Raw genomic sequence first — 226,422 nt, forward strand, 5'->3', positions numbered from 1 at the left:
CATTGACGCTCACTGGCGGCGCCTCTAGGGTTCCGGCGGCATGACGAACGGTGTTCGAAATAACGAACAGAAGGCAGACACTCCCCCGATCACAGAAGGGCCGCACGATGTCCCCCTCCGTCAGCAGACGGCACCTCCTCCGGACGGCAGGGGCCACCGCCGTCGTCTCCGCCGCCGGGCCCCTGGCCGGCAGCTCTCCCGCCGGAGCTGCCGTTCCCCCGCGGGTGACCGGCATCGGGGTGTCCGCCTCCCCCTTCACTCTCGGTCAGGTCCGTCTGACCGAGAGCCGGTGGCTGGACAACCAGAACCGCACCCAGGCCTACCTCCGCTTCGTCGACCCCGATCGGCTGCTGTACAACTTCCGTGCCAATCACGGACTGTCCACCGGAGGAGCGGCTGCCACCGGCGGCTGGGACGCGCCCACGTTCCCCTTCCGCACCCACGTCCAGGGCCATTTCCTGACGGCCTGGGCGCAGTTGTACGCCGTCACCGGGGACACCACCTGCCGGGACAAGGCGGTCCACATGGTCGCGGAACTGGCCAGGTGCCAGGCCAACAACAGTGCCGCCGGGTTCAGCACCGGATATCTCTCCGGCTACCCGGAATCAGAGTTCACCGCCCTCGAGAAGCGGACCCTGGACAACGGCAACGTGCCGTACTACACGATCCACAAGACGCTCACCGGCCTGCTGGACGTGTGGCGGCACATCGGCAGCACCCAGGCCCGGGACGTGCTGCTGGCCCTGGCCGGCTGGGTCGACCGGCGCACGGCCCGGCTCAGCGGCGGGCAGATGCAGACCATGCTGGAGACCGAGTTCGGCGGCATGAACACCGTGCTCGCCGATCTCTACCTCCAGACCGGCGACACACGGTGGCTCACCGTCGCCCGGCGCTTCGACCACGCCGCCGTGTTCGACCCGCTGGCCGCCGGCCAGGACCGGCTCGACGGTCTGCACGCCAACACCCAGGTACCGAAGTGGATCGGAGCGGCACGCGAGTACGGGGCCACGGGGACCACGCGCTACCGGGACATCGCCACCAACGCCTGGAACGCCTGCGTCGGCACGCACACGTACGCGATCGGCGGCAACAGCCAGGCGGAGCACTTCCGCGCGCCGAACGCCATCGCCGCGTACCTGAAGCAGGACACGTGCGAAAGCTGCAACACGTTCAACATGCTCACCCTCACCCGTGAACTGTTCACGCTGGACCCGGACAGGGCGGCGCTGTTCGACTTCTACGAGCAGGCGTGGCTCAACCAGATGATCGGCCAGCAGAACCCGGCCGACCGTCACGGCCACGTCACCTACTTCACCCCGCTCGAACCGGGAGGCCGGCGTGGTGTGGGACCGGCCTGGGGCGGCGGCACCTGGAGCACCGATTACGACTCCTTCTGGTGCTGTCAGGGCACCGGCCTGGAAATGCACACCAGGCTCATGGACTCCGTCTACTTCCACACCGGCACCACACTGATCGTGAACCTGTTCGTGCCCTCGGTGCTCACCTGGTCGCAGCGTGGGATCACCGTCACCCAGACCACGTCGTTCCCGGTCGGCGACACCACGACCTTGCGGATAACCGGCGACGCCGCCGGCACCTGGGCGATGCGCATCCGCATCCCGGGCTGGACATCGGGGGCCACGGTCGCCGTCAACGGCGTGGCACAGGACATCGCCACCCCGCCGGGCAGCTACGCGACCGTGACCCGTTCCTGGGCCGCCGGCGATACGGTCACCGTCCGCCTTCCCATGCGGGTCGTCCTGCGAGCGGCCAACGACGACCCCGACGTCGTGGCGGTCACGTACGGTCCGACGGTCCTCTCCGGTGACTACGGCGACCGTTCACTCGCTTCCCTCCCGGTGCTCGACACCTCCTCGGTCACACGGACCGGCGGCAGTTCGGTCGCGTTCACCGCCGTCGCCGACGGCTCCACGGTCGGCCTGGGCCCGTTCCACGATGCGCACGACCACAACTACACCGTCTACTGGAAGACCGGTCGCCCTCAGGCCGGGGCGGCTTCCGTGGAGTCCGCCGGTGCACGCGAAGGGAGTTGAGGGAGAATCGACCGGAGTTCCTGCAGCGGGATCTTCGGCCGGCGGTTTGCGGTACCGAGACCGGCGTCGGCCGCGGCCAGGACGGCCCGGCGGCTCGGGTGCCGGCCGCTTCGGGGCTCGGGCATGAGGGCCTTCCAGGGGTGGGACACGGCTGGAGGAGGGGGCCCGGGTGTGCTGCCGGGCCCGGTCCGGGCGACGGGGTTCCGTCAGATGCCCGGGTAGACGTCCAGACGGCCGCACATGCCGAAGCGTCCGCGTGCGGTGGGGCCGGTCGAGGTGACCCGAGCATCCGCCAGGTGCCGCCCGTCCCCGCCGCGCAGGGCGCCGAACTGGGCCTCGGTGGCCGACGCGGCGGCGTGCGCCCCGTCCCGCCAGCGCTGTTCCCAGCCGTCGAGGCGGGGCCGCACCAGCTCGGCGGCCGCCCGCTGGAAGGCCGCGAGCGGTTCCGGGTCGCCGCTCTCGGTGGCCTCGCGCAGCTCCAGGAAGCGGCGGGTCGCCAGATCCCGGCGGGCGCGGGCGACGTCCGCCTGCTCGGCCTCGAAGGCGTCGGCCGGGATACGGACCGCGTCGGCGTAGGTGCCGGGGTCGGCGAGGCGGTCCTGCGGCAGCGTGAGGACGGCGTCCCCTGCTTCCGGCAGACCGCTGTTCTGCATCACCACGACGATCTCCAGACCGCCCTCGTTGACCAGGCGGTGGATCGTGCCGGGCGTGAACCAGGCGACGGAGCCCGCCTCCAGGGGCGTCTCCTGGTAGCCGGAGGTGGTGAGCGTCTGCACGGCGCCCCGGCCGGCGGTGACCACGTAACCCTCGCTGCAGGTGAGGTGCAGATGGGGGGTGCCGCCGCCGGGCAGGCCCTCGACGGTGGGCCAGTCGTAGACGCTCAGCCGTGACACGCCGACCGCGGCCGGAAACCCGTCGTACGTCGCGCTCACCACGCCTGCGCCTCCAGGTGTGCGGCGACCTGTTCGCGGTCCCAGGCGCCGTCGGCCATGAGCACGCGGTAGCTCCGGTCGAGCGTGTCCCCGGGGGCGAGGACCAGCTCCTCGTGGAACGCCCAGGACGGCGCGACCGCTGCGAACGGGGCGCTGCGTACGAACCAGTGAGCCGGGTGGGTCCCCTTGTCGCCCGCGTGGTCGTTGGCGGGCGCGTGCTCGAAGACGACCGTGGCGTGACCGTCACGGCCGTCGTGCTCACCGACGTATGCCAGCCAGCGCGCCTGACTGCCCATCAGGTCCTCGCCGTCCGAATCGGCGGTGAAGACCTTGCCGTCGCGGAAGGCGCGGGGGCCGCGCCAGAAGAGTCCGGTGTATCCGGCGGCGGGCCGACCATGGGTGGTGGGGCTGCCGAAACGCAGCGGCTCCTCACGCCGGTTGGTGACCGACGAGGTCCAGCCGAGCGTCCAGCTGCCGGCCTCCGTGTCGACGTCGCACACCTCGATGCGGCGTTCCTCCTCGGCCCACAGCTCGCCGTCGTGCGGGTGCCAGGTCAGCCGCTCGGCGATGACGGCCCGGTCGCCCTCCGCGGAGACCTCGCCGAAGGCCACATGGGCCATCGAGCCGATCCTCTCCGGCAGTGCGAGGTACCCCTCACCGTGCACATAGGTGTTGCCGCCCCACAGGTTCTGGCCCGACAGGTGGGAGGCCGTCAGCTGCAGCCCCTTGTGCCACCGGTGGTCGTTGGGCCGGTAGTCCGTGACGAGTCCGCCGGAGAGGGTCCTGACCGGGTGCAGGTAGGGCTTGGGCGCCTCCCATGGGGCCTCGGGACGGTACACATAGGCGAACAGCTCGGTGCCGGTCGCCTCGTGCGCGACGGTGATCCGGTCACCGTGGGCGTGGGTCAGCGAGAGCGTCATACGTGGTCCTCTTCCTTACGGGTGGTGGCCGGCGCCCACCCGGGGGCGCCGCCGTGCAGCTCGGTGCGGTAGGGGTCGCCGGGGCCGATGTCACCCGCGCGCACGGGTGTGCCGGTGAACGCGGACTCGTACAGGGCGGTGATGAATTCGAGCGTCCGCCGGCCACCGGCGCCGCTGGTGGGGTGGCGCCGTCCGCCCCTGATGTCGGCGACCAGCGCACGCAGCTGGGCGACATGCGAGCTGGGTTCGCCGGCGCCGAAGTCCTGCCAGGCCGCCGCGGTCTCCTCGGGGACTCCGGGCGCCGGGGCGATGCGCCAGTCCTGAAGGGCGGGCAGATGACTGGAGCGTGCGATCCCTCCCGTGCCGACCACGGCTGTGCGCAGCGGGGCGCTCGAACGGTGCGGAGACATGCAGACCCTCTCGTGAAGCGGGTGGGCGGAGCACTACGGGCCTCGGGCCGTAGTGACGAGCCGGCCAGGGCAGCGGCCCTGGTGAGGGCGGCCGACGGCGCCGCCGGCCCCGTGACCGGCGCAGCCGAGGGCGGCGCGCGCACCCCTCGCAGGCCACCCGCCGGCACACGGTGGGCCGCGGACACCACGAGGGCGACGGGTGGTCGTCGGACGTCAGAGGATGAAGACGCTTCCCGCGGTTTCGGAGTGGTACGTCCCGCCCGGACGGACGAGCTCCTCCACCTGTCCCGTGCAGTCGGGACCTGAGTGCACCTCAGCGATCGCGTCGGTGTGGTTGGTCACCGACGACGGATACCACTTGATCGAGTAGCAGCCGGACGGGTCCTTGTACTCACCACCATTGATGACCAGCACACCTTCGGCCGCGAATGCGGAGCCCTGGACCGTGAGGGCCAGCGCTGCGGCGGCCGCGAACACCCCCAGGCTGGTCGCCATGCGTCTCTTCATGCGCGTCGTTCCTTCCGATACCGCGAGCCGTGTCTGCAACGACTCACTGTCATCACGCAAAGTATCGGCGATCGAACGAATAGTGAATGCGGTGGACCCGGACGGCCCGGGTCGGCGACCTGGCCGCCCGGCGTCGTGGTTCTGTTCGAACTCCATTACTCAATGGCACACTTGGTGTGCACGTGGCATTTTACGACGCCGGCCGCATCGGCTCAGGGAAGGTGGCTTCACGTGATCGCCATTCGTCGTGCGCTCGCCCCTCTCCGTAAAGTCTTCACCGCCCATCCGCCCGTCCCCGTCCCGCCACGGGACCCGGCCCGGCCACGGCACAACGTCTTCGAAGCCGCCGCGACGTACGTGACCGCAAGCGTCGAGGAGGACACGGACCGCCTCGACGACGCGGCGGGCTGGGTCGCTCCCGACGCCTTGGCCTTCGGGATCAACGAGCTCGCCTGCCGAGCCGTGATCGCTCTGGCCAGAGAGCGCGACGAGCCCGTAGAGGCCGTGGCACGCGGTCTCCTCGGCCTGCCAGGAGCGCAACCGGCGGGAGCGGCGCCAGGACGCCGCGAACCGACCCTGCGGCAAGAGCTGAACCAATGACCTTGCGCTCCGATGTCGCCGAGTTGCTGGCGGGGGCCGGCATCATCGACGTGGACGTCGACGCGTCGTCTCGGTGACCGCTGCCTCGCGCAGCCGCGACCGGGACCGCGGGGTGGTGGCCGCGATCTGCCCGAGATCGGCCGGCTCAGGGCGGAGGGGTATCGGGAGTTCATTCGCCGCCGCATGCACGACTGGCTGTTCTACCTGTCCGTCAAGGATGGTCACGTGTCGACGTCGGCCGAGTTGGCGAAGGTCACGGACTGGATGCAGCGCGTCCTCGCCGCGGGGTCGACGTCGCCGGCGGTACTCGCCCTGCTCGCCGAGTCAGGCAGCACCAGGAAGACGCGGAACATCGCGAAGGACCGAACCGGAAGCCGCGAGCTCAGAATGCAATGAGTCGGTAGGGGCAGTCGGCAGACGCCCAGCCATGCCAGGTCCTGACCTGGGCGGTGTGACCAGGCCGGTCACACCGTCGGCAGCCGCGGCACGCTCTCGATCAGCCGGCGGGTGTAGGAGTGCGCCGGTTCACCGAGCACCTGCGAGGTGGCTCCCTGCTCGACGACCCGGCCGCGCTCCAGCACGGCGGTGCGCTCGCACAAGGAGGCCACGACCGACAGGTCGTGGGAGACCATCACCATCGTCAGTCCCCGCTCCTCCTTCAGCTCGGCCAGCAGGTCGACGACCTTCACCCGGGTGGTGACGTCCAGCGCGCTGACCGGTTCGTCGGCCAGCAGGACGCGTGGGCCGGAGACCGTGGCCCGGGCGATGGCGATGCGCTGGCGCTGGCCGCCGGAGAACTCGTGCGGGTAGCGGTCGACGGCGTCCGCCTGGAGGCCGACGCGCTCCAGCGCCGCGGCCACCTGGGGCGCCGCCGTGGCGCGGGTGGCGAGCCCGAGGGAGCGCAACGGTTCCGCGACGATCGAGCCGACCTTCCGGCTGGGGTCGAGGGAGGAGTACGGGTCCTGGAAGACGCACTGCACGCTGCGCCGGAAGCGGCGCATCTGCTCACGGTCGCGCGGGTTCAGGTCGGCCCCGTCGAATCGGACCGCGCCGGCCGTGGGCCGGGCCAGGCCCAGCAGCAGGCGCAGCAGCGTGGTCTTGCCCGCGCCGGACTCGCCGACCAGCGCGAGGCTCTCGCCCGCCTCGACGGCGAGGGACACGTCCCGCACCACGTCGGCGGCGGCCCCCCGGTAGCGCACCGCGGCGTCCTTCAGCTCCAGCACCGGTGTCATCGCGGGCTCCTCAGGTCCAGGGCGGACTCCAGCTTCCGGGCACTGGCGACCAGAGCCCTGGTGTACTCCTCGCGTGGCGCGCGCACGATGTCGTGGACCGCGCCCTGCTCGACGGCCCGGCCGTCCTTCATGACCAGCACCCGGTCGGTGACCCTGGCCACGACGGCGAGGTCATGACTGACGAACAGCACGGCCATCTTCCGTTCCCGCACCAGGCCGTCGATCAGCTCCAGCATCTCCGCCTGCACGGACACGTCCAGGGCGGTGGTGGGCTCGTCGGCGATGAGCAGCTTCGGCTCGCAGGCCAGCGCCATCGCGAGGGCGACGCGCTGACGCTGGCCGCCGGAGATCTCGTGCGCGAAGGCGCGGGCGATGCGGTCGGGTTCGGGCAGCCGTACCTGTTCGAGGGCGTCGTGCACGGCCCCGCGGAGCTGCTTGCCCTTGAGGCCCGTACGACGGGCGAGCGGCTCGGCGATCTGGCGGCCCAGCCGCATCAGCGGGTCCAGTGCGGTCAGCGGCTCCTGGAAGACCACGGCCGCGTCCCGCCCGCGTACGGCGGTGAGCCGCTTCTCGGCGGTGCCCATGGTCTGCGTCCCGGCCAGCTCCACGCTGCCGGTCGAGGTCATGCCGTCGGGCAGCAGCCCGAGCACGGCGAGCGTGGTCAGGGACTTGCCGGAGCCGGATTCGCCGATGAGGCCGAGCCGTTCACCGCCGGCCACCGCGAAGGACAGGTCGTCGACCAGGGACCGTCCGTCGGGGGCGTGGACGGTCAGTCCGCGTACGTCGAGGAGAGTCACGTGCGCCTCCGCCGGTTGGCCGGGTCCAGGGTGTCACGCAGGCCGTCGGCGACGAGGTTCACACCGATGACGAGCAGTACGAGCAGGATGCCGGGCGCGAGCGCACCGGCCGGCGCCGTGGTGAAGGTGGCCTGGGCCTCCTGGAGCATGCGGCCCCAGGACGCGTTGGGCGGCGGCGCTCCGAGTCCCAGGTAGGAGAGCCCGGCCTCGGCGAGCACGGCGAGGCCGAACTGCAGGGCGAGGTTGACCACCAGTGTGGGCCAGATGTTGGGCAGGACGTGGGAGAGGACCGTGCGCGGCCAGGAGGTGCCCGAGGTACGGGCGGCGGTGATGTAGTCCTGGGCCAGGACGCGTTTGACCAGGATGCGCACCAGCCGGGCCACGACCGCGCTCTGCGCCAGGCCGATCGCCAGGACCGCCGAGCCGAGCGTCGCCGAGCGTGCGGCGACGATGAGCATCGCCAGCAGCAGCGTCGGGAAGGCGATGAGGATGTCGAGGAACGCCGAGAGCGTGTCGTCGATCCAGCCCTGTGCGAACGCCGCGAGGACGCCCAGGGTGACCCCGATGGCGGCGGCGATCGTCACCGAGCCGAGCCCTGCCTCGACGGCGATGCGGGAGCCGGTCATCACCTGGGTGAACAGGTCGCGCCCGAGCTTGTCGGTACCGAGCAGGTGACCGCCGCCGGGCCCGGCGAGCCGTCCGCCGGAGGTGTCCTCGGCGTCGTAGGGCAGCCAGAAGAACGACACCACGGCCAGCAGGGCGATCAGACCGGCCAGTACGCACCCGACGGCGAGGGTGGCGGAGCGCCGTGAGCGCCGCTTCGCGGAGGGCTCCGTGGGCGGCTCCGTGGGCGGCTTCGTGGGCGGCTTCGTGGGGGTGAGCAGGTCCGTGCCGGTCATCGGGCACCTCCCGAGAGTCGGCCGCGCAGCCGCGGATCGATGATCCGCTGGACCAGGTCGGCCACGAAGCCGATCACCAGCACCGCGAGGGTGGAGACGAACAGCACGCCCTGGATGACCGGGTAGTCGTGCTGCGCGATGCCGGTGGCGAGCAGCGAGCCGAGGCCCGGCAGCGCGTACACCGACTCCACGACGACGGCGCCGAGCAGCGTCGAGGCGAGTTCGATGCCGAGCACGGAGATCACCGGCACGGCGCCGTTGCGCAGACCGTGCCGCCACATGGCGCGGCCGAAGGACGAGCCGAGGGCGCGAGCGGTCCGCAGGTAGTCGCTGCCGAGGACGTCGAGGGTGGCGGAGCGGACGTAACGGATCAGGGACGCGCTCATCACGAGGGCGATGGTCACGACCGGCAGGACGAGGGCGCGGAACGCCTCGGCGGGGTCGGACCAGCCGTCCTGCGGGAACCCGCCGGAGGGCAGCCAGCCCGCGTTCAGCGCGAACACCGCGATGAGGATCATGCCGAGCCAGAACACGGGTATCGCGATGCCCAGTTGGGACACGCCGCTGAGCAGCGAGCCGTACCAGGTGTGCCGCTTGTACGCGGCGACGAACCCCGCGGGTACGGCGACCAGGACGGCGAGGACGAACGCCGCCAGGGTGAGCGGCACGGTGACGTCCAGCCGGGCGGTGACCTCGGGTCCCACGGGCAGTGAGCTGACGAACGAGGTGCCGAGGTCGCCGCTCGCCAGCTGCCCGAGCCAGTGGGTGAACTGTTCGGGCAGTGGGCGGTCGGAACCGATGGAGTGGCGGGCCGCGGCTATCTGCTCGGGGCCGGCGCCCACCGCGGTGAGCGCGTTGGCCGGGTCGCCGGGCAGCATGCGCAGCAGCACGAACAGCACCACGCTCGCCAGGGCCAGCGAGACGGCGAGGAAGGCGAGCCGGCGCAGCAGATAGCGCGCCATCAGCCCGTCTTCTTGATGTCGTAGGCGAAGAACTGCGAGTTCAGGCCGTTGAGCGGGTAGCCGGAGAGCTTGTTGTTCGCGACGACGATCTGCGGGTAGAGGTACAGCCAGTCACTGGCGGCGTCCTCGGCGGTCCGCCGGTTGACCTTCTTGAGCAGCTCGGTCTGCTCGGCGGTGCTGGAGGCTTCCTCGGCCTGCTCCACCCACTTGCTGACCTGCGGGTTGTCGTAGCCCCAGTAGAAGTCGGGATTGCCGTACCAGACCAGGTCGCGGTCGTTGACGTGTTCCTGGAGCGTGGCCGTGAAGTCGTGGTTCTTGTAGACCTTCGTGTACCACTCGTCCGGCGTGATCGTGTTGATCTCGACCGTGATGCCGACCTTGGCGAGCTGGGACTTGATGAAGGTCGCCGCCGTCGGGTGCGGGTCGTAGTTGGGGGTGTCGAGGGTGAAGCTGAATCCCTTGGCGTAACCGGCTTCGGCGAGCAGCTTCTTGGCCTTCGTCACGTCGTGGGCGTCGACGTCGGTGAGGTCCTCGTACCACGGGTCGGTGGGCGGCACCATCGAGCCGATCTGCTTGCCGTAGCTGCCCCAGACGGACTCCAGGAGCTTCTTGTCGTCGATGGCGGCGGACACGGCCTGGCGCACCTTGACGTCGGTGAAGGGCTTGGCCTTGTCGTTGAACGCCAGCAGCAGCTTGGTGGTGGAGTCGCCGTCGTTCACCTTGTAGTCGCCGTTGCTCTTGAACTGCTCCAGGGCGTCGGGCGACTGCTCGCTCGTGACCACGTCGACGGCGTTCGTCAGCAGCGCGTTGTTCAGCGCCGTGGCGTCCTTGTAGTAGTGGAAGACGACCTGCTTGTTGGCGGCGGCGTCCCCCCAGTAACCGGCGAAGCGGTTCAGGCTCAGCGCGGAACCACGGGACCACTTGTTCAGGGTGTACGGGCCGGTGCCGTCCTCGGTCGTCTTGAGGTCCTTCGCCTGGGAGTTGATGATCCAGACGTAGGAGAGGTTGTAGACGAAGGAGATCGACTTCTTGGACAGCGTGATCTTCACGGTCCGCGCGTCCGGGGTGGCGATGTCCTTGACGACCTCGAGATTGCTCTTGCGGGCGGACTGGGAGTCGTCCGCGAGCACCTTCTCCAGGCTGTACTTGACGTCCTGGCTGGTGAGTTCCTTGCCGCTGTGGAACTTCACACCGTCGCGGAGGGTGAAGGTGTAGGTGAGACCGTCGGCGCTGGTCTCGTAGTCCTGGGCGAGGAGCTTGTCGACCTTGCCGTCGTCGGCGAGTCCGAACAGGCCCTCGTAGACGTTGCCGTTGAGCGCCTCGGTGACACCCTGGCCGCCGCCGGCGGTGTTGTCGAGGTTCTGCGGCTCGTAGAGGGAGCCGATGTTGACGACCGCGTCCTTGTCCCAGGTGCCGCCCGAGGCGCTGGACCCGCCGGAGCCGCCGCAGGCGGTCAGGGTCAGGGCGAGAGCGGCGGCGGAGGCGGTGCCGTACAGGGCGTTCTTCTTGGTGCTCATGGGGTGAGGGCTCTTTCGGTGCGGGGAGCTGCGGGGTGATCAGTGCTGGGCGTCGAAGCCGTCACGGAAGACAGGGAGCTTCTCGCCGGCCTCGACGGGCAGGTGGAAGCGGTTCTGCCGCGGCGGCATCGGACAGTTGTACTGATCGGAGAATCCGCAGGGCGGCACGAAGGCCTGGTTGAAGTCGAGGACGACCCGGCTCTCGTCCTCCGTACGCCGCACGAAGAGGAAGCGGCCGGCCCCGTAGGTGATGTCGCCATTGGTCGGGTCGCCGAAGACGAGCAGCAGCGTGCCGTCGTCGTCGAAGGCGCTGAGCGTGTACGCGCGGCCGTCGACGGTGAGCGTGATGTCTCCGGGGACGACCAGGTCGCGGCTGCCGCCGTTGTCCCGGATGTGCTCGAAGGCGATCCGCCGGGCATCGGCGACGGGCGTGTACGAGGCTTCCAGGACCCAGGCGGGGTCGTAGGGGAAGGCATCCACCCGGTCGAAGTGGCGGATGGCGGGCGCGTCGGCGTCCCAGAACCGCAGACCGTGCTCGTCCTCGCCGCTGACCCGGTCGGTGCGCTGGAGTGTGGTGACGGTCACGGTGTCCGGCAGACCCGCGCGCGCGTCCGCCACGTCCGGGACCTCGCCCGCCGGAGCCCAGCGGGTTTCGACCAGGGCGAGATTGCCGGTCGGGGACGTGAGCGCGCGGTGGCGCTCGGCACGCCAGGCGTCCCACTCCTCCGCGGGGTCGATGGATGCGCGGTCGGGGGCGGCATGGGACACGGCGTTACTCATTCGTCTAGGTGGAGCAGCCCTCACAGCCTCTGGGTAGCAGGACGTGATAAATGGCCAAAGCATCACCTTTATTGTCCATAAGCTCATCTAATGTCAAGCGCCCGAGCCACATTGTGAGACGAATCCCTTCCAGCACCGAGGGCGTACGGACCCGTCGAACCGGGTGGAGGCGGGCCACCGTGAGCCGGCCGTCCGCACCACTACGGGATGTCCTCATCGAGGGCGAACCCGACCTGACCCTCGTCGCGGAGGCGGCCGACGGGAACGCCGCGATCACCATGGTGGACGAACAGCGGCCCGACGTCGTGCTGATGGACGTACGGATGCCCGGCCGTGACGGTCTCAGCGCGCCCCGGGAGCTCCTCACCCGGCTGGCGCCGCCCCGGGTGCCCGTCAAGGCGCACGCAGGCGCCATGTTCGCCAAGCCGACGGCCGAGAACCGGGTGCAGATCGCCCCCTGGTCCGTGAGGCGGAGGAGTGACCGGGTCAGTCCCGGGTGATCACGATGACATCGTCGTTCTCGCTCCAGCGCCGGACGTCGGTCTTGCAGGGATTGACCCGCACCCCGTAGCCGGGCCCCGTCGTCGCGCGGTCACGGCACCGGTATCCGATCGCGCACTCCCCTCGGCGCGAAGCCGACTCGACGACGGTGGCGAAGGACGCGCGGCACCCCGCCCTCACGTAGTGGCCGGCCGGCTTGAGCTGGATCGTGTTGCCGCCGGGAGCGAGGAGTTCCTCGAACAGGTCGGCGAGATGCCAGTTCTGCGAGATCTGAGAGACCAGAAGGCCGACCAGTTTGCCGCTGACGACGAAGTCGGCTCCGGGGCCGACCGGCGCGATGGCCCTGTTGCGGTCATCGGTCATCTCGGTGACCACGGCGACCGGGCTCCCTGAAGTGCGTTCCAGATCGCGCAGGAGCAGCAGGGTGACCAGCGTGCGGTCGTCCGGCGCACCGCCACAGGTCCCGCGGTCGGGGCCGAGGACGATGACGCCGTCGTACGCGGCGAGGTCCAGGCCGTTCACCGTCTCGGGCAAGGTGGGATCTCCGGAGCGCAGGACGACCGTGAGGCGGGTGGCGACCTCCGCCTCCGCGGCGCGCACCTCCGCGGCGGTGTGCTCTCCGCCGTCTGCCACCACGTGGAGGATCGAGCCGGGGCCGACGTGGTCGGACAAGTGGCGGACGATGCGGCGTGCGCGGCGGTTCCACCCCAGCAGGAGCATCCTTTCGGACCGCGCCGCCGCCGGAGGCCGGGACACGATCACCGACACGTCGACGGGCGCGGGCTCAGGGGCCTCCACCGTGGTGTCGTCGTCCTCCGCGATCACGACGATCCGGTCACCTGTACGAACGAGCGAGGCGGGTGGCGGGTTGAGCCGCAGCTCCCCGCCCGCCCGCACGATGCCGACCACGGTCGACGTCGGATAGGCCGTCAGGACTTCGGCGAATGCGCGGCCGGCCTGCGCCGGGGCCTCGACCACGTAGAACTCGTCGCCGGCGAAGTCGAGCAACTCCTGGTACACGGTCGACAGTCCGGGCTGCCGAGCGCACTGTGCCACGAGCCGTGCGGTGATGTCGTCGATCTCCAGGACGACCGCACCCGGGCCGGCGGCGAGAGTGGCGGCCAGCCGGTAGCGGCCGTCCCGGACCACAGCCAGGATCCGGGCGCGGCAGTCGTCGTCGATCGCCGCCCGGAGGGACAGCAGGTTCTTGACGATCTCGGCGTCCTCGTCGGGTTCGTCGCGCGGTAGCACCAGGACGACGTCCGCCGTGGCCGGGCTGACCCGTTCGAGCGCGGCCGGGTCGGTCGGGCGCCCGTTGCGGCAGATGATCCGGGTGCCCCCTGTGTCACCCACTTCGGTACGCAACTCCTCCTCCATGTCCGTCTTGTCCCGGTCGGCCAGGACGGCGATGGCTCTCCGCCCCTGGTTGGCGTTGGCCTCCACGATCTCGGCCACGACCGTGACGATCTGGTCGGACCAGCCGAGTACGACGGTGTGGCCGTCCTCCAGGACGGTGGAGTGGCCTCGCCGGAGGTCGAGGAGCTTCTCGGTGATCGCGGCGGTGATCAGACTGACGAGGGTCGACACGTAGAAGAGTGCGACCAGGGCGAGGAAGACCGAAAGGACGACGCGGAGGGGCGATCCGGGCTCTCCGCCCAGCCGCAGGGTCTGTCCGACGCTCCGCCACACCGCAGCGGCCTTCGCCCACCGGTCGTCGGGCGCCCGGTCGTCCGTCCACACCAGGATCGCGCTGGCCGGGACGACGATGACCAGGCACGCGATGGCGAGCCAACCGATGAGGGCCGCGGCACCACCTGCAAGCGTGTTGTCGAACCAGTACCGCGCCTGCTCGCTCAGCGCTGCCCGGCGGGGTACGCCCGCGACGGGGCCCACCGGGGCCGTGGGGGCGGCCTGACCTTGCCGTTGCTTCCCCACCCTCGCGGCCCCGGGCCGGCGGCGCCTGTCCTGGTCGTTGCTCGTCTTGTGCACAGCAGCAGCGTGAAGAGTCGTTGACCACGGCATACGGGTATCCGTTCGCGGTTCATCCTTTAGAGGACCAAGTGGACATCGGCGCGGCTTCTCTCCTGCCCGGCTCGACCGGCTCTCCGCCGCGCATGTCTCAGGCCAAGCGGAACACCAGGCCGCGCGGAGTGAACGGCAGGGCGGCACCCTGTGGGATCAGAAAGGCGTGATCGCGCCGGATCCGCAGTGTGTCGCACCAGCCGTCGGTGATGACGAGCACCGGGGCCGCCGGCGGGAAGTCGTCCGCTCTCCGCAACAGTTCGATGCCCGGCTGCAGTTCGGTGCCGCCGCGGCCGCGCACCCGCACCCGTCCCGCGATCTCGGCCGGGGGCAGGTACCCCGCGTCGTACGCCGCGGCGTCGCAGAACACCACACGCGCCGCCGGCACGTCGCGCGCCTCCGCGTACGAGGCGATCGCCCCCAGCGCCCTGCCGAGCAGCGTGCTGTTCATCGAGCCGGAGGTGTCGAGTACGACTCCGAACGTGCAGCGGGCCGTCTCCTCGGGAGGGAAGTACCGGCCGGCGCGCGGGATGTCCGGGGTCGACGCCTGCCGCCGGGCAGGGCGGGCGCAGGAGCGTACGGGCTCCGGCCGGGGTACGTACCCGTCGAACCAGCGGGCGAGTTGCGCGTCCTACGGCGGGTCAGCCCACCAGGTCCGGCGCGCGCAGCATCTCCGGCGGGATGCCCCAGGCGTCGACGAAGCCGGCCGCGAGGGGGCGGACCTTGCGGCAGAGGTCGTTCACCTCACGGCTGATCGCCTTGGAGCGCTGGACGGTCAGTCGGCCGTGCTCCATGAACCAGGCCCGGTCCGCCTCGATCGTGGACAGGGCGAACAGGTCGCACAGCAGGCCCAGCGCGACCTTGTTGCCGCCCTCCGGCAGTGTGCGCACCTTGTCGACGAACGCCTCCAGGACCAGGCGCTCGACGTGTGCGTGGGCGACCGCGATGACGTGGTCCTGCACCTGCGAGAAGACGACGCCGGGATTGCGCTTCTGGTCGACCCCGCGCTTGAGCCGGCGGGCCACGCCGGCGAGCATGTGCTCCTCGCGGTAGCGGAGCATGGCCAGCTGGTACTCCGAGTCGAGCAGGCCGGCTTCCTGGTCCCACTCGTCGCCGCCGGGCAGCAGGTCACGGACCCGCTCGAGCAGCTTGTGGGCCGAGGTCTTCTCGATGACCGTCTCGACGGCGAGGCCGGTGACGTAGCGGACCATGCCGAGCTGGTCCAGGTCCTCGAACTCGGCCGCGTAATGGGTGAGGAGGCCCTTGGCCACGAGCTGCAGCAGGACGTGGTTGTCGCCCTCGAAGGTGGTGAAGATGTCGCTGTCGGCCTTGAGGGCGGCGAACCGGTTGACGGTGAGATAGCCGGCGCCGCCGCACGCCTCGCGGCACTCCTGGACGACCCGGGTGGCGTGCCAGGTGCCGAGCGCCTTGGTGCCGGCGGCCCGCGCCTCCAGCCGGCGCCGCGCCTGCGCGTCGTCCTCGATGCCCGAGAAGACCTCGTGCAGTTGCGTGCGCACGACGTCCTGCGCGAAGTGCAACGCGTACGTACGCGCGATGAGCGGCAGCAGACGACGCTGATGCAGACCGTAGTCGAGGAGCAGTTGCTCCTCCGTGTCCGAGGCCGCTTCGAACTGCCGGCGCCGCACGGCGTACTTCGTGGCGATCGCGAGGGCGACCTTGGCGGCGTTGACCCCGGCGCCGCCGACGCTGACCCGGCCCTGCACCAGCGTGCCGAGCATGGTGAAGAAGCGGCGGTCGGGGTTCTCGATCGGGCTCTCGTAGACACCTTCGGCGGTGACGTCGGCGAACCGGTTGAGCAGCGCCTCACGCGGCACCCGTACGCCGTCGAACCAGATGCGTCCGTTGTCCACGCCGTTGAGGCCCATCTTGCGGCCGTCGTCCTCGATCCGGACGCCGGGCGCCACGTCACCGCCGGCCCGGATCGGCACGACGAACGCGTGCACCCCCTGGGGCTCCCCGCCGACCTCCAGCTGGGCGAAGACGACCGCCAGCTCGGCGTGGCGCGCCGCGTTGCCGATGTAGTCCTTGCGGGCATGGTCGCCGCCGGTGGTGATGACGAACTCCTGGCGGGCGGCGTCGTACGTCGCGCGGGTGCCGAGCGCCTGGACATTGGAGCCGTGCCCGGTCTCGGTCATCGCGAAGCATCCCATCAGCCGCCCGGTGATCAGGTCCGGCAGATAGGCGTCGTGGTGGCGTTCGGTTCCCAGCTGCAGGATCGCGCCACCGAAGAGGCCGAACTGCACGCCGACCTTCACCAGCACCGACAGGTCACCGAAGGCGAGCGTCTCGAACGCGGCGATCGAGGCGCCGATGTCGCCGCCCCCGCCGTACTCGGTCGGGAAGCCCATGCCGGTCTGGCCCGTCGCGGCCATCTCGACCACGAGCTCACGCACCCGCTCGCGAAACGCGTCGAAGCCGAGCTCGTCGGCCTCGTCGAGGACGGAGGCGTACGTCACGAGGTTGGTCCGGACGAGGTCGCGGATCTCGGCGTACTTGCCGTCGAGCACCTCGGTCAGCGCCCGCACGTCGACCTCGGGCTGCACGTAACCGCTCGGGTCGGTGGACGTGTTATCAGTGGCCATGCCATGTCGCTACCCCGCCCCGGCGCGATCAAGCGGTCGGCCCGGGCTCCCACGCCGATGGCGCATGGCGTGACGAAGTGTTCTGGGAGAGGAAGCTGACCGGCGGGCTCGCCCCTCAGCCGTAGCGTCCGGGGTGCGACCGAGGTCTGGGGAGTCGGCCCAGGCCTGGGCGTCTGCCCCCCTGAACACGGTGCCCGGTGCGCACCCTCGCGTCGGATCCCTGGCGCCCCGTCCCCCTTTTCACCGATGCCCCACGTCTTTTGATGAATCATCAGAAAGTTCAAGAGATTCGTACCGAACCTCTGGACAGTCCCCCGGGCCGCGCCCTAATCTCTCGGCGCATCGAGACAAACGTTTCGCCCAGGTAACACCGCAGCCGATCGGCGTTCCCCCCGAACGCTCCTCACCGCACGAATCTCTCCACGTCTCTCCCCCCACGGCCGGGCCCCGCCCGTCACGAGGCACCGCGCGATCGCCGGCCGGCGGTCGTCGCGCACGCACCGTCTCAGCACCCCCGTCGGAACGGGGGAACCGGCCGGGTCTCCGACCCCGCCGTGAACGCAGTGGAAGGGAAGCGACATGAAGATTCGCACGTTCATCGCGACGGCCTCACTGGTGGCATCCGGGAGCCTGGTGGCCTTCTCCGGCTCGGCCCAGGCCGCGCTCTACACCACCTGTGTCGGTGACGGCGGGGCCGTGACCGTCAGCAACGACCTCGTCGTACCGGCCGGGAAGTCCTGCACCCTCACCGGCACGAAGGTCAAGGGCACGGTGACCGTCGAGGCCGGAGCCGACCTCGTGGCGGCGGGTGCCACCTTCAACGGCGCGGTCACCGTCGAGGAGAACGCCTACCTCGACCTCACCGACACCACCGTGAAGGGCACGCTGACCACCGAATCCGCCTTCGGCGCGCACCTGGAGAAGAGCAGCCTCAAGGCGGTCGACGCCACCGAGGGATTCGTCTACGTGGTCGACTCGACGCTCGGCGGGGACGTCAGAACCGGTGCCGGCGAGCTCTACGTCTCCGGGAGCACACTCAGCGGCTCGCTGACGGGCGACGGCAACCAGTACAGCGATGTGTACGACTCCACCGTCAAGGGCGCGCTCACCGTCGACGGAAACACCCTCGGCGGCGTGTTCTGCGCCAGCGAGGTGTACGGCGCCGCGAAGTACGCGGGCAACGCGGACAACCTCCAGCTCGGCGGCGAGGGCCTGCTCGGACCCTGCGCGGGCGCCTCGTACTTCGGCGGCAACCTCGCGGTCACCGACAACACCGCGAAGGCCGTGCTCGACAACGCCATCGTGCGCGGCGGGCTCACCGCGACCGGCAACGACCCCGTCCTGGTCGTGGGCGAACTGGCGCGTGTCCGTGGCGTCGTCACCGGCGAGACCGCCACCGCCGCCGCTTCGTCCTCCCGCTCGGCGCAGGAGGCGGCGCCGGAGGACCGGGGTGCCGACCTCGCCGAGAAGGCCGCCGCCCGCGCCGCCGAGGCGCGGGCCGACGCCCACGGGGCAGGCAGGTCCAGCCTCTGACGCCGAGCGGTACAGCCGGCGGCCCACGTGGTGGCCCCGCGCGGCTCCACCGGCAGGTGGCAGGCGGCCCGCCCTGTCGCCGTACCACCGCACAGCGCGTCGGCTCCCCTCCCGCCGTCGCCCACGCCCGATCCCCGGAGCCCCGGGGATCCACGTCGCCGGGCGCAGACCGCCGAGCGGCCCGTGCGCCCCGACCCGTACGTCCTTCTCCTCAGTACCCAGGAGTGACCGTGAGTCATATCCGCAAGTCCTTCGACCGCAGGGACTTCCTGCGCGCCACCGTCGGCACCACCGTGGCCATCGCCGCAGCCTCCGTCACCGGGGCCGCAGCGACCTCGGCCGCCGCCGCACCGAGCGGTCTGTCCATCCCCAAGGACCGGATCGGCATCCAGCTCTACAGCATCCGCGACAAGGTCAGTGCGCTCGGCTTCGCCGTCGTCCTCCCTGAACTGGCCCGGATCGGCTACAAGGAGATCGAGTTCGCCGGATACACCCAGTCAACCTCCATCCTGGGACGGCAGATCACCCTCCCGGAGATCCGCACGCTGCTCGACGACCATGGACTGCGCGCGGTCGGCAGCCACGTCGGCATCGGTAATCTGCGGACCAACCTGCAGGCCGAACTGGACGCCGCGCAGATACTCGGGATGCCACACGTGGGCACCGCCAACGCGCCCTCGAACGTCAACACCGTCGCGGGCTACCGCGCCGCCGCCGACGAGTTCAATGTCTGGGGCGCGGCGGCGACCGCGCGCGGTCTGAAGCTCTACCAGCACAACCACGCGGGCGAGTTCGCGTTCGCCACCGACCAGCCGTCGGTCCGGCTGTACGACGTGTTCCTCAAGAACACCGACCCGCGCCATGTCTATTTGGAGCTGGACATCTACTGGGCCTACGTGGGCCAGTACCGCTGGCCCGGATTCGACCCCGCCGCGTACGTGCGCAACCAGCCCTACCGCTACCCGTTGTTCCACATGAAGGACGGCGACGCCAACGCGGCGAACGCCAACGGCTTCGACATCGTCGAGTTCGGCGCCGGTGACCTCCCGTACGAGAGGTTCATCCGCGACATCGGACCCCGCGCCTCGCATGTCGGCATCTGGGAGCAGGACACCGCGCCCAACACCCAGCCCAATCAGCCCGGTTCGCTCGGTGCGGCGGAGCGCAGCTTCACCGCGCTCGAAGGGCTCCTCGCCTGAACAGTGCCCACGACGAGGGAGGCGCCTCCACGCGGGGCGCCTCCGTGTCCGCTCCTTACCGCCAGCGATCAAGGAGACGCATCACCGTGCACCGCACTCTGAGACGCCTGATCACAGGGGTCCTGCTCATGGCACTGCCCGCGCTGGGCGGTGTGGCGCTCGCGCCCGCCGCTCAGGCACACCCCGGCCATGAACACGCCCTGGACTGGTCGAACTACGAGAAAGTCACCCTGACGAAGGACACCGGCGAGCCGATCGACCTCGCCGTGCTGCCCGACAACCGCGTCCTGCACACGGCCCGCAACGGCGACGTACGGCTCACCGACCCCGGCACCGGCGTCACGAAGGTCGTCAACCACGTCGACGTGTACCAGAACTCCGAGATGGGGTTGCAGACCGTCACGCTCGACCCGGACTTCGCCACCAACAAGTGGGTCTACCTGTACTACTCGCCGCCGCTGAAGACTCCGGCCGGCTCCGCACCGCTCCAACTGCCCGCCGGGCAGGACGACTCGTACTGGAAGCAGTGGGAGGGGTACGACACCCTGACCCGCTTCAAGTGGACCGGGGACAAGCTCGATCTCTCCACCGCACAGGAGATCATCCGGGTCGACAGCAACCGCGGCCAGTGCTGTCACGTGGCCGGGGACGTGGACTTCGACGGGGAGGGGAACCTCTACCTCGCGACCGGTGGCAACACCCCGGCGTCGGGCCCGAACGTCAACGGCTACACGCCGATCAACGACGCGGCCGGCTACAACCCCGGGCTCGACGAGCGCCGCGGGTCGGGCAACACGAACGACCTGCGGGGCAAGATCCTGCGTATCCACGTGCAGGAGGACGGCAGTTACACCATCCCTGAAGGCAACCTCTTCGAGCCCGGCACGGACAAGACCCGCCCGGAAATCTTCGTGATGGGCCTGCGCAATCCCTTCCGGCTGGCGGTGGACCCCGAGACCGACGCCGTGATGTGGGGAGACTACGGCCCCGACGCCGGTACCGCCGACCCGAATCGCGGGCCGATGGGATACGTCGAGTGGCAGACCACGACCAAGGCCATGAACAGCGGCTGGCCGTACTGCACGGGTGACAACAGCAAGCCCTACCGGGACTTCGACTTCGCCACCCTCACGCCCGGCCCCGCCTTCGACTGCGCGGCGCCGGTCAACGACTCCCGCTGGAACACCGGCCTGACCGAGCTGCCCGCGTCCGCGCCGGCCACGCTCTGGTACGGCGACCGGGACACCGACCAGCCCTGGCCCGAGCTGACCGCCTTCCGCGGTCCCGGCGGCCCGGGTGGGCAGGCCCCGATGGGCGGCCCGGTCTACCACTACGACGCGGACAACCCCTCACCCGGCAAGTTCCCCGAGTACTGGGACGGCAAGGCGTTCTTCGCGGAGTTCTCCCAGGACTACGTCGCCGCGCTCACGCTCGACGGGCCGGACGGCCCCGTGAGCAAACTGGAGAACCTCCTGCCCAACAGCGAACGCTCGCAGAACGGCATCCCGCAGTGGGACAACCCGATGGACCTGGAGTTCGGCCCGGACGGCGCGCTCTACGTCCTCGACTACGGCGACGGCTTCTTCCGGCAGAATCCCGACGCCGGCCTCTACCGGATCGACTACGCCGAGGGCAACAAGGCACCCACCGCCGTGATCAAGGCCGACAGGACGTCCGGCCAGGCCCCGCTGCAGGTCTCGTTCGACGCCACCGGCTCCAGTGACCCGGAGAACGGCGACCTCACCTACCAGTGGGACCTCGACGGCGACGGCACGTTCGACGCCACCGGGCCCACGGCCACTCGTACGTATCCGGAGAACGGGCAGTTCCAGGCGCGGCTGAAGGTCTCCGACCCTCAGGGCAAGTCCGGTCTGTCGAGCCGTCAGATCACCGTGGGCAACACGGCGCCGACGGTACGGATCACCTCGCCGCCCGACGGCGGGTTCTTCACCTGGGGAGACGCCGTACCGTACGGCACAGCCGTCGAGGACCCGGAGGACGGCACCACGCCCGACTGTGCCAAGGCGGCCTGGACCTTCGGTCTCGGGCACAACCAGCACGGACACCCGGTCAACAGCGGCACCGGCTGCGCGGGCGGCGTCGTCACCCCGACCGACGCGGGTCACGGCGACACCGAGAACGTCTTCGGCGTTCTCGGAATCACCTACACCGACAAGGGTGCGGGCGGCGTTCCGCCGGCCACCGGCGACGCCCAGGTGGTGCTCAACCCGGCCCTCATGCAGGCCGAGCACTACGACTCGGCGGAGGGAGTCACGGTCACGGACGACACCACGGCGTCGGGGCAGCGCAAGCTGACATCCTTCGACGCGGGTGACTGGATCGCCTACGACCCGGTGTCGTTCGCCGGGATCACCGGGGTGCAGACCCGTGCCAGTGGCGCCGGCACCCTGGCGCTGCGCTGGGGCGCGGCCGACGCGGAGCCGTTCGCCACGGTGTCGGTCCCGGCCGGTGAGGGCTGGCGGACCGTCACCACCGCCCTTCCCGGAGCGCCTTCGGGGAGCGGCGAGGTCTTCGTCACCAGCTCGGGCGGTGTCGAGCTGGACTCGATGACCTTCCAGGGCGCGGGCGTCGGGGACCGGACCGCGCCCAAGGTCACCGCCACGCTCAACCCGCCCCGGCCCAACGGTGACGACGGCTGGTACACCGGCAACGTGTCGCTCGCTGTCTCGGCGACCGACAACGGGACGGTCGCAAGCCGTCAGTACTCGGTCGACGGAGGGACGACGTGGCAGTCGGCCAACGCGGCCGTCACGCTGTCCACCGAGGGCGCCACGACCGTCCGCTACCGGGCGACGGACAACGGCGGAAATGTCTCCGAGGTGGGGTCGCTCACCGTACGGATCGACCGCACCGGTCCCACGGTGGCGGTGACCGGTCTCGACGCCGACGGTGTGTACGGGGATTCCGGGCGACCGACGCCGGTCTTCTCGGCACAGGACGCGGTGTCCGGCGGTGCCACCGCGACGGCCACGCTGGACGGCAAATCCGTCACCTCGGGCCAGGTGCTGGAGCTGTGGCGGCTGCCACTGGGGAACCACGACCTCACGGTCAGGGCCCGGGACAAGGCCGGCAACACCACCACGAAGACCGTGACCTTCACGACCCGTACGTCCTACGCGGACATCCGCGGGCTGATCACCCGCCTGCGGGCCGACGGCCTGATCACGGCGCAGGGACAGCAGCGGCTCACCGTACGGCTCGCCCAGGCAGAGGCGCACGCCGACGCCGGCCGCACCGGTCAGGCCGCTGCCGTGCTGGAGTCATTCGCCGGCTACACGTCCGACACCGCCCTGGTGCCGGACAGCGAGGCCGGCGCGGCACTGGCACGGAGCGCGCGGGCGCTGAAGGGAGGCGCCACCGGCTGACGCCAGGAGGGACGGAGCTGCCCCGCTGTCACCGGCGGGGCAGTTCTGTGCCCGGACCCCTGCGAGAGGTGGATGCCTCCAGGTGACGGGGCCGGGAGTTCCGTCAACAGTGCGGCAACTTTCTGCGTTCTATGAAAAAGTTGCCGGAAGTCGCCCGCGCCTCGCCCTGCGGCGCGCGAGCGCGGACCCCGCCGGGCCTCACGTTGCCGGGACTCCGTGCCACCTCCGCGACAACTCCCCAAGCTCTCCGAAGGCGTTCAGAGGAAGTGAGTCCGTGAACCTTCAGTACCGCGTGTTGAGTCTATTGCGTGACAACGGACCGCTGTCCCGCGCCCAACTCGCGGACCGGCTGGAGGTCCCACGCCCGCGGCTGCTCGGCGAACTCGACCGCATGGTCGCGGCCGGGCGCGTCTGTGAGGCCGGCCCCGCCGCGTCGCGCGGCGGGCGGCGCTCCACCCTCGTCCAGCTCGATCCCGGGGTGCGCTTCGCCGCCGTCGATCTGGGCGCCAGCTCCATCGACATCGAGATCACCGACGGCGCGCTGGCACCGGTGGCCTCCAGCTCCGAGCCGGCGGACATCCGCTCCGGGCCGGTCGCCGTGCTCGGGCGCGTCAGCGAACTCCTGCGTGCGCTGGCGGACGAAGGGCACTACACGCGACTCGACGCGATCGGCATCGGACTGCCGGGGCCGGTCAGCTTCCGCGAGGGCATACCCGTCTCGCCGCCGATCATGGTGGGCTGGAACCGCTTCCCGGTACGCGACACCCTCGCCCGCGCGCACGGCTGTCCTGTCGTGGTCGACAACGACGTCAACGTGATGTCCCTCGGGGAGCAGCACAGCGGGGTCGCGAGGACCGTCGACCACCTGCTCTTCGTGAAGATCGGCAGTGGTATCGGCTCCGGCATGCAGCACCACGGCCGCATCTACCGGGGCGCGGAGGGGTGTGCCGGCGACATCGGGCACGTCCAGGTCGAGGCCGAGGCCGACGGGCCTGTCTGCTCCTGCGGGAACACCGGCTGTCTGGAGGCGTACTTCGGCGGGGTGGCCCTGTCCAGGGACGCCACGGAGGCCGCGATGTCCGGGCAGTCACCCGCCCTTGCCGAACGGCTCGCCGAGCGGGGGGTCCTGACCGCCCTGGACGTCGGGGAGTGCGCGGACGGCGGCGACAGCACGAGCGTCGGCCTGATCCGGGCCGGGGGCCACCGGGTCGGACAGGTCCTCGCCACGCTGGTCAGCTTCATGAACCCGTCGATGATCGTGATCGGCGGAGGACTGACCGGGCTCGGCTACCCCCTGCTCGCCGAGATCCGCAGCGTCGTGTACAAACGCTCGCTCCCCCTGGCCACCGGAAACCTGCCGATCGTCATGTCCGGGCTCGGCCCTCGCGCGGGGGTGGTGGGAGCCGCGCTGCTGGCGAGCGAACTCGCTTACGGTGAGGCGTCGGTGGCCGGGGACGCCTGCGGGGCGGAGGCCGCCGGATAGACGCCCCGGCCGGTCTTCCTGCTCGACCAAGGCCGCACTCCTCTGCTGCTCTTTGTACGTAAACGCAGGTGACTGACGTTCATGTACATAGACACCCGCTCCTGGCCTGGGCGGATTCCCCGATCGATCGCGACCTTCATCCGAGCGCTTGCGTCGTCCTGGCGGACGAGGCGTCGTAGGGGGACGGCAAGGACTGTCGGGGGGTTACGAGGTGAGGTCGGCGAAACTTGGGGAACAAGGGGCGACAGACGATGGGAGGTTGCCATGGATGGCAGAGATCTGGAACTTGGCGAGCTTCTGGCCGCCGCGGAGTCCGCGCCGCCCGGGGCGTCCGTCGGCGTGGTCGCGCACGATCTGCGCAAGCGCTTCGGGGCGGAGAACGTGTCGTTCCTGTTCGTCGACCTCATGGGGGAGCGGCTGCTACGCCTGACCGCGCCCGTCGAGGGCGACATGGCCGATACTCCGGAGCGGATCGGTCTGCAAGGCAGCGTCTACGACACGGTTCTCCGCAGCCAGCGCCAGCATGTGGGGCCGGACGGCCAGGGCGGTCGCCGCGTGATCTCGCCGGTGAGCAATCGGGGTGACTGCATCGGTGTGCTGGAGGTGACACTGCAGTACGCCGACGACGCCGTGCTCGGACAGATCAGCGACGCGGCCCACGCACTGGCTTACATCATCGTCACGGACCGCCGCTTCACCGACCTTTACCACGCCGGCCGGCGTACCACCCGGACCAGCCTGGCCGCCGAGATCCAGCATCAGCTGCTCCCTTCGGCCTCCTGCTGCGAGGCCCCCCAGTTCACCCTCGCCGCAGGTCTTGTCCCGGCCGACGACATCGGCGGCGACACCTACGACTACACCCTCGACCAGGACACGCTGCACCTGTCCATCACCGACGCCATGGGCCACGACACCGACTCCGCCCTGCTGGCCACACTGGTCACGGGCGCGCTGCGCGGCGCCCGCCGTACAGGCTGCGACGCGCTGCACCAGGCCCATCACGCTCACGAGGCCCTGCTGAGCCACAGTCGTGGGCTGGCTACCGGACAGCTGCTGTGCATCCGACTCGAGACGGGCACCTGCGAACTGGTCAACGCGGGGCACCCCTGGCCCCTCCGCCTGCGGGACGGTGCCACCGAGGCCGAGGAGGTCCAGCTCGCCGTGAACCTGCCGTTCGGCGTCGCGGCGCCCTCCTCCTACCAGCTCCAGACGCTTCAGCTGCATCCCGGCGACCGCCTCGTCCTGCTCACCGACGGGATGCAGGAACGAGGGGCCGCAGCTGTCGATCTGGCCTCTCTCCTGGGCGACACCCGCGCCTCGCATCCCAGGGAGGCCGTCCGCACCCTGACCACAGCGGTGCTGGATGCCTGCCGGGGCAATCTCAAGGACGACGCGACCGTCCTCATACTGGACTGGCACGGAACAGAGGAGACCGCTCGGCGAGGCACGCTCGCGGCGCACTGAGCCGTTCAGACGGTGATGGTCTTGTACTCGATGCACTGGGAGAGGCCGGCGTGCGGGATGACGGGCCGTACACGGGTGCACTCGCGTACGTCAGATCCTTCCGAGCCCTCGCAACAGCGTGTCGACGACGAGGTCGGCCGCCCGGGCGGCCGACAGGTCCGGCATCTGCCGCGACGCGAGGTGCATGAGCTGGGGCAGCAGAGCGCCGGCCCATCCCGCCGGTGCGTCGGAGCGGAGCAGGCCCTCGTCGGTGGCGCGGCGGAGGAAGGCGTCGACTTCGCGGATCGAGGCGTCCCTCCGGGCGCGGACCTCGTCGTCGGCGAGCATACGGGCCAGATCGACGGGCCAGGTCCGGTTCACGCCGATGATGTTCTCGACGTACCGGTGCAGAGCCACAGCTACCGGGGCCTCACGCAGCCGCGCGTCCTCGATGGCCCGCTCGATGGCCTCCAGCCGGGACGCGTAGACGGCCGCGAGGAGTTCCTCGCGGGAGGCGAACCGCCGGTAGACCGTACGCCGGTCCACCCCTGCCTCGGCCGCGATGCTCGCGATACTGGCGCCCGGATCGGCGGCCAGCATGCGCGCACCGGTGGTCAGGACCGCTTCCACGTTGCGTACGGCGTCGGCTCTCACGCCTGGAGTTTACCGTCGCACGAGGAACCTGTGACGGCATGTGCCTCAGCGTGGGCGGGCATCACGCCATAGACGCCACACCCAGGTGGCGGACGGTAGTGCCGCCGGGGTCAGGCCGACTCCGGCGGCTTCTGCGCGTCGAAGGCGAAGAGGGTGTTGTCCGCCGCGGCCACGATCACCACGCGCCCCGCGACGGTCACGCGCGGGCTCGCACCCTCCCCGCCCGACGGGCCCTCGGCCTGCGGATCCGTCGTCCACAAGGGTTTGCCGTCGTCCGGCGACAGCGCGACTACCCGGCCGGTGGCCGAGCTGAAATACAGCGCGCCGGCTCCCGCCACGGGGCCCGAAGCGCCCTCCACGGGCGTCTGCCGCGACCACTTCTTCCGTCCGGTCGCGGGGTCGAGCGCCGTGACAAGACCCGTCTGTCCGCTCACGTAGACGGTGCCGTCCGCCATGCCGGGCGTCCCCGCATACGTCTTGGCCAGTCGGGAGTACGTGACCTTCCGCGAGGCCGGGTCGACCCGCGCCACCCCGTCGTACCCGGCCAGCGCCATGCCCTCCATGTGCTCCTGAAGGAGTACGAGACTGCCCTTGTCGCCGCCCACCGGCCTGGCGGGCCCGTCGACCGCGAGGGGCCTGCCCAGTGTCCCCGAGGCGCGGTCGAGCGTCTGCAGGGTGGGGCGGCGCACCTCCAGGGCATCCACCTCGGCGTCCGTCGCGCACATCGCGAAGAGCCGGGGCCCCGCGGGGACGGGAGCGCACTGCGTACCCGCGGGGAACGGCGTCTTCCAGGTCACCTCGCCGCTGTGCGCGTCCCGGGCCTCGAAGCGGGAGTTGGAGGCGTCGACCGTCACGACGGCGGAGCCGGCCACGACGGCGTCCTGGGTCCGGCCTGTGACGGCCGTCGACTGGGCGCCTGACGGCACGGACCACAGCTCCCGGCCGCTCTCCGCGTCGATGGCCACCACCTCGCGGGGAGGGCCCTGCGGGGCGTCCTGGGAGGCGAAGCGGTAGCCGAGCACCGTGTCGTCGGTGGCGCCCACCAGGTGCATGCCCTGGACGGGGACGCCCGGGCTCTTCGCCGTCCACGCTCTCGAGCCGTCCACGGCACTGATCCGGGTCGCGACGACACCGCCACCCCCGCAGAACAGCGCGTCGCCGCGCGCGACGCAACGCAACTCGTCGGGTATGCCCTCGTCACCGCTCTGCACGGTCCTGTGCCACGGCGCGAAGCCGTCCGGAAGGGCGGCGGCCGGCGCCGCGACGCTGTGGCCCTTGTCGCCGCCGCTCCTTCCGAGGCTGCCCGTCTTCAGCGCGGCGACTCCCCCGCCGATCGCTGCCACCGCGACCGCGGCCGCGAGCACAGGCCGCCATCCTCGACGCAGACGGCGGCCGGCCGGGGTGCCGATGCTCCCCGTACCGGGACCGGCCGGGGCGACCGGAGGCGGCGTGGCCTCCGTCCCGGAGTGATGCTGGGTGATCATGTCGCGGGTCCGGCTCGCGCCGGCCGCAGGCGCCTCGGTCGCACCGAGGTCGGACGGCAGGTCACGCAGCAGCACGAGGAGTTCGTCCGCCGAGGGGCGCCCCTCCGGCTCCTTGTCCAGGCAGGACTCGACGACCGCGCGCAGAGCCGCCGGCACGGCGCCCAGCGACGGCTCCTCGTGCACCACCTGATACGCCGTCATGTAGGGACTGTCCGCGTCGAAGGGCCCGTGGCCCGTCGCCGAGTACACCAGCAGGGTCCCCAGCGAGAAGACATCGGACCTCGGGCCCACACCCCGCGGCGCCTGCAACTGCTCCGGCGACATGAAGGGCGGCGTACCGATGACACGCCCTGTCATCGTCAGCGTCTGCTGGTCCGCGGCGCGTGAGATGCCGAAGTCGATGACGCGCGGCCCCTCGGGCGAGAGCACGACGTTCGAGGGCTTCAGGTCACGGTGGACGACGCCCACCCGGTGGATGTCGCGCAGCGCCTCCGCCAGCCCGATGGCGAGCCTCCTCAGCTCCGCACCGTTCAGCGGGCCCTTCGCGGCGATGTGCTGGGCGAGCGTGTTCCCCTCGATATAGGTCGTCGCCATCCACGGCTGCTCGGCCTCAGGGGCGGCGTCGACCACGGCGGCGGTGAACGCGCCGCTCACCCGTCTCGCGGCCGCCACCTCCTGCCGGAAACGGATGCGGAACTCCTCGTCCCCCGCGAACTGCTGGTGGATCAGCTTGATCGCGACCGGCCGCCCCGAACTCGTACGGGCCAGAAAGACCGTGCCCATACCGCCGGAGCCGAGCCGTGCCTCGAGCGGATAGCCGCCGATCTCCGCTGGATCACCTCCGCGCAGCGACACTCTTCCCGACCTCCCGTCCCCCGTGCACCTCGCCGCCACGGGCCTACCTGTCCTGCACCCAAACTAACCGCAGGGCAGTACGGCAGAGCAAAGCGGGTGACGAACAGGGAGCCCCGGGCTGCTCCACGCCGCACACGGCGAAGCTCCGCCAGGAGCCCGGCGTGGCTTCGCCGTGCCTGGAACACCGCACGGTGCGGCCTGTCACCACACGCGTCACCCCGTGGGCGCAGGCCGATCCGACGCCGCGCCGCCCGGTTCCGCTACCAGCCGGCCTTCACCCCCGTGTAGGCGGTACGGCAGTCGGCGTTCGTGGCCTTCGCGGCCAGCTTCTCCATGGAGTTCTTCCAGACCGTCTTGGCCAGCTTCTCCAGCTCCCGCGTCGCGGCGGGCACGTTCGGGCTGTACTTCTTGATCGTCGCCATGGAGGACTTGGCGAACTTGTTGCACACGGGCCCGGCCGCGTTCCGGTAGCCGGTGTCCAGGTCCGCGGCGATCGCCTGGCCGTTCTGGGTCGCCCAGGTGTTCCAGGCCGCGCACGCCGTCTCGGTGAAGACCGCCTGGTCGGCCTCGCTCAGCCCCAGGACCACGGCCAGCATCGTGTTCTGGGCCTTGTCGGGGACCGTGAAGTCGACCACGGGGAACTTGTCGAGGGTCTCGAGCAGCGTCTCCTGACACGCGGGGGGCAGCGGGGCGGCCTGCGCGGGCGAAGGGACGGCCAGGGGCTGAGGCCGACAGGAGAGCGGCGGTGAGTACGGTGCGCTGGACGGTGCGCGTAAGGGTCATGAGGGTGTTGCTCCTTGCACGAAGAACGTGTCGGTCCGGGCACCGCGTCAGCGCCCGCGGCTACAGAACGATCAACGGCTTCCCTTGGTCACGGCCGTTGCGGGCGGGGCCCCTTGGGCGCCCTCGGCCGCAACGGGCCCGGAGGGAGCCGGAACGCGGGGCTTCCGTTCCGGTGGCAGCGCGTTGCGGGTGCGCCGGCGGAAGACCAGGAATCCGGCGAACGCGGCGCCGGTGAGCCAGAGGACCTGGATCGCGAGGCCCTCGCGCACCGACGCGTCGGAGAAGGCCGCGGACATGCTCGCCTGCACGGCTCCGTACGTCGGCAGGAAGCGCACGACGGCGCTGTCCGATCCGGAGCTGGAGAGGGGGTTCTGCAGGGCGACGTCGAGGATGCTGATCATCAGGATGACGAACATGCCCTCCACCTCGCGGCGGAGCACCGATCCGAAGACCACGCCGAACGCGCCGTAGGTGAGGGCGGCGCAGAACAGCGCGGCGGCGAGCATGAGGGGCTGCCGGGGGGCCCAGGCGAAGCCGGCGGCGGCCGTTGCGTACGCGGCGACGGCGGCACAGACCAACGTGAGCGCGGAGAGCTTGGCGAGGACGAGGTGATACCTCGGGTATCCCGCCATGGCCAGGCGGCGGTCGAACGCACCGCCCGTGAAGGTGGCGGCGAACATCATGAACCCGGCGATCAGGGTGACCGCGTTCAGCGCACCGGTGATCTGGGTGAGGTGGTTCCCCGGCGGGGAGAGGATCTCGCCCGTGGCCCGCAGCCGGAACGGTGCGGGCTCGTCGGGGATGGTCACATAGGCGAGGCCGATCCACACAGGGATGTACGCGACCACCAGCAGCATCGCGAACCGGTTGCGGGCATGCCCGATCAACGCGTACCGGGACGCCGTGGTGAAGAGGGACCAGTGCCGCCTCATGCCGTCGCCCCCGCACGCGGTTCCTGAAGGGTGAGGCGCCCGGCGTCCAGGCGCCACAGCACGTCCAGCCGGTCGATGTCGTACGCGAGATGCGAGACGACGAGCACCGAGCGTCCGGCGTCGCGCAGACTCGTCGCCAGCTCCCAGAAGCGCAGATACGTCTCCCAGTCGAACCCTTGGTAGGGCTCGTCCAGCAGCAGTACGTCCGGATCGTGCATGAGCGCCAGGGTCAGGTTCAGCTTCTGCCGTGAACCCCCGCTGAGCTGGCCGGCGCGCCGGTCGAGGTACTCGGTGAAGGCCAGGGTCTCCATCACTTCTCCGGCCCGCCGCAGGTCCGGGAGCCCGAACGCGCTCCGGAAGAAGTCGAGATGCTGGCGGACGGTGAAGGAGTCGTCCAGAACCACGGACTGCGGGCAGTAGCCGAACCTGCCGACATGGTGCACCGATCCCCGGTCCGGCCTGAGTTCACCGGCGAGGGCCTTCAGGAGAGTCGTCTTGCCGGCGCCGTTCTCCCCGACGATCCCGGCGAGGGTGCCGGGCCGCAGCCGAAGGTCGACGCCCCGGAGAACGGCGTGCTGCCGGTAGGAGTGGTGCACATCTCTGACGTCCATCGCGCTGCTCCGTCGTGCCAGGTCTTCCCGACGGCCGCGGAACCGGTCCGCGTCTCCCAGTCGGCGAGTTCGTCCGGCCGGCCACTCGGCGGCATCGACCGGTCCGCTCGTGGTCAACGAGCGGGCCACGCAGCGGAAACGGCGCCGGAGGCAGGTTGGCGTCAACGCGGCGCTCACGCGTGCGGCGGGTCCACCGCCGTCAACACCCGACAAGGGGAGGCACGAGCTCACGCGGGCGCCGAGCTCTCCTCCAGCTCCCCCACGGCCTGCTCCCACAGCTCCGGCAGCAGTTCCCCCATCGGAAGGGCGCGGTCGGCGACGAAGGACACCTCGGCCCAGTCACCGAAGAGCGACAGCCCCACCCCGAAGAGGTGCCCGGGTACGAGCAGGGGCAGCAGGGCGGTGCCCGTCACCTGCGTCTCCCCCAGGCTCCCCTTGTCGGCGAGCGGCATGGAGGTGGCCATGACGTTGGTGACACGTGGGGAGAGCACCCTTCGCATGTACCAGTCGGTGGGGCGTCCCGGCATGAAGCGGACCAGGTCCTGAATGGCCTGCCGCCACGCCTCGCCCCGCAGCTTCCGGGTCGTCGTCATGACGTGGTCCAGTCGCCGCAGGGACGCCTCGCCGTCCTGGGGCCCGTCCGGCCGCCGTGAGGCGATCCGCACGGGCAGCTCCAGCGGAAGGGCGAAGCAGCGGTTCCCCCACGTCTGGTCCTCGTCGGTGCGGCGCGCGTCGACGGGCAGTACGGCCGTCACCCGTGGGAGCGGTACGCCGGAGCGGTCCGACCAGACCGACAACGCCCCGGCGAGAGCGGCGAGATGTACGTCGTGTGCCGAGCCGCCGCGCGGCACACCGATCCGGCGGAGGGTGTCCACCGGTACGCGCCCCCGCCACAGCCGTTGCTCCCCTGAGGGGACGAACGCGGTGCCGGGACGGTGACGGCGGACGACGAGGGAGCCGGCCACGAATTTCGTGGCCAGCCCGACGGCCGCGCCCACGCGCCGCGGCACACCGGCCCTACGGCTCCCGCCCGGCACCGGGCGGGAGGAGGGCTCCCCCTCGCCCAGAATCGTCCGGAAGGTCATGGCGGCGGCCGAACCGTCCTGGCAGGCGTGGCGGAAGCGGTAGCACAGGGCGTACGCGTCGGGTGCGTGGCCGTGGACCAGCCAGACCCCCCAGTACGCGCCGGGCGCGAACGGGGCGTTGAGCGCGGTGTGCAGGGCCGCGTCCCACCCGTCGGGCCCGTCGGCGACCACCTCGTGCACGTGCCGGTCGACGGCGAAGCCGGCGTCCGGCTGCCACCGGAGCCGCCGACCGCCTTCGACCCGGCTCGTGTGCAGGGGCAGTGCGCTCAGGCGGAAGCCCACGTACGCGACGAAATCCGCCAGGGCCGGGGGCGGGCCGCTGAGGAACGCGACGCCGCCGGCGTCCCAACGGACGTCGGGCCGGCGGCGTTCCAGGTTGAGGAAGGCGCGGTCGACGGAGTGGGTGGGGTGGCGAGGAGAGGGGACGGACCGACCGGGCCGGACGGACGTGTCCGACGGGGCGGACCGGGTGGACCGGGCGGACTGATCGGAGACGGGCATGGGGCTTCAGGGCTCCTATTCGTGCCAACAGCGAGCGGGCCGACGGGAAGAGGGACGGGCGGAGCGCGGCGGGCCGACCGGCAGGCCGAGCACCGGACCGGGCAGCCCGGCCACCCCCGTCCGACCCTTCAGGATGACCACCGACCGCGGCGGAGCCGTCCGGCACCGGAATGCCGCTCCCGCTCCTGGCGGCCCCGTTCCCGCCCGCCGCGGTGGACTGCCATATCCGCCGTCAGGGTCACGAGGCGCCCGTTCGCCGTGCGGTGACTGGCCCGCTGCCGCCCGCAGCCCGCCGCCGGCGGCGCGGTCGCGCTCGGGAGGGCCGTCCCGGAACACCGTCCGCAAGATCCCTCGAAGGAGGGACAGGGTTCCGCGCACGTCCGCTCACCCCCGTCACCCCCGTACGTCCGGGCGCCCTGGCCTGCGGCGGGATTCCTCCGATCGGTGCAGGTCGCACCGTCACGGCGCGGCGTACTTCGTTCGGGTGAGCAGATCGAATCGGGGGGTCCCGCCCTGCTCACCGTCTGACATCGTGTGCCGTGTGCCGGAGATCATCGGGCCCCGAGAGGGCCCGAGAAGCCCCCGGCGAGGCTGGGGGCGTCGGGGGACCGGCGAGCACCCGCCGCACCGGAACGGCCGGACGGGTCGAGCCGCTCGCACCACGACCGCCGGGTGACACTCCGCGCCGTGGGACGGCCGGTGGCGCCCCGTTCCGCCGCTCCCGGCCGCCGCAGCAGCGGCACCCCGTCCCCGCCCCTCCGCACCCGGTCGGGGGCCCGTCCCTTTCGAAGCCTTGGAGCCATGGTCGTGCATGTCGCCCTCACCGGCGCCACCGGATTTCTCGGGCTGCGCCTGTTACGTCGCCTGCTCGACACGAACCGGTCGCTCACGGTCCTGGCCCACGCGGGGTCGGGAGACGCTCTGCGCCGCATCACCCGGTTCTTCGAACTGACAGGTGCCACAGAGGCGTTCGTCGCCGGGCTCCCCGGTCGGTTGCGGGTGGTGGAGACCGACCTCGCACAGCCCCGGCTGGGATTGTCCGCGCGGGCGTTCCAGGAGCTGGCCGACGGCATCGGCACGATCTGGCACAGTGCGGGCAGCATCAACCTGGAGGGGGACCTCCCCGAGCTGCGCCGGACCAATGTCGAAGGGACCCGGCACCTGCTGGAGCTGGCCGGCGCCGGCCGCAGTCGGCCCGTGGTCCACCACGTGAGCACCGCCTTCGTGGCCGGGGCACGGCGTGAAGGGGTGGCGTACGAGGACGAGCTGGACGATGCCCAGGGTTTCGAGAACGCCTACGAACGCTCCAAGTACGAGGCGGAGCTGCTCGTCCACGCGTGGTCCAGGGAGCACGGCCGCCCGGCCCTGGTCCTGCGGCCGAGCATCCTGGTCTCCGACGTGCCGCCGCACCCCGAACTGCCCGCGCATCCGCTGCTGGTCATCGAGCGGATCCTGCGTGACGCGCGAGGTGCCGCGGGCCCACAGGACCCCGGCCGGCCCCGCATCCGTACGGTGGGGCATCCGCACGGCCACCTGAACCTGTTGCAGGTGGAGCACGCGGCTGAGGTCATGGTGCGGCTGGCGGGCCGGACGCCCTCGGGCGGGGTCGACACGTACCACGTCGTCCATGACCGCGACGTGCCCGTACCCACCGTCGTGACCCTGCTCGAACAGCTGGTCACGCTCTCGATCGAACTGGTCGCCACCAAGCCGGACGCCCCGTCGGCGCTGGAGGCGCTGCTGGACTTCTATCCGGGCATGACGGTCTATCTCTCCCACCGGCGGCGGTTCGACGACACCCGGGTCAGGTCGCTGCTGGGGCCCTCGGCCGCGTCCGCCCCCGTGGGCCTCGACTACCTCTGGTCCGGTCTGGCCCCTCCCGGCCGGGCACGCACCGGCTCGCCGGACGCACCCGCGACCGCCTTCTCGTCCTCCCGTCACGCCTGACCAGCAGACGTCCTCTCCCGTTGGAGCCTCTCCGTGTCCGTCCTCGCAGCTTCCGGCTCCCCCGCCGCGTCCCCGCCGGTCTTCTCCCCCGAAGGGATCGCGGCCTGTGCCCGGCGGATCCGGGAACCCGTCCATGTGGTCAGCGGGCCGGACGGCCGTGAGCTGGGGCTCGCGACCGGTCCCGTGCCCGGCGGACCGGTGCTCGGTACGCTGCCGCCGCTGTATCCGGAGTGGCTCGGCGGTCGCACCTTCTGCGAGGCGCACGGCGTCCGCTTCCCCTATGTCGCGGGCGAGATGGCGAACGGCATCGCGACCACGGGGATGGTGGCGGCGATGGCCCGGGCGGACATGCTCGGCTTCTTCGGCGCGGGGGGTCTGGCGTACCCCGACGTGGAGCGGGCCGTGCACACGCTGGTCCAGGAGCTGGGCCCGCGCCCGAACTGGGGCGTGAACCTCATCCACTCACCGGCCGAACCGGAGCTGGAGTGGCGCGTCGCCGAGCTGCTGCTGCGCCACGGTGTCCCCCGGATCTCCGCGTCGGCGTTCATGGAGCTGACCCCGGCTGTCGTGTTGTGCGCGGCCCGGGGGCTGCGCCGGGGCGCGGACGGCGACATCGTCCGGCGTACGACGGTGCTCGCGAAGGTCTCCCGGCCCGAGGTGGCCGAGCGGTTCCTCTCCCCCGCCCCGGCCGCACTGCTGAGCTCCCTCGTCGCTCAGGGCGAACTGACCCGGGAGGAGTCGGAGCTGGCGGCCCGGGTGCCGGTGGCCGAGGACATCACCGTGGAGGCGGACAGCGGCGGGCACACCGACAACCGGCCGTTGTCGGCCCTGTTGCCGAGGATCGCCCTGCTGCGCGACGTCCTGTGCCGACGGTTCGGCTACCGTCGGCCGGTCCGCATCGGGGCGGCCGGGGGCCTCGGCACACCGGATGCTGTTGCCGCCGCTTTCGCCCTCGGCGCGTCGTACGTGGTCGTCGGGTCGGTGAACCAGACGGCCGTCGAGGCGGGCCTGTCCGACGAGGCCAAGGCGATGCTCTGCGACGCGGACATCGCGGATGTGGCCATGGCGCCGGCAGCCGACATGTTCGAGCTCGGTGTGAAGCTGCAGGTTCTCTCCCGGGGGACGATGTTCGCCCGGCGGGCCGGGCGGCTCCACGCGGCGTACCGGGCGCACGGCTCGCTCGATGAGATCCCGTCCGCGCTGCGCGTCCCGATCGAACGTGACGTGCTGCGCGCCCCGTTCGACGAGATCTGGCAGCGGACCCGCACGTTCTGGGAGCAGCGCGATCCCGCGGAGATCACCCGCGCGGAGGCCGACCCGAAGCACCGCATGGCACTGGTCTTCCGCTGGTACCTGGGCAGTTCGAGCCGGTGGGCGATCACCGGGGACGCGTCACGGCGGGCCGACTACCAGATCTGGTGCGGGCCGGCGATGGGCGCGTTCAACCGGTGGGTCGAGGGCACCTCGCTGGCCGAACCGGCGAACCGGTCGGTGGTGCAGATCGCACTCAACCTGCTCGAAGGGGCCGCTGTGCTGACCCGCGCCCACCAGCTGCGTACCTACGGAGTCCCGTTGACGCCCGAGGCGTTCACCTACACGCCGTGCGAGCTGGCGTGAGCCGGCCCGGCGCCCCGGAGGCGCCCACGACGACAGCCCCACTCCGAGGAGAGACCGTGCACGATTCCCCGTCCCACCGGATTCCCGTCGCCGTGGTCGGCGTGGGCGCTGTGGTGCCCGGCGCGACGGACGCTGCCGGGTACTGGCGGATCGTGACCGGCGGCCGGGACCTGATGACCGAGGTGCCCCCGTCCCGCTGGCGGGTGGAGGACCACTACGACCCGGACCCGGCCGCCCCCGACAAGACGTACGCCCGTCGGGGCGCCTTCCTGCCGGAGGTGGACTTCGAACCGATGGCTTACGGGGTGCCGCCCGCCAACCTGCCGGCGACGGACACCTCCCAGCTGCTCGCCCTGATGGTCGCCGACCAGGTGCTGGCGGACGCCGGCGGTCCGGCCGGGGTGGACCGGGAGCGGACCGGCGTCGTCCTCGGCGCGGCAGCCCTGGAACTCCTGCCGCACATGTACGGGCGCACCCAGCGCCCGCTGTGGCTCGCGGGGCTGCGGGAGAGCGGACTCGGGGAGGCCGAGGCGCAGGCCGTGTGCGACCGCATCTCGGCCCGTTTCGAACCATGGCGGGAATCGACCTTCCCCGGGCTGCTCGGGAACGTCGTCGCGGGCCGCATCGCCAACCGGTTCGACCTCCACGGCGTCAACCACACCACCGACGCCGCCTGTGCCAGTTCACTGGCCGCCCTGTCCACGGCCGTCGGTGAGCTGGCGCTCGGCCGGGCCGACCTGGTGATCAGCGGAGGCGTGGACACCGGGAACGACATCGGCATGTTCCTGTGCTTCTCCAAGACCCCCGCGCTGTCCCCCAGCGGTGACTGCCGACCGTTCTCGGCCGCGGCCGACGGCACCATGCTCGGCGAAGCGGTCGTCATGTATGCGCTGAAGCGGTTGTCCGACGCGGAGCGCGACGGCGACCGGATCCACGCGGTGATCCGGGGCATCGGCACCTCGTCCGACGGCAGGAGCACGGCGATCTACGCCCCGCTGCCCGACGGCCAGGCGCGCGCCCTGCGACGCGCCTACGAGGAGGCGGGTTACGGACCGGAGACCGTGGAGCTGGTCGAGGCGCACGGAACCGGCACGAAGGCCGGGGACACCGCCGAACTGGCCGCCCTCGGCGAGGTGTTCGGAGCCGCGGGCCGTCCGGACGGGCAGTGGTGCGCCATCGGCTCGGTCAAGTCGCAGATCGGCCACACCAAGTGCGCGGCGGGTGCGGCGGGGCTGCTCAAGGCGGTCATGGCCCTGCACCACAAGGTGCTGCCGCCGACCATCAAGGTCGACCGGCCGAATAAGGCGGCCGCCGCCCACGACGGCCCGTTCTACGTCAACACGGAGACCCGCCCGTGGGTACGGCCCGCAGGGCATCCGCGCCGGGCCTCGGTGTCGAGCTTCGGCTTCGGCGGCAGCAACTTCCACGTCACACTGGAGGAGTACGTGCCCTCGGCGCGGGGCCGCGCGGCCCTGCGCCACCGATCGGCGCCGAGCGAACTCGTCCTCTTCAGCGGCGCCTCCGTGTCGGATCTGGTGCCGCCGCGGACGGACGACGGCCGTCCGCTGGCCGCGCTGGCACGGGAGAGCCACACCTCCTTCTCACCCGCCAACCGGGTGCGGCTGGCCGTCGTCGCCACCGACGGTGAGGACCTGCGGGAGAAGTACGCGCAGGCGGTCGCGTCGGTCCGGCAGCGGCCCGGCACGGCGTTCTCCACACCCGCCGGCGTCCGGTACGCGTCCGGGGAGCCCGCTCCGGGGCGTATCGGCTTCCTGTTCCCGGGGCAGGGGTCCCAGTACGTCGGGATGGGGGCCGACCTCGCCATGCTGGCGTCGGCCGCACAGGCCGTGTGGGACCGGCTCGGCGGCACCCGCTTCGACGGACGGCCGCTGCACCGGGTGGTGTTCCCGCCGCCCGCCTTCACCGATGAGGAGCGTGCGGACCGGCGGGCTCTCCTGGACGCCACCGAGTGGGCGCAGCCCGCCCTCGCCGTACACGCGCTCGCACTGCTGGAGGTGGTGCGGGAGCTGGGCCTGCGGCCGGACTGCGTGGCGGGCCACAGCTTCGGTGAGCTGGTGGCGCTGCACTGCGCGGGTGTGCTGGAGGCGGAGGCGCTGGTGGGTCTGGCCCGCCGCCGCGGTGAGCTGATGCGGGACGCGGCGGTCACGCCGGGCGCGATGCTGGCCGTGGCGGCGGACCGCGCGCACGTGGCGGAGGTGCTGGCCGGCGGCGGATTCGGCGAGATCTGGACGGCCAACCACAACTCCCCGCGCCAGGTGGTCCTTTCGGGCTCCAAGGAGGCTGTCCGGCGCGCCGAGGAGGCGTTCGCGGCCGAGGGGGCGGGTACCCGTCGGCTGGCCACGTCGACCGCCTTCCACAGCCCGCTGGTCGCCGCGGCCGCCGAGCCGCTCGCCGCGTACCTGCGCACGGTGCCGCTCACGGAGCCCGGGATCGAGGTCTACGGCAACGCCGATGCGGAACCGTACCCGTCGCACCCCGACGAGGTGCGCCGCCGGCTCGCCGGTCATCTCGCCTCACCGGTGCTCTTCCAGGACCAGATCGAGGCGATGTACGCGGCCGGGGTCCGGACCTTCGTCGAAGTCGGCGCGGGCGCCGCGCTGACCGGTCTGGTCGGACAGATCCTCGGCGACCGCGAACACGCGGCCGTCCCCCTGGACCGGCCGGGCCGGTCCGGGGTCAGCACCCTGCACGCCGCGCTCGGCGAACTCGCCGTGCGCGGCGTCCCCCTCGATCTCGACAGCCTCTGGGCGCCGTACGGCACGCCCGGAGCCCCAGCGAAGGAACGCGAGCCCCGAATGACCGTGAAGATCAGCGGAGCCAACTACGGTCAGCTCCACCCGCCCCGCGCCGCATCCGCCGAACCGTCGCCCGCACCGGAGCGCGGACCGGAAGGCCGACCGCGGACCGCCCCCGTGCACGCATCCGCGTCCGGCACCCCGACGGTCCCCCCGCCCGCGGTGGAGCCCGCGAATGATCCAGCGAAAGCCCACGACGTCGTACCGTCACCGGGGTCAGGGCCCGTCTTTCCTTACGGCGCCGAGGCCGTCGGCGCCGACTGGTACGCGGCGGTCGAGAATGTCCAGCGGCACACCGCGGAGGCCCACGCGGCCTGCCAACGCATGCTGACGGACAGCCATGTGGCCTTTCTGCGGATGACCGAGACGACTCTGGCCGCGATGCTCGGAGTGCCCCACACGGGTGAGGTGCTCGACGCGGCGGCTCCCCCCGTGCCGCTGTCGCTGCCCCGGCCTTCGTCACCGGGGCGCGCGCCGGCGTCCGTGGCACCGGCTCCGGTCGCGACCGGTGTCACGGCGGCCGTGCCTTCCCCGGCCGCCGCTCCCGCTGCCCCCGCGTACGCCGGGGCGGGAGCAGCGCCTTCGCCCGCGACGGCGACGGCTCCGGCTCCGGCTCCGGCTCCGGCTCCGGCTCCGGCTCCGGCTGATGATGTCGTGCCCCTTTCGCCGTCGGAGCTGGAGGAGTTGCTCCTCTCGGTGGTGGCCCGGCTCACCGGCTACCCCAGCGACATGCTCGACATGGACATGGAGCTGGAGGCGGACCTGGGGGTCGACTCCATCAAGCGCGTCGAGATCCTGTCGGCCGTGCGTCGTCAGGTGGGCGACCTGGGAGCGGGAGACGTCGGCCACCTCGGCAAGCTCCGCACACTGCGCGAGATCGTCGAGGCGCTCACCGCCGGCGCCCGCCCCTCGGGGGATCCGGCGCCGGGCCCCCAGGACGCGGCCGGCTTCCCCGCGGACGTGGTCGCCCCCGTACCGGAGCCCCGCAGTGTGCCCGGCCCCTCCGGCACCCCGGAGGACGCCGGGCTCACCGCCACGCGTGCAGGGGCCGGTGAGACGGCCGTGCTGACGAGGCTGGTACCGCGCGTGGTGGAGTCGCCGGCCTCCGGCCTGGCGACGGCCGGACTGCTGGACGGCCCGGTCGTGGTGACCGGCGAGGGCACGGACGGATGCGGGCTGACCGGTCTCGTCGCCCGGAAGCTGACGGAGCGCGGCGTGGACGCCACCGCGGCGGCGGAGGTGCCCGCAGGCACACGCGGTGTCGTCCATCTCGGCGGGCTGACCGCGGGTGACGGGCCGGAGGAGGCGACGGAGCTCCACCGGTCGGCGTTCCGCGCGGCGCGTACGGTGGCGGCGCGAGCCGCCGCAGGGGTTGCGCTGTTCGTGACCGTGCAGGACACCGGGGGCGACTTCGGGCTCGGTGGCCGCGCACCCGGCCGCGCGTGGCTGGGCGGTATCGCGGGGCTGGCCAGGACCGCGGCGAAGGAGTGGCCTGACGCCTCGGTCAGGATCGTCGACTGCGAGCGGGGCGGCCGGGACGGCGAGGAGCTCGCCGAGGCGATCGTGCGGGAACTGCTCGAAGGCGGAGCCGACATGGAGGTCGGTCTCCGAGCGGACGGCACCCGCACCCTCCTGCAAACGGTGCCCGAGCCGGTGACGCCCGGCGACAGGCGGCGGATCTCCTCCGCGTCCGTGATCGTGGCCACCGGCGGGGCGCGTGGGGTGACCGCCGCCGCCCTGCTGGACCTGGCCAGGACCCACGGTCCACGGATCGTCCTGGTGGGCAGGACCGACCCCGCCGCCGAACCCGCCGAGCTGGCTTCGGCGTCCGACGAGCCGACGCTCACCCGGCTGCTCGCGGAGCGCTCCGGCAGGGACGCTGCGGACTCCTCGCCCGCCCGGATCGCGGCGCGGGCCAGGGAGATCCTGGCCGCACGGGAGGTACGCGCGACACTGGCGGCGCTGGAGTCGGCCGGGTCCCCCGTCCGGTACGTCCAGGTCGACGCCCGCGACGCCGATGCCCTGGCCGCCGCCCTCCGCGACGTACGCGACACGTGGGGGCCGATCACCGGCATCGTGCACGGTGCGGGGGTCCTGGCCGACAAGCTGATCGCCGACAAGAGCGACGAGCAGGCCGAGCTGGTGATGTCCACCAAGGTGGACGGTCTGCGGGCGCTGCTGGCCGCGACGGCGGACGATCCGCTGGACATGATCTGCCTGTTCTCCTCGGTGGCCGCCGTGTTCGGCAACACCGGGCAGAGCGACTACGCCATGGCCAACGAAGTCCTCCATCAGGTCGCGTCGGCCGAACAGGCCCGCCGCCCCGGCTGCCTGGTGCGGTGCATCGCCTGGGGGCCCTGGCAGGGCGGCATGGTCACGCCCGCCCTTGCCGCGCATTTCGGCCGGTCCGGGGTCCCGCTCATCCCCCTGGAGCAGGGCGCGGCCGCCTTCACGGCCGAGCTGGAGGGCACCGCCGGCGAGGCCCGCGTCGTCCTTGCGGCCGGGGACGACCCGGCGGCCCTCTCCCCGGTCGGCGGCCCGCCCCGGGCACAGGTGCTGGTCCGCTCGGACACCCTGCCGCAGCTGGCCGACCACGCTCCCGCCGAGGCCCCGGTGCTGCCCGTGGCACTGGTCCTGAACTGGTTCGCGAGCGCCGCTACGGCCTGGCTGCCGGCCCCCGGGCCGCTCACCCTGCGCGATCTGCGTGTGTACAAGAAGTGCGCCCTGCCGGAACTGGCAGGTGCGGGCCACCGGCTCACCCTGTCCGGCAGCCGGGGCGCACCCGGTTCTCCGTCGGCTCTGGAGGTGGAGCTGCGGAGCGGGGACGGCCTGGCGCACTTCCGGGCCGTGCTGGACGCCGGGAGCGGGGAGCCGGACCCGGCGGAGTGGGATGCCCCGGCCGGCCTGAGGCCGCTCGGCCGGGCCGATGTGTACGACGGGAAGGTCCTCTTCCACGGTCCGCGGTTCCACGCCCTGCACGCGGTGCACGGCGTCTCCGAGCAGGGCGCCGAGGCGACCGTCGCGGGCGTGCGCGCCCTGGACTGGCAGGGCGCGCACTGGCCGATCGACCCGGCCGCCGTGGACGGCGCGCTCCAACTCGCCCTGCTCTGGGCGGAGGCCGTACTCGGGGCGGCGACGCTGCCCATGGCCGTCGCCGAGTGCAGGGTGCACAGGCGCGGCCCGTCGGACGGCACCGTGCGGTGTGTCGTACGGGGACGCAAGGCGCACGACACGGGGGCGCGCTGCGACGCGGCACTGATCGAGGCCGACGGGTCCGTACGGCTGGAACTGATCGGTGTCGAGCTCGTCCGCCGCCCCTCCTGACCCCGTCCCCGGACTCCGCCCCGCCGTGAAGTGAGTACCCGCATGGATTTCGAACCTATCGCCGTCGTCGGCCGGGGCTGCGTGCTGCCCGGCGCACTCGACCCGGACACGTTCTGGGAGAACATCGCCGCCGGCCGCACCACTGTGTCGGCTGCCCCGGCGGGTCGTTGGCGGTTGCCGCAGCGCTGGGCCATGGGCTCGGTGGACGACCACCTCGACCGCACCTGGACCGATGTCGGCGGTTACGTCGAGGGGTTCGAGTCCGTCTTCGATCCGCGCGGCTTCCGGATCCCCCCGGAGCGGATCTCCACGCTGGACCCGCTCTTCCACTGGGTCCTGTACGGGGTGCGGCAGGCGCTGACGGAGGCGGGCCGCGTGGGACCGCTGCCGCGCGGGGGCCTGGTGATGGGAAACCTGTCGTACCCCACGCAGGCCGGTGCGGCCTTCTCCGAACACGTCTGGCTGTCCGCGCAGCGGCCGCCGCTCCGTGACGCCCTGCTGACGGGTGAACACCGGGCGCGCCCCGACGCACGCAACCGCTTCTCCTCCGGGCTGCCCGCCCGGCTCGCGGCCCGTGCGCTCGGGCTCGGCGCGGGGGCGTGGGCCCTCGACGCGGCCTGCGCGTCCTCGTTGTACGCGATCAAGCTGGCGTGCGACCGGCTGCACGACGGCACGGCCGATCTGATGGTGGCCGGTGGGGTCAGCCGACCCGACCCCCTCTATCTGCACGTGGGGTTCTGCGGCCTGTCCGCGACGAGCCGCACGGGGCGCAGCCGCCCCTTCCACCGGGACGCGGACGGGCTGGTGCACGGAGAGGGCGCCGGTTTCGTCGCCCTGATGCGGCTGTCCGAGGCCCGCGCCGCCGGCCTGCCCGTGTTCGGTGTGATCCGCGGTGTGGGGCTGTCGAACGACGGGCGCGGTTCCGGGCTGATCAGCCCGTCGGAGGAGGGTCAGGTTCGGGCCATGCGCCTGGCCTACGACATGGCGGGCGTCGCTCCCGATTCGGTGTCGCTCGTCGAGTGTCATGCGACGGGAACGCCGGTCGGTGACGCGGTGGAGGTGCGGGGCATGGCCCGGGTCTTCGGGGCCGGTGACGACGTGCCCATCGGTTCGGCGAAGTCGAACGTCGGGCACCTGCTGGCTTCGGCGGGCGTGGCCGGGCTGCTCAAGGTGCTCGGTGCGCTGCGGGCGGGGGTCCGTCCGGCGACGCTCGGCGCGGACCGGCCGCTGGACGCGCTGGCGGGCACGCCGTTGCGGGTGCTCACGGCTCCGGAGGAGTGGGCGGGGCCGCGCAGGGCGGCGGTGAGCGCCTTCGGGTTCGGCGGGACCAACGCACACCTGGTCGTGGACCACGCGGAGGACGCTCCCCCGGCCGCCGTGCCGCGGCCGGCGCGCCGCCCGACGACTGCCGTACGGCGGCCCGCCGGGCCTTCCGGCGGCCGGGCGGTGGCGATCGTCGCTCTCGGCGCCCGGGTCGGCGACGGGACCTGCGTCGAGGACTTCCGCCGGGCGGTGCTGGGCGGTGAACGGCGCGGCCCCGCCACGGAGATCGCGGTGGAGCTCACGGGCCTGTGCTTCCCGCCGTCGGGGCTGGAGCGGACCGTACGCCACCAGCTTCTGGTGCTGGAGGCCGCACGGGAGGCCGCACGGGCGGTGGCCCTGCCTCGCGAGCGGACCATGGTGGTCATCGGGATGGGAGTGGACCCCGAGGTGGCCCGGGCGGGCGCCCGCTGGCGGGTTCCGTACTGGCTGGAACGGGCCGCCGGGCAGGGCGTGACGGTGCCGCCGGCCGGCCCGGCCCGGGACGCGTTCGTGCCGCCCATGACCGCGGAGGGAGTGGTGGGCAGTATGCCGAACCTCGTGGCGAGCCGGATCAGCACCCAACTGGACCTGGCCGGACCGTCGTTCGCGGTGTCCTCGGAGGAGGCGTCCGGGCTGGTGGCACTGGAGGTCGCGGCGCGGGCCATCCGGTCGGGGGAGGCCGATGCGGCGCTCGTCGGTGCCGCCGACCTGTCCTGCGAGGCGGTTCACCGGGCGGCACTGCGGGAGCTCGGGGGTGAGGGCGATCCGGGGGACGCGGCGGTCGTCCTGGTCCTCAAGCCCCTGGACGCCGCGCGCAGGGACGGTGACACCGTCGTCGCCCTGCTGGACGAGGGGGCCTCCGACGAGCCCGACATGGTCATCGGCGACGGCCCCGGCGCGGCGTTCGACCCGGCGTCGGCCTTCGGGCGTGCTCATGCCGCGTCCGGGCTGGTCTCCGTCGCGGTCGCGGCGCTCGCGCTCCAGCACCGCGCCGTGCCGCGTCCGGCCGGGCCCGCGGACACCGCGGCCGTCGCCCACACCGCGCGAGCCGTGGTGACGCCGATGGAGGGGCCCGCCGCGAGCGTGCGCCTGCGCACGGGTGACCCTCGGCCCTGGCTGCGGGGGCCGGCTCCGCGTCTGCACGTCTTCTCCGGGGCCGACCGCCGGGAGGTGCTGGCCGCGCTGGACTCGGGCGCGGAGTCCGGCGCCGGCCCGGCCCGGCTGGCGCTCGTGGTCGGCGGCGGCACCGCTCTGTCGGACCGTAAGGCGGCCGCCCGCCGCTGGCTGACGGAGGGCGGGCCCCGTCCCGCCGATGTGCTGTACCGGGACGGGCCGGTCGACGGGCGGACCGCGTTCGTGTACACCAACGGCTCGGCCGCGTATCCGGGGATGGGCCATGAGCTGGCGCTCGCCCTGCCGTCGCTCGGCGAGGCCGTCCGGGACGGCCACCAGGCGCTCGGCACCCGGTTGCGCTCCGGACCGGAGCCGGAGCGCGGGGTGCTCGGCCAGATCTGGGCCGCCGCCGAACTGTCCGTCCTGCACACCGTGTTCACCCGCGAGGTGCTCGGGCTGCGGCCGGACGCCGCGCTCGGGTACTCCTCGGGCGAGTCGGCCGCCCTGGTCGCGCTGGGGGCCTGGCCGGACGCCTCGGGGCTCTACGAAGCCACCCGGGACAGCGGTCTGTTCACGACCGAACTCACCGGTGAGCTCCGGGCGGTCCGGAGTCACTGGCAGCGACGGGGCATCCAGGGCTCCCGGTGGTCGAGCTACCTGGTCGGCGTCCCCCTGGACGTGGTCCGTGCGGAGCTCGCCACGGAAGCCGCGGTCCATCTGATGGCGGTGAACGCGCCCGGGGTCTGCGTCATCGGTGGCGAGTCCCGGGCGTGCGCGGCTGTCGTGGCCAGGCTCGGCGCCGACCGTGCGATCGAGCTGGACTACGACATGGCGGCCCACGCGCCGGAGTTGGCCGAGGTCCGGGAGGTATGGCGCGAAGCCCACCGCCGTCCCACGGTCGAGGTGCCCGGGGTGCGGTTCTACAGCGGGGCCACCGGGCAGGCGTACCGGCCGACGGCCGAGCGGGCCGCCGAAGCGATCACCGCTCAGGGGCTGGGCACGATCGACTTCGCGGCCACGGTCGAGCAGGCGTGGGCCGACGGTGTCCGGGTGTTCGTGGAGCACGGGCCGAGGAGGCTGTGCACCGGCTGGATCAAGCGGGTGCTCGGCGAACGGGAGCATGTGGCCGTCGCGCTGGACTCCCCGGAGGACACCGGGCTGCGCCAGCTGTGCCTGGCGGTGGCCGAACTCGTCGTCGCCGGAGTGCCCGTGCGGGCCGCCGAGGTGTTCGCCCGGCTCGCCGAGGCCGCCACGGATCTCCCGCGGCCCGGGCCCACCGTCACCGTTCCCGTGATCCCGTCTCCGTGCCTGCCGCCCCTGGAGTCTGTTGTGACGATCCTGCCCCGGGCCCCCGAGCTGGCCCCGGTACCGGACGGGGGCCCCGGCCGTCCCTCCGCTGCCGCCGCCCCGCAGGACCGTGGTCCTCGACACTCCGCCGCACCGGCCGTCCCGCCGGCGCGGGACTCCGGCGGCCTCACCACCCCGGCCGCTCTCGCCGTTCCCTCCCCCGGTGCCGTGGAACAGCGGCTCCGGCCGCCTGCCGAACGCTCGGAGGAGCGGGGGACGGTGGGAGTACGGGCCGCGGTCGCCCGGCAGAGTCTGCGGGTCGCCGCGCTGCACCAGGAGGTCATGGCCGGGCACGTGGAGGCCCATCAGCGGTTCCTGCGGGTCTCGGCGCTCGCCGTCACCGCGCTGACGGCCGCAGTCCCGCCGAACCCCGTTCCCGTACGGCGGCACGCCCCCGTCGCACCTCCCCCGGTCGTCCAGCCGCCACCGGCGCCCGCGCCGGCCCCGAGGCCGGGTCCGGCATTCGACCGCGCCCAGTTGGAGCACCTCGCCTCCCGTGAGATCTCCGCCCTGTTCGGCCCGCGCTTCGCCGAGCAGGACGGATACGCGGTGCAGACCCGGATGCCCGGGCCGCCCATGCTGTTCGCGGACCGGGTCACCGGCATCGACGCGGTGCCCGCGGCGCTCACCCTGCCGGATCCGGTGCGCACGGACGGAAGGATCTGGACGGAGACCGACGTCCTGCCCGACAGCTGGTACCTGGACTCCACGGGACGCATGCCGGCCGGTCTGCTGATCGAGGCGGGCCAGGCCGATCTGCTCCTGCTCAGCTGGCTGGGTGTCGACCTCCTCAACCGGGGCGAGCGCGCCTACCGGCTGCTGGGCTGCGAGGTGACGTTCCACGGCGAGCCGCCGCGAGCCGGTGACACGCTGTGCTTCGAGATCCACGTCGACGGCCACGCGGAGGAGGCGGGCGTCCGGCTGGCCTTCTTCCATTACGACTGTTACGTGGACGGCGAGCTCCGGCTCAGTGTCCGTGAGGGCCAGGCCGGGTTCTTCACCCCCGCGGAGCTCGCCGGCAGCGGCGGTGTCCGGTGGGATCCCGCCGAGCGCACGCCCGGCGACGACCTGCCGCTCGACCCGCCTGCCGTGCGCTGCGGACGGACCCGCTTCGGCACGGACCGGGTGCGGGCCCTCGGGGAGGGGCGGCCGGCGGACTGCTTCGGACCGGGCTGGGAGGCGACGGCGGCCCATGTCCGCTCGCCGAGGCTCGACGAGGGCCGGCTGCGGCTGCTGGACGAGGTGACCGCCTTCGACCCGGCCGGCGGCCCGTGGGGCCGCGGATATCTGCGTGCCGAGACCGCGTTGTCGCCGGACGACTGGTTCTTCGCCGGGCACTTCAAGAACGATCCCTGCATGCCGGGCACTCTCATGCTCCAGGGCGGTCTCCAGGCGATGGCGTTCTATCTCACGGCCATGGGCTTCACCCTCGACCGGGACGGCTGGCGCTTCGAACCGGTCAGCGGGATCCCCTACAGGGCCATGTGCCGGGGCCAGGCGACCCCGGAGGGCCGGCGGGTCGTCTACGAGGTGTTCGTACGCGGTGTCTCGGCCGGGCCGGAACCGACGCTCCACGCCGACGTGCTGGGTTCGGTGGACGGCACGAAGGCGTTCCTGGGCCGCGGCATGGCACTGCGGCTGGTACCCGACTGGCCGCTGGCTCAATGGCGGCACTCGGGCCCGCCCCTCGTCCAGGCCGGCGGAGCGCCGGTGCCGCTGCCGCGGCTCGGCGGGCTGGCCGGGCACCGCGAGGAGAAGCCGGTGGCTGTGGCAGCCGACGGATTCCCCTTCGGCTACGCCTCGCTGCTGGCGTGCGCCTGGGGCAGGCCGAGCGAGGCGTTCGGCGCCATGTACGAGCCCTTCGACGGCACCCGCAGGGTGGCCCGGCTCCCCGGGCCGCCGTACCACTTCATGAGCCGGATCGCCTCGGTGGACGGGCCGCAGGCCGGGATGCGGGAGGGCAGCACCGTCGTCGCGGAGTACGACGTACCGGCGGAGGCCTGGTACTTCGAGCAGAGCGGTGGCCACACCGTGCCGTTCGCCGTGCTCATGGAGATCGCGCTGCAACCCTGCGGGTGGCTCGCCTCGTACGTGGGCAGCGCGCTGACCACCGGCATGGACCTGCTCTTCCGCAACCTCGACGGGTCGGGGACGGTCACCGGCGAGGTGACCCCGGCGACGCGTACGGTCCGTACCCGGGCCGAACTGACGCGTGTCTCGCGCAGCGGGGACATGATCATCGAGTCGTTCCGGGTGTCGTGCACGGCCGACGGCGTGCCCGTGCTCGAGCTCTCCACGGCCTTCGGTTACTTCCCTCCGTCGGCCTTCGAGGACCAGCAGGGTCTCGCGACGTCGGCGGATGACCGGGCACGCCTCGACGAGCCCTTCGGCCGTACGGTCGATCTGACCGCCCGGCCCGCCCGGTACTGCGCCGGGAAGCCGTGCCTCCCGGGTCCCATGCTGCTGATGCTGGACCGGATCACGGGTCACTGGCCGGACGGGGGGAGCGCGGGACTCGGCCGGTTGCGGTCGGAGAAGGACGTTCGCCCGGACGCCTGGTTCTTCCGGGCCCACTTCTTCCAGGACCCGGTGCAGCCCGGCTCCCTGGGCCTCGAGGCCATGTGCCAGCTGCTCCAGTATCACCTCATCGAACGGGGAGCGGGCGACGGCATCCCGCACCCCAGGTTCGAGCCGGTGCTGCCCGGCCGCGAGACGGCCTGGACGTACCGCGGCCAGATCACCCCGGCCCACCGGCTGATCCGGGTGGACATGGACATCGTGGAGAGCGGCACGGACGAGCGGGGCCCCTATGCGGTGGCGGACGCGTCGCTCTGGGGCGATGACACATGCATCTACCGGGTGCGTGGGCTGGGTATGCGCGTGGTGTCCGGGACGGACCGTCCACCACGCACCTCACCCCGTGTTCCGCCCCGCGCGGACGGCCCACGGCATTGACGGTGCGTGCAGCCCGTACGCGCTCCTTCCGCGCAGCGCCGCCCGCGCGGCGTTGGCGCCGGGGGCTCCGTGCACGCCGCCGCCCGGGTGGGCCGAGGCCGATGCGAGGTACAGGCCCTTCACCGGTGTTTCGGGCCGCCCGGTACCGGCCGTCGGGCGGAACACCAACTGCTGGTGCGCGGCTGCGGTGCCACCGTTGATCGCGCCGCCGTGCAGGTTGGCGTCCATGGACTCGAGGGTGGGTGGCGCGAGAAGACGCCGGGACGTGATGCGGGAGCGGAACCCGGGTGCCCAGCGTTCGACTTCGTTCTCCATGCGGTCGGCCATGGCTTCCTGTTCGCGCCGGTCCCATCGCCCCGTCAGGTCGTCCTCGCCCGCGTCACCCTTGATCCGGTGCGGGACGTGGGTGTACGCCCAAGCCGACTCCGTGCCGGCGGGTGAGCGCGTGGCGTCGGCGGTGGTCATCTGCCCGAAGAGGAGGAAGGGGCGGTCGGGCACCTGGCCTGTCGCGATCTGGGCGGCGAAGCGGGTGAGACCGTCGACCCCGTCGGCCAGGTGGACGGTTCCCGCCGTGGACGCGTCCCCGGCGGTCCAGGGCACGGGACCGTTCAGCGCCCAGTCGACCTTGAACGTCGCGAAGTCCCACTGGAACCGGCGCAGGTCGCTCAGCATCCGGCCGGGCAGGTGCCGTGCGTCGACCAGTTCGCCGTACAGCGCGGGCGCGGACACGTCTGCGAGGACGGCACGGGAGGCCGGTACGGCTTCGCCCCCCGCGGTGCGTACGCCGACGGCACGTCCGCCGCGTACGACGACCTCGGTCACGCGCTCCCCGCAGCGGACCACGCCGCCGTGCCGTTCCAGCCGGCGCACCAGGGCCGCTGTGAGCGCCCCGGCTCCCCCTACCGGCACCGGGAAGCCGTAGGTCTGGCCGAGCATGGACATGAGCCATCCGTAGCCTCCGCTTCCCGCAGCCTCGGGGCCGAGGTCCGCGTGCAGCGCATTGCCCGCGAGGAGGAGCCTGGCCGCCTCGCCGCGGAACTCCTCCTCCCCCAGGCGACGCACGGGCAGCACCATCGTCCGTGCCATCCGGAGACCGCCGGCGGCCCGGAGCCTGACGGCGAGACGGAGAGCGGAGCGCACCGGCGGGAAGGGGGTGAACAGGGCCCGCAGGATGTCGGGACCCAGGCGGCTCCACGTGCCGTACAGATCGAGCCAGGCGGCCCCGTCGCCCGCCGCGAACGTGTCCAGCCCCGCCGCTGTGTCCTCCGCCCCGCGTTCGAGGACCGCGCACCGGCCGTCCGGCAGCGGATGCGCCAGCACACGCGGGGCACGGCTCCATCTGAGCCCTTCCTCCTGGAGCTCCAGACCGCCGAGGATCGGCGAAGCCGCAGCCAGCGGGTAGAAGGCGCTGAAGAGGTCGCTCACGTAGTCGGGATGGACGCCGCGGTCGCTGCGGACCGCGCCGCCCGGCTCCTGCTGCGCCTCCAGCACCTCCACGCTCCATCCCGCAGCGGCAAGGAGATTCGCGGCGACGAGGCCGTTCGGCCCCGCCCCGATGACCACCGCGTCCGGCATCGATACCTCCACGTGTTCCCGACGTTCCTGGTCCGCCCGGCCCCGCTGCCGTGCCCTGCGGACAGCTGCGGTGGTCCTCCGGACCTCGTCGGATGCGCCGGCTCCCGTGCCGGACCGTGCGGACCTCCTCACTCTCGCAAGCATCCGGGGGTTCCGCCGCCCGCCATATACCCGGCCGGGTATACGGGACCCCGTGAAACCTCCCCCTGCGACGCCCTCGGCACCGGACTCTCGGCCACGCTCAAGAAGTCCCTGACCACCCCGCTGCTCCACTTCTTCATCCTCGGCGGCGTGCGGGAGTGTATGTCCTGGTGGGCCAGGTCGCCGCCGACGCGGGCGGCGCCGTGTGGGGCTCCCCTGCTCGCGGCGTTGTGCCTGGCCCTGCTGACAGCGGCCTCCTACGCGGAGCTGGTCACCAGATATCCGCGTGCGGGCGGTGCCTCGCATTACGCCACCTTGGCCTATGGCCCGTTCGTCGGGTTCTTCGCCGGTTTCTGCATGCTCGCCGCCGGAGTCGTGTCGGTGGCCGCCCTGGCCCGCGGGTTCGGCGGCGACTACCTGTCCGAGTTCGTCTCGCCCGGGCCGGGGCACGCGGGTCCGTCGTGTGCTCCAACGCCGCCCCGCAGCACCCCATGTGGGGGACATCCGCCTCCAGCGGGACCGTGGGCCGTCCCCCTGCTCTCCGGGGCACGGCCCATACGGGTGCTCCTTGCTGGTCACCCGGCCCTCGGGTTCAGGGCAGGATCAGCGGACGGCGCTGCCGGGGGTGGCGTCCAGCAGGGCCAGTTCGTCACGGTGGGGCAGCCCTTCCCAGTCGCCGTCCGAGGCGACGCCGAAGGCCGCGGTGGTGGTGGCACGGTGGAGCCTGGCGAGCGGGTCGAGACCGTCGAGCAGGCCGGACACATATCCGGCACAGAACGCGTCACCCGCGCCGACGGTGTCGGTGACCGGCACCGGGCGGGCGGCCGCGTGCACCGGGGCCTTCCCGGGGAGGTACAGGTCGGCGCCGTCCGCGCCACGTTTGACGGCCACTTCGCCGATCCCCGCCGCGAACAGTTCCGCGACCAGGTCGGCTTCCGTCCTGTCGGCGGCCGCCCCGGGGTCTGTGCACAGGAGGGGGAGTTCGTCGTCGGACGCGATCACGACATCCACATGCGGGAGCAGGGGGACCAGCGCCGCCACCGCGGCGTCCCGGCTCCACAGCCGGGTGCGGTGGTTGACGTCGAGAGTGACCGTCCAGCCGTGCTCGGCGGCGTACGCGGCAGCGGACCGCACCGCTGCCAGAGGACCGTCGCCGAGCGCGCAGGTGATGCCGGTCAGATGCAGGATGCGGGCCCCCGCCTCCAGGGCCGGGGCCAGGTCCTCGGGCCGCTGGCGGGAGGCGGCGGAGCCTGAGCGCCAGTAGTGCACGCGTGCCAGGTCGGCGACGCGGCGCTCCCGGAGCATGGCACCGGTCGGCGCCTCCGGATCCGTCGTAGCGTGGCTGGTCCCGACCCCCTCACCACGCAAGGTGCGAAGGATCACCCGGCCCGGTTCGTCCCTCCCGGTGCGTCCGGCCCACGAGACGCGGTGGCCGAGCCGCGCCACGCCCACGGCGACGTTGAACTCGGCCCCCGCCACCGTCGTCCGCGCCGAACCGCCCGCGCTCAGCGGCCCCTCGGTCTGCAACGAGAGCATGGCCTCACCGAAGGTGAGGACGTCCACGGCCGGGATGCTCACGAGCGCGCCTCCGTACGGCAGACGCCCAGGAAGTCCTTCGCCCGCTTTCGCAGGGCGGCCAGGTCGCCGCCGTGGGGGGCGTCACCGGCGAGCGGGCTGCCCACTCCCACGGCGACGGCTCCCGCCTCGAAGTACTCCGCGGCCGCGTGTGCGTCCACGCCGCCGACCGGTACGAACGGCAGGCCGGGGAAGGGGTCGCGCAGGGCGCGAAGATACGCGGGGCCGCCCAGCGAGGCGGGGAACAGCTTGACCGCGCTCGCGCCTCCGGTGCTCACCGCGACCGCTTCGGACGGGGTGAGCGCGCCCGCCAGCACGGGCAGGTGCCGGGCCACGGCCTCCTCGAACCCGCCGCCGAGCGCGGGAGTGACGATCCAGGTCGCGCCTGCTTCCTGGGCACGCCGGGCGTCGTCGGCGGTGACGACGGTCCCCGCCCCGATCGCGATGGACGAGTCGACAGAGCTCGCCGCTCGGGAGATGACAGTGAGGGCGTCGGCCGTGTTCAGGGAGACCTCGATGAGCCCGATGCCCTCCTCCGCGAGGGTCAGAACTGTGCGCAGCGAGGCTTCGGCATCGCGGCCCCGCACGATCGCGACGAGGCGGTCGCGGCGCAGCCGGGTGGTGAAATCGTCTGTTTCCATGTGGGCTTACTGCTCCGTGAGGTGTGACAGGAGGTGTACGTCGGGCGGTGCGGCGGGGACGGCGTGCGGCCGCTCACCACTCGGCGAAGGAACCATCCGGGTTGCGCCGGACCGGACCACGCCGGTCCTGTGTGTTTCCATCGGCCGCCCGTACGACTCTCTCATCGACCTCGATCCCCGGTCCCGGCCGGGTGGGCCGGTTCAGGTGTCCTTCGTCGAAGCGGAACACCTCTCGGTCGACGACGTGGTCGAGCACCTCGGCACCGGTGTCGTAGTGGATGCCGATGCTCTGTTCCTGGATGAGGAAGTTGGGTACGGAGAACGCGATGTGGAGGCTCGCCGCGAGGGAGAGGGGCGCAGGGGGCAGTGCGGGGCCCCAGTACGTCGAAGGTCTCCGCCAGGGCCGCGATACGGCGCACCTCCGAGATACCGCCGGCGTGCGAGAGGTCCGGCTGCGGAACGGCGATACCGGCCGTGCGCATCGACCCCTCGCGCCTTCTCGCTCCAGGGCGTCTCCGCCCGGAGCTCAGCTGATGTCCCCGCCGTGCCGGGGCTTCGGAGCGCCCGGTGGTACGAAGCAGGCGGTGACGGTCTTGCCCGACGCCTGCGGATGCGTGGCCCAGCCGTCGGCGAGTGCGTCGACGATGGCCAGGCCGCGCCCCCCGGTCGTCGTGAGGTCTTCGGACTGCTTGGCGGGGGGCAGGGAATCGGAATCGTGGACACTCACGTGCAGGCAGTGGCTGTCCCAGGTGAGAACCAGCTGGGCATCGCTGTGCGCGTGGACATGCGCGTTGGTGATCAGCTCGGAAACACTGAGCAGTATCGCGTCCACCGTCTCGGGGGCGTCCTTGGTCCACTCCAGGGACGCCAGATGCTCCCGCGTCCACCGACGGCCGGCCCGCACCCCTTGCGCCACCGGAAACGACTGCGCCCACCCCATCGCACGCAGCGATGCGTCCTTCGCCATCGGGTCTCCCTCACTCGGCTTTCTCACCGCCTACCCCCGCCCTGGGCGCACACCCCCACGACCCCGGCACGCAGCCCGGCCGTCGTCCGGAAGCCGAAGCGGGGTCTGTCCGTGGGATGTCCGGGCACACGCACCTCACCCCCTTCGAGAGGAGCACCCCATGCTCGGCATAGCCGCGGCCGTCCTGTTCGCCATCGCTTTCCTGATCAACGCAGCAGACATCACCACCAACGACGTCTTCTCCTCAGTGAACGTCATGCTCCTGGGCCTGGCACTTCTTGCCCTGCACGTCGCGGGAATCGGAGCGGGCCGCCCCTCCCGCAGACGCTGACGACACCGCCGGGCGCCCGGCGCGGGCGAGTGCTCACCGAGCTCTCCCCCCGCGCCGGGCGACGCCGTGGTCCGTCCTCGGCCGGCCGGCTGTTACGGCTGCGTCCTGCGAGATTCCCGCGCGGCGGTGTACTCCGACAGCATGGACTCGAGATGGCTCACCATGAAGCGGTAGTACTCCTGCATCTCGCCGAGCCGGTGCTGCTGCACTGCCGTCATCCCCGCGCCTCGCACCTGCGCCTGTTCGGCGAGCTCGCGCAGTTGGGCGGTCGAAGAGACGATGTGTTGCAGGCACCCGGCCCAGGCGTCCTCCCTCCAGCGGAAGACGAAATGCCGCTGCCCTGCCTCTTTGTAGCGCTCCACGGTGCCGTTGGTGACGAGCAGCCGCGTCATCTCCGAGACCGACCCCTTGCTCGCATCAAGGGCGCCCTGGAGTTCGGCGAGGGTCATCGGTTTCTCGCTCAGCATCAACAGGCCGGCCGCCCGGCCGGCCATCGGTGGCCAGCCCATCGCCCGGCCGACATGCATGCCGAACTCCTCGACGAGTGCTTCGTGGGCGTCAGCGTTGCTGCCCTCGGCCGCCTGGGACACCGAGGCCTCCAAGAATCAGAATAAAATGAACGTTCAGTATTGACTGAACCATGCGCCCGAGTGGAGAGTACCGGGCAAGCCTGCGGACCTCCGGGGCCACGACCGATCACCCTACGGCGGGAGACGAGATATGACGAGCGGCAGCTGGGACGTCATCGTGGTGGGAGCGGGATCGGCGGGCGCGGCGTATGCGGTTCGCTCGGCGGAGAAGGGCAAGCGGGTCCTGCTGCTGGAGGCGGGCCCCGATTACCGGTCGGCGCAGATGCACGAGGCGTGGCGCTCACCCAACCCGGTGGTCGCGCTGATGGATCCCGCAGCGGCCGAGGGGCTGCTGTGGACGGACCTCATGTCCTCCCGCACCGACAGGCAGCAGCAGGCGCCGTACTGGCGCGGTCGGGGGGTCGGTGGCAGCTCGTCGGTCAACGGACAGATCGCGATCCGGCCTCCTATGGCGGACTTCGACGACTGGGCGGCCCTCGGCTGTTCGGGGTGGTCACCGGAGGATGTCCTGCCGTACTTCGCGAAGCTGGAGGACGACACGGAGTTCGGCGACGAGCCGTACCACGGGCGTGGTGGTCCGACGCCGATCCATCGGATGCCGCAGGACCGGTGGGGTGCTGTGGACACCGCGCTGGCCCGTTCCGCTCTCGCGGCCGGTTTCGGCTGGGCCCCGGACGTCAACGCGCCTTCGGCGACCGGAGTCTCGCCGTACCCGATCAACTCGCGTGATGGCCGGCGGGTGACGGTCAACGACGCGTACCTGGAGACGGCACGGGAGTTGAGCACGCTCACCATCCGCGGGGACGCGCTCGTGGACCAGGTGGTCCTCGCCGGCGGCCGGGCGGTGGGAGTCCGGCTGCTCGTCGGCGGACAGGTGGTGACCGAGCGGGCCGACACGGTCGTCCTCAGTGCCGGTGTGATCCACTCCCCCGCGATCCTCATGCGCTCGGGCATCGGCCCCGCGGCGCACCTGCGTTCTGTGGGCATCGAGGTGCGCCACGACCTTCCGGTGGGGCTCGGCATGCAGGACCACCCGATGGCTCTGGTGTCGATCCCGCTGACGGATGCGGCGGCGGTCAGAACGCCGCACGATCGGCACACCAACGTCTGCGTCCGTTGGACCAGCGGCGAAGACGCCCCGCAGAACGACTTGATGTTCGTCGCGCTCAACCAGAACGTGCTGGCCATGGCCACCGCCTCGACCGGCACCAGCTCGGGAGCCTTCGGGGTATGGCTGAACCAGAACCACTCCCGCGGGGAGCTGACGCTGGCCTCGGCCGACCCCTCCGACCAGCCGCTGGTGCGGCAGCGGATGCTGTCCGACGAGAAGGACCTCGCCCGCATGCGCCACGGCGTACGGGCGCTGGTCGACGTGGCCCGCCGGCCCGAGGTCGCGGAGATCACAGCCGGCTCGCTCGAGAAGGAGAACGCGGCTCTGTTCCGCGTGCTGGAGAGCGACACCGGGCTCGACGACTACTTGCTGACCACGGTCGTGGACGCGCAGCACGGGACCAGCACCTGCCGCATGGGCGCGGCCGGCGACCCCGGCACGGTCGTCGACAGCGAGTGCCGCGTCCTCGGCGTGGACGGTCTGCACGTGGTCGACGCCTCGGTCCTTCCGGCCGTGCCCCGCGCCAACACCAATCTCGCCACGATCATGGTCGGTGAGCTCATGGCCGACCGGATCGCCTGACCGGACCCCGCTTGCCGATTCTTTTCAGCGGGCCGGGCCGTGTCGGTGCCACGCCCCCCGCTCCGTCCACGGAGGAGATCTCCCGATGAAGACCTTGCAGAACCTTGTCGGCGGCATGTGGGAGGACTCCCTGGACGACGCGCTGCTCGATGTCGTCAACCCCGCGACCGAGGACGTCGTCGCCCGCGCTCCCGGCGGCTGCCGGGGCGACATCGACCGCGCGGTAGCCGCAGCGGCGCGAGCACAGCCCGCATGGGCCGCGCTGCCCGTGTCCGAGCGCGTCGCGCACATCTCCGCATGGGCCGACATCATTGCCGAGCACGCCGATGAACTCGCCGAACTCGAGTGCCGGGAGATGGGCAAGCCGGTCGGGATCGGACGCACCTTCATCGACGGTGCGGTGGCCGGTCTCAAGGCCGCGGCGGCCCAGGCGCTGTCGTACGGCTTCGAGGAGACGGTCAGTCACCCGGACGGCAGCGCGACGAGGATCCTGCGACACCCGCTGGGAGCCACCGCGGTGATCACGCCGTGGAACTTCCCGGTTCCCATGGTTCTCGGCGCGCTCGGCCCCCTCCTGGCAGCCGGCAACACCGTCGTCGTCAAGCCCTCGGAGCGCTCCCCGCTGTCGGCCGTGAGGCTCTTCGAACTGCTGAACCTGCCGCCGGGGGTGGTGAACCTGGTCCTCGGCGATGCGCGGGCCGGAGTACCTCTGGCCGAGCACGAGCAGATCCGGCTCGTGCACTTCACGGGATCCGTCGAGGCCGGCCGATCAGTCGGAGCGGGTACCGGCAGGCTGCTGCACCGCGCGGTGCTCGAACTCGGCGGCAAGGACCCGGTCGTCATCGACTCTGGAGTCGACCCCGCAGCGACGGCCGCCGCCGTCGCGTTCGGCGCCTTCGTCAACACCGGGCAGATCTGCACGTCCATGGAACGCATCTATGTGCACCAGGAGATCGCGGACGAGTTCATCGACGCCCTGGTGCAGGCAGCGCGGTCGTACACCATGGGCGACGGTCACGGCGAAGGCGTCATGATGGGCCCGCTGGTCGACGGGCGTCAGCGCGACATCGTCCGGCGGCACGTCGCCGACGCGGTCGAGCGCGGTGCGACGATCCGCGCGGGAGGGACAGATCCGGGCGGCAAGGGCTTCTTCTACCCGGCCACAGTCCTGACCGGCGTCGACGAGTCGATGCTGGCGATGAGCGAGGAGACCTTCGGACCGCTCGCCCCCGTCGTGGTCGTCTCCTCCTTCGAGGAGGGCCTCGATCGTGCCTCCCGGTCCCGCTTCGGCCTCGCCGCGACGGTCTACACCGACGACCCCGACCACATCGCCGCTGCCGCCCGGATCCCCGCAGGCGTCGTCTGGATCAACCAGTGGCAGGGCGGTGGCCCCGAACGCCTCTACGAACCCGCCGGCGACAGCGGCATGGGAGCCACGGGCTCGACCGCTGCCTATGACGCCGCCACCCGGCCGGCCACCGTCCACATCGCCTCGCGGCCGACGTCGTGAGGACCGCACCGGTGGCTCCCAAGAGCGCCATCGAGCGGCGGATCCGGACTGCGGAACGCGGACTGGTGGATCTGTCCCACCGGATCCACGCCCACCCGGAACTCGCCTTCCAGGAGATCCGAGCCAGTGACTGGGTCGCCCAGCACCTGAGCGAGGCCGGATTCGAGGTCGAACACGGCTGCTACGGCCTGCCCACCGCGGTCCGCGCCACTGTGGGCTCCGGGCCGCTGCACATCGCGGTCTGCGCGGAGTACGACGCGCTGCCCGAGATCGGCCACGCCTGCGGACACAACGTGATCGCTGCCGCCGCGGTGGGCGCCGGCCTCGGGCTGGCGGGCCTCGCCGACGACCTCGGAATCACGCTCACCGTCCTCGGGACACCGGCCGAGGAAGGCGGCGGCGGCAAAGTGCTGATGCTCGAACGCGGAGCCTTCGACGGACTCGACGCCGCCATGATGGTGCATCCCGCGGCCGCCGAGATGGATGCCATGCCCGGCTCGGCGGTCTCCATGTTCGACGTGTCCTACCGCGGCACGCCCGCGCATGCGGGTGCCTATCCCGAACGTGGCGTCAACGCCGCCGACGCCATGACCGTCGCCCAGGTGGCCATCGGACTGATGCGCCAGCAGACCACGAGCGGGGACCGCATCCAGGGCTTCGTCACCGAGGCCGGCACCGCGGCGAACATCATCCCGGAGACCAGCCGAGGCCGATGGGTCGTCCGTTCGGACACACTGTCGGCGCTCGCACCGCTCACCGCACGCGTACAGCGCTGCTTCGAGGCCGGGGCGCTCGCGACCGGCTGTGAACTGTCGATCGCCCCGGCCGGCCCCGACTACGCCGACCTGCGGCCCGACCCCCGGCTGCTGGCGCTGTACCGGACCAACGCGGAGGCACTCGGCCGGACCTTCGCGGACCTGCCCGGCGGCGCAGCCGTCGGAGCCGCGACCGACATGGGCAACGTCTCCCACATCGTGCCCACCATCCACCCCATGCTCGGACTGGACTGCGCACCCGCCGTCAACCACCAGCCCGAATTCACCGCCGCGTGCGTCACTCCGGTCGCGGATCGCGCCGTCATCGACGGCGCCATCGCCATGGCCTGGACCGCCGCCGACCTCGCCGCGGCCTCCCGAACGGGCCGCCCGTGACACAAGACCGGAAGTCCAGGGTCAGCGGCGGTGTGACCACGGCAGCCCGGCTCCCGCGAAATACCCGTTTATACGATCGCCCGGCGCGGGTGGTCGGTAAGTCCGGGCGCCGGTAACTGGTTCATGTCACGGCCGTGGTCTCACCCCCGGTGAAGAGGGCGTCGAGAGTTCGGTCGACGTATGCGTGGGTCAGTGGTTCCCGTGTGAACCGTACCCCGCAGCCTGCCCGCCGGTTACCGTCCCGGCCCCCGAAATGACCGGTGCAAGAGGCCACTTGGACGAGGAAAACGCAACTTCGACATGGCCCGCAGAGGCAGCTACCTTCACCAGGTCTTCGGCGATCGCCCACGGTCGCACAGGAGTTCGTTCGGGCTGGGTCACCCGCGACGGGATGAGTCGGCCAGGGCCCACGAATCCTCGCCCCCATGCGTAAGCCATCGAACCGTGTCCACACCAGGGACCCCCGATCAAGGAGAGACGCATGCCCCATCTTGCGCTGTACACATTCGGCGTCCTGAAGTCACCTCTCACCGATCCCGCACCTCTCACGCGCGAGTTCTACGAGACCGGTGAGGCCGTCTACCGGAAGATCAATCAGCACCCCGGGTACCTCGCTCGTGCTGAAGCGGCGGGCGGTGACCAGGGCATGCTCTTCGAGGCGGACTGGGGTGCATGGGGAGAGTTCGCCGTACCGACCTGGTACGGCAAGGGCCGTACGGTGGAAACCACCGCCCTGGCCGCGACGCTCTCACTCTGGACCGACCTGCGCCCAGCCTTCGACGCCGTCTACACCGGTCTGCACCGTGAGGCGCTGAACAGGCGTCACGACTGGTTCGAGAGGACGGGACACCCGGGTCACGTGTGCTGGTGGGTCTCCGACGGCGTGATACCCATCTGGCGGGACGGGGTTTCCAGGCTGGAGCACCTCCACGACCACGGCTCCGCGCCGCACGCTTTCACCTTCCACCACTCGTTCGCCCCGGAGGGGACACCGACCAGGATCAAAGGCATCGGGCCGAAGAGCGACCAGGTTCGCTGACAAGGAAGCCTGCACGACCGGATTCGCTTCCCCTGCGCACCCGCCACAGCGACGGCCCGCCACCACCTACCGGAACTCCTTCACCGACTGGCTCCACAGCCATGCCACCCCACTGAGCACCCTCGCCCCGGAAGCCCCCTGGACGACCTGGAACCGCTGCGCGGCTTCTTCGACGGTGTCCGCGTGGTCGCCCGGTGATGTACCGGCCCCTGCCCTGCGGGCGACGGTCGGAATCGCGTTCTCCGGGAGTTGATCACCCCGGGTCGTCCGCTATCGCTGACAGCAGCTGGCCGTCGCGGCGAGCCGGCGTCCCTCCGGGTCGAGGACGGTCACGGTGTCATCGAGGATGATGTGTTCCTCGTCCCCCCACCCCGACCAGTTTCGGTTCCTGTGAGAGCACATGCGAGTTGCTCCACATGTGCACGCACTCGGCCCGGCTGTTGATGAGGCACGCGATGGGTTCGGGATAGGAGGACGAGGGCGAGAAGAGCATGTCACGGCCGGTCGAGTCCCAGGAACCGCAGTGCGTTCCCCGCGAGTTGCTGCTGTACGGCCTCCTCGCCGAGCCCTGCTTCCCTCAGCCAGCCGGGCAGGTGGCGCGGCAGATGGCCGTAGCCGACTCCCCCGTACGCAGCCAGCTGCGTACGTGTGCACACGTCGTGGGAGTGGGTGAGCCGGTCGCCGTAACCGAGTTCGATGACCTGCAGCAGTGCCTGTACACGTTCCGTGTCCTTCGGCATGCGGTCCGGTCCGTACTGGTACTCGTCCCCCCAGATGTCGAAGGCGACGTAGCAGCCGCGGTCGAGAAGAGCGGTGAGGAGTGAGGTGTCCCCCGTGCCGCGGACGTCGAGGTGGCAGAGGCTGACACGGGACAGGTCGACGCCGTGCCGCTCGAGGATGTCCAGTGCCGCGAGACCTTGGGGGTCCCACGGGTGCAGATGGATGAAGACGGGTGCGCCCGTACGCCGGTGCGCCTCGGCGGCCGCGGCGAGTGCCGTGTGTTCGCGAGGCGTGATCGGGCTGCCGGTTCCGATCTCGCCGATGACGCCCGCCGGATGGTCCGGGTCCGTCAGGGCCCGGACCATGGCGTCCGCCAGTTGGCCGGCGGAGGCTTTTCGCAGGGACGGTGGCCAGGAACCGTCGATGTAGGGGCCGCACCCCGTGATGATGTCGACGCCGGCACGTGCCGACACCTCGGCCAGCCGTTCCGGGTCCCGGCCGATGGTGTCCGGGGTGAGGTCCACGATCAGGGAGCGGCTGGACACCTCGGAGAGCAGGCCGAGTTCACGAACGGCGAGATCCACGTCGTCGAGGACCAGGTTGTCAGGGCAGGCGAAGGGGTTCTGCCGGACGAGCTCGAGATTGTCCGGGCCGACGCGCTGATCCCTCAGCAGCTCGTGGCGTGGATCGTCGGCAGCCAGCCAGCATCGCAGATCGAGGAGGATGTGCTCGTGGGCGAGCACCGTGTCGTACCGCGCGGCCGGGCTCCTGCCGCGTACCGTGCGGGGTCTCCAGACGGGCATGATGCGTTGCTCCTCGCGCGCGCTCAGGAGGCTTTGACGTCGGGAGCGGCGTAGATCTCCTCGTACGCCGCCGCGCAGGCCTCCCGGAAGCGCGTGTCGGACGTGACGTCACGCGTGCGGGGACGGGCCAGGTCGATGGGGATGTCACGCCGGATCCGCCCTGGGGTCCCGCCCATGACGAGCACCCGGTCCGAGAGGTAGACCGCTTCCTCGATGTCGTGCGTCACGAACAGCACGGTGAGGCGGTGCTGTTCCCACAGCTGGGTCAGCAGGTCCTGCATGACACGCCGGGTCAGGGCGTCGAGGGCACCGAAGGGCTCATCCATGAGCAGCACCGCGGGCCGGTAGGACAGCGCCCTCGCGATGGCCACACGCTGCTGCATCCCGCCGGAGAGCTGGTCCGGGAAGGCGTCGGTGCGAGCACCGAGACCGACCTGGTCGAGCAGGGCCAGCGCCTCGGCCCGCCGTTCCCGGCGTGTCAGGCCTGCCTGGTCACGGAGGGCGAACTCGACGTTCTGCACCGCCGTCATCCAGGGGAAGAGGGTGTACTTCTGGAAGACCATGCCGCGGTCGCGCCCCGGGCCCACGACACGGCTTCCGTCCAGGACGACCGTTCCCGTGGTCGGCGGAACGAGGCCGGCGACGACGTTCAGCAGCGTCGACTTGCCGCATCCGGAGGTGCCGACGAGGGAGACGAATTCGTTTCGTGCGAGGGCGAGATCGAGCGGAGCAACCGCCGTGGTGTCGCCGAAGCTCACTGACACCTCACGCAGCTGAAGGTGAGCGGTGTCGTCGTGCATGACTGGTCCTTTCACTTGTTCAGCTCGGCAGGACGGAACAGCAGGAGGCCTGCGCGCCGCAGGAGCTGGTCGGTGACGAGCCCGAGCAGACCGAGCACCAGGAGGTAGCCGATGATCGTCTCCGTGGACAGGTAGCGCTGCGCGAGAGTGATGCGGTAACCCAGTCCGGATGTCGCGGCGACGAGTTCGGCCACGACCAGCCACGTCCACGCCCAGCCGAGGCTGACGCGCAGCGAGTCCCAGAGCGCCGGGGCGCCGGCGCGCAGTACGATGCGCTGCAGGATCTGCTGCCGTGTGAGCCCGAGCGTGCGGCCCACATCGATGAGTTCGGTGGGTACGCGTCGGACGTTGTCCGTGAACAGCAGGACCTGCTGGAAGAAGGTCCCGATGAAGATGATGAGGAACTTCTGTCCGTCGTCCGTGCCCACCCACAGGATGGTCAGGGGAACGAAGGCCACGACGGGCATGTAGCGGATGAAGTCGACGACGGGTTCGAAGCAGGCCGCCCACAGCTTGAAACGCCCCATCAGGATGCCCAGGGGCAGCGCGAGGACGGTGGCGAGAAGGAAGCCGACACCCACCCTGTAGACCGAGACGCCCAGGTCCTCCCAGAGCTCACCGCCCGCCGACAGTTCCGTGAGCCGGGACAGCACGGCGTCCGGGCTCGGCAGGAAGAGCCGGTCGACCCACTCCAGGGCCGTGATCAGCCACCAGACGCCGAGCAGGACGAGAAAGGACACGACGGGTGCGCCCGCGGAGAGGGTCTGCCGGGCCCGGCCGGCCCGTCGCGCCGTGGGCGGGCCGGACCTGCCGGGCGGAGTGGTGGTGATGCGGTCCTCGTCCACAAGGTTGGTCATGACTGCTTCCCGCCTGGCAGGTAGCGGCCGTCGACCGCGGCGTCGGTGTCGACGTCGCCCTGCAGCAGACCCGCGTCCTTGGCCACCGAGGCGACCTCCGGGAGAACGGAGCTGACGTATTCACCAGTCAGTTTCGTTTCGTTCTCCGAGCGGCCGTAGTACTCGATGCCGTCGAAGGCCGTGCCCAGTTCCTTCGGATTCGCGCCGACGCCTCGCGCCATGACCGCGCGGGATGCCTCCGGGGCCTTCGCGTACTCGCCGACCGCGTCGTTCCACGTCTTGACGAGTGCGGCGACCTGGCCCGGCTTCTCGGCGAGGACGTCGGCCCGGACCACGAACACGTCGGAGATGAGTCCTGGGTTCTCGGCCGCCGAGTACACCGATCGGGTGGTCGGCTGCTTCGCCTGCGCCGCCGACACGTACGGCTCGTACGTGACCGCCGCGTCGACACGTCCGGCCAGGAAGGCGCTGCCGGCATCCGTGGCCGACATGGGGACCCGCTTGATGTCGTCGATGTCCATGCCGTTCTGGCGCAGTCCGTAGCGCAGCAGGATGTCGCTGGTGGTGCCCTCCTCGTAGGCGACCCTCTTGCCCTTGAGAGCCTTGATGCTGTTGGTACCTGCTCGGGTGAGGACGGCGTCGGCCTGCTTGCTGACGTCCTCCAGCATCACGATTCTGATGTCGACCCCGGAGGCGATCAGATTGAGCGCCGTGTGCGAGGAGACGTTGGCACCGTCGATCTTCCCGCCGGCCAGGGCGGCGTTGAGCTGGTCGTCGGTGGTGAAGTTGACCTGCTCGAACGCCGTGCGGTGCTGCTTCGCGTACCCCTTCTCCTCGGCGATGTACCAGGGGGCGTAGCCGATCCACGGCTGTGTTCCGAGGCGGAAGGTCCCCGGCTCCGGGCTGGCGGGGATCTTCACCGGTCCGTCGGCGGCGCTCCGGTCGTCGGTGCTGCAGCCGGTCGTCAGGACGAGCAGGGCGGTGGCGACAAGGGCGCCGACATGGCGTTTGGCGATGGACATGGGGATGTTTCTCCAAAGTGGGTCAGGGGGCCACGGGTTGGCGGGTGCCGCGGACCACCGAGGGGACGGCTGCCCCGGCCAGGGCCATGAGCAGACCGAAGGCGAGCCAGCCCACGGCTCCGAAACCGATGACGATGCTGGTGGCGGCCAGAGGGGTGAGTGCCGATCCCAGCTGGGAGGTCATTCCGAAGAAGCCCTGGTACTGTCCGTGCGCGCCTTCCGGAGCCAGTTCGTACGAGAGGGCCCAGGAGCCGGCGCTGTAGAGCAGTTCGCCCAGCACATGTACTGCGGTCCCGACGACGAGCAGGGCCACGGCCAGGCCCAGGGGCGCGTCCGCGGACCAGGCGAACAGGGCGCAGCAGGCCAGCAGGGCGATGCCGGCCAGCCTCGAGGTGCGCGCCGCCGCATCGGCGTCGGTGGCGCGCCTGCTGACCCGGACCTGGAACAGCACCACACCGAGCGTGTTCAGGACGAGCAGTACCGCGTACAGCGACGTGGGTGCCTCCGTACGCTCGCTGATCCAGAGCGGCAGCGCGATGGTGAGGAGGCCGACGTTCAGGACGAGTGCGACATTGAGGAGCCCGACCAGAGCGTAGCGACGGTCACGGAAGACCGCCCAGGGGGACGCCCGCGTCTGTGCGCCTCCCCCGGTGATCGCGGGCAGACGCATCTGGACCAGGCCGCCGACGGAGAACAGGACTCCGCAGCCGACGAGCCCCCAGGCCTGCACGGACGGAGCGTCGTACGCGAGTATGAGGCCGCCGATGAGAGCGCCGACGGCGACACCCGCGTTCGTCACCGACCGCAGGTAGGCACGGGCCTGGACACGCTCGGCGCCCTCGGTGATACCTGCGATCAGGGCGCCGAACGCCGCACCGCCGGCGGACTCCGTCAGTGCGGCGAGCACGGCGACGGCGACGAAGAACACGAACCCGTCCATGGACGCGTAGGCACAGGTGACGATGCCCTGCAGGACGAAGCAGGCGGACGACACCTCCCGAGGCCCGAGGACGTCCGCCAGGTGACCCGCCGGCACGCTCACCGCCATGGCGGCAACGGCGGCGATGGTCATGCCGATTCCCACCAGACGGACCGACATCCCGGCGGCATGCGCGAAGTAGAGCACGCTGACCGTGAAGAAGACGCCGTGTCCAACCGCGCGTGTGAGCGTGGCGACGGCGAGCACACGCAGGTCGGCGGTGCGCGGCAGAACCTGGGCGGGGAATCGCACGATGCCCTTCATTCCTCTCGTACGACGCCTGGTCAGATCTGGTCGAGCAGGCGGAGGTCGTCCAGCAGGTCCCGGGTCCGTGTCCAGTGGGACCGGGCCTCCTCCGCCCTTGTGCCGTGCAGGAAGGAGAGCCAGTCACCACCGGAGGAGTAGGACGTGGAGGTGCCGTCGGCGAAGCGGACCGCGGTGTCCACCAGGAAGTCGCGGACACAGAACAGATCCGTGGCGTACGACATCGGGTAGGTCTCCCCCGGGAGCAGGGTGCCGAAGTCGATGGCCCAGCCGTCCGACTCGCGGCGCCGACGGGTGAACTCGTTGCAGACCAGCGTGACCACCGAACCACTCCTCACACCTGCCGCCTCGGCGACAGCGGTCAGAGTGCCGCCGGTCTGCACACAGTCGTCGACGACGAGTACGCGCGTGTTGCCGCCCGGGACCACGACCTCCAGGGGGGTGCCGTCCCTGCTCAGTACGCTGTGCTCGGAGAAGAACGCGTCCCCGGAGTCGGAGAGGATCTTGGCCGCGGGCACGTCGAGGCGTCCGGCGAGCCGGCGGCCCTGTTCCTCGAGCTGGTCGGCGAAACGCCTTCCGCCGGAGCCGATGACGATCGCCACGTCGTGTGCGGGCAGGGTGGGCGTCCGGGCCAGGAACTCGGCCAGTGCGTGATCCCAGCTGATGAGTTCGACGGCGATGTGGTCCAGGTCGATGAGCCCGGCCACGTTCAGCACGCAGCGGCGGACCGCTCCGACCGCCTCGGCCACCGCCTCCTCGCCGAGCTCCCGCGCACGCGGGAGGGTGGGGATCAGCCCGGTCAGATCGTCGAGAAGGTAGACGTGGCGCAGCGGCGAGAGGCCCTCCCCGGTGGGGGCGGCCGCCTGCTGTTCGGTCACCGCGCTCATGACTGCCCCGCTTCCGTCTCGGCCGGCGGGGCGGCCTCCTTCTCGTCCTCGGGGCGGAACGCGGGCGAATTCACGGCGAGCATGTGCACCACCGCCTCGCTGCGGTTGATGCTTCCGTGCGGCACGTGCCGGGGAACCGGGATGACGTCGCCGCGGGTGACGGGGAACTTGTCGTCGCCCAGATGCATCTCGAGTTCACCGCTGAGGATGTAGAGGATCTCCTCACCGTCGTCGTGCACAACCGGTGTGCGCACCGCTCCGGGCAGGATCTCCAGGAAGTCCATGGAGACCGTGCCGAGGTCGGCCAGGTTGCGCATCCACATGGTCTCGGTCAGCCAGACCTGCTTCTCACTCATGCGGTGGCACCCCGCAGGGCGAGGGCGGCGTCCAGGGCCTTCGGGTAGGCGTCGGTCGTCCACTCCAGCGCCTCCTGGTCGTGGGCGGCACTCACGAACCACTGCGACAGCCAGCTGGCACGGGGATTGGGCCGCAGATCGCCCTTGAAGATGTTGACGCCGCGCGCCTGGAGCTCCTGCACGAGGTGTCCGTAGAGCACGGTGTCCGTGGCCAAGGCCTGGGCGTGCGTGCGGACAGGCGAGTCGGTGAAGAAGAACTGGAAGACGGAGGTGTCTCCCTGGCATACGGCGGGCACACCCCGGCGTTCCAGCTCGGCAGCCATGAACTGCTGCAGCTGCGTGCCGTGTTCGGCGATCCGCTCGTACACCGGCTCGGTCTCGAGGACGTCGAGGACCGCGTGTGCGGCGGCGACCGAGACGGAGTTGGCATCGTACGTGGCCGCCTGGTACGCGGTGCCGGAGGCGAGCGGCGCCATCGCTTCGGCCGTTCCGGCGCAGATCCCGATGGGGAATCCGGCGCTGACCGCCTTGCTGTAGGTGACGAGGTCCGCGGTGACGCCGAAGCGTTCCTGGGCGCCTCCCGGCGCGAGCCGGAATCCGGTGATGCACTCGTCGAAGATCAGCAGAGCACCGGTACCCGTGGCCTGTTCCCGCAGGAAGGCGAGGAAGCCCTCGTCCGCCGGGACCGGGCCCGCGTGGCAGAGCATGGGTTCGCAGAGCACGGCCGCGAGCCGGTCACCGTGGCGTGCGATGACGTCCCGGACCGCTTCACGGTCGTTCCACTCGACGACGATCATCCGCTCGCCGGCGTCGTCCGGCAGGCCTCGGTCGTACTCCAGGTCGGGGACGAACCGTGAGATCTCCTCGGAGAACCACCCGTGATAGTGCCCCTCGAACTTCAGCACGAGTTGACGGCCGGTGGCCGCGCGGGCCGCACGCAGCGCGCAGTGGACCGCTTCGCTCCCGCTGTTGACGAGACGTATCGCGTCCTTGTTCGCGAGCCCGGTGATGCGCTCGGCCAGGCGGTATGCCTCGTGGGTGCGGTTGTCGCCCACGTTCACGGAGCGGCCCACCTGCTGCCGGACCGCGTCGACAACACGTGGATGACAGTGTCCGAGCATCTGGGAACAGTTCCCCAGGAGGTAGTCGGTCAGCTTGCCGGTCGCCGTGGTGAGCCAGGGACCGGAGGCGGAGGTGACGTAGGTGTCGCTTTCGCTGAAGCGGTTGGAGAGCAGATCCATGGGGCGGCCCTTCACTTGTCGGACGGTGCTGCGGCGGCGGGGACGCGCAGGCGCTGGGAGTGCGCGTGACGGGGGAACCCCTCGTACGCCGCCAGTGGGTCGATCAGCCGGGCGAGACGCTCCTGGGCGGGAGCGCCGATGCGGGAGATCACCACGGTGCGACGGAAGGTCTCCGCGGTGACGGCTGAATGGGATCGTGCTGACCGCCCCGTCGGCAGGCACCCGGGGGCGCCCGTCATATAGGCGGCGGAGATGCCGGTCGGCTGGCCGACCTGGATCGCGGAGAACGCCGTGATGACCGGCAGGAGTTCCTCGGCCCGCTCGGCGGAGACGGCCAGTTGGATCTGCTCGCCGCCGAGGGTGTTGGCGGTGCGCACGGCGGCTGCCTGGTCCTGGCACAGCACGGTCGTGCCGCACCGTCGCCAGATGGTGGCGGCCTCCTCGTCGGCCGCCATCTCCGCCGCGAACGCCTCGGCGACGGACGCCTGCCACGTGATGAGGACGAGGCGCGGGGCGTGCCCGTGCTCGGACTCGGTCAGCAGATCGGCCGCCAGAAGTGCGGGATCAGCCGTGTCGTCGGCCAGAACGGTGCAGTCGGTCGGCCCGAACTGCGGTCCGACACCGATGCCCTGGAGTCCTGCCAGTTGCTGGGCCGCCACCACGTGCGGGCCGCCGGGCCCGACGATGAGCTCCGCCCCGGGCAGCGTGGGTGCGCCGAGTGCGATCGCGGCGAGGGTGGTGGGTCCGTTCGCGGCGATCAGGTGCTCGATGCCGGCGCTCCGGGCGATCCAGCACGCGGCCGGATCGGGCAGCCCGTCGTCCTCCGGCGGCAGCACTGCGGTGATGTGGGCGACCCCCGCAACTTTCGCCGCCACTGCGAGGCCCGCGAGTGTGGAGGGATAGCGTTCCTGTCCGCCCGGCACGTACAGGCAGGTACTGCTGACGGGGCGGCGCTCCAGGCGTGTGGTGATCCCGTCGCCCACGGACACCTGGGCGGCCGGCGCCAGGAACGCCTCGTTGACCTGGCGGTGGGCCTCCATGCTGGCCTGCAGACTGGCGGCGAGTTCGGGCGAGACCTGCGCGGCACGGCTGTTCACGACGTCGGCGGGGATGACGAGCGGCTCCCGGACGGTGACACCGTCGAAGCGTTCGGTCGCGTCGACGACGGCTGTGGCGCCTCGTTCGCGTACGTCGTCGTACAGCTTCTGGAGGTCTTGGCGCACTGCCTCGGAGGCGAGTTCGGCGGCGGCGCCGAGTTCGGTGAGGCGCTGGTGGAAATCGGGGTCGGTGTCCGTGAGGACGTCGAAAGCGGTCATGGCTGGTAGGCCTCCGGAGCGGGACACGGGTCGATGAGGACGTCGAGAACGCTGGGCCCACCGGTGGCCCTGGCGGAGCGGAGCGCGGTATCGAGTTCGTCGGCGGTGCGGACCGTCTCGGCGTGGGCGCCCAGCGACCGGGCGAGGAGCACATGGTCCGTGGGCGGCAGGTCGGCTGCGACGACCGGGTGGCCTTCCCGTTCGAACCAGGCGCGCTGGGTGCCGAGCGTGCCGTTGTTGAAGATGACCCAGGTGACGTCGGCCCGCTCCGCGACGGCCGTCGAGATTTCCAGGGCGCCCATCATGAAACCGCCGTCGCCGCACACGCAGATCACGTGTTCGTCGGGGTGTTCGTCCGCCCGGGCCATCCACGCGCCGGTCGCTCCGGCCACGGCGTGCCCCATGGTGCCCAGGCCGCCGTTGATGATGAACCGGTTGTCCCCGCGGGTGCGCAGGTGCCGCTCGCCCCAGTAGGCGTTCTGGCCGATGTCGGCGACCACCGTGGTGCGATGGTCGAGATGGCGGTTGAGGGTCTCGCAGACGGTGACCGGATGCAGGGCGGTGCTGCGGCTCGCCTCGACCTGATCGGGGAGACGGCGTCGCATGTCGGTGGCCCAGGCCAGACCGCCGGCGGCGGGGCCCGGGGGAAGCGCGGCGAGCCGGCGCACGACATCCGCCGCATCGCCCAGGATCCCCTGGCCGAATTCGGCATTGGCTTCGAGCTCGCGCCGGTCATTGTTGATCCGTACGACGCGGTCCCCGCGAAGTGTGTCGGGCCAGCCCGCGGTACTGAGGTAGGTGAAGGCGACACCGAGGGCGACGACCAGGTCCGCCTCGTGGTGGAAGGCCTCGTTGGCCGCGCGGGTGCCGAACACTCCGACGGGGCCCAGGACACGCGGGTCGGTCTCGTCGAGGACCGACTTGGCGAGGAAGGTACCGGCCACGGCCATGTCCCGGGAGCGGGCCAGCGCCAGGGCGTCGTCCAGGGCTCCGCTGCGGGCGACGCCGTTGCCGATCAGCAACAGGGGGCGCCGGGCCTGTCGCACCGCAGCGTCCAGAGTCCGGAGTTCGTCCTCGGTGGCGCGCACGGCCGCGAGGGCCGGGAAGGTCTCGGCAGCCGGGGACGGCTCGATCCGTTCGGGAACGAGGTCGAGCAGCAGGTCGCTGGGAATGTCGACGTGGACAGGGCCGGGACGTCCCTCGGTCGCCAGTCGCAGGGCCGCGGTCAGGTCCGGTATCAGTTGCTCGACCGAGGTGGGCTGGAAGCTTCCCTTGGTGGTGGACGCGAACATCGCGCGGATGTCGGGGGTCCGGCCGATGCCGGTCCCCTCCTGGATGCCGTACCTGCCGAACTCGTGGGTCGCCGCCTGAGCGGTGAGGGCGAGCACGGGGACGCTGTCCATGTAGGAGGCCGCGAGGCCGGTCAGCAGGTTGATGGCACCGGGGCCGGATGTCGCCAGACAGCAGCCGATACCGCCGAGTCGGGCGTGCATGTCCGCCATGAAGGCGGCGCCTTGCTCATGCCGGGTCAGTACGACGGGGATGCCGTGTTCGTTCGCCATCTCGTGGAACAACGGGAGGATGCGCTGGCCGGGGATCCCGAACGCGCGGCGGATACCCGCCTGCGCGAGGACGGAGGCGACGGCGGCCGCGCCTGTCTGCTTGGTCACAGCACCCCCGCAGGGGTGGTGAGCCGGTCATGCACGTCCGCGACCGCGGAGACGACCCGGGCCACCGTGTCAGGGCGGCACACACCGATGCGGACGTGCCGGTCGAATCCGAGGGAACGGCCGTCGCGCACCTGGATCGCGTGCTCGGACACCAGCTGCTGCACGAAGGCTTCCCTCTGCGGGCCGACTTCGGCCAGTACGAAATTTGCCTGTGAAGGCAGACATCGGATGCCGTATCTGGCCAGGCCTTCGGCCAGCAGGGTCCGGGAGACGATGGAGTCGTGGACGACGTGCCGAAGATGGTCCTGGTCCTGCAGCGCTGCCGTCGCCGCGGCGATCGCGACACGATTGACGTTGTAGGGAAGGACCGTACGGAGTCCGGCCATGGCGTCGATGATGCGCGGGTTGCCGATCGCGTATCCGCAGCGTAGCCCCGCGAGGCCGTAGGCCTTGGAGAAGGTGCGCAGCACCACGATGTTGTCGGTGTCCGACATGTTCGTCAGGCCGGAGGTGAAGCCCTGCGGCACAGCGAACTCGGCGTAGGCCTCGTCGAGGACCAGCACGCCGTTCCCCTCCACGGTCGCCTGGTGGACCCGGCGTATCTCGTCGCTGTCCAGGGCGCGTCCGAGCGGGTTGTGCGGGTTGCACACGATCGTGATGTCCGCGGTTCGGGCCTGGTCGACGAGTTCGTCGACGTCGGGGCCGTTCTCGTCCAGGGGGACGAGCCGCTTGGTCAGCCCGGCGGTCTCGAAGGCGGCGGTGTAGCCGGCGAAGGTGCGCTCCGTGGTGACCCCGCGGCCGCCAGCGGCGCAGGTTGCCAGGACGGTGAGCAGAATGAGCTCGTCCGCGCCGTTGCCCACCAGGACCCAGTCGGCGGGTACCCCGTAATGGGAGGCGAGTTCACCACGCAGAGGCTCGGTGTCGGAGTTCGGGTAGTGGTTGATCCGCTCGACCTCGGCGCGGGCGGCGGCCAGGGCCTTGGGCGAGGCCCCGAAAGGGCTCTCGCTCAGTGCCAGGCGCTCCACGCCGTGCGGATCGAGGGCGTGCGGGCCGGCTTTGAAGGGAACGAGGCTGGGGAATTTACGCACTGGGTATGTCCTCGTGAGAGGTGGAAGGGGGCTCGGCTGACTCCTGCCGGGTGACGACCGCGTCACTGAACCAGTCGCGCAGTTCCCGCAGGAGGACATCGAGTTCGTCGCCCTCGGGGGCCACGATGACGGCGTCCGCCAGGCGGGCGGCGGTCCAGACCGTGGTGTCCGGGACCGCGTCGTCCGAGTTCACGAGATAGCGGAAGTCGGTGACTTCCGGCCTTTCGAGCACCTCGTCCTCGGTCGGGCGGGAGACGAGCTGCCCGGGAGCGGCTGTCAGGTAGGTCCAGGCGACGTCGTTCTGGATCGCCGGGCGCGGAGGCGTGACCGGCAGACCGGCGGCGATCTCGATGCCGGCCCGGTAGAGATCGAGTCCGAACTTCCGCAGGACCGCCTCGCGGACCATGGCGCCGCCGAGCCGTGCCGCGCACTCGCCGAACACGAGGCGATCGGGCCCTTCCTGGTGGAACGCCTCCAGGTGGAACAGGCCGTCCCGCAGGCCCAGCACGGAAAGACTGCGCTCAGCCAGATCGTGGCCCAGCCGGTAGGCCCACTTCTCGCGCTCGGGGTCCAGGCACCAGCTCCACAGGAGCGAGCCCTGCCTGGTGTCGATCGGGTTCACCCCGTACCGCGACACCGCCAGGAACTCCAGCTCGCCGCCGCGCACGTAACCGTCCAGATGCCATTCGCGGCCCGGGACGAAGGACTCCGCGATGAAGGTGCGACGCCCGAGCACGACAGGTGTCTCGTCGTGTGTGCGCGCCTCGGCCTGCGCCCGCTCGACGTCGGCGACGTCGTGGGTCAGCACGGTGATCGAGGTGCCTGCGCCCGCGATGGGTTTGAGCACGGTCGGGAAGCCGAACTCCGCCACCCGGGAGGGGACGTCGGGACTGAGGATGTCCGGGATCTCGAGGTGGGCGGGGATGTCGAACCCCGCCGCGGTCAGATGGTTCTTCTGCAGCGCCTTGTCGCGGAAGCGGCACATCACGTCCGCATCGGGCCCTCGTACTCCAAGGTGCTCGGCCACGAGCCCCGCGGAGGCCAGGGCCCATTCCTCCTGTGTGTGAACCGCGATGCAGCCGGACAGATCGAGTCTGGCCACGGCCCTCAACACATGCTCGACACTGGAAAGTTGTTCCACCAGCATCGACTGATCGGCTTCCGCGGGGTCCACCTGCCCGCTGTCCCACTGCCCGGGCGGGTAGAGCACCACGGTGCGCAGACCGAGCTCACGGGCGATGCGGATGTAGGGGGTGCGCCATCCGAGAAGGAGGATGCTCGGCTTCGGAGTCATCGGAGCTCCTCCTGACGGATCGTCACAGACGCCGCGTGCGCGGGAAATCCCTCGTGGGTGGCGAGCGCTGTCACGGTCGGCGCGATCCGGGCGAACGCGGTGCGATCCAGCCCCGCGACGGCGATGCGCTTCAGGTAGGTCGCCGTGGTGACTCCGCTGGTGATGCGCGCGAACCCGTTGGTGGGCAGCGTGGCCGGAGTCCCGATCGCGAAGTTCGACGCGGCGAAGGTGGTCCACTGCCCCAGCAGGACGGTGCCGGCGTGGCGTACGAGCGGCAGCAGCGACTCGGGGTCCGCCACGGCCAGTTGGAGGTGCTCGGGCGCGTAGTCGTTGCCGATGTCCATGGCCTCGGACAACGAGCGGACCAGGACGATGCCTCCGTTGTCGTAAATGGAGCTGTGCGCGTAGCGGCGGCGCTGTTCGGGCAGCAGGGCCGCCTGCCGCGCCACCTCCTCGGCGGTCCGTGACAGCACGGACTCGTCCGTTCCCACGAGTACGGCGGACGAGTCCATGCCGTGCTCGGCCTCGTTCAGCAGGTCGGCGGCGAGGAGTTCGGGACGTGCCTGGTCGTCACAGACGATCAGGGAGTCGCTGGGGCCGTAGCCGACCTCGACCAGGCATCCGCTGCGCTGGACTTCACGCTGCGCTAGGGCAACCGCGGGGCTGCCGGGGCCGACGATCTTGTCCACGCGCGGGACGGTTTCGGTGCCATGGGCGAGCGCGGCGATCCCGGCCGGCCCGTTGACGCGGTAGACCTCGTCGATTCCTAGCTCCTGCGCGGCGACGAGGACCGCCGGGTCCACCTCGCCCGCGGTGCCCGCGACGGGCGGCACCGCGACGGCGATGCGCGGCACGCCGGCCACGACGGCGGGCGTGGCGATCTGCACCAGGACCGAGGGGAAGGAGCCCTTGCCGCAGGGAACGAAGAGTCCCACGCTGTCGAGCGGCCTTGCCGTGACCCCGAGCAGCGCGCCGTCCGCCCGCTCCTGCCAGGAAGCGTGCTCCAGCTCCCTTTCACTGAAGGCTCTGACCTGGGCGATGGCGACCCGGATCGCCTCCGTCGTCGCCGGGTCCAGCGAGGCCCGCGCCTCCGCGAACTCCTCCGCGCTCACCCGGATGTGCTGCTGCGTCAGGTCGATGCGGTCGAACTGCTTCAGCGCCTGAAGCAGGGCGGCGTCTCCCTGCGTACGGACGTCCTCGATCAGCTGCTGGATGCCGGTGAGCAAGGCATCGCCGGCGTGGTCGTCGGCCGGCCGAGCAGGTCTGAACAGGCGCGCCCGCGCCTCGGGCGAGGCGGTGGCCCAATCGAGCACGGGAGGTGGAGAGTCAGTCATCAAAGCCCCTTGGTGCGAACTAATGTCCTGAAAACGCGGATCAGCACGACAATCACGGAGATATCCGCCGTGCGTGTCGACAGATGAGTTCAGGCGCCACGAATCCCCCTGGTCATGGGCAGGCGCTGCCGGGGCCGCGTTCTCAACACGTCAGAGACCCCCGGACCGACAGCGTCGGACACTGACGACACATGCACTCACCGCCTCGCGAGGCCGCGCCGCTTGCGTAGGTGACACGCGGATCGGCGAGTGATCATCAGTCGCTTTGTGTTGCACAAGTGTTTATCAACCGCGAAGCACTGTCAACGACCTATCAGGCGACGGCCGGGCCGAACTGCATCAGATGATGGTTTTCACCCCGCTTGACCTGCATGTTTGTCGAGAACACATCATGCGAGAGGTGTCCACCCACTGAACAGCGGGCAGGATCAACCCTGTCCATGACTTTGAACAGTTGAACAGGAAAACTCGTGAATCCACGGTTTTGCGAGTGACGGTCACCGCCGCGGCGGTGCGTGGCCAGGTGCGGCAGCGCCACACCGTGGGAGTCGCCGCGGTGCGGCGCTGCCGCTTCTCCTGCCTCAGCCGGCGAAGCCCGCGAACAACTGCTCGAGCACGACAGCGATCCCATCCGCGTCGTTCGAGGCGGTGACCTCGTCCGCCACTGCCTTCAGCCCGGTGTGCGCGTTCTCCATCGCCACCCCGCGCGCCGCCCACTCGAACATCGGAATGTCGTTCGGCATGTCCCCGAAGGCGATCACGCCCGCGGCCGGCACTCCGAGCTCGCGCGCTGCCAGGGAAAGCCCCGTCGCCTTGGTGAGACCCGGCGGCAGCAGCTCCACCACACCCGCACCGGCCATCATCACCCCGACCAGATCGCCCGCCGTCCGCCGCGCCACATCGGCGAGACCGTCGTCGTCGAACTCCGGATGCTGGATGTAGATCTTGTTGAACGGCGCCGCCCACAGATCCGACGGCTCCACCATGGCCACGTACGGCAGTGGGTGCGCCGTCTCCTCACCTTCGCCGGGCCTGCGGAAATCAGGTGTGGCGATGACCTCGCCCTCGAGCCCGTCCCTGCTCACGGCCATGGCCAGGGGGCCGGTCACGGCCTCGATCACCGACAGAGCCGACGCGGCCGTCCGCCTGTCGAGCGTGACCGATGTGATCAGCCGCTGCTCCCCGGCGTGGAAGACCTGAGCGCCCTGCCCGCACACCGCTATGCCTTGGTAGTCCAAATATTCGAGGATCGGCCGGGTCCACGGCACGGACCGTCCGGTCACCACGATGTGCGCCGCGCCCACCGCCGCCACACCGGCGAGCGCGGCGCGTGTACGACCCGACACCGTGTCGTCGGAACGCAGCAGCGTCCCGTCCAGATCGGTCGCGACCAGCTGGTACGGGAATCCGGCGACGCCTGACCCGGAGGCGCTCCGCAGGCGACCGGTTCCGGCGTCCCGAGGCCGCCGGGACACGGAAGCGGCGCCTTCTGCAGTCCCTCCCAGCACGGTCACCGCTCCTCGATCCGAGCCGCACCCGACGCGAGGCGACGGGACTCCGGCGGGGCCGTGCTGTTCACCGGAAGCTCCCGACCGGGTCCTCGGCCGCCAGGTCACGCAGTTCACGCGCGACCCTCGCTTCGTCCGCGCAGAACCTGTCCAGCGAGTACCGGTGAACGCCGTACCTGTGCTGACTGAACTCCCCGACATAGGCCGTGAGGCGCTGCTGGATGTCGGCGGTGACGTCCAGTTTCAGGAATTCGAAGATCGTGCAGGCAGTGGCCACCGGGTCGGCCGCGAGCGTGGTGTAGCTGATGTCCAGGGCTCTGCCGTCGAGCGGGTTCGCCTGCCGGAAGCTCTGCTGTGCGCGAATCAGCTGCTCTATCAGCGAGGCAAGTTGCGCACCGTACGTGTGGACCGGCTGGTTCTCGTAGGACAGTTTGCGCACGCTCTCCAGGAGACTGCAGAGCGAACCGAGCACCTCGGCGGGGTCACGGTGGAGATAGATGAACCGTGCGTCGCCGTACACCTTGTTGATCTCGTTCAGATACAGCGCGTGGTAGGGGTCCTTGAGGACAAGGTTTCCCCCGGGACGCCGCCACTGGATGTGCTGGAGCTGGGACCGGTGGGACAGGAACGCGCGCTCCATGTCGGCGGAGGCAAGCCATTCACCGTACTCCGGCACGTCGAAGCAGAACAGGAAGAGGAAGCTGCGCAGCTCGTTCATGAGGAGCCAGCTGCACTCCTCCGGTCCTTCGGGGGACTGCGCGTGGATGGAACGGAAGCTCGGGGTCTTCTCGTGCTGCACTTCCAGCCCTGCCCGGCACTTCGCGATGAGGTCTTCCCGCCCCTCGCCCCGGGGCGTGGCCGGAGACTGGAGTTCCCAGAACAGGGGGGCGCGCAGGGCGGGGTGCATGGACAGCAGGTTGTGGAGCAGCGTGGTCCCGCTCCGGGGCAGTCCAAGAATGAAGATCGGTTCGTGGATGGCCGTCTGTGCGATATCCGGGTGTGACCGGGCGTTCTCGGCGAGGTGCAGACGGTTCTCCAGAGCACCCAGGGGCATGCCGCGCGCGCACGTCCTGCCGTAAGGGCCAAGGTCGCCGGCGGTCCTGCGCAGCGACTCGAGGAGGATTTCGAGGCTTTCCTCGAAGCCGGGCTCACCGAAGTCGGAGAGTCCGGTGTTGTTGACCGCCTCCTCCATGAGCCGGTCCTTCGTCAGCTGTCGCAGGATGTCTTCTTCACCCATGTCCCGTCCCTCTCACCAGTTGCACTGCGTCGTGGTCTCGCGCCTGCAGGTCGATGAACACCGGTTTCCGAGCCGGAGACGACAGCACACTGCCTCTGGCTTGCCCCCGTAAGCCCTCACCCCGCCTCGACGGGGCACATCGGCCCGGTCGAAGTTGCGCCAGCGTTCATCAGTCGGCAGTTGAGTGTCAAGGGGAGTCCGCCGGCCGGCGGGCGCAGCACAGCGGTCCCCCTCCGTCGCACCATGGGCTTGAACTGCACTTTTGTGTCGCCCGAACGCACTTGATCACTGCTCAGGCCGCAGGCCCGGGAGCTTCTGCATCAGGAGTCCGAGGGCAACTGAATCTTTGAACGCCTGTGCAGTAGAGTGCATGACCGAAGAGCTTGATGTCGGGTAGGGGGCCGATAGCCTATGAGGGCGTCGATGCCTGCGTCATACGTCTGGTGACCAGGATCGTTGCTGTCGAGAGGAACCACCTGTGGCACGTCGGGTTCGTTCGGAAGAGCGCAAGAAGCAGCTGGTCAAGGCGGCCGAGGAGTGCATCGCGGAGCTGGGACTCTCCGCTCTCACCATCCGGGAGATCGCCTCCAGGGCAGGAATGTCACCCGGCTCGGTGCTCTATCACTATCCGGAGACGGACGACCTGGTGTACGACGTGCACCGGGCATTGGTGAACCGGTATGTGGATCACCGCATGCAGGCCATGTCGAGGGTGGTCGACCCCTCGCGGCGACTGGTCAGGGCATTCGAGTCGGGACTTCCCTCGGGCCCTGAGGACCAGATCTGCGGCATGCTGTACGAGCTGCACGGTCTCGCCACACGGAGCAAGCAGCACGCCGCTCTGATGACGTCGCTCTGGGATCGGGAGATCATGCTCTACGAGAGCGTCATCGACAGCGGGCTGGCAGCCAAGCAGTTCCGCGCGGAGATGTCCGCACGCGCTCTCGCGGAAGCGTTGCTGGCCATGGAGGACGGCCTTGGTCTGCACATCGTCAGCGACAACGGTTCCATTTCCGTGAACGATGCGCTGAACATGCTTGTCACCACCGCCTCGGTCTGGCTGAAGTCCGACCTCTCGAAGCATCTCTGACCGGAGCGCGCCCGGTCGGAGATCACGCAGGGCGATTCGGTCTCCACGGCGCTTCGCTGAGCCGTCCGGGCTCCGGACCGTGCGGGTTGCGCTCCCGGACCGGTGATGACAGGGCCTACGGCTGCGGTGTCGGTCTGCTGAAGTATCCTTCCCGCCACCACACACCGACTCGTAGGACCAAGAGAATTGGCTGGCATGTCTGCTTTCCCGCTGCCCTTTCATGCTTCCCGTTCCCTATCGTTCGCGACGCCTCGTACGCTGCGGGAACTCCAGATGATGCGGTGCAGCTCGCACATCCGGGCGAAGCCGGGGTGGTTCGACAAGATGAACGATGCCGAAATCGTCGCCAGGTGGACACAAGAAGCCGTCGCCCAAGGGCTCACCGAAGCGCAGGTTCGTTACGTGCTTGACGAACTCGTGCATTACGCGGCACTGCGAGACGGACGGACCGGCATCGAAGTGTCAGCCGTCGACGGCGTCTGGCAGTCGGACACATTGGTCGACGACAAGCTCAGATCCCGGCTGCGCGAGGCGGTTCGCGTTCTGGAACAGATCCCCGAAGCAGAACAGGACTGGCATCCCGGATCCGACGGCCAGGTGATTGATCTGGTTCATCCCTCACTGTTCTGTCTGGTGAGAGAGGTGAGCGGGGCGCCCGAGCAGGCTTGGCAGAACCCGACGGACCGCTACTCGAAACACGAGTTCTCGGAGAAATTCCAGTGGCTTCCCACGGACGTCGATGTCAGTTCCGACGGCAATGTGGTCTTCCGTTCGTACGTCAACAACGTCCACCCCGAAGCTCATCACGAACTGGCGTCCGTCCTGCCGGACTTGTTCGCACGCTTTCGTCCTCTGCTCGAGAACGTGCTCACCGACCTGCGCCATCCGCGGCCCCTGCGGATCGAGGCTGATCCTTTCGCTTGGTACGACTCGGAGCCCGAGTACCCGGACAAATCCTCCTACGCTGATGACGTGGCCTATGCAGAAGCCCTTCGGGCATGGGAGGAGGCCCTGGACGACTGGTGGGAAAACCGCCGCCCGGTCATCCCGGACGCCCCGTCCTTCACGCCGCCCGTGTTGCCCGACGGATCCGCCCGAGTCGACCTGCGCGGTCGCGGTCTCCAGGTCATCGTCAAGCTCGCCACCATTCATCTCACCCCGGAAAAGCCCGAGTACGCCGGCGGTTCCTGGCATGTCGAGGGGATGCTGAACGAGCGGATCGTATCGACCGGCATCTACTACTGGGACAGCGAGAACATCACCGAAAGCCGGCTGAGCTTCCGGTCGGCGCTCGACGACCCGCGCTACGAACAGAACGACGACAACGGTCTGCGGGAGGTCTACGGCCTGGAGGACGAAGACGCACTGAATCAGACGCTGGGGTCGGCATCGACCCCAGCGGGCCGCTGCCTGGCTTTCCCGAACATGCTGCAACACCGCGTCGGCTCATTCCGCCTCACCGACCCCACCCGCCCGGGACATCGCAAGATTCTCGCGTTCTTCCTGGTCGACCCGTCGGAAAGGATCGTCTCGACATCCGATGTGCCACCGCAACAACCGTGGTCAGACACCTCGACCATGACTCTTGAACAGGCCAAGAACTACCGCGAACGGCTCATGCAGGAACGAAAGTTCTTCGTCGACGAGCACAACGAGCAGCTCTACGAACGAGAATTCTCCCTCTGCGAGCACTGAACCTCTTCCCTCCGGAATGCGTGCAGGTCAGGAGCGGGTGGCTGCCGGGACGGCAGTGCCGATGAGCTGGTCCGCCCGCCGGAAACACACCGCTGAGCACGGCGCCCAGGTCGAGCAGGAGGTCCGTCTCGACCGCCGGATCCGCCCGTGCGAGGAGATCGACTACGGAGAGAAAGGTGTCGCCATCCCGCTCCCCGGGCAATTCCAAGGAGTTGCCCACGGTGCACGGTGGTGGCCGCCCCATCTGGTCGACACGGCAGTCAAGACGCCCGGTACGCCCTCATCGACGGTGGACGCTGACGGCATAACCGCCGTCGTCGTAAGGGTCGGCATCCCAGGTGGCGAACCGGTCGACGAGGGTGAGCCCGGCCGCGGCGCAGCAGTCGTCGTAGTCCGACAGCGTAAGGCTGGGCGGCACCGGCAAATGCGCTTCGTCGAGGCCGAAGCCGGCGACCAGCAGGCCGCCCGGACGCAATGCCGCGGACAGGTGCTCGACCACCGTGGACTCAGTACCAGGTGCAAGCAACGGGAAGATATTGCCCGCAGCAACGACAAGGTCGAAGCCTCCGGCGATGCCGAGCCGGGCCGGCTCGAACTCCGCCAGATCACTCTGGAACCAGGGCAGTCCAGGCGCCTGCTTCCGCGCCACTGCCAGCATCGACGCGTCCAGATCCACCCCGACACAGTCGTACCCGAGTTCCGCGAGCCGGATCATGACGCGTCCGGTTCCGCAACCGGCGTCCAGCACCCTCGCTCCGACAGGCACGAGAGCTGCACAGAACTGCGCCTCGCCGTGCACGTTCTTGCCACCACGGGCCAGGGTGGCGAACCGTGCGGCGTAGTCCTCCCCGGAGGCCTTCCCGGCCAAATCCGTCCACCGACTCATAAGACCAACTATAGGGCGCCCGTGCGACCACGCGAAGAAGCGGCTGGACGCACAGCGCTGAAGGCCACGCCCTGGAGTCTTTCCAGTCGGAGGCGGGCGACTGAAGCACACAGAGATCGCCAGTAGCGCGCCGAGCGGCCGGTCTTACCGACACGGCGCCGGCCAGGCAGGTGCCGCCCGTACCCGGTGGCCCGTGAGCCACGGACGCTTCCAGCCGAAGCGGCAGCCCGGCGATTCCAGGAGTCAGGATTCGTGCAGCTCGTCGACGAGGGCGAATCCGTCCGCTATCCAGGCCAGCTCGGCCCGGGCGCGGGCGATGAGCCCGTCGTAGGCGTACACCTTGTAGCGCACCGCGAGCTCGGCCTCCCGCTCGGTCAGCTTGGACAGGCGGGCGGCCAGGGTGGGGTGAGTGCGGTCGACGAGCGCGGCCCGGGTGCCTTCGAGCATGCTCAATTGCTCCTCCCAGTAAGCCTGTTGTTGCGTGAGCTGCTCACGCACCGACGCGGGGTCGGCGAAGTCGAAGTAGGCCGCCTTCAGGAACACCGGGTCGCGCTGTCGCTGAGGCGTCAACGGGGAGCTCATCCACGCCCGGAAGTCGGCGAGGCCGGCGGCGGTGACGTGGTACTCCTTCTTCGTTCCCTTCTTGCCCCAGGGCACCTCGACCGAGGTGAGCAGTCCGTCGCGCTCCATCCGGTTGAGCTCGGGATAGATCTGCGAGTCCGGGGCGTGCCAGACATGGGCCACCGAGCGACTGAAGCTCTTCGAGATGTCGTACCCAGTCATCGGACGACCGGTGAGCAGCGCGGTCAGCGCGTAACGCAGGGACAAGGCGTTACCTCCCCTTCCGGACTGATCAAGGTACAGACCCTTGCCACTCACTATATCCATAGCTAGTTTGTGACCCGCGCAACACATACCTCTCTCCATAGGGAGTTCCTATGCCCCTCTCCGTCTCTCCCCCGCCGGACACCGCGCCACCGACCACCGCAGCGGCGAAGATCTTCAACTACCCTCGCAACGCCTGGTACGTCGCCGCCTGGGACTACGAGGTCACCGGCCGGCAGCCGCTGGCCCGCACGGTCGCGGGCGTACCGCTGGCGTTGTGGCGCAACTCGGAGGGCCGCGCGGTGGCCCTCGCGGACGCCTGTTGGCACCGGCTCGCTCCGCTGTCGAAGGGCAGGATCCTCGGCGACGAGCTGCGGTGTCCGTACCACGGTCTGCGCTACAACTCGACCGGCCGCTGCACAGGGATGCCCGCGCAGGAGACGATCAACCCCAGCGCGGTGGTCCCCTCGTACCCCGTCGTCGAACGCTACCGGTACCTCTGGGTCTGGGTCGGCGATCCGGATCTGGCCGATCCGGCCGTCGTGCCCGACATGCATCAGATGGACGACCCGGCGTGGGCCGGCGACGGCAGGACGATCCACGCCGAATGCAACTACCAGCTCGTCCTCGACAACCTCATGGACCTCACCCACGAGGAATTCGTGCACTCCTCGAGCATCGGCCAGGAGGAGCTGTCGGAGGCCGAGTTCGACGTGACGCACGAGGGCGACACGGTGACCGTCGCCCGATGGATGCGCGACATCGACGCCCCTCCGTTCTGGTTGAAGAACATGCGCGACAAGTTCCCGGGCTTCTCCGGCAAGGTCGACCGCTGGCAGATCATCAAGTTCGAGGCACCGGCCACGATCCGCATAGACGTCGGTGTGGCGAAGGCCGGCACCGGTGCGCCCGAGGGCGATCGCAGCCAGGGCGTCAACGGATACGTGATGAACACGATCACCCCCGAGACCGACCGCACCTCCCACTACTTCTGGGCGTTCATGCGCAACTACCGCCTGGACAGTCAGACCATCACCACCCAGCTGCGACAGGCGGTGCACGGGGTCTTCGGTGAGGACGAAGACATGCTGCGCGCCCAGCAGCGCGCCATCGACGCCAACCCGGACCACGAGTTCTACAGCCTCAACATCGACGCCGGAGGGATGTGGGTACGCCGGATACTCGAGCGCATGATCGCGGCCGAGGGGCGTCCCTCCTCCGTGCCGGCCGCCGGTCAGGGGGCCTGAAGTGGCGGTGCAGACCCGGCCTCGTTGGCAGCGGGCCCGGGTCGTCGAGGTCTCCGACGCCGCTGTCGGCGTCCGCCGCATCGTCCTGGCCCCCGAGCAGCCCGAGCACGCCGCGCCAGGCACGCACATCGACGTCGAGATCGGGGACGGCGCCCGCCGGGTGCGTTCCTACTCTGTTGTGCGCTCCGAGGACGGCGGTCGCCGGCTGACCCTCAGCGTGCAGCTCTCCCCCACCTCGTCCGGTGGCTCGGCGGCGATGCACCGACTGCAGACCGGGGACGAGCTGACCGTCACCGGTCCGCTGCAGAACTTCCCGCTCGCAGTCGGGGCCTCCCGCTACGTACTCGTCGCCGGTGGCATCGGCGTCACCGCGTTGATGGCGATGGCCTCCGCCCTACGGCGACGCGGTGCCGACTACACGCTGGTGTTCGCCGGTCGCAGCCGCATCGTGATGGCGTACCTCGACGAGTTGGTCGCGGAGCACGGCGAAAGACTCCGTGTCCACGTCGTCGACGAGGGCACCCCGCTGGCGGTGGACGACCTCGTCGCCGAGATCCCCCGGACGCCCGCCGCGGCAAGCACCGAGCTCTACATGTGCGGCCCGATCGGGCTCATGAACGCCGTCTCGCAGAGCTGGACCGTACACGGCCTGCCGGCAACCAACCTGCGCTTCGAGACCTTCGGTTCCAGCGGCCGCCACCCGGCCGAGGAGTTCGTGGTGCGTCTTCCTCAGCTCGACCGGGAGATCACCGTCGCACCCGACACGTCCATCCTCGACGCCCTCGAGGCGGCCGGTGTCGGGACGCTCTCGGACTGCCGCAAGGGCGAGTGCGGGCTGTGTCTGGCGAAGGTGGTCGACTCCACCGGCACCATCGACCACCGCGACGTCTTCCTGAGCGAGCCCCAGAAGGAACGCTCGGGCCGCCTGTGCCTCTGCGTCTCCCGAGCAGTGGCAGCCGACAGCGGCTCGGACGGCCCTGCCGTCCTCACCCTCCACCTCACCTGACCCGGTGCAGCACCGCGTACGCCCGGATCCCTCACCACCTGGACCACCCATGAGCATCGCTGCACGCATATCGCAGACACCGATGAGCGGCTACCAATGGCTGATCGTCGCGCTCTGCACCTTCATGAACTGCCTGGACGGCTTCGATGTCATGGCGGTCGCCTTCACCGGGCCGTCGGTCACCGAGGAGTTCGCGCTCAACGGCTCGCAGTTCGGGCTGCTGGTATCGGTCGGGCTCATCGGGATGGCGATCGGCTCGATGCTGCTCGCGCCCTTCGCCGATGTCATCGGCCGACGCCCACTGATCCTGATCAGCCTCACTCTCTGCACGATCGGCATGTTCGGCGCGGCGATGGCGCCGTCGGCCACGGTGATGGGCATTTTCCGTCTCGTCACCGGCCTCGGGGTCGGCGGAATCCTGGCGAGCACCAACGTGATCGCCAGCGAGTTCTCCAACGCCAGGAACCGTGGTCTCGCCATCGGCATCTACACCGCCGGCTACGGGCTCGGTGCCACCGCGGCGAGCCTGGTGGCGAAAGCCACCCTGGGCGGCGACTGGCGGATCGTGTTCCACGTCGGTGGCGTCGGGACCCTGCTCGCCCTGATAGTGATCGCCATCCTCCTCCCCGAGTCGGTCGCTTTTCTCGAGCAGCGCCGTCCGAGCGGTGCGCTGGAACGGATCAACCGGACGCTGGCCCGAATGCGGATGGAGGCCGTCACCGACACCGACCTCGACCAGGCGGCCGCCACCCGGGCGGACACCGAGCGAGCCGGCTCGGGCTGGCTCAAGCAGCTGATGGCCCCGACCATCCTGCTCTGGCTCACCTTCATCACGATCATGTTCGGCTTCTACTTCGTCAACAGCTGGACCCCCACGCTCCTGGTCGAGGAGGGCCTCTCGGAGAGCGCGGCGGTGACCGCCGGAATGGCGATCTCGATCGGCGGCACGGTCGGCTCGGTCCTCTACGGCGTAGCCGCCCGGGTCCGTACGCCGAGGGTGGTGCTGATCGGGTTCTCCCTGCTCTCGGCCGCGATGATGATCGTCTTCATCCTGAGCACCTCGACCCTGTGGCTCGGTTTCGGCATCGGTGTCGTCGTCGGCGCCCTGATCAACGGCTGCATCGCCGGTGCGTACACCGTCGGCCCGCCGCTCTACCCGGCCAACGTCCGCAGCGTCGGCATGGGCTGGGCGCTCGGGATGGGACGCATCGGCGCCATCCTGTCCCCGACCATCGCCGGCATGCTCAAGGACACAGGCGCCTCCGCGACGCAGCTCTACGTCGGTGCCGCCCTGGTGGTCGCCGCCTGCGCACTCGTCCTGGTAGGCCTGCGCCGGTACGACCCGGAGTCCCGCACCGAAGCAAAGGAGGCAGTCGCCGTCTGACCTCTGCCCTGTCTCCTCACGACGCTCAGCCGCACCTGTGGATCCGCATGGTCAGGGGTGTGCGTACGCCGTATCGGCTTACGCACACCCCCGGTCCGGCGTGACACCCGGCCGAAGCCGTGCCCACGAAGGTGGGCCCGCCGCAGGCAGGGCGGTGACGGCCGGGCATCGGATCGTACGGCGGTCAGTCGTGTGCTGGGCGGCGGCTGTCTCTGTGACCCGGTGGCGAGCGAAGACGTCGGATGCGCTTCGGTACGACTCGTCACGCTCGGCTCGCGAGCGCTGAATGGCTCTGGCGGGCGCGGGAGTTCACCGACCACCATCAGCACGGTGGTCATGAAGCGGGCGTCCCTCTCCAGGGCGGGACGCCCGCTCCTCAGTTTCCGGTTCTGGCCTTCGCCTCGCAGGGCCCGGGTTATCCGTCGCGGCCCTGTGTGCAGTGATGGACGGCCGCCCCTCCCCCTCGACCAATGGTGAGGACCTGCCATGCGCACGCACCGCCTACGGCACGCCGCCGTGACCACCCTCATCCTGCTGATCCCCCTGATGCTGTGCACTCCGGCCACACCGGCCGCCGCGAGCCCCGCCCCGTCCGGTCGCTTCGCCAAGATCGACGCGTACATACGCGAGCGTATGAAGGCCACCGGCACCCCCGGGCTCTCCTACGCCGTGGTCGACGCAAGCGGCCCGATCCACCAGCGGTCCTGGGGTACCGACGGGCGAGGTGCGCCGGTCACCGCCGACACGCCGTTCCTGTGGGGCTCGGTCGCCAAGCCGATCACCGCGAGCGCCGTGATGTCCCTCGTCCAGGACGGACGGCTCGGCCTGGACGACCGGGTCGTCGACCATTTGCCGGACTTCCGCTTCGGCGGCCGGGCCCACGCCTTCACGGTCACCGTCCGCCATCTGCTGAACCAGACCGCGGGCATCCCTGAGTCGGCCACCTTCAAAGTCGCCGACTGCCTGGACGCCGACTGCCCGCGTCCCGCCGACCGGGTCGGCGCCCTGGACGACGTGAAGCCGCTCGGCCCGCCCGGCACCAAGTACGCCTACACCAGCGCCAATTATTTACTCCTGGGCGCCGTGGTCGAGTCCCTCACCGGCCGCCCCTACGCCGACCACCTCAGGCAGAGCGTGCTCGATCCGGCCGTCATGGACGGAGCCATCGCCGACCGCGCCTCGGCCCGTGAGCGCAACCTCGCGCCGGGGCACCAATACCTGTGGGGCAAGCCGGCCGCCATCACCGACCGCGTGGACGACCACGGCGCAGCCTACGGATACACCGGCGGCGACCTGAACGACCTGGTCGCCTTCGCCGCCTTCCAGCTCCGCTCCGGCAAGGCCGCAAACGGCGAGACCGTCCTCACGCCCGAATCCGTGCGCCTGATGCGCGAGGAGGGCAGGCTCCAGCCCAGCGGCGACAAGACCGGCTACGGGCTCGGCTGGCGGGTCGGCGGCCTCAAGGCACCCCTGGAAAAGACCATTTGGCACACCGGCGCCAGCCCTGGCTACTCGGGGATGCTGTTCCTGCTGCCCGAGCAGAATCTCGCCCTCGTCCTGGAGCAGAACCTCTACGGCCTGCTACAGGACGAGTCGATCACGCAGGTCGGATTCGGCGCCGCCGCGATCCTCGCCGGCGGCGAGGCACCCACGAACAGCCCGTCCGCATACGTCTATTACGCGACCTGTGGGGCGTCACCGCGATGGCCGTGCTGCTTCTCCTGGCCGTCGTACGCTCCGTACTGCTCCTGTGCCGCGCCGTCCCGCCCACCTCGCTGGTGCGCCGGATCACCGGGCCCACGCTGTGGGTAGCGACGGGTGCGCTGCCCGCGACGCTCCTCGCCATGCTCATGAAGTTCGTGGGGGCGGGCCAGGCTATGACGTGGATACCGGACGCCTTCATCGCCCTGTGCGTCGCGGCCGCCGCCGGAGTGCTGGTCATCGTGCTGCGCGTCATCCGCGCGATCCGCAGCTCCCGACCGGCCGGTGAACACCCCGCGCCCCTCAGCAAGAGACCACCGGTCCCACAAAGCACGACGGACCTCCCCGTCTGACGACGTCACGGCGCCAGGCCGGAGGCGCTGGCACAGCGACGGCGGGCTCGTGCGCCTGCCCACGTGCGTGCTCCGACTCCCGCAGCCGTACCTTCGCGGGGTTCGTGAAGCGCCCGCCCAAGCTGTAGGGGACGCATTGAGGCCTGCCAAGAAGGTACTTCTCGACCTAGTACTCCAGCCGTAGATCGTGATCTTGCTGGTGTGGGAAGCCATGGAGACAGGTGGCCACCGATATTCATCTGGACGAGATTGACCACGCCACGGGCGTCCGTCTCTTCTCTACCTACTCGAGCCCGCCGGGACGCAAGGCATCCTTCATCTCGCTGAACTTCGCGGTCGTTGCCGGGGTCCATTCCTTCGGCTGTTCAGCAAGACGGAGGGCATCCTCAATCTCGCGGAGCTTCGAGGAGGGCAGCACGCCCGCCCGCTCGATCAAGTCGTCCCGGGACACGGTGGTCAGCCACGTGCAAGGGGTAAAGCCTGGATGAGCGAACGCGAGCCGCAGCACACCTTCCATGGGCAGTCCTTCCATGGTGCCTACGGCCACCTCGACGCCCAAACCGCTGATGTCGATGCCCGCCGGAGCAACGATCTGCATCGCCCGGAGCTGGGACGCCTCGGCTCCCGACAGCAGTACGACCAGCCGTCGCTCGTCGAACTCGACCCACCAGACTTCGCCGCGTTGCATATGTCCTCCAGGCACGATCTGCGGTGAGGGCGCTGAGGATACGGGTGCGGACACCAGTGATCATCAGTGTGTGAAGACAGAAGATCGGTCGGTGGCCGCAGGTCACAGCATAGATCCTGCCCGTTGGCAGGACATGTTCGAGGCCCTGATGGGCCGCATCGCGCCGCGGTTCACGCGGGTGGAACCGCGGCGCCGGGCACGGAGTTCGTCCTTGGCCTGTTGTCGGACCTGCCGCGCAAGAACTGCTGGACGCTCGCCGAGCACGCCGGGGACGCGACCCCGGACGGCTTGCAGCTGCAGGACGACGACGCGGTGCTGGTCGTCGATGAGACCGGCGATCTCAAGAAGAGCACCGCCACGGTCGGGGTCCAGCGCCAGTACACCGGCACCGCCGGACGCATCGAGAACAGCCAGGTCGCCGTCTACCTCGTCTACTCCACCCCGCGCGGCCACGCGGCGATCGACCGGGAACTCTATGTCCCGCGCTCCTGGACCCAGGACGCGTCCCGCTGTCAGACCGCCGGGATACCCGAGACCGTGCGCTTCGCCACGAAACCCGCACTCGCCGCCCGCATGATCGGCCGCGCCCTGGACGCCGGCGTCCTCGTGTCCTGGGTGGCCGGCGACGAGGTCTACGGGAGCAACCCGCACCTGCGGGCGGCGCTGGAGCAACGGCAGCTCGGCTACGTCCTCGCTGTCGCCTGCGACCACCAGATGACCACCCGCCGGGCAATCCGCGCCGACGCCCTGGTCAAGAGGCTCCCGAAACGGGCTTTGCAGAAACTCTCCGCCTGACCCGGAGCCACGGGGCATCGCTACTACGACTGGGCCCTGGCCGACATCGCCGACGAGGAGCCCGGCCACCGCCATCTGCTCGTCCGCCGCAACCGCAGCACCGGTGAACTCGCCTTCTACCGCTGCTACTCGGCGCCCCAAGTGCCCCTGTCCACCCTGGTGAAGGTGGCCGGACGCAGATGGACGGTCGAAGAGACCTTCCAGTCCGGCAAGGGCCTGGCCGGACTGGACGAACACCAGGTCAGACGCTGGACGTCCTGGCACCGCTGGGTCACCCTCGCGATGCTCGCCCATGCCTTCCTCGCCGCAGCCACCGCCCACGAACACGCTTACGCACCGGCCCCGGACGGCCTGATCCCGCTGACCTGCAACGAGATCCAGCACCTGTTCACCACGCTCGTCCCCCAGCCCATCCACGCAGTCGCGCACCGGCTCCGCTGGTCCGACTGGCAACGCCGCCATCAAGCCCGGGCCCGGGCCTGCCACTACCAGCGGCAGGCCGCCCACCAACCATGAAGATCACGATCTACGGCTGGAGTACCAGACGCATCGTCCAACATATCCGTCCGTTCCAATGATGAACTGCTCGGCAAGGTCGACTCCGCCATCGTCGCGGACGACGAGGCGCGCAAGAAGTTAGAGGCCGAGCCACTCCACCGTAAGGGCGTGCAGGCTAGCGCGGCGGAAGGCGTGCGCGGCCTCCGCCGCGTTGTGCCCGCCGCCAGGCTCCACACAACCCTGTAGCGACCGCGCGGCCCCCTCACTTGGTGCGGCCGGACTTCCCCTCTACAGTCCCACCGAAACGACTTCCTAGCCGAGGAAGCTCAACCGCACCTGCCTCTCCGCGTTATCGACATTCGTGTCGACCAGACAGACGGACTGCCACGTCCCCAGTTCCAGCCTCCCCTCGATCACCGGCAAGGTGGCATGCGGCGGCACCAGCGCCGGGAGCACGTGGTCGCGGCCGTGGCCCGGGCTTCCGTGGCGGTGGCGCCAGCGGTCGTCGGCGGGGAGCAGGGTCTGCAACGCCCCGAGGAGGTCGTCGTCGCTGCCGGCGCCCGTTTCCAGGATCGCGATCCCGGCGGTGGCGTGGGGGACGAAGACGTTGAGCAGGCCGTCCCGCCCGTGAGCGACGCGGTCCAGGAACTGCGTGCAGTCCTCCGTCAGGTCCATGACGGTTTCGGTCCGTCCCGTGGTGACGCTCAGCAGGTGTGTGGCAAAGGTGTCGGACATGGCCCCATTCTCTCGTCGTCGGGGCGGGCCGCGCCCGCCGGGAAGATCCGGGGCCGGGCCAGGGTTGGTAGAACCGTGAACAACTTCGGGACGCGTGAGCTGGACGTGGTCGTCATCGGCGCCGGGCAGGCAGGGCTGTCCGCCGCCTATCACCTGCGCCGCGCCGGACTCGGCCCCGACCGGGACTTCGTCGTGCTGGATCACGCGCCCCGGCCCGGCGGCGCCTGGCAATTCCGCTGGCCCTCGCTCACCTACGGCAAGGTGCACGGCATGCACTCCCTGCCCGGCATGGAGCTGACGGGCGCCGACGGCAACCGCCCCTCGTCCGAGGTGATCGGAGCGTACTTCGACGCGTACGAGAGCCGCTTCGGCCTGCAGGTGCACCGGCCCGTCGAAGTGAGTGCCGTGCGCGACGGTGAGAGCGGGCGGCTGCTCGTCGAGACCACTGAGGGTACGTACGCCACGCGGGCCCTGATCAACGCCACCGGCACCTGGGACCGCCCGTTCTGGCCACGCTATCCGGGGCAGGAGACTTTCCGGGGGCGGCAGCTGCACACCGCCGGCTATCCGGGGCCGGAGGAGTTCGCCGGCCTCCGGGTCGTCGTGGTCGGCGGCGGCGCGTCGGGCACCCAGCACCTGATGGAGATGGCCGAGGTCGCGGCGAAGACGTACTGGGTGACGCGGCGCCCCCCGGTGTTCCGCGACGGACCGTTCGGTGAGGAGGAAGGGCGGGCCGCGGTGGCCATGGTGGAGGAGCGCGTACGCCGCGGGCTTCCGCCGCAGAGCGTGGTCAGCGTGACCGGACTGCCGCTCAACGACGCCGTCCGGCGCGCTCGCGAGCAGGGTGTCCTCGACCGGCTCCCGATGTTCGAGCGGATCACGCCGGACGGGGTGGCCTGGTCCGACGGCCGGACCGTCGACGCCGACGCGATCCTCTGGGCGACCGGCTTCCGGGCAGCCGTCGATCACCTGGCACCGCTGAAGCTCCGCGAACCGGGCGGCGGCATCCGCGTCGAGGACACCCGGGCCGTGCGGGACCCACGCGTCCACCTCGTCGGTTACGGCCCGTCCGCCAGCACCATCGGCGCCAACCGGGCCGGTCGGCAGGCCGTCCGTTCGGTCACCCGGCTGCTGGACAGCGTGCCGGTCTGACCCCGCTCCAGTGCCACGTCAGGAGCAGAACACGCGAACACGGGATCGGATGTTCGCTCGAACGCGTGGTCGTTCCGTATTTGGTTACTCAACTACCGTGCGACGCCAGATGATTACTGCACGCACACGGCGGGCTGCAGACCGCTCCTGCGCATGTCCCACAGATGCACCACGCACAAGGAGAATCACCAGATGAACTTCCTGACCAACCTGCTTGCCGGCGTCGTCCACTTCGTGGGTTGGCTCGTCTGATCGTTCCTGCACCACGGCGCCGCCGCTCCCCGTCCCACGGGAGCGGCGGCGCTTCCCTGTGTCCGCTCCTCAGGACCGGGGGCCCCTGACGGTGGGTCCGGTGAACGGGGGCAGGTCCGCGAAGCGCGGATCCACCGTGACCGCCTCGGAGAGCGCGTCGAGCGTACGGCGCACCCGGCTGAGCGGGTGGTCGGGGAACTTCGAGTCCCAGCCTGGATCTTCACCACGGTGCTGCACTCCCGGCGGGGCACGGTGAAGCTGCCGATGAACACCTGCCCGCTGGGCTGCTGAGGCAGTGGCATTTTGAGTATCTGCCGGAATGCCGACAGGCCCCCGAGCCGTTTCACCGACGCTTCGATGAGTCCGCCGCCTGCCTGCGCGGTCCAGTGGGTGAGGGTGGTCCGCAGCGCGGGGCCGTCGTCCAGCCCGCCGGGAGGTCGGGTGGCAGGGCGAAGTAGTGCACGGACAGCACATCGCCGTCGTCGTTGGCCCATGCCTCACCTTGGGCGCCGCCGTCGCTGTCCAGGGGCCGGTATCCGGGGAGTTCCACCCCGAGCAGTGCTCTCATGCGTGGGGATCATGCCGCACCCGCCGACGGCTTCGCAGCCGGATCCCGCCCCTCAGGTGGCAGCCGGGACCGGATGGCTGTCGCGGCGGATCAGGGCGGCATAGCGTCCGTCCTGCGCGAGCAGTTCCTCGTGCGTGCCTCGCTCGACCGTGCGGCCGTCGTCCAGTACGACGATCTGGTCGGCGTCCCTGATGGTCGAGAGCCGGTGCGCGATGGTGAGCGTGGTGCGGCCCTTCGAAAGGGAGTCGATGGCTTGCTGCACGGCGTGTTCCGTACGGGTGTCGAGGGCGCTCGTCGCCTCGTCGAGGATCAGCACGGGCGGGTTCCGGAGAATCGTGCGGGCGATCGCCAGCCGCTGCTTCTCGCCGCCGGAGAATCGGTATCCGCGTTCGCCTACGAGGGTGTCGTAGCCGTCGGGCAGCCCGGCGATGTGCTCGTGGATCTGAGCGGCGCGGGCGGCGGCCTCGATCTCCTCGGCGGTGGCGTCCGGTTTGGCGAAGCGGAGGTTCTCGGCGACCGAGGCGTGGAAGAGGTAGGTCTCCTGCGAGACCACGCCGACGGCCCGCGCGAGGGTGTCGAAGTCCAGGTCGCGCACGTCGACGCCGTCGATGGTGACCCGGCCCCCTGTGACGTCGTACAGCCGCGGCACCAGGTAGCTGAGCGTGGATTTGCCTGATCCGGTGGGGCCGACGACGGCCAGGCCGGTCCCGGCGGGCACGGTCACATCGATGCCGCTCAGGGTCGGGCCGCTCTTCTCGTCGTAGCTGAAGGTGACGTCCTCGAAGGCGATCTCGCCGCGGATCTTCTCCAGCCGCACGGGCTTCTCGGGCTCGGTGATGTCCACCCGGAGATCGAGGTACTCGAAGATGCGCGCGAACAGGGCGAGGGACGTCTGCATCTGGACACCGGTGGCGAGCAGGCTCACGGCCGGCCGGAAGAGGCCCTGCTGGAGCGAGACGAAGGCGACCAGGGTGCCGATGGAGACCGCCGTGGCACTCGACTGGAGGGTGAGACCCGCGGCCCAGTAGATGACGGCGGGCATGGCGGCCATCACGATCCCGATGGTCGACATCCTCCAGCGCCCCGCCATGTTGGAACGCACCTCGAGGTCGACGAGCCGCTCCGATTCCTCGGAGAAGGCCTTGGTGAGCGAGTCCGAGCGGCCCATGGTCCGGCCGAGCAGGATTCCGCTGACCGAGAGCGATTCGGTGACCGTGGCGGCCATGGCGGCCATCTGCTTCTGACGCTGGGTGGTGATCTTCTTGCGCTCCCGGCCGACTCGCCGGCTGATCCAGACGAAGACGGGCAGCAGGAGCAGCGAGACGACGGTGAGCCGCCAGTCCAGCGCGAGCATGGCCACCACGGTCGCGATGACGGAGGTGAGGTTGGAGACCAGCGAGGTGGCGGTGGAGGTGACCGTCGCCTGCATGCCGCCGATGTCGTTGGCGATGCGGGACTGGACCTCACCCGTGCGGGTCCGGGTGAAGAAGGCGAGCGGCATCCGCTGCAGCTGTGTGTAAACGGCGGTGCGCAGGTCGTGCATGACGCGCTGGCCGACCGTTGTGGAGATCAGGGTCTGCAGGACGCCGAAGACGCTGTTCATCACGGCGGTGAGGATCATGCCGAGCGCGAGCAGCGTGAGCAGCCCCGTGCGCCCCTGGGGGATCGCGGTGTCCAGGATCTCGCGGAGCAGGAACGGGGAGGCGACCGACACCAGGGAGGAGGCGCCGACCAGCAGCCCGACCACGGCGAGTCTGCCACGGTAGGGCCGGAAGAGCCGGAAGATGCGGCGCAGCTCGGCGGGCGGCTGCCCCGCGTCTGCGGCTGGAGGTGTCCAGACGGGTTCGTCGGGTTTCATGGGCTCCTTCGAGAGCGTGCGAATGAGGGGGCGCCCGTGCCTCCGGCAGTCGGCACGGAGGCCCGGTCGAGCTGACGGGGAGGGCGAACTTTCAAGAGCCTAGCTCATTGTTACCTCTATTCACAATGAACAAGGTCCTGATATTGTTCCCTCATGGACTCCCCCGACTCCGACGGCATGCTCGCCGAGCAGCTGCTGCGGCTCACCCGCCGCCTCCAGCGCATCCAGAGCCGGCAGCTGGAGCCGATCGACATCACCCCGGCCCAGTTCCGCCTGCTGCGCACGACCGCGCACTACGACGGCGCGCCCCGGATGGCCGATCTCGCCGAGCGACTGGACGTCGTCCCACGGGCCGTGACCACTCTGGTCGACGGCCTGGAGGCGAGCGGCCGGGTGCGGCGCGCCCCTGATCCGGCCAACCGCCGGGTGGTCCGTATCGAGATCACCGAGAAGGGCCGCGCCGTGCTCCGTTCGATGCGCGACGCGCGCAAGGCCGCCGCGGAGGAGATCCTGGCTCCATTGACCGCCGAACAGCGTGAGGTACTCGGCGGACTGCTCACCGCTCTGGTCGACGGAATGCCGGAGCGCCGCCGCTGCTGAGGCACGCGGTGCGGCCCCCGCACCGCGCCGTCGAGGGGACCTGACATGCCGCTGCTGGAGCCGAAGCCGGAAGCCCTGCGGCCTGGGACGGCACGCGCGCCGTCCCCCGATCGGGTGCCCGGCTGGAAGGCGTCGGGGACACCGGCGGAGCTGCGGGACGGCCTGACCGCCCTGCTCGGCGCGGAGAAGGTCCTGTGGAAGATCTCCGACCTGGTGCGCTACGCCTCGGACGCCAGCCCCTACCGCTTCCTTCCGCAGGCCGTCGTGGTCCCCGAGGACATCGACGACATCTCCGCGATCCTCTCCTACGCGCACGGCAAGGGCCGTGACGTCGTCTTCCGGGCGGCGGGCACGAGCCTCAACGGCCAGGCGCAGGGCGAGGACATCCTCGTGGACGTACGCCGGCACTGGACGGGGATCGAGGTCCTGGACGACGGGGCACGGGCCCGGATCCGCCCGGGTACCACCGTCATGCGGGCGAACATCACGCTCGCCCGGCACGGCAGGGTGCTGGGCCCCGATCCCGCCAGCGCGATCGCCTGCACCGTCGGCGGCGTCGTCGCGAACAACGCCTCCGGGATGACCGCGGGGACGACGCGTAATTCGTACCGCACGGTCTCCTCGCTCACCTTCGTCCTGCCGAGCGGCACGGTGGTCGACACGGCCGAGCCCGATGCCGACGAGCTGCTGCGCCACGCGGAGCCACGCCTGTGCGACGGGCTGATGGCGCTCAAGGCGGAGATCGAGGCGGACGCCCCGCTCACGGCCAGGATCCGCGCCAAGTACGAGATCAAGAACACCAACGGCTACCGCCTCGACGCGTTCCTCGACGGATCGACCCCCGTGGAGATCCTGCGAGGGCTGATGGTCGGCTCCGAGGGCACCTTCGGCTTCATCTCCGAGGTCGTCTTCGACACCCTGCCCCTGGACCGGCACGTCTCCTCCGCACTGCTGTTCTTCCCGTCCCTGGCCTCGGCGGCGGCAGCGGTGCCCCGGTTCAACGAGGCGGGCGCGATCGCCGTGGAGCTGATGGACGGCAACACGCTGCGCGCCTCGGTGAGGGTCCAGGGCGTTCCCGCGGACTGGGCGGGTCTCCCGCGGGCCACGGCGGCGCTCCTGGTGGAGTTCCGCGCCCCGGACGAGACCGCGCTGGAGGCGTACGAGGCGGCGGCGGCCTCGGTCGTCCGCGGTCTCGACCTCGTCGTGCCGGCCGTCTCCGTCACCAACGAGTTCACCCGGGACGCCGGGACCATCGCGGGGTACTGGACGGCCCGGAAGGCATTCGTCACGGCCGTCGGCGGCTCCCGTCCGTCGGGCACGACGCTGATCACGGAGGACTTCGCCGTGCCGCCGTCCCGGCTCGCGGAAGCCTGCGAAGCGCTGCTCGAGCTCCAGGCGGTGCACGGCTTCGACGCCGCCGTCGCCGGCCACGCGGCACACGGGAATCTCCACTTCCTGCTCGCCTTCGACGCCGCGAAGCCCGCCGACGTCGAGCGGTACGCGGCGTTCATGGACGACTTCTGCACGCTGGTCGTCGACCGTTTCGACGGGTCACTGAAGGCGGAGCACGCCACCGGCCGCAACATCGCCCCGTTCCTCGAGCTGGAGTGGGGGCCGAAGGCGACCGAGCTGATGTGGCGTACGAAGCAGGTCATCGACCCCGAGGGGGTGCTGGCGCCGCGGATCGTCCTGGACCGCGACCCGAAGGCACATCTGCGCGGGCTCAAGACGATCCCCACGGTCGAGCCGGTCGCCGACCCGTGCATCGAGTGCGGCTTCTGCGAACCGACCTGCCCCAGCGAGGACCTGACGACCACTCCGCGCCAACGGATCGTGCTGCGCCGGGAGATGATGCGCCAGCCGGACCGTTCCCCCGTGGAGGCCGGGCTGCTGGACGCCTACGGTTACGACGCCGTGGACACCTGCGCGGGGGACTCCACGTGCAAACTGGCCTGCCCGGTCGGCATCGACACCGGCGCGATGATGAAGGACTTCCGCCACCATCGGCACTCCGCCCGCGAGGAGCGGGTCGCGATGCTCACCGCGAAGTACTTCACGGCGGTGGAGACCACGGCACGGCTCGCGGTCGCCGCTGCCCACACCGTGCCCGGAGCAGCCGGTGACCGGGTGCTCGGGGCCCTGACCAGGGTCGCCCGCCGGGCGGTCCGGCCGGATCTCGTGCCGGAGTGGTTGCCGGAGATCCCCGGCCCCGCCTCGCGCAGGCTCCCCCCGACCTCGCGGGCGGGGGCGACTGCCGTCTACTACCCGGCCTGCGTGAACCGCATCTTCGCCGGACCCGAGGACCAGGGCGCGCTGTCGCTCGCCGACGCCGTGGTCTCCGTGTCGGCGCGGGCCGGGAAGCCCGTGTGGATCCCCCAGGACGTCGCGGGGACCTGCTGCGCGACGATCTGGCACTCCAAGGGCTACGACGCGGCCAACGCGGTCATGGCCAACCGCATCGTGGAGGCCGCCTGGGGCTGGACCGCGGGCGGCAGGCTGCCGCTCGTGGTCGACGCCTCCTCCTGCACTCTGGGCCTGGCGCACGAGGTGGTGCCCCATCTCACCGAGGCAAACCGGGAGTTGCACCGCGAGCTGACCGTCGTCGACTCGCTCGTCTGGGCGGCCGAGGAGTTGCTTCCCGCCCTGACCGTGTTCCGCAGGACGGGCTCCGCCGTGCTCCATCCGACCTGCTCCATGCAGCATCTCGGCGATGTGGCACAGCTGCGCACGGTCGCCGAGGCCTGCGCCGAGGAGGTCGTCGTCCCCGACGACGCCGGCTGCTGCGCCTTCGCGGGCGACCGCGGCATGCTGCACAAGGAGCTCACGGACTCGGCGACCGCCAAGGAGGGCGCCGAGGTGGGCGCCCGGGAGTACGACGCGTATCTGTCGGCCAACCGGATGTGCGAGATCGGCATGGACCGGGCCACCGGCCACGCCTACCACTCGGCGCTGATCGAGCTGGAGCGGGCAACACGCCCGGTCCTCTGAAACCGGGCGCACGCTCGCACATCTGAGACCGGGCGCACGCCCGCACGTCTGAAACCAGGCGCACGCCCGCAGTCCGCTCCCTGAGCCGCAGAGCCGGCGGCCCGCCCGCCCCGTCGGCCGCTCCCCCGTGCCGTCCACACCGCCCCCGCGCCGTCGGCCGCAGCAAAGTCCATGGTTTACGCGCGAGAGTCCAATCGCATCCCTTGCACAACAACAGCCCCACCGTTCAAGGTCCTTACCAAGGTCCGGGCGCCCGCCTCATCGCGGGTCCCCGGATTCGTCTGCGCACGTCGGATCGCCCTTTCTGGAGGCTCGATGAATGACGACGCACCACAGGACCTGGACCCTCTGAACACGGACGACGGCTCGATGAGCCGTCGTTCCGTGCTTCGCACCACAGCCGGGGCAGCCGGAATCGCCGGCGTCGGACTCGGCTTCGGAACCCTCGGCAGCAGTACCGCGGCGGCGGCGGAGAATGCGCCGGTCGCCGCCTCCGGCCCCGCCGCCTCCCCCGCCCGCAAGGGCGCCACCATGGCCGGCGTCCCCTTCGACCGCCGCTCCACCGTGCGGGTCGGCATCGTGGGGCTCGGCAATCGCGGCGGCAGCATGATCGATCTCTTCCTCGCCGTGGCCGGTGTACGGGTCGTCGCGGTCTGCGACCCGGTGAAGGACAAGGCCGAACAGGCCGCCGCGAAGGTCACGGCGGCGGGCCAGCCGGCGCCCGCCGTGTACACGAACGGCCAGGACGACTACGAGAACCTCTGCAAGCGCGGCGACATCGACTTCGTCTACGTGGCCACGCCCTGGGACTTCCACTTCGAGATGGCGAAGACCGCCATGCTCAACGGCAAGCACGTGGGCGTCGAGTGTCCGGTGGCCCTGCGGCTCGACCAGCTCTGGCAGCTGGTCGACCTCTCCGAGCGGACCCGGCGGCACTGCATGCAGCTGGAGAACTGCTGCTACGGCCAGAACGAGATGCGGGTGCTGCGGATGGCACACGCCGGCCTCTTCGGCGATCTGCTGCACGGCGCGGGCGCGTACAACCACGATCTGCGCGGGCTGATGTTCGACCCCGACTATTACGAGGGCCCGTGGCGACGGCTGTGGCACACCCGGCTGCGCGGTGACCTCTACCCCAACCACGGGTTCGGGCCGGTCGCCAACTACATGGACGTCAATCGCGGCGACCGCGCCGTGTCCATCACCAGCGTCGGCTCCCCCTCGCTCGGCCTCGCCGAGTACCGCGAGAAGCACATGCCGAAGGGTGACCCGAGCTGGAAGGAGACCTATATCGAGAGCGACCGGACGATCAGTCTCGTCCAGACCGCCAAGGGCCGGGTGATCCGCCTGGAGCACGACGTGTCGACGCCCCACCCCTACTCGCGGATCAACAGCCTCGGAGGCACGAAGGGCGTCTTCGAGGACTACCCGGCCCGTATCTATCTGGAGCCCGATCACACCGACGACCAGTGGGCGGACTTCTCCGCGTACGCCGACTGGGACCACTGGCTGTGGAAGGAGCACGCCAACCCGCCCGGTGGTCACGGCGGGATGGACTACATGCTGGTGTTCCGGCTGATGCAGTGCATGCGCCTCGGGCTCGTACCCGACTTCGATGTGTACGACGCTGCCACCTGGACCGCGCCGGTCCCGCTGAGCCACCTCTCCATCAAGGCCGGGGGCGCTCCGCAGCAGATCCCGGACTTCACCCGCGGCGAGTGGAAGAAGGCACGCCCGGGGATGGACTCCCAACAGCCCGCCGAGTAGGCCGGATCGGGCCCCGGCGCCGGGGCCCGATCCCCCGCACCGGAATAATCGGTTGCCCCGGGCGGGGTCAGGAAGCGAACCTTGCACGGTTTGGTCCCCCACTGTTCCACGAGGTCCTTCACGGATCTCCGCTTCCGATCCTTGGGACATCATGCAGATTCGCGATCTTCCGTACTCGGATCCCGGCGATCCCGATGTAAGGTCAGGCCCCCGCTTTCTCTTCTGGCTGGGGCGGAACCAGCTCACCGGCCAGCTCAAGTCCCTCGCCTGGGGGCTGCTCCACCACTGCGCGATCGCGGGCCTCCCGCTCGCCGTCGGCCTGGCGGTGGAGGCCGTCATCGACCGTTCCGGCCGGGACCTCGCGAGGGCCGGCGTCCTCCTCACCGTCCTGGGCATCCTCATCGCCCTCGGCGACACGATGCTCCACCGGACGGCGGTCACCAACTGGATCACCGCCGCGGCGCGGGTTCAGCAGCTGCTGGCGCGCAGAACCGCGGAGCTCGGCTCGGCGCTGACCCGGAGGGTGGCGGCCGGAGAAGTGGTCGCCGTGTCCACCGGCGACGTCGAGAAGATCGGATGGTTCGTCGAGGCCCTGTCGCGCTTCTTGGCGGCTGCGACCGCGCTCGTGCTGATCTGCGTCGGGCTGGTCTTCTACCTGCCCTCGCTCGGTGTGCTGGTCGCGATCGCCACCCCGGTCCTCGCACTGACCGTACTTCCGCTGCTCCCCCGGGCCACCCGCCGGGCGGATCTCCAGCGTGAGAAGGCGGGCCGGGCCACGGAGCTGGCCTCCGACACGGTCGCCGGGCTGCGGGTGCTGCGCGGCATCGGCGGCGAGGAGCTGTTCCTCGACCGCTACCGGCGTGCGTCCCAGGAGGTCCGCGAGGCGGCCGTACGCAGTGCGCGGATGTGGGCGCTCATCTCGGCGATCCAGGTGTTCCTGCCGGGAGTCCTGCTGATCTCGCTGGTCTGGTACGGCGCGACGCTGGCCCGGGACGGCCGGATCGACGTCGGCCAGCTGGTCACCGTGTACAGCGCGGCGACCCTGATGCTCTTCCCTCTGCGCAACGTGGAGGAGATCGCCATGGCGTACTCCTTCTCGCGGCCGTCCGCGCAGCGCGCGGTCCGGGTGCTGTCCTTGCGTCGCAGTACCCGTCCCCCGACGGCGGACACCACGGCTCCCCGGGGCGATCTGTACGACCCGGTGACCGGCCTGATGGCGCCGCAGGGCCTGTTCACCGCAGTGGTCTGCGGCGATCCCGACGAGGCGGGACGGCTGGCGGAGCGGCTCGGCGGCCACACCGAGCCGGATGACGACGCTTCCGTGCCGGCCCCCTCGGTGCTGCTCGGCGGTGTGCCGCTGGACGAGCTGCCGCTCGACACGGCACGCGCCGCGGTGCTGGTGCAGGACAAGGACCCGGTGCTGCTCTCCGGGACGCTGCGGGAGCTGCTGGACGTCCCGTCCTCGGGCGGCGTGTCGGCGGAGGACGCACTCGACGCCGCACGGTGCGGTGACGTGCTGGACGCGCTGGCGCAGGCGTCCGTCGACCCGGACGGAGACCCGATGAACACCCGGATCACCGAGCGCGGCAGATCCCTGTCCGGCGGTCAGCGGCAGCGGCTGGCGCTGGCCCGGTCGCTGGTCACCGACCCGGAGGCGCTCGTGCTCGACGAGCCGACGTCCGCCGTGGACTCCCATACGGAGGCCAGGGTCGCTGCCGGTGTCGAGCTGCTGCGCCGGGGCCGTACGACGGTGGCGTTCGCCTCGTCACCGCTGCTGCTGGACGTCGCCGACCGCGTCGTGCTCCTGCACGGGGGCTCGGTCGTCGCGGCGGGCACGCACCGCGAACTGCTGCGGGACGACCACCGGTACCGCGCGGTCGTGACCCGTGAGACCGAGGACGAGGCCGCTGCGCGGGACGGGCTCCCGCCGGCCCGGGCGGCCGAGGAAATCGAGGAGACGGCATGATCGGCCTGGCCACACCGGAGTACGACCCGGCGGCACCGCAGTCGGCGACGACCCTGCCGGTCGGTACACCGACGACCGTACGGACGTATGTACGTGCCCTGCTGCGGCGCCACCGCAAGCCGTTCGCGGTGCTGATCGCCGCCAACGCGGTCGCGGTGATCGCGTCGATCACCGGGCCCTACCTGCTCGGCGGGCTCGTCGAGGACCTCTCGAACGGTGTCACCGACCTCCATCTGGAGCGCACCGCCGCCGTGTTCGCCCTGGCGCTGGTCGTGCAGACCGTGTTCACGCGGGCGATGCGGCTGCGTGGGGCGATCCTCGGTGAGGAGATGCTGGCCGATCTGCGCGAGGACTTCCTCGTGCGCTCGGTGGGCCTGCCGCCCGGTGTCCTGGAGCGGGCCGGTACGGGTGATCTGCTGTCCAGGATCACCACGGACGTCGACCGGCTGGCCAACGCGATGCGTGAGGCCGTGCCGCAGCTGGCGATCGGGGTCGTCTGGGCGGGGCTGCTGCTCGGCGCGCTGACCGTCACCGCCCCGCCGCTGGCGCTCGCCGCCCTGATCGCGCTTCCGGTGCTGATCGTCGGCTGCCGCTGGTACTTCCGGCGGGCGCCCTCGGCGTACCGCTCGGAGGCGGCCGGGTACGCGGCGGTCGCGGCCGCGCTCGCCGAGACCGTGGACGCCGGGCGGACCGTCGAGTCCCACCGGCTGGGGTCCCGCAGAGTCGCGCTGTCGGACCGGCGGGTCGCGGAGTGGACAGCATGGGAGCGGTACACCCTGTTCCTGCGTTCGGTTCTCTTCCCGGTCATCAACACCACGTACGTGACGATTCTCGGCGCGGTGCTGATGCTCGGCGGCTGGTTCGTGATCGAGGGCTGGATCACCGTCGGGCAGCTGACGACGGGGGCGCTGCTGGCGCAGATGATGGTGGACCCGATCGGGCTGATCCTGCGCTGGTACGACGAGCTGCAGGTCGCCCAGGTGTCGCTGGCCAGGCTCGTCGGCGTACGGGAGATCGAGCCCGACGCCGGTGACGACCTCGTCGGTCCCGACGGCCGGGAGGTGAAGGCCCAGGGGGTGCACTTCGGTTACCGCGCGGGCGTCGACGTCCTGCACCAGGTGTCCCTGGACGTCGCCCCGGGTACGCGGCTGGCGCTGGTCGGGCCGTCGGGTGCGGGCAAGTCCACTCTGGGGAGACTGCTGGCGGGGATCTACGCGCCCCGGACGGGTTCGGTCTCGCTGGGCGGTGCCGAACTGTCCCGGATGACGGCCGAGCGGGTACGGACCCATGTGGCTCTCGTCAACCAGGAGCACCACGTGTTCGTGGGCTCGCTCCGGGACAACCTCCTGCTCGCCCGTACGGGCGCCGAGGACACGGAGCTGTGGGCGTCGCTGGCCGCGGTGGACGCGGAGGGCTGGGCGAAGGCTCTCGACGCGGGGCTGGACACGGAGGTCGGCTCGGGCGGTCTGGCCCTCACCCCGGCTCAGGCGCAGCAGATCGCCCTGGCCCGCCTCGTCCTGGCGGACCCGCACACGCTGGTGCTGGACGAGGCCACGTCGCTGCTGGACCCGCGGGCGGCCCGGCACCTCGAGCGGTCGCTGGCGCAGGTGCTGGACGGCCGCACGGTGGTGGCGATCGCGCACCGGCTGCACACCGCGCACGACGCGGATGTGATCGCGGTGGTCGAGGACGGCAGGATCAGCGAACTGGGCAGCCACGACGAGCTGGTGGCCGCGGAGGGTGCGTACGCGTCGCTGTGGCACTCCTGGCACGGCTGAGCCACGGGCGGCCGTCGCCGTCCCGGCCGGGGTCCTGCCGCGTGTCACCGTCCCGGCGGCGGGGCCCCGCCGCACAAGAGGCGAACTCGGTGCCCTCCGGTAAGGATGAGGGAGTGACTGGCCTCGGATACGGGGCAGGCGAGCGATGACCGCGTAAACCCGAGAAGGGACGCACACCGTGGCACGACCCAGGATTCTCGTTGTCGGCGCCGGCTTTGCCGGGGTCGAGTGCGTGCGCCGGCTGGAGCGCACCCTCGCGCCCGGCGAGGCGGACATCGCGCTCGTCACCCCGTTCTCGTACCAGCTCTACCTGCCGTTGCTCCCTCAGGTCGCCTCCGGGGTGCTCACCCCCCAGTCGGTCGCCGTCTCCCTGCGCCGCAGCCGGCGTCACCGCACCCGGATCGTCCCGGGCGGGGCCATCGGGGTGGACACGAAGGCGAAGGTCTGCGTGGTCCGCAAGATCACGGACGAGATCGTGAACGAGCCGTACGACTACATCGTGCTGGCCGCGGGCAGCGTCACCCGGACCTTCGACATCCCGGGGCTGGTCGAGAACGCCCGGGGCATGAAGACCCTGGCCGAAGCCGCCTACATCCGCGATCACGTCATCTCCCAGCTCGATCTGGCCGATGCCAGTCACGACGAGGAGGAGCGGGCGTCCCGGCTGCAGTTCGTGGTGGTGGGCGGCGGGTACGCGGGCACGGAGACGGCCGCGTGTCTGCAGCTGCTCACCACCAATGCCGTCAAGCACTACCCCAGGCTGGACCCGAAGCTGATCAAGTGGCATCTGATCGACATCGCGCCGAAGCTCATGCCGGAGCTCGGTGACAAGCTCGGTCTCAGCGCCCTGGAGATCCTGCGCAAGCGCGGGATCGAGGTCTCGCTGGGTGTGTCCGTGGCCGAGGCGGGGCCGGACAAGGTGACGTTCACGGACGGCCGGGTGCTCCCGTGCCGCACGCTGATCTGGACCGCGGGCGTCGCGGCGAGTCCGCTCGTCGCCACGCTCGACGCCGAGACGGTGCGCGGCCGCCTCGCCGTGACGCCGGAGATGACGCTGCCCGGCAGCAACGGCGTGTTCGCGCTCGGCGACGCGGCGGCGGTGCCGGACCTGGCCAAGGGCGACGGGGCGATCTGCCCGCCCACCGCTCAGCACGCCATGCGCCAGGGCCGCAAGCTCGCGGACAACATCATCGCGTCGCTGCGCGGCCGCCCGCTGCAGCCGTACGTCCACAAGGACCTCGGTCTGGTCGTGGACCTCGGTGGCGGGGACGCGGTGTCCAAACCGTTGGGCATCGAGCTGAAGGGCCTGCCGGCCCAGGCCGCGGCGCGCGGCTACCACTGGGCGGCGCTGCGGACGAATGTCGCGAAGACCCGCGTCATGACCAACTGGCTGCTCAACGCGATCGCCGGTGACGACTTCGTGCGGACGGGGTTCCAGGCCCGGAAGCAGGCCACCCTGCGCGACTTCGAGTACACGGACGCGTATCTCACGCCGGAGGAGATCCGCGCGCACACGGCCGGCGCCGACGCCCGCGGCTGAACCGCCCTCCCGGCCCCCGTCCCCGCCGCGGGGCGGGGGCCGGTGTCATGTCCGGCGGGAGAGCACCGTGTCGACCGTGTCCGCCTCCTCGGCCCGCTTGTCCTCGCGGTAGCGCAGGACACGGGCGAACCGCAGCGTGACGCCCGCCGGGTAGCGCGTGGAGGCCTGGAGTCCGTCGTAGGCGATCTCCACGACCAGTTCCGGGCGCACCGTCACCACGTGCCCGTCGTCGCCGGTGGCCAGCTCCTGGAGCCGTTCGGTCTGCCACGTGAGCACGGTGTCCGTGAGCCCTTTGAAGGTCTTGCCCAGCATCGCGAACGTGCCGTCCTCCCGGCGTGCCCCCAGGTGCAGGTTGGAGAGCTTCCCGGTGCGTCGCCCGTGGCCCCATTCGGCGGCGAGCACCACGAGGTCCAGGGTGTGCACGGGTTTCACCTTGAGCCAGGAGGCGCCCCTGCGGCCGGCGCTGTACGCGGCCGTGTCGCCCTTGACGACGACGCCCTCGTGCCCGCGGGCCAGTGTGGCCTCGGAGAACGCCACGGCAGCCTCGCGCTGCGTCTCGTCCGCCGGGTCCTCCACGACGACGCGGCGTACGCGCATCGGCTCGGGGACCAGCCCTGCCAGTTCCCGGTGGCGTTCGGCGAAGGGGAGGTCGAGGAGCTCACGGCCGTCGACGGACAGCACGTCGAAGAAGACGGGGACCACGGGGACGGCGCCGGCGGCGGTGGCGACGTCGCGCCGGGAGCCGACCCGGCCGGCGGTCTCCTGGAACGGCCGGGGCCTCCCGTCCTCCCCGAGCGCGATCACCTCGCCGTCGAGGATGAACCGGACCGCGGGGAATCCGGTCACCGCCGCCGCGAGTTCGGGGAGCCGGTCGGTGATGTCGTCGAGGGTGCGGGTGTAGACGCCGACCCGCTCGCCGTCGCGGTGCACCTGTACGCGGATGCCGTCCAGCTTCTCCTCGACGGCGCAGGACCCCAGCCGGTCGATCGCTTCGGTCACCGAGCGGGCGGTGTGCGCGAGCATGGGCTGGACCGGCCGTCCGACGGTGAGCCGGAAGGACGCGAGGCCCCCGGGGCCCTCCGCGAGCAGCGTACGGGCGACGGGTCCGAGCGACCCGGCGAGCATGACGGCGCGCCGCACGTCGGCGGGCGGTGCTCCGGCGGCGTCGGCCAGGGCGTCGACGGCTACGGCGTCCAGCGCGCCTTGCCGTACCTCACCGGTGAGCAGTGCGCGCAGGAAGCGCTGCTCGTCGGCGGTGGCGGCAGCGAGGAGGCCGGTCAGGCGTTCCTTCCGGGCTGCTTGCGAGCCCGGGCCGCCGAGGGCTCCGATGGCCGTCAGTTCCGCGTCGGTCTCCGTGACGGTCAGCGTGGGCGTGTCGGCGGGCGTCACGTCGTGGCGCAGGGCGCTCCAGCCGATTCCCAGGCGGCCCCGCGGGAGGCGCCCGGCGAGGTAGGGGATGACGACCGGGACGTCGTCCGGTCCCGCCTCCCGGAAGAGGCCGGCCAGCAGGGCCGTCTTCCGGTTACGGGCCGACGTCGCGGCGACCTCCAGGGACACATGGGCGAGCCTGGCGAGCAGCATGCGGCCATGGTGCTACGGCGGCGGGCTCACCGCCCCCGGAGAGCGCTCCGGCGTCAGATGACGTTGAGCGCCGCCGCGGCGCCCACTCCCCCGAGGATCATGAAGAGGGGCATCAGCACCTTGAGCTCCACCCAGCTGCCGGCCCGGAACCGCATGGCCTTCGGCGGCCCGAGCGGATACCAGCGCTTACGGCCCAGCGGTATCGGCCACAGGATCGGGCAGCCCGAGACGGTCAGGGCGTCGCCGATGTCATGGACGAGGGCGCCGAGCACGATCGGGAGTCCGAGCCAGAGGTACTCCTGTCCGGGCGCGCTGAACAGCCAGTCCGAGCCGTTGCCCGGCTGGTCGAGCACTCCCGCGAGAATCCAGGCGCTGGTCGCGCCCAGCAGCCATACGAGGACGTCGCTGGAGACCCTGGCCGCCCGCCACAGCAGGCCTTCCACGGCGAGCACGAGATGGACGAAGAGGATGCCCAGGACCGCCCACCGGCCGCCGAAGATGGCGGCGGCCGAGGCTCCGGCGCCGATCAGCACCGCCCAGAGCCAGGTGTGGGTGAGTGTGCGGTGGCCGCCGTTCCTGCGCGGGTCACCGGGGCCCCGGGTCGCCTTGTAGACGGAGTACGAGAGCTTGTCGACTATCTCGCAGACGCCCTTGGAGATCGGCCCGAAGGCCCGGGAGATGGTGGCCGACTTGTGGTCGAGGTCCGGGGCGAGCGCGGCACCGGCGGTGATCAGGGCCCCCACGACCAGGACGGGCCAGGGCATCGTGTGGCCCATGGCGGCGGCCGCGGCACCCACCCCCAGCCAGGCCGCTGCCCCTGACAGAGAGTGTGCCGGTCCCATCATGGCTGTTCCCGCCCCCATCGTGATTCGGCCGTGTGTCCAGGCCGGGCCGCCATCGTCTGTGTGCGGCAGCCGAGTTGAGTGGGAAGCGTATCGTCCGTGATCTTCGCGGGATCCTCCGGTTCCCTCATCCGGGCCGGAGGCATGCAAGATGGGGGCGTGACCCTTATCGATCAGCTGCCCCCGACCGCAGACCCGGACGCCCTCTTCGAGGCCTTCTCGTCATGGACCGAATCGCAGGGCATCACCCTCTATCCGGCTCAGGAGGAGGCGCTGATCGAGGTGGTCTCCGGGGCCAATGTGATCCTCTCCACCCCCACGGGGTCCGGAAAGAGCCTGGTCGCGGCGGGTGCGCACTTCACGGCCCTGGCCCAGGACAAGGTCACTTTCTACACCGCGCCCATCAAGGCACTCGTCTCGGAGAAGTTCTTCGACCTGTGCAAGCTCTTCGGCACGGAGAACGTCGGCATGCTGACCGGGGACGCCTCGGTCAATGCCGACGCCCCGGTGATCTGCTGCACCGCCGAGGTGCTCGCGTCGATCGCGCTGCGTGACGGCAAGTACGCCGACATCGGCCAGGTCGTGATGGACGAGTTCCACTTCTACGCGGAGCAGGACCGCGGCTGGGCGTGGCAGATCCCTATCCTGGAGCTTCCGCAGGCCCAGTTCGTCCTGATGTCGGCCACCCTCGGCGACGTCAAGATGTTCGAGGAGGACCTGACCCGCCGGACCGGCCGCCCGACGTCCGTGGTGCGCTCCGCGACCCGGCCGGTGCCGCTGAGCTACGAGTACCGCCTGACGCCGATCACGGAGACGCTCACGGAGCTCCTGGACACCCGGCAGTCGCCGGTCTACATCGTGCACTTCACGCAGGCCGCCGCAGTGGAGCGGGCGCAGTCGCTGATGAGCATCAACATGTGCACGAAGGAGGAGAAGGAGAAGATCGCCGACCTGATCGGCAACTTCCGCTTCACCACCAAGTTCGGTCAGAACCTCTCCCGCTACGTGCGCCACGGCATCGGGGTGCACCACGCGGGCATGCTCCCCAAGTACCGCCGCCTCGTCGAGAAGCTCGCGCAGGCGGGCCTGCTGAAGGTCATCTGCGGGACGGACACGCTGGGTGTCGGCGTCAACGTGCCCATCCGCACGGTGCTCTTCACCGCCCTCACCAAGTACGACGGCACCCGGGTGCGCACGCTGCGCGCCCGTGAGTTCCACCAGATCGCGGGCCGCGCCGGCCGGGCCGGGTTCGACACGGCGGGCTTCGTCGTCGCGCAGGCCCCCGAGCACGTCATCGAGAACGAGAAGGCCGTCAAGAAGGCGGGCGACGACCCCAAGAAGAAGCGCAAGGTGGTCCGCAAGAAGGCCCCCGAGGGCTTCGTCGCCTGGTCGGAGACCACCTTCGACAAGCTGATCCAGTCCGAGCCGGAGCCGCTGACCTCCCGCTTCCGGGTCACGCACACGATGCTGCTCTCGGTGATCGCCCGCCCGGGCAACGCCTTCGAGGCGATGCGTCATCTGCTTGAGGACAACCACGAGCCGCGCAAGGCGCAGCTGAGGCACATCCGCCGGGCCATCGCGATCTACCGCTCGCTGCTCGACGGCGGTGTGGTGGAGCAGCTCGGCACACCCGATGCCGAGGGCAGGATCGTACGGCTCACCGTCGACCTCCAGCAGGACTTCGCGCTCAACCAGCCGCTGTCCACCTTCGCGCTGGCCGCCTTCGACCTGCTGGACGCCGAATCCCCCTCGTACGCCCTGGACATGGTCTCCGTCGTCGAGTCGACGCTCGACGATCCGAGGCAGATCCTGGCCGCCCAGCAGAACAAGGCGCGGGGCGAGGCCATCGGGCGGATGAAGGCGGACGGTGTCGAGTACGAGGAGCGGATGGAGCTGCTCCAGGAGGTCACGTACCCCAAGCCGCTGAGCGAGCTGCTCTGGCACGCGTACGACGTGTACCGCACGAGCCACCCGTGGGTCGGCGACCACCCCGTGTCGCCGAAGTCGGTGATCCGCGACATGTACGAACGGGCCATGACCTTCACGGAGTTCACCTCGAACTACGAGCTGGCCCGCACCGAGGGCATCGTCCTGCGGTACCTGGCGAGCGCGTACAAGGCCCTCGAGCACACCATCCCCGACGACCTGAAGTCCGAGGACCTGGAGGACCTGATCGCCTGGCTGGGCGAGATGGTGCGTCAGGTGGACTCCAGCCTGCTGGACGAGTGGGAGCAGCTGGCCAACCCGGAGGTGGAGACCGCCGAGCAGGCGCAGGAGCGGGCCGACGAGGTCAAGCCGGTGACGGCCAACGCCCGTGCCTTCCGTGTGCTGGTGCGCAACGCGATGTTCCGCCGGGTGGAGCTGGCCGCGCTGGACCGGGTCCGCGACCTGGGCGAGCTGGACGCCGACTCGGGCTGGGACGAGGACGCCTGGGGCGAGGCGATGGACGACTACTGGGAAGCGCACGAGGAGCTGGGTACGGGCCCGGACGCGCGCGGCCCGAAGCTGCTGAAGATCGACGAGGACCAGGAGCACGGTCTCTGGCGGGTGTGGCAGGCCTTCGCCGACCCGGCAGGGGACCACGACTGGGGAATTCGTGCGGAGGTCGATCTCGCGGCCTCCGACGAGGAGGGCCGGGCGGTCGTCCGGGTCACGGCCGTGGGCCAGCTGTGACGGCGCGCCGGCCAGGAGAGTGGAGAAGAACCGCATGACGAACCCCGCCGACAGCCTGGTCGATCTGCTCGACCTGGAACGGATCGAGGTCAACATCTTCCGTGGCCGCAGCCCCGACGAGTCCCTGCAACGGGTCTTCGGCGGGCAGGTCGCGGGCCAGGCGCTGGTCGCGGCCGGCCGCACGACCGACGGGGACCGTCCCGTCCACTCACTGCACGCCTACTTCCTGCGTCCGGGCCGTCCCGGCGTGCCGATCGTCTACGACGTGGAGCGGGTGCGGGACGGCCGGTCCTTCACCACGCGCCGGGTCACGGCCGTGCAGCAGGGCCGGACGATCTTCAATCTGACGGCGTCCTTCCACCGCCCGGAGGAGGCCGGCTTCGAGCACCAGCTGCCGCCGGCCCGCGTCGTGCCCGGTCCGGACGAGCTGCCGACGGTCGCCGACGAGGTGCGCGAGCACCTGGGCGGTCTGCCGGAGGCGCTGGAGCGGATGGCCCGTCGCCAGCCCTTCGACATCCGCTATGTCGACCGGCTGCGCTGGACGCGGGACGAGGTCAGGGACGCGGACCCGCGCAGCGCGGTGTGGATGCGCGCGGTCGGCCCCCTGGGCGACGACCCGCTCGTGCACACCTGCGCGCTGACGTACGCGAGCGACATGACGCTGCTGGACGCCGTACGGATCCCGGTCGAGCCGCTGTGGGGACCACGCGGCTTCGACATGGCGTCGCTGGACCACGCCATGTGGTTCCACCGGCCGTTCCGGGCGGACGAGTGGTTCCTCTACGACCAGGAGTCGCCGATCGCCACGGGCGGCCGCGGACTGGCCAGGGGGCGGATCTACGACCGTCAGGGGCAGCTGCTGGTGTCCGTGGTGCAGGAGGGGCTGTTCCGCCGTCTCGACGGCGCGTAGGCCCTGCGTACGGGTCGGTCAGGTGCCGGGCAGCGGGTCCTGGTCGACCTCGTGGCGGCGGGTCCGGATGTCCGGGCCCGCGGGATGCAGCTTGGCGTCGCAGGCGGGGCCCAGCCCGGTGCGGCGTGATTCGGCCCCGGTGAGGGGCCGCCCGCAGAGGGCGCACCTCACCGGGCGCCGGCCCTCGCGACAGCCGGCGTCCGGCTGCGGTCCGGGGAAGAGTTCGGGAAAGGGCTCGGGGGGTTCCACGTACGGATCCTCTCAGGCCGGTGTGACACAGCACGGAGGGGCACAGCGGTGAGCAGCGTACTGAGGATGGTGCCCGTGCCACGGGGCGAGGGGCCGGCCGGGGGCGGCGCCGCCGCTCCGGTGGGGCACCAGGTGCTGTGCGCGGACGGCCCGGCGCCCGAGCGCGTGGCGGCGTACGTGGAGCGCGAACTGCCGCCGGGCGGGATACCCGCCTACCGGGCGGCACGGGGCAGCGGTGCGCGCTCCTTCGTCCTGTGGGCGGACGAGCACCGCCGGGGGCGGCTGGCCACCCTGGTGACGGTGTCCGCCGGTAGCGGGGTCGCGGCCTACCAGGTGCTCGGGGCGCGGGGAGAGCTGATCGGCACGGTCGTCCGTGAGAAGGCGCTGCGGGGCAGGGGGCTGCGTACCCGCTGGACGGTGACCCCGGCGGGCGGCCAGGAGACGGTGGGCTTCAAGGGCCGGATCCTCTGGTGGTATGTGTGGTGGCTGCTCTCCCCTCTGCAGACGTTGATCATCGTGGTGAGTCTGCTCAGCGGCGACGGTGACGCGGCGCGGGGGCCCCGCCGCATCGTCTGGCGTGCGGGCGGGCGGGCCGCGCTGGAGTTCAGGTCGAAGGGAGACACGGTGCACCTGCACGCGCCCGGGTACGACCGGCGGCTGGGTGCGGCGCTCGTGGCCGTGCTGCGCACGTTCGACAGCCCGCTGCTCGGCAAGGAGTGGGACGACGCGAAGAACTGACGGTCAGTCCCGCTGGGACGTGCGCAGTCGCTTCTGCCAGAAGTCGACGGCCTGCCGGAGCAGCTCGGCGGTGGCCTCCACCGAGCGGAACGACGCTCCCTTCGGGCGGAGTTCGAGCTCATGGGGCGCCCGCCCGTAACCGACCGGGGGCGGCACTCCATCGAGAACCGCACGGTGCCGCGCACCGCGCGCACGGCGCGGATCAGCGTGTGCCGGTCGGTGGCCACCCCGGTGGTGACCGGGTCCATCCGGCCGAGCACCTCGCCGACGCCGTCCGGTGGCATGAAGCGCGCGTGACCAGCACGGCGGTGTCCGGGTAGTGGAGCTGCTTGCGGGAGTTCTCCGGGTCCTCGGGCGACAGCCGGAAGCAGCCGCCGCGGTCGTGGTCGAGCGGCGCGGCGAAGACGCTCGGGGAGTCGGAGCGTGGGGCGGCGAACCGGTCGACGACCCCCTGCGACGAGATCAGCGTGCCCGTCTGCAGGTCGCCCACCAGACTGTGCGCCGCTATGGGAGGGTATCGGTCCATGACCGTCCAATCTCCGGCATACCCTCCCGTACGCCCCTGTCCGTCACACACGGGCGGGCTGCCCTCCCGGCCGGGCGGAGGCGCCGAGTGGACATGATCCATGTCCGTGCCGTCAGCCCGCCGGACCTGACCGAGCGGGCCGAGGAGCTCCTGGGCGGCAATCCTTACGTCCTCAACCTGATCGTGCAGCGGGGCGCCGCGCGCAACCCCGACGGTGATTCCGTGGCGTGCGACGTGCTGACAGGGGCGGCGAACGACGTCCTGCGCGGTCTGCGGGACCTCCAGATCGACCTGCGGGGCTCCCTCGTCATCGAGCCGGTCGACATGGCGTTCTCCGGGCGGGCCTCGGAGGGTGCGTCGCGCCGGCTCGGCGCGCTGGCGAACGCTCCGGTCTGGGCCCAGGTGGAGGCGCGCATCCGGGCCGAGGGCAGGTACGCGCCGAGTTTCTACCTCTACCTGGTCATCGCGGGGCTCATCGGCTCGGTCGGTATCGTCACCAATTCCCAGATCCTGATCGTCGGGGCGATGGTCGTCGGCCCCGAGTACGGAGCGATCGTCGCCGTGGCGCTGGGCTTCGACCGGGGCGACCGGGCCATGGTGCGCAAGGGACTGTCCGCCCTGTGCGCGGGCCTTCTGCTGACGATCGCGGTCACTTTCCTCTTCAGCCTGCTCATCCGCGGATTCGGTCTGCAGTCGGGGGCTTTCGACCTGGGGCTGCGGCCGGTGTCCGATCTGATCAACACCCCGAACTTCTTCTCCGTCGCCGTCGCCGCCCTGGCCGGCGTCGTGGGCATCGTGTCGCTCACGGAGGCCCGCACGAGCGCCCTGCTCGGGGTGTTCATCTCCGTGACGACGATCCCGGCCGCCGCGGCCATCAGCGTCTCCACGGCCTTCGGCAGCTGGTCCGAGGCGCGGGGTTCCCTCATCCAGCTCCTGGTCAACATCACGGTGCTCATCGTGGTGGGGGCGGTCGCGCTCAGGTGCCAGCGCGCGATCTGGCGGAGGGTGGGCCTGGGCCGGGCCCGGTACGGCGGACGGACCTGAGGAGCGGCCGTTCCGAGCGGCCGGAACCCCGCCGGCCCGGGATGATGGGGAGCGGGACCGCACGGCCCCGCTCGTGCCAGGAGGGCCGACATGCCCCGGGAAGCCGTTTCACCACTCCGTGCCGTACCGGGCGCGACGCCCGAGGATCGGGCCGCTCTCGGCAAGGCGGCCCGTGGAAGGGTGCCGCGTTCGATCCATGGCGCCTTCGACCCGCCGCCGGACCGGCCCGATCCGCTGACGGTGCTGGAGGCGCAGTCGGCGGCCCGCGTCCCCGAGTTCGTGCCGATCCGCTACGGGCGGATGACGGAGTCGCCGTTCCGCTTCTACCGCGGCGCCGCGGCCGTCATGGCATCCGACCTCGCCGGGACCCCGGACTCGGGAATCAGGGCCCAGCTGTGCGGTGACGCCCACCTGCTGAACTTCAGACTGCTCGCCTCCCCCGAACGTCACCTGCTGTTCGACATCAACGACTTCGACGAGACGCTGCCCGGCCCCTGGGAGTGGGACGTCAAGCGCCTCGCGGCCAGCTTCGTCATCGCCGGGCGCGCGAACGGATTCACGGACCGCGAGCGGAAGCGCATCGTGCGGGCCACGGTGCGGTCGTACCGGGAGTCGATGATCCGGTTCGCGGGCATGCGAAACCTCGATGTCTGGTACACGCGGATCGACGAGTACCAGCTCCGGGCCGTGGGCGCCGAGAAGCTGGCTGCCCATGGCCGCGAGCGCCTGGCCAGGGCGACCGCGAAGGCTCGGACCCGGGACAGCCTGCAGGCGTTCGACAAGCTCACCGAGGTGTCCGGCGGACGGCTCCGGCTCTCGGCGGATCCGCCGCTGCTCGTACCGGTCGCCGACCTGTTGCACGACGCCGAGCGCGATGCCACGGAGCGGCAGCTCCGGAGACTCGTACGCCGCTACGGCCGCAGCCTCCCGCCGGACCGGCGGGCCCTGCTCGCCGACTTCCGCCCGGTGGACATGGCCCGCAAGGTCGTGGGGGTGGGCAGCGTCGGAACCCGTTGCTGGATCATCCTCCTGCTCGGCCGGGACAGCGGAGATCCGCTCTTCCTGCAGGCCAAGGAGGCCGACACCTCGGTACTCGCGCCGTTCGCGGGGCCGAGCGCGTACCGGAACCAGGGCGAGCGCGTGGTGGCCGGCCAGCGCCTGATGCAGGCGGCCGGCGACATCTTCCTCGGCTGGCAGTGGGTGGACGGGATCGACGGGCGGCGCCGGGACTTCTACGTACGCCAGCTGCGCGACTGGAAGGGCATCGCCGAACCGGAACTGATGGTGCCGCGCGGGATGGCCGCCTTCGGTGAGTTGTGCGGGACGACCCTGGCCCGCGCCCACGCGCGATCCGGTGACCGGATAGCCATCGCGGCCTATCTGGGGCACGGTGACGTGTTCGACCGGGCACTGGCGGCGTTCGCCGAGCTGTACGCCGACCGGAACGAGCGGGATCACCGGGCACTGGTCGACGCGGTGGCGGCGGGCCGTCTCCCCGCCGCCGGGGCGGACGCACGGTAGCGGGCGCCCGAATCGCCGGGCGTGGACAGCGGGTACATCACGGACAGAACGCCACATCGTGGTATCACCGTGTGGATCCCGGCGGGACAGCGTGTACCGGCAGGGGCCCGACGCTGAGGAGACCATGACGATGTCCGCCGAACCCGGGGCAGCGCCCGGGACCGAACACCCGGACCCTCTCACCGTGGTGCGCACCCGGGGATACGCGGTACTGCTGGTCATGGTGGCGATTCTCGGAGTCCCCATCTCCGCGGCGGCGTTCGGCTTTCTGGCGCTCGTCCACGAGATCCAGTCCCTGACCTACGAGGATCTGCCCCACGCGCTGGGCTTCGGGAGCACGCCGTCGTGGTGGCCGGTCCCGCTCCTCGCCGTGGCGGGCCTGCTGACGGGACTGGCCATCCGTCACCTCCCCGGAACGGGCGGCCACAAGCCCGCCGAAGGGTTCGTGAACACGGGGGCGCCGACCGCCGCGGAACTGCCGGGGGTCGCGCTCGCCGCGCTGGCGTCCCTGGGTCTCGGCGCAGTGCTCGGGCCCGAGGCGCCGCTCATCGCGCTCGGCGGGGGGCTGGCCGTCTGCGCGGCCCGCCTGCTGAAGCCGGGCATCCAGCCGAGTGCGGCCGCGATGGTGGCGGCCGCGGGGAGCTTCGCCGCGGTCAGCGCCCTCCTGGGATCGCCGCTCCTCGGCGCGTTCCTGCTGATGGAGGCGTCCGGCCTCGCCGGGATGATGCTCGGCCTGGTGCTCGTGCCGGGGCTTCTCGCCTCCGGCATCGGGTCGCTCATCTTCATCGGCCTGGGCTCGTGGACCGGCCTGGGAACGTACTCCCTGACCCTCCCCCACGTCCCTCACACCCCCCAGCCCACGGTCGCCGAGTTCGGCTGGGCCCTCGTGCTCGGAGTGGCGGCCGCGCTCGTGGGCACGGGCATCAGGAGACTTTCCCTGGCCCTGCAGGGGCGGGTCGAGCGGCGGCGGGTGATGGCGGCCGTGGTGATGGGCCTGACCGTCGGTGTACTCGCGCTCCTCTACGCGGAGAGCACGGGAAGGAACGCGTCCGAGGTGCTGTACTCGGGCCAGGACGCCCTCGGCGGCCTGCTCGCCGAGGACGCCACGTACACGGTGGGGACGCTCCTCATGCTGATCATCTGCAAGGCGCTCGCGTACTCGACCTCGCTGAGCGCCTTCAGGGGCGGCCCCATCTTCCCGTCGATGTTCCTCGGCGCGGCGGGCGGGCTCGTCCTGTCGCACCTGCCGGGCCTGAACGCCACCTCGGGTTTCGCGATGGGAATCGGGGCCATGTGTGTGGCGATGCTCAAGCTGCCGATGACCTCGGTACTGCTCGCCACGCTGCTGCTGGGATCCGAGGGCGTCACCGTCATGCCGCTCGTGATCGTCTCCGTGGTGGTGTCCTACGTCCTCACGCTCAGGCTCGGACGCTCTTCTGAGGACCCGCACACAGCGCCCAGATGACGAAGATGTTGATGGCGATGAGCACAAGGGACCAGAACGGGTAGTAGGGGAGCCACAGGAAGTGGGCGACCATCAGGAGCCCGGCGAGCACGACACCGACGGCGCGCGCCCACAGGGCCCCGCTGAAGAGCGCGAAGCCGGCGAGGACGACCACGATCCCCAGGATCAGGTGCACCCAGCCCCAGCCCGTGAGGCTGAACTGGAACACGTAGTTGTGTGTCGAGACGAACAGGTCGTCCTTGGCGATGGCGGCGATGCCTTCGAGGATGGCCATGGCCCCACCGAAGATCATCATCACCGCCGCGAACACGGTCCAGCCGGACTGGGCTCCGCGCCCACCGGTGGTGTCGTGCCCCACCTTCGTTCCGCTAGCACTTCCAGCCATGTCGGCCTCCTCGATTCCAGCCGATGAGCGGCCCGATCGGGTCACTTCACGGCTTATGTTCCGTTTATCAGCCTGACACGGCATCACCTGATCGGCACTCTTCTCAGAACAGAGATATGCTCCCGTATATGAGAGAGCCCGAGGTGCCGCACGACAGCGTCGACGACCGCCTCGCGGCACGGCTGGGCGCGCTCCGCACCGAACGCGGCTGGTCGCTGGACGAGCTGTCCCGCCGCGCCGGCGTGAGCCGCTCGACCCTGTCGCGGCTGGAGCGCGGGGAGCTGAGTCCCACCACCGCCGTGCTCGGACAGCTGTGCACGGTGTACGGGCGCACGATGTCCCGGCTGCTGATGGAGGTGGAGGCGGAGCCGCCGCAGCTGGTCCCGGCCGCACGGCAGCCGGTGTGGCGGGACGAGCCCTCCGGGTTCGTGCGCCGCTCCGTCTCGCCGCCGCACCCCGGTCTGCGCGCCGAGGTCATCGAGGGCACACTCGACGCCGGCGCGGCACTCTCGTACGAGAACGCGCCGGTGCCCGGTGTGGAGCAGCACATCTGGGTACTCGAGGGCACGGTCGAGATCACGGTCGGCGGGACCACGCACACCGTGCGCGAGGGCGACTGCCTGCGCTTCCGGCTGCGCGGCCCCTCCCACTTCCGCTGTCCGGGCCCGCTCCGCGTCCGCTACGCACTGATGATTGTCCTGCCGTGAATGTGAAAGGACCCGCTTCATGACCGAGATCGTCCCCGTGTCCGGCCCCGAGCTGATCACGTACGCCGATGAGCTCGCCGCCCTGCTGATCGAGGCGGTCGAGGGCGGCGCCTCCGTCGGTTTCCTCGCCCCGCTGGACCGCGCGGCGGCCGCCGTCTGGTGGCGGGAACGGGCCGCCGCCGTCGAGGCGGGGAGCCACCAGGTCTGGATCGCCCGGGACGACGAGCGGCTGGTGGGCACGATCGGCCTGGTCAAGGCGGCCCTGCCCAACGCCCGCCACCGCGCGGAGGTCGCGAAGCTCGTGGTCAGGCCGTCGGCCCGGAACCGGGGGGTCGGCCGGGCCCTGCTCACCGCGGTCGAGCGGTCCGCAGCCGCCGAGGGGCTGACGCTGCTGGTCCTGGACACCGAGACGGGAAGCGACGCCGAGAGGCTCTACCGCTCGGCGGGGTGGACGCCCTGCGGCTCCGTCCCGGACTACGCGGCGGACCCGTACGGCACGCTCAGGGCGACCACGTTCTACTACCGGGCGCTGGACCCGCGGGAGGCTCCTGCGCAGGGGCCGTCACAATGAGAGGGACGCCACGCCACCGAGGAGACCTCCCATGACACTGCACGACATCCCGCTCCGTACGCTCGCCGGCGAACCGACCACCCTGGGCGCATACAAGGGTTCGGCGGTCCTGCTGGTGAACGTCGCTTCCCAGTGCGGGCTCACTCCGCAGTACGCCGGTCTGGAGAGGCTCCAGAAGGAGTACGCGGACCGCGGTTTCACCGTTCTCGGGGTGCCCTGCAACCAGTTCGCGGGCCAGGAGCCGGGCACCGCGGAGGAGATCCAGACGTTCTGCTCGACGACCTACGGGGTCAGCTTCCCGCTGCTGGAGAAGATCGACGTCAACGGCGAGAACCGGCACCCGCTGTACGCGGAGCTGACGAAGCTCGACGACGCCGAGGGTACGGCGGGGGACGTCCAGTGGAACTTCGAGAAGTTCCTGATCTCCCCGGCCGGTGAGCCGGTCGCGCGGATCCGCCCCCGCACCGAGCCGGAGGCGCCCGAGGTCGTGGCTGCCGTCGAGGCGCAGCTGCCGCGGTAACGGTACGGACAGCACGCGGGGCCGGACCGGTGCACGGTCCGGCCCCGCTGCCCGTGGCTAACGGATCGGCATCCCCGACAGGGTGCGGGCGATGACCAGGCGCTGGATCTCGCTCGTACCCTCGAAGATGGTGTAGATCGCGGCGTCCCGGTGCATGCGCTCGACCGGGTACTCACGGGTGAAGCCGTTGCCGCCGAGGATCTGCACGGCCTGGGCGGTGACCGTCTTCGCCGTCTCGCTCGCGTAGAGCTTCGACATCGAGCCCTCGGCCGCGGTGAACGGCTTGCCGGCGCTCGCCATCCAGGAGGCGCGCCAGACGAGCAGCCGGGCCGCGTCGATCTGCGTACGCATGTCGGCCAGCTGGAAGGCGATGCCCTGGTTGTCGATGATCGGGCGGCCGAACTGGGTCCGCGTCTTCGCGTAGTCGAGGGCGACCTCGTAGGCGGCGCGGGCGGTGCCGACCGCCATGGCGCCGACGGCCGGGCGGGACGCCTCGAAGGTCGCCATCGCCGCGTTCTTCACGCGTTCGCCGCCGGACCTGGCGCGCTCGCGGGCCCGGGCGAGGCGCTCGTCGAGCTTCTCCTTGCCGCCGAGCAGGCAGTGGCCGGGGACGCGGACGTCCTCGAGGACGACCTCGGCCGTGTGCGAGGCGCGGATGCCGTGCTTCTTGAACTTCTGCCCCTGCGAGAGGCCGGGAGTGGCCGGCGGGACGATGAAGGAGGCGTGGCCCTTCGAGCCCAGCTCAGGGTCGACGACGGCGACGACGACGTGGACGTTGGCGATACCGCCGTTGGTGGCCCAGGTCTTGGTGCCGTTGAGGATCCACTCGTCCTTGGCCTCGTCGTACACCGCGCGGGTGCGCATCGAGGCGACGTCGGAACCGGCGTCCGGCTCGGAGGAGCAGAAGGCCGCGACCTTCACGTCGTCGGCGTCCCCGTACATCTGCGGGATCCAGGTGCCGATCTGCTCCTCGGTGCCGTTGGCGAGGACGCCGACGGCCGCCAGGCCGGTGCCGACGATCGACAAGGCGATACCCGCGTCACCCCAGAAGAGCTCCTCCATGGCCATGGGGATGCCCAGGCCCGTAGGGTCGAAGAACTGCTGGGCGTAGAAGTCGAGGGAGTAGATGCCTACCTTGGCCGCCTCCTGGATGACGGGCCAGGGCGTTTCCTCACGCTCGTCCCACTCCGAAGCGGCCGGCCGGATCACCTCGGCGGCGAATCCGTGCAGCCAGTCACGGACCTGCTTCTGGTCGTCGTTGAGCTCGAGCGTGAACTCGGCCATGTTCCCTCCATGCACTTCCGGAAAACACGTTACTAGCGGTAACACCAGTCTGTTACCAGCAAGTAGCCTCTGTCAACCAGTCAGCTGCGGATCCGCGCACGGCGGACCCAGGGTGTTACGTTGCCCGGGCGTGACGAGATCGCAGGACAGTTGGGTGGGGCGGGAGAAACGACATGGAGACCACAAGAGGGGCCGAACGGCAGCGGACAGCGGCCGAACGCCGCCGCCGGGAGCTGCTCGAAGCCGCGGACCGAGTGGTGCTCAGGGACGGCCCGAAGGCGTCGATGAACGCGATCGCCGCGGAGGCCGGGATCACCAAGCCCATCCTCTACCGGCACTTCGGCGACAAGGGCGGCCTCTACCGGGCGCTCGCCAAACGCCACACCGACGCACTGCTGAGCGCCCTGCGGGCCGCGCTCGACGCCCCCTCCGAGCGGCGCGAACGGGTCGAGTCGACCCTGGACACCTACCTCGCGGCGATCGAGGCGCGCCCCCAGGTCTACCGCTTCCTGATGCACCCGTCCGACGACGCGGCCCCCTCGCCCGAACAGGGCTTCGACGTCGGCCGTCACTCCGCGCCCCTGCTGCGCCGCCTCGGCGAGGAGCTGGGGAAGGTGATCGCGGAGCGGGTCGATCTCGGTCCGGACAGCGAGCAGATGGCCCGCATCTGGGGTCACGGCATCGTCGGCATGATGCACGCGGCCGGCGACTGGTGGCTGGGCGACCGGCCGTGCTCGCGGGAGCAGTTGGTACGCAGCCTCGCCGACCTGCTCTGGGGCAGGCTCGCCGAGGCCGGCGACCTCCCCGGCGGCCAGGGGTTCTGAGCGACCGCCGGGCCCCGGGGGGCTCAGCAGTCGGCCGCCGTACGCGCCCAGGGCGCCCGCCGGGCCGCGCGCAGCGCCCTGGCCCGGCGCAGCCCCGTCAGCCGGTCCGTGTAGACCGAGCCTTCGAGGTGGTCGCACTCGTGCTGCAGGCAGCGGGCGAACCAGCCGGTGCCGGCGATCCGCACCGGCTCCCCCGTCACCGTCCGGCCCTCGACCACCGCGTGATCGAAACGCGGGGTGGCGGCTTCGAGCCCCGGAAGCGAGAGGCACCCCTCCGGTCCGCGTACGGTGATGCCGTCCGCCTCGACGAGTACGGGATTGACTACGTGGCCCAGATGCCGGACCTCGTCGTCGTCCGGACAGTCGAAGACGAACACCTTGAGGGGGAAGCCGATCTGGTTCGCGGCGAGCCCCACACCGTTCGCGGCGTACATGGTGGCGAACATGTCCTCCACCAGCCGGGCGAGCGACGTGCCGAACTCGGTGACGTCGTCGCACGGACTGTGGAGCATCGGGGCGCCGAGCAGAGTCATGGCGCGAACGCGTCCGGTACTGCCGGGGATCGGGCGGTTTCGCATGGGGAGAAGCGTACGTTCCACGTGACCTCCACGTTCCCCGTGGTGCCGAGGTGCGGTCGCCGCGCCGGACATCGATAGGCTGGGCGCGGACTTACGCAAGGAGGATCTAGGACGATGGCAGGCAACACGGAGCCGTTGTCGCCGCGGGCCAAGCTCGCCGTGACGGCGGGCAAGGCCGCGGCGGCGGTGTCGCGCGCTGCGGGGCGCGGCAGCGGATCGGTGATCGGCGGCCGGGTGGCGCTCAAGCTCGACCCCGACCTGCTCGGGCGGCTGGCGCAGCACCTGGACGTGATCCTCGTGTCCGCGACGAACGGCAAGACGACCACCACCCGGCTGATCGCGGAGGCGCTCACGGCCGCCGGTCCCGTCGTGTCGAACGCGCTCGGAGCCAACATGCCCGCGGGGATCACCTCCGCGCTGGCAGGAGGCTCGGACGCGCGGTACGGCGTGATCGAGGTCGACGAGAAGTACCTCGCGGGTGTGGCACGCGACACGACACCGAAGGTCATCGCGCTGCTCAACCTCTCCCGCGACCAGCTGGACCGCGCGGCGGAGACCCGGATGCTGGCGGAGAAGTGGCGTGAGGGCCTGTCGGGCTCGAAGGCCGTGATCGTGGCCAACGCCGACGACCCGCTGATCGTCTGGGCCGCTTCCTCCTCCCCCAATGTCGTGTGGGTCGCGGCGGGACAGGCGTGGAAGGACGACGCCTGGTCCTGCCCGTCCTGCGGCGGTGTGATGCAGCGCCCCGGTGACGACTGGTTCTGCGGCGAGTGCGGCTTCCGCCGTCCCGCCCCGAGCTGGGCGCTGAACGGCGACTACGTCCTGGACCCGCACGGTTCCGCGTGGCCGATCCACCTCCAGCTGCCGGGCCGGGCCAACAAGGCCAACGCCACGAGCTCGGCCGCCGTGGCCGCGGTCTTCGGCGTGCCGCCGCAGGTCGCCCTGGAGCGCATGTACCAGGTGCAGGCCGTGGCGGGCCGCTACGACGTCGTGACCTTCCTCGGCCGTGAGCTCCGGCTCCTGCTGGCGAAGAACCCGGCTGGCTGGCTCGAGACGTTCTCCCTGATCGACCCGCCGCCCACCCCGGTGATCCTCTCGGTGAACGCCCGTGGCGCCGACGGTACGGACACCTCCTGGCTGTGGGACGTGGACTACACCCAGCTCTACGGTCACCCGATCTTCGTGCTCGGCGACCGCAAGCTGGACCTCGCGGTCCGGCTCGAGGTGGCCGGACTGGACTTCCGCGTCTGCGAGACCCTGGACGAGGCCGTCCAGATGGCTCCGCCCGGCCGCATCGAGGTCATCGCCAACTACACCGCCTTCCAGGATCTGCGCCGTCGTGTCGGCAACTGACCCCCGCGCGGGCAACCCCCGGAGAGGACGAAGCATGAGCAACAACAGCCTGCGGCTGGTGTGGGTCTACCCCGACCTCCTCAGCACCTACGGCGACCAGGGCAACGCCCTGGTGGTGGAGCGCCGCGCCCGCCAGCGCGGCCTCGACGTGGCGCGCGTGGACGTGCGCAGCGACCAGCCCATCCCGACGTCGGGCGACATCTATCTGATCGGTGGCGGTGAGGACCGGCCGCAGCGCCTCGCCGCGGAGCGGCTGCGTCGTGACGGCGGACTGAGCAGGGCCGCGGCGAACGGCGCGATCATCTTCTCGGTCTGCGCGGGCTACCAGATCCTCGGCCACGAGTTCATCAACGACCTCGGCGAGCGCGAGCCCGGCCTCGGGCTGCTCGACGTGATCTCCACCCGGGGTGAGGGCGCCCGGTGTGTCGGCGACGTGCTCGGCGACATCGATCCGAATCTGGGGCTGCCGCCGCTGACCGGCTTCGAGAACCACCAGGGCATCACCCACCTCGGCCCGGCAGCGCGTCCGTTCGCCCGGGTGCGGCTCGGCGGGGGCAACGGCACGGGTGACGGCACGGAGGGCGCGTACAACGACACCGTCTTCGGTACGTACATGCACGGGCCGGTCCTGGCACGCAACCCGCTGATCGCGGACCTGCTGCTGAAGCTGGCCCTGGACGTCAACGCCCTGCCGCCGAGCGACGACCGGTGGTACGAGGCGCTGCGCGCCGAGCGCATCGCCGCGGCGACCCAGCCCGCCTGACGCGGCCCGTACGGACCGGCCCCTCCGGGGGCCGGTCCGCGTGTGCCGGGCCGGTGTACATCCGGTGGACGTCCAGCAGTCGGACAGTGGGTTCGGTCCGGCCACCCCGCGCCGGTAGGGTGGCGGGGATCCAACCGGACGACGTGGTCCGGCGTCGGCCCACGTTGCAAAGGTTTCCCGGGCAATGCGAATTGGTGTGCTCACCTCCGGCGGCGACTGCCCCGGCCTCAACGCCGTCATCCGTTCCGTCGTACACCGCGCGGTCGTCGACCACGGCGACGAGGTCATCGGCTTCCACGACGGCTGGAAGGGCCTCCTCGAGTGCGACTACCGCAAGCTCGACCTCGACGCGGTCGGCGGCATCCTCGCGCGTGGTGGCACGATCCTCGGCTCCTCCCGTGTCCAGCCCGCGCACCTGCGTGACGGCGTGGAGCGGGCGAAGGGCCATGTCGCGGATCTCGGCCTGGACGCGATCATCCCGATCGGCGGCGAGGGCACGCTGAAGGCCGCCAACCTGCTCTCCGAGGCCGGCCTGCCCATCGTCGGTGTGCCGAAGACCATCGACAACGACATCGCCTCCACCGATGTGACCTTCGGTTTCGACACGGCCGTCGGCGTCGCGACCGAGGCGCTGGACCGGCTGAAGACCACGGCGGAGTCGCACCAGCGTGTGCTGATCGTCGAGGTCATGGGCCGCCACACCGGCTGGATCGCGCTCCACTCGGGCATGGCGGCCGGCGCGCACGCCATCGTCGTACCCGAGCGGCCCTTCGACATCGACGAGCTGACCGAGCTGGTCGGCAAGCGCTTCTCGGACGGCAAGAAGTTCGCGATCGTCGTCGTCGCGGAGGGCGCGAAGCCGCGGGAGGGCTCCATGGAGTTCAACCAGGGCACGAAGGACATCTACGGCCATGAGCGCTTCGCCGGTGTGGCGACGCAGCTCTCCGGCGAGCTGGAGCAGCGCCTCGGCAAGGAGGCCCGCCCGGTGATCCTCGGCCATGTGCAGCGCGGCGGCACCCCGACCGCGTACGACCGCGTCCTGGCCACCCGCTTCGGCTGGCACGCGGTGGAGGCCGCTCACCGCGGCGAGTTCGGCATGATGACGGCGCTGCGCGGCACGGACATCACGATGGTCCCCCTGGCGGCGGCGGTGGAGACCCTGAAGACGGTCCCGGCCGAGCGCTACGCCGAGGCGCAGGTCGTGCTCTGACCGTCACGGCACCCGCTGAACCGCCCCCGGCCGCACCCGCGGCCTGGGGCGGTTCTAGTCTGGACCGGACAACCGGCACGAAACGGGGATGTCCCCAGCGGGAGTGAACAGATGGATCACGGCGGACACGGCATGAACATGGATCTGCCGCCGTTCACGCTGGGACGCGGGCTCGAGTTCTCCGCGGACCCGTTCTTCCTGGTCGGCTGCGTCGCCGCCCTCGCCCTGTACGGCTACGGGGTCGCGCGGCTGCGCGCCCGGGGCGACGGCTGGCCGGTGAACCGGATCGTGTTCTTCGTCATCGGTGTGCTGTCCATCGCCCTGGTGATGTGTACGGGACTGAACGACTACGGCATGGTCATGTTCAGCGTGCACATGGTGCAGCACATGGTGATCAGCATGGTGTCGCCGATCCTGCTGCTGCTGGGCGCCCCGGTGACGCTGGCGCTGCGGGCACTGCCCGTGGCCGGGCGGGACCGTACAGGACCTCGCGAGCTGTTGCTCAAGCTGCTCCACAGCCGCTACATGAAGATCATCACGCATCCGGTCTTCACCATCCCGCTCTTCATCGCGAGCCTGTACGGCCTCTACTTCACTCCGCTGTTCGACTTCCTCATGGGGTCGAAGACGGGCCACATCGCGATGATGGTGCACTTCCTGGCGGTCGGCCTGGTGTTCTTCTGGCCGATCATGGGCATCGACCCCGGCCCGCACCGGCCCGGTTACGTGATGCGGATGCTGGAACTCTTCGCGGGCATGCCGTTCCACGCGTTCTTCGGGATCGCGCTGATGATGGCGAGCCAGCCGATGGTGAAGGCGTACGAGAATCCCCCGGCCTCACTCGGCATCGATGCCCTGGGCGACCAGTCCGCGGCCGGAGGGATCGCCTGGGCCTTCAGCGAGATCCCGTCCGTGCTTGTCCTGATCGCGCTGGTCTTCCAGTGGTACCGCTCCGAGCAGCGGACGGCCAAGCGCTCCGACCGTGCCGCCGACCGGGACGGCGATCAGGAACTGAAGGCGTACAACGCCTATCTCGCCTCATTGCAGGCGCGCGGCCAGTAGCGGTGGGCGCCCCCGAGGGGTGACCATGGCTTCACCGGCCGTGCGGCCGGGTGAGGAGCGTGCGCTCATGCCTGGATCCACGAAAACCATGGGAGTGCTCACGGTCGGCGCGCTGGTCGCGGTGACGGCGTACACGGTGGCACTGGGGAGTAACGGCTGGCTCTGGTTCGGCTGGGTGGTCCTCGGGCTCGCCACTCTGGGGATGCTCGCCACCCGCGAATCCTGAGGGCGGGAGCGGCCGGCCCGCTGCTGCGCTTCCCACCGCCGGCGAGCGGGCCCGCCGGCCTCCGCACACAGTCGGCGTACGGCGCCGTGCGGAGGTGCTCCCCCGGTGTCACCCTGGTGACACTGTGTGGCGCATGACCGGCCGACGCGGACCGCAGGGTCGTGTCTGTCGCGCGTCTTCGTCGACGGGAAGTGGGTGCTTCGCATGGACAGAGCCGGGCTGATCGAGGCGATCGGACGCAAGACGGCGGAGGACGGCGAAGTGCCGGCCGATCAGATCGGCCGGGTCGTCGACGCCCTGTTCGGCACGGTCGCGGAGGCCGGCGCGATCGCCGAAGCGCTCAAGGCGGGGGGAGCCGTCACCCTGGTGGGCTTCGGCAGCTTCCACGACGTGGGCGGCGAGGCCTCTCTGCGGCCGGGCAAGGCCCTCAACGAGTTCATCCACGACCAGGCCGGATGAGCGGGGTCCCGGCCCGATGGCGGCTGTGACGCTGAGGCCCAGGGTGTCGCGGCGGCCGAGGACGTCCGGCTGCGCTACGTCACACCGGCCCGACGGCCGTCCTGGTCGCCGCAGATCAGGGCGGTGCGCGTGAACGACGAACGTATCGTGCCCGGCACCCGAGGTGAGATCGTGTCGCTGTTCGGGGTCACGGCGGGGTTGGTCGTCGAGTAGGTGGACGAGGAACGGTGGCGGTGGGTCTGGAGGGCCTGTCGCTGTCACAGCCTGTGCCGCCCGGCACGATGGGCGCTGGGGCGCCTGCTCCGGTGGTGACGGGCTGCCGCTCGGCGCGGAATGCGCGCGTACCGTCTCACCCTCCGCTCACCGCGTGCCGCCAGGCCGGCGGCAAGGCCACCGGTGTTCCACCGGTCATGCGAGGCCCGACCAGTAGTCCACCGGCGCGAGGCCCGTGCTGCGGCCGTTCCGGTCCAGTATCCGGCCGACGTGCTTCATGGTGCGCAGCACGATCGCCCGCTCGGTGATGCGCAGCCGGTGGTCGGCGAGCCGGCTCTCCAGGTGGGCCTCCATGCTGTGGACGTCGGCCAGATCGCGCTGCCACAGGTCGAGGATGAGGTTGTCGCGGCCGGTGGTCACGGTGCACATGCGCAGTTCGGGCAGCGTGCTCAGCGAGGCGACGGTGTCCTCGAGGTGGCGTGCGGGGACGGACGCGAAGTACACCACGGAGACCGGAAACCCGGTGAGCGGACGGGCGAGCGTGCACCGCAGTGCGAGACGCCGGTTGCCGGTGAGGACGCGGAGCCGGCGGCGGACGGTGGCCGTGCTGGTGCCGGCCGCCGTGGCCAGGTCACGCACCGGCATGCGCCCGTTGTGCCCGAGAGCGAGGGCCAGCGCCCGGTCCACCGGCCGCAGCGGCTCGTCCGGCACCTCCTCCCGGGGCACCGTGAGGGCCTTCTGCTGAGCCCGGCTGAGGCTGCGCAGCCTCCACCGGTCGCCCTCGAAGGGGACGGCGGTGATCACGTGGACCCGGGTGGTGCGGATACCGGGAAGAGGGGCGATGCGCTGACCGACCAGGCGGGAGAGGTCGTCGATGCTCGCCGCGCCCACGATGGCGAGCAGGTCCCGGCTCCCGGTGGTCTGTTTGAGACTGAGAATGCGGCTGTCCCGGGCCAGGCCGTCCACGGTGGACTCGAGCGGCAGACCGCCCATGTCGATCTCGACCTGTGCGTAGACACCGTCGTCGTGGCCGGGCGAGAGGTAGCCGTCCACCCAGGCCGTCCCCGTCCGCTCCAGGCGGTCCCAGCGCCGGGCCGCGGTGACCGGGTCTATCCCCAGGACCTCGCCGAGGAGGGTCCACGGCACCCTCGGCTGCGTCTGCAGGGCGTGGATGATCGCAAGGTCCAGTTCGTCGGGGTGCGGCATGTTCTGCATCTTCATGGGGTGACCGAATCCTGCATCCGGTGAGAGATCATGTCCAGTTCCGGCGATTTTACGGGCGCGTAATTGCGGTTCTGGAAGGTAGGTCGCCATGAGTAACCCCCTTTCCTCCCATGTGCCCTCCGCCCCCGTTCTGCCGGGCGCCGCGTCCCTGCGCCTGACCGGTGCACGGCTGATCGACGGCACCGGGTCGGAGCCGGTCGCCGATGCCGTGGTCGATGTGGACGACCGCGGCCTGATCGTCCATGCCGGGCCGACCTCCACCGCACCCCCGGCGCCGCCCCGTGCCCGCACCATCGACGTCGCGGGCCGCACCGTGCTTCCCGGTTTCGTCGATGCCCACGTCCACCTCGGCATCGAGTCGGCGCGGCACATGGTGCGGCGTTTCGCCGAGGACCCCGCTCTGGAGGCCTTCCGCACCGCTTCCCGGCTGCGCGTCACACTGGACGCCGGTGTCACCACGGCCCGTGACCTGGGCGGACTGTCCGCGGGCTTCCGGGAGGCGGTCGCCCAGGGCCTGATCACCGGACCGCGCCTGCACACCGCGGTGCGCATACTCAGCCACACCGGCGGCCACGCCGACTTCCACACCGACTGCGGCTTCGACACCAGCGCCGGTATGGGAGAGGTCGCCGACACACCGGACGAGGTACGGCTCGCGGTACGCAGGCTGCTGCGGTCCGGGGCCGACGTGATCAAGATCTGCGCGACCGGCGGCATGTCCAGCCCGTACGACCAGCCCGATGACGAAGGCCTGACCGTCGAGGAGATACGCGCGGTCGTGGAGGAGACCGACCGGCACGGCGGCCGCCCCGTCGCCGCGCACGCGCAGGGCACGGCCGGCATCGTCAACGCCGTGCGGGGCGGTGTCACCAGTGTCGAGCACGGTTACGGCATGACCGCACAGGCCAGGGAACTCGCGGGGGAACAGGGCGTGTTCCTCGTCCCGACCCTCTCCACGGTGTTCGACGGCATCGACAAGGCGACCATGGAACCCTTCCACTACGAGAAGAAGCTCCGCTGGTCGGACATCACGCGCACCAACATAGCCGCGGCCATCGCCGACGGGATGAAGATCGCCATGGGCACCGACTCGGCGATGGTGCCTCACGGCCGCAATCTGCGTGAACTGCTCCACCTCACCTCCCTCGGCATGACGCCGCTCCAGGCGATCACCGCCGGCACGCTCACCGCGGCCCGGCTCCTCGGCCTCGACGACCGCATCGGCACCCTGGAGACGGGCAAGGAAGCCGATCTGGTGGTGTGCGACGGCGACCCGCTGGCCGATGTCTCGGTGCTCGCCGACCCGTCCCGCGTCGTCCTCGTCGCGCAGCGCGGGGCCGTGCGGAAGGACCTGCTCACGGACGGCAGGCGTCCGGACACGGAGGAGGGGAGCCGATGACCTCGCGTACCGAGACCTCCGCGGCCTCCGGGGCCAACGCACTGCTCGACAAGGTGCTGGGCGGCGTCGAACGGGCCGGCAACAGACTCCCGCACCCCGTTGTGCTGTTCCTCGGTCTCTTCGCCCTCCTCGGCATCGTCTCCACAGCGCTGGCCGCCGCCGGAGCCACGGTGACGGTGCCGGGCGACGACGAAGTCCTCGAAGTGAAGGGCTTGTTCACCGGCGAAGGCATCACCTGGCTGCTGGAGAACTTCATCCCCAACTTCACCGGCTTCCCGTCCCTGGGGACCGTGCTGCTCATGATGGCCGCCGTCGGGGTCGCCGAACGCACAGGGATGCTGGAGACAGCCGTCCGCGTCTCCATCGGGCGGGCCCCGAAGGCGGTGCTGCCCTACCTGGTGGCGTTCGTCGCCGCGCAGGGCCACCTCATGAGCGACGTGGCGATCCTCATCATCCCGCCGCTGGCCGCGCTCGTCTTCAAGGGGGCCGGCCGGAACCCGATCGCCGGCCTGATCGGCGGGTTCGCGTGCGTGTGCGCCGGATATGCGGCGGGCTTCTCCATCGGCGCGCTGGACGCCCTCTACACGGGCATCACCGAGCAGGCCGCAGCCGTCCTGCCGGGCGGGGAGGACGCACCGACACACATCCTCATCAACTATTTCTTCACCGCCGCGGCGAGCATCGTCCTCGCCCTCATCGGCGGCTTCCTCATCGACCGCGTCCTCGAACCACGCCTGCCCGCCGCCGTGGAGCCGGCACCTACGGACGGCGACGGCACTGCGGACGACGACGGCTACCGGCCCACCCTCGAGGTCACCGCGACGGAGCGCCGCGGACTCCGGATCGCGGGACTGTCGGTCCTGGTGTACGCGGCCGTGGTGATCGCCTGCTGGCTCCTTCCCGACTCGGCACTGCGGGGAGAGGGCGGCGCGCTGGTGCCCTCCCCGGTGCTGACGGGCATCGTGCCTCTGCTGTTCGTCGCCTTCCTGATCGCGGGCGTGATCTACGGCAAGGTCACCGGCAAGGTGCGCAGGGCCGGCGACGTACCGGAGATGATGGCCGAGTCGATCACCGGCATGTCCGCGTACATCGTGCTGATCCTGGTGATCGCCCAGGTCATCGGCGTCTTCGACTGGTCGAACGTAGGCACCCTGCTGGCCGTGAAGGGGGCCGCACTCCTCGAGTCGGCCGGGCTCACGGGATTCACGGGGCTGGTCCTGTTCGTGCTGCTGGTCTGCCTGCTGAACCTGTTCGTGACGTCCGGGTCGGCGCTGTGGTCCCTGGTGGCCCCGGTCTTCGTACCCGCGTTCATGCTCATCGGCCTCGAACCGGCCGTCACCCAGGCGGCGTTCCGTATCGGGGACTCGGCGACCCAGATGATCACGCCGCTGAACCCGTACGTCTTCCTGATGCTCATCATCCTGCGGCGCTACGAACCCGACGCGAAGCTGGGCACGATCCTTTCGCGCCTCTTCGTCTTCGTCGTTCCCTTCCTGGTGGCCTGGCTGATCGCGCTTGGTGTCTTCTACGGCTTCGACCTGCCTCTCGGCCCGGGTGCGGACATCCACCGGAACTGACCGGCACGGGAGCGCCGAGGGGCGGCGCGTCCGGAAGGGTCCTCCGACACGGTTCGGGGGACCCTTCCGCGGGCTCCCGCCACGTCACGGCGGCCGGGGAGGAGACGGGTGCCCGCTCGCCCCCGTTCCTCAGGGCTTCCCGGAAACACCCGGAACAGGGCTACGATCTCCGCCGGAGAGAAGTGACGGAGTCCGTACGCACCATCGACTGATGAGGCGTCAGGTGAGGCCACGAGAAGCGGGTACCAGTCGGAAGAGGCCGGTCCGCCGTCAGCCGCGCCGCCGAGTCGGCCACACGAGCGACCACACCGTGCGTGACCTGGCAGAACGCGGCCAACAGCCCGGTCCGGAAGGCTAGGAGAGATGCTGTGTTCTATTACGTCCTGAAGTATGTCGTGCTGGGCCCCCTGCTCCGGCTGGTGTTCCGGCCCCGCATCGAGGGGCTGGAACACATTCCCGACGACGGCGCAGCCATCGTCGCGGGCAACCACCTCTCCTTCTCCGACCACTTCCTGATGCCCGCCATCCTCCGGCGCCGCATCACGTTCCTCGCGAAGGCCGAGTACTTCACCGGCCCCGGCATCAAGGGCAAGCTGACCGCGGCGTTCTTCCACAGCATCGGGCAGATCCCCGTGGACCGGTCCGGCAAGGAGGCCGGACAGGCGGCCATCCGCGAGGGGCTGGGGGTGCTGAGCAAGGGTGAACTGCTCGGCATCTATCCGGAGGGCACCCGCTCGCACGACGGGCGGCTGTACAAGGGCAAGGTGGGGGTCGCGGTGATGGCGATCAGGGCGGGTGTACCGGTCATCCCCTGTGCGATGGTCGGCACGTTCGAGATCCAGCCGCCCGGTCAGAAGGTGCCCAGCATCAAGCGGGTCACGATCCGGTTCGGGGAGCCGCTGGACTTCTCCCGCTACGCCGGCCTGGAGGACCAGAAGGCGGCGATCCGGGCCGTCACGGACGAGATCATGTACGCCATTCTCGGCCTCTCCGGTCAGGAGTACGTCGACGAGTACGCGGTCAAGGCGAAGGCGGCGCAGGCCGAGGAGAACAAGAAGTTCCCACGTCGGCCACGCTGAGCGGGGAATCTGCTGAGGGCCGATTCCGCTGGTCCGGCCGCTGAGGCCGCCGTAGCGTCTCCCGCATGAGCAGAGGACGAGCGTTCGTGCTGGGAGCCACGGGACAGATCGGCCGTCCCGCGGTGCGGGCTCTGGCCGAGGACGGCTGGGAGGTGATCGCGGCCTCGCGCGCGGGCGGCCGGGACAGCGGCTGGGACGAGGAGGTCCGCACCGTCGCGGTGGACCGCGAGGAGGAGGGGTCCCTGGAGGCCGCGCTGGGCGACGGCTGTGACGTCCTGGTCGACATGGTCGCCTTCGGCCGGGACCACGCCACGCAGCTCGCCGGGCTCGCGGGCCGGGTCGGCTCCGCGGTCGTCATATCCAGCGGCGCGGTGTACGAGGACGACCGGGGCCGCGGTTTCGACACACAGGGCGAGCCGGACGGCTTCCCGGAGTATCCCGTGCCGGTCCCGGAGACACAGCGCACGGTCCCCCCGGGGGACGCGACGTACGGGACGCGGAAGATCGCGCTGGAGCAGGAACTGCTCGCGGCCGGTGACGCGTTGCCGGTGACGCTGCTCCGGGCGGGCGCGATCCACGGGACGCACTGCCGGACGCCGCGCGAGCTGTATTTCGTCAAGCGGCTGGTGGACGGACGCCGGCGGCGGGTCCTCGCGTACGACGGGGCGAGCCGCTTCCATCCGGCCCATGTGTCCAACATCGCCGAACTGATACGCCTCGCCGCTCCGCGCCCGGCTTCCCGGGTGCTCAACGCGGCGGACCCGCAGGCACCGACCGTCGCCGAGATCGGCGCGGCCGTCGACGAAGTGCTCGGTGTGGAGACCGAGACGGTGCTGGTGGCGGGTGCGGCGCCCGAGGGCGGTATCGGGGAGACGCCGTGGAGCGGTGCGCATCCCGTCGTGTACGACATGGCCGCTGCCGAACGGGAGCTGGGCTACCGCCCGGTCACGGGGTATGCCGAGTCGCTGCCGCAGACCGTCGAATGGCTGGTCGCAGAGCTCGACGGACGCGACTGGAAGCAGGCCTTCCCGAAGATGGCCCGCACCTACGGCGAGGCGCTCTTCGACTACGCGGCGGAGGACGCCTGGCTGGAGCGGTACGACCGGGGAGCGTGAGCGGCACCGCACCGGCCCCGAGGGGGTGAGCAGGCGGCCGCCGGATGACATCGGCCGCCCGCTCACGTCAGGTGGTGATCACGGAGTCGGTGTGGCGTGCGGGGTGCACGTCACATCGCGCCGGTCGGTCTCCCCCGTGAGCAGGTAGGTGTCCACCCGCTCGTTGATGCAGGGGTTGACCAGGCCCGTGACACCGTGCGAACCGGCGCCCTTCTCGGTGATGAGGCGGGAGCCGTTGAAGCGCTTGTGCAGCTCGACGGCGCCCTCGTACGGGGTGGCGGCGTCACGTGTGGACTGCACGATCAGTACCGGAGGCAGGCCCTTGCCGGTGCGGACGTCCAGCGGAGTCTGCTGCTTGGACGGCCAGGTCGCACACGGCAGGTTCATCCAGGCGTTGGCCCAGGTCATGAACGGGTGGTCCTCGTGCAGCCGGGTGTTGTCGCGGTCCCACTTCTTCCAGCTGGTGGGCCACTTGGCGTCCGCGCACTCGACCGCCGTGTACACGGCGTTGCCGTTCTCCGAGCTGATGTTGCCCGCGGTGTCCGACAGGTCGGGTGCCGCGGCGTCGATCAGCGCCTGGGTGTCGCCGCCCAGGTAGTCGCTCCAGACCTGGGCGGTGGGCGCCCAGGCGGAGTCGTAGTACGGCGCGCCCTGGAAGAATCCGATGAGTTCGGCGGGGCCGAGGACGCCGCCGATCGGGTTCTTCTTGGCCGCGGCGCGCAGGGTCAGCCACGCCTGCTCGACCTTCTCGGGCGTGTCACCGATGTGGTAGGCCGCGTCGTTCTCGGCGACCCATGCCTTCCAGTCGTTCCAGCGCGTCTGGAAGGCGATGTCCTGGTTGAGGTTGGCCTCGTACCAGATGTTGTCCTTCGCCGGGTTGACCACGCTGTCGACGACCATACGGCGTACGTGCGACGGGAAGAGCGTGCCGTAGACCGCGCCCAGGTAGGTGCCGTAGGAGACACCCAGGAAGTTGAGCTTCCGCTCACCGAGCGCGGCGCGGATGACATCCAGGTCGCGTGCGGTGTTGGGCGTCGTCATGTGCGGCAGCATGTCGCCGCTGCGCTCGGCGCAGCCGTCGGCGTACTCGGCCGCGAGCTTACGCTGGGCCCGCTTGTCGGCCTCGCTGTCAGGCACCGGATCAGCCTTCGGGGCCTTCACGAACTCCTGGGGATCGATACAGGAGATCGGCGCGGAGTGACCGACCCCGCGCGGGTCGAAGCCGACGAAGTCGTACGCCTTCGCGGTCTTCGTCCAGAGCGGGTTCTTGTTGACGATGCGCTTCGGGAACGCCATGCCCGAGCCGCCGGGGCCTCCGGGGTTGTAGACGAGTGCGCCCTGGCGTTCGTCCTTCGTGCCCGTGCTGACGTGCCGGTCGACGGCGAGCTTGATCTGCTTGCCGTCCGGCTTGGCGTAGTCGAGCGGAACGCTCACCCAGCCGCACTGGATGGGTGCGGCGATCGCCCAGTCGGCCGGACAGTCCGTCCAGTCGATTCCGGCCTTCGCGGCCCGGGCCGCTGCGATCTGGACACCGCGCGTCTCCTGGTCGCCGTGGTGCCGGCTGTCGGCACCGGCGGCCGGTGCGGCTATCGCCCCCGCTATGAGCGTGCCCGCGATCAGAGTGCCGGCCGAACCGAGCACCGCTGTGCGTCTCAAGTGGAACCTCCCCCTGCGTGATGCGCCGCCGGTGGCGGCGCGCTGGTTCACATGTCCAGGAGGATCCTTTCGTCTGTGGGGTTGCTGAGAACAGGGCGTACGCGTGTTTCTTTACCGAACCAATAACCGGTGCCCCCTGTCCCGCTGAGCGAACTCACGGCTCTCGAAGGGCCTTTGTTTCCTTCAGCAGACCCTCAAGCGCCTCGTCCAGCACCGCGCGCAGCAGCCGCGCGTCGGCGGCGAGCGCGGTCACCAGGACGGCGGGCCCGGCCAGCGGGGTGAGCGCGGCGGTGGGGCCGAGCAGCCGCGGTGCGGGAAGACCGTCGTCGAAGGCGGGGTCGACGACGAGCAGTTGCCCGACGGCGCGGTGGCCGGCCAGGACGGCCGCGCCGTCCCAGCCTCCTGGCGCTCCCGCCCCGTAGGACAGTTGCTGGTCGAGCAGCGTGCGGCCGGCTCGCCGCACGGTCAGACGCGTCGAGAGCCGGCCGGTGGGTTCACCGTGCCTGCCCAGAATCTGTTCCTCACGGAGCACCAGGCGGGCGCTGCCGGCGAGTTCGGCCCGGGTGGTCAGGTCGAGATCGCTGCCGTGCGCGGAGACGATCTGTTCGGGGAGCCAGTGGAGTTCGGCCCCCTCCCCCACGCTCAGCCGCACGTCGTACGAGGCGGCGCCGGCGTCCGGGCCGGCCCCGGGGAGCGCCACGGTGGCCGCGGCGGAGTCCACGGACACCCGGGCGCCGTCATCAGCCCGCGCCTCGATCGTGAGCCGGTCCCCGCCGAGGGGCGCGCTCATCGCGCCGACCACGGTGACCCGCGCGTACGCGGGATCCGGGGATCTGGTCCGGCGCAGGGCGAGCGGGCCCTCGCTCTCGAGGACCGGCAGCACGGTGGATCCCCGTCCGTCGGCGCACGCCGTGATCCGGGCTGTGGCCGAGACGCTCATGCGGTCCAGTCCGCGAGCCGGGCTCGCACCCAGTCGGCGACGGGCCCGACACCGTCGGGGCCGGTCAGGGAGGTGAACACCACGGGGAGGTCACCGCGCTGCTCCGCGGCGTCGCGGGCCATCCTGCCCAGGTCGGAGCCGACGTAGGGGGCGAGGTCGGTCTTGTTGATGACGAGCAGGTCGGCGGTGGTGACACCGGGGCCGCCCTTGCGGGGGATGTCGTCCCCTCCCGCGACGTCGATCACGAAGACCTGTGCGTCGACGAGGCCCTTGGAGAAGGTCGCGGTGAGGTTGTCGCCGCCCGATTCGACGAGGATGAGGTCGAGGGGGCCCACGGAGGCCTCCAGATCCTCGACCGCCTCGAGGTTGGCCGAGATGTCGTCCCGGATCGCGGTGTGCGGGCAGGCGCCGGTCTCGACGGCCTGGATGCGTTCGGGCGGCAGCACCGCGTTGCGGAGGAGGAAGGCGGCGTCCTCGCGGGTGTAGATGTCGTTGGTGACGACGGCGATGGAGATCCGGTCGCGCAGTGCGCGGCAGAGGGCGGCGACGGTGGCCGTCTTGCCCGATCCGACCGGTCCTCCCAGGCCGATCCGAAGCGCGCGGCGGGTGCCGTCGGGGCGGGTGGAGTCGGCGCTGACTGCGGCCGGGCCGTTGTGCGCGTGGTCGAGATGCATGGGTGCGGCTCCTGGTGAGGACGGTGAGCTGAGGTTCGCGGGGTTCAGGACGCGAACAGGCGGACGGGCCAGGCCGCGTGGGCCTCGGCGGAGATGTCGAGCAGCGGGGCGGAGGCGGCGGGCAGGGCGTCGATGCCGTGCCGGGCGGCCTCGGCGGCCTGTTGGGCGACCCGGTCGAGGTCGGGCGCGAGCCGGGCGAGGACCGCGGTGGCCTCGAAGGGGTCCAGGGACAGCAGACGGACCACTGCTGTCGCCGGGCCGCTGACCGCTTCGTAGGCGACGCAGTGTGCGGCGTCGGCGGGGTCGAGGCCGGCTGCCCGTGCCGTGAGCCCGAGGACGACGGGCTGGTGGGCGCCGCGCGGCCGGGCTTCGGCGAGCGCGGCCAGTTCGGCGCTCGGCCAGGTGGCTCGCGCCGCCCTCATCAGCTGCCGGCCGAGCTTGCGGGCGACGTTCCTGAGTGCCGGCGAGGGCGTCCGGGCGTCGGCGGCCTCGTCGAGGGCGAGCGGGTCCTGGCCGTGAGCGGCCGCGGCGGCCAGGGCGGCGGATGTGAGCCCGGTGGTGTGAAGCCGGCCCAGGCAGAACTCCGCCAGGTCCTCGGCGTTCCGGATGCGTCCCGCCTTGACGGCCGGCTCGGCTCCGCCGGAGTGGGCGTGCCCACCTGCGGGGAACCGGCCGTCGGCGAGCACGAGCAGAGCTGCGCGCGTCGTCATGAAGTGCTGTCCTGCCCTCAGAAAAGGAAGTACCGCTGGGCCATGGGGAGCTCCGCGGCGGGGGCGGGTTCGACCGGATCGCCGTCGATGGTGACGGCGAAGCTGTCGGGGTCGACCTGGACCCGGGGCAGGGCGTCGTTCTCCCGCATGTCCGCCTTGGTGACCCCTCGGGTGCTGGTGATCGGCACGAACTCCTTGCCGAGCCCCAGGCGTTCCGGCAGCCCGGCCTCGACGGCGGCCGAGGAGACGAAGTTGAGGGAGTTGGCCGAGGGGGCGCGGCCCACGGCGCCGAACATCGGGCGCGGCATGACCGGCTGCGGGGTGGGGATCGACGCGTTGGCGTCGCCCATCTGCGCGTAGGCGATCTGGCCCCCCTTGATCACGGTCTGCGGTTTGACACCGAAGAACGCCGGGTCCCACAGCACGAGATCGGCGAGCTTTCCGGTCTCGACGGAACCGATCTCCCGGTCCAGTCCTTGCGCCACCGCCGGGTTGATCGTGTATTTGGCGACATAACGACGTGCCCGGTGGTTGTCGGCGGGACCGTCGCCCGGCAGGGCTCCGCGCCGCCGCTTCATCACATGGGCGGTCTGCCAGGTACGCAGGATCACCTCGCCGATGCGGCCCATCGCCTGGGAGTCCGAGGAGATGATCGAGATTGCCCCGAGGTCGTGGAGGATATCCTCGGCCGCGATGGTCGAGGGCCGGATCCGGGACTCTGCGAAGGCGAGGTCCTCCGGCACCGTGGGGTTGAGGTGGTGGCAGACCATCAGCATGTCGAGGTGTTCCTCGATGGTGTTGACGGTGTGCGGCCTGGTCGGGTTGGTGGAGCTGGGCAGGACGTAGGGCTCCGAGACCACGCTGATGATGTCGGGAGCGTGCCCGCCGCCCGCGCCTTCGGTGTGGTACGCGTGGATGGAGCGCCCTGCGATGGCGGCCAGCGTGTCGGCGACGAACCCGGCCTCGTTGAGCGTGTCCGTGTGAATGGCGAGCTGGGCGCCGGTCTCCTCGCACACGCCCAGGCAGGCGTCGATGACTGCAGGCGTCGCACCCCAGTCCTCGTGGATCTTGAACCCCAGCGCACCCGCACGGAGTTGGGAGTGCATGGCCTCCCGGGACATCGTGTTGCCCTTGCCGAGCAGACCGATGTTGACCGGGTACGCCTCGAGCGCCTCGAACATCCGGGCAAGGTGCCAGGGGCCCGGGGTGATCGTCGTGGCCTTGGTCCCCTCGGCCGGGCCCGTGCCTCCGCCGACGAGGGTGGTGATCCCGGAGGAGAGAGCCTGGTCGACGAGGGTCGGCGAGATGAAGTGGACGTGCGCGTCGATGGCGCCGGCGGTGACGAACTTGCCGTTGCCAGCGATGATCTCGGTCTCGGGGCCGATGACCAGCTCGGGGTGGACGCCGTCCATCGTGTCCGGGTTGCCGGCCTTGCCGATCCCGGTGATCCGGCCGTCGCGGATGCCGATGTCGGCCTTGACGACTCCCCAGTGGTCGATGATGACGGCGCCGGTGATGACGGTGTCGGGTGCCCCTTCGGCGCGGGTGGTCCGCGCCTGCCCCATCGATTCGCGGATCACCTTGCCACCGCCGAACACCGCCTCGTCACCGGCCCGTCCGGGGCCGCCGGAGCGGTCCTCCTCGATCTCGACGACGAGATCGGTGTCGGCGAGCCGGATGCGGTCACCGGTGGTGGGCCCGAACAGGTCGGCGTACACGGGGCGGCTGAGCTCAGGCATCGAGGGAACCTCCGGTGTCGCCGCGCAGTCCGGGGACGATGCGCAGACCTGCGAGCGGGACGAGTTCGACATCGACGGGAATGCCGGGCTCGAAGCGCACAGCGGTTCCGGCGGCGATGTTCAGCCGCAGCCCGTGGGCGGAGCGGCGATCGAAGTCCAGGCCGGGGTTGGCCTCGGCGAAATGGTAGTGCGAGCCGACCTGGACGGGCCGGTCAGCGGCGTTGAGGACGGTGAGACGGGTGGTGGGGCGCCCCTCGTTGAGCGCGATCCGCCCCTCCGCGAACAGGATCTCTCCGGGAATCATCGGCCGTTCCCCCGTCAGACGATCGGCTCGTGGACGGTGACGAGCTTGGTGCCGTCCGGGAACGTGGCCTCCACCTGGACGTCGTGGATCATCTCGGGGATGCCGTCCATGACGTCGTCGCGGGTGAGGACCTTCCTTCCGGAGGCCATCAGTTCGGCCACGGTCCGGCCGTCGCGGGCCCCTTCCAGAAGGTGCGACGTGATCAGCGCGATCGCCTCGGGGTGATTCAAGCGCAGTCCGCGCGCCCTGCGCTTCTCGGCGACATCGGCCGCCACATGGATGAGCAGGCGTTCCTGTTCGTGCGGAGTCAGTTGCACGCTTCCACCCTCTTCGTCTCCCGCCCGGTACCTGCCCCAGGCGCAGCGGGACCCTATCTCGTCTTCAACACTCTGTTGAACGATGAAGAGGATTCCGCGACCAGGTATTGCACGTTAGGGCGGAAGTTTTTCCGGCGCGTTAACTGATCTTTGACTGGTCCATGGACATCAGCCCCCGCAATCCGTTCTCCAGGACGGCGGGTTCGACCCCGCCGAAGAGAGCCTCCTGTGCCATGAACCCCTGAGCGGTGGCGATCATGGTGCGGGCGACATCGTCGGCCGGAACGTCGGAGTGCATGATGCCGGCCGCGCGGTACGCGTCCACCAGCTTCGACCAGGCCGCGCGCATGCCGGCGTAGCCGTCCTCGAGCGTCCGCGCCAACTGGTCGTTGCGCAGCGTCTCGGCCCACACCTGGACGATGAGCGCGGCGCACGCGCGGCGCTCCATCCCGTACATCTGTCCCTCGAAGACCCCGCGCAGCACTCTGCCGAGCAGTACATCGGGAGTGGGGGGCGTGGTGAGCTCCGCAGCCTCCTCGAAGGCGCTCCGGATGGAGCGGAACGCCTCGTCGGCGATGGCCGCGATCAGGTCCTCCTTTCCCGCGAAGTAGCGGTAGACGGCTCCGGCCGACAGCCCGACCTCCTTCAGCACGTCCTGCATCGAGGTGCCGTGGAAGCCGTTGCGGGCGAAGCAGCGCGCGGCGCCGGCGAGGATCTGCCGGCGGCGGGCGTCGAGGTGCTCCTGAGATACACGTGCCATGGAGCCAATTTAAAACGAACGTTCCTTCTTGACAAGCGTCCGGACCGGGGAGGACAGTGGCCGTACACCTTAAAACGAACGATCCTTCTCTTTGAATTGAGGCAGTCGTCATGCCTGCTGCGCCGAACCGTCGCGCGGTCGCGGTCATCCTCCTCGTCCCGCTGATCGTGACACTCAGCCTCTGGGCGTTCTCCTGGCCCGCCGCCCGGATCGCCCCGCGCGATCTGCCCGTGGGCGTCGCGGGCCCCGCACCGGCGGCCGAACAGCTGCAGAAGCAGTTCGAACAGCGTGCGGGAGCCTTCGAGATCCACCGTTACGACGACGAGGCCGCGGCCCGCGACGCGATCGAGGGCCGGGTCGTATACGGCGCCGTCGTCGTCACCGAGGAGGGCCCACGGCTGCTCACCGCCTCGGCGGCGAGCCCCGTCGTCTCCCAGCTGCTGACCGAGGCGGCCAAGGCGGCGGCTCCATCGGGAACGGCCGTACCGGTCACGGACATCGTCGCCGCACCCGAGACGGATCCACGCGGCGCGGCGCTCGGCGCGAGCATCCTCCCGCTGGCACTCGCCGGTGTCGCCGCGGGGGCGATGGTGACCGTCATGGGGCTGCGCGGCGCCAGGGCGGCCGTGACCCTGGTCGGCGCGGCGGGACTGGTGGGCATCGCCGCCACGGCCGTCGCCCACAGCTGGCTGGGCGTGGTGGCGGGTGACTGGTGGACGGAAGCCGGCGTCGTCGGACTCACCGTGCTGGCCATCTGCGCCGGTGTCGGAGGGCTGGCGGCACTGTTCGGCTCGAAGGGCATCGGCGTGGGCGCGCTGCTGATGGTGCTGCTCGGCAATGCCTTCTCGGGCGTCACGAGCGCACCTGAACTGCTCCCCGAACCGGTCGGCGCGATCGGCCAGTGGCTCCCGCCGGGCGCGGGTGGCTCACTGCTGAGGTCGGCGGCCTTCTTCGACGGCGCCGCGGCGGGCGGGGCCGTGCTGACCCTGACGGTCTGGGCCGTACTGGGCCTTGCAGCCGTACTGATCGGCGGCCGTCGGCAGCCGGAAGCGGGCAGCCCTGCCGAACTCCCCGGCCGGCGCCGGGAACCGGTCCTCACGGACTGACGGACACCCCCGGACGAGCCGAGCCCCCGCCAGGACAGGCGGGGGCTCGGTTTTTCGCGGTTCGGCGGCAGACAGGGGCGCGGGGCCCCATGGAGGGCTTCAGCGGTCCCGGTCGTCGTGGCCGCGGTGCTCCGCCGCGAGCCCGAAACGGTGCTGTTCGCCTTGAGCAGACGACACGGAGCGGAACGAAGAGACCGAACTGATCACCTGCTCCTCGGCCGCCACCTCCTGCGCCGCCGCCTCACCGCTCTCGAGTCGTTCCAGATCAGCGGCCGAAACCAGGGCTACCAGGGGCTTTCCGTGCCGCGTCACCACGACCCGTTCACCCCCGTAGACAACGCGGTTGATCAGTTCGGCGAGCTCCGCCCGGGCTTGCGTCACCGGAATCTCGTAGGCCATACCCCCATCTTAACCTCCTGTACGTCCTGTACATTTTTTACGTACTGCGATTCGCTGTGGTCCGAGGAGAGGCATCGCCATGTTCCGTCCCGCCGCCCGCTACGTACTGCCCGAGTTCACCGAGCGCACCGCCTACGGTTCCCGAAGCATGGATCCGTACTCGAAGCTGCTGTCCGAGCGGATCGTCTTCCTCGGCACGCCGGTCGACGACACCGCGGCGACCGACCTGATCGCACAGTTCATGTATCTGGAGCACGCGGACCCCGACCGGCCCCTGTCCCTCTACATCAACTCGCCCGGCGGCTCCTTCAACGCCATGACCGCGATCTACGACACCATGCGCTTCCTGGCCTGCGAGGTGGAGACCTTCTGCCTCGGACAGGCGGGTTCGAGTGCGGCGGTACTGCTCGCGGCCGGCGCCCCCGGACGCCGACATGCCCTGCCGGGCGCGCGGGTAGTCATTCAGCAACCCGCCCTGGAAGAGCCGGTGCAGGGCCAGCCCTCCGATCTCGAGATCCAGGCCCGCGAGTTGGAGCGCGAGCGCGCGATGCTCACGGCCATGCTGGCCCGTCACACAGGGCGTTCCACACGGGAGATCAGCGCAGACATCGAACGGGACACCATCCTCGACGCCCCGGCCGCCCTGGCGTTCGGACTGGTGGACCACGTCGTGGAGAACCGCACACCGTCCCAGCCGCCGCATCCCGCGAGGTGAACGCCCGATGCTCTCACCCCAGTTCCCGCCCCTCCCCGCCCTGACACGCGCCGAGTCCGAGTTCATCGACTGCTACCTGGAGGTGCTCGATCAGCTCGGCCGCATCAACCCCGCCCGCGGCAGCGACACGTACGGGGCGCTCCGGGCGGCTCAGGCTCTCGCGTCCCGGGCCACCGCCCTCCGCGACGCACTCGTGCTGATGCACGAGCGGGGCGAGTCACAGATCCACGCGGACACTCTGGCCAGGGCACTGCGGCTGCTGGACGGCGAGCGTCGCGCCGGGCGGGTCGCCGTGCCTCCCGCGCCGTCGAGTTGAGCACCCCGGCGCCCGACTCGGCCGCCGCACCCGCCTTTCGGCGCCTCTTTTCGACACGCCCGGCCGCCTGACGAGTTTTCCTCGCTCGATCGGAGTAGAAGGTCCCCCGCCCGAAGGACAGGTCAACTTGCGCGACAGTCGCGGACACTGAACGGAATCCGTTGTTCCGCCGCTGGTGCGCGGCTGGTCCGGTGCGGCCGCCCCGACTCCGGGCCGGCCGCGTCCACCCGATCGGATCATTCGTGACGACTCTCACATATCGCCACTTCAGCGAGGAAATCCGGCGGCGCGTGCGTAAAGATCCCTGGGACGACAAGCCCCCGCCACCGCGGCGGGGCGGTCCGGGCGGACGCCGAGTCCTGCCGCCGTCCGGATGCCTGGTCGACAGGAGTGGATCGGCAGGAGTGGAGGACCCGAGCACAACGGGCCGACCGGAATTCCGGACGGCCCTCGGGGTGAAGCCGCTTCGCGCGGCCGGGCAACTTCGCCAGCCCGAACCCGACAGGTCATCCTTCACAGGCGGCTGACGAAGGGTTGCGCATGACTGCGCAGGTTCATGTCCCGTCTCTGTTCGCCCGGGTCGGTACGGCCTCGGTTCTGACATTCGCCGTAGGCACCACCATGATGGCCCCTGGTCTCGTGAACGACGCCGAGGCCGCCGCCCACTCGACGACGGCACTCAAGATCGCGGCCTCGAAGAAGGGCGCGCCCTACAGATGGGGCGCCACGGGCCCCCACAGGTTCGACTGCTCAGGGCTCACGCTCTACTCGTTCAAGAAGGCCGGCAAGAAACTGCCCCGCACGGCTCAGCAGCAGTACAACAAGACCCGCCATATCTCCAGGTCGCAGCGGAAACGCGGCGACCTGGTCTTCTTCCACGCGGGCCGCAGTGTGTACCACGTCGGCATCTACGCCGGCAGCGGGAAGATCTGGCATTCACCGAAGACCGGCGCCGTGGTCCGGCTGGAGAAGATCTGGTCCGGCAACGTTCTGTACGGGAGGGTCCGCTGAGGTCCCTCCCTTCTCCGTTCAGTGCAGCAGGGGGCCCGTCACCAGCACGAGTCCCAACGCGGTGAGCGCCGTGCCGCTGCCACCCTCGATCACCCGGGTGGCACGCGGCCGGCGCAGCCACCGGCCCAGGCGATCCACCAGCAGGGCGACGGCCGGGAACCAGACGAGCGCGAGCAGGACGACCACCGAGGCCAGCAGCAGTGTCCTGGGCAGCGGTGGCTGCCCCTCGGGGACGAACTGGGGCAGCAGGCTGAGGAAGAGCACGGGCGCCTTCGGGTTGAGGGCGTTGGTCAGGAAACCCTGGCGCAGTGACCTTCCGGCCCCCGACAGCGTCCTGCCCTCGCTCTCCTCCTCGGCGGCGGTTCCGGTGGTGACCCGCCGGCACATCGCGTACAGGCCGCTGAGCCCGAGGTAGAGCACGTACGCGCCGCCGAGCAGCTGAACGGTACGGAACAGGGCGGGCATCGTCACAAGCACGGCGGCGAGTCCGGCCGCGGCCAGCGCGGTGTGCACCACAAGCCCTCCGGCGACCCCCACGGCGGTGGCGAGCCCGGACCGCCGGGATGCGAGCGCGTTGCGTACGACCACGGTGAAGTCGGCGCCGGGAAGGGCCACCATTCCCGCGGCCACGGCGACGAAGGCGAGCAGTTGTGCGTCCATGGGTCCACCCTGACCGATCGCAGCCCTTAGCATGTACTTGCAATCTTCTGGGTCTGCCAAAAGGAACGCTTAATGTACGACCCGACACGGCTGGCCGCGCTGGTGGCGGTGTCCGAGGCTGGATCGATCACGCGTGCAGCGGCGCGGCTGGGTTACACCGCGCCCGCCCTCTCGCAGCAGCTGGCCAAGCTGGAGAAGGAGACCGGAGCCGCCCTCCTCGTCCGCCACCACCGCGGGGCACGGCTGACGGCCGCCGGTGAGCTGCTGGCAGGGCGGGCGAGACGCATCCTGGACGAGATGGACCAGGCGCGGCACGAGCTGGCCAGGCTCGCAGGGCTGTCGGGCGGCCGGCTGCGGGTCGGCACGTTCGTGACGGCCGGGATCCATCTGCTGCCGCCGGTACTCACCGCGTTCCGGCGCGCCCACCCAGACGTGGAACTGGCCGTCACGGACTACGAGCCGCCCGCCGGCGTCGCCGCCGTGGCGGCCGGCGACGTGGACCTGGCGCTGACCCACGCGTACGAACCCGCGGCCGCCGATCCGCTCCCGGCGGGGGTGTCCGCCGAGCCGCTGCTCGTCGAGGAGCTGGTGCTGGTCACCGCGCTCGGGCAGATGCTGTCCGAGGGCAGCGGCCCGCTGCCCGTGGCCGAACTCGCGGGCCGGCCGCTGATCAGCAGCGCACCCGACCATCCGCCGCGTCGCGGGGTGGAGCGTGCGCTGGCGGAGGCGGGGGCCACCCCCGCCGTGGTGTGCGAGTCGCCCGGCTACGCGCTGGTGTGCGCCCTGGTCAGCGCAGGGATCGGCGTGGCGGTGGTGCCGGAGATGGTGGCCGCGATGTCCCCTGCACCGCTCGCCGTCCGGCGCCTGGAACCCGCCGCCTTCCGGCGGACGATCTCCGTGGTGCACCGGGGGGACCGGAACACCGCGGCCGCGACGACGCTGACGGCCCTGCTGCGCAGCGGCTTCGGCCGGGCCTCCGCGGTGTGAGGACGGCCCCGCGGCACACGGCCCGCACCGCACGGCCCGCACCGCACGGGGGCCTGCCCGACGGCGTCAGGCCTGGGCGGGAACCGGCCAGGGTAGAGCGATCCACACGGTCTTGCCCCCGTCCGGGGTGGGGCTGACGCTGAGCCGCCCGCCGTGCTCCTTCGTCAAGGCCCGGATGATCACCATGCCGCGGCCGTTGTCCTGCCGGACCGCGGCGGGCAGCCGCTGGGGCCAGCGGGGGTGACTGTCCGTCACGCCCAGACAGAACTCCACGTCCCGGTCGAGGCGGAGGTCCACCGTGAAGGTGGGTGACTGCCCGAAGGTGTGCTGGACGGCGTTGGTGGCGAGTTCCGAGACGATCAGCCGGATGGTGTCGGCGGTATCGCCGTCCTCGGCCAGACCCCATTCGGCGAGCACCCCGGCCACATGTCTCCGGGCCGTGGAGACCGAGGCCGGATCGCTCGGCAGAGTGACGGTTGCTTCCTGATGGTCTGCCATGGCGACGCCGTCCCTTTCCCGCCCTGACCGGCCCGTGGCCGGCCTGGATCGTGCTTCGCGCCAGACTGCCACCGATGCCGCCTCCCTTGACGGCGATCCACCAAGATATGCATATATCTGTCGCTCATTACGGTGAACTCCGTCCCCTGAGCCGTGTACGGGCGCAACACTGGCCCCTTTCCGAGCCGGACCCGCCCGGGCGGCTCTCCGTACAACGGGAGGAGGCCACCGTGCGAAACGGCCCTGCGGTACGCCGTCGCAAGCTCGGGGAGGAGCTGCGCAGCCTGCGTCACACATCGGGACTCACGAGCCGGGACGCCGCCGGGATGCTGGGCTGGCACCAGTCGAAGGTGAGCCGGATCGAGACGGGGGCGAGCGGCGTGACGCCCGGTGACGTGAGCCGCCTCCTGGACGCCTACGGCGTGGACGACCGTCAGCTGCGCTCCCTGCTCCAGACGCTCGCCGGCTCGGCGGGCGGAGGCGGAAGCGGGTGGTGGCACGCCTATCGCGGGCTCATCCCGCCCCAGTACCGCGACTTCATCAGCCTGGAGTCCCAGGCCGAAGCCGCCCGCACGCTGGAGACCTCCGTGGTCCCGGGCCTGCTGCAGACCGCCGACTATGCGCGGGCCGTGACCCGTTCCTCGCTGGACGGACTGCCGCCCGCACAGCTCGATTCCCTGGTGGAGGTCAGACTCGCCCGGGCAGAGCGTCCTCCACGCGCCCCGGCCGCTGGGGCTCAGCGCCGTACTCGACGAAGCCGTGTTACGGCGAGTGGTCGGCGGCCCCCGGGTCATGGAGGAACAGCTCCTCCATCTGTCACAGGTCGCTCAACTTCCCCACGTGACACTCCAGTTACTGCCGTTCGAGGCCGGGAGCTACATCGGCCTCACAGGCTCTTTCGTTATTTTTTCATTTCCGACCACTTCCGATCTAGACGTGGTCGTATTTGACCACTTGACGAGTAGTCTCTATCTGGAGCGGAAAGAAGACCTTGAGGCGTACAGCTCGGCCTTCCGCACGATGCAGGCTCACGCGCTGTCGCCCGAGCGTTCGCTGGACCTCATCGCCGCAGTAGGCCGCGGTGATCAGACGGAACCTTCAGACTGCCCGAGGGGGCCACGATGTCCGACCGTCTCGCACAGCCCGCACCCAGGTGGCGGCGCAGCAGCCGCAGTACCGGAATGAACAACTGCGTGGAAACCGCGCCGGCCGGCGACGAAGGGCTCGCCGTGCGGGACTCCAAGGACACGTCCCTGCCGCCGCTTCGGTTCTCGGCGACGGCGTGGACGTCCTTCGTCGCCGGACTGGACGGCCACCGGGTCAGCTGACGGGCCCCGGCGCCGTGGCGAGGACCGTGCCCACGGCTTCCGTGATCTGATTTCGCGTCAGGTCCGCCCGGGCTGTCAGCCTCAGCCGGGAGATCCCGTCCGGCACCGACGGCGGCCGGAAGCATCCCACCGCGAGGCCGGCCGCACGGCAGTCGGCCGCCCACCGCACCGCGGACTCCGCCGAGGGCGCGCGGACCGATACGACGGCGGCGTCGGGGCGCACCGCGGTCAGCCCGGCCGCCGTCAGCCGGCCGTACAGCTCGACGGCGACCACCCCGGCCCTCGCCGCGCGTCCGGGTTCGCGGCGCAGCAGCCGCAGAGCGCCCAGAGCCGCGCCGACGGCCGCCGGTGCGAGACCGGTGTCGAAGATGAACGTACGGGCCGTGTTGACCAGATGGCGGATGACCCGGGCGGGGCCGAGCACCGCTCCCCCCTGGCTGCCGAGCGATTTGGAGAGGGTGAGGGTGGCGACGACCCCCTCGCCGCCCGCCAGTCCGGCGGCCGCGAGCGCGCCGCGCCCGCCCTCGCCCAGGACACCCAGTCCGTGCGCGTCGTCCACGAGGAGGGCAGCGCCTGCTTCGCGGCAGACACCGGCGAGTGCTGCCAGCGGAGCGGCGTCCCCGTCCACCGAGAAGACGGAGTCGGTCACGGCCAGAGCCCGTCCGTCATGGTCGTGGAGCACCTTTCGCACCGCCTCGGGGTCGGCGTGCGGCACGACGGCGGTGGCGGCCCGGGCGAGCCGGCAGCCGTCCACGATCGAGGCGTGGTTGCCCGCGTCGGACACGATCAGCGACTCGTGTCCGGTGAGCGCCGTGAGGGCGGCGAGGTTGGCCGCGTAACCGGACGAGAACACCAGGGCGGCTTCGAATCCGCAGAAGTCGGCGAGTTCGCGTTCGAGTTCGGCGTGCAGCGCGGTGGAGCCGGTGACGAGCCGTGAGCCGGTGGCGCCTCCGCCCCATGTCCGTGCCGCCTCGGCGGCGGCCGAGGTGACCTCGGGGTGCCGGCTCAGACCCAGGTAGTCGTTGCTCGCGAGGTCCAGCAGTTCCGTGTCGGCGGGCCGGGGGCGCAGCGTCCGGACGAGTCCGGCGTCGGCACGGCGCCGGGCCTCGTCGTCGATCCAGTCGAACGGGGCGTAGGACATGAGCGGGTCCCTTTTTGTAGGCAGCTCACAGACCCTAACCGGGTGCGCAACAGGCCAGGGTGTGGCAATACACACAGCATCGACCGGCTCTGCTGTCCGGTTCCTCCTTGGCCGATGACGGTGCCGTACGTCAGGATCAAGGCCATGGACCTGCTGAATACGCTGGTGGACAAGGGGCTGCGGCGCGTACCGCCGACCCGTGACGAAGCGCTCGCCGTGCTGGCGACGTCCGACGACGAACTGCTCGACGTGGTGGCCGCGGCCGGAAAGGTACGCCGTCAGTGGTTCGGGCGGCGCGTGAAGCTCAACTATCTGGTGAACCTGAAGTCGGGGCTCTGCCCCGAGGACTGCTCGTACTGTTCGCAGCGGCTCGGTTCCGAGGCGGGCATCCTCAAGTACACCTGGCTGAAACCGGACGAGGCCACGAAGGCCGCCGCCGCCGGGGTGGCCGGCGGCGCGAAGCGGGTCTGCCTGGTGGCGAGCGGCCGGGGGCCGACGGACCGGGACGTCGACCGGGTGTCGCAGACCATCGAGGCGATCAAGGAGCAGCACGAGGACGTCGAGGTGTGTGCGTGCCTCGGCCTGCTCTCGCAGGGCCAGGCAGACCGGCTGAAGTCCGCGGGCGCGGACGCGTACAACCACAACCTCAACACCTCCGAGGGGACGTACGGGCAGATCACGACCACCCACACGTACGCCGACCGGGTGGACACCGTGCAGCAGGCCCAGGCCGCCGGCCTCTCGGCGTGTTCGGGGCTGATCGCGGGGATGGGTGAGAGCGACGCCGATCTGGTGGATGTCGTGTTCTCGCTTCGTGACCTGGACCCCGACTCGGTGCCGGTGAACTTCCTGATCCCCATCGAGGGCACGCCGCTCGCCAAGGAGTGGCACCTCACTCCCCAGCGGTGCCTGCGCATCCTGGCGATGGTCCGGTTCGTCTGCCCGGACGTCGAGGTGCGGCTCGCGGGCGGCCGTGAGGTCCATCTGCGGTCGATGCAGCCGCTCGCACTGAACCTGGTCAACTCGATCTTCCTGGGTGACTACCTGACCACCGAGGGCCAGTCGGGCCAGTCCGACCTCGACATGATCGCGGACGCCGGATTCGAGGTGGAGGGGGCGGACACCACGACGCTTCCCGAACACCGCGCCCGGACGGGCGGCTGCGGTTCGCACGAGGGCGGCTGCGCTCCGTGCGGCGACACCGCCGAGGCCGCTCCGGAGCCGTCCGAGGTCCTGGCGGCGCGTACGGATCTGGTGACGGTCCGCCGTCGCGGTACCGGGACGGACCTCGCGCCCAATGCCTGATCCGCTCCGCCCGGCCGAGCTCCGCGCCCTGGACCGGGCCCATGTCTGGCACCCCTACGGCCCGATGCCGGGCCGGCAGGAGCCGCTCGTCGTGGAGTCCGCGTCCGGGGTCCGTCTCCGCCTCGCCGAACCCGCCCACGGTCAGCACGAGTTGGTGGACGGCATGTCGTCCTGGTGGTCCGCGGTCCACGGCTACAACCATCCGGTGCTCAACGAAGCCGCCCGCGGTCAGCTGGACCGGATGAGTCATGTGATGTTCGGCGGGCTCACCCACGAGCCCGCCGTCCGGCTGGCGACCCGGCTGGTTGAGATCACTCCGGAGCCGCTGCAGCATGTCTTCCTCGCCGATTCGGGGTCGGTCTCCGTCGAGGTCGCGGTGAAGATGTGCCTGCAGTACTGGCGTTCGGCGGGGCGGCCCGCCAAGCAGCGGCTGCTGACCTGGCGCGGCGGCTATCACGGTGACACCTGGCAGCCGATGTCGGTGTGCGACCCCGAGGGCGGGATGCACGAGCTGTGGTCGGGGTCCCTCCCCCGGCAGATCTTCGCGGACGCCCCTCCGGACGGTTTCGACGCCGAGCCCGACGAGACCTACGTGAGGCATCTGCGCGAGCTGGTGGCCGCGCACGCCGACGAGACGGCGGCGGTCATCGTGGAGCCCGTGGTGCAGGGGGCGGGCGGGATGCGCTTCCATTCCCCCGCGTATCTGCGGGTGCTCCGCGAGGCGTGCGACGCGAATGACGTGCTGCTGGTGTTCGACGAGATCGCGACGGGGTTCGGCCGTACCGGGCAGCTGTTCGCCGCGGGACACGCCGGCGTCTCCCCGGATGTCATGTGTGTCGGCAAGGCGCTGACCGGGGGCTATCTGACGCTCGCTGCGACGCTGTGCACCTCGCGGGTGGCGGAGGGCATCTCGAGCGGGGATGTGCCGGTGCTCGCGCACGGGCCGACGTTCATGGGCAATCCGCTCGCCTCGGCGGTGGCCTGCGCCTCCGTCGATCTCCTGCTGGGCCAGGACTGGGAGCTGGAGGTGAAGCGGATCGGCGCGGGGCTGCGCCAGGGGCTGGCCGAGGCCGCCGGTACGCCGGGCGTACGGGATGTCCGGGTGCTGGGCGCGATCGGGGTCGTGCAGCTCGATCACGAGGTCGACATGGAGGCCGCCACACGGGCCGCGGTGCGCGAGGGCGTCTGGCTGCGCCCGTTCCGCGATCTCGTGTACACGATGCCGCCGTACGTGACCGGCGACGACGATGTGGCAAGGATCTGCCGGGCCGTGTGCTCGGCGGCGAGGGAGGGCTGAGATGACGATCCTCGTGGTGACCGGTACGGGCACCGAGATCGGCAAGACGATCGTGACCGCGGCGGTCGCGGCCGCCTACCGGGACCGCCGGGTCGCGGTCCTCAAGCCCGCCCAGACGGGTCTCGCACCGGGCGAGCCGGGGGACGCCGCCGAGGTGGCACGGCTGGCCGGCGCTCATGTGACGGCCGTCGAACTGGCCCGGTTCCCGGAGCCGTTGGCACCGGAGACAGCCGCACGCCGGGCAGGTCTCACCCCCGTGCGCCCGTACGAGATCGCCGAGGCCGCCCAGAAGCTGGCGACGGAGCACGACCTGGTGCTGGTCGAAGGAGCGGGCGGGCTGCTCGTCCGCTACGACGAGCAGGGGGCCACGCTCGCGGACGCCGCGCGGCTGATGGCGGCGCCCGTGCTGGTGGTGGCCCCGGCGGGCCTGGGCACGCTCAACGCCACCGCCCTGACGACGGAGGCGCTGCGGGCGCGAGGACTCACGTGTCCCGGAGTGGTGGTGGGGAGCATGCCGGCCGATCCGGACCTGGCCTCGCGCTGCAACATCGAGGACCTCCCGGTCGCCGCGGGCGCCCCGCTGCTCGGCGCGGTACCGGCCGGCTCCGGGGCGCTCGAACCGGCCGACTTCCGGGCGCGGGCGGCGGGTTGGCTGGCACCGGAACTCGGCGGTCACCGTATGAGCGGCTGAGCGGGGCCGTACGGGGGAGAATCTGAGGAGAGCCGTATCCACGTGCCCTCCGAGGAGGCCCGATCATGCGTCGGCGCAGCACACCTGTCCCCCGGGACGCGGTGCACCACCCGGTCTTCGCCCGCTTCTACGCCAGGATGAGCGTGGCGGCCGATCTCAAGGGGGGTGTGGCGGACCGTCGCGACGAGCTTCTCGCGGGTCTTTCCGGCCGCGTCATCGAGATCGGTGCGGGCAACGGCCTCAACTTCGCGCACTACCCGGGGGCCGTGTCCGAAGTCGTCGCGATCGAGCCCGAGCGGAGACTGCGGCAGCTGGCGGCCGGTGCGGCGCTGCGCGCGGAGGTGCCGGTCGATGTGGTGCCGGGCACGGCCGAGGCACTGCCGGTCAAGGGCGAGGCGTTCGACGCGGCGGTGGCCTCACTGGTCCTGTGCACCGTGCGGGACCTGCCCCGCGCGCTGGCGGAGATCAAGAGGGTGCTGAGGCCAGGTGGTGAGCTGCGCTTCTTCGAGCACACCCTGGCCCCGGGCCGGGCACTGGCGGCCGCACAGCGGGCCGCGGACCGCACCCTCTGGCCACTGCTCTTCGGGGGCTGTCACACCGCGCGGGACACGGTGGCGGCCATCGAGGAGGCCGGCTTCGAGCTGGGCATGTGCCGCAGGTTCCGTATCCCGGACAAGGGAGTGCAGCTGCCGAGCTCGCCGTGTGTGCTCGGCGTGGCCCGCCGGTCGGCCGTGGTGGACCGCTCGGCGGCGGCAGACTGAGGAACGCCGGTCACAGGCTCCACCGGCGGAGCTCTTCGGCGATGGTCCGGACGTCGGCCTTGCCCTCCTTCACCAGTCGCGCGAGATCGCGCACCTGCTCGGGAGAGGTGATGACCTTCAGCCCTGAGGCGACGAGATAGCCATAGGCGACGGCGGAGGCGAACATGGCGTTGGAGTGCTCGAGCGCGGGCACGTGCAGGAGCAGCTGGAGCAGGGCAGCCGCCCGGGAGTGCGGGTCGCTGTAGACGGGGCTGCCGAAGATCTCCGCCTCGTGCCGGCTGACGGCGGCGACGAGCGCACCCCAGTCGACGACCTGCGGATCACCGGGCGTCTTGTGCTCGGCGACCATGAGCAGCCAGGAAAGGTCGATCTGCAGGTTCAACGGGTGCCTTCGCGCTCCGGGCCGAACTCCTCGGCGAACACCGACTCGTACTGCTTCATGAAGTCGGCCGCGGCCTCGACGAAGGTGTGTCCCACCTCGCCCGCATCCTGTTTGACGAGCTCCTCTATGTAGCGGTTCACACTCATCCCCCGCTGGAGGGCGCGCTGTCGCGCCGCCTCGGCGGTGGCCTCGTCCACTCGAACGTTCAGCTGAGTCTTGGGCACGCCATCACGCTAGCGCGTGTGCGCTAGCACTCGCAAGAGGGCGGGGGCGGGACGGCGCACCCGACAGGGCCCGGGGCGAAACAGTTCGCCCTTCCCCCGAACGCTCTGATTGGCTCTGGCCATGACCGATCTCGATATCCGCTGCGCGGCCCTCTCCGACATCGACGACGTGCTGCGGTTCTGGCGCGAAGCAGCGGAGGGCACCAGCATCACCGACGACCACGAGGGGGTCGCCCGGCTGATCACGCGGGACCCCGAGGCCCTGCTCCTCGCGGAACGCGACGGCCGGATCGCCGGGACCGTCATAGCCGGCTTCGACGGATGGCGATGCTCCGCGTACCGGCTCGCCGTGCACCCCGCCTGCCGCCGGCAGGGCGTCGCGACCGCGCTGCTGGAAGCCGCGGAACAACGATTCGTGGCCCTGGGCGGCCGCCGGGTCGACGCCATGGTGCTGGAATCCAACGAGCGGGCCCATCACACGTGGGGGGCGGCTGGCTACCATCGCGAGGACCACTGGCGGCGCTGGGTCAAGTCCCTGTGACCACGCCCGGAACCGCCGAATACCCCTGAGCGGGCGCGAGCCGTCCGTACAGGGCATTTTGCCGATCCTTTACTATGTATTCTCGACCGTCCAACCCTTTCGAAAGGTGTGAGCGTCCGCCCATGGGCGAGCCCCCCAGTAGTAGACACCGCCGACATCGCGCGAACCTTCTGCCCCTGCCCGATCATGGGACGGAGGTGAACCGATGACCGAAGTGCTCCTGCTCCTCGTGGCGATACTGCTCTCCCTCGCCTGCGGAGCGTTCGTGGCGGCGGAGTTCTCCCTGACCACCGTGGAGCGCGGCGATCTCGAACGGTCCGTCGAGCGAGGGGACCGGGGTGCGGCGAGCGCACTCAAGGCCGTACGCAGTCTCACCTACCAGCTCTCCGGCGCACAGCTCGGCATCACCGTCACCAACCTGATCGTGGGCATGCTCTCCGAGCCGTCCATCTCCAAGCTCATCCGGGGGCCGGTGGAAGCGACGGGGCTGTCGCCCGGTGTGTCCTCCTCGCTGGCACTCGTGATCGGTACGGCGCTGTCCACCGTCGTCCTGATGGTGGTCGGTGAGCTCGTCCCGAAGAACTGGGCGATCTCCTCCCCCCTGGCCGTCGCCCGGAGGGTCGCAGCGCTGCAGCGCGCGTTCACGGCGGTCTTCCGGCCCTTCATCAGCCACCTCAACAACACCGCCAACCGGATCGTGCGGCGTTTCGGCCTCGAGCCGGCCGAAGAGCTGGCCTCGGCTCGCAGCCCGCAGGAGCTGGTGGCCCTGGCGCGCCACTCCGCCAAGGAGGGCGCGCTGGAGGCGGACACCGCCGAACTCTTCGTACGCACCCTCAACCTGTCCGAACTGACCGCGGAGAACGTGATGACCCCCCGCGTCCAGGTCACCGCCCTCGAGGTCCAGGCGACCGCCGAGGACGTCGCGAACGCCACCCGGGCGACCGGACTGTCCCGGTTCCCCGTCTACCGGGGCAGCCTGGACACGGTCGTCGGCGTCGCCCACATCAAGGACGTGCTGGCCATTCCCGCGGACCAGCGGCCCCGTAAGCGCGTGTCCGACATGCTGCGCGAACCACTGCTCGTGCCGGAGACACTCACCGTGGACCGCCTGCTGGACCGGCTCTCCGGAAAGCTGGCCATGGCCGTCGTCATCGACGAGTACGGCGGCACGGCGGGAGTCGTGACGCTGGAGGACATCGTGGAGGAAGTGGTCGGCGAGGTGCGGGACGAGCACGACCCGCACGAGACCCCCGATCTGGCGGCCGCGGGCGAGGACGCCGACGGACGCACCCTGTGGTCCGCCGACGGAGCGGCCCGCACGGACCAGCTCCGCACCATCGGGCTGCGGGTACCGGACGGACCGTACGAGACGCTGGCCGGTCTGATCGCGACGGAGGTGGGCCGCATCCCGGTGGTCGGCGACACCGTCGAGCTCACCGGGTGGCGCATCGACGTGGTGGACGCTTCGGGGCATCGCGCCGCGCGTGCGCTGCTGCACGCCCCGCTGCCCGGCAGCGACGAGCCGGCGGAGGACGAACGATGATCGCCGTCCAGCTCTTCATCGGCCTGCTGACCCTGGTCGTCAACGCCTTCTTCGTCGGCGCGGAGTTCGCGCTGATCTCCGTACGCCGCAGCCAGATCGAGCCCGAGGCCGAAGCCGGGAACCGGCGGGCCCGCAGTGTCATCTGGGGGCTCGAGCACGTGTCGGCGCTCCTCGCGGCGGCACAGCTGGGCATCACGCTCTGCACCCTGGTGCTGGGCATCGTCGCCGAGCCCGCCATCGCCCATCTCCTGGAGCCCGTCTTCGACGGAGTGGGAGTACCGCACGGGCTGGTGCACCCGATCTCGTTCGTCATCGCCCTGACCGTGGCGACGTATCTGCACATGCTGCTCGGCGAGATGGTGCCGAAGAACATCGCGCTGGCCGAGCCGGCCCGCACGGCGCTGCTGCTCGGACCACCGCTGGTCACGCTGGCGAGGGCGCTGAAGCCGGTGATCTTCGCGATCAACGCCTTCGCGAACACGCTGCTGAAGCTGCTGCGGGTGGAGACCAAGGACGAGGTCTCCGCGACCTTCTCCGACGACGAACTGGCACGCCTCGTCAAGGACGCCGAGGACTCCGGGCTCGTCGACGACCGCTCGGCGGACCGTCTGCGCCACGCGCTGGAACTGGGCCGGCGCCCGGTCCAGGACGTGCTCCTCCCGGTCGACCGAGTGCTCTACACCAGGGTCGGCACGACCCCGGAGGAGCTGGAGCGGCTCTCGCACGAGTCCGGCTTCTCGCGCTTCCCCGTGATGGACAGCGAGCAGCGCATCATCGGGTACCTCCATGTGAAGGACGCTCTGGACGCCACGCCGCGCGATCTGCCCTTCCCGGTGACGGCTCTGCGGCCGATCGCCCGGGTGCGTGCGGCGACGCCTCTGGACGACGTGCTGACCGCGCTGCGGCGGAGTCGCACGCATCTGGCGGCCGTCCTCGACGAGGACGGCCGGCTGGCCGGCATGATCACGATGGAGGACGTACTGCGTGAGCTGGTGGGCAGGCCGCAGCCTCGCTGACGCCCGCGTCAGCGTCAGCGTGGTGACGGCACGGGGAGGGGCGGGCGTCGGCCGCGCCCCTCTTCCGTGCTCCCGCCGCCCCTGGTGAGGGGCCGCGGTCGCGGTACGATCGGCAGCGCCATGGAATTGAATGCCTCCTACACCAGTCTTGTCGCGGTCGGCGACTCGTTCACCGAGGGCATGTCGGATCTGCTGCCCGACGGTTCCTACCGCGGCTGGGCCGACGTCCTCGCCGCCCGTCTCGCGGCACGCGCGCCCGGCTTCCGGTACGCCAATCTCGCCGTACGGGGAAAACTCATCAGCCAGATCGTCGACGAGCAGGTCGCGGTCGCCGCCGCACTGCAGCCGGATGTCATCACGCTCGTCGGCGGGCTCAACGACACCCTGCGGCCGAAGTGTGACATGGGCATGGTCCGCGGCCGGCTGGAGGAGGCCGTGGAGCGACTCGCGCCGGCGTGCAAGACCTTGGTGCTGATGCGCAGCCCGGGCCGGAACGGTCCGGTGATGGAACGTTTCCGTCCGCGTATGGAGGAGCTGTTCTCGCTGGTCGGCGACTTGGCCGAGCGCCATGGCGCGGTGGTGACCGACCTGTATGGCGCGCCGTCGCTGGGAGACCCGCGGATGTGGGACGTGGACCGGCTGCACCTGACGGCCGAGGGGCACCGCAGGGTCGCGGAGGCGGTGTGGCAGACGCTGGGGCTGCCCGCGGAGAGCGACTGGCAGACCCCGATGCCGGTGTCCGCGCCCGCCCGGTGGGCGCAGCGGCGGATCGACGACGTACGGTTCGCCCGGCACCATCTGATGCCCTGGATCGGGCGGCGCCTGACCGGGCGCTCGTCCGGCGACGGCCGGGCAGGCGCGCAGTTCGACTCGGAGCTCGGCAAGGCGTACTGGATCACTCCCGCGGACACGGCGAGCCCGGGACCGGTGACCGGCTGGCGCCGGCTGGACGGGTGACCAACTGGAGCCGGCTGGACGGGCGACCAGCTGGCGCCGGCTGACCGGTTGGCGTCAGCTGGACGGCTGACCGGTTGGCGCAGTTATTGCTGTTGCGCATGTGACTGGTGGGGCAGCATGGGCGTTCAGCGCGCAGGGACAACCTGGGCACCGGAGCGGGGGGTAGTACCCATGAGCGGCATACCGGACATCCAGGTTCCGGCGGACGGGATCGACACCGGCACGCCTCACTCGGCACGGGTCTGGAACTACTGGCTGGGCGGCAAGGACAACTACGAAGTGGACCGCCGGCTCGGCGCGACGATGGAAGAGCTCTATCCGCAGATCATCGACATCGCCCGGGCTTCCCGCCGCTTCCAGGCCCGGGCGGTGCGTCATCTGACCGAGGAGGCGGGGATCCGGCAGTTCCTCGATCTCGGCACCGGCCTGCCGACCGCGAACGCGACGCACGAGGTCGCGCAGGCTGTAGCCCCGGCGGCACGTGTGGTGTACGTGGACCACGACCCGATTGTGCTGGCCCACGCGCGCGCACTGCTGACAAGCAGCCCGGAGGGCGCCACGAACTACGTGCACGCGGATCTTCGGGACACGGACGCCGTGCTCCGGGAGGCCGCCCGGACCCTGGATCTTCAGCAGCCGGTGGCGCTGATGGTGCTCTCCACCTTGGGACACATCGCCGACCCGGGTGAGGCTGCCGCCCTTCTGCGCGGCTACCTCGACGCGGTCCCCGCAGGAAGCTTCCTGATGCTGTGCGACACCATCGAGACCGAGGAGACCCGGGCGGCTTCCGACGAGTACGCCAGCGGCGGCGCCATGCCGTACATCTCGCGCCCCAAGGAGATCGTGCGTTCCTTCGCGGACGGGCTCGATCTCGTCGACCCCGGATTCGGGTCGATCAGCCTGTGGCGCCCCGAGGAGCCTCCGGCGGGTGAGCCCGTGGACCAGTGGGGCTTCGTGGCCGCGAAGCCCTGAGGAGCCGGCGGACCGGAGACCGGTCCCGGTCCTCGTAGGAAGCCACATACCGGCCCGCGGCGCGGACCTGCAGAAACCGCCAGTAGAATCCGGACACTGTTCTACGGAAATCAGAAGCCCCGCAGGTCAGGCAAGGTTTGCCAGTCCTGCGGGGCGCCCACATCTCACAATTTCTCACAGGAGCTCTTTCGGGGCCCCTCCATGGAAGACGTCGAGGGCCACCGCGGCGCCCCTCATGTCCTCGGCCTCGATGGACACGTACTTCCGCTTCGTGAAAGCCGCGTTCGTATGGCCCGCCCATGCCGCGAGGACTACGTCCGGCACGCCACTCATGGCGAGCGCCTTCAGCACGGAGTGCCGCGCGTCGTACAACCGCACCTGCCGCAGCCCCAGATCGCGCATCAGGCGGTAGGCGTACTCCCGCAGCTGCCGCGTGTTGATCGGCAGGCCGAGCTCGTTGACGGCGATGTAGCCCGTCTCCGTGTACGCCTCACCCGCGGCCAGCCTCTCCGCAGCCTGCCGGTCACGGAACCGGCGCAGCGCCTCCCACGGACCCTGCGGCAACGGCAGGGCGCGCTCGCCGGACGCCGTCTTCGTATCCTTCTCCAGCACCTTGTTATTGCCGATCATCGTTCGAGTGGTGGTGATCTCGAGGATCCCGACGTCCAGGTCCACATCTGTCCACCGCTGCCCGCAGACCTCCGCCGGCCGCAGCCCCATCAGAGACAGCAGCAACGGAGCAAAGAGCCGGTCCTGCTCCATGCCGCGGATAAAGGTCTGCACCTCGGCGACCGTCCACGGCTTCACCTTGTCGCGGTCTCTCTTATCCGTCTTCTTGTCGGCGAGCGCCACGCGCACGTACTGCGCGGGGCTGGTCGCGATCAGCTTGCGGACAACGGCCCGGCCGAGGGCCTCCCGCAACCGGGTGAGGATGCCCTCGACCGTGGACACCGCCAACCGCGTACCCGGCTCACCGCCTCGCCGGCGCCCGCTGGCCACGACCTCGTCGATGAAGTCCTGGATGTCGTCCTCGCCCAGCTCCTGGAGTCTGATGTGCCCCAGGCGGTCGACGACGTGCACGAGGGCCAGACGATACGTGCGGATCGTCGTCTCCTCGACGTCGCGCCGCTTGTACTCCAGCCACTGATCCAGCCACTCCCCCAGCGTGATCTTGTTGGGGGCGATGAAGGTGCCGGCCGAGCGCTGGTGCAGGATGCGGTCGCGCTCCTCCTTCGCGGCCGTCTTCGTGTCCCGCGTGACCGTCAGCTGGATGCGGCGCCCGTTCTCGTCCAGGCCGGCGTCGACCACCACGCGGTAGCGCACCTTGCCGTCCCGCAGCACAACCCGCTTCGGCTCAGCCATGGCTAGCCCTGAGCCTCATCGGCCACTGCGCCCAGCTCTTCGGTGGTCAGCTCGATCTGCTCCAGCTCGGCTTCCAGCTTCTTGAGGCGGAGCCTTGCCGCCCGCAGCGAGCGTTGGACAGCGGCAGCGTCATCGCCGCGCTTCTCCGAGACCTCCACCAGCCGCTCGACCATCGCCGTCGCGCCTTCGGCCTCTCGGTTCGCCGGGTGATTGGCTGCCTGCCGCTGCTCAGGAGGCAGCGCCAGTGCACGGTAGTTCTCTTCCAGGTCGTAGTAGGCGCGACCCCGCTCCTGGGATCCCCCGGGGTCTTCGCCATCCTCGGCAACTGGCAGTTCGCTAGCTGGGTTGTGCCCCTGCGCCCAGAGCCATGCAGTACGCGTGGAAAGGCGCACGTTTGGCGTGAGCCTAGTCGGCGCCCCATCCCACGCTTCCGGCAGAAGCAGGGTTAGGGGCGAAACGTTCAACGCAAGCGCGAGGGCGACCAGATCGTCGGCATCCACCCGCCGCTGCCCCTTCTCAATGCGGGTGATCCCGGTCGGGGGGATGTGCTGCCCCAACTGCTTCAGGGTTTCGGAGAGTGCCGTCGTAGACACCCCTCGCGCCTTACGGAGCCGCGGGAGGTTCACCTTGAGGTTCTCGCTGATGGGGCCCCAGCCACTGGATGCCACCTCGGGAGTCGCCGCTTTCGCTGTCATCTTCGCAGCGTCTCATGTCATTGCTTGCTTTGCCAGCGACACTCCACTACCGTCAACTTTATTGCAGCGGTCGCTGCGATTCTTGGAGGTAGTCATGTCGACAACCGCATCGGTTGCGCACGATCCTGACGAACTTCTCACGCCACAGGAGGCGAGTGCAGTCGTCAAGCTCTCCGTCTACACCCTGCGGGACAAGCGCTCGCAGGGTGGTGGGCCTCACTTCATCAAACTGTCCCCGGGACGCGGTGGCCGTATCCGCTACCGCCGCCGAGATATCGACGCCTGGCTGGACAGTGCCCGCTCAAAGGGGGGCCACTGATGACCGCCTCGAACGAGCCGACGCTGGACGAGATCCGCACCTGGCCGGCGACAGTCAGCGTTCCCGAGGCTGCCAAGGCCATCGGCATCAGCAAGAGCCATATGCACTCGCTCATCAAGCGCGGCGAAGCCCCCGTCCGCACCCTTTCCTTCGGTGCACGGCACCGAGTCGTGACTGCCGATCTTGTACGCCTGCTCGGCGGCGAACTCCCCGCCGCCTGATCACCGAGGTATCGCCATGGCACGGAACGACATGTCTCGCCCGAGGGGTATTGCAACGCCCGCCGCGCGCTTCTGGTCGCGCGTGAACAAGGCCGGCACCCTGGCCCCGATGCTCGGTCCGTGCTGGACATGGACCGGCTACCGGGACCGCGACGGGTACGGGCGCTTCACGGTCGGGGGTCACGCCTTCTTGGCCCACCGCTACGCGTACACCCGGCTCGTCGGCCCGATAGCGCCCGGTCTCGTCATCGACCACTTGTGCCGCAACCCGGGGTGCGTGAACCCGGCGCACTTGGAGCCGGTCACCCCCGCAGAGAACACCCGGCGCAGCGAGCCGGCGATGCGCACCCACTGCATACGCGGCCACGAGTTCACCCCGGCCAATACCTACTACCGGACCGCCGGCTCCGGCGGGGTGCGCCAGTGCCGGGCCTGCAACGCCGACGCCGTCGCCCGGTACAAGGCCCGCAAGAGGGAGCCCCAGGCGGCATGACGGCTAACGCAAGCGGTCCCTGGCAGTTCGTACCTGCCAGGGACCAGCGAGACCTCACGGTGCGTGCTTCTGCGCCCACCATGCCACAGCCGGGATGTGGCCGTGAAGTGCACGCAACACCCGGCTGGCCTCCCGTTGCCATTCCGGGCTGCCCCGGCTGGTACCGGCATCACATCAGTGGCCGACAGGAAGACCTGCCCGGTGATCGACAAGCAGGAGGCGGCCAGTGAGCGACGACAAGGCCCCTGTTCGCGTGGGCCGCTTCGACTGGGAACGCCTCATGATCATGAGCGACTTGCCGGAGCCGGACCGCTACAAGCTGCTGGCCGTCGCCATCTTCATGAGCGCGGACGGCAGCAACGTGCGGCCCGGCAACAACGGCCTGGCCCACTTCGGGCCGCACGCGGACACCTGGAAGAAGCTCCTCCAGCGAACGACTAAGGCCGGCTGGCTCCTCCAGATGGAGCGCGGCGGAGCTCGAAGGGGACCCAACGGTACGACCATCCGTCGTGCGTCCGTCTACGCCGCTTCGGTCCCGAAGGCCACATGGGAGCGGCGCCACGAGGTGCTGAACAGCCCTCCGTTCAGGTCGGCGGGCTTTGAAGGGGGCGCCGATCCGGCGCCAGATTCTTTGAAGGGGGCGCCAAACACCCCCTCGCAAGATGCCGCATCCTTGAAGGGGGCGTCAGGGACCCCCTTCAAGGATGCGGACCCCGTTTCGAAGGGGGTGCCTGGAGACCCCCTTCAAGACAAAGAGGGTCGAGCGGACGCGACTTTGAAGGGGGCACCCGAAGTTTTGAAGGGGGCGTCAGGGAGTTTTGAAGGGGGCCCTCAGAGTTTTGAAGGGGGTACAGCTGCACCCCCCCATCACGTAGTTCCATCACGTAGTAATTCATCAAGTACTTCCACCACCTCCAGGGCTGGCGCCCCAGCGGACGAGACCGGCACGGACGCGGTTGCTGTCACCGAAGGAGGAGGGGGAGGTGAGTCTTCTTTCGAAGAGATCACAGACGAAACCCAGCGGGCGCAGGCGTTCGTCGACAGCCTCCCCATGCCAGGGCGACAACCAAGGAAGCAGCAACTAGAGGACCTTCCCCGTCGCGTCCTTGCCGCGTTCCGAGCCGACTGGTCCGAAGCAGGGCTGCGCCGCTACCTCGACATCAGCGACGTACCTGCCGTCGGCTCTGCTGCTGCCCTGTACCTGTACCGGCTGCGGGACGACCAGCTACCTGACAACGAGGCGCCCCCGGTCCTGGAGGGCACAGACGCCACCGTTAACGGATGGATGAAACTCGCTGGGAAGTTCGGGGCCGAGGAGGCAGAACACCTTTCGCCGGGACACCAGCCGTTCCCGCCTATGAGGCGCAACGGATACACCCCGTCCAACCCGAACGCCATCTGGGATCGGATCGCCGACGATGCAGCTAACAAGGTCTCCCCGCCGGGCGCCGAGAAGTACAAGCACTGCGGCAACTGCGATCCGGTCACCCGTACTCGCGAAGAGGGCGACTGGAACGGCGAGAAGAAGCACACCCCCTGTGTCGGCTGCCACCCGTCAATGCAGTTTGGCTAGCCATCCCCCATGCACCGGAGAGAGGAGTCACCATGGACACCGCCCCCCTCATCATCTGGGGTCGATGCCGCAGCGGTAAGCGCTGGTTCTGGACCGCGAACGAATACGACGGCGGCGAAACTCACGGCTGGGCCGACACCATGACAGAGGCCTCACAGCTCGCCAACGCTGCCGCGCTTCAACTTGCCGCCGGCCGGTACGCCAACATCCACGTCCTGCACGGCGTCGCCACCGACAAGCTCAAAAAGCTCAACGCCGCCAAGAAGGCCACCAGGCCGCCCCGTAGCGCCCGCACAGGGGCAGAGCCGCCCCCAAACCCGGTCGGATACCTGTACGGCATCGAGCCGGGCCGGTGGGACCTCAACGACCGCACGTGGATCGACGGGCAGATCGTCAACTTCCCCATCACGAAGAAGACCGCCCGCCGCGTCTACTACCAGCGCCCCCGAGGCCCGATCACCCACAACATCTGGGAGCCCGGCTACGTAGACCGGCAGGAACTCGAACGGCTTGGTCACGTCCGAGTCCCTCACTGGTTCATGTTGTTCGCCGAACCGCCCGAGCTCCCGGAAACGCGCCTGCGGAAACCCCGGTGGTACCAGCCGGCCTCGAGCCAGCCCGACCTCAAGGCGCTCAAGGCCGCCATGGCCGCGGCACACCCCGACCGCGGCGGCAGCAACGAAGCGTTCATCGCCGCCCGCCAGCGGTACGTACATGCCCGGGAGCAGCGCGCCGCCTGACCGGGCAGCACCGAATGCGCCCGAACCTGTGGCGCGGCCACCCACACCCGGACAGCATCGACACCCCACCCACACCGAAAGGACCCCATGACCAGACAGCTCACGACGCAGAACGCGACGATCACCACCGCCGCCGTCGAGGTGAAAACCCTCACCATCAGCGGCAAGCAGGTCACCCTCGCCGTCTTCCGGCAGCTTCGCGAGGAACCCCTGGTTGCCACCGACGGCACCCTGAACGGCGAGCCCTGGGGCGTCGTCAACTACCACCCGGACAAGTGCGGAGACGATCAGGAGCACGTACACGTCGTCTGGCAGAAAGGCTCCGACCTCCGCCGCTCCCACGTCACGGCCGTGCCCGACTTCGACTACCTCACGCCCAATGGCAACCACCTGAAGAACGCCCATTGGTACAGCAGCACGGCCGTCAATCGATACCTCACCGCCCTCATCTGCATGGGACTGACAGCCGGGAGCGAACCACTCCTTTCACCGCGGCCCCGGCGCTCGTCCGAGTTCCACGGCGAAGCGAACAGCTACCTGGCGAAGCTGGAGCTGCCGGCGGGATTGTCCGAGACGGACACCTTCCCGGTGATGGCCACCGCGCCACAGGTCGCCGTCGACGCCGCCGACCTGGCCGCTCAGTACCTCACAGCCCAAGCGAAGGTCGATGCCGGGCTGAGCGACTACGAACGCACCTTGTCGCCCGACTGGCAGGCGAACGCCATTTCCAGTCGGCGGGACACGGCCGAACGCAGCCGTCAGAAGTACAAGGAGGCCATGGAAGCCCTGCGCGCCGCCGTCGAGCGGTGCGGCGGGTTCGATGCCGTAGGGGACGCCTACTCCGCCGATATCGAGGCGGAGGAAGCCCGCCGGAAACGGCACCGCGAGGCCCGGGTTCACCTGGCGGAGCTTCCCCAGCTGTTCATCGCCGCCTGACCCGCACGTCGGCCGCCCCCGCGGGATTCGGGGGCGGCCACCCATCAGGCAACCACGGAAGGACCGCCATGACCGAACAGGCAGCAGAGGACGACGACCCGTTCAGCGTCACCAACATGAAGGCCATCTGCGCCCGGCTCAACATCCCAGTCACGACGTTCGTCAACGACGCAGGTGAAGCCGACCTCGCCATCGACCAGGCCGGCTGGGAACGCATCCGCGACTCCATGCTCCTCGTCGGTGAAATCGATCTCGCCCGTGACCTCGAAGCAAGCATCGCCAGACACCTGCCACCCGACGGCGAATAGCCCACCACGGCTGGGGTCCGTCCGACCTTGGCCCCAGCCACCTACAAGGCTCCACTCCACCCCAGCCCCCGCCCGGAATCTGGGAATCGATGAACGTCGACGACGTCGTGCAGGCCCGCATTACAGACGCCCGCCAGAAGATCGAACAGCGCAAACGGCGCCGCGTGGAACTCGCCAAACGCCGCACCTACGGCCTCGAAGCCCGCCACGCCGCGAAGCTCCGCCGCTGGCAACGAGAAGAGTCCGAATGAACCACAGCCCCCCGCAGGTCAGCGCTGACCAGTCAGGGCCGGACACGCGCGCGAGAGAGGAGAGATGACTATGGCGTCGCTGAGTGAGGAACAGCGGCAGGCGGTCCTTGATGCCGCCCGTCGGCCGGGTGCCACCCGTAACGGGGTCGCCAGGGAGACGGGGGTGTCGGAAGGCAGCGTGACCGCCATTTGCACCGCGGCGGGAGTCAGCTTCGACCGGTCGCTGACAGAAGCTGCAGTTAGGGCCAGGGTCATCGACTTGAAGGCGGCCCGGCTGGGGGTGGCGTCTTCGATGCTGGATGACGTGCAGGTGGCCCGGCAGCGTATGCACGGCGCCGAGGACAACCGGGCGTTTCTCGACGGGGCGAAGGCGGTTGCCGCCCTGGCCGGCACGCACGTCCGCTTGGCGGCTTTCGATAAGGACGACTCGGTGGGCGTCGACGCGGCGAAGTCGATGCTTGGGAACCTGGCCGTAGCGCTGGGCGCGGCGGCATCAGCGGACGAGGAGGCCTCTAATGGCGCTGTCGGCTGAACAGATTCGAGGCCGCCTGTACGCGGTCATGGCTGCCGTTGCCGCGGAAGGGCACACCGACGTCGACTACCTGCTTGACGACCTCGGACCGGACGAGCTGGGGACGCTTGTTCACGGCCTGGCCGTACTGGCGTTGCAGGGCATGGTGCTGCCCGGCACGGACACCCGGGCTCCGGAGGTGCGGGCGAGGCTTCTGCCTGAGCTGCAGGCCCTGGTACTCGAAAGGCGGCTCAATGACGAGCCGTGACGTGGGCAGGGTGCCGCCTGGCGCCCGGGCGCTGGTGCGGGAGGACGGCACGGTTGTCATTCCAGCTGCTCTGGCCGGCGAGGTGCTTCGTCGACTGCTGCGGGATGTGACTGCGGAGATCAGTGCGGCGAAGGGCCAGCCGTCCACGGCGTGCCGGGAGCTGCTCTGGGGCTTGCACCTGGCGGCCAAGCAGGCGGAGAAGGCGGATGGTTCCACACGCGGAACCCCGGAAGCCGGGTCGGCGAAGGTGGAGATCAGTACTTCGGAGGCGGCCCACCGGCTGGGTTGTTCGGAGTCCTACGCAAGGCGTCTGGCACGTACTGGCCGCCTGCGGGGCCGGAAGGTCGGCCCAGTGTGGTTGGTGGCTGAGGCGGCAATCGTCGCTCCAGAACGGACAGGAGAAGCGGCATGACAGGACTGACGGCAGCGCAGCAGGAGCTGGTCGACGCGAAGGCGGAGATTGCCGAGATGCAGGGGCTCATTGACGGGCTCGAGGAGAAGGTGCGCGACGGCGAGGCGGCCGAGGAGGCGCAGCAGCTGGGCGAGCAGTACGGGCTGCAGCGTCTGGCGGTGCTGCGCCGTGAGGCGGCGGAACGGAAGCTGGAGAAAGCCGAGGCCGCGGAGCTTTCCCGCCGGCGAGGTGAGGCGGAGAAGACGGCCCGCGTTGAGCTGACCGAGGTGTCGACCGGGGTCATCGCGGAGAAGTACGCGGCGGCCATGGCGGCGCTCGATGACCTGGCCGACGTCTGCGTGAGGCGGGAGGACGCCGTTCGGCGGCACCTGGCCGTGTTCGCCGACCTCGACATGCCGCACGTGATTGCCAACGCCAACCCGCAGCACATCTTCGCCTTGGACGGCGAGCGCTACGAGCGGGGCACACATACGGCGCAGCACCTGGTCAGCCGGGCGACCAGCCACGTGTTCCGAGTGCACGGCCTGAGAGGGGGGCCAAGCGACTTCGGTGGGCTCCACCCGGTCGAGGAGGTCATTACCGCAGCGTCCGGGATGACGACAGCCGAGGCAAAGGCGGCGAACGCGTCGGGTTCGTTGCCGGCCCGCCTTGTGGCGTCGGCGCACGTCACCGCGGTGAACGGGGAAGGGCTGTGAGTGCGCCAGCGGGGGTCGTTGACCACCGGGAGGTCCGGAGGGTGGCTGCTGCGCTTGGCCTGGCGTATGCGGAAGGCGATATGGACCGTGGGGCGGCACTGTTGAAGGGGGTCGACCCGCAGACGGCAGGGGCGGTCCTGCTGGCCTTGACGGGCGCCTGGGTGGGCGCCCTGGATTTGGTGGCCGAGGCGGCTGGCGAATCGGATCCGCGGGCGCACACGAAGAGGCTGCTGTACGCGGAAGCGCTTGAGTCCGCAGCAGAGTAGGCGCACAGCAGAAGGCGCCCGTTCCCGATCGTGGGGCGGGCGCCTTCTGCTGTGCGGTCAGTCGTCGCTGTAGTCCTCGGCCAAGTGGTCGGGGAATTCGTCGAGGGCCGCGGAGAGACAGGCCGCGGCCTGGAAAGTGAGGCGCTCGAACTCTCGAGTGAGGCTCGCGAGGTCGTCCAGGTCTAGCGGGATGAACGTGGCCTCGGGCTTCAGGCGCCGGCTGCGCGACGTGCCCGGTATGCCGTCCGGGCCACGCCAACTGACCGACCCGTGCACGTACTGGTTGCGTCTCTCGAACGCATTCTTGGAAGCGATAAGAGTGTCCTTGAACCTGGCCTGCCATTCGGCGCTGGCGTCCTCGCGGGCCAGGACGAGCGCCTTGCACGCCTCGATGACGCGGGAGATGGATTCGCCGCTTATCAGGAGAGCTCCGTAGGGGCTGCCGCTGAGAGCCTTGGCTGTCTGTTCAAGGAAGTACTCGAGCGTCGAGGCCTGGCGGACCATCTTCCCAAGGTGGGCGTCCAGGCTCTTGTCGGTCCTCATCCATTCAATCGGGTGCATCGCCACAGACTCGGTTGCCATCACCGCCATCCGCAAGCCGTTTCGTCGCGTTCCTAGGACATCACCGCCTGGCTCCAGATAATCTTTATTCTCTGTAGTTGGAACGGGCCCGATCCGAGGGGGAGTTCATGACCGACATCGAGAGGCGCGAGCAGCCGTCCGCGCCAGTCGTCCGCCAGCTATCGCCCGAAGCGCGAGTCGCACTCGCCGCCGGCCGCGCCGACTCCACGCGGAAGGCGTACCGCGAGGACCGCGAAGCCTTCCTGGCCTGGTGTGCCGAGCAGGGCGAGCAGCCTCTGCCCGCGACGCAGGATCTCCTCATCGAGTACGTCACCCACCTGACGCTCACCCCTCGCCCCCGCACGGGCAGGCCGTCGGCGCCGAGCTCCCTCGAGCGGATGCTGTCCGCCATCACGACGATGCACGCAGAACTGAACCTGCCCAGGCCCGAGACGAAGGGCGCCCGCACCGTCATCGCCGGCTACAAGCACCAGCTCGCCGTCGACAAGAAGCCGGGCGGCAAGCAGCAGCAGGCCAAGGCCGCCCTTCCGCCTGCGCTTGGAAAGATGGTGGCCACCCTCGACCGGAGCACGCTCATCGGCAAGCGTGACGCGGCCATGCTGCTCCTCGGCTATTCCGCGGCCACCCGCTCCTCAGAGCTCGTCGGCATCGACATCGGCGAGCCCGTCGAGTGCGACGAGGGATACCTGGTGTCGATCTACCGGGTGAAGATGAAGAAGTTCACCGAGTCCGCCGTGCCCTACGGCAAAACGCCGGCGACATGCCCCGTGCGGGCGCTCCGCTCCCTGATCGTCGCCATGCGTGAAGCGGGCCGCATCGAGGGCCCCCTGTTCGTGCGCATCGACCGACACGGCCGGATCGCACCGCCGATGATGCGGCGCGGCAAGCCGATCGGGGATCCCTCCGGCCGGCTCACTCCCGACGCGGCTTCTGACGTCGTCGAGCGTCTGGCGGAGGCCGCCGGGTTCGAGGGCCGGTGGCGCGGCCACTCCCTGCGCCGCGGGTTCGCCACCGCAGCCCAGCGCGGCGGGGCATCCGTGATCCGCGTGGCCAGGCAGGGCGGGTGGGCGGACAACTCCACCTCCCTCGCCCGCTACTTCGACGAAGGTGACCCCTGGGAGGACAACCCCGTCATGGGGCTGTAGCGACACGCTGAGCTTTCTTGTAGCGCAGCCCTGTCCGGTGCGGGTCGGTTGGACTAAGGGGTGTAACTGAACCCCGTTGGAAGGCAGCACATGACCGATCAGTCCACCAGCACTCAGGTCTGCACCGGCTGCGGCGGCGCCCTCGCTGTTCCCGCCCGCCGCTTCCACGGCGAGCAGGAGCCTGTTCGCCACATCGGCGTCCCCGGTGAGCCCGCCGACTGCCCCGAGTAGCCACCGCAACGACTGAAGCCCCCGCCACCGGCGGGGGCTTCGTCATGCTGCTGTGCGCCCGGGGTGGGAGTACCCGGCGTCGCGTACAGCGGCGGCGTACAGCTGCGCCCGTTCGTCGTCGGCGAGCTCGAGGACGTCGGCCAGGCGGCGGGCTGCATTCAGCGACGGTGTCCGAGTTCCGGCTTCGACAGCGCACATGTAGTGCCGGTTCAGGCCGGCGGCGACGGACGCCCTGCGCTGGCTGAGCCCGGTCCGCTCGCGTGCTGCGGCCAGAAGCGGCCCGAGGGTTGCGGGCGGGGTCCGCCGCGTTCGGAACGTTGCCTTGGATGCCATCCTGTCACGCCCTTTCTGCAGATGAATCGTAGGCCATTCGATGCCCTAGGGCATACACTTCAAAGGTCAGCGCCGCGTACAGCCTTTGAATATGCCCCTGAAGTTGAGCTACGGCGCCTGGATCGAAGGAGAGCGCTGTGGCCGAGCCGACAGTGGTGGGACGCACGCGGGTCTCGCTCGTCCCCGACGTGTCCCGGTTCGGCCCGGAGCTGCGCGAGAAGCTGCCCGACGCTGTTCGGGAACCCGCGCGCCTCGCCGGCCGGACCGCCGGGGTCAACTTCGGCGAAACGTTCCAGAGCACGCTCGACAAGCTGAAGCCCCGCATCAAGGTCGGTGTCGACCTCGACGACGCGCTCGCCAAGACCCGCCTCGGAGAGCTGACCAAGGCGCGCACGGCCAGCCTGAAGATCGACCTCGACGACAAGGCCGCGGTGGCTGGCCTGGCGAAGCTGACCACCGACCGCACGGTGAAGATCACAGCGGAGCTCGACGACAAGGCCACGAGTACCGCAATCACCAAGCTGATCGCCGACCGGACCGTGAAGGTCACCGCGTCCCTCGACGAGGCAACCGCGAAGGCGGCACTGACCAAGCTCACCGAAGGTCGCACGGTCAAGCTGACCGTGGATGTGGACAGCAAGGCCGCCGAACTCGCCCTGGGCAAGCTCGCCCGGGACAGTGCGGTGGACATTGCCGTCTCCGCGACGATCAACGATGCGGCGTACAAGAAGGTCGAGAAGGCCCTCGACAAGCTGACCGCGGACCGCAACATCACCATCCGGCCGCAGGTCGATACCAGGGTCGCTGCGGATGAGCTGCGGAACCTGTCACGCCGGCAGCGGGTACGCATCGGCGTCGACGTCGATACCCGGGTGGCCGCCGCGGACATTGCGAACTTGACCCGGCGCCGCATGGTCGGCGTCACCGCGAACGCGAACACGGCCGCCGCAGCCACGGCGCTCACGTTCCTGACCCGCGACCGCACGACGAACATCCGTGTACGAGCCTCAGGCCTGACTGCCCTTACCGCCACCCTGGGGCGCCTCGGAGGGGGCGGTGGTGGCGGCGCAGGTGTGGGCATGATGTCCAACCGCATCGTGGCCCTCGGTGCGGCAGCACTCCTGGCGCTGCCGCAGGTTGCCGCCCTGGGGTCCGCCATCGCGCAAATGGGGCCGCTGGCCGCACTGGCAGCCCCCGCGATTCTGACGCTGGGCTCCGTGTTCGCCGCAGTCAAGATCGGTGCGTCCGGGGTCGGCGACGCGATCAAAGCGGCGTTCGCTGACACGTCGGGCGAAGCGAAAGCCGCAGCGACAGCCACCAAGGGCGTTGAGGCGGCGCAGCGCGGCCTGGCCAACGCCCAGCGCGGTGTCACCGACGCTGAACGCAACCTGTCGCAGGCGCAGCGTGCGGCACGCCAGGTGCAGGGCGAACTATCCGCTGCGCGCAGGCAGGCAGCCCGCGACCTCGAGGACATGAACGCCAGGCTCCGACAGGGAGCCCTGGACCAGAAACAGGCAGCCCTCGACGTCGAGCAGGCCGAACTCGACCTGCAGAACACCCGAACCGATCCGGCCGCGACGCAGCTCCAAATCCAGCAGGCCCGCCTGTCCCTCGACCGGGCCAAGGCCTCCGCCGAGGAGCAGTCCAGGCAGCAGAAGCGCCTCCAGGTCGACACGGCTGCGGCGAACAAGGCCGGGGTGTCCGGGTCGGATGCGGTGGTGCAGGCCCAGGAGCGGATCCGGGCGAGCAGCGAGCAGGTGGACGAGCAGCAGCGGGCCCTGGCTGACGCCCACCGCGCAGTCGCGGACGCTTCCAGGGCTGTGGCTGACGCCCAGTCCAGTGCCGCGGCCCAGACATCGAAGCTGGACCAGGCGATGGCGAAACTGTCGCCCAACGCTCGAAGTTTCGTCGGGACGCTGCAGTCGCTCGCCCCGGCATGGAGGGCACTCAAGCTTGATGTTCAGGACCGGCTGCTCGCCGGACTCGGCGAACGGCTGCGGCAGGTGAGCGGGCAGGCGCTGCCGGTGTTGCGCAGCGGCCTAGCCGGTACGGCCGGGGTGTTGAACACGATGGGGAAGAACGCCCTCACCGCAGTGGGGAACCTGGCGAAGACGGGCCAGCTGAAGGGCGCGTTCGACGTCGTCAAAAACGGGCTCAGCAACATGTCCCGCATACCCGGGCAGCTCGTCACCGGGCTTGGTCAGCTCACCGTTGCGGCCGGCCCGGCTTGGGACCGGATCACCGGCGGCGCCGGTGAGGCCATGGACCGGGTCATGGACAAGCTCGCCAAGGGCCTGGAGAACGGCAAGCTCGAAGAGGCCATCAGTACCGCGCTGGATGTTGCCGTTCAGTTCGGCGGGGTCATCGCTGACGTCTTCGGGATTCTGAAGAACGTGATGGGCGCCGCCTCCGCTGCGGGCGGCGACTTCTTCGCCGTGATCGGGCAGGCACTCGAGGAGATCCGTCGGGTTACCGCCCTCCCTGAGGTCCAGGCCGCACTCAAGTCCATTTTCACGGCGCTCAACGCCGTAGCCGGCCTTATCGCGGGCACCTTGGGTGCGGTCATTCAGGCGGTCCTGCCACTTTTCGCCGCTCTCGCACCGGTGGTCACCAGCCTCGCCAAGGCCCTCGGCCCGGTCTTGGCGCAGCTGGCGCAGGCGCTCGGTGACGCTCTCATGCCGATCATCACGGCGCTACTCCCGGTCGTCACGATGATCGGCCAAGGGCTCATCGACGTCGTCACCGCCCTGATGCCGCTCCTGAAGCCGATCGGCGACCTGATTGCTGCGATCATCGGCGCCCTCGCCCCCGTGCTGCAGGTCATCATCGACGTGATCGTTCAGGTCGTCGGTGCGCTCGTCGGCCCGCTGACCTCCGTCATCCAGTCACTGATGCCCGTCGTGGAACTCCTCGGCGGCCTCATCGGCGACGTCCTCCTGGCCCTGATGCCCGCCATCACTCCACTGGTCGGCATCATCGCCCAACTCGCCACCATGTTCGCCGACCTCGCGGCATCCGTGCTTGCGGCCCTGCTCCCGGCCTTGATGCCACTGATCCCAGTGATCGTTCAGGTCGTGGGGATCCTCGCCGATCTCCTCGTTGCCGTACTGACACCGCTAGCTCCGGTCATCGCCCAGGTCGGCGGGGTCATAGCTCAGATCCTCGTCATGGCCATTGGGGCGCTGGCCCCGATCCTCGCCTCCGTCGCAGGCCTCTTCGCCGAGCTGCTGCCCGCGCTGATGCCGCTGATCCCGGCGATCGTGCAGATCGTCATGGCGGTCCTTCAACTGCTGCCGCCGCTCCTGGAACTGCTGGTGCTGGTCCTGGAGCCCATGCTGCCCGTCATCACAGACCTGGCGACCCTGCTCGTGGGGGCGCTCGGCGGGGCACTGAGCTTCCTCATCCCGATCGTGGTCACTGTCCTCGGCTGGTTCGCAAGCCTCGTCGAAGGCGTCGCCTGGGCCGTCGGAAAGATCATCGAGGGGTTCACCTGGCTGTACGACGTCCTTCTCGGACACAGCATCATCCCGGACATCGTCAACGGCGCCCTGCAGTGGTTCACCGACCTGCGGGACAAAGCGGTCCGGATCTTCACCTGGATCAGAGACAAGATCAAGGAGAAGTGGGACAACCTCTGGCAAGGCATCAAGGACACCGCCCGCGATGCGTGGGGTCTCGTCCGTAAAGGCTTCGACAAGTTCGCTGACGGCCTGACGACCGCTTTTGACACCCTCAAGAAGGGCCTTGGGAAGGTCTGGGACGGGCTGAAGGGCCTAGTCAAAGCCCCCATCAAGTTCTGGATCGAGACGGTCTACAACGACGGAATCCGAAAGGTCTGGAACGCCACCGCGGCAAAGATCCCGGGCGTCGACAACTTGGACAAGATGCCCCTCCCCAAGGGATTCGCCCGCGGCGGCGTCCTCCCCGGATACAGCACCTACCGGCAGGGCGACGACCAACTTGTCCCCATGCGCCGCGGTGAGGGCGTCTACGTCTCCGAGGCCATGCGCGACCCCTACGAAAGGGCGCGCCTCCACGCAGTCAACGCCGCAGCCATGCGCGGCCAGTCCCTGCGAGCCTTCCGCGGGTTCGCAGAGGGCGGCATCTTCTCCGGCATCAAGAACGCCGTCGGCAACGTCCTCTCCAAGGGTGCCGACGTCGCCCGCGGAGGACTTGCCGACCTCGCCACCGCCGCGTTCAAGCCCATCAAGTCCGGCATCACGAAAACCCTCGGCACGAACAAGAACACCTACCAGGGCATGATCGGCGCCGCACCGATCGGGTTCATCGAAAAGGCCATCGAGTACATCCGCGGCAAGGACATCGTCGAAGGCACCGGGGACTGGCTGAAGCCGGTCAGTGCTCCGTATGGGACTCCCTTCGGGAAGAAGGGCTCGATGTGGTCGTCCGGCCAGCACACGGGCCTGGACTTCCCCGCGAAGACGGGGACAAGCATTCGGGCGGTCGACAACGGGCAGGTCCGCACGGCAGCGTCCAGCGGCCCGTATGGGCAGCACATTGAGGTCAACCACGGTGGCGGCCTCTCCAGCCTCTACGCGCACATGTCGGCGATGGTCGCCAAGGTCACCGAGGGTGTCACCCGCGGCCAGGTCATCGGGAAGGTCGGGGCGACAGGCAACACCACCGGCCCGCACCTCCACCTGGAGGCCCGACAGGGCGGCAAGGCGGTCGACCCGATGCGCTACCTCGAAGGCGGCACCGGCGGCGAGGCCGGGGCCGGCGTCGAACGGTTCCGTGGAGTAGTCACCCAGGCGTTGGGACAGGTCGGCCAGTCCCTGTCCCTGGTCAACACCACGCTGCGCCGCATGAACCAGGAGAGTGGCGGCAACCCGCGCGCGGTCAACCGCAACGACATCAACTGGATCAACGGCACGCCCAGCGTCGGGCTGATGCAGGTCATCAAGCCGACGTTCGAAGCGTTCGCCGGTAAGTACAAGAAGACAGGGCCCAAGCTGTACGGCGTCAGCACGGACCCGATGGCGAACGTGTACGCGTCGATGCGCTACGCGCTGAAGACCTACGGGTCCCTCTCGGCGGCCTACAACCGGATCGGCGGGTACGCCCAGGGCGGCATCATCGGCGGGGCGGTGCAGGTCTACACCGGGCTACGCCGCGGCGGGTACGCATCGGGCGGGATCATCCGGGTCGGCGGAAAGAACATCGACACCGGGCCAATCAAGGCCAGCGTCGGCGGGGACTTCCTCAAACAGCTCACCGGCACCGCATCCGCGATCAACACGTCGATGACACGGGTCGCCACCGCACTGAAGAACGCGTTCAAGGGCGTCCGGACAACCCTGGACGACAAGCTGATCAAGGCCGTGCAGGCGCAGAACAAGACGCTGCAAGCCCTGTCGAAGCAGCGGGACGCCCTCAGAGAAAAGATCACTGACGCGAAGGCGTTCGCAACGGAGACAGCCGGCAACGCCAGCAGCTTCGCCTCCCTCACGAGCCTCCCCAACAGCGGGCTCCCGTTCGGCGCCGACGGCATCCTCAACGGGCTTCAGGTCCGGCTGGGCCAGCTCACCTCATTCAGCAAGAACCTCGAGATCCTAGGGAAGCGTGGCCTGTCCAAAGAGCTGATCAGCCAGATCATCCAGGCAGGCCCAGACCAGGGAGCCCCCTACGCGGCGGCCCTCGTCAAGGCCACCGACGCCCAACTGAAGAGCATCAACGCTACGCAGGCGGCGATCGGGAAGGCCACCACGTCCTACGGGCAGTCCGCAGCCAACGCCATGTACGACGCAGGGGCCATGGCCGGCAAGGGCTTCCTGTCGGGGCTCGTCGCCCAGGAGAAGGCCATCGTCAAGGCGATGGCCGACCTGGCGAAGAAGGTCCAGTCCACGATCAAAAAAGAACTGAAGATCAAGTCGCCGTCTCAGGTGCTGCGCGCCCTCGGCCGGTTCACCGGACTCGGCTACGCAGGCGGTGTCCGCGACACCATCCCGCAGACCGCCCGAGCCGCATCAGCGATGGCCAGCGTCGTCCGCTCCACCACCGCCGCAACCTTCGCCCGCACCGAGGTCAACAACACCAGCACCCAGGGCGGGGAGCGGCATCTGACCTACAACGCGCTCGTCCGCGAAGCCGCGTCCCGGCGCAGCATCCTCGACGCCCTCGCAGCCGACGAAATGCTCCATCGGACCGCCGTAGTGGGGACCCACTGACATGCCAGAGCCCCGGTCGCGCGTGCAACCGGGGCTCATGTCGTTCAGTTGTGCGGTGCCTCCGGTCCGGAAGGGGCGATGAACCCTCTCACCGGCCGTGGTTCCTGCGGGTCACGGGATTCCGGTTGCTGCCCGGCTTCCCATGCCGCGACTAGGTCGGCGTACCGCGGGTCGATCCACTCCTGGTCCATGAGGGTACCTCCTGGGTTCAGGTGTATCAGTCCGAACATGGCCCTGCCCGCACCCTGGCCGCCGCCGACCTCGGGTACGGGCAGGGAGCTCAGCTCCAGTTCCGCCGGTCCGGGTCCGCGTACCAGTCGTGGTGAGCCCCGCGGTGCCCCGGGCCCAGGGTGCAGCGCCCGCCGCCCTTTGGATGCTTGGCCCAGCAGTAACCGTGTGGATGCTTGGTCGTCGAAGCCATCAACGAGCCCTCTCTCCGGCGTCGCAGCGCGGGCAGGCCCAGACCTCGGTGTCCATGACGTGGGCGCCGTCGCGGTCACGGATGGTCCCCGCGGACACAGCGCCAGTCGTGAGTAGCTCCCTGCACCAGACGCAGGCGCGACCCTTGGTCTGGTCCCAGGTCAGCGTCTCCAATCGGGGCAGCACGCGAGTCTGAGAGCCGCTCATCGGGGCAACGCCCCTTCGGGGAGCAGCCGGTACAGCACCGGGGTGCTGTGCCGCTTAGCACACACCTCGTGGGCGAATACCGACGTGCCGGTCCCGCTAGAAGCGATGTGTACGCGCACGCACACATCAGCCCCGGGCTCCGGGCAGTACGTGCACTCTCGGTTCATGCGCTCACCCCTGGTGTGGTCTGTGATCTGGTCACACCAGGGTCAGGGCGGTGTTCGGGAATCAGGGGTGCACTTTGCACCCCTACCTCAGGCGGCGAGCAGGCCGAGCTTCACGGCAAGGTCGGATGCGCGGCGCCGGCGGTCCGGAGACTTCGCTTCGGTCTCCTCGAGCACGATGCGCTTGGCGTACCCGTTCCACCGGATCGTCTCCGGGGCCGCCTCGTGCGCCTGCGCAAGCGTGGCCAAGGCGACGTCGGGCTGCCCGTCCAGCTGATAGCCGCGGGCCTCCTCGATGCGGTGCCGTGCCCTGCGCGGCCGTGACGGGATCGTGGACGCATCCGCAGCGGCGGCCTGGCGGACAGACTCCCCGCCGGCGTGCAGCTCGACCGCGATCGTCACCGCATGGGCGCCCATGATGGCCCTGCTGAAGCTGGTCACCGGGTGGAAGTACGTCTCCGGTAGCCGCTTCGACATGGCCCGCGCCTCGTCCCAGTGCCGCCACGCTGTGCCCGTATCGCCCCTGCGGGCCGCCGTATAGCCGGTCTCGTGGGTGAGCGCCCCCGTGATGGCGAGCACCTCGTGGCTCGCGTCGGGGAGCAGCGGTGACAGGTATCGCAACGCCTCGCTGGTGACCTGGTCGGCAGCGTCGAAGTGGGTGGGCCCCGAATCGCGATGGGCCTGCGCTGCGAGCCACGCGGCGACACCGATGGTGTGCGGGTCCTCGGATTCCTGCGCGGCGACCATGCCCCGCTCGGCGACCCGCCACAGCAGGGCACTGTCGGGCTGGTACGCGACGAAGAACTGGGAGAGCGAGTACACCTCGGACAGTACGGCTTGCGCCGCCCTGCGGTCCGTGGCGGTGTCGGCCTGGCGGACGGTGGCCTGCGCGTCCCGGATGAGATCGGGGAGCAGCGCACCAACGACTTCACGGTGGTTGGGCGCGGTGTGCCGTGCCGACCACGCCCGGGCGAGCCTGGCCGCAAGGTGTTCAGGGGACGGGGCTTCGTCTGCCGCCCCGAACGGGAACGCGTCGACAGCTGCCCGCACTGCGCCGAGCCGCGGGTGCCCGGGGCCGACGAACAGATCCTGCTGATACGCGCTCTGGTGCCCGGTCAAGTCCGACAGGGACCGAACGCGGAGGACTTCGGCCAGGCGGAGGACGACGTCGAGTTTCGGGATGCCTCGCCGGCCGGTCTCGATCCCCTTCACCCAGATTCCTGAGTGGCCCATCAGTCCGCCTAGTTGATCGCGGGTCATTCCTCGTCGGGTCCGCAGGATGTTGACCCGTTGCCCGAATCGCAGCGGATCGGCATACGGGTCCGGGGTAGCATCGTCTGGCATGGCCGTGCCCCTCCTCTGAACAGCTTCGTCACTGTCAGGGTATGGGGCACGGCCCTTTCTGTGGGCTGCGTCACTTGATCCCGGACACACGAAAGCGCCCCCTGTACGGCCGTTATGACCGTGCAGGGGGCGCCGGTGAAACGAAACGTGTGACGTAATGCGTGACGGATCAGGCGGGGTGGGTCTTGGCCCAGTCGACGAGGTCGGCGAACGCGGCCGGCTCCATGCTGATGCGGGGCCCGGTACGCCGCTTCGAATCCCGGACGAGCACAGTCCCGGGCGGGCGGGCGACCTCTACGCAGCTGCCGGAGTTCGTGTAGCTCGACAGCTGCCAGGCCAGCCCGTTGTCATCCTGCTGCAAGTGCGCTCCTCGCGGCTTCGATCATTGCCAGCGACGCCGCCGGAGTGGCGGCCCGCTCCTCCAGATGATCGCAAGCGTGGGCGTAGATCAGGGTCCGTTCGACGCGATCAAGGATCGTGCCGCCCATGAGGGTTTCGACGAACACGGTGCGGCGGCCAGCCGCGGTGTACAGGGTGAACTCGCCCGCCAGGCCCGCGTGCGTCTCATCGCTGGCAGGGAGTACCCGCACCTCCAGGGACGGCCTGAGAGCCACCAGGTTGAGGATGTGGGCCAGTTGCCCGGCAAGGACGGCCGGGCCGCCCACGGACCTGCTCAGCGTTTCCTCTGCGATGACGAAGCGGGCGCGACGGCTGGCGGCCTGGCCGAGCGTGTCGATGCGGGTGAGCCGGGCGGCGGCGATGGCCTCGACGTCGTGCGGCGGCAGGGCGGGGGCCGAGGAGACGATGGCCGCCCGGGCGTAGGCGCCGGACTGCAGCATCCCGGGGATCAGCGTGGGGTGCCATCCCTGGATCGTGTCGGCCGCGGTCTCGAGGCCGAGGAGCCGTGCCAGGTGCTCGTCCAGGGAAGCGGGTTCGGTGCGGGTGTTCAACGGTTCTCCTTGAAGGCGGTCGGGGTGGGGCGGGCGCCTGCCTGGCGGGTGCGGAGCCAGGCGTTAAATGCGCGGCGGCCGGTGCGCAGCCGCAGGCGTTCACCGCGGCATCGGCGGCATACGTCGGGCTTCCCTCGGCGCTCCCGGGTGCCGGTTCCGTCGCACTTGCGGCAGGGGCCGAACGGGCGGATGGCGCACAGTGCCGCGTAGAAGATGACGCCGGCGAGGAGCAGGGCACTAGCGGTGAGCATGGGGTGCTGTTCCTTCCTGAGGTGGGTGTTTCCCGTTTCCTGGGGGCGCCCCTGCTAGGCGTTAGATGCCTGCTCAGGGGCGCTTTGACCTGCTAGCGGGCCTGCTAGACCTAGCGGGGCGGGGTGCTAGGTCTAGCGGCCCTGCGCGGGGTTAGGCGGCGGCTCGGTCGACGTCGCGGCGGGTGATCGCGGCGGCCACGTCGGCGCGCTTGATGCCGCGCCGGTTCTTGCCTTCGCCCTCGTCGGTCTGCCCCCACACCTGGTCCGTCTTCACACCCCACGGCTTGAGGGCGGCGGTGACGTTCTCGCCCTTCCACCCGGCGTAGGTGTCCGGCCGGAGGACGGTCAGGCGGCCGGCGATCCGCTCGCACCACACGGTCTTCTCGTCGGCGCTCACGACCTTGAGGACGTCGCCCAGAACGTCCATGCCCGCGGACTTCTCGGGGCCCTGCCCGATGGCGTGCCCGGTGATGTTGCCGTAGTCCTCGCGCAGCTGCCGGGCACGGGCTACGACCTTCTCAGCGCCCGGGCCGTCGACGAACGCGGACGCTGCGATCTGCGGGTCGTCGCCTTCGCCGGCCATCCAGCAGATCCCCCGGTCGGAGCGGGAGAACATCGTCGCCCTGACACCGGCCTTGTACGCGCCGGTCCCCAGGACCATGTCGTTGGCCTGGTGGTTCATCACCTTGAGGCAGAACCGCAGGACGGCGTTGGCGCTGATGCCGGGCGGCAGGGACTTGGCGTCCGGGCGTTGGGTGGCGAACATGCCGACCATGCCGAGAGCCGGGCCCCGCTTGGTGATATCGGTGCAGATGGATTCCAGCTCGGCCCCGTACTTCTCGTGCTCGAACGGGACCTGGCACTCGTCGGCGCCGATGACGATCGGGTGCAGGCCAAGGCTCTTGTCGTTGGCCAGCTCCGGCGTCACCTTCGACTCGGGGCAGCGGGACTTGGGCAGGTTGCGGATGACCTTGGCGCGGCGGCGCAGTTCCTCCTTCAGTTCCCGCATGGCGTGCAGGACGTACAGCAGGTCGTCGTCTTCCTCGCCGGACCGGTAGCGGTGCATGACCGGTTCCAGGGGGCCAAGGTCGCCAGTGCCCTTGAAGTCGAATCCGTGCAGCTCAGCACGGGGATCCAGGGCGGCGATGAGCATCAGTAGCCGCAGCAGGAACGTCTTGCCCATGCGGGGAATCGACCCGATGACGACGGACGCGAACATGAGGGTGACGACCATGTCCCGCATCCGCTGGTCGTTGCCGAACACCACCGGCTTGAACAGGTCGACCTGGCCGTCGCTCAGCAGCGGCCACGCGGGCTTCGTCGTCTCGTTCATCGGCTTGTCGCCGACCCATAGGATCAGCCGGCCCTCGTGCTCGTCAGGGTCTGGGGACGGCCACACGCAGCCCAGCTTGCGGCGCAGCCCGGAGGCGAGGGGGCCGCGGGCCTCCATGATGTCGTCAGGGGTCACACCGTAGGGAAGGTCCAGGTCGGCCCGGTATCCGGGCCCGTCGCGGACGATCTCTGACACGAATCGCATGCCGTTCATGTCGCCGCCCTTCTTGATCGCGGCGGAGATCTTCGCGTTCCCGATGGCCTCGAGGCCGCGCAGCACAATGCTGCCGGTCATCTTCTGGACCTCGGTCTTCAGTACGGCAGGCCCAATGACCGGGGCGTCCTTCTCCTGGCCGGCCAGCCCGCACAGCAGCACACCGCCGGTGGCGAACGCGTACAGGAACCCGGGGGCCATGACGTACAGCCACAGGGCGAACCCACTACCGAACACGGCGGCAACGATGGTGACCAGGCCGCGGAGCCGTACACGGTTGGCACGCAGCCGCGACAGGGTCATGTACTCGGCGGCGTCCTCGGCCCGCACGGCAGCTTCCCGCAGGGGTGCGGCTTCCCGGTCCCACACCCAACGGTTGGTGCTGGCGACGAACCGGCAGGCGCCGCGGGGGGCCATGAGGGACAGGCGAACCGAGTAGACCGGAAGGCGCAGCCCGTGAAACAGGGCGGCGTATCCGGCGTTCGCGCCGACGTGCCGGGTGGTGGCCAGGAAGTCGGACCGGGTCTTCAGCCATCCAGCGAGGATGGGGCGCCGCTTCTCCTGCGTAATGCCAGGTGAGGGCAAGTTCGCGTTGTCGACGGCGACCGGGCCCGCACTCTCGGGCAGCTGCTCGGCTTCGGCCGGTACCGGCCCGGTCTTCTGCTCCGGCACGGCGTCGATCGGGAGCGGGTGAAGCTTGGTGAGGGTGTGCCCGTTGACCGGGCCGATCTCGGTGTCCGTCATGCTGGTCTCTCCTGCTGCTCATTGGGTGGCCAGGGGCACGGGGCGGCCGGCTGTCTTGGCGGATGACGGCCGCCCCGTGGTGGAGCTAGGACTGTTCGGCGCGGTGCAGGACGTTCTCGGAGCGGCGGAGCTGCTTCTCGGCGGCGCGCAGGGCGTCTTTCGCGGCGGCCCGGTCCGGCCCCCACTTGCTGGTGCGGACCGCGGCTTTCGCGTCGGCGACGGCCTGGCGGTCCGCGTCCGTCTTGGTCTGCAGGGAAGCGAGCTCCCGGCCGCCGCGCTCGGCGGCCTTGGCGTCGATCTCGTGCATGCGGCGGGTGACCGCGGGGTCGAGGTTGTTGCCGAGGGCCTGGTGGGCGCCCTTCAGGAAGAGGCGGCGGCGTTCGCGGGACTCGGCTCGGGTGTAGCTGTACATGGGGTTCCCCTCGGTTGTGGCTGGTCAGCGGTGCAGGTGGAGGCGGGTCAGGACACCGCGGACCTCACGGTGGTTGGTCTTCATTCCGGCGCACACGGTGATGCGGGCGATCTCCGCCGGGTGCACCTGTCCCTGCTGGCGGTGCATGGTCCGGGCGAGACGGGCGATGAACGTCTGCCGCTCGCGGGCGGCACGGTTACGGGCGCTCATGGTGGGGTCCTTCCAGGTCGGGCGAGGGGGGAGGGTCAGGTGTTCTTGCGGATGTCCTGCCACACGGAGCGCAGAATCAGGACGCAGATGGTCAGGGCGACGGCGCTGATGGCGACGGCCATCGCGGACACGGCCACGGTCAGCAGGAACACGGCCCCGCCGACCCCGATGCCGATCCACTTCGCCGCACCACCGGACGACCGCGGGACGGGCGCCGGCGGGGGCGTCTCCTGCTTGGTGAGCTGCTGCGCCTTCAGGAATGCAGTGATGAGTTCCAGCTGCTCCGTGTTCGCGGCGGCGTCGACCGCATCCTTGGCAGCCTTGTCGAGATCGCTCATGCGCCCTGCTCCTTCACGAGGGCGATGCGCGGGGCGGCCTGCTCGGCGGCGAGGCGGTCCCGCTCCTCGTCGAGGCGGGCGAACACCTTCTTCACGTAGGTGGCGCTGCGGGTTGCCTGGCGGGCGGTTTCGGTGACGGAGGTGCCCAGAACCCAGCCCGCTTTGATGACGTTGGCGGCGGCTTCGGTCGGCAACCTGTCGTCGGTATCGACGGGCACCTCGTCGTCCGTTTCCGGGTCAGGCGCCGCCAGGGGCCACACCTTGCGGTCACCACAGATGACCAGCGGTTTCGTGGTTGGGGCGGGCTGGGCCTGCTCGATGGCCACCGGCTGGGTGTCGGTCACCTCCTGCGGGGTGTCCGTGGGCACCCCGACCCGCTCGACGACGGTCTCCACCGCAGGCGCCGGGGTGTCCTGGGGCGCCTCGACGAACACCTCCGGAGCATGCGGCGGGGTCCCCACGGTGAGCATGTTCAGCAGGGCCGCATCCGCCCCTTCGGTGAGCCGCTCCCGCTGGACCTCGACCAGCTTCCCGCCGAGCTCGGTGTCGCCGACACCCACCTGCTTCGCCAGGCGCCACGACGCCCGGGCCGAATACTTCTTTGCCCACTTGCCGGGGTGGTTGGCGGCGCGGGCACGGTGGTAGGCAAGCCGCTGAATAGTGTCGGCGTTGCGCCGCTGGACCTCCATGTCGACACCGGTCCGGTGGACGACGATGCGGCGCGCCAGCAGGCCGAGCCCCTCGGCCGACGCGGACATGGCCATCGGCGTCATGGCGTAGACGACGCTCTCGGTGATGTCGTCGGCGACGACGATGCCGGTGACAGCGGCGGCCAAGGGGGCGAGCCAGAGGCCGGCGCGGACCGGGGCGGGGGCGGCCTGGCCGAGCATCGTGAGCCCGACCATGACGAGGGCCAGGACGAGGGTGACGCCTTCACCGGCGGCGACGACACCGGCGGCGGTGGCCGCCCGGTGAAACTCGGCGGCAATGTTGGTGTACGTGCCCCAGCCGCCGGCCACACCGGCCCCGGCCATGGGGACGCAGGCGGCGATCAGGACGAGGATCTGTCCCCAGGTGAGTGTGGGCCGCGGTGTGCTGCTGCTCATCGCCGGCTTCCCTTCTCGTTGAATCCGGCGTAGTCGCCGGGCGGGTAGATGTAGACGGACAGGGCACCTTCCGCGGCAGCCGCCGCAGCCCCGGCAAGGGACGCGGCGACCGCTGCGGTGTGGTGCCCGTTGTCGGCGAGGGTGTCGGCGAGCATCGCCGCCCCCTGGGTGGCCCGCCGGGCAGACGCCGGCGAGCCATCCGAGTTCGTCATCGCCCCGTACAGGGCGCTGCGGGCCCGGTCGCGGAGACTCATCGGGCGACCTCTCCGCCGACGCGGGCGATGAGGTGGCCGAGGCGGTTGCAGCCCCGCCGGTCGCTGTTCCTGCTGGCGACCATGAGGCTGGCGAACAACTCCGGGTAGGCGGGCAGCTCACGGGGGGTGCGGTTCAGGGCCCGCAGCGCCCGGTTCTCGGTGGGCCGGGGAATCGGCCACTTGCTGCTCACTGGTCCTCACCGGCCCGCAGGTTGATCAGCTGGTCGACCATGGCGTCGATGTGGTCGGCCTGCTTGCGGAGGGCGGCGGCGATCCGGTGTGCACCGGTCGGGCCGACTTCCTGGAAGCCGTCGTCCGTGTCGATGCCGAGGAACACCTGCGGTCGGTCGCTGTACGGCCACTGGACCAGGCCGACCTCGACCAGGCTCGTCGGCCCGTGCTCCGGGGTGTCGGCCAGCGCCCACTCCGGGTTGCTGCGGTGCGTGATCTCCGCCTTCGCCGGCGGGACCCGGTAGCCATGCTCGACGAAGCACCACGACGGGCACAGGACCCGCACGTCGCCCGCGTCCAGGGTGGTCACGGTCGTTGTGCCGTCCGCGTTGCGCCGCGGCTTCGGGGCCACGATCGGCCGGTCCTCGCTCATCGGCCGGCCCGGCGGTGCAGGGTGAGAAGGGCGCCGCGCACGACCTGCTCGCGCAGGCACTGCGTCAACTCCCGGCTGATCATGATCTGCCAGTCGCCCGCCTTCCCCAGCAGGAACGACGACATCAGGTTGCCGAACCCCTCCGGGTCGCCCTCGACGACGCGGGCCCCGAACGCGGCCAGCAGGTGCGGGAGCGGCATCGATTGCACGTCGTCCTCCTCCAGTTCCCCTACCGCGCCGCCGCCCTGCTGGTGGGCGTCGGCCCGCAGGCCGGCCACCTGCTCGGCCAGGCGCTGCAGCTCGACCAGGTGCTGCCTGGTGCGCTGGATCTCCGCGTTCAGCTGCGTCGGGGTGAGGTAGCCCAGGTCGTCGCCGGAGTCGGCGTCGGGCATGAGCGCGATGTGGGGGAGGTTCGAGCCGTTGTGGTCGGTGTCGTGGGGCCACTGGCGGACCGATGCGGCGAGCAGCCCGCGCTCGATCCCGGGGAAGGGCAAGGCCACCTGGGCGCCCTCGTGGACCAGGTCTTCGGGGGAGGCCAGGCCGCGCTCGACGTCGTCGGCGTGATCGAGGATGCACCACGACGGGCAGACATCGACGAGGAAGCCGCCGGACATCAGCGGGTAGGTGATGGTGCGGTCCTGGACGGCCGGGTTGCCTTCGGCGTCGCAGGGCTCGCCTTGGTCGAAGGCGGATCGGAGGGCGGTCTCGAGCGGGTCCGGGGCGGCCGGCGGGGCGACGAGGCTGCCGGACGGCTTGAACGAGGCGGGGACGGTGGAGCGGGAGGTGTTGGGCATGACTCTCCTCAAGGCTGGGAGGGGCCCCGGCCGGACGGACGGCGACACGTCCGGCGGGGCAGTCCCGGAACCGCGGGACACGGTGGTGGTGCAGGGGGCTGTTAGGCCGGGGTGAGCTGGCGGCCGGACCGGACGGAGTAGCAACCGCCCGTCGGCTCAACCGGCTGATTGGCGTACTGCCAAGCCGTGGGGTCGGCCGCCAGCTCGGCGGTGTTCCGCTTGACCCGGTAGTGGTCGATGACCGTGTGCCGTGCGATCGTCCGCAGCCACGCCCTCAACTGGGCGTCGGTCGTGGCCCGGCACTTCGGCCACGCCTTCCACGCCCTGATGAACGCATCGGCCGCCAGATCCTCCGCCAAGGCGAAGTTCCTGTCGCGAACCTCGGAGAGGATCACGCCGGTCACGAAGCCCTGCTGCGCCACGTACAGGGCCGTGAAGCTCTCGCGCAGCCCCAACCGCCTGCCCGCTGCCTGCTCCTTGGCCTTCGCCCTCCAGGCCCGGCCGCGCGCCCGGTGGCACGCCCGGCAGTTCCGGGCCCCGTCCTTCGCGAGGAAGGTGTTCGTGTCGTCGTAGGGGTGACCCTGCGGGCAGTGAGTCTTGGCCCCGTTTGCGGAAGACGCACCGCGCGTATTACCTCGGGAGATCTCCGAGCGGGTCCACAAGGCCATGTGCAGGGGGTTGAGGCACCGACGGTGCAGACACTGAGGGCCGCCGCCGCAGGACGGGTCAGCCTTGTGGCACAGGTGAACGATCCCCATGCCCTCCGGGGCCGGGCCGGTCAGCTGCTCGAAGGCGACCCGGTGAGCGCGGGCGTTGTGCTTGTCGACGGAGAACCGGCCGTAGCCCTTCGTGTCGACGTGGCCGGTGAAGATCACGCAGCCGTTCGGGCCGGGCGTGGTCATGGCGAGGAGCCGGTCGAGGGTGGTCTTCACAGGGCTACCGCCAGACCGGTGGAGGCGCCGACGCGAACCCGGGCGGACGTGGGGGCGACAACGGTGACCTCGGCCAGGCGCACGACCTTGAGTGAGGGTGCCGACGACTTCATCGGGACGGGGCCCAGGCCGTTGGCCTTGAAGATGGCCCGGATGGCGTCGAGGTCGGCGGTCTGCCGGTTCGACGCGGTGCGGGACACCAGCCACGAGCCGTAGCGGCCGGCGGGCAGGCGGTCCAGCACCTTCTTCGCGGCGCGCTTGCCGCGGTCACCGGCACGGGCCTGCTGGGCGGCCTGGTCGAAGGCGGCGGCAGCAGCCTCGATGTCCTTGACCGGGGGAACCTCGTCGGCCTCGTACAGGCCGGCCGGGTCCGGGGCGGTGGTGGTGGTGGCCTCGACCATGAGGGAGGCGGGGGAGACGACCGACCGGACCGCGTCCGAGACGATGGTGACCAGTCGGCGGGAGATGAGAGACTTCAGCACAGCGGGCTCCTGTTCGCGCAGGTGTTCCGTCAGGCCCTCGTTCGGTGGTTGCACACCGGCGGGGGCCGTTCTGTTGGCGCCGTTCCTGCCAACACCTGAACCCTAGGGAACATCGTGTTCCCTTGTCAACGCCACTGACCTAGGAAAGTTTCCGATCGACGCGTAACGTCATGTTCCATGACCGTTCTCGATGAAACACTGTGCGCCATGGATAAGAGATCGCTTGGGCATCTGGCCGGCCGCTTCAGGGAGTCGGAGACGCGAACGGAGATCCTTCGGCAAGAGCTGGCCGAAGCTATCCGGCAGGCCAAGGTCGACGGGGTCCTGCAGAAGGACATCTGTGAAGTGACCGGGTACACCCGGCAGCAGGTCAGGCGGATCACGAACGCCGAGGAAGAACCTTCCTCCGAGTCCTGAGACGCGCGGCCACGCGTCTCACAGATCTCTCACGCCCATCACGCCCTGTGCAGTCCAGAAAGCCCCCCACCTGGAACTTCTGGACTGCGTGGACGTGGAAAAGCCCTCACGCACGCCAGGTAAACTCCGGACACGTGACTGCTGTGTCTGCGAAGCCTCGCATCCCCAATGTCCTGGCCGGCCGCTATGCCTCTACGGAGCTGGCCGTCCTCTGGTCCCCCGAGCAGAAGGTGAAGCTGGAACGTCAGCTGTGGCTGGCGGTGCTGCGCGCTCAGAAGGACCTCGGGATCGAGGTACCCGACGCGGCGCCGGCCGACTACGAGCGTGTGATCGACCAGGTCGACCTCGCCTCGATCGCCGAGCGCGAGAAGGTCACCCGGCACGACGTGAAGGCGCGGATCGAGGAGTTCAACGCTCTCGCCGGCCATGAGCAGGTCCACAAGGGCATGACCTCCCGGGACCTCACCGAGAACGTCGAGCAGCTGCAGATCCGGCTCTCGCTGGAGCTGATGCGCGACCGCACGGTGGCGGTTCTGGCGCGGCTGGGCAAGCTGGCGGCGGAGTACAGCGAGCTGGTCATCGCGGGTCGCTCGCACAACGTCGCCGCACAGGCGACCACGCTCGGCAAGCGCTTCGCCACCGCCGCGGACGAGCTGCTGGTGGCTTACGGGCGCCTGGAGGACCTGCTGGGCCGCTACCCGCTGCGCGGCATCAAGGGCCCCGTCGGGACTGCGCAGGACATGCTGGACCTGCTGGGCGGAGACGCGAGCAAGCTCGCCGACCTGGAGCAGCGCGTCGCCGGCCACCTCGGCTTCGCCCACGCCTTCACCTCCGTCGGCCAGGTCTATCCCCGTTCCCTCGACTACGACGTGGTCACCGCGCTGGTGCAGCTGGCCGCCGCGCCGTCGTCGGTCGCCAAGACCATCCGGCTGATGGCCGGACACGAGCTGGTGACTGAGGGCTTCAAGCCTGGCCAGGTCGGCTCGTCGGCGATGCCGCACAAGATGAACACGCGCTCCTGCGAGCGGGTCAACGGGCTGATGGTGATCCTGCGCGGCTACGCGTCGATGACGGGCGAGCTGGCGGGCGACCAGTGGAACGAGGGCGACGTGTCCTGTTCCGTGGTCCGCCGGGTCGCGCTGCCGGATGCCTTCTTCGCGTTCGACGGTCTGCTGGAGACGTTCCTCACCGTGCTCGACGAGTTCGGCGCGTTCCCCGCGGTCGTCGCGCGTGAGCTGGACCGCTACCTCCCCTTCCTCGCCACGACCAAGGTGCTGATGGGCTCGGTGCGGGCAGGGGTCGGCCGCGAGGTCGCGCACGAGGCCATCAAGGAGAACGCGGTCGCCTCGGCTCTGGCCATGCGGGAGCAGGGAGCGGAGCGCAACGAGCTGCTGGACAAGCTGGCGGCCGACGAGCGCATTCCGCTCGACCGCGGTGAGCTCGATGCCCTCATGGCGGACAAGCTCTCGTTCACCGGCGCGGCGGGCGATCAGGTCGCCGTTCTGGTGTCCAGGATCGAGGAGATCGCCAAGCAGCACCCGGAGGCCGCGGCATACACTCCCGGCTCCATTCTCTGACGGTCGGCTCCGCAGCCGTATGACACCCGATGAGCTGCAGACCGCCCGCGACCGCGTCGTACCCGACGTGGTCGCGGGCGGTCTGCGTGTGCTGTTCTGCGGAATCAACCCGAGCCTGATGACCGCGGCTACGGGGCACCATTTCGCTCATGCCGGCAATCGGTTCTGGCCGGTGCTGCATCTTTCGGGCTTCACACCCAGGCAGCTGAAACCGTCGGAACAGGAGCAGCTTCTGGGCTACGGCCTGGGCATCACCAATGTGGTGTCCAGAGCCACCGCACGGGCGGACGAGCTGAGGCCGGAAGAATTCCGTGCGGGCGGAGAAGTGCTGTCGGCGAAGGTGGAAGCGCTGGGCCCGCTTTGGCTGGCCGTGGTCGGGGTGACCGCTTACCGCTCGGCCTTCGGCGACCGCCGTGCGCGGATCGGCCCACAGGAGCGGACGATCGGCGGCGCGCGTGTCTGGGCGCTGCCCAACCCGAGCGGCCTGAACGCACACTGGACCGTGAGCACCATGGCGGACGAGTACGCCCGCCTGTCGGCGGCGGCTGAGCGGGACGGCTCGTAACAGGCCACGTGACGCGCCCGGTGGCGGGCCATGCGACAGGGCTCGTGCGCGGGCGGCGGGCCTTCCGGCATTCGGCGTACGTGCGACGTGCGGGTGAGTACGGATAGCGCGCTTACGGAGTCGTAGGTGGATCAGGGCGGGTCGACCACAGTGACCAGTACGCCCAACTCGCAGCCCGGTCCGTCATCCTCCAGGTAGAGCACGACAGCGACCCACCGGTCCTCCGCGCGCCACAGCTGAAGATGCTCACAACTCGCGACGGGGTCGGCCCAGGGCTCGGCTATCACCTCCCCTGCCATCATCCGTTCCTGCGCGCTCCACAGGCTGACGATCTGCGGTTCTCCCCAGCGCAAGGTGAGAAGCGCGAGCAGGGCGTCGTGTTCCGCCAGGCATTGCGCACGGAGTTCGAGGCGGTCCGCCTCGTCCCCGTCCCTGTGGTCGTCCTCGCTGAGGAGGAGCGCTGTGTGGTAGCCAGGTCCGCTGATTCCCGAGCCCGCCGGGACGCGCTCCAAGGGGAAGTCCCTGGTGCGCATCCCGTCGATGAGGCGGAGATGATGTGCGGTGGTCATACCGTCAGTAAACCGCTCCGCACTGACACATGGCGTCACACCGATCCTCCCTCGCCTTTCCCAGGTGCAGGAAGTCCGCCTCCTGGCACCTCGGTACCGAGCTTTCGCACCCCACTTACCCCACCCTCAGGCGTCTCTCGTCCGGAGTCTCCACCAGCCGGCAAGCAGGGCGGTACCGGCCCATACTGCGGTCACCGCCAGACCCGCCCACGGTCCGAGGCTTCCGTCCGGATGCTGGTGGAGCACCAATTGCCCTGCTTGATCGGGCAGATATCGGGCGATGCCCCCCGCGATGTCTCCGACGACGAAGGAGACGATCAGCAGGAAGGGGATGAGCGTACTGAGCACGGCAACAGCACTGCGCAGCACCGCCGTCAGTCCTGCGGCGAACAGGGCGATCAGCGCGAGATAGATTCCGCCTCCGAACGACGCGCGGAGCGCCCCGGGATCCCCCAGGCCGATGGCGTACTCACCCATGAACATCTGTCCCACCAGAAACGTGGCGAAGCTGGTAACCATCCCCATGGCGAGGGCGAGACCGCCGACCACCGACATCTTGGCGGCGTAGAGAAGACCTCGTCGGGGAACCGCCGAGAGGGATATACGCAGAGCGCCGTTCAGGAACTCGGAGGACAGAGCCGTCGCCCCGAAGCTTATGGCCGCGATCTGGCCGAAGTTCAGTGCGTAGAAGGCCGAGAGCAGCAGATCGTGGCCGGCGTCGTCAGCCTCGGCCTGCCCCACGGTGGCAAACGCGAGCACCGTGACGGCAAGCGTGGCAGCGAATACCGCTATCAGTGAGAACAGTACGGACCGCACCGATTTGATCTTGATCCATTCGGAGCGCAGTACCGCCGTGGTCGGAGTGGTCACGATGGTCAGACCTCCTGGCGTGGGGTGGGCGATGCGGCCGCCGCGAATTCTGATTCGTCCGTGGTGAGATCGAGGTAGGCCTCTTCCAAGGACGGCTGCAGGTCGATGAGTTCGAGCAGGGGAATGCCCTCGACCGCGGCCGCGGTGCCGACTTCCTCCGCCTTGGCCCCGTCGATGGTCCAGCGTCCGTCGTCCTCGCGCACCGGCGTGTATCCCCTGCGGATCAGGACCTCGCAGAGTCGGGTGGCATCGGTGGTGCGGAGCCGGGCACCTGGCCGGCCGCGGGAGTCGAGGAATTCCTGCATCGGCAGGTCCGCGAGGAGCCGTCCTCGCCCGAGGACGATCAGATGGTCGGCGAACGAGGAGGTCTCGTTCATCAAGTGGCTGGCGACCAGGACGGTGCGGCCCTCGCGGGCCATGCCGCGCATCAGCTCGCGGATCCAGATGATGCCTTCCGGATCCAGCCCGTTCGACGGTTCGTCCAGCATCACCACGTCCGGCTCGCCGAGCAGCGCTCCCGCGATCCCGAGGCGTTGTCGCATTCCGAGCGAGAACGTCTTGATCCTCCGTCTTGCGACCGCTGCGAGGCCCGTTTCCTCCAGGACGTCGTCGGCCCGGCTCTCGGCTATGCCGTTGCTCACCGCGAGAGCGAGCAAGTGGTCACGCGCGGTGCGTGAGCCGTGGGCTGCCTGGGCGTCGAGCAGGGCGCCGACCCGGCGCAGCGGACTTCCCAGCGAGGCGTACGGCCGCCCGCCGATGGTGGCGGTGCCGGCTGTGGGCCGGTCCAGGCCGAGGACGAGCCGCATGGTGGTGGACTTGCCCGCGCCGTTGGGCCCGAGAAAGCCTGTCACGCGGCCCGGTCTCACGCTGAACGTGAGCTGGTCCACGGCGCGAGTGGGCCCGTAGTCCTTGGTGAGTTCGTGGACGTCGATGCTGGTCATGTGCCAAGCCTGGCTGCCTGCCGCCGACTGCAGCCTCCCCCGCCAGGGTGGTTCGTCTCCCTCGCTCGGGGGAGCCCTTCGTAGCCCTGCGCTGAGACGATGGCGGCATGCGCCACTTCCTCGGGCCGCTGGCCACGCCCGTCACATACAGCCGCTGGTTGCATCTCCTCATTCCGTCCGCGGTCGTCAGCCTGTGGATGTTCATCGCCATCGACACCCCGTGGGTGCCGATGCCCTTCGTCTTCGCGGTTCCGGTCGGGCTGCTGCCAGCGATGCGCCTGGCCGAAGGGATACAGGCGCAGCTCCTCCTCACACCCGGGGAGCGTGGCCGGCCGGACCCCACCATCTCCGTCGCACCCGCGGGCACCTGGGGGGACCGCTGGCGCACCGTGGCCTGGCTCGAGGTCAGGCTGCTGCTCACGGCGGCGGTGGGCTCCGCCACCGTGTGGCTGTCGACGACCACGTTCGACCTCATCAGTGTCTCGGTGGGTGCGACTCCGAGCGTGGACTGGCTGACGGACTTCCTCGAAGTGCGGTGGCTGTGCGGGCTGCTGGCACCGCTGCCGGTACTGATACTTCTCGGATGGGTCGTCCTGTGCGGTGAGGTGGCCACCGCGGCCGCCCGCGGGCTGCTGGGGCCCTCGCCGACGGAGCGGCTGACCGCTCTGGAGGAGCGCACCGAGCAGCTTCTGGAGCGAAACCGCATAGCGCGCGAGCTTCATGATTCGATCGGACACGCGCTGACGGTCGCGGTCGTGCAGGCGGGGGCTGCCAGGACGGCGGGCAATCCGGAGTTCACCGCGCGGGCACTCGCCGCCATCGAGGAGACGGGGCGCCAGGCAATGGACGATCTGGAGCGCGTCCTGCGCGTGTTGAGGGAGTCGGACCCTCCCGCCGGGGCTCGCCCGACCCTGGTCGAAGCCGACCGGCTGCTGGATTCGGCCCGCGGCTCCGGCGTGAAGATGGACGTGGAAATGACCGGGCCGCTCGATCTGGTCCCCGGCCCGGTGTCCCGTGAGGGCTACCGGATTCTGCAGGAGTCGCTCACCAATGTGCTGCGTCATGCCGGCGCCGTTCCCGTACGGGTGAGGATCGCCGTGGCGAAGGAGAAGCTGGAGCTGGAGGTGGCCAACCCGTTCGCGGCATCGGCCCGTGCCCCGAGCAGCGGCAGCGGGCTGCGGGGCATACGGGAGAGGGCCGCCCTGTTGGGTGGCCAGGCCAGAACGGGCCCGCACGAAGGGGAATGGATCGTGCACGCGAGCCTTCCGCTGGACCGCATACGCTGACCGGATGCCGGTCACCGTACTTCTCGTCGACGACGAACCTCTCGTGCGCGCGGGGCTCCGCGCGGTCCTGGAAGCGCAGGACGACATCGAGGTGGTGGGTGAGGCCGCCGACGGTGCGGCCGTGATCCCTCTCGTCAGCAGCCTCCGGCCCGACGTGGTGGCCATGGATGTGCGCATGCCCCTGATGGACGGCATCGAGGCGACCCGGCTGGTGCTGCGCACCGTTGCCGATCCGCCGAAGATCCTGGTGGTGACCACGTTCGAGAACGACGAGTACGTCTACGAGGCGCTGCGGGCAGGGGCGGACGGGTTTCTGCTCAAGCGAGCCCGGCCCGCGGAGATCGTTCACGCGGTGAGGCTGGTGGCAGAAGGTGAGTCGCTGCTGTTCCCCGCCGCGGTCCGGCAGCTCGCCGCGGACTACGGCACGAGCAAGGCGCGGGACGCGATGGTCCGGGCGGCGCTCACCGACCGCGAGGCGGCAGTGCTCCGCCTGATGGCACGGGGTCGGTCCAACGCGGAGATCGCCGCCGAGCTCGTCGTGGGCGTGGAGACCGTGAAGTCACATGTCAGCGCTGTGCTCGCGAAGTTGGGTGCCAGGGACCGCACACAAGCAGTGATCGCAGCCTACGAGTCAGGCTTCGTGGCTCCCCGCTGACCCTCGGGGCTCTACTGCACCCCTCCCCGGACCGGTTCCGGTTGCCTCTCTCCGGGTGCTGGTCGCCGAGGTCGGGGTCAGCGAGTACGATCCGGCAGACATGGGGCACGACCTGGGAGGACACACGGTGGGCAGGCTGACCGGTGGGGACCCGTCTCTGCTGCGCAGGATCAATTCCGCAGTGGTGCTGCATGCCCTGCGCGGGGCGGATTCGCCCACGCTCACGGACCTGACCCGCATCACAGGTCTGTCCCGCCCCACGGTCGAAGGTGTCGTCGAGGGGCTCTTCGCGGCGGGCCTGGTGGTGGAGGCGCTGCCCGACGAGAGCGGAACCAGGCGCCAGGGCCGGCCTGCCAGGCGATTCAGGTTCCGTGCCGAGGCCGGGTACCTGCTGGGCGTCGAGATAGGCCCGCACCGGGTCTCCGCCCTGCTGTCCGGGCTGGACGGCCGGATCGTCGGCGCAGGCTCACGGGATGTCTCCGAGACGGCGTGCGCTGATGACAGACTCGACCAGGTCAGAGGCATGATCGCCGATGTGCTGCGCCGCACCGGCGTGCAGCGGAGCAGCTTGCGCGCGGTCGGCGTGGGCAGTCCCGGCATCGTGGAGGCCGACGGCACCGTCCGGCTGGGCACCGCCCTGCCGGACTGGACGGGCCTCGCACTCGGCGAAAGGCTGCGGCGTTCCTTCCGATGCCCCGTGCTGGTGGAGAACGACGCCAACGCGGCCGCGGTGGCCGAACACTGGAAGGGTGCGGCGACCGAGTCGGACGACATCGTCTTCGTCCTGGCGGGCTTGAGCCCGGGCGCCGGGTCGCTGATCGGCGGGCGACTGCACCGCGGGTTCGGTGGTGCGGCCGGAGAGATCGGCGCACTGCATCTCCTCGGCCGTGATGTCACGCCGGAACACCTGCTCTCCACGACGGACACCCCGCTGGACCCTCTGGACGAGCACGCCGTCGCCGCCGTCTTCGCCAAGGCCAGGCACGGCGATGCGGGGGCCCAGGCCGCGGTCGCACGGTTCATCCAGCGTCTGGTGCACGATGTCGCGGCTCTGGTGCTGGCGCTCGATCCGGAGCTCGTGGTCATCGGCGGTTGGGCCGCCGGCCTGGACGGTGTTCTCGACCCGCTCCGAGACGAGCTCGCGCGTTACTGCCTGCGGCCGCCGCGGGTGACCCTCTCCCTCCTCGGGGAGGCGGCTGTCGCCACGGGCGCGCTGCGGCTGGCCCTGGACCACGTGGAGGAACAGCTCTTCGCCGTGGAAGGAACGGTGACGGCCCGCCGCTGACAGCGACGGGCCGTGAAGAAACCGGAGCGGACCGCGGCACCCGGGCAGGAAGTCCGGGGCGAACCCCCGTCCGGGAAGCAGGCTCCCGAGACGTCGGGGCAGGCCTCCCGAATGTCAGGAGGCTTTGCGCTCCTGCTCGTCGTGGCTGATCTCCAGCGCGCCGGAATCCCCGAAGGTGAGCCGGCAGGTGTCGGCCCTGTATGTGGCGACAGAGACCGCTGCCGTGCCTGCGGCGGCGAAATGCCGGGTGGTGACCACGAGAACCGGAGCGCCCGGGAGCCGGTCGAGCTCCTTCGCGTCGTCCGCGCGGGCCGAACCGAGTTCGACCGAGCGGTCCTGGCCGTCGAGGTCGAGGCGGTGCAGTTCCCGCAGGACCGTGCGGGCTCGGACAGGCCCTGACGACGCTTCGATGGCGGACAGCGCGGGCACGGACGACGTCGGCACATAGAGGAGTTCGGCCGCCACGGCCTGCCCCTGAGCGACCCGGATGCGGCGCACCACATGCACAGGTTCCCCCGCGTCCGTGCCGAGCAGCGCGGCGACCGCGGCAGGAGCCGTGTCCGTTGCGCACTCGATGGGCTGCCACGCCTCGTCCCCCGTGTCGCCGCCCGCCCAGCCGTGCTGTGCGGTGGCAACAGCCACTCCGACCCGGGGCGGGGCGACGGTGGTGCCCACGCCGCGGCGCCGCTGCAGCCTGCCTTCGAGTTCGAGCTGCTCCAGCGCCTGGCGGAGGGTGGCCCTGGCCACGCCGAAGCGCGCCGCGAGGTCCCGCTCGTTGGGCAGTACCTCTCCGACCGCGAAGTCCGAGTCGAGTGCCTCACTGAGCACGGTCTTGAGGTGCCAGTACTTCGGCTCCTGCACCGATTCCAGCTGCGTGGTCCCCACCCTGTCCTCCGCATCCGCCCGGTGGCTTGTATTCCGCGACGTTATTTATTAAAGGTTCCTGCCTTATCGTTCAGACCTTAGGACGGCGAACCACCTTGGTCAAGACCAATCCTCGCGCCGTGACGCAGCGAAACGATCCACTGCCGCAGAGCGTTCACGGGACGTTCGTGTGGCGGCGGGCGCATGCAACACGAAGCCCCACGACCGGCACTATCGGTGAGGGTCGTGGGGCTGGTGGGGCGCATGAGTTCCCGGGTCAGGGGGGGCTTCCGCCCGCGCCGTTAACCCGCGTGCACCGCTGCCAGTTTGTCCGGGTTGCGGATGACGTAGACGCACTGGATGACTCCGTCGCCGACCTCGGCCTGGAACACCGTGTCCACCTCTCCCTTCACACTGAACACCAGCGCGGGGCCGCCGTTGAGTTCCAGGATGCGGACCTCCGTCGCGGCAGGCCAGTCCTGGCCCACCGCGATGAGGAAGCGGCCGACCTTGTCAGCCGTCTCGATGATCCGCCGCGGCGCCTTCGCCTTGCCTCCGCTGTCGCTGACGAGGCGCACGTCGGGAGCCAGCAGGGCGAGCAGTTGCTCCAGGTCCCCGCCCGAAGCGGCGGCGAGGAAGCGCTCGGTGAGATCGCGCCGCACGGCCGGGTCCACGTCGTACCGCGGCTTGCGCTCCTCCACATGGCGCTTGGCACGGCCGGCCAGTTGCCGTACCGCCGCCTCGGACCGGTCGAGAGCGGCGCCGATCTCCGCATACGGGAAACCGAAGGCCTCGCGCAGGACGAAGACGGCACGCTCCAGCGGGGAAAGGGTCTCGAGGACGACCAGCACGGCGAGGGACACGGAGTCGGCGAGCACCACGCGCTCGGCGGAGTCGGGGACGGCCGGACCGAATTCGGTGACCACGGGTTCGGGCAGCCACGGCCCCACGTACGCCTCGCGCCGGGACCTCAGGTGGCGCAGCCGGTCGATGGCCAGACGCGTGGTGATCCGGACGAGGAAGGCCCGCGGCTCCCGCACGTCCTCACGCTCCGCCGACGACCAGCGCAGCCACGCCTCCTGCACCACGTCCTCGGCGTCGGCGACGCGGCCGAGCATGCGGTAGGCGACCCCGGTGAGGAAGGGCCGGTGTTCTTCGAAGGGATCGTTCACGGTGTCGGCAGTCACTCATCCATCCCAGCCGACGCGCCTGAGGGTGTCCAGCGGGAATCGCGCTCACCCCTTGAACTACGAGCTACCCGGCGGTAATCATTGTTGACGAGGCGTCTCATTCCTTCCGCCCCCACCCGGCAGGCTCGTCCCGAGGAGCAGCATGGCCGCCACGATCTCGTTCGCAGTGGGCTCCCCCGCCGGCCGGCGTAAGGTCGATGTGTCGTACGAACGGACCGGTTCGGGCGAACCGTTGGTGCTGCTGCACGGCATCGGTCATCACCGTCAGGCGTGGGATCCGGTCGTGCGCGTCCTGGCGGCCGAGCGGGACGTCATAGCGGTGGACCTGCCCGGGTTCGGCGCCTCACCGGCGCTGCCGCAGGGGCTCGACCATGAGCTGCGGACCATGGTTCCGGTGCTCGGCTCGCTCTTCGACGCGCTCGGCGTGGCGCGGCCGCATGTGGCCGGGAACTCATTGGGAGGGCTGCTGGCACTGGAGTTGGGCCGCGAGAAGCTCGTTCGTTCGGTGACGGCGCTGTCCCCCGCCGGTTTCTGGACCCGGAGCGAGCGCCGCTACGCCTTCGGGGTGCTGCGGGCGATGCGCGGAGCGGCCCTCTCGATGCCGATGCCGCTGATCGAGCGGCTGTCGCAGAGCTCACCCGGCCGGGCCGCACTGACCAGCACCATCTACGCGCGCCCCGGCCGCCGTTCACCGGCCGCGGTCGTGTCGGAGACCGTCGCCCTGCGCGAGGCCACCGGTTTCCGGCAGACTCTGGAGGCCGGTCTGACCGTCGCGTTCACCGACGACGTACCGGACGTCCCCGTCAGCATCGCCTGGGGCGACAAGGACCGGCTGCTGTTGCGCCGGCAGGGCGTCAGGGCCAAGCACGTGATACCGGACGCGCGGCTGGTCCGCCTTCCGGATTGCGGCCATGTCCCGATGAACGACGACCCCGCCGCCGTCGCGCGGGTCATCCTCGACACGAGCCGCCGACGCACGGGTGCCGCCCCGGCCCAGAACACCTGAGCCGAGCGCCACCCCCAGACCCACCAGAAGGCTTCCCACGCCCTGGCCCACGCCGTACGTACCCGTACCGACCAGCGGGGCGGTAAGCGCGGCCGATACGGGGATCAGCCCGGAGAAGAGCGTGGCCCGCTCGGTCCCGATGCGCCGCATGCCGCTGTACCAGCACACGAAGCCGATGACGGTGACCACTGCCGCCTGCCAGAGCAACGCCAGGGCCTCCTCCGTCGAGCAGGACGCCGAGCAGCGCGGATTCCACGGCCGCCACGGCGCACACGACCGCCGACAGCGGGATCTCCGCGGGTCTGCACATCATCGCCCGGCTGCCGGAACGATTCGGGCCGCAGGACGAGTTCCTGCGGCGGGCGGCGGCCGCCGGCATCGCGCTGCGTCCGCTGAGCGACTGCACGGCGGGCGGGGCGCGGGACAGCCCGGTTTGTCTGGTGCTCGGTTACGCCCACCTGGCGCCCGCCGTCGTGGAGCACGGTGTCCGGCTCCTGGCCGAGGCGGTCCGACACGGCCGGGCACCCCGGGCCCCGGCGGTCGAGGCGTAGGGGTGGTGGGGCGGACCGACCGGTTGTTCATCTGCGGTTGGCGTGCCCGCCTCCGCCGGGTACTAGGCATAGGGCTGCAGTCAGCCTGTACGCCCCCGCTGTCCCGGCAGCCCTCTCGCCCATGGAGGCGCATCGATGTCGAACCGTCCCCTCGTCCCGGCCCCCGGCCGCCGCACCGTGCTGCGTGGCTCGCTCCTCGCCTCGGCGGCGGTCGCCGTGCCCGCCGCGGTCACCACGGCTCCCGCTTTCGCGCTGTCGGGCCGGCCGAGCGCGTCCTGGGGCGTGCAGGTCGGTGATGTCACGGCGTCGTCCGCCCTGGTCTGGGTCCGTTCGGACCGCCCCGCGCAGATGGTGGTGGAGACCTCCGCGACCGAGTCCTTCCGCCGCGCCCGCACATGGCACGGCCCGCTGGTCGACGCACGTACGGACTTCACCGGCACGACCCCGCTGTACGGGCTGCCGGCCGGCGAGCAGGTGCACTACCGCGTCACGCTCTCGGACCCGCACGATCCGCGTCGCACGGGCAAGCCGGTGTACGGAACCTTCCGCACGGCACCTGCACGCCGGCGTGCCGGGGTGCGTTTCCTCTGGTCCGGCGACATCGCGGGCCAGGGCTGGGGCATCAACCCCGACATCGGCGGCTACCGGGTGTACGACGAGATGCGCCGCCTGGACCCGGACTTCTTCCTCTGCAGCGGCGACAACATCTATGCCGACGGAGTGATCGAGCCCAGCGTGACGCTGCCCGACGGGCGGATCTGGCGCAACATCACGACCCCGGAGAAGTCGAAGGTCGCCGAGACCCTGGACGAGTACCGCGGGAACTTCCGGTACAACCTGCTCGACGACAATCTGCGGGCGTTCAACGCGCAGGTCCCCTCCGTCATCCAGTGGGACGACCACGAGGTGCGGAACAACTGGTACCCGGGACAGATCCTCGACGACGTCCGCTACACGGAGAAGAACGTGGACCTGCTCGCGACGCGCTCGATGCGGGCGTTCCGCGAGTACTTCCCGGTCACGACGCTCCAGGGATCGCCGGACGAGCGGCGCATGCACCGCGTCGTGCGGCACGGTCCGCTGCTCGATCTGTTCGTGCTGGACATGCGGTCCTTCCGCAACGCCAACTCCCCCGGCAGGCAGCCCGACGACACCCAGGGCATCCTCGGCGCCGAGCAGTTGCGCTGGCTCGAGCGTGAGCTGTCGCGGTCCCGTGCGGTGTGGAAGGTGATCGCCGCCGACATGCCGCTGGGGCTGGTGGTCCCCGACGGAGCCACTGACTTCGAGGCGGTCGCCCAGGGAGACCCGGGCGCACCGCTGGGGCGCGAACTGCAGATCGCCGAGCTGCTGCGCTACATCAAGCACCGGCGTATCACCGGTACCGTCTGGCTGACCGCCGACGTGCACTACACCTCCGCCCAGCATTACGCCCCCGAGCGCGCGGCCTTCAAGGACTTCGCGCCGTTCTGGGAGTTCGTCTCGGGCCCGCTGGCCGCGGGCAGCTTCCCCGCCAACGCGTTGGACGGGACGTTCGGCCCGGAGCGGGTCTTCGTCCGGGCGCCCGACCGGCAGAACGTCTCCCCCATGGAGCAGCCGCAGTTCTTCGGAGAGGTCGACATCGACGGCGGGAGCGGGGAGCTGACCGTGCGGCTACGGGCGCAGGGCGGCACGGTCCTGTTCAGCAAGGTTCTGCAGCCGGGGCGCACCGGGCAGTGAGCTCCCGGACCTGGCGGACACCGGGTCTCGGACGGGCTCGTCGGCGGCGTGAGGACGAGGACGCGAAAAAAGGTGCTGAAGGCGACCAGATCCACACGTAACCCATCAGTCACAATGCGTTCGTGATCAGGCAACACCGTTCGGTCACAGTGAAGGCATGACTGATGTGACATCCGCGAAGAGTGCCCGCCGCCCGCACCACTGGCGGCGGGACCTGATCGAGCTGGCCGCCCTCTTCACGGCCGTAGCCGTGGCCGACGCGATCGCCAACCTGATCGGGCACCAGCCCGACGGGCCCTATCTGCTCATGGCGTCGGCCGTGGCCCTGGTCGCCACAGCCGCCTTCCACACATGGTGGGCGCGGCGGCACAGCCACGCACCACCCCCGGACACCGGCGCCGGCCTGGGGCGTCTCTCCGCCGACGCCGAGGAGGCCGTGGGGACCGAGGAGACTGCCGAAACGGTGCTCTGGCGGATGCGGACGACCGTGCGGGACGCGCCGGGTGCCCTGGCCGCCCTGTGCATCGCCCTGGCCCGTCACCGGATCGACATCCTGACCCTGCAGACCCACCCGCTGGCCGAGGGCACCGTCGACGAGTTCCTCCTGCGTGCGCCCGCGACGCTGCCGGCCCAGCGGCTCACCCGGGAGATCTCCGCCGCCGGCGGGTCCGCCACCTGGATCGAGCGCGCGGACGCCCACGACCTGGTGGACACGCCCACCCGGGTCCTCGGCCTCGCCACCCGCACCGCGCTGGACGCGGCTGAACTCCCGCTGGCCCTGCGCCAGCTCCTGGGCCGGTGCACCATCCACTCGCTGCCCGCCCTGTCCATCACCGGCCGCCCCACCGGGGAGAGCGCACCGGTGGAAGGTGTCCTCGAGGAGACCGTGATGAGGCTGCGCGATCCGTCGGGCGGTGTCATCACCGTGGAGCGCCCCTACCTCCCCTTCACCCCGACGGAGTTCGCCCGCGCCCGTGCGCTGGTCGAGCTCGACGCGAGGCTCGGCCCGCGCGTCCCGCGCAGCGAGGACGTCCTCACCCTGCCGGAGGGCAACGAGATCACCGTGCGCCGGGCGGACCGCGGTGACCTCGACGCGGCCCTCGCCATGCACGAACGCTGCTCCGAGCACACCCTCGGCCTGCGCTACCACGGTCCGGTCCGTGATGCCGACCGGTATCTGGACCACCTGCTCAGCCCCCGTTTCGGCCGCACACTCGCCGTGCAGACGGCCTCCGGCCGGCTGGTGGCGCTCGGCCATCTGCTCTGGGACGGGGACGAGACCGAGGTCGCCCTCCTCGTCGAGGACGACTGGCAGCGCCGCGGCATCGGCTCCGAGCTCCTCGGCCGGCTGGTGGCCCTGGCGGTCGAGGCGGGCTGCGAGAGCGTCTACGCGGTGACACAGGCCCACAACACGGGGATGGTGGCCGCCATGCGGGCGCTCTCGCTGCCTCTCGACTACCAGATCGAGGAAGGCACCCTGGTCATCACCGCGCGGCTGGCCGCGGTTCCTGCCCAGCAGTTCGCACCGTCTGCGGAACAGCGCTTCCTTCACTGAGCGCCTGGCACAGATCCGCCCAGAGGTCCTCGACGTCCTCGAGGCCGACGGACATACGCAGCAGACGGTCACCGACACCGGCGGCCCTCCGGTCTCCCTCACCCACGATGCGGTGGCTGATGGAGGCCGGATGCTGGATGAGGGTGTCCACGCTGCCGAGACTCACGGCGGGCGTGATCAGCCGGACCCCCGCGATGACCCTGTGCGGATCCCCGAACACCTCGAAGGACACCATCGCGCCGCCCACCTCCGGGTAGTGCACGCGGGCGACGCGGGGGTCGGCCGAGAGCCTGCGGGTCAGTTCGGCGGCGGAGGCCGACGCGGCCCGGATCCGTACCGGCAGGGTGGACAGCCCGCGCAGCAGCAGATAGCCGGCCATCGGATGCAGCACTCCGCCCGTGGCGAACCGGACCTGCCGCAGAGTCGCGGCGAACTCCTCGTCGCAGGCGACGACTCCGCCCATCACATCGCCGTGACCGCCCAGGTATTTGGTGGCACTGTGCAGCACGATCCGGGCCCCGAGTTCGAGGGGCCGCTGCAGCACGGGCGTGGCGAAGGTGTTGTCGACGAGGAGCGGCACGGAGCCGCAGGAGTGCGCCACGGCCCTGATGTCGATCTCGGCCAGTGTCGGATTGGCGGGCGTCTCCACCATCACCAGACCGGTGTCCGGACGGATCGCTTCGGCGATGCCCGCCGGATCCGTCCAGGTCACTTCGGTGCCCAGCAGTCCGGCGCTCAGAAGGTGGTCGCTGCAGCCGTAGAGCGGCCGCACCGCGACCACATGACGCAGCCCCAGGCTCGCGCGGGCCAGCAGGACGGCGGTGAGCGCCGCCATCCCACTGGCGAACGCGACTGCGCTGCCCGCTCCTTCCAGCCGGGCCAGTGCCGTCTCGAAGCGGCCCGTCGTCGGGTTGTCGAGCCGTGCGTAGACGGGCGGGCCGTCGGGCCTGGCCCCGGTGGTGGCGAAGGCGTCGATGCGCGCTGCCTCGCCCCGGGAGTCGTACGAGGGGTAGGTGGTGGACAGGTCGATCGGCGCGGCGTGCAGGCCGAGAGAGGCGAGGTCGTCGCGTCCGGCGTGCACGGCTTCGGTGGCGAGCGCCCTGGACCGGAAGGAGGGCTGGGATGTCAGCGAGGAGGCTTCGGTGTGCATGTCACCAGCCTGAACAACAACCGGCCTGAGGCACCGGGATGCCGTGCTACGTTCGCCCGATGCCTGAATCCGTCGTTCTCGATCCGGTTGATCTGCACATTCTGCGGCTGCTGCAGAACGATGCGCGGACGACGTACAGGGAGCTGGCCGCAGAAGTCGGAGTGGCCCCGTCCACGTGTCTGGACCGTGTGGCACGGCTGCGCCGGTCCGGTGTGATCCTCGGGCACCGGCTGCGGCTCGATCCCGCGCGGCTCGGCAGGGGCCTGGAGGCGCTTCTGCTGGTCCAGGTCCGGCCGCACCGCAGGGAACTCATCGGCCCCTTCGTCGAACGGATCAGGGCGTTGCCCGAGTCCAGGGCGTTCTTCCACCTCACCGGACCCGACGACTACCTGGTGCATGTGGCCGTCGCCGACCCGACCGACCTGCAACGCCTGGTGCTGGACGAGTTCACCTCACGCCGCGAGGTGGCGCGCGTGGAGACCCGGCTGATCTTCCAGCAGTGGGAGTGCGGCCCTCTGATGCCGCCGGCGACCGGCGCGTGATCCCGAAGTCCTCTTCCCCGTGACGCGGAGGCCTTCTCCGTACGAGGATGTCCCCCATGTCAGACACATCGAGCAGCGCACTGCCGCGCCAGGTCGCCGACGCCTACGTCGACGCATACATCGAACTCGACCCGATCACAGGTACCTATCTCGGTGTCGCGGAAAGCTCCCGCCGGCTGCCCGATTTCTCGCCCGCCGGCCAGGCCGCCATGGCCGGACTCATCCGCAGTACGCTCAGGGAACTCGACGCCGCCGAGCAGGTGCCGGGCGCCGACGCCGACGAGGAGAGGCGGTGTGCGCGCCTGCTGCGGGAGCGCCTGACGGCCGAACTCGCCGTCCATGAGGCCGAGGAGGGGCTGCGGGCCGTTTCCAACATCCACTCCCCCGCGCACAGCCTCCGCGACGTGTTCTCGGCGACGCCGACGGCGACGGACGAGGACTGGGCCGCGGTCGTGGACCGTCTGCGGGCGGTACCGGCGGCTCTGGAGGGGTACCGCGCGTCGCTCGCCCTCGGTCTGGAGCGCAAGCTGTACGGCGGTCCCCGTCCGGCCGCGACGTTCATCGGCCAGCTGGGGACCTGGGCCGGGGAGGACGGCGGGCCCGGATTCTTCCAGGACTTCGTGGCCGGGGGACCCGCGTCACTGCGCCCGGAGCTGGGCGAAGCGGCCGGGCAGGCTGCCGCTGGCCTGGTCGCCCTGCGGGACTGGATGAGGGACGTCTACGCTCCCGCGATCGAGGGCGCCCCCGACACGGTGGGCCGGGAGCGCTACGCCCGCTGGGCACGCCAGTTCAACGGCACGGACCTGGATCTCGACGAGGCGTACGCCTACGGCTGGTCCGAATACCACCGGCTGCTGGCCGAGATGAAGACCGAGGCGGACAAGATCCTCCCCGGCGCGGGCCCCTGGGAGGCGCTCGCCCATCTCGACGTGCACGGCAAGCACATCGAGGGCGTGGAAGAGGTCCGGGTCTGGCTGCAGAGCCTGATGGACGAGGCCATCGAGGCGCTCGACGGCACCCACTTCGAACTCGCCGAGCGCGTCCGGAAGGTGGAGTCCCGGATCGCTCCCGCGGGCGGTGCCGCAGCTCCGTACTACACCGGGCCGTCGGAGGACTTCTCGCGGCCGGGCCGCACTTGGCTCCCCACCATGGGCGAGACCCGTTTCCCCGTGTACGACCTGGTGTCCACCTGGTACCACGAGGGCGTGCCGGGCCACCACCTGCAGATCGCGCAGTGGACGCATGTCGCGGACAGCCTCTCCCGCTACCAGGCGTCGGTCGGCCAGGTCAGCGCCAACGCGGAGGGCTGGGCGCTGTACGCCGAGCGGCTCATGGACGAACTGGGCTTCCTGCCCGACGCCGAGCGCCGCCTCGGCTATCTGGACGCGCAGATGATGCGCGCCTGCCGGGTGATCGTCGACATCGGCATGCATCTGGAGCTGGAGATCCCCGGCGACTCCCCGTTCCATCCTGGTGAGCGGTGGACGCCGGCTCTGGCCGAGGAGTTCTTCGGCAGCCACAGCGGCCGGCCCGCCGACTTCGTGGAGAGCGAGCTGACCCGCTACCTCTCCATGCCGGGGCAGGCCATCGGCTACAAGCTGGGCGAGCGTGCCTGGCTGCTGGGCCGGGAGAACGCGCGGAAGGCACACGGCGACGCGTTCGACCTCAAGGCCTGGCACATGGCGGCCCTGTCGCAGGGGTCGCTCGGCCTGGACGACCTCGTGGAAGAGCTGTCCAGGCTCTGATCCCGGCGGTGGGGGGGCCGGTGCGCGCCACCGGCCCCCGCACACCTCCCCTCCCCGCCAGCCCTGAGGATGATGTCCGCATGCCTGCACCCGGCTTCCTGTTCTGCTGCGACCCTCTGCGGCCGCGGCACCCTGATCCGGCGTTCGCCCAGGAGGCGGCCGCGGCACGCGGCGCCGGTGCGCAGACCCTCCTGGTCGACCACGACGCGCTGCTCGCGGGGGATCCGGAGAGCGCCGTCGGCCGGGTGCTGCGGGACTCGGGGCCGTACTGGTACCGGGGCTGGATGATTCCGCCCGCCCGCTACGCGGCGCTGGAACACGCACTCGCCGCCCGTGGCTGCTCGCTGCTCACCGACGCCTCCGCCTACCGCACCGCCCATGAACTCCCGGGCTGGTACGAAGTGTTCGCCGAGCTCACCCCGCTCAGCGCTTGGCGCGCGCTGGCCGCCGGAGAGGCGCTGCCGGAGCCCTCCGTGTGGTCGGGCCTCGCCCGGGGTCTCGGCTCCGGCCCGGGAATCGTCAAGGACTTCGTGAAGTCCCGTAAGCACGAATGGGATGAGGCGTGCTTCGTCCCGGAGCTGGGGGACGAGGAACGACTGGCCCGCGTCGTCGGCCGGTTCGTCGAACTGCAGGGGGACTTCCTGGCCGGCGGCGTGGTGCTGCGCGCGTACGAACCGTTCGTGGCGGGCGGGGAGGCACGGGTGTGGTGGCTGGACGGCGAGGCGGTGCGGGTGACGGCTCATCCGGACACGCCCGGCCTGCTCCCGGCGCCCGCCCTCGACGCCGTCGGCGAGGCCGTGCGCGCTCTCGGCTGCCGGTGGGTGACCACCGACATGGCGCTGCGGGAGGACGGGGCGTGGCGGGTGGTGGAGGTCGGTGACGGTCAGGTCAGCGGCCTCCCCGCCGGGGACGACGGCGGGGGCCTGTTCGGAGCCCTCACCGGGGCCTGACTGACGGCGCAGGGGGGCGAGCCCCGCTTCAGCACCCGCAGTCGTCGGCGCCGGCGGGCGCGGTGAGGGGGTCGGCGGTGCGCCGCTCCGGTCCCTCCCAGGTCTCGAACGCGAACCCCTCGCGCACCCAGTACTCGAATCCGCCGAGCATCTCCTTGACCTGGTAGCCGAGTTCGGCGAGCCCCAGGGCGGCCCGGGTGGCGCCGTTGCAGCCCGGCCCCCAGCAGTACGTGACCACGGGGACGGCCGGGTCGAGGAGTCCGGCGGCCTGCTCCGCGACGAGGGCGGTCGGCAGGTGCACCGCGCCGGGGATGTGCCCCTGGTCCCAGGACGCGGTGGACCGGGAGTCCAGGACGACGAATCCTGGGTCGCCGCCGGCCTCCAGGGCGGCGGCGACGTCGGACACGTCCGCGTGGAACGCGAGCGAGGCGCCGAAGTACGCGGCAGCGGCTGCCGGGGAGGCGGGCGGTATCCGGAGGACGAGGTTGCCGGTGGTGAGTATCCCTGAGGTCATGGCCAGAAATCTACGGCCGGTCCACCGGCGTCGGAAGCGGTGATCCCCGGCACATCACTTGATCCGCGGGGCATTCCCCTGTTGCCTGACCCCATGACCGACCATTCCCCGGACGCCACGGACTGGCGCATCCTCGACGTCCTGCAACGCGACGGACGCGCGACCTTCGCCGAACTGGCCCGCGCGGTGGCGATGTCCCCGAGCGCCGTCACGGAGCGCGTACGCCGCCTCGAGGAGGCGGGGGTGATCAGCGGGTACGCAGCGGTGGTGGACCCGGAACGGCTGGGCCTGCCGATCCTCGCCCTCGTACGGCTGCGCTATCCGAACGGCAATTACAAGCCGTTCCACGATCTGACGGACACGACACCGGAGATCGTGGAGGCGCACCATGTGACCGGCGACGACTGCTTCGTACTGAAGGTGACCGCGAGGTCGATGCGTCATCTGGAGGAGGTCACGGGGAGGATCGGCACCCTCGGCTCCGTGACCACCAGCATCGTGTACTCCTCGCCCCTCCCCCGTCGGGCGATCAGCCGCTGAGCGTGCCGGCCGCCCGGTGGACCACCGCCGATCCGTGCCGCTCCTTCACCACCTCGAGCTGGGCGGGGATGCGACGGCGCAGGTCGGCCACATGGCTGACGATGCCGACACTGCGGTCGCGTTCGCGCAGCGAGTCCAGGACGTCGAGCACCTCGTCCAGCGTCTGGTCGTCCAGGCTGCCGAAACCCTCGTCGATGAAGAGCGTGTCCAGACGCACTCCGCCCGCCTCGTCCGTCACCACGTCGGCGAGGCCGAGGGCCAGCGCGAGCGAGGCGAAGAAGGTCTCCCCGCCGGACAGCGTGGCCGTGTCGCGCTCCCGGCCCGTCCAGGAGTCGACGACGTGCAGCCCGAGCCCCGCCCTGCGGCCCCCGCTGCGCTCGTCGGAGTGGACCAGCGTGTAGCGGCCCGCCGACATCCGCTGGAGGCGGGCCGTCGCCGCGGCGGCCACCTGTTCGAGGCGCGCCGCCAGTACGTACGCCTCCAGTCGCATCTTGCGCTCGTTGTCCGCGGAGGTGCCCGCGGTCAGACCGGCGAGACGAGCCACCCTCTCGTACTCCTGGCGCAGGGGGCCCAGGGCGCGGACCTCTTCCTCCGCGCGACGGGAGAGCCGGCCGAGCTCCGCGCCGCGCTCCTCGGCGGCGGCATGCGTCGCGGCGCTGTCGCGCAGCACCTGCGCGGACCGGTCGTACGCCTTCTGGGCGGCGTCCGGCTCCGCGGGCGGCCGGTCCGCGGCGGCCCGGGCGTCCTCCTCGGCCAGCCGGTCGGCGACCGTGGCGGCCTCCGTCTGCCAGGCGTCGATGCGGTGCTGCAACTCCCGCTGCGCGGTGTCGCCCAGGAGCTTCGCGGCGGCGGCCTCCGGGGTGGCGAAACCGGCCCTGAAGGCGGCGTCGGCGAGTCTGCCGTCGGCCTCCTTGAGCCGCTCGGCCGCGTCCTGCTCCACACGGAGTGCCTCGGCGGCGTCGGCCAGCAGCCCGGCACGGCGCTCGAGGAGCCCGGCGTGTTCGGCCACGGAGTCGCAGGCACCCCGAGCCTTCACCAACTCGGCTTCCAACGTGGACTGTTCACGGTCGAGCGCCTCCCGCTGCGAGGTGCGGGCAGCTCCACGCCGCTCGGCCTGCTGCCGGTCGTCGAGGCGGCCGAGGTGCTCACGCTCGGCGGCGGCGAGTGCTTCCCTGGCCGCGTGCGTCCCCGCGGCCAGGCGGTGCGCGTCCGCGTGCTCCTGGGTCAGGCGGTCGACGACGGCCTGCAGCCCGGCCACGGAGGCGTGGGAGCGGCCGGCCGTCCCTGTGGCCCCGTCCACGTCCTCCGGGTCCGCCGCCTCCGCCCGGGCCGCGGCGAGGCGTTCGCGCACCACCCCGAGCTCGCTCTCCGCCTCGGCACGGTCCCGGTCCGCCCGCTGGTGGGCGGCGAGCGCCGCCTCCTCCGTGGCCCGGTCCACGTGGCCGGCCTCCGCGCGGGCCGGCTCCGGGTGCTCCGCCGAGCCGCACACCGTACAGGCGACGCCGTCGACGAGCTGACCCGCCAGTTCCGCGGCGATGCCCCGCAGCCGCTGCTCCCGCAGCGCCAGCCATTTCTCGTGCGCCTCAACGGCACGCTCGCGGGCCGCGGTCAGGGCCGCCGCCGCGGTCTCCTCCCGGATGCCGAGGGCGTCACGGCGGCGTGCCGCCTCCAGCCTCCTGCGCGCGGGGTCGAGGCGGCCGGCCAGCTGTTCCGCGCGGGTCGCGGCCTCCTGAGCCGTCTCGACGCGTTCCCTGAGGCTCCGGTGGGTGGCGTCCCAGCCGGCCAGCCACTGTGCCGCCTCCTGGATCAGTTCGTCGTCGGAGCGGGACTGCCTTTCCAGGCCGGCGCGTTCGGCGTCGATCTCCCGGCTGCGCCGTTCGGCCCGGCGTGCGGCGTCGAGTGCGCCCAGCTCCGCCCGCAGTCCGCGTTCCGTTCCGGCCAGCTGCTCGAAGCCCGCTTCGGCCAGTTCGGGAGGCAGCGTCGCACGGGACCGCTCGCGGGCACCGACAGCCGTGCGATGGGCCCGCTCCGCCTCGTCGCGCAGGTCGAGCGCCGGCGCGACCAGGTCCGCCTTGCGCGCGCGGGCCAGCTGTTCGTGGCAGCGGTCGCGTTCCGCACGGCGGTCCTCCAGTCCTGCGGCACGGCGTCGGGTCTCCTCGTAGCGCTGCTGGAGCCGGGCGAGTTCACGCTCGGCTTCGAGTGCGCGGCGCGCGGCGGTGGCCCGGCCCTCGGCCCCGGCCAGGACGCACCGGGCGATGTCGGACCGTTCACCGGCTCCGCTGCGCGCGACGGCGGCCCACTGCAGGACCCCTTCGGCGAGACCGGGCTCGCCCGGCCGCGCGTCCGGCAGCGTCACCTCGTCCGCCGCCGGACCGGCTGCCTGGGCGATGCGCTGGGCCAGGGCGAGGATCTGCTCGTCCCCCGCCTTGACCCGGGCTTCGGCCGCGCGTCGCAGTTCGGCCAGGCGCTCCTCGACGGCGGCGAAACGGCGGGTGTCGAAGAGCCGGCCGAGCAGCTTTCCGCGCGCCTCGGCGTCGGCGCGCAGAAACCGCGCGAAGTCGCCCTGCGGCAGGAGTACCACCTGACAGAACTGGTCCCGGCTCATCCCGATGAGGCCGCCGATCTCCTCGCCGATCTCCTGGTGGGAGCGGCTGAGAGCCTTCCAGCCGTGTTCCGGGTCGTACTCGCGCAGCCGGCTCTGCGCCTTCTCGGTCGTGAAGCCGCCGCCCCTTTTCTTGGGGCGGGGCTGGGCCGGCCGCCTGGTGATCTCCAGACGGCGCCCTCCGACGGTCAGCTCCAGGCACACCTCGGTCGGCAGGTCCACCGGGGCATGGTCACTGCGCAGTGAGGTGCCGGGGCTCTGCCGGGCGCCGGGCACCGCCCCGTACAGGCCGTAGCAGACGGCGTCGAGCACGGAGGTCTTGCCCGCGCCGGTGGGGCCGTGCAGCAGGAAGATCCCGGCCGAGGACAGTGCGTCGAAGTCGACTTCCTGAGTGGCGCCGAAGGGTCCGAACGCGGTCAGGGTGAGCTTGTGCAGCCTCAACGGGACACCTCGTCCACTCCGTCGCCCACCCGTACGTCGTCGAAGGCGGCGCGCAGCACCGTCCGTTCCTGTTCGCTGGGTCCACTTCCGCCGCGTACATGGGCCACGAAGTCCTCCGCCACCTGCTGGTCGTCACGCCCCTGCAGCCGCTGGGCGTACGAAGCGAGGGGGTCCTGCGGGGAGCGCTCGGGGTCGAAGACCAGGCTGAGGGTGTGCGGGAAGCGCTCCGTCAGGCGGGCCATCGGCTCGTCCGGCCGCGCCGGGTCCGTGAGTGTGGCCTCCACCCAGGACTCCTGGTGCCGGTCGAGGGCCGGGTCCTCGAGCAGCGTGCCGAGGCGCCCGCGGAGCCGTGCCAGCGGGCGCGGCGTTGGGCAGTCGACGCGTTCGGCGACCAGGTCCCCGCCGGGACCGAGGTCGATGAGCCACATCGTCTTGCGGTGCGTGTGCTCGGAGAAGGAGTAGGCGAGAGGCGAGCCCGAGTAGCGCACGCGCTCCGTGACCGTCTGGCAGCCGTGCAGGTGGCCGAGTGCGACGTAGTCGACGCCGTCGAAGACTCCTGCGGGCACGGCGGCGACACCGCCGACGGTGATGTCGCGTTCGCTGTCGCTGGGTTCGCCGCCCGCCACGAACGCGTGGGCGAGAACCACGGACCGGGTGCCGTCCGGCCGGGCGGCGAGGTCGGCCCGCACCCGGTTCATCGCCGCGGTCAGGACGGCTTCGTGCCCCGTCTTCGAGGCACCCAGGCTGTCCCTGACGAGTGCCGGCTCCAGATAGGGGAGGCCGTAGAACGCCACGTCGCCGTGCGTGTCGCGCAGCACGACCGGGGTGGCGCAGTCGGCGGGGTCGGTACGCAGATGGATCCCGGCCCGGGCGATCAGCCCCGCGCCGACGCCGAGCCTGCGGGCCGAATCGTGGTTCCCGGAGATCATGACGGTCGGTACGCCGGCGGCGGCGAGCCGGTGCAGTGCGTCGTCGAAGAGCTGGACCGCCGGGAGCGGCGGCACGGCCCTGTCGTAGACGTCGCCCGCCACGACGACCACGTCGACGGCGTGCTCGCGCACCGTCCCGACGAGGTGGTCGAGATAGGCGGCCTGGGCGTCGAGCATGGAGACGCGGTGGAAGGACCGCCCCAGATGCCAGTCCGAGGTGTGCAGAATCCTCATGCCATCACTCCGACCGCTCCGACCCGCATGTTCCACTTCCTCCGCCCCCAGGACCGGACCGGTCCCCACGCCGCCCGCCGCGGATTTCCGCGGCCGGCCCGGCCACGCTAATGCCGCGCGGCCACGGACCCCTCATCCGCCCGGGACATCCCCGTACGCCTCGCCACCCAGTTCGAGCGTCGCGGAGCCTGCCGTGGCGTCGGCAAGCCAGGCCCTGAGGCCGTCGACGTCGGCGTCCGGCACCCCGATGGCGATGGTCACAGCCTCCGCGTAGGTCACCTCGCGGACGTCCGCTCCGGTGGCCCGCAGATCGTTCTCCAGCTTGCCCGCCCGCTGGTGGTCGACGGTGACGGTGGCGAGGCGGAACCGGCGGCGGGTGGTCGTGCCCAGCGCGTCGAGCGCTTCGCCGACCGCTCCTCCGTACGCCCGGATCAGTCCGCCCGCCCCCAGCTTGACGCCGCCGAAGTAGCGGGTGACCACGGCGACGGCGTACCGCACCTCCCGGCGCATGAGCATCTGCAGCATGGGGACGCCCGCCGTCCCGCCGGGCTCCCCGTCGTCACCGGCCTTCTGCACGGAGGCGTCGGCGCCGATGACGTAGGCGAAGCAGTTGTGGTTGGCGGTGGGGTGCTCCTTGCGGACGCGCGCGATGAACTCCTGCGCCTCCTGCTCGGTGGCGGCGGGGGCGAGCGCGCAGAGGAAGCGCGATCGGCTGACCTCGGTCTCGTGCACGCCCGCGCGGGCGACTGTCCGGTACTGCTCCTGCATCGGTCCACCCTATGCGCCGGGCCGCCCCGCACTTTCACCCTCCCGTGGGGAATGGTCCCGCGGGACCGTCCGTTGTCAGGGCATGTACGCAGACGACGAGACTGTTCGCAGGATTCTCCAGGACACGGGCGACACCTGGGCGGTGGTCGGCCTGTCCACCAACCGCTCCCGCGCGGCCTACGGGGTGGCGGAGGTCCTCAAGCGCTTCGGCAAGAAGGTGGTGCCCGTCCATCCCAAGGCGGAGCCGGTCCACGGCGAACAGGGATACGCCTCGCTGGCGGACATACCCTTCCCCGTCGACGTGGTGGATGTTTTCGTCAACGGCGACCTGGCGGGCGGTGTCGCCGACGAGGCGGTGGCGGTGGGCGCGAAGGCGGTCTGGTTCCAGCTCGGCGTGATCGACGAGGAGGCGTACGAGCGCACGCGCGCCGCCGGTCTCGCCATGGTGATGGACCGCTGCCCCGCGATCGAGATACCCCGCCTGGACCCTCTCCGCTGACGCCTGCCTCGGGTCGGCCTCCAGCACGCGCGGCGCACGCCGCCCGGAAGGCGTGGTGTCGCGGGAGGGCTCCGGCGGGGAGAATGTGTGCTGTGACACGGCATCTCCTCCTCGGCAGTGAGCGCGCCGCCACCCAGCTGTACGAGCTCGGCGTGCGGCCGGGCGGTGTCCTGCTGGTGCATGCCTCGATGCGCTCCGCGGGCGGTGACGCGGAAGGCATGGCTGATGCCCTGTGCCGGACTCTGGGCCCGGAGGGGACGCTGGTCGTCCCTGCCTTCACCCCGGAGAATTCCGACACCTCGCGCTCCTACCTGGACCGGGTCCGCGGCCTGAGCGACGAGGCCCGCGCCGAGGTGCGTGCGTCGATGCCGGCGTTCGACCCGGCGACGTCTCCGGCACCCGGCATGGGCGCGCTCGCCGAGTCGGTGCGGCTGGCTCCGGGCGCACTGCGCAGCACCCACCCGCAGACCTCGTTCGCCGCACTAGGCCCGGCGGCGGAGAAGCTTCTGTCGGACCACCGCCAGGACTGCCACCTGGGCGAGGACTCCCCCCTCGCCCGGCTGTACGAGGCGGACGCACAGGTCCTGCTGCTGGGCACGGGCTTCGACAGCTGCACCGCCTTCCACCTCGCGGAGTACCGCCGCCCCGCCCCGCCCCGCCGTCTCTACCGCTGCGTGGTGGCGTCGGAGGGCGGACGCCACTGGTGGGAGTACGAGGACATCGCCCTGGACGACAGCGACTTCGCCACGCTCGGGGCCGACTTCGTCCGTGCGCGGGCCGGAGTGGTCGGCAACGGCCGGGTGAGGGCGGCCCGGAGCCACCTGTTCCCTCTCCGCGCGGCTGTGGACTTCGCTGCGGAATGGCTCAGGGACCGTCGTAGCGGCGGCTGTTGAGCCTTCCCGACCGAAGCCCGACACCCTTCTCGGGCCGCCTCACGCACTCTGTCGCTCCCCCGGTGAGTCCCTACAGTGACCCCCGCGAACCGCGAACAGGGTGAACGGTGGGGGCTGCGACCATGGAATCCGCACAGCGCGTGGTACGGAAGAACAGGCTGTTTCTCGAGGCTCGTGACCACGCTCGTCTTCATCTCCGTGGCGCTTCTCTGCTCCAGCGTGTGGCGCGAGAGCGCACCGGCCGACCTGACCAGGACCTGACCCTGGAAGCTGCGGCTGCTCGACCTGCAGAGCGCCACCACCGCCGCTGTCGGCAGCCTGTGAGCGGCTCTCGCCCGCGGCCAGTACGCCAGGGCGGTCAGGCCGGCACGCGGCTACCACGGGCGAGTCATGGCCGGCCTGGCCCCGGCGGACGTCTCGCATGAGGCGGCCGGCTCACGGAGGCGGCGATGAGTGAGGTCGGCGTGATACTGGTCAGGGTGCGGGTGACAGACCGGGTGGGCGATGTCCACGAACGCACCATCAGCATGCCCCAGGGGGCCGTTCGCGCACCACGGCACCCGGCCCCGCCACTGCTCTGAGAGCCCCTCAGACGCCGAGGCCCTCCAGCACGACCGCTCCCGGCAGTGCGGCCAGCGCCTTGCCCGGGACGATCAGCTTGCCGCGGCGGCGGCCACTGCCGATCAGGACCCACTCCTCGTCCGCCACAGCGGGGTCGACCAGGAGGGGCCAGGCCGCCGGAAGGCCGATCGGGGTGATCCCTCCGTACTCCATGCCGGTCTCGCCCACGGCCACGTCCATCGGGGCGAACGACGCCTTACGGGTCCCGAGGTGCTTGCGCACCACCCCGTTCACATCGACCCGGGCACGCGACAGCACCACGCACGCGGCCAGGGTCGTGTCACCGCCTCGCTTACCCGCCACCACCACGCAGTTGGCCGACGTGTCGAGCAGTTCCGGGCCGTAGCGCTCGGCGAACACGGCCGTGTCGGCGATCTCGGGGTCGGTGTCGACGTAGAGGACCGACTCGGCCGGGATGCCGCCCCAGCCGGCCGCCACCGCTTCCGCTACGGGAGGGGTGAGCAGGTCCAGCCGGTCGGCGGCGGGGGCAGCATCGCTGAAGATGCCAAGGAGTGAGCGCATGCCGCTCACGCTAACAGCCCTCGTGTGCTGCTCACTTGCCCTCTCGGCGGACCGGTGGGATCGAGACCGCCATGGTCAGGTCGGCCGGCTCGGGACCGTCGTTGCGGTAGCTGTGCGGCACGTGCGCCTCGAACGTCGCGGAGGTGCCGGCGGGTACCACGTGGGTCTCGCCGTCGACGATCAGGGTCAGTTCACCCGCCGTGACGTGCAGGAGCTCCACCGTCCCTTCGGGGTGCGGGTCGGAGGCGCTGCTGTCGCCGGGCATCAGATGCCAGGCCCAGAGTTCGATCGGTCCCCTGGCCTCCGTGCCCACCAGAAGCGTGGTCGAGCTGCCCGCCTCCGTCGACCACATGCGCACCGCCTGGGCCTCCGGCACCAGCCGTACCTGGGACCCCTGCTCGTAGTCGAGCAGGGTGGTGATGCTGACGCCCAGCGCGTCGGCCAGTTTGACGGTGGTGCCGACGCTCGGGTTCGTACGGGCCTGCTCGATCTGGATGATCATGCCGCGGCTGACCCCCGCCCGTGCCGCGAGAGCGTCCAGGGTGAAACCGCGCTCGCCCCGCCAGCGCTTGAGGTTGCGGGCGAGCGACTGCGTCAGCTGATCGAGGTCAGACACATTCCGTCCAATATTATGGATGACAGAGTCGAAGATACTGCACTACCGTGTGGTGTCCCCACCCGACCGTCAGACTGTACTGCGAGGTGCCCGATGACAGCACTGTTCGCCCTGGCCACGAGCCTGCTGTGGGGGTTGGCCGATTTCGGCGGCGGCCTGCTGACCCGGCGCACGCCCGCCCTCACCGTGGTGGTCGTGTCGCAGTGCATCGCCGCCGTCGTCCTCGGGGCCGTCGTGATCGCGACCGGCGGCTGGAGCGAGGCCGGCGGCCGCCTCTGGTTCGCGGTCGCGGCGGGGGCCGTCGGCCCGGTCGCGATGCTGAGCTTCTACAAGGCCCTGGCGCTGGGTCCGATGGGCGTGGTCTCCCCGCTCGGCTCCCTCGGAGTGGCGGTCCCGGTGGGAGTGGGGCTGCTGGTCGGCGAGCGGCCCGGGCTGCTGCAGTTCGCCGGGGTGGCGGTCGCCGTCGCGGGGGTCGTCATGGCCGGTGGGCTGCAGCTGCGCGGCGCGCCGGTGCAGCGCCAGGCGGTCGTACTGACCCTGCTGGCCGCCTTCGGCTTCGGAGCGGTGATGGCCCTGATCGCGGAGGCCTCCACCACCGTGACCGGTCTCTTCCTCGCCCTCTTCGTCCAGCGGCTCACGAACATCGCGGTCGGCGGAACGGCCCTGTACGTCTCCGTACGCCGGGGCGGCCGCGCGCTGCCCGAGGACGGCGGGGCGCCCGTCGTCCGGGCCTCGCTCCCCGCACTGGCCTTCGTCGGGCTCGCCGATGTCGCGGCCAACGGTACGTATTCGATCGCCGCCCAGCACGGCCCGGTGACGGTGGCCGCCGTCCTGGCCTCGCTGTATCCGGTGGTGACGGCGCTGGCGGCGCGAGGCGTGCTGGGTGAGCGACTGCGCGGGGTCCAGGCGGCGGGCGCGGGCCTGGCCCTGCTCGGAACACTCCTGCTGGCGACAGGCTGAGGGCCTGAGGGACTCCCGGGAAAAGGCGGGCGGGACCTGAGCGCGTCAGGCCCCGTCGGCCGCGTCCTCCAGCAGCAGGGCCACAGCGGCCAGTTGCTCGGAGGTGACCCCGTCGGGGATCGGCACCGGCGCGGGAGTACGCAGCGGCGGCTGCCAGCCCTTGTCCGGATCCCAGCTCCGCACCACCCGGGCGGGCGCCCCCGCCACCACCGCATGGTCGGGGACCTCTCCGCGTACGACGGCTCCTGCCGCGACCACCACGTTGCGGCCGAGCCTGGCCCCCGGGAGGATCACCGCCCCGGTGCCGATCCAGCAGCCTGGCCCGATCTCGACCGGCTCCATGCGCGGCCACTGCTTGCCGACCGGCTCGTGGGGATCGTCGTAACTGTGGTTGGTGGAGGTGATGTAGACGTACGGACCGCAGTAGGTGTCCGAGCCGATCGAGACGCTGGTGTCAGCGATGACATGACTGCCCCTGCCGAGTACCACGCCATCACCCAGGGTCAGGACGGTCTCGGCCCCCAGATCCAGATCGGGCATCAGACCGGCCGTGAGCGTGACCTGTTCACCGATGATGCAGTGGTCGCCCAGTTCGATCCACGGTTCCCCGAAGACGGTGCCCTGCGGGAAGGCGAGCCGGGTTCCCGTACCGATACGGCGGAACCGGAGCCGCCCGGGGTGCTGCGCGGTGACCGCTCCGGTCTCCTGCACCCAGGCCCAGACGCGATGGACGGCGCGGGACGCGAGGCCACGCCGCCGGAGGGCCAGGGAGGAGAACGAGTTCCGGTTCTTCGGCACCCGCTCACGGTAGTCCGCCCGGGCGGAGCGGGTCCGCGCGACGGGCTGTGATGTTCACCCCACCTGTCCGGGGCGCCGGGGCCGTCCATTACGGTTCGTGCGGAGCAAGGGGCCCCGAGCGCACCACACCCCACCGGAGGAGCAGGCGATGGCATTGCAGGCATTGGTCACCGGTATCGGCGGCAAGGAGCCGGACATCGATCCGGACGCCTTCCTCGCCCCGACCTCCGTCGTGATCGGCGATGTGTCGATGGCCGCGGGCTCCAGCGTCTGGTACCACGCGGTGCTGCGCGCCGACGCCGGCCCGATCTCCCTCGGCCCCGACAGCAACATCCAGGACAACTGCAGCGTGCACACGGATCCCGGCTTCCCGCTGACGGTGGGCGCCAGGGTCTCCGTCGGTCACAACGCCGTACTGCACGGCTGCGTCATCGAGGACGACGTCCTGGTCGGCATGGGTGCCACCGTGCTCAACGGCGCGCACATCGGGGCGGGTTCCCTGATCGCCGCACAGGCACTCGTGCCGCAGGGGATGCGGGTGCCGCCGGGGTCCCTCGTCGCCGGAGTGCCCGCGAAGGTCAAGCGGGAGCTGACCGCCGAGGAACGCGAGGGCATCGCCTTCAACGCGGCGGGTTACGTGGAGCTGGCGAAGGCCCACCGCGCGGCGCACCAGGAGGACTGACGGCCGCGGCGGGCCCCGCGAGGGCCCCGCGCCGGGTCAGTCGGCCGGGACCGCGTCCGGCTCGGGTGCCGGCACCGGGTGGTCGGCCTGCTCCGCGGCCTTCTTGGCGCGGCTCTTCAGCACCAGCATCGAGACCAGGCCGATCAGCACGGCGACCAGCAGCCCCAGCCACGAGAAGCGCTTGAGCCACGCCTCGGCGACGACTCCCACCGAGTAGACGACGGCGGTGGTGCCGCCGGCCCAGACGATCCCGCCGAGCACGTTGGCGATGAGGAACTTCCAGTACGGCATGTGCAGGACACCGGCCAGCGGTCCCGCGAAGATCCGCAGCAGTGCGACGAAGCGGCCGAAGAAGACCGCCCACATGCCCCACTTCTCGAACGAGCGCTCCGCCATGGCGATCTGGGGCGCCCCGAAGTGCTTGGGGAACTTTCCGCCGAGCCAGGCGAGCAGGGGGCGTCCTCCCTTGCGGCCGATGGCATACCCGATGGAGTCACCGATGATCGCTCCGGCGGACGCACAGGCGCCGAGCACCACGGGGTCGATGTCGCCGTGCTGGGAGGCGAGGAGCGCCGAACTCACGAGGATGATCTCGCCGGGCAGCGGAATGCCCAGGCTCTCGAGTCCGATGACGACCCCCACCAGGAGGTAAATGCTGACCGCGGGGACGGTCTCGAGCCACTCCTGGACGTGCAAAGCGGGGTCCTTCCCGTAAGAGATCTGCGGCCGTGCACCACGGGTGGTGCACGGCGGGCAGCCTACCGGGCCGGACGGCCGGAGCGGCCCCCGACCGGGGCGTGCGGGGGCCCGGCGGCGGTCAGCGGTTCGGACGCAGTGTCCAGACCACGCTCATCTCGCTGGTGACGGCGCCGTCGGCGCGCCGGATCTCGACGCTCACGGGAAACTCCGGGCGCTTCCCCTCGTCGAGTTCGGCGACGACCTCGGCCGCCGGACGGCCCAGCACCGCCGTCGCGGTGAGTTCGCCCATGGCCACCTTCTTGAAGGCCATCTCCGTGGTGACGGGCAGCGGAACCGCCCGGGCCATCTGGTCGCCGAACGCGGCGACGACGATCGCGCCGCTCGCCGACTCGGCGAGCGTGAACATCGCTCCGGCGTGGGGGCCACCGAGGTGGTTGTGGTATTCGGCCCGGTCGGGGAGCGAGAGCACAGCGCGCTCCGCGGTCGTCTCGAGGTACGTGATGCCGAGGGTCCGGACCATCGGGACGCTCGCGGACAGGATATCGCCGACTGTCATCTCTTCTGTGCTCATGGCCGGGATGTTACTAGCGGGTAGAACTCTTTGACCATCCCCTCACAGGGGCGCCCGTGGCAGAGGGCTCCCCACCCCTCTATGGTTACTGGCCATGTGGCCAGGACAGCAGCCGCCCGGGGGCGAGCAGAACCCGCAGGACCAGAATCAGAACCCGTACCAGCAGCCGGGGTACCAACAGCCGAATCCCTATCAGCAGCCGGGATATCAACAGCAGGGTCAGCCGGGCTATCCGCAGCCCAACCCGTACCAGCAGCCCACGGTTCCGCAGTACGCCGTACCGGGCGGGCCGGGCGGGCCCCAGCCGGACGACAAGAAGAAGACGACGATCGTCGCCGTGGTCGCGGCCACCGCGGTCGTCGTCGCGGCGGTCGTCACCGGTGTCGTCGTGATGAACAAGGACGACGACAAGGGCGGCTCGGACGTGGCCGACGGCAAGGCGTCCTCGTCGCCGTCCGCGAAGGCGTCCGAGTCCGCGTCGTCCTCCCCCGCGGCCAACCCGCGGGGCGGCGAGGACGCGGCGCCCACGGTTCCGGGCTGGAAGGTCGTGACCAACCCAAAGTGGGGCACGCAGTTCGACGTGCCCGGCGACTGGGAGGTCTCGGGCACCGGTGTGATCTCGGGCTTCGAGGACGTGAAGAACCCCACGGGTCCTCCGGCGGTCGGCTTCTCCGCGCCCGCGCACTACAAGACCAAGTGGTGCACCGACGACCCGGACAAGGACGGCACCAAGGACGACACCAGCCTGGCCGGTGTCGGCACCAAGGGCGGGCAGGGCGCCAAGAACACGGACGAGGCGGCCACGAACGAGGCCGGCAACTGGGTCTGGGCCGCCTATGCGCAGGAGGACCCGAAGGACAAGGTGAAGATCGGCAAGCCCAAGCCGTACACGACCAAGTCGGGCCTCTCGGGCAGCGTCGTCACGGCCACCGCCACGGGGCTGGCCAACAAGAACAAGTGCGACACCGACGGCAAGTCGATCGCGTTCACCTTCAAGAACGCCAAGGACGAGTACTCGTCCTGGATCCTCTACGCGAACGCGGGAATCGACGACGAACTCCCGGACGCCACCATCCAGAAGATCCTCAGTACGGTGCGCCTGGCGGAAGGCGCGGAGACCGCGTCCTGAGCCTCCGGCGCACACCGCCGGGACGATCCATTTGGCGGGAGAGGGGCGGGCCAGGGATAGTCCCTTGGTGACTTCCGCCGCCCCCTCGCCGTCCCCCGCCCTCCGCTCCCTGCCGGAAGGCCGCAATTTCGGTCTGCTGACCGCCGCCGCGATCATCACGAGCCTGGGCACCAACGGCGCTCTGATCGCGGCGGCGTTCGCGGTTCTGGAGTCGGGCGGCGACGGCGGCGACGTCGGCCTGGTCGCAGCCGCGCGTACGGCGCCGCTGGTGCTCTTCCTGCTGATCGGCGGCGCGGTGGCGGACCGGCTGCCGCGTCACCGGGTGATGGTGGCCGCCAACACGCTCAACTGCGTCTCGCAGGCGGTTTTCGCCTGGCTGGTGCTGACCGGCAGCGCCGAGCTCTGGCACATGATGCTGCTGACGGCGCTCTGCGGCACCGGGCAGGCCTTCTTCGGCCCGGCGGCCGAGGGCATGCTGATGTCCAGCGTCAGCGGTGAACAGGCGGCCCGCGCCTTCGCCTTCTTCCGGATGTCGATGCACGGCGCCGCCATCGGCGGCGCGGCACTCGGCGGGGCCATGATCGCGGCCATGGACCCGGGCTGGGTACTGGCGGTCGACGCCGCCGCGTTCGCCGTCGCCGGTGTCCTCCGGGCCTTCCTGGACGTGAGCCACATCCCCGCGCGCGCACCTGGCGGCGGGCTGCTCGCCGATCTCCGGGACGGCTGGCAGGAGGTCGTCGGGCGTCCCTGGCTCTGGGCCGTCGTGCTGCAGTTCTCCGTGGTCGTGGCCGTCGTCGGGGCCGCCGAGGCGGTGTACGGACCGCTCGTGGCGCGGGACGAGCTGGGAGGTGCCCGCCCCTGGGGGTTCGCTCTCGCGGCGTTCGGGGTCGGCACGCTGGGCGGGGCGCTGCTGATGATGCGGTGGAAACCCAGGCGGCTGCTGCTGGCCGGGACGCTTTGCGTGTTCCCGCTGGCCCTGCCGTCCGCGGGGCTCGCGATCCCGCTGCCGGTGGCAGGCCTCTGCGCGGTGATGTTCGTGACCGGGGTCGCCATCGAGGTGTTCGGGGTCTCCTGGATGACGGCTCTTCACCAGGAGATCCCGGAGGAGAAACTCTCCCGGGTCGCGGCGTACGACTGGTTCGGCTCGGTGGCGATGGTGCCGCTGGCCACGGCCGCGGCCGGCCCGGTCGAGACGCTCGTCGGGCGCAGCCAGGCACTCTGGGGCTGCGCCGCTCTGATCGTGCTGGTGACGGCGGGTGTGCTGTTCGTCCCGGATGTCAGGAATCTGACGCGCCGCACCTCGGTGAAGCAGGTCAGCGTCCCGGAGCGGTCCCGGGAGTCAGCCGATGCTGAAGGCGCCGTCCGGGGGCTCGGGTGAGGCCACGGCCTCGCTGTCCCGCACCGGCTTCGCGCCGCGCATGAACCGGGTGAGGGCCGCACCGTACTCGACCCGGGCGGGGAACGCGTCGGCGGCGCACAGCCGGGTGAGCGGAGCGACGTCGATCGGGGCGCGGGAGGCGAGCAGCACGGCGTTCCCGAAGCGCCGGCCGCGCAGGACAGCCGGTTCGGCGATGAGGGCGAGCTCGTCGAAGACCTCTGCGAAGTTGGCCAGTTGCGACCGCAGGAAGGTGAAGGGAGCGCTGTCGGCCAGGTTGGCCGCGTAGACGCCGTCCTTCCGCAGGACGCGTCCGGCGGCCCGCGCGTACTCCACGGAGGTGAGGTGCGCGGGCACCCGCGCCCCGCCGAAGACATCGGCGATCAACAGGTCGGCGGAGTCCTCCGGCGCCTCTTCCAGCCAGCCCCGGGCATCGGTGCCGTGCACGGTGACGCCGACGCCCCGGGGCAGCGGCAGATGCTCGCGGACCAGGTCGACGAGCCCCCGGTCCGCCTCGGCCACGTCCTGCCGCGAGCCGGGGCGGGTGGCCGCGACGTACCGCGGCAGCGTGAGCGCGCCGCCGCCGAGATGCACGGCGTCCAGCGGCGTTCCCGGTGCGCCCGCCCGGTCCACGACATGGCCGAGCCGGCGTACGTACTCGAATTCGAGGTGCTCCGGCGCGTCGAGATCGACGTAGGACTGCGGGGCCCCGTCGACCGTGAGCAGCCAGGCCCGGTCCCGGTCGACGTCGGGCAGCAGCCTGGCGGTGCCGCAGTCGGTGTCGCGGATGACGGGTATCGGCTCGTTCACGCCTCCATTGTGACGGGCGCCGAGCCTCGGTGGTGACGGGCGCTCGACCTCACTCCCCCGCAGGGTCAGCCGTTCCACACCGCGGCGACCGCTTCGGTGTGGGCGGCGGACTGGGCGAGGCCGGCCCTGGCGGCCGCGGCTCGGCGTGCGGGGTCGAGGGAGTCGCGGCCGATGGCCTTCCGGGTACCGGCGTCCGGGGTGATGACCTCGACGCGGGCGCCCGCGGCCTCCAGTTCGGCGGCCTGTGCGCGGGGCGAGGCGATCACCTTGTTGCCACTCGCGGTGGGGGCGATCACGACGACGCGTCCGTAACCGGAAGCGAGGTGGGCGTTGGCCGGGGAGTGCACACCCCCGTCGATCCAGCGCCCGCCGCCGGCGCTGACCACGGGCCAGACCGCTGGGACCGCGCAGCTCGCGGTGACGGCGTCGGTGAGCGCGACCGCGCCCGTCCGGTCGAAGGTGTGCAGAGCGCCCGTCAGCGCGTCCACGGCGGTGATCAGCAGGTGCCGTTCGGGCCATTCGGGCGACGGCAGCCTGCTCGCGATCGACTCGCGCCGTTCGTCCGCGGTCGCCGCGAGGCGGCTGTCCTGGGCCAGGGCGCCCAGTCTGCGTCCGTACTCGTCGGGTGTGCGGGAGGAGAGCACGGCTCTCGCATACCGCAGGATGGTGACGGGGCCGAGCCGGCCCGCCGCTCCCTTCTCGTTCTCCGGGGAGGCCAACTGCCGCTCGTAGAGGTCGTCGATGCCGGCGAGACCGAAAGCGAGCTGCGCCCCGACGATGGCACCCGCCGAGCTTCCGACGATCAGATCGGCGGTGGAGAGGTCGACGCCCGCCTTGGCGAGGCCGTGCAGGATGCCGGTTTCCCAGGCGGTGCCGGTGACGCCTCCGGCACCCAGTACGAGAGCTGTGTCTGCCATGGCACCCAGTCTGATGCACGGCGCGCGGCCCGCCTCCCCGGGGTGGGGAGACGGGCGCGCCCGGGCCGTCAGAGCAGACCGGTGACCGTGCCGGCGCCGACCGTGCGGCCGCCCTCGCGGATCGCGAAGCCGAGGCCGGACTCCAGCGGGACGTCACGGCCGAGCTCGACGGTCATGGTGACCGTGTCGCCGGGCCGCGCCACCGCCGCCTCGCCGAGGTCGACGTCACCGACGACGTCCGCCGTACGGATGTAGAACTGCGGCCGGTATCCCGTGGCGACCGGGGTGGTCCGGCCCCCTTCCCGAGCCGAGAGGACGTACACCTGCGCGGTGAAACGCCTGCTCGGCGTCACGCTGCCGGGCGCCGCGACCACGTGGCCGCGGCGGACACGGTCGCGCTCGACGCCGCGCAGCAGCAGGGCGACGTTGTCGCCGGCCTCGGCGGACTCCATCGGCTTCCCGAAGGTCTCCAGGCCGGTGACGACCGTCTCGACGTCCGCGCCGAGCACCGACACCCGGTCCCCGACGCGCACCGTCCCGCGCTCCACGGCTCCGGTGACGACGGTGCCGCGGCCGGTGATGGTGAGCACGTTCTCCACCGACAGGAGGAACGGCGCGTCGGTGTAGCGCACCGGCATCGGTACGTACGTGTCGACCGCGTCCAGCAGCCCCTCGATGGACGCCGTCCAGCGTGGGTCCCCCTGGAGCGCGCCGAGCCCCGACACCCGTACGACGGGCACGGTGTCCCCGCCGTAACCGTGCGCGGAGAGCAGCTCACGGACCTCCAGCTCGACCAGGTCGGTGAGCTCGGGGTCTCCGGCGTCGGCCTTGTTGAGGGCGACGACGATGTGGTCGACGCCGACCTGACGGGCCAGCAGGACGTGCTCCGCGGTCTGCGGCATGATGCCGTCGAGCGCGGAGACGACGAGGATCGCCCCGTCGAGCTGCGCCGCTCCGGTGACCATGTTCTTGATGTAGTCGGCGTGTCCGGGCATGTCGACGTGCGCGTAGTGCCGGGTGTCCGTCTCGTACTCGACGTGCGCGATGTTGATGGTGATGCCGCGCTGGGCCTCCTCCGGGGCCCGGTCGATCCGGTCGAACGGCACGAAGGTGCCGGTGCCGCGGTCGCTGAGGACCTTGGTGATGGCGGCGGTCAGGGTGGTCTTGCCGTGGTCGACGTGGCCCATGGTGCCGATGTTGAGGTGCGGCTTGGTGCGCACGTATGCCGTCTTGGGCATGGCTCGTTCCTTGGATTTCGAAGCTGAGAAGAGAAGACCCCAGGGCCCCGCCGACCCTCCCCTTGCGGGGTCCGCCGGACTGTCGGGGGAGGGTCAGCTTCGGGCGCCGCCGAAGGGCGCTGCGGCAGCGGCGAACGCTGCGTCAGTTGCTGCTGCGACTGCTGCGGTGCTTGCGGCCGCGAGGCTCACGGCAGCCTTCGGCGCGTCCGCGACCGCGGACTGCGCTGCGAGGAAGGCGTACCGGAACATGCCCTGATCATGGCGGAGCGTCGCGTCGGCGTCGAATGCTTTTCGCGCGGGCCGGCAGGGCCGATGAGCCGGACGGCGTGATGAGTGACTCGTCGCCCGCGCACGGACATTACGGCGATCACACACCTGTTTCGGTTACGCTCCCCAGATGTTCGACCCCGTCCCCGCAACACGGCCCTCCGGTGGCCTCGCAGTGCGCTGTACGAGGGCGCTGCTGTCCCCCTGGGCCCGGTTCTCCCTGCTCGTGGCGGTCCTGCTGGCCGCTGCCTCCACCATGCTGCTGTTCGAACCACAGCGGCTGCTGGCCTCCGGCTGGCCACCTCAACTCACGGGTTCCGCCGCTGCGATGCTGTTCGGGCTCGCGTACGGCGTGTGCACCGTGGCCTTCGTGCCGCGTCCGCTGCTCAACCTGGCCGCCGGTGCGCTCTTCGGTGCCCAGGCCGGTCTCGCGGCGGCTCTGGCCGGAACCGTCCTCGGTGCCGGCGTCTCCTTCCTGCTCGGCAGGGTGCTGGGGCAGGACGCGCTCCGGACTCTGTTGCGCGGCAAGTACCTCAAGGCGGCGGACGGTCTGCTGAGCCGGCACGGGTTCAGGTCGATGCTGGCGCTGCGGCTCTTCCCCGGGGTGCCGTTCGCCGCGGCCAACTACTGCGCGGCGACCTCCCGCATGGGCTACCCGCCGTTCCTGCTGGCCACCGGGCTCGGCTCGATCCCGAACACGGCCGCGTACGTCATCGCGGGCAGCTCGGCCTCCTCCCCCACGTCGCCGGTGTTCCTGGCCGCGATGGGCTTCATCGTGCTGTCCGGGGCGGGCGCGGCGCTCGTGGCCTGGCGCAGGCGGCACAAGCTGGGCGGCACGGACGGTGCGCCGTCGCCCGCGGCGAGGGACGCGGCGTAGCCAGGGGCAGGCGGGAGTCTGTTCACCTGTAGGCGATACGCTGCGCGCAACCGACAGAGGATGTCCGGGGCCGTGGCGTCCCGTCCCCTTTTCTGACCGCATCCGCACGCCGCCGACGACCTTCGCGTCCGTCGGCCGTTGCATGAGTACCTCCGGGATGGCCTAAGCCCCATGAGCTGGTTCGAATCATTCGTCCTGGGCCTCGTTCAGGGACTGACCGAGTTCCTGCCGATCTCCTCCAGCGCGCATCTGCGGCTGACCGCGGCCTTCGCGGGCTGGCACGACCCGGGAGCCGCGTTCACCGCGATCACGCAGATCGGCACGGAGGCCGCGGTCCTCATCTACTTCCGCAAGGACATCGCCCGGATCATCTCGGCCTGGTTCCGGTCTCTGACCAATTCCTCGATGCGCGGCGACCATGATGCCCAGATGGGCTGGCTGGTCATCATCGGATCGATTCCCATCGGTGTGCTCGGGGTGACCTTCAAGGACCAGATCGAGGGCCCGTTCCGTGATCTGCGTCTGATCGCGACGACGCTGATCGTCATGGGCATCGTCCTCGGCATCGCGGACCGGCTCGCGGCCCGCGACGAGGACGGCGGCAAGCACCGGGCCATCAAGGAGCGCAAGTCCCTGAAGGAACTGGGTGTCAGGGACGGTCTGATCTTCGGCGTCTGCCAGGCGATGGCCCTGATCCCGGGTGTCTCCCGCTCGGGTGCGACGATCAGCGGTGGCCTGCTCATGGGGTACACCCGCGAGGCTGCGGCCCGCTACTCCTTCCTGCTGGCGATTCCGGCGGTGCTGGCCTCGGGCGCGTTCGAGCTGAAGGACGCGGGCGAAGGGCACGTCTCCTGGGGGCCGACGATCTTCGCGACGATCATCGCGTTCGCCGTCGGTTATGCCGTAATTGCCTGGTTCATGAAGTTCATTACGACGAAGAGCTTCATGCCGTTCGTCATCTACCGCGTGATCCTGGGCATCGTGCTGTTCATCCTGGTCGGTGCGGGTGTGCTGAGCCCGCACGCGGGCGAGTCCGCAGGCTGACAGGAACTCTCGCGGGTCCTGGAGGGGTGGGGAGCGGCGA

Annotated in this window: 206 protein-coding genes, 10 pseudogenes and 1 riboswitch; of the genes and pseudogenes, 108 read left to right on the forward strand and 108 right to left on the reverse strand. The window is 70.6% G+C overall.

All coding sequences use genetic code 11. The features are described from left to right. Positions 1–107 precede the first annotated feature (107 nt). Complete coding sequence (locus ACIBCU_RS25545; protein ID WP_399234225.1) at positions 108–2,054, forward strand: beta-L-arabinofuranosidase domain-containing protein; 1,947 nt, start codon at positions 108–110, stop codon at positions 2,052–2,054. Between the two features lie 206 nt (positions 2,055–2,260). Here the strand turns inward: ACIBCU_RS25545 and ACIBCU_RS25550 are convergent, their stop codons facing one another. The 4 genes and pseudogenes from ACIBCU_RS25550 to ACIBCU_RS25565 all read right to left on the reverse strand — a co-directional run bounded on the left by ACIBCU_RS25550 (position 2,261) and on the right by ACIBCU_RS25565 (position 4,823). Beyond that, on the reverse strand, positions 2,261–2,989 hold the full coding sequence (locus ACIBCU_RS25550) for a cupin domain-containing protein (RefSeq protein ID WP_362927665.1): 729 nt from the start codon (positions 2,987–2,989) through the stop codon (positions 2,261–2,263). Then, positions 2,983–3,906, reverse strand: a complete 924-nt coding sequence (locus ACIBCU_RS25555; protein WP_399234227.1) for a PmoA family protein — start codon at positions 3,904–3,906, stop codon at positions 2,983–2,985. The genes ACIBCU_RS25550 and ACIBCU_RS25555 overlap by 7 nt, the downstream gene beginning before the upstream one ends. Beyond that, positions 3,903–4,226, reverse strand: a pseudogene (locus ACIBCU_RS25560) (gfo/Idh/MocA family oxidoreductase); the annotation flags it as partial. The pseudogene ACIBCU_RS25560 and the gene ACIBCU_RS25555, both read right to left, overlap by 4 nt. A gap of 303 nt (positions 4,227–4,529) precedes the next feature. Beyond that, positions 4,530–4,823 (reverse strand): hypothetical protein, encoded by a 294-nt coding sequence (locus ACIBCU_RS25565; protein WP_362927667.1) that lies wholly within the window; start codon positions 4,821–4,823, stop codon positions 4,530–4,532. Positions 4,824–5,054: 231 nt separating this feature from the next. On the opposite strand from ACIBCU_RS25565, the gene ACIBCU_RS25570 reads away from it, so the two are divergent. Together ACIBCU_RS25570 and ACIBCU_RS25575 are read left to right on the forward strand one after the other, a co-directional pair. After that, the gene (locus tag ACIBCU_RS25570; RefSeq protein WP_399234229.1) at positions 5,055–5,423 is read left to right on the forward strand and encodes a hypothetical protein; all 369 of its coding nucleotides are present in this window, start codon (positions 5,055–5,057) and stop codon (positions 5,421–5,423) included. A gap of 183 nt (positions 5,424–5,606) precedes the next feature. Beyond that, complete coding sequence (locus ACIBCU_RS25575; protein WP_399234231.1) at positions 5,607–5,819, forward strand: hypothetical protein; 213 nt, start codon at positions 5,607–5,609, stop codon at positions 5,817–5,819. A 68-nt stretch (positions 5,820–5,887) separates the two neighbouring features. Here the strand turns inward: ACIBCU_RS25575 and ACIBCU_RS25580 are convergent, their stop codons facing one another. The 6 genes from ACIBCU_RS25580 to ACIBCU_RS25605 are packed head-to-tail and all read right to left on the reverse strand — an operon-like array spanning position 5,888 to position 11,610. Then, on the reverse strand, positions 5,888–6,655 hold the full coding sequence (locus tag ACIBCU_RS25580; protein ID WP_399234233.1) for an ABC transporter ATP-binding protein: 768 nt from the start codon (positions 6,653–6,655) through the stop codon (positions 5,888–5,890). Next, a complete protein-coding gene (locus ACIBCU_RS25585; protein ID WP_399234235.1) occupies positions 6,652–7,452 on the reverse strand; it encodes an ATP-binding cassette domain-containing protein in 801 nt (266 codons plus the stop codon). Before ACIBCU_RS25585 ends, ACIBCU_RS25580 begins: the two co-directional genes overlap by 4 nt. Continuing rightward, entirely contained in the window at positions 7,449–8,351 is a 903-nt protein-coding gene (locus tag ACIBCU_RS25590; RefSeq protein WP_399234237.1) for an ABC transporter permease, read from the reverse strand. The genes ACIBCU_RS25585 and ACIBCU_RS25590 overlap by 4 nt, the downstream gene beginning before the upstream one ends. After that, positions 8,348–9,313 (reverse strand): ABC transporter permease, encoded by a 966-nt coding sequence (locus ACIBCU_RS25595; protein ID WP_362927673.1) that lies wholly within the window; start codon positions 9,311–9,313, stop codon positions 8,348–8,350. Before ACIBCU_RS25595 ends, ACIBCU_RS25590 begins: the two co-directional genes overlap by 4 nt. Then, on the reverse strand, positions 9,313–10,830 hold the full coding sequence (locus ACIBCU_RS25600) for an ABC transporter substrate-binding protein (RefSeq protein WP_399234239.1): 1,518 nt from the start codon (positions 10,828–10,830) through the stop codon (positions 9,313–9,315). The genes ACIBCU_RS25595 and ACIBCU_RS25600 overlap by 1 nt, the downstream gene beginning before the upstream one ends. Positions 10,831–10,869: 39 nt before the next feature. Next, a complete protein-coding gene (locus tag ACIBCU_RS25605) occupies positions 10,870–11,610 on the reverse strand; it encodes a DUF1684 domain-containing protein (RefSeq protein ID WP_362927675.1) in 741 nt (246 codons plus the stop codon). Between the two features lie 179 nt (positions 11,611–11,789). Here ACIBCU_RS25605 and ACIBCU_RS25610 point away from each other — a divergent pair. Then, positions 11,790–11,999 (forward strand): annotated as a pseudogene (locus ACIBCU_RS25610) (response regulator transcription factor); the annotation flags it as partial. Between the two features lie 97 nt (positions 12,000–12,096). Here the strand turns inward: ACIBCU_RS25610 and ACIBCU_RS25615 are convergent. The 3 genes and pseudogenes from ACIBCU_RS25615 to ACIBCU_RS25625 form a co-directional block, all read right to left on the reverse strand. Beyond that, entirely contained in the window at positions 12,097–14,100 is a 2,004-nt protein-coding gene (locus tag ACIBCU_RS25615) for an NAD-binding lipoprotein (protein WP_399234241.1), read from the reverse strand. 130 nt (positions 14,101–14,230) lie between these two features. Beyond that, positions 14,231–14,764: pseudogene (locus tag ACIBCU_RS25620) on the reverse strand (VWA-like domain-containing protein); the annotation flags it as partial. 10 nt (positions 14,765–14,774) lie between these two features. Further along, entirely contained in the window at positions 14,775–16,736 is a 1,962-nt protein-coding gene (locus ACIBCU_RS25625) for an acyl-CoA dehydrogenase family protein (protein ID WP_362927677.1), read from the reverse strand. A 579-nt stretch (positions 16,737–17,315) separates the two neighbouring features. Between ACIBCU_RS25625 and ACIBCU_RS25630 the strand changes: the two genes are divergently transcribed. From ACIBCU_RS25630 to ACIBCU_RS25650, 5 genes are all read left to right on the forward strand, one after another. Further along, entirely contained in the window at positions 17,316–18,269 is a 954-nt protein-coding gene (locus tag ACIBCU_RS25630; RefSeq protein ID WP_399234244.1) for a hypothetical protein, read from the forward strand. Between the two features lie 230 nt (positions 18,270–18,499). Next, positions 18,500–19,468, forward strand: a complete 969-nt coding sequence (locus tag ACIBCU_RS25635; RefSeq protein ID WP_362927679.1) for a sugar phosphate isomerase/epimerase — start codon at positions 18,500–18,502, stop codon at positions 19,466–19,468. An 86-nt stretch (positions 19,469–19,554) separates the two neighbouring features. Continuing rightward, positions 19,555–22,854 carry a PQQ-dependent sugar dehydrogenase gene (locus ACIBCU_RS25640; RefSeq protein WP_399234246.1) on the forward strand — a complete coding sequence of 1,100 codons (3,300 nt, stop codon included), beginning with the start codon at positions 19,555–19,557 and terminating at the stop codon, positions 22,852–22,854. 274 nt (positions 22,855–23,128) lie between these two features. Further along, positions 23,129–24,337 (forward strand): ROK family transcriptional regulator, encoded by a 1,209-nt coding sequence (locus ACIBCU_RS25645; protein ID WP_362927681.1) that lies wholly within the window; start codon positions 23,129–23,131, stop codon positions 24,335–24,337. 264 nt (positions 24,338–24,601) lie between these two features. Beyond that, positions 24,602–25,801, forward strand: a complete 1,200-nt coding sequence (locus tag ACIBCU_RS25650; RefSeq protein WP_399234248.1) for a PP2C family protein-serine/threonine phosphatase — start codon at positions 24,602–24,604, stop codon at positions 25,799–25,801. Between the two features lie 90 nt (positions 25,802–25,891). Here the strand turns inward: ACIBCU_RS25650 and ACIBCU_RS25655 are convergent, their stop codons facing one another. The 6 genes from ACIBCU_RS25655 to ACIBCU_RS25680 all read right to left on the reverse strand — a co-directional run bounded on the left by ACIBCU_RS25655 (position 25,892) and on the right by ACIBCU_RS25680 (position 32,685). Further along, a complete protein-coding gene (locus tag ACIBCU_RS25655; RefSeq protein ID WP_362927807.1) occupies positions 25,892–26,380 on the reverse strand; it encodes a TetR family transcriptional regulator in 489 nt (162 codons plus the stop codon). 164 nt (positions 26,381–26,544) lie between these two features. After that, a complete protein-coding gene (locus ACIBCU_RS25660; RefSeq protein ID WP_399234250.1) occupies positions 26,545–28,773 on the reverse strand; it encodes a serine/threonine-protein kinase in 2,229 nt (742 codons plus the stop codon). Between the two features lie 260 nt (positions 28,774–29,033). Next, positions 29,034–29,408, reverse strand: coding sequence for a hypothetical protein (locus tag ACIBCU_RS25665; RefSeq protein WP_399234252.1), 375 nt, complete (start codon positions 29,406–29,408; stop codon positions 29,034–29,036). A gap of 219 nt (positions 29,409–29,627) precedes the next feature. Further along, positions 29,628–30,488 (reverse strand): ABC transporter permease, encoded by an 861-nt coding sequence (locus tag ACIBCU_RS25670; protein ID WP_399234254.1) that lies wholly within the window; start codon positions 30,486–30,488, stop codon positions 29,628–29,630. Further along, positions 30,485–31,099 carry an ABC transporter ATP-binding protein gene (locus ACIBCU_RS25675; protein ID WP_399234256.1) on the reverse strand — a complete coding sequence of 205 codons (615 nt, stop codon included), beginning with the start codon at positions 31,097–31,099 and terminating at the stop codon, positions 30,485–30,487. The genes ACIBCU_RS25670 and ACIBCU_RS25675 overlap by 4 nt, the downstream gene beginning before the upstream one ends. A 227-nt stretch (positions 31,100–31,326) precedes the next feature. Then, complete coding sequence (locus ACIBCU_RS25680) at positions 31,327–32,685, reverse strand: hypothetical protein (protein WP_399234258.1); 1,359 nt, start codon at positions 32,683–32,685, stop codon at positions 31,327–31,329. An 801-nt stretch (positions 32,686–33,486) separates the two neighbouring features. On the opposite strand from ACIBCU_RS25680, the gene ACIBCU_RS25685 reads away from it, so the two are divergent. Genes ACIBCU_RS25685 through ACIBCU_RS25700 form a run of 4 tightly spaced genes read left to right on the forward strand, consistent with a single transcriptional unit; the run spans position 33,487 to position 49,106 of the window. Then, the gene (locus ACIBCU_RS25685) at positions 33,487–34,632 is read left to right on the forward strand and encodes an SDR family oxidoreductase (RefSeq protein WP_399234260.1); all 1,146 of its coding nucleotides are present in this window, start codon (positions 33,487–33,489) and stop codon (positions 34,630–34,632) included. 33 nt (positions 34,633–34,665) lie between these two features. Then, a complete protein-coding gene (locus ACIBCU_RS25690) occupies positions 34,666–36,249 on the forward strand; it encodes a PfaD family polyunsaturated fatty acid/polyketide biosynthesis protein (RefSeq protein ID WP_399234262.1) in 1,584 nt (527 codons plus the stop codon). Positions 36,250–36,305: 56 nt separating this feature from the next. Beyond that, a complete protein-coding gene (locus ACIBCU_RS25695; RefSeq protein WP_399234264.1) occupies positions 36,306–42,389 on the forward strand; it encodes an SDR family NAD(P)-dependent oxidoreductase in 6,084 nt (2,027 codons plus the stop codon). Between the two features lie 42 nt (positions 42,390–42,431). Beyond that, positions 42,432–49,106 carry a beta-ketoacyl synthase N-terminal-like domain-containing protein gene (locus ACIBCU_RS25700; RefSeq protein WP_399234265.1) on the forward strand — a complete coding sequence of 2,225 codons (6,675 nt, stop codon included), beginning with the start codon at positions 42,432–42,434 and terminating at the stop codon, positions 49,104–49,106. Here the strand turns inward: ACIBCU_RS25700 and ACIBCU_RS25705 are convergent. Then, positions 49,065–50,681 carry a phytoene desaturase family protein gene (locus tag ACIBCU_RS25705; protein ID WP_399234267.1) on the reverse strand — a complete coding sequence of 539 codons (1,617 nt, stop codon included), beginning with the start codon at positions 50,679–50,681 and terminating at the stop codon, positions 49,065–49,067. The genes ACIBCU_RS25700 and ACIBCU_RS25705 overlap by 42 nt on opposite strands. A gap of 264 nt (positions 50,682–50,945) precedes the next feature. Here ACIBCU_RS25705 and ACIBCU_RS25710 point away from each other — a divergent pair. Further along, positions 50,946–51,257 (forward strand): annotated as a pseudogene (locus ACIBCU_RS25710) (amino acid permease); the annotation flags it as partial. 168 nt (positions 51,258–51,425) lie between these two features. Here the strand turns inward: ACIBCU_RS25710 and ACIBCU_RS25715 are convergent. The 4 genes and pseudogenes from ACIBCU_RS25715 to ACIBCU_RS25730 all read right to left on the reverse strand — a co-directional run bounded on the left by ACIBCU_RS25715 (position 51,426) and on the right by ACIBCU_RS25730 (position 54,005). After that, entirely contained in the window at positions 51,426–52,400 is a 975-nt protein-coding gene (locus tag ACIBCU_RS25715; protein ID WP_399234269.1) for a sugar kinase, read from the reverse strand. Beyond that, positions 52,397–53,038, reverse strand: coding sequence for a bifunctional 4-hydroxy-2-oxoglutarate aldolase/2-dehydro-3-deoxy-phosphogluconate aldolase (locus ACIBCU_RS25720; RefSeq protein WP_362927694.1), 642 nt, complete (start codon positions 53,036–53,038; stop codon positions 52,397–52,399). Before ACIBCU_RS25720 ends, ACIBCU_RS25715 begins: the two co-directional genes overlap by 4 nt. Before the next feature lie 73 nt (positions 53,039–53,111). Beyond that, a pseudogene (locus ACIBCU_RS25725) lies at positions 53,112–53,511 on the reverse strand (enolase C-terminal domain-like protein); the annotation flags it as partial. 53 nt (positions 53,512–53,564) lie between these two features. After that, entirely contained in the window at positions 53,565–54,005 is a 441-nt protein-coding gene (locus ACIBCU_RS25730) for an ATP-binding protein (protein WP_399234271.1), read from the reverse strand. 160 nt (positions 54,006–54,165) lie between these two features. Here ACIBCU_RS25730 and ACIBCU_RS25735 point away from each other — a divergent pair, with 160 nt between their 5' ends. Beyond that, complete coding sequence (locus ACIBCU_RS25735) at positions 54,166–54,336, forward strand: hypothetical protein (RefSeq protein WP_187355886.1); 171 nt, start codon at positions 54,166–54,168, stop codon at positions 54,334–54,336. Positions 54,337–54,428: 92 nt separating this feature from the next. Here ACIBCU_RS25735 and ACIBCU_RS25740 read toward each other — a convergent pair whose 3' ends face one another. After that, positions 54,429–54,926: a GbsR/MarR family transcriptional regulator gene (locus ACIBCU_RS25740; RefSeq protein ID WP_399234273.1), complete on the reverse strand. Its 498-nt coding sequence runs from the start codon at positions 54,924–54,926 to the stop codon at positions 54,429–54,431. Between the two features lie 130 nt (positions 54,927–55,056). Between ACIBCU_RS25740 and ACIBCU_RS25745 the strand changes: the two genes are divergently transcribed. From ACIBCU_RS25745 to ACIBCU_RS25760, 4 genes are all read left to right on the forward strand, one after another. Beyond that, on the forward strand, positions 55,057–56,619 hold the full coding sequence (locus ACIBCU_RS25745) for a GMC family oxidoreductase N-terminal domain-containing protein (protein WP_362927697.1): 1,563 nt from the start codon (positions 55,057–55,059) through the stop codon (positions 56,617–56,619). An 85-nt stretch (positions 56,620–56,704) separates the two neighbouring features. Next, positions 56,705–58,129 (forward strand): aldehyde dehydrogenase family protein, encoded by a 1,425-nt coding sequence (locus ACIBCU_RS25750; RefSeq protein ID WP_399234276.1) that lies wholly within the window; start codon positions 56,705–56,707, stop codon positions 58,127–58,129. A gap of 11 nt (positions 58,130–58,140) precedes the next feature. Further along, a complete protein-coding gene (locus tag ACIBCU_RS25755) occupies positions 58,141–59,280 on the forward strand; it encodes a M20 family metallopeptidase (protein WP_399234278.1) in 1,140 nt (379 codons plus the stop codon). 481 nt (positions 59,281–59,761) lie between these two features. Continuing rightward, a complete protein-coding gene (locus ACIBCU_RS25760; RefSeq protein ID WP_399234280.1) occupies positions 59,762–60,319 on the forward strand; it encodes a DUF3291 domain-containing protein in 558 nt (185 codons plus the stop codon). Positions 60,320–60,813: 494 nt separating this feature from the next. Here ACIBCU_RS25760 and ACIBCU_RS25765 read toward each other — a convergent pair whose 3' ends face one another. The 16 genes from ACIBCU_RS25765 to ACIBCU_RS25840 all read right to left on the reverse strand — a co-directional run bounded on the left by ACIBCU_RS25765 (position 60,814) and on the right by ACIBCU_RS25840 (position 77,695). Next, positions 60,814–61,842 (reverse strand): hypothetical protein, encoded by a 1,029-nt coding sequence (locus ACIBCU_RS25765; RefSeq protein WP_399234282.1) that lies wholly within the window; start codon positions 61,840–61,842, stop codon positions 60,814–60,816. A 23-nt stretch (positions 61,843–61,865) separates the two neighbouring features. Beyond that, positions 61,866–62,642 (reverse strand): ABC transporter ATP-binding protein, encoded by a 777-nt coding sequence (locus tag ACIBCU_RS25770; RefSeq protein WP_362927702.1) that lies wholly within the window; start codon positions 62,640–62,642, stop codon positions 61,866–61,868. Positions 62,643–62,653: 11 nt separating this feature from the next. Then, positions 62,654–63,499 (reverse strand): ABC transporter permease, encoded by an 846-nt coding sequence (locus ACIBCU_RS25775; RefSeq protein WP_362927703.1) that lies wholly within the window; start codon positions 63,497–63,499, stop codon positions 62,654–62,656. Continuing rightward, positions 63,496–64,521, reverse strand: a complete 1,026-nt coding sequence (locus tag ACIBCU_RS25780) for an ABC transporter substrate-binding protein (protein WP_399234285.1) — start codon at positions 64,519–64,521, stop codon at positions 63,496–63,498. The genes ACIBCU_RS25775 and ACIBCU_RS25780 overlap by 4 nt, the downstream gene beginning before the upstream one ends. 22 nt (positions 64,522–64,543) lie before the next feature. Beyond that, the gene (locus ACIBCU_RS25785) at positions 64,544–65,752 is read right to left on the reverse strand and encodes an MFS transporter (RefSeq protein WP_362927705.1); all 1,209 of its coding nucleotides are present in this window, start codon (positions 65,750–65,752) and stop codon (positions 64,544–64,546) included. A 32-nt stretch (positions 65,753–65,784) separates the two neighbouring features. Next, the gene (locus ACIBCU_RS25790; RefSeq protein WP_362927706.1) at positions 65,785–66,651 is read right to left on the reverse strand and encodes a phosphoribosyltransferase; all 867 of its coding nucleotides are present in this window, start codon (positions 66,649–66,651) and stop codon (positions 65,785–65,787) included. After that, on the reverse strand, positions 66,648–67,007 hold the full coding sequence (locus ACIBCU_RS25795; RefSeq protein WP_362927707.1) for a cupin domain-containing protein: 360 nt from the start codon (positions 67,005–67,007) through the stop codon (positions 66,648–66,650). The genes ACIBCU_RS25790 and ACIBCU_RS25795 overlap by 4 nt, the downstream gene beginning before the upstream one ends. Next, positions 67,004–68,263, reverse strand: a complete 1,260-nt coding sequence (locus tag ACIBCU_RS25800) for an aspartate aminotransferase family protein (RefSeq protein ID WP_399234288.1) — start codon at positions 68,261–68,263, stop codon at positions 67,004–67,006. The genes ACIBCU_RS25795 and ACIBCU_RS25800 overlap by 4 nt, the downstream gene beginning before the upstream one ends. After that, positions 68,260–69,564 carry a histidinol dehydrogenase gene (gene hisD / locus ACIBCU_RS25805; protein ID WP_362927709.1) on the reverse strand — a complete coding sequence of 435 codons (1,305 nt, stop codon included), beginning with the start codon at positions 69,562–69,564 and terminating at the stop codon, positions 68,260–68,262. The genes ACIBCU_RS25800 and hisD (ACIBCU_RS25805) overlap by 4 nt, the downstream gene beginning before the upstream one ends. Further along, positions 69,561–71,234, reverse strand: a complete 1,674-nt coding sequence (locus ACIBCU_RS25810) for a thiamine pyrophosphate-binding protein (protein WP_399234290.1) — start codon at positions 71,232–71,234, stop codon at positions 69,561–69,563. Before ACIBCU_RS25810 ends, hisD (ACIBCU_RS25805) begins: the two co-directional genes overlap by 4 nt. Then, positions 71,231–72,322 carry a histidinol-phosphate transaminase gene (locus ACIBCU_RS25815; protein ID WP_362927711.1) on the reverse strand — a complete coding sequence of 364 codons (1,092 nt, stop codon included), beginning with the start codon at positions 72,320–72,322 and terminating at the stop codon, positions 71,231–71,233. Before ACIBCU_RS25815 ends, ACIBCU_RS25810 begins: the two co-directional genes overlap by 4 nt. Beyond that, positions 72,315–73,616 (reverse strand): hypothetical protein, encoded by a 1,302-nt coding sequence (locus ACIBCU_RS25820; RefSeq protein ID WP_399234292.1) that lies wholly within the window; start codon positions 73,614–73,616, stop codon positions 72,315–72,317. Before ACIBCU_RS25820 ends, ACIBCU_RS25815 begins: the two co-directional genes overlap by 8 nt. Continuing rightward, positions 73,613–74,950 (reverse strand): histidinol dehydrogenase, encoded by a 1,338-nt coding sequence (gene hisD / locus ACIBCU_RS25825; RefSeq protein ID WP_399234294.1) that lies wholly within the window; start codon positions 74,948–74,950, stop codon positions 73,613–73,615. Before hisD (ACIBCU_RS25825) ends, ACIBCU_RS25820 begins: the two co-directional genes overlap by 4 nt. A gap of 313 nt (positions 74,951–75,263) precedes the next feature. After that, a complete protein-coding gene (locus ACIBCU_RS25830) occupies positions 75,264–75,488 on the reverse strand; it encodes a hypothetical protein (protein WP_399234296.1) in 225 nt (74 codons plus the stop codon). Positions 75,489–75,531: 43 nt separating this feature from the next. Further along, the gene (locus ACIBCU_RS25835; RefSeq protein ID WP_362927808.1) at positions 75,532–76,389 is read right to left on the reverse strand and encodes an HAD family hydrolase; all 858 of its coding nucleotides are present in this window, start codon (positions 76,387–76,389) and stop codon (positions 75,532–75,534) included. A gap of 136 nt (positions 76,390–76,525) precedes the next feature. Next, on the reverse strand, positions 76,526–77,695 hold the full coding sequence (locus ACIBCU_RS25840) for a sulfotransferase family protein (RefSeq protein ID WP_399234298.1): 1,170 nt from the start codon (positions 77,693–77,695) through the stop codon (positions 76,526–76,528). 478 nt (positions 77,696–78,173) lie between these two features. On the opposite strand from ACIBCU_RS25840, the gene ACIBCU_RS25845 reads away from it, so the two are divergent. Both ACIBCU_RS25845 and ACIBCU_RS25850 read left to right on the forward strand, forming a co-directional pair. Further along, positions 78,174–78,785, forward strand: coding sequence for a TetR/AcrR family transcriptional regulator (locus ACIBCU_RS25845; RefSeq protein WP_362927715.1), 612 nt, complete (start codon positions 78,174–78,176; stop codon positions 78,783–78,785). 195 nt (positions 78,786–78,980) lie between these two features. Then, positions 78,981–80,480: a DUF4246 domain-containing protein gene (locus ACIBCU_RS25850; protein WP_399234300.1), complete on the forward strand. Its 1,500-nt coding sequence runs from the start codon at positions 78,981–78,983 to the stop codon at positions 80,478–80,480. Between the two features lie 280 nt (positions 80,481–80,760). Here the strand turns inward: ACIBCU_RS25850 and ACIBCU_RS25855 are convergent, their stop codons facing one another. Together ACIBCU_RS25855 and ACIBCU_RS25860 are read right to left on the reverse strand one after the other, a co-directional pair. Then, positions 80,761–81,366: a class I SAM-dependent methyltransferase gene (locus ACIBCU_RS25855; protein ID WP_399234302.1), complete on the reverse strand. Its 606-nt coding sequence runs from the start codon at positions 81,364–81,366 to the stop codon at positions 80,761–80,763. Between the two features lie 243 nt (positions 81,367–81,609). Then, positions 81,610–82,194: a PadR family transcriptional regulator gene (locus ACIBCU_RS25860; protein WP_399234304.1), complete on the reverse strand. Its 585-nt coding sequence runs from the start codon at positions 82,192–82,194 to the stop codon at positions 81,610–81,612. 110 nt (positions 82,195–82,304) lie between these two features. Here ACIBCU_RS25860 and ACIBCU_RS25865 point away from each other — a divergent pair, with 110 nt between their 5' ends. From ACIBCU_RS25865 to ACIBCU_RS25885, 5 genes are all read left to right on the forward strand, one after another. Continuing rightward, entirely contained in the window at positions 82,305–83,438 is a 1,134-nt protein-coding gene (locus ACIBCU_RS25865; protein ID WP_362927719.1) for an aromatic ring-hydroxylating dioxygenase subunit alpha, read from the forward strand. Between the two features lies 1 nt (position 83,439). Beyond that, entirely contained in the window at positions 83,440–84,444 is a 1,005-nt protein-coding gene (locus ACIBCU_RS25870) for a PDR/VanB family oxidoreductase (RefSeq protein ID WP_399234307.1), read from the forward strand. Between the two features lie 49 nt (positions 84,445–84,493). After that, positions 84,494–85,828: an MFS transporter gene (locus ACIBCU_RS25875; RefSeq protein ID WP_362927721.1), complete on the forward strand. Its 1,335-nt coding sequence runs from the start codon at positions 84,494–84,496 to the stop codon at positions 85,826–85,828. Between the two features lie 486 nt (positions 85,829–86,314). Continuing rightward, positions 86,315–87,640: a serine hydrolase domain-containing protein gene (locus tag ACIBCU_RS25880; protein WP_399234309.1), complete on the forward strand. Its 1,326-nt coding sequence runs from the start codon at positions 86,315–86,317 to the stop codon at positions 87,638–87,640. A 32-nt stretch (positions 87,641–87,672) separates the two neighbouring features. Next, complete coding sequence (locus ACIBCU_RS25885; protein WP_399234311.1) at positions 87,673–87,882, forward strand: hypothetical protein; 210 nt, start codon at positions 87,673–87,675, stop codon at positions 87,880–87,882. Positions 87,883–88,165: 283 nt separating this feature from the next. Here the strand turns inward: ACIBCU_RS25885 and ACIBCU_RS25890 are convergent, their stop codons facing one another. Further along, positions 88,166–88,570: a type II toxin-antitoxin system PemK/MazF family toxin gene (locus tag ACIBCU_RS25890; RefSeq protein ID WP_362695207.1), complete on the reverse strand. Its 405-nt coding sequence runs from the start codon at positions 88,568–88,570 to the stop codon at positions 88,166–88,168. 148 nt (positions 88,571–88,718) lie between these two features. Here ACIBCU_RS25890 and ACIBCU_RS25895 point away from each other — a divergent pair. Further along, positions 88,719–89,881 (forward strand): annotated as a pseudogene (locus ACIBCU_RS25895) (IS701 family transposase). Positions 89,882–90,175: 294 nt separating this feature from the next. On the opposite strand, the gene ACIBCU_RS25900 reads toward ACIBCU_RS25895, so the two are convergent. Beyond that, positions 90,176–90,598, reverse strand: a complete 423-nt coding sequence (locus ACIBCU_RS25900) for a secondary thiamine-phosphate synthase enzyme YjbQ (RefSeq protein WP_362927724.1) — start codon at positions 90,596–90,598, stop codon at positions 90,176–90,178. A 75-nt stretch (positions 90,599–90,673) separates the two neighbouring features. Between ACIBCU_RS25900 and ACIBCU_RS25905 the strand changes: the two genes are divergently transcribed. Beyond that, positions 90,674–91,750, forward strand: coding sequence for an FAD-dependent oxidoreductase (locus ACIBCU_RS25905; protein ID WP_399234314.1), 1,077 nt, complete (start codon positions 90,674–90,676; stop codon positions 91,748–91,750). Between the two features lie 321 nt (positions 91,751–92,071). Here the strand turns inward: ACIBCU_RS25905 and ACIBCU_RS25910 are convergent. Beyond that, positions 92,072–92,570, reverse strand: a pseudogene (locus ACIBCU_RS25910) (hypothetical protein). A 52-nt stretch (positions 92,571–92,622) separates the two neighbouring features. Beyond that, entirely contained in the window at positions 92,623–94,428 is a 1,806-nt protein-coding gene (locus ACIBCU_RS25915; RefSeq protein ID WP_362927726.1) for an ABC transporter ATP-binding protein, read from the reverse strand. Between the two features lie 153 nt (positions 94,429–94,581). Here ACIBCU_RS25915 and ACIBCU_RS25920 point away from each other — a divergent pair, with 153 nt between their 5' ends. The 6 genes from ACIBCU_RS25920 (at position 94,582) to ACIBCU_RS25945 (ending at position 105,067) form a co-directional block, all read left to right on the forward strand. Continuing rightward, positions 94,582–95,028 (forward strand): MarR family transcriptional regulator, encoded by a 447-nt coding sequence (locus tag ACIBCU_RS25920; protein WP_362927727.1) that lies wholly within the window; start codon positions 94,582–94,584, stop codon positions 95,026–95,028. Between the two features lie 45 nt (positions 95,029–95,073). After that, positions 95,074–98,016, forward strand: coding sequence for an FAD-binding and (Fe-S)-binding domain-containing protein (locus ACIBCU_RS25925; protein WP_399234317.1), 2,943 nt, complete (start codon positions 95,074–95,076; stop codon positions 98,014–98,016). A 315-nt stretch (positions 98,017–98,331) separates the two neighbouring features. Then, positions 98,332–99,783: a Gfo/Idh/MocA family protein gene (locus ACIBCU_RS25930; protein WP_399234319.1), complete on the forward strand. Its 1,452-nt coding sequence runs from the start codon at positions 98,332–98,334 to the stop codon at positions 99,781–99,783. Positions 99,784–99,934: 151 nt separating this feature from the next. Further along, on the forward strand, positions 99,935–101,749 hold the full coding sequence (locus ACIBCU_RS25935; RefSeq protein WP_362927730.1) for an ABC transporter ATP-binding protein: 1,815 nt from the start codon (positions 99,935–99,937) through the stop codon (positions 101,747–101,749). Then, positions 101,746–103,527, forward strand: coding sequence for an ABC transporter ATP-binding protein (locus tag ACIBCU_RS25940; RefSeq protein ID WP_399234321.1), 1,782 nt, complete (start codon positions 101,746–101,748; stop codon positions 103,525–103,527). The genes ACIBCU_RS25935 and ACIBCU_RS25940 overlap by 4 nt, the downstream gene beginning before the upstream one ends. A 178-nt stretch (positions 103,528–103,705) precedes the next feature. Continuing rightward, positions 103,706–105,067, forward strand: a complete 1,362-nt coding sequence (locus ACIBCU_RS25945; protein ID WP_399234323.1) for an NAD(P)/FAD-dependent oxidoreductase — start codon at positions 103,706–103,708, stop codon at positions 105,065–105,067. A gap of 45 nt (positions 105,068–105,112) precedes the next feature. Here ACIBCU_RS25945 and ACIBCU_RS25950 read toward each other — a convergent pair whose 3' ends face one another. Together ACIBCU_RS25950 and ACIBCU_RS25955 are read right to left on the reverse strand one after the other, a co-directional pair. Next, the gene (locus ACIBCU_RS25950) at positions 105,113–106,648 is read right to left on the reverse strand and encodes an ATP-dependent DNA ligase (protein WP_399234325.1); all 1,536 of its coding nucleotides are present in this window, start codon (positions 106,646–106,648) and stop codon (positions 105,113–105,115) included. A gap of 53 nt (positions 106,649–106,701) precedes the next feature. After that, positions 106,702–107,493 carry a metal-dependent hydrolase gene (locus tag ACIBCU_RS25955; protein ID WP_362927734.1) on the reverse strand — a complete coding sequence of 264 codons (792 nt, stop codon included), beginning with the start codon at positions 107,491–107,493 and terminating at the stop codon, positions 106,702–106,704. 156 nt (positions 107,494–107,649) lie between these two features. Between ACIBCU_RS25955 and ACIBCU_RS25960 the strand changes: the two genes are divergently transcribed. Together ACIBCU_RS25960 and ACIBCU_RS25965 are read left to right on the forward strand one after the other, a co-directional pair. Continuing rightward, complete coding sequence (locus ACIBCU_RS25960; protein WP_362927735.1) at positions 107,650–110,163, forward strand: DUF3516 domain-containing protein; 2,514 nt, start codon at positions 107,650–107,652, stop codon at positions 110,161–110,163. Positions 110,164–110,197: 34 nt separating this feature from the next. After that, positions 110,198–111,073, forward strand: a complete 876-nt coding sequence (locus ACIBCU_RS25965; RefSeq protein ID WP_362927736.1) for an acyl-CoA thioesterase II — start codon at positions 110,198–110,200, stop codon at positions 111,071–111,073. Between the two features lie 18 nt (positions 111,074–111,091). Here ACIBCU_RS25965 and ACIBCU_RS25970 read toward each other — a convergent pair whose 3' ends face one another. Continuing rightward, positions 111,092–111,322, reverse strand: coding sequence for a DUF6011 domain-containing protein (locus ACIBCU_RS25970; protein WP_362927737.1), 231 nt, complete (start codon positions 111,320–111,322; stop codon positions 111,092–111,094). A 48-nt stretch (positions 111,323–111,370) separates the two neighbouring features. Here ACIBCU_RS25970 and ACIBCU_RS25975 point away from each other — a divergent pair, with 48 nt between their 5' ends. Beyond that, complete coding sequence (locus ACIBCU_RS25975) at positions 111,371–112,060, forward strand: hypothetical protein (RefSeq protein WP_399234328.1); 690 nt, start codon at positions 111,371–111,373, stop codon at positions 112,058–112,060. Positions 112,061–112,063: 3 nt separating this feature from the next. On the opposite strand, the gene ACIBCU_RS25980 is transcribed toward ACIBCU_RS25975, so the two are convergent. Both ACIBCU_RS25980 and ACIBCU_RS25985 read right to left on the reverse strand, forming a co-directional pair. Beyond that, on the reverse strand, positions 112,064–112,216 hold the full coding sequence (locus ACIBCU_RS25980) for a hypothetical protein (RefSeq protein WP_399234330.1): 153 nt from the start codon (positions 112,214–112,216) through the stop codon (positions 112,064–112,066). Positions 112,217–112,262: 46 nt separating this feature from the next. After that, positions 112,263–112,586 (reverse strand): trehalase-like domain-containing protein, encoded by a 324-nt coding sequence (locus ACIBCU_RS25985; RefSeq protein ID WP_399234332.1) that lies wholly within the window; start codon positions 112,584–112,586, stop codon positions 112,263–112,265. 87 nt (positions 112,587–112,673) lie between these two features. Here ACIBCU_RS25985 and ACIBCU_RS25990 point away from each other — a divergent pair, with 87 nt between their 5' ends. The 3 genes from ACIBCU_RS25990 to ACIBCU_RS26000 all read left to right on the forward strand — a co-directional run bounded on the left by ACIBCU_RS25990 (position 112,674) and on the right by ACIBCU_RS26000 (position 116,616). Next, positions 112,674–113,630, forward strand: a complete 957-nt coding sequence (locus tag ACIBCU_RS25990; protein WP_362927741.1) for a DUF389 domain-containing protein — start codon at positions 112,674–112,676, stop codon at positions 113,628–113,630. A 90-nt stretch (positions 113,631–113,720) separates the two neighbouring features. Continuing rightward, positions 113,721–115,151 carry a DUF2252 domain-containing protein gene (locus tag ACIBCU_RS25995; RefSeq protein WP_399234334.1) on the forward strand — a complete coding sequence of 477 codons (1,431 nt, stop codon included), beginning with the start codon at positions 113,721–113,723 and terminating at the stop codon, positions 115,149–115,151. 130 nt (positions 115,152–115,281) lie between these two features. Next, positions 115,282–116,616, forward strand: coding sequence for a chloride channel protein (locus tag ACIBCU_RS26000; protein WP_399234336.1), 1,335 nt, complete (start codon positions 115,282–115,284; stop codon positions 116,614–116,616). Here ACIBCU_RS26000 and ACIBCU_RS26005 read toward each other — a convergent pair. Then, complete coding sequence (locus tag ACIBCU_RS26005; protein WP_362927744.1) at positions 116,570–117,001, reverse strand: hypothetical protein; 432 nt, start codon at positions 116,999–117,001, stop codon at positions 116,570–116,572. The genes ACIBCU_RS26000 and ACIBCU_RS26005 overlap by 47 nt on opposite strands. A gap of 128 nt (positions 117,002–117,129) precedes the next feature. Between ACIBCU_RS26005 and ACIBCU_RS26010 the strand changes: the two genes are divergently transcribed. From ACIBCU_RS26010 to ACIBCU_RS26020, 3 genes are read left to right on the forward strand one after another with little or no spacing between them, the layout of a single operon-like run. Continuing rightward, the gene (locus ACIBCU_RS26010) at positions 117,130–117,708 is read left to right on the forward strand and encodes a helix-turn-helix domain-containing protein (protein ID WP_399234338.1); all 579 of its coding nucleotides are present in this window, start codon (positions 117,130–117,132) and stop codon (positions 117,706–117,708) included. Between the two features lie 19 nt (positions 117,709–117,727). Then, positions 117,728–118,279 (forward strand): GNAT family N-acetyltransferase, encoded by a 552-nt coding sequence (locus ACIBCU_RS26015; protein WP_362927746.1) that lies wholly within the window; start codon positions 117,728–117,730, stop codon positions 118,277–118,279. A 31-nt stretch (positions 118,280–118,310) separates the two neighbouring features. Beyond that, complete coding sequence (locus ACIBCU_RS26020) at positions 118,311–118,799, forward strand: glutathione peroxidase (RefSeq protein WP_362927747.1); 489 nt, start codon at positions 118,311–118,313, stop codon at positions 118,797–118,799. A gap of 57 nt (positions 118,800–118,856) precedes the next feature. Here ACIBCU_RS26020 and ACIBCU_RS26025 read toward each other — a convergent pair whose 3' ends face one another. Then, positions 118,857–120,083 carry an acyl-CoA dehydrogenase family protein gene (locus ACIBCU_RS26025; RefSeq protein ID WP_104790646.1) on the reverse strand — a complete coding sequence of 409 codons (1,227 nt, stop codon included), beginning with the start codon at positions 120,081–120,083 and terminating at the stop codon, positions 118,857–118,859. Positions 120,084–120,256: 173 nt separating this feature from the next. On the opposite strand from ACIBCU_RS26025, the gene ACIBCU_RS26030 reads away from it, so the two are divergent. Continuing rightward, positions 120,257–120,907 carry a TetR family transcriptional regulator gene (locus tag ACIBCU_RS26030; RefSeq protein WP_362927748.1) on the forward strand — a complete coding sequence of 217 codons (651 nt, stop codon included), beginning with the start codon at positions 120,257–120,259 and terminating at the stop codon, positions 120,905–120,907. A 23-nt stretch (positions 120,908–120,930) separates the two neighbouring features. Here the strand turns inward: ACIBCU_RS26030 and def are convergent, their stop codons facing one another. Beyond that, positions 120,931–121,485 (reverse strand): peptide deformylase, encoded by a 555-nt coding sequence (gene def / locus ACIBCU_RS26035; RefSeq protein WP_362927749.1) that lies wholly within the window; start codon positions 121,483–121,485, stop codon positions 120,931–120,933. Positions 121,486–121,599: 114 nt separating this feature from the next. On the opposite strand from def, the gene ACIBCU_RS26040 reads away from it, so the two are divergent. From ACIBCU_RS26040 to ACIBCU_RS26065, 6 genes are all read left to right on the forward strand, one after another. Further along, a complete protein-coding gene (locus ACIBCU_RS26040) occupies positions 121,600–122,838 on the forward strand; it encodes a MurT ligase domain-containing protein (RefSeq protein WP_031094061.1) in 1,239 nt (412 codons plus the stop codon). A 34-nt stretch (positions 122,839–122,872) separates the two neighbouring features. After that, positions 122,873–123,601: a glutamine amidotransferase gene (locus ACIBCU_RS26045; protein WP_362927750.1), complete on the forward strand. Its 729-nt coding sequence runs from the start codon at positions 122,873–122,875 to the stop codon at positions 123,599–123,601. Positions 123,602–123,785: 184 nt separating this feature from the next. Then, the gene (locus ACIBCU_RS26050) at positions 123,786–124,811 is read left to right on the forward strand and encodes a 6-phosphofructokinase (RefSeq protein WP_362927751.1); all 1,026 of its coding nucleotides are present in this window, start codon (positions 123,786–123,788) and stop codon (positions 124,809–124,811) included. A gap of 111 nt (positions 124,812–124,922) precedes the next feature. Further along, a complete protein-coding gene (locus ACIBCU_RS26055) occupies positions 124,923–125,873 on the forward strand; it encodes a cytochrome c oxidase assembly protein (protein ID WP_362927752.1) in 951 nt (316 codons plus the stop codon). A 67-nt stretch (positions 125,874–125,940) separates the two neighbouring features. Further along, complete coding sequence (locus tag ACIBCU_RS26060; RefSeq protein WP_362927753.1) at positions 125,941–126,099, forward strand: hypothetical protein; 159 nt, start codon at positions 125,941–125,943, stop codon at positions 126,097–126,099. Positions 126,100–126,303: 204 nt separating this feature from the next. Then, positions 126,304–126,558: an HU family DNA-binding protein gene (locus tag ACIBCU_RS26065; RefSeq protein WP_362927754.1), complete on the forward strand. Its 255-nt coding sequence runs from the start codon at positions 126,304–126,306 to the stop codon at positions 126,556–126,558. A gap of 408 nt (positions 126,559–126,966) precedes the next feature. On the opposite strand, the gene ACIBCU_RS26070 is transcribed toward ACIBCU_RS26065, so the two are convergent. After that, positions 126,967–127,992, reverse strand: a complete 1,026-nt coding sequence (locus ACIBCU_RS26070; RefSeq protein ID WP_362927755.1) for an Lrp/AsnC family transcriptional regulator — start codon at positions 127,990–127,992, stop codon at positions 126,967–126,969. Positions 127,993–128,083: 91 nt separating this feature from the next. On the opposite strand from ACIBCU_RS26070, the gene ACIBCU_RS26075 reads away from it, so the two are divergent. The 4 genes from ACIBCU_RS26075 (at position 128,084) to ACIBCU_RS26090 (ending at position 133,165) form a co-directional block, all read left to right on the forward strand. Then, complete coding sequence (locus ACIBCU_RS26075; RefSeq protein ID WP_362927756.1) at positions 128,084–129,394, forward strand: amidohydrolase family protein; 1,311 nt, start codon at positions 128,084–128,086, stop codon at positions 129,392–129,394. Further along, complete coding sequence (locus ACIBCU_RS26080; protein WP_362927757.1) at positions 129,391–130,971, forward strand: AbgT family transporter; 1,581 nt, start codon at positions 129,391–129,393, stop codon at positions 130,969–130,971. The genes ACIBCU_RS26075 and ACIBCU_RS26080 overlap by 4 nt, the downstream gene beginning before the upstream one ends. Before the next feature lie 368 nt (positions 130,972–131,339). Beyond that, positions 131,340–132,050, forward strand: a complete 711-nt coding sequence (locus ACIBCU_RS26085; RefSeq protein WP_399234345.1) for a lysophospholipid acyltransferase family protein — start codon at positions 131,340–131,342, stop codon at positions 132,048–132,050. 65 nt (positions 132,051–132,115) lie between these two features. Beyond that, positions 132,116–133,165: an NAD-dependent epimerase/dehydratase family protein gene (locus ACIBCU_RS26090; protein WP_399234347.1), complete on the forward strand. Its 1,050-nt coding sequence runs from the start codon at positions 132,116–132,118 to the stop codon at positions 133,163–133,165. 78 nt (positions 133,166–133,243) lie between these two features. Here ACIBCU_RS26090 and ACIBCU_RS26095 read toward each other — a convergent pair whose 3' ends face one another. The 8 genes from ACIBCU_RS26095 to ACIBCU_RS26130 form a co-directional block, all read right to left on the reverse strand. After that, complete coding sequence (locus ACIBCU_RS26095) at positions 133,244–134,821, reverse strand: alpha/beta hydrolase (protein ID WP_399234349.1); 1,578 nt, start codon at positions 134,819–134,821, stop codon at positions 133,244–133,246. A 154-nt stretch (positions 134,822–134,975) separates the two neighbouring features. Continuing rightward, a complete protein-coding gene (locus ACIBCU_RS26100; protein ID WP_399234351.1) occupies positions 134,976–135,761 on the reverse strand; it encodes an urease accessory protein UreD in 786 nt (261 codons plus the stop codon). Then, complete coding sequence (gene ureG / locus ACIBCU_RS26105) at positions 135,758–136,435, reverse strand: urease accessory protein UreG (protein WP_362927761.1); 678 nt, start codon at positions 136,433–136,435, stop codon at positions 135,758–135,760. The genes ACIBCU_RS26100 and ureG overlap by 4 nt, the downstream gene beginning before the upstream one ends. Before the next feature lie 44 nt (positions 136,436–136,479). Beyond that, positions 136,480–137,145 carry an urease accessory protein UreF gene (locus tag ACIBCU_RS26110; protein ID WP_399234354.1) on the reverse strand — a complete coding sequence of 222 codons (666 nt, stop codon included), beginning with the start codon at positions 137,143–137,145 and terminating at the stop codon, positions 136,480–136,482. A gap of 17 nt (positions 137,146–137,162) precedes the next feature. Further along, a complete protein-coding gene (locus tag ACIBCU_RS26115) occupies positions 137,163–138,884 on the reverse strand; it encodes an urease subunit alpha (RefSeq protein WP_362927763.1) in 1,722 nt (573 codons plus the stop codon). Next, a complete protein-coding gene (locus ACIBCU_RS26120) occupies positions 138,877–139,188 on the reverse strand; it encodes an urease subunit beta (RefSeq protein ID WP_362927764.1) in 312 nt (103 codons plus the stop codon). The genes ACIBCU_RS26115 and ACIBCU_RS26120 overlap by 8 nt, the downstream gene beginning before the upstream one ends. A 14-nt stretch (positions 139,189–139,202) precedes the next feature. Then, positions 139,203–139,505 (reverse strand): urease subunit gamma, encoded by a 303-nt coding sequence (locus tag ACIBCU_RS26125; RefSeq protein ID WP_104790628.1) that lies wholly within the window; start codon positions 139,503–139,505, stop codon positions 139,203–139,205. Between the two features lie 139 nt (positions 139,506–139,644). Beyond that, positions 139,645–140,265 carry a TetR/AcrR family transcriptional regulator gene (locus tag ACIBCU_RS26130; protein ID WP_399234357.1) on the reverse strand — a complete coding sequence of 207 codons (621 nt, stop codon included), beginning with the start codon at positions 140,263–140,265 and terminating at the stop codon, positions 139,645–139,647. A gap of 110 nt (positions 140,266–140,375) precedes the next feature. On the opposite strand from ACIBCU_RS26130, the gene ACIBCU_RS26135 reads away from it, so the two are divergent. Further along, positions 140,376–141,371 (forward strand): ABC transporter permease, encoded by a 996-nt coding sequence (locus tag ACIBCU_RS26135; protein WP_399234359.1) that lies wholly within the window; start codon positions 140,376–140,378, stop codon positions 141,369–141,371. Between the two features lie 99 nt (positions 141,372–141,470). On the opposite strand, the gene ACIBCU_RS26140 is transcribed toward ACIBCU_RS26135, so the two are convergent. Then, positions 141,471–141,770, reverse strand: a complete 300-nt coding sequence (locus ACIBCU_RS26140; RefSeq protein WP_362927767.1) for a type II toxin-antitoxin system Phd/YefM family antitoxin — start codon at positions 141,768–141,770, stop codon at positions 141,471–141,473. A 79-nt stretch (positions 141,771–141,849) separates the two neighbouring features. Between ACIBCU_RS26140 and ACIBCU_RS26145 the strand changes: the two genes are divergently transcribed. From ACIBCU_RS26145 to ACIBCU_RS26155, 3 genes are all read left to right on the forward strand, one after another. Further along, a complete protein-coding gene (locus tag ACIBCU_RS26145; RefSeq protein WP_362927768.1) occupies positions 141,850–142,485 on the forward strand; it encodes an ATP-dependent Clp protease proteolytic subunit in 636 nt (211 codons plus the stop codon). Between the two features lie 7 nt (positions 142,486–142,492). Further along, on the forward strand, positions 142,493–142,801 hold the full coding sequence (locus ACIBCU_RS26150; RefSeq protein ID WP_362927769.1) for a hypothetical protein: 309 nt from the start codon (positions 142,493–142,495) through the stop codon (positions 142,799–142,801). Between the two features lie 340 nt (positions 142,802–143,141). Then, positions 143,142–143,338: riboswitch (cyclic di-AMP (ydaO/yuaA leader) on the forward strand. 3 nt (positions 143,339–143,341) lie between these two features. After that, complete coding sequence (locus tag ACIBCU_RS26155; RefSeq protein ID WP_362927770.1) at positions 143,342–143,812, forward strand: C40 family peptidase; 471 nt, start codon at positions 143,342–143,344, stop codon at positions 143,810–143,812. A gap of 18 nt (positions 143,813–143,830) precedes the next feature. Here the strand turns inward: ACIBCU_RS26155 and ACIBCU_RS26160 are convergent, their stop codons facing one another. After that, positions 143,831–144,472, reverse strand: a complete 642-nt coding sequence (locus tag ACIBCU_RS26160; protein ID WP_362927771.1) for a LysE family translocator — start codon at positions 144,470–144,472, stop codon at positions 143,831–143,833. Positions 144,473–144,544: 72 nt separating this feature from the next. On the opposite strand from ACIBCU_RS26160, the gene ACIBCU_RS26165 reads away from it, so the two are divergent. Then, positions 144,545–145,459 (forward strand): LysR family transcriptional regulator, encoded by a 915-nt coding sequence (locus ACIBCU_RS26165; RefSeq protein ID WP_399234362.1) that lies wholly within the window; start codon positions 144,545–144,547, stop codon positions 145,457–145,459. 66 nt (positions 145,460–145,525) lie between these two features. On the opposite strand, the gene ACIBCU_RS26170 is transcribed toward ACIBCU_RS26165, so the two are convergent. Further along, positions 145,526–145,957: an ATP-binding protein gene (locus ACIBCU_RS26170; protein ID WP_399234364.1), complete on the reverse strand. Its 432-nt coding sequence runs from the start codon at positions 145,955–145,957 to the stop codon at positions 145,526–145,528. 230 nt (positions 145,958–146,187) lie between these two features. Here ACIBCU_RS26170 and ACIBCU_RS26175 point away from each other — a divergent pair. Together ACIBCU_RS26175 and ACIBCU_RS26180 are read left to right on the forward strand one after the other, a co-directional pair. After that, a pseudogene (locus ACIBCU_RS26175) lies at positions 146,188–147,142 on the forward strand (helix-turn-helix domain-containing protein). Beyond that, positions 147,079–147,285: a DUF397 domain-containing protein gene (locus ACIBCU_RS26180; RefSeq protein ID WP_399234366.1), complete on the forward strand. Its 207-nt coding sequence runs from the start codon at positions 147,079–147,081 to the stop codon at positions 147,283–147,285. The pseudogene ACIBCU_RS26175 and the gene ACIBCU_RS26180 overlap by 64 nt, the downstream one beginning before the upstream one ends. Here ACIBCU_RS26180 and ACIBCU_RS26185 read toward each other — a convergent pair. Beyond that, positions 147,278–148,426, reverse strand: coding sequence for an 8-amino-7-oxononanoate synthase (locus ACIBCU_RS26185; RefSeq protein ID WP_362927776.1), 1,149 nt, complete (start codon positions 148,424–148,426; stop codon positions 147,278–147,280). The two genes, ACIBCU_RS26180 and ACIBCU_RS26185, sit on opposite strands and share 8 nt — an antisense overlap. Before the next feature lie 144 nt (positions 148,427–148,570). Here ACIBCU_RS26185 and bioB point away from each other — a divergent pair, with 144 nt between their 5' ends. The 4 genes from bioB (at position 148,571) to ACIBCU_RS26205 (ending at position 152,480) form a co-directional block, all read left to right on the forward strand. Further along, complete coding sequence (bioB, locus tag ACIBCU_RS26190) at positions 148,571–149,731, forward strand: biotin synthase BioB (RefSeq protein ID WP_362927777.1); 1,161 nt, start codon at positions 148,571–148,573, stop codon at positions 149,729–149,731. Beyond that, entirely contained in the window at positions 149,724–151,028 is a 1,305-nt protein-coding gene (locus ACIBCU_RS26195; RefSeq protein WP_362927778.1) for an adenosylmethionine--8-amino-7-oxononanoate transaminase, read from the forward strand. The genes bioB and ACIBCU_RS26195 overlap by 8 nt, the downstream gene beginning before the upstream one ends. A gap of 1 nt (position 151,029) precedes the next feature. After that, entirely contained in the window at positions 151,030–151,719 is a 690-nt protein-coding gene (gene bioD, locus ACIBCU_RS26200) for a dethiobiotin synthase (RefSeq protein ID WP_362927779.1), read from the forward strand. Positions 151,720–151,784: 65 nt separating this feature from the next. After that, the gene (locus tag ACIBCU_RS26205; protein ID WP_362927780.1) at positions 151,785–152,480 is read left to right on the forward strand and encodes a class I SAM-dependent methyltransferase; all 696 of its coding nucleotides are present in this window, start codon (positions 151,785–151,787) and stop codon (positions 152,478–152,480) included. Between the two features lie 10 nt (positions 152,481–152,490). Here the strand turns inward: ACIBCU_RS26205 and ACIBCU_RS26210 are convergent, their stop codons facing one another. Continuing rightward, positions 152,491–152,862 (reverse strand): fic family toxin-antitoxin system, toxin component, encoded by a 372-nt coding sequence (locus ACIBCU_RS26210; RefSeq protein ID WP_362927781.1) that lies wholly within the window; start codon positions 152,860–152,862, stop codon positions 152,491–152,493. After that, on the reverse strand, positions 152,859–153,086 hold the full coding sequence (locus tag ACIBCU_RS26215) for a hypothetical protein (protein ID WP_014157595.1): 228 nt from the start codon (positions 153,084–153,086) through the stop codon (positions 152,859–152,861). Before ACIBCU_RS26215 ends, ACIBCU_RS26210 begins: the two co-directional genes overlap by 4 nt. Before the next feature lie 121 nt (positions 153,087–153,207). On the opposite strand from ACIBCU_RS26215, the gene ACIBCU_RS26220 reads away from it, so the two are divergent. The 5 genes from ACIBCU_RS26220 to ACIBCU_RS26240 all read left to right on the forward strand — a co-directional run bounded on the left by ACIBCU_RS26220 (position 153,208) and on the right by ACIBCU_RS26240 (position 158,115). After that, positions 153,208–153,627, forward strand: a complete 420-nt coding sequence (locus ACIBCU_RS26220) for a GNAT family N-acetyltransferase (RefSeq protein WP_362927783.1) — start codon at positions 153,208–153,210, stop codon at positions 153,625–153,627. Between the two features lie 205 nt (positions 153,628–153,832). After that, positions 153,833–155,170 (forward strand): hemolysin family protein, encoded by a 1,338-nt coding sequence (locus ACIBCU_RS26225; protein WP_399234370.1) that lies wholly within the window; start codon positions 153,833–153,835, stop codon positions 155,168–155,170. Further along, entirely contained in the window at positions 155,167–156,186 is a 1,020-nt protein-coding gene (locus tag ACIBCU_RS26230) for a hemolysin family protein (protein ID WP_399234372.1), read from the forward strand. Before ACIBCU_RS26225 ends, ACIBCU_RS26230 begins: the two co-directional genes overlap by 4 nt. 120 nt (positions 156,187–156,306) lie before the next feature. Then, the gene (locus tag ACIBCU_RS26235) at positions 156,307–157,143 is read left to right on the forward strand and encodes an SGNH/GDSL hydrolase family protein (protein ID WP_399234374.1); all 837 of its coding nucleotides are present in this window, start codon (positions 156,307–156,309) and stop codon (positions 157,141–157,143) included. A 171-nt stretch (positions 157,144–157,314) separates the two neighbouring features. Continuing rightward, a complete protein-coding gene (locus tag ACIBCU_RS26240; RefSeq protein ID WP_362927787.1) occupies positions 157,315–158,115 on the forward strand; it encodes an SAM-dependent methyltransferase in 801 nt (266 codons plus the stop codon). Between the two features lie 174 nt (positions 158,116–158,289). Here the strand turns inward: ACIBCU_RS26240 and xerC are convergent, their stop codons facing one another. Both xerC and ACIBCU_RS26250 read right to left on the reverse strand, forming a co-directional pair. Beyond that, positions 158,290–159,477, reverse strand: coding sequence for a tyrosine recombinase XerC (gene xerC, locus ACIBCU_RS26245; RefSeq protein ID WP_399234376.1), 1,188 nt, complete (start codon positions 159,475–159,477; stop codon positions 158,290–158,292). Between the two features lie 2 nt (positions 159,478–159,479). Then, entirely contained in the window at positions 159,480–160,172 is a 693-nt protein-coding gene (locus ACIBCU_RS26250; protein ID WP_399234378.1) for a helix-turn-helix domain-containing protein, read from the reverse strand. Between the two features lie 94 nt (positions 160,173–160,266). Between ACIBCU_RS26250 and ACIBCU_RS26255 the strand changes: the two genes are divergently transcribed. The 13 genes from ACIBCU_RS26255 (at position 160,267) to ACIBCU_RS26315 (ending at position 167,165) form a co-directional block, all read left to right on the forward strand. Beyond that, positions 160,267–160,491, forward strand: a complete 225-nt coding sequence (locus ACIBCU_RS26255; RefSeq protein WP_399234380.1) for a helix-turn-helix transcriptional regulator — start codon at positions 160,267–160,269, stop codon at positions 160,489–160,491. Further along, positions 160,491–160,712, forward strand: a complete 222-nt coding sequence (locus ACIBCU_RS26260) for a DNA-binding protein (RefSeq protein ID WP_399234382.1) — start codon at positions 160,491–160,493, stop codon at positions 160,710–160,712. Before ACIBCU_RS26255 ends, ACIBCU_RS26260 begins: the two co-directional genes overlap by 1 nt. 31 nt (positions 160,713–160,743) lie before the next feature. Further along, on the forward strand, positions 160,744–161,205 hold the full coding sequence (locus ACIBCU_RS26265) for an HNH endonuclease signature motif containing protein (protein ID WP_399234384.1): 462 nt from the start codon (positions 160,744–160,746) through the stop codon (positions 161,203–161,205). A gap of 226 nt (positions 161,206–161,431) precedes the next feature. Further along, positions 161,432–162,778, forward strand: a complete 1,347-nt coding sequence (locus tag ACIBCU_RS26270; RefSeq protein WP_399234386.1) for a hypothetical protein — start codon at positions 161,432–161,434, stop codon at positions 162,776–162,778. Between the two features lie 32 nt (positions 162,779–162,810). Continuing rightward, a complete protein-coding gene (locus tag ACIBCU_RS26275) occupies positions 162,811–163,518 on the forward strand; it encodes a hypothetical protein (RefSeq protein ID WP_399234388.1) in 708 nt (235 codons plus the stop codon). 87 nt (positions 163,519–163,605) lie between these two features. After that, positions 163,606–164,454, forward strand: coding sequence for a hypothetical protein (locus ACIBCU_RS26280; RefSeq protein WP_399234390.1), 849 nt, complete (start codon positions 163,606–163,608; stop codon positions 164,452–164,454). 68 nt (positions 164,455–164,522) lie between these two features. Then, the gene (locus tag ACIBCU_RS26285; protein WP_399234392.1) at positions 164,523–164,762 is read left to right on the forward strand and encodes a hypothetical protein; all 240 of its coding nucleotides are present in this window, start codon (positions 164,523–164,525) and stop codon (positions 164,760–164,762) included. An 89-nt stretch (positions 164,763–164,851) separates the two neighbouring features. Further along, positions 164,852–165,013, forward strand: a complete 162-nt coding sequence (locus ACIBCU_RS26290) for a hypothetical protein (RefSeq protein WP_399234394.1) — start codon at positions 164,852–164,854, stop codon at positions 165,011–165,013. A 70-nt stretch (positions 165,014–165,083) separates the two neighbouring features. Continuing rightward, positions 165,084–165,545, forward strand: a complete 462-nt coding sequence (locus tag ACIBCU_RS26295) for a hypothetical protein (RefSeq protein WP_399234395.1) — start codon at positions 165,084–165,086, stop codon at positions 165,543–165,545. Further along, positions 165,529–165,792, forward strand: coding sequence for a hypothetical protein (locus ACIBCU_RS26300; RefSeq protein WP_399234397.1), 264 nt, complete (start codon positions 165,529–165,531; stop codon positions 165,790–165,792). The genes ACIBCU_RS26295 and ACIBCU_RS26300 overlap by 17 nt, the downstream gene beginning before the upstream one ends. Beyond that, entirely contained in the window at positions 165,779–166,204 is a 426-nt protein-coding gene (locus tag ACIBCU_RS26305; protein ID WP_399234399.1) for a helix-turn-helix domain-containing protein, read from the forward strand. Before ACIBCU_RS26300 ends, ACIBCU_RS26305 begins: the two co-directional genes overlap by 14 nt. Next, positions 166,201–166,899 (forward strand): hypothetical protein, encoded by a 699-nt coding sequence (locus tag ACIBCU_RS26310; protein WP_399234401.1) that lies wholly within the window; start codon positions 166,201–166,203, stop codon positions 166,897–166,899. The genes ACIBCU_RS26305 and ACIBCU_RS26310 overlap by 4 nt, the downstream gene beginning before the upstream one ends. A 41-nt stretch (positions 166,900–166,940) precedes the next feature. Continuing rightward, complete coding sequence (locus ACIBCU_RS26315; RefSeq protein ID WP_399234403.1) at positions 166,941–167,165, forward strand: secretion protein HlyD; 225 nt, start codon at positions 166,941–166,943, stop codon at positions 167,163–167,165. A 57-nt stretch (positions 167,166–167,222) separates the two neighbouring features. Here ACIBCU_RS26315 and ACIBCU_RS26320 read toward each other — a convergent pair whose 3' ends face one another. Further along, positions 167,223–167,747 (reverse strand): hypothetical protein, encoded by a 525-nt coding sequence (locus ACIBCU_RS26320; RefSeq protein ID WP_399234405.1) that lies wholly within the window; start codon positions 167,745–167,747, stop codon positions 167,223–167,225. Positions 167,748–167,854: 107 nt separating this feature from the next. On the opposite strand from ACIBCU_RS26320, the gene ACIBCU_RS26325 reads away from it, so the two are divergent. Both ACIBCU_RS26325 and ACIBCU_RS26330 read left to right on the forward strand, forming a co-directional pair. Beyond that, complete coding sequence (locus tag ACIBCU_RS26325) at positions 167,855–168,892, forward strand: tyrosine-type recombinase/integrase (RefSeq protein ID WP_399234407.1); 1,038 nt, start codon at positions 167,855–167,857, stop codon at positions 168,890–168,892. 90 nt (positions 168,893–168,982) lie between these two features. Continuing rightward, entirely contained in the window at positions 168,983–169,123 is a 141-nt protein-coding gene (locus tag ACIBCU_RS26330; protein WP_399234409.1) for a hypothetical protein, read from the forward strand. Positions 169,124–169,165: 42 nt separating this feature from the next. On the opposite strand, the gene ACIBCU_RS26335 is transcribed toward ACIBCU_RS26330, so the two are convergent. Further along, complete coding sequence (locus ACIBCU_RS26335) at positions 169,166–169,456, reverse strand: helix-turn-helix transcriptional regulator (RefSeq protein ID WP_399234411.1); 291 nt, start codon at positions 169,454–169,456, stop codon at positions 169,166–169,168. A 137-nt stretch (positions 169,457–169,593) separates the two neighbouring features. Here ACIBCU_RS26335 and ACIBCU_RS26340 point away from each other — a divergent pair, with 137 nt between their 5' ends. Beyond that, positions 169,594–175,644, forward strand: a complete 6,051-nt coding sequence (locus tag ACIBCU_RS26340; RefSeq protein WP_399234413.1) for a peptidoglycan DD-metalloendopeptidase family protein — start codon at positions 169,594–169,596, stop codon at positions 175,642–175,644. Between the two features lie 881 nt (positions 175,645–176,525). Here the strand turns inward: ACIBCU_RS26340 and ACIBCU_RS26345 are convergent. The 15 genes from ACIBCU_RS26345 to ACIBCU_RS26415 all read right to left on the reverse strand — a co-directional run bounded on the left by ACIBCU_RS26345 (position 176,526) and on the right by ACIBCU_RS26415 (position 186,402). Continuing rightward, entirely contained in the window at positions 176,526–177,779 is a 1,254-nt protein-coding gene (locus ACIBCU_RS26345; protein WP_399234415.1) for a helix-turn-helix domain-containing protein, read from the reverse strand. Between the two features lie 169 nt (positions 177,780–177,948). Beyond that, a complete protein-coding gene (locus ACIBCU_RS26350) occupies positions 177,949–178,140 on the reverse strand; it encodes a DUF397 domain-containing protein (RefSeq protein WP_399234417.1) in 192 nt (63 codons plus the stop codon). After that, a complete protein-coding gene (locus ACIBCU_RS26355; protein WP_399234418.1) occupies positions 178,127–178,729 on the reverse strand; it encodes a DUF5753 domain-containing protein in 603 nt (200 codons plus the stop codon). Before ACIBCU_RS26355 ends, ACIBCU_RS26350 begins: the two co-directional genes overlap by 14 nt. After that, positions 178,726–178,980 (reverse strand): hypothetical protein, encoded by a 255-nt coding sequence (locus ACIBCU_RS26360; protein ID WP_399234420.1) that lies wholly within the window; start codon positions 178,978–178,980, stop codon positions 178,726–178,728. Before ACIBCU_RS26360 ends, ACIBCU_RS26355 begins: the two co-directional genes overlap by 4 nt. Positions 178,981–179,131: 151 nt before the next feature. Beyond that, positions 179,132–181,270, reverse strand: coding sequence for a cell division protein FtsK (locus ACIBCU_RS26365; protein WP_399234422.1), 2,139 nt, complete (start codon positions 181,268–181,270; stop codon positions 179,132–179,134). An 85-nt stretch (positions 181,271–181,355) separates the two neighbouring features. Beyond that, positions 181,356–181,682, reverse strand: coding sequence for a hypothetical protein (locus ACIBCU_RS26370; RefSeq protein WP_399234424.1), 327 nt, complete (start codon positions 181,680–181,682; stop codon positions 181,356–181,358). Positions 181,683–181,706: 24 nt separating this feature from the next. Beyond that, the gene (locus ACIBCU_RS26375) at positions 181,707–181,892 is read right to left on the reverse strand and encodes a hypothetical protein (RefSeq protein ID WP_399234426.1); all 186 of its coding nucleotides are present in this window, start codon (positions 181,890–181,892) and stop codon (positions 181,707–181,709) included. A 35-nt stretch (positions 181,893–181,927) separates the two neighbouring features. Continuing rightward, positions 181,928–182,230, reverse strand: a complete 303-nt coding sequence (locus ACIBCU_RS26380) for a hypothetical protein (protein WP_399234428.1) — start codon at positions 182,228–182,230, stop codon at positions 181,928–181,930. Continuing rightward, positions 182,227–183,336: a hypothetical protein gene (locus tag ACIBCU_RS26385; RefSeq protein WP_399234430.1), complete on the reverse strand. Its 1,110-nt coding sequence runs from the start codon at positions 183,334–183,336 to the stop codon at positions 182,227–182,229. The genes ACIBCU_RS26380 and ACIBCU_RS26385 overlap by 4 nt, the downstream gene beginning before the upstream one ends. Then, positions 183,333–183,590 (reverse strand): hypothetical protein, encoded by a 258-nt coding sequence (locus ACIBCU_RS26390; RefSeq protein WP_399234432.1) that lies wholly within the window; start codon positions 183,588–183,590, stop codon positions 183,333–183,335. The genes ACIBCU_RS26385 and ACIBCU_RS26390 overlap by 4 nt, the downstream gene beginning before the upstream one ends. Continuing rightward, positions 183,587–183,781: a hypothetical protein gene (locus ACIBCU_RS26395; protein WP_399234434.1), complete on the reverse strand. Its 195-nt coding sequence runs from the start codon at positions 183,779–183,781 to the stop codon at positions 183,587–183,589. The genes ACIBCU_RS26390 and ACIBCU_RS26395 overlap by 4 nt, the downstream gene beginning before the upstream one ends. Next, positions 183,778–184,173 carry a DUF6907 domain-containing protein gene (locus ACIBCU_RS26400; protein ID WP_399234436.1) on the reverse strand — a complete coding sequence of 132 codons (396 nt, stop codon included), beginning with the start codon at positions 184,171–184,173 and terminating at the stop codon, positions 183,778–183,780. Before ACIBCU_RS26400 ends, ACIBCU_RS26395 begins: the two co-directional genes overlap by 4 nt. A gap of 17 nt (positions 184,174–184,190) precedes the next feature. Continuing rightward, positions 184,191–184,988: a DUF6907 domain-containing protein gene (locus ACIBCU_RS26405; protein ID WP_399234438.1), complete on the reverse strand. Its 798-nt coding sequence runs from the start codon at positions 184,986–184,988 to the stop codon at positions 184,191–184,193. A gap of 101 nt (positions 184,989–185,089) precedes the next feature. Then, entirely contained in the window at positions 185,090–185,920 is an 831-nt protein-coding gene (locus ACIBCU_RS26410) for a sigma factor (RefSeq protein WP_399234440.1), read from the reverse strand. After that, positions 185,917–186,402, reverse strand: coding sequence for a hypothetical protein (locus ACIBCU_RS26415; RefSeq protein WP_399234442.1), 486 nt, complete (start codon positions 186,400–186,402; stop codon positions 185,917–185,919). The genes ACIBCU_RS26410 and ACIBCU_RS26415 overlap by 4 nt, the downstream gene beginning before the upstream one ends. Positions 186,403–186,579: 177 nt before the next feature. On the opposite strand from ACIBCU_RS26415, the gene ACIBCU_RS26420 reads away from it, so the two are divergent. From ACIBCU_RS26420 to mug, 3 genes are all read left to right on the forward strand, one after another. After that, positions 186,580–186,819 carry a hypothetical protein gene (locus ACIBCU_RS26420; RefSeq protein WP_399234444.1) on the forward strand — a complete coding sequence of 80 codons (240 nt, stop codon included), beginning with the start codon at positions 186,580–186,582 and terminating at the stop codon, positions 186,817–186,819. Between the two features lie 134 nt (positions 186,820–186,953). Beyond that, complete coding sequence (gene purB / locus ACIBCU_RS26425; RefSeq protein WP_399234446.1) at positions 186,954–188,396, forward strand: adenylosuccinate lyase; 1,443 nt, start codon at positions 186,954–186,956, stop codon at positions 188,394–188,396. A gap of 19 nt (positions 188,397–188,415) precedes the next feature. Beyond that, a complete protein-coding gene (gene mug / locus ACIBCU_RS26430) occupies positions 188,416–188,961 on the forward strand; it encodes a G/U mismatch-specific DNA glycosylase (protein ID WP_399234448.1) in 546 nt (181 codons plus the stop codon). 131 nt (positions 188,962–189,092) lie between these two features. On the opposite strand, the gene ACIBCU_RS26435 is transcribed toward mug, so the two are convergent. The 3 genes from ACIBCU_RS26435 to ACIBCU_RS26445 all read right to left on the reverse strand — a co-directional run bounded on the left by ACIBCU_RS26435 (position 189,093) and on the right by ACIBCU_RS26445 (position 191,341). After that, positions 189,093–189,530, reverse strand: coding sequence for a hypothetical protein (locus ACIBCU_RS26435; RefSeq protein WP_399234450.1), 438 nt, complete (start codon positions 189,528–189,530; stop codon positions 189,093–189,095). Between the two features lie 126 nt (positions 189,531–189,656). Beyond that, positions 189,657–190,400 carry an ABC transporter permease gene (locus ACIBCU_RS26440; protein ID WP_399234452.1) on the reverse strand — a complete coding sequence of 248 codons (744 nt, stop codon included), beginning with the start codon at positions 190,398–190,400 and terminating at the stop codon, positions 189,657–189,659. 5 nt (positions 190,401–190,405) lie between these two features. Further along, positions 190,406–191,341, reverse strand: a complete 936-nt coding sequence (locus tag ACIBCU_RS26445) for an ABC transporter ATP-binding protein (RefSeq protein WP_399234454.1) — start codon at positions 191,339–191,341, stop codon at positions 190,406–190,408. Positions 191,342–191,448: 107 nt separating this feature from the next. Between ACIBCU_RS26445 and ACIBCU_RS26450 the strand changes: the two genes are divergently transcribed. The 3 genes from ACIBCU_RS26450 (at position 191,449) to ACIBCU_RS26460 (ending at position 194,567) form a co-directional block, all read left to right on the forward strand. Next, positions 191,449–192,627, forward strand: a complete 1,179-nt coding sequence (locus ACIBCU_RS26450) for a histidine kinase (protein ID WP_362927792.1) — start codon at positions 191,449–191,451, stop codon at positions 192,625–192,627. Between the two features lie 4 nt (positions 192,628–192,631). Further along, on the forward strand, positions 192,632–193,282 hold the full coding sequence (locus ACIBCU_RS26455) for a response regulator transcription factor (protein ID WP_362927793.1): 651 nt from the start codon (positions 192,632–192,634) through the stop codon (positions 193,280–193,282). A gap of 127 nt (positions 193,283–193,409) precedes the next feature. Continuing rightward, entirely contained in the window at positions 193,410–194,567 is a 1,158-nt protein-coding gene (locus tag ACIBCU_RS26460; protein ID WP_399234572.1) for an ROK family protein, read from the forward strand. 114 nt (positions 194,568–194,681) lie between these two features. On the opposite strand, the gene ACIBCU_RS26465 is transcribed toward ACIBCU_RS26460, so the two are convergent. Both ACIBCU_RS26465 and sigJ read right to left on the reverse strand, forming a co-directional pair. Then, positions 194,682–195,452 (reverse strand): GntR family transcriptional regulator, encoded by a 771-nt coding sequence (locus ACIBCU_RS26465; protein WP_399234457.1) that lies wholly within the window; start codon positions 195,450–195,452, stop codon positions 194,682–194,684. A 281-nt stretch (positions 195,453–195,733) separates the two neighbouring features. Next, complete coding sequence (sigJ, locus tag ACIBCU_RS26470; RefSeq protein ID WP_362927795.1) at positions 195,734–196,618, reverse strand: RNA polymerase sigma factor SigJ; 885 nt, start codon at positions 196,616–196,618, stop codon at positions 195,734–195,736. Between the two features lie 145 nt (positions 196,619–196,763). On the opposite strand from sigJ, the gene ACIBCU_RS26475 reads away from it, so the two are divergent. Beyond that, positions 196,764–197,627 (forward strand): alpha/beta fold hydrolase, encoded by an 864-nt coding sequence (locus ACIBCU_RS26475; RefSeq protein ID WP_399234459.1) that lies wholly within the window; start codon positions 196,764–196,766, stop codon positions 197,625–197,627. A gap of 63 nt (positions 197,628–197,690) precedes the next feature. Here the strand turns inward: ACIBCU_RS26475 and ACIBCU_RS26480 are convergent. Beyond that, a pseudogene (locus ACIBCU_RS26480) lies at positions 197,691–197,816 on the reverse strand (EamA family transporter); the annotation flags it as partial. Positions 197,817–197,902: 86 nt separating this feature from the next. Here ACIBCU_RS26480 and ACIBCU_RS26485 point away from each other — a divergent pair. The 3 genes and pseudogenes from ACIBCU_RS26485 to ACIBCU_RS26495 all read left to right on the forward strand — a co-directional run. Then, positions 197,903–198,178, forward strand: a pseudogene (locus ACIBCU_RS26485) (PLP-dependent aminotransferase family protein); the annotation flags it as partial. Positions 198,179–198,313: 135 nt separating this feature from the next. Continuing rightward, positions 198,314–199,894 (forward strand): alkaline phosphatase D family protein, encoded by a 1,581-nt coding sequence (locus ACIBCU_RS26490; RefSeq protein ID WP_399234461.1) that lies wholly within the window; start codon positions 198,314–198,316, stop codon positions 199,892–199,894. Between the two features lie 166 nt (positions 199,895–200,060). After that, on the forward strand, positions 200,061–201,449 hold the full coding sequence (locus tag ACIBCU_RS26495; RefSeq protein WP_399234574.1) for a GNAT family N-acetyltransferase: 1,389 nt from the start codon (positions 200,061–200,063) through the stop codon (positions 201,447–201,449). On the opposite strand, the gene ACIBCU_RS26500 is transcribed toward ACIBCU_RS26495, so the two are convergent. After that, positions 201,379–202,599 carry a trans-sulfuration enzyme family protein gene (locus ACIBCU_RS26500; RefSeq protein WP_399234463.1) on the reverse strand — a complete coding sequence of 407 codons (1,221 nt, stop codon included), beginning with the start codon at positions 202,597–202,599 and terminating at the stop codon, positions 201,379–201,381. The genes ACIBCU_RS26495 and ACIBCU_RS26500 overlap by 71 nt on opposite strands. Positions 202,600–202,658: 59 nt before the next feature. On the opposite strand from ACIBCU_RS26500, the gene ACIBCU_RS26505 reads away from it, so the two are divergent. The 3 genes from ACIBCU_RS26505 (at position 202,659) to ACIBCU_RS26515 (ending at position 205,836) form a co-directional block, all read left to right on the forward strand. Beyond that, a complete protein-coding gene (locus ACIBCU_RS26505; protein ID WP_362927799.1) occupies positions 202,659–203,141 on the forward strand; it encodes an Lrp/AsnC family transcriptional regulator in 483 nt (160 codons plus the stop codon). 56 nt (positions 203,142–203,197) lie between these two features. Then, positions 203,198–204,886 (forward strand): DUF885 domain-containing protein, encoded by a 1,689-nt coding sequence (locus tag ACIBCU_RS26510; RefSeq protein ID WP_399234466.1) that lies wholly within the window; start codon positions 203,198–203,200, stop codon positions 204,884–204,886. An 80-nt stretch (positions 204,887–204,966) separates the two neighbouring features. Further along, positions 204,967–205,836, forward strand: a complete 870-nt coding sequence (locus ACIBCU_RS26515) for an ATP-grasp domain-containing protein (RefSeq protein WP_399234468.1) — start codon at positions 204,967–204,969, stop codon at positions 205,834–205,836. Positions 205,837–205,864: 28 nt separating this feature from the next. On the opposite strand, the gene ACIBCU_RS26520 is transcribed toward ACIBCU_RS26515, so the two are convergent. Further along, positions 205,865–206,350, reverse strand: coding sequence for a rhodanese-like domain-containing protein (locus ACIBCU_RS26520; RefSeq protein ID WP_399234470.1), 486 nt, complete (start codon positions 206,348–206,350; stop codon positions 205,865–205,867). Between the two features lie 93 nt (positions 206,351–206,443). Between ACIBCU_RS26520 and ACIBCU_RS26525 the strand changes: the two genes are divergently transcribed. Continuing rightward, a complete protein-coding gene (locus tag ACIBCU_RS26525; protein WP_362928572.1) occupies positions 206,444–206,890 on the forward strand; it encodes an Lrp/AsnC family transcriptional regulator in 447 nt (148 codons plus the stop codon). Here ACIBCU_RS26525 and ACIBCU_RS26530 read toward each other — a convergent pair. The 3 genes from ACIBCU_RS26530 to ACIBCU_RS26540 all read right to left on the reverse strand — a co-directional run bounded on the left by ACIBCU_RS26530 (position 206,880) and on the right by ACIBCU_RS26540 (position 211,864). Further along, positions 206,880–209,933 (reverse strand): AAA family ATPase, encoded by a 3,054-nt coding sequence (locus tag ACIBCU_RS26530; RefSeq protein WP_399234472.1) that lies wholly within the window; start codon positions 209,931–209,933, stop codon positions 206,880–206,882. The two genes, ACIBCU_RS26525 and ACIBCU_RS26530, sit on opposite strands and share 11 nt — an antisense overlap. Continuing rightward, complete coding sequence (locus tag ACIBCU_RS26535; RefSeq protein ID WP_399234474.1) at positions 209,930–211,096, reverse strand: exonuclease SbcCD subunit D; 1,167 nt, start codon at positions 211,094–211,096, stop codon at positions 209,930–209,932. The genes ACIBCU_RS26530 and ACIBCU_RS26535 overlap by 4 nt, the downstream gene beginning before the upstream one ends. A gap of 132 nt (positions 211,097–211,228) precedes the next feature. Further along, positions 211,229–211,864, reverse strand: coding sequence for a YigZ family protein (locus tag ACIBCU_RS26540; protein WP_399234477.1), 636 nt, complete (start codon positions 211,862–211,864; stop codon positions 211,229–211,231). An 82-nt stretch (positions 211,865–211,946) separates the two neighbouring features. On the opposite strand from ACIBCU_RS26540, the gene ACIBCU_RS26545 reads away from it, so the two are divergent. Both ACIBCU_RS26545 and ACIBCU_RS26550 read left to right on the forward strand, forming a co-directional pair. Then, on the forward strand, positions 211,947–212,363 hold the full coding sequence (locus ACIBCU_RS26545; RefSeq protein ID WP_362928580.1) for a CoA-binding protein: 417 nt from the start codon (positions 211,947–211,949) through the stop codon (positions 212,361–212,363). A gap of 83 nt (positions 212,364–212,446) precedes the next feature. Continuing rightward, complete coding sequence (locus ACIBCU_RS26550) at positions 212,447–213,256, forward strand: aminoglycoside N(3)-acetyltransferase (protein WP_399234479.1); 810 nt, start codon at positions 212,447–212,449, stop codon at positions 213,254–213,256. 588 nt (positions 213,257–213,844) lie between these two features. On the opposite strand, the gene ACIBCU_RS26555 is transcribed toward ACIBCU_RS26550, so the two are convergent. Both ACIBCU_RS26555 and ACIBCU_RS26560 read right to left on the reverse strand, forming a co-directional pair. Next, on the reverse strand, positions 213,845–214,399 hold the full coding sequence (locus ACIBCU_RS26555; RefSeq protein ID WP_362928584.1) for a YbaK/EbsC family protein: 555 nt from the start codon (positions 214,397–214,399) through the stop codon (positions 213,845–213,847). A 31-nt stretch (positions 214,400–214,430) separates the two neighbouring features. Continuing rightward, positions 214,431–215,015, reverse strand: a complete 585-nt coding sequence (locus ACIBCU_RS26560; RefSeq protein WP_362928586.1) for an XRE family transcriptional regulator — start codon at positions 215,013–215,015, stop codon at positions 214,431–214,433. Between the two features lie 93 nt (positions 215,016–215,108). Here ACIBCU_RS26560 and ACIBCU_RS26565 point away from each other — a divergent pair, with 93 nt between their 5' ends. Continuing rightward, the gene (locus ACIBCU_RS26565) at positions 215,109–215,975 is read left to right on the forward strand and encodes an EamA family transporter (protein ID WP_399234482.1); all 867 of its coding nucleotides are present in this window, start codon (positions 215,109–215,111) and stop codon (positions 215,973–215,975) included. 45 nt (positions 215,976–216,020) lie between these two features. Here ACIBCU_RS26565 and ACIBCU_RS26570 read toward each other — a convergent pair whose 3' ends face one another. Further along, complete coding sequence (locus ACIBCU_RS26570; RefSeq protein WP_362928590.1) at positions 216,021–216,773, reverse strand: DapH/DapD/GlmU-related protein; 753 nt, start codon at positions 216,771–216,773, stop codon at positions 216,021–216,023. A 148-nt stretch (positions 216,774–216,921) separates the two neighbouring features. Here ACIBCU_RS26570 and ACIBCU_RS26575 point away from each other — a divergent pair, with 148 nt between their 5' ends. Beyond that, the gene (locus ACIBCU_RS26575) at positions 216,922–217,455 is read left to right on the forward strand and encodes a gamma carbonic anhydrase family protein (RefSeq protein WP_399234484.1); all 534 of its coding nucleotides are present in this window, start codon (positions 216,922–216,924) and stop codon (positions 217,453–217,455) included. Between the two features lie 36 nt (positions 217,456–217,491). Here ACIBCU_RS26575 and ACIBCU_RS26580 read toward each other — a convergent pair whose 3' ends face one another. Together ACIBCU_RS26580 and ACIBCU_RS26585 are read right to left on the reverse strand one after the other, a co-directional pair. Continuing rightward, positions 217,492–218,151, reverse strand: coding sequence for a DedA family protein (locus ACIBCU_RS26580; RefSeq protein WP_399234486.1), 660 nt, complete (start codon positions 218,149–218,151; stop codon positions 217,492–217,494). 121 nt (positions 218,152–218,272) lie between these two features. Then, positions 218,273–218,710 carry a DUF4442 domain-containing protein gene (locus ACIBCU_RS26585; RefSeq protein WP_362928880.1) on the reverse strand — a complete coding sequence of 146 codons (438 nt, stop codon included), beginning with the start codon at positions 218,708–218,710 and terminating at the stop codon, positions 218,273–218,275. A gap of 109 nt (positions 218,711–218,819) precedes the next feature. Here ACIBCU_RS26585 and ACIBCU_RS26590 point away from each other — a divergent pair, with 109 nt between their 5' ends. Both ACIBCU_RS26590 and ACIBCU_RS26595 read left to right on the forward strand, forming a co-directional pair. Continuing rightward, positions 218,820–219,854, forward strand: a complete 1,035-nt coding sequence (locus ACIBCU_RS26590; protein ID WP_362928694.1) for a hypothetical protein — start codon at positions 218,820–218,822, stop codon at positions 219,852–219,854. 67 nt (positions 219,855–219,921) lie between these two features. Continuing rightward, positions 219,922–221,232, forward strand: coding sequence for an MFS transporter (locus ACIBCU_RS26595; protein ID WP_362928696.1), 1,311 nt, complete (start codon positions 219,922–219,924; stop codon positions 221,230–221,232). Here ACIBCU_RS26595 and ACIBCU_RS26600 read toward each other — a convergent pair. The 3 genes from ACIBCU_RS26600 to tuf all read right to left on the reverse strand — a co-directional run bounded on the left by ACIBCU_RS26600 (position 221,194) and on the right by tuf (position 224,194). Next, the gene (locus tag ACIBCU_RS26600; protein ID WP_362928698.1) at positions 221,194–222,039 is read right to left on the reverse strand and encodes a fused MFS/spermidine synthase; all 846 of its coding nucleotides are present in this window, start codon (positions 222,037–222,039) and stop codon (positions 221,194–221,196) included. The genes ACIBCU_RS26595 and ACIBCU_RS26600 overlap by 39 nt on opposite strands. 65 nt (positions 222,040–222,104) lie before the next feature. Beyond that, positions 222,105–222,956 carry a patatin-like phospholipase family protein gene (locus ACIBCU_RS26605; protein ID WP_362928700.1) on the reverse strand — a complete coding sequence of 284 codons (852 nt, stop codon included), beginning with the start codon at positions 222,954–222,956 and terminating at the stop codon, positions 222,105–222,107. Positions 222,957–223,024: 68 nt separating this feature from the next. Then, positions 223,025–224,194: an elongation factor Tu gene (gene tuf / locus ACIBCU_RS26610; RefSeq protein WP_399234490.1), complete on the reverse strand. Its 1,170-nt coding sequence runs from the start codon at positions 224,192–224,194 to the stop codon at positions 223,025–223,027. Positions 224,195–224,591: 397 nt separating this feature from the next. Here tuf and ACIBCU_RS26615 point away from each other — a divergent pair, with 397 nt between their 5' ends. Together ACIBCU_RS26615 and ACIBCU_RS26620 are read left to right on the forward strand one after the other, a co-directional pair. Beyond that, the gene (locus ACIBCU_RS26615) at positions 224,592–225,338 is read left to right on the forward strand and encodes a TVP38/TMEM64 family protein (RefSeq protein WP_399234492.1); all 747 of its coding nucleotides are present in this window, start codon (positions 224,592–224,594) and stop codon (positions 225,336–225,338) included. Positions 225,339–225,509: 171 nt separating this feature from the next. Next, positions 225,510–226,382, forward strand: coding sequence for an undecaprenyl-diphosphate phosphatase (locus ACIBCU_RS26620; protein WP_362928706.1), 873 nt, complete (start codon positions 225,510–225,512; stop codon positions 226,380–226,382). Positions 226,383–226,422: the final 40 nt, after the last annotated feature.

This window comes from Streptomyces sp. NPDC051064, assembly GCF_044455985.1.
Lineage (GTDB): Bacteria > Actinomycetota > Actinomycetes > Streptomycetales > Streptomycetaceae > Streptomyces.

Coding starts and splice junctions, on each gene's coding strand:
- ACIBCU_RS25545 (WP_399234225.1), top strand. CDS start 108: ATGTCCCCCTCCGTCAGCAGACGGCACCTCCTCCGGACGGCAGGGGCC.
- ACIBCU_RS25555 (WP_399234227.1), bottom strand. CDS start 3,906: ATGACGCTCTCGCTGACCCACGCCCACGGTGACCGGATCACCGTCGCG.
- ACIBCU_RS25565 (WP_362927667.1), bottom strand. CDS start 4,823: ATGAAGAGACGCATGGCGACCAGCCTGGGGGTGTTCGCGGCCGCCGCA.
- ACIBCU_RS25575 (WP_399234231.1), top strand. CDS start 5,607: ATGCACGACTGGCTGTTCTACCTGTCCGTCAAGGATGGTCACGTGTCG.
- ACIBCU_RS25580 (WP_399234233.1), bottom strand. CDS start 6,655: ATGACACCGGTGCTGGAGCTGAAGGACGCCGCGGTGCGCTACCGGGGG.
- ACIBCU_RS25590 (WP_399234237.1), bottom strand. CDS start 8,351: ATGACCGGCACGGACCTGCTCACCCCCACGAAGCCGCCCACGAAGCCG.
- ACIBCU_RS25595 (WP_362927673.1), bottom strand. CDS start 9,313: ATGGCGCGCTATCTGCTGCGCCGGCTCGCCTTCCTCGCCGTCTCGCTG.
- ACIBCU_RS25600 (WP_399234239.1), bottom strand. CDS start 10,830: ATGAGCACCAAGAAGAACGCCCTGTACGGCACCGCCTCCGCCGCCGCT.
- ACIBCU_RS25605 (WP_362927675.1), bottom strand. CDS start 11,610: ATGAGTAACGCCGTGTCCCATGCCGCCCCCGACCGCGCATCCATCGAC.
- ACIBCU_RS25625 (WP_362927677.1), bottom strand. CDS start 16,736: ATGGCCACTGATAACACGTCCACCGACCCGAGCGGTTACGTGCAGCCC.
- ACIBCU_RS25630 (WP_399234244.1), top strand. CDS start 17,316: ATGAAGATTCGCACGTTCATCGCGACGGCCTCACTGGTGGCATCCGGG.
- ACIBCU_RS25650 (WP_399234248.1), top strand. CDS start 24,602: ATGGATGGCAGAGATCTGGAACTTGGCGAGCTTCTGGCCGCCGCGGAG.
- ACIBCU_RS25655 (WP_362927807.1), bottom strand. CDS start 26,380: ATGCTGGCCGCCGATCCGGGCGCCAGTATCGCGAGCATCGCGGCCGAG.
- ACIBCU_RS25670 (WP_399234254.1), bottom strand. CDS start 30,488: ATGAGGCGGCACTGGTCCCTCTTCACCACGGCGTCCCGGTACGCGTTG.
- ACIBCU_RS25675 (WP_399234256.1), bottom strand. CDS start 31,099: ATGGACGTCAGAGATGTGCACCACTCCTACCGGCAGCACGCCGTTCTC.
- ACIBCU_RS25680 (WP_399234258.1), bottom strand. CDS start 32,685: ATGCCCGTCTCCGATCAGTCCGCCCGGTCCACCCGGTCCGCCCCGTCG.
- ACIBCU_RS25685 (WP_399234260.1), top strand. CDS start 33,487: ATGGTCGTGCATGTCGCCCTCACCGGCGCCACCGGATTTCTCGGGCTG.
- ACIBCU_RS25700 (WP_399234265.1), top strand. CDS start 42,432: ATGGATTTCGAACCTATCGCCGTCGTCGGCCGGGGCTGCGTGCTGCCC.
- ACIBCU_RS25705 (WP_399234267.1), bottom strand. CDS start 50,681: ATGCCGGACGCGGTGGTCATCGGGGCGGGGCCGAACGGCCTCGTCGCC.
- ACIBCU_RS25720 (WP_362927694.1), bottom strand. CDS start 53,038: ATGGAAACAGACGATTTCACCACCCGGCTGCGCCGCGACCGCCTCGTC.
- ACIBCU_RS25730 (WP_399234271.1), bottom strand. CDS start 54,005: ATGGCGAAGGACGCATCGCTGCGTGCGATGGGGTGGGCGCAGTCGTTT.
- ACIBCU_RS25735 (WP_187355886.1), top strand. CDS start 54,166: ATGCTCGGCATAGCCGCGGCCGTCCTGTTCGCCATCGCTTTCCTGATC.
- ACIBCU_RS25745 (WP_362927697.1), top strand. CDS start 55,057: ATGACGAGCGGCAGCTGGGACGTCATCGTGGTGGGAGCGGGATCGGCG.
- ACIBCU_RS25750 (WP_399234276.1), top strand. CDS start 56,705: ATGAAGACCTTGCAGAACCTTGTCGGCGGCATGTGGGAGGACTCCCTG.
- ACIBCU_RS25760 (WP_399234280.1), top strand. CDS start 59,762: ATGCCCCATCTTGCGCTGTACACATTCGGCGTCCTGAAGTCACCTCTC.
- ACIBCU_RS25765 (WP_399234282.1), bottom strand. CDS start 61,842: ATGCCCGTCTGGAGACCCCGCACGGTACGCGGCAGGAGCCCGGCCGCG.
- ACIBCU_RS25770 (WP_362927702.1), bottom strand. CDS start 62,642: ATGCACGACGACACCGCTCACCTTCAGCTGCGTGAGGTGTCAGTGAGC.
- ACIBCU_RS25775 (WP_362927703.1), bottom strand. CDS start 63,499: ATGACCAACCTTGTGGACGAGGACCGCATCACCACCACTCCGCCCGGC.
- ACIBCU_RS25780 (WP_399234285.1), bottom strand. CDS start 64,521: ATGTCCATCGCCAAACGCCATGTCGGCGCCCTTGTCGCCACCGCCCTG.
- ACIBCU_RS25790 (WP_362927706.1), bottom strand. CDS start 66,651: ATGAGCGCGGTGACCGAACAGCAGGCGGCCGCCCCCACCGGGGAGGGC.
- ACIBCU_RS25795 (WP_362927707.1), bottom strand. CDS start 67,007: ATGAGTGAGAAGCAGGTCTGGCTGACCGAGACCATGTGGATGCGCAAC.
- hisD (WP_362927709.1), bottom strand. CDS start 69,564: ATGACCGCTTTCGACGTCCTCACGGACACCGACCCCGATTTCCACCAG.
- ACIBCU_RS25820 (WP_399234292.1), bottom strand. CDS start 73,616: ATGACTCCGAAGCCGAGCATCCTCCTTCTCGGATGGCGCACCCCCTAC.
- hisD (WP_399234294.1), bottom strand. CDS start 74,950: ATGACTGACTCTCCACCTCCCGTGCTCGATTGGGCCACCGCCTCGCCC.
- ACIBCU_RS25840 (WP_399234298.1), bottom strand. CDS start 77,695: ATGGGTGAAGAAGACATCCTGCGACAGCTGACGAAGGACCGGCTCATG.
- ACIBCU_RS25850 (WP_399234300.1), top strand. CDS start 78,981: ATGTCTGCTTTCCCGCTGCCCTTTCATGCTTCCCGTTCCCTATCGTTC.
- ACIBCU_RS25855 (WP_399234302.1), bottom strand. CDS start 81,366: ATGAGTCGGTGGACGGATTTGGCCGGGAAGGCCTCCGGGGAGGACTAC.
- ACIBCU_RS25865 (WP_362927719.1), top strand. CDS start 82,305: ATGCCCCTCTCCGTCTCTCCCCCGCCGGACACCGCGCCACCGACCACC.
- ACIBCU_RS25875 (WP_362927721.1), top strand. CDS start 84,494: ATGAGCATCGCTGCACGCATATCGCAGACACCGATGAGCGGCTACCAA.
- ACIBCU_RS25880 (WP_399234309.1), top strand. CDS start 86,315: ATGCGCACGCACCGCCTACGGCACGCCGCCGTGACCACCCTCATCCTG.
- ACIBCU_RS25885 (WP_399234311.1), top strand. CDS start 87,673: ATGCTCATGAAGTTCGTGGGGGCGGGCCAGGCTATGACGTGGATACCG.
- ACIBCU_RS25890 (WP_362695207.1), bottom strand. CDS start 88,570: ATGCAACGCGGCGAAGTCTGGTGGGTCGAGTTCGACGAGCGACGGCTG.
- ACIBCU_RS25900 (WP_362927724.1), bottom strand. CDS start 90,598: ATGTCCGACACCTTTGCCACACACCTGCTGAGCGTCACCACGGGACGG.
- ACIBCU_RS25915 (WP_362927726.1), bottom strand. CDS start 94,428: ATGAAACCCGACGAACCCGTCTGGACACCTCCAGCCGCAGACGCGGGG.
- ACIBCU_RS25920 (WP_362927727.1), top strand. CDS start 94,582: ATGGACTCCCCCGACTCCGACGGCATGCTCGCCGAGCAGCTGCTGCGG.
- ACIBCU_RS25925 (WP_399234317.1), top strand. CDS start 95,074: ATGCCGCTGCTGGAGCCGAAGCCGGAAGCCCTGCGGCCTGGGACGGCA.
- ACIBCU_RS25930 (WP_399234319.1), top strand. CDS start 98,332: ATGAATGACGACGCACCACAGGACCTGGACCCTCTGAACACGGACGAC.
- ACIBCU_RS25935 (WP_362927730.1), top strand. CDS start 99,935: ATGCAGATTCGCGATCTTCCGTACTCGGATCCCGGCGATCCCGATGTA.
- ACIBCU_RS25940 (WP_399234321.1), top strand. CDS start 101,746: ATGATCGGCCTGGCCACACCGGAGTACGACCCGGCGGCACCGCAGTCG.
- ACIBCU_RS25950 (WP_399234325.1), bottom strand. CDS start 106,648: ATGCTGCTCGCCAGGCTCGCCCATGTGTCCCTGGAGGTCGCCGCGACG.
- ACIBCU_RS25955 (WP_362927734.1), bottom strand. CDS start 107,493: ATGATGGGACCGGCACACTCTCTGTCAGGGGCAGCGGCCTGGCTGGGG.
- ACIBCU_RS25965 (WP_362927736.1), top strand. CDS start 110,198: ATGACGAACCCCGCCGACAGCCTGGTCGATCTGCTCGACCTGGAACGG.
- ACIBCU_RS25985 (WP_399234332.1), bottom strand. CDS start 112,586: ATGGACCGATACCCTCCCATAGCGGCGCACAGTCTGGTGGGCGACCTG.
- ACIBCU_RS25995 (WP_399234334.1), top strand. CDS start 113,721: ATGCCCCGGGAAGCCGTTTCACCACTCCGTGCCGTACCGGGCGCGACG.
- ACIBCU_RS26000 (WP_399234336.1), top strand. CDS start 115,282: ATGTCCGCCGAACCCGGGGCAGCGCCCGGGACCGAACACCCGGACCCT.
- ACIBCU_RS26005 (WP_362927744.1), bottom strand. CDS start 117,001: ATGGCTGGAAGTGCTAGCGGAACGAAGGTGGGGCACGACACCACCGGT.
- ACIBCU_RS26010 (WP_399234338.1), top strand. CDS start 117,130: ATGAGAGAGCCCGAGGTGCCGCACGACAGCGTCGACGACCGCCTCGCG.
- ACIBCU_RS26015 (WP_362927746.1), top strand. CDS start 117,728: ATGACCGAGATCGTCCCCGTGTCCGGCCCCGAGCTGATCACGTACGCC.
- ACIBCU_RS26020 (WP_362927747.1), top strand. CDS start 118,311: ATGACACTGCACGACATCCCGCTCCGTACGCTCGCCGGCGAACCGACC.
- ACIBCU_RS26025 (WP_104790646.1), bottom strand. CDS start 120,083: ATGGCCGAGTTCACGCTCGAGCTCAACGACGACCAGAAGCAGGTCCGT.
- ACIBCU_RS26030 (WP_362927748.1), top strand. CDS start 120,257: ATGGAGACCACAAGAGGGGCCGAACGGCAGCGGACAGCGGCCGAACGC.
- def (WP_362927749.1), bottom strand. CDS start 121,485: ATGCGAAACCGCCCGATCCCCGGCAGTACCGGACGCGTTCGCGCCATG.
- ACIBCU_RS26040 (WP_031094061.1), top strand. CDS start 121,600: ATGGCAGGCAACACGGAGCCGTTGTCGCCGCGGGCCAAGCTCGCCGTG.
- ACIBCU_RS26045 (WP_362927750.1), top strand. CDS start 122,873: ATGAGCAACAACAGCCTGCGGCTGGTGTGGGTCTACCCCGACCTCCTC.
- ACIBCU_RS26050 (WP_362927751.1), top strand. CDS start 123,786: ATGCGAATTGGTGTGCTCACCTCCGGCGGCGACTGCCCCGGCCTCAAC.
- ACIBCU_RS26055 (WP_362927752.1), top strand. CDS start 124,923: ATGGATCACGGCGGACACGGCATGAACATGGATCTGCCGCCGTTCACG.
- ACIBCU_RS26060 (WP_362927753.1), top strand. CDS start 125,941: ATGCCTGGATCCACGAAAACCATGGGAGTGCTCACGGTCGGCGCGCTG.
- ACIBCU_RS26065 (WP_362927754.1), top strand. CDS start 126,304: ATGGACAGAGCCGGGCTGATCGAGGCGATCGGACGCAAGACGGCGGAG.
- ACIBCU_RS26070 (WP_362927755.1), bottom strand. CDS start 127,992: ATGAAGATGCAGAACATGCCGCACCCCGACGAACTGGACCTTGCGATC.
- ACIBCU_RS26075 (WP_362927756.1), top strand. CDS start 128,084: ATGAGTAACCCCCTTTCCTCCCATGTGCCCTCCGCCCCCGTTCTGCCG.
- ACIBCU_RS26080 (WP_362927757.1), top strand. CDS start 129,391: ATGACCTCGCGTACCGAGACCTCCGCGGCCTCCGGGGCCAACGCACTG.
- ACIBCU_RS26090 (WP_399234347.1), top strand. CDS start 132,116: ATGAGCAGAGGACGAGCGTTCGTGCTGGGAGCCACGGGACAGATCGGC.
- ACIBCU_RS26100 (WP_399234351.1), bottom strand. CDS start 135,761: ATGAGCGTCTCGGCCACAGCCCGGATCACGGCGTGCGCCGACGGACGG.
- ureG (WP_362927761.1), bottom strand. CDS start 136,435: ATGCATCTCGACCACGCGCACAACGGCCCGGCCGCAGTCAGCGCCGAC.
- ACIBCU_RS26110 (WP_399234354.1), bottom strand. CDS start 137,145: ATGACGACGCGCGCAGCTCTGCTCGTGCTCGCCGACGGCCGGTTCCCC.
- ACIBCU_RS26115 (WP_362927763.1), bottom strand. CDS start 138,884: ATGCCTGAGCTCAGCCGCCCCGTGTACGCCGACCTGTTCGGGCCCACC.
- ACIBCU_RS26120 (WP_362927764.1), bottom strand. CDS start 139,188: ATGATTCCCGGAGAGATCCTGTTCGCGGAGGGGCGGATCGCGCTCAAC.
- ACIBCU_RS26130 (WP_399234357.1), bottom strand. CDS start 140,265: ATGGCACGTGTATCTCAGGAGCACCTCGACGCCCGCCGCCGGCAGATC.
- ACIBCU_RS26135 (WP_399234359.1), top strand. CDS start 140,376: ATGCCTGCTGCGCCGAACCGTCGCGCGGTCGCGGTCATCCTCCTCGTC.
- ACIBCU_RS26140 (WP_362927767.1), bottom strand. CDS start 141,770: ATGGCCTACGAGATTCCGGTGACGCAAGCCCGGGCGGAGCTCGCCGAA.
- ACIBCU_RS26145 (WP_362927768.1), top strand. CDS start 141,850: ATGTTCCGTCCCGCCGCCCGCTACGTACTGCCCGAGTTCACCGAGCGC.
- ACIBCU_RS26150 (WP_362927769.1), top strand. CDS start 142,493: ATGCTCTCACCCCAGTTCCCGCCCCTCCCCGCCCTGACACGCGCCGAG.
- ACIBCU_RS26155 (WP_362927770.1), top strand. CDS start 143,342: ATGACTGCGCAGGTTCATGTCCCGTCTCTGTTCGCCCGGGTCGGTACG.
- ACIBCU_RS26160 (WP_362927771.1), bottom strand. CDS start 144,472: ATGGACGCACAACTGCTCGCCTTCGTCGCCGTGGCCGCGGGAATGGTG.
- ACIBCU_RS26165 (WP_399234362.1), top strand. CDS start 144,545: ATGTACGACCCGACACGGCTGGCCGCGCTGGTGGCGGTGTCCGAGGCT.
- ACIBCU_RS26170 (WP_399234364.1), bottom strand. CDS start 145,957: ATGGCAGACCATCAGGAAGCAACCGTCACTCTGCCGAGCGATCCGGCC.
- ACIBCU_RS26180 (WP_399234366.1), top strand. CDS start 147,079: ATGTCCGACCGTCTCGCACAGCCCGCACCCAGGTGGCGGCGCAGCAGC.
- ACIBCU_RS26185 (WP_362927776.1), bottom strand. CDS start 148,426: ATGTCCTACGCCCCGTTCGACTGGATCGACGACGAGGCCCGGCGCCGT.
- bioB (WP_362927777.1), top strand. CDS start 148,571: ATGGACCTGCTGAATACGCTGGTGGACAAGGGGCTGCGGCGCGTACCG.
- ACIBCU_RS26195 (WP_362927778.1), top strand. CDS start 149,724: ATGCCTGATCCGCTCCGCCCGGCCGAGCTCCGCGCCCTGGACCGGGCC.
- bioD (WP_362927779.1), top strand. CDS start 151,030: ATGACGATCCTCGTGGTGACCGGTACGGGCACCGAGATCGGCAAGACG.
- ACIBCU_RS26205 (WP_362927780.1), top strand. CDS start 151,785: ATGCGTCGGCGCAGCACACCTGTCCCCCGGGACGCGGTGCACCACCCG.
- ACIBCU_RS26220 (WP_362927783.1), top strand. CDS start 153,208: ATGACCGATCTCGATATCCGCTGCGCGGCCCTCTCCGACATCGACGAC.
- ACIBCU_RS26225 (WP_399234370.1), top strand. CDS start 153,833: ATGACCGAAGTGCTCCTGCTCCTCGTGGCGATACTGCTCTCCCTCGCC.
- ACIBCU_RS26230 (WP_399234372.1), top strand. CDS start 155,167: ATGATCGCCGTCCAGCTCTTCATCGGCCTGCTGACCCTGGTCGTCAAC.
- ACIBCU_RS26235 (WP_399234374.1), top strand. CDS start 156,307: ATGGAATTGAATGCCTCCTACACCAGTCTTGTCGCGGTCGGCGACTCG.
- ACIBCU_RS26240 (WP_362927787.1), top strand. CDS start 157,315: ATGAGCGGCATACCGGACATCCAGGTTCCGGCGGACGGGATCGACACC.
- xerC (WP_399234376.1), bottom strand. CDS start 159,477: ATGGCTGAGCCGAAGCGGGTTGTGCTGCGGGACGGCAAGGTGCGCTAC.
- ACIBCU_RS26250 (WP_399234378.1), bottom strand. CDS start 160,172: ATGACAGCGAAAGCGGCGACTCCCGAGGTGGCATCCAGTGGCTGGGGC.
- ACIBCU_RS26255 (WP_399234380.1), top strand. CDS start 160,267: ATGTCGACAACCGCATCGGTTGCGCACGATCCTGACGAACTTCTCACG.
- ACIBCU_RS26260 (WP_399234382.1), top strand. CDS start 160,491: ATGACCGCCTCGAACGAGCCGACGCTGGACGAGATCCGCACCTGGCCG.
- ACIBCU_RS26265 (WP_399234384.1), top strand. CDS start 160,744: ATGTCTCGCCCGAGGGGTATTGCAACGCCCGCCGCGCGCTTCTGGTCG.
- ACIBCU_RS26275 (WP_399234388.1), top strand. CDS start 162,811: ATGGACACCGCCCCCCTCATCATCTGGGGTCGATGCCGCAGCGGTAAG.
- ACIBCU_RS26280 (WP_399234390.1), top strand. CDS start 163,606: ATGACCAGACAGCTCACGACGCAGAACGCGACGATCACCACCGCCGCC.
- ACIBCU_RS26285 (WP_399234392.1), top strand. CDS start 164,523: ATGACCGAACAGGCAGCAGAGGACGACGACCCGTTCAGCGTCACCAAC.
- ACIBCU_RS26290 (WP_399234394.1), top strand. CDS start 164,852: ATGAACGTCGACGACGTCGTGCAGGCCCGCATTACAGACGCCCGCCAG.
- ACIBCU_RS26295 (WP_399234395.1), top strand. CDS start 165,084: ATGGCGTCGCTGAGTGAGGAACAGCGGCAGGCGGTCCTTGATGCCGCC.
- ACIBCU_RS26300 (WP_399234397.1), top strand. CDS start 165,529: ATGGCGCTGTCGGCTGAACAGATTCGAGGCCGCCTGTACGCGGTCATG.
- ACIBCU_RS26305 (WP_399234399.1), top strand. CDS start 165,779: ATGACGAGCCGTGACGTGGGCAGGGTGCCGCCTGGCGCCCGGGCGCTG.
- ACIBCU_RS26310 (WP_399234401.1), top strand. CDS start 166,201: ATGACAGGACTGACGGCAGCGCAGCAGGAGCTGGTCGACGCGAAGGCG.
- ACIBCU_RS26320 (WP_399234405.1), bottom strand. CDS start 167,747: ATGGCAACCGAGTCTGTGGCGATGCACCCGATTGAATGGATGAGGACC.
- ACIBCU_RS26325 (WP_399234407.1), top strand. CDS start 167,855: ATGACCGACATCGAGAGGCGCGAGCAGCCGTCCGCGCCAGTCGTCCGC.
- ACIBCU_RS26330 (WP_399234409.1), top strand. CDS start 168,983: ATGACCGATCAGTCCACCAGCACTCAGGTCTGCACCGGCTGCGGCGGC.
- ACIBCU_RS26335 (WP_399234411.1), bottom strand. CDS start 169,456: ATGGCATCCAAGGCAACGTTCCGAACGCGGCGGACCCCGCCCGCAACC.
- ACIBCU_RS26345 (WP_399234415.1), bottom strand. CDS start 177,779: ATGCCAGACGATGCTACCCCGGACCCGTATGCCGATCCGCTGCGATTC.
- ACIBCU_RS26360 (WP_399234420.1), bottom strand. CDS start 178,980: ATGCTCACCGCTAGTGCCCTGCTCCTCGCCGGCGTCATCTTCTACGCG.
- ACIBCU_RS26365 (WP_399234422.1), bottom strand. CDS start 181,270: ATGACGGACACCGAGATCGGCCCGGTCAACGGGCACACCCTCACCAAG.
- ACIBCU_RS26370 (WP_399234424.1), bottom strand. CDS start 181,682: ATGTACAGCTACACCCGAGCCGAGTCCCGCGAACGCCGCCGCCTCTTC.
- ACIBCU_RS26375 (WP_399234426.1), bottom strand. CDS start 181,892: ATGAGCGCCCGTAACCGTGCCGCCCGCGAGCGGCAGACGTTCATCGCC.
- ACIBCU_RS26380 (WP_399234428.1), bottom strand. CDS start 182,230: ATGAGCGATCTCGACAAGGCTGCCAAGGATGCGGTCGACGCCGCCGCG.
- ACIBCU_RS26385 (WP_399234430.1), bottom strand. CDS start 183,336: ATGAGCAGCAGCACACCGCGGCCCACACTCACCTGGGGACAGATCCTC.
- ACIBCU_RS26390 (WP_399234432.1), bottom strand. CDS start 183,590: ATGAGTCTCCGCGACCGGGCCCGCAGCGCCCTGTACGGGGCGATGACG.
- ACIBCU_RS26405 (WP_399234438.1), bottom strand. CDS start 184,988: ATGCCCAACACCTCCCGCTCCACCGTCCCCGCCTCGTTCAAGCCGTCC.
- ACIBCU_RS26420 (WP_399234444.1), top strand. CDS start 186,580: ATGACCGTTCTCGATGAAACACTGTGCGCCATGGATAAGAGATCGCTT.
- mug (WP_399234448.1), top strand. CDS start 188,416: ATGACACCCGATGAGCTGCAGACCGCCCGCGACCGCGTCGTACCCGAC.
- ACIBCU_RS26435 (WP_399234450.1), bottom strand. CDS start 189,530: ATGACCACCGCACATCATCTCCGCCTCATCGACGGGATGCGCACCAGG.
- ACIBCU_RS26445 (WP_399234454.1), bottom strand. CDS start 191,341: ATGACCAGCATCGACGTCCACGAACTCACCAAGGACTACGGGCCCACT.
- ACIBCU_RS26450 (WP_362927792.1), top strand. CDS start 191,449: ATGCGCCACTTCCTCGGGCCGCTGGCCACGCCCGTCACATACAGCCGC.
- ACIBCU_RS26455 (WP_362927793.1), top strand. CDS start 192,632: ATGCCGGTCACCGTACTTCTCGTCGACGACGAACCTCTCGTGCGCGCG.
- ACIBCU_RS26475 (WP_399234459.1), top strand. CDS start 196,764: ATGGCCGCCACGATCTCGTTCGCAGTGGGCTCCCCCGCCGGCCGGCGT.
- ACIBCU_RS26490 (WP_399234461.1), top strand. CDS start 198,314: ATGTCGAACCGTCCCCTCGTCCCGGCCCCCGGCCGCCGCACCGTGCTG.
- ACIBCU_RS26500 (WP_399234463.1), bottom strand. CDS start 202,599: ATGCACACCGAAGCCTCCTCGCTGACATCCCAGCCCTCCTTCCGGTCC.
- ACIBCU_RS26505 (WP_362927799.1), top strand. CDS start 202,659: ATGCCTGAATCCGTCGTTCTCGATCCGGTTGATCTGCACATTCTGCGG.
- ACIBCU_RS26510 (WP_399234466.1), top strand. CDS start 203,198: ATGTCAGACACATCGAGCAGCGCACTGCCGCGCCAGGTCGCCGACGCC.
- ACIBCU_RS26515 (WP_399234468.1), top strand. CDS start 204,967: ATGCCTGCACCCGGCTTCCTGTTCTGCTGCGACCCTCTGCGGCCGCGG.
- ACIBCU_RS26520 (WP_399234470.1), bottom strand. CDS start 206,350: ATGACCTCAGGGATACTCACCACCGGCAACCTCGTCCTCCGGATACCG.
- ACIBCU_RS26525 (WP_362928572.1), top strand. CDS start 206,444: ATGACCGACCATTCCCCGGACGCCACGGACTGGCGCATCCTCGACGTC.
- ACIBCU_RS26535 (WP_399234474.1), bottom strand. CDS start 211,096: ATGAGGATTCTGCACACCTCGGACTGGCATCTGGGGCGGTCCTTCCAC.
- ACIBCU_RS26540 (WP_399234477.1), bottom strand. CDS start 211,864: ATGCAGGAGCAGTACCGGACAGTCGCCCGCGCGGGCGTGCACGAGACC.
- ACIBCU_RS26545 (WP_362928580.1), top strand. CDS start 211,947: ATGTACGCAGACGACGAGACTGTTCGCAGGATTCTCCAGGACACGGGC.
- ACIBCU_RS26550 (WP_399234479.1), top strand. CDS start 212,447: ATGTGTGCTGTGACACGGCATCTCCTCCTCGGCAGTGAGCGCGCCGCC.
- ACIBCU_RS26555 (WP_362928584.1), bottom strand. CDS start 214,399: ATGCGCTCACTCCTTGGCATCTTCAGCGATGCTGCCCCCGCCGCCGAC.
- ACIBCU_RS26565 (WP_399234482.1), top strand. CDS start 215,109: ATGACAGCACTGTTCGCCCTGGCCACGAGCCTGCTGTGGGGGTTGGCC.
- ACIBCU_RS26575 (WP_399234484.1), top strand. CDS start 216,922: ATGGCATTGCAGGCATTGGTCACCGGTATCGGCGGCAAGGAGCCGGAC.
- ACIBCU_RS26585 (WP_362928880.1), bottom strand. CDS start 218,710: ATGACAGTCGGCGATATCCTGTCCGCGAGCGTCCCGATGGTCCGGACC.
- ACIBCU_RS26590 (WP_362928694.1), top strand. CDS start 218,820: ATGTGGCCAGGACAGCAGCCGCCCGGGGGCGAGCAGAACCCGCAGGAC.
- ACIBCU_RS26605 (WP_362928700.1), bottom strand. CDS start 222,956: ATGGCAGACACAGCTCTCGTACTGGGTGCCGGAGGCGTCACCGGCACC.
- tuf (WP_399234490.1), bottom strand. CDS start 224,194: ATGCCCAAGACGGCATACGTGCGCACCAAGCCGCACCTCAACATCGGC.
- ACIBCU_RS26615 (WP_399234492.1), top strand. CDS start 224,592: ATGTTCGACCCCGTCCCCGCAACACGGCCCTCCGGTGGCCTCGCAGTG.
- ACIBCU_RS26620 (WP_362928706.1), top strand. CDS start 225,510: ATGAGCTGGTTCGAATCATTCGTCCTGGGCCTCGTTCAGGGACTGACC.